Annotated in this window: 176 protein-coding genes and 1 other RNA gene; 56 read left to right on the plus strand and 121 right to left on the minus strand. The window is 59.1% G+C overall.

From position 1 onward, the window contains the following. Positions 1-197 precede the first annotated feature (197 nt). Complete coding sequence (locus M6G53_RS04660) at positions 198-1,202, plus strand: IS110 family RNA-guided transposase (protein WP_253329359.1); 1,005 nt, start codon at positions 198-200, stop codon at positions 1,200-1,202. A gap of 334 nt (positions 1,203-1,536) precedes the next feature. Here M6G53_RS04660 and M6G53_RS04665 read toward each other — a convergent pair whose 3' ends face one another. Genes M6G53_RS04665 through M6G53_RS04680 form a run of 4 tightly spaced genes read right to left on the minus strand, consistent with a single transcriptional unit; the run spans position 1,537 to position 4,145 of the window. Next, positions 1,537-2,415 carry a metal ABC transporter substrate-binding protein gene (locus tag M6G53_RS04665; RefSeq protein ID WP_253329360.1) on the minus strand — a complete coding sequence of 293 codons (879 nt, stop codon included), beginning with the start codon at positions 2,413-2,415 and terminating at the stop codon, positions 1,537-1,539. Positions 2,416-2,440: 25 nt separating this feature from the next. Continuing rightward, positions 2,441-3,298 (minus strand): metal ABC transporter permease, encoded by an 858-nt coding sequence (locus M6G53_RS04670; protein ID WP_253329361.1) that lies wholly within the window; start codon positions 3,296-3,298, stop codon positions 2,441-2,443. Next, positions 3,295-4,008, minus strand: a complete 714-nt coding sequence (locus tag M6G53_RS04675) for a metal ABC transporter ATP-binding protein (protein ID WP_253329362.1) — start codon at positions 4,006-4,008, stop codon at positions 3,295-3,297. Before M6G53_RS04675 ends, M6G53_RS04670 begins: the two co-directional genes overlap by 4 nt. Next, the gene (locus M6G53_RS04680; protein ID WP_253329363.1) at positions 4,005-4,145 is read right to left on the minus strand and encodes a hypothetical protein; all 141 of its coding nucleotides are present in this window, start codon (positions 4,143-4,145) and stop codon (positions 4,005-4,007) included. Before M6G53_RS04680 ends, M6G53_RS04675 begins: the two co-directional genes overlap by 4 nt. Before the next feature lie 237 nt (positions 4,146-4,382). Between M6G53_RS04680 and M6G53_RS04685 the strand changes: the two genes are divergently transcribed. From M6G53_RS04685 to hha, 3 genes are all read left to right on the plus strand, one after another. Then, positions 4,383-4,736: a hypothetical protein gene (locus M6G53_RS04685; protein WP_253329364.1), complete on the plus strand. Its 354-nt coding sequence runs from the start codon at positions 4,383-4,385 to the stop codon at positions 4,734-4,736. Between the two features lie 158 nt (positions 4,737-4,894). Then, positions 4,895-5,263 (plus strand): Hha toxicity modulator TomB, encoded by a 369-nt coding sequence (gene tomB, locus M6G53_RS04690; protein WP_253329365.1) that lies wholly within the window; start codon positions 4,895-4,897, stop codon positions 5,261-5,263. Between the two features lie 49 nt (positions 5,264-5,312). Further along, positions 5,313-5,516 (plus strand): hemolysin expression-modulating protein Hha, encoded by a 204-nt coding sequence (gene hha / locus M6G53_RS04695; RefSeq protein ID WP_004940313.1) that lies wholly within the window; start codon positions 5,313-5,315, stop codon positions 5,514-5,516. A 275-nt stretch (positions 5,517-5,791) separates the two neighbouring features. On the opposite strand, the gene M6G53_RS04700 is transcribed toward hha, so the two are convergent. Then, the gene (locus M6G53_RS04700) at positions 5,792-6,310 is read right to left on the minus strand and encodes a cytochrome b (protein ID WP_253329366.1); all 519 of its coding nucleotides are present in this window, start codon (positions 6,308-6,310) and stop codon (positions 5,792-5,794) included. Between the two features lie 52 nt (positions 6,311-6,362). Next, a complete protein-coding gene (gene gbpA, locus M6G53_RS04705; protein ID WP_253329367.1) occupies positions 6,363-7,790 on the minus strand; it encodes an N-acetylglucosamine-binding protein GbpA in 1,428 nt (475 codons plus the stop codon). Positions 7,791-8,044: 254 nt separating this feature from the next. On the opposite strand from gbpA, the gene gspS reads away from it, so the two are divergent. Beyond that, a complete protein-coding gene (gspS, locus tag M6G53_RS04710; RefSeq protein WP_253329368.1) occupies positions 8,045-8,407 on the plus strand; it encodes a type II secretion system pilot lipoprotein GspS in 363 nt (120 codons plus the stop codon). Here gspS and M6G53_RS04715 read toward each other — a convergent pair. The 16 genes from M6G53_RS04715 to ffs all read right to left on the minus strand — a co-directional run bounded on the left by M6G53_RS04715 (position 8,404) and on the right by ffs (position 21,527). After that, a complete protein-coding gene (locus tag M6G53_RS04715; RefSeq protein ID WP_253329369.1) occupies positions 8,404-9,219 on the minus strand; it encodes a prepilin peptidase in 816 nt (271 codons plus the stop codon). The two genes, gspS and M6G53_RS04715, sit on opposite strands and share 4 nt — an antisense overlap. A gap of 36 nt (positions 9,220-9,255) precedes the next feature. Continuing rightward, entirely contained in the window at positions 9,256-9,711 is a 456-nt protein-coding gene (locus M6G53_RS04720; protein WP_253329370.1) for a type II secretion system protein M, read from the minus strand. Next, on the minus strand, positions 9,708-10,838 hold the full coding sequence (gene gspL / locus M6G53_RS04725; RefSeq protein WP_253329371.1) for a type II secretion system protein GspL: 1,131 nt from the start codon (positions 10,836-10,838) through the stop codon (positions 9,708-9,710). The genes M6G53_RS04720 and gspL overlap by 4 nt, the downstream gene beginning before the upstream one ends. Before the next feature lie 3 nt (positions 10,839-10,841). Next, complete coding sequence (gene gspK, locus M6G53_RS04730) at positions 10,842-11,744, minus strand: type II secretion system minor pseudopilin GspK (RefSeq protein ID WP_253329372.1); 903 nt, start codon at positions 11,742-11,744, stop codon at positions 10,842-10,844. Continuing rightward, positions 11,741-12,352, minus strand: coding sequence for a type II secretion system minor pseudopilin GspJ (gspJ, locus tag M6G53_RS04735; RefSeq protein ID WP_253329373.1), 612 nt, complete (start codon positions 12,350-12,352; stop codon positions 11,741-11,743). The genes gspK and gspJ overlap by 4 nt, the downstream gene beginning before the upstream one ends. Next, positions 12,349-12,726: a type II secretion system minor pseudopilin GspI gene (gspI, locus tag M6G53_RS04740; protein WP_253329374.1), complete on the minus strand. Its 378-nt coding sequence runs from the start codon at positions 12,724-12,726 to the stop codon at positions 12,349-12,351. Before gspI ends, gspJ begins: the two co-directional genes overlap by 4 nt. Next, entirely contained in the window at positions 12,710-13,180 is a 471-nt protein-coding gene (locus tag M6G53_RS04745; protein WP_253329375.1) for a prepilin-type N-terminal cleavage/methylation domain-containing protein, read from the minus strand. Before M6G53_RS04745 ends, gspI begins: the two co-directional genes overlap by 17 nt. Further along, the gene (gene gspG / locus M6G53_RS04750; RefSeq protein WP_253329623.1) at positions 13,177-13,611 is read right to left on the minus strand and encodes a type II secretion system major pseudopilin GspG; all 435 of its coding nucleotides are present in this window, start codon (positions 13,609-13,611) and stop codon (positions 13,177-13,179) included. Before gspG ends, M6G53_RS04745 begins: the two co-directional genes overlap by 4 nt. Positions 13,612-13,652: 41 nt before the next feature. After that, positions 13,653-14,864 carry a type II secretion system inner membrane protein GspF gene (gene gspF / locus M6G53_RS04755; RefSeq protein WP_253329377.1) on the minus strand — a complete coding sequence of 404 codons (1,212 nt, stop codon included), beginning with the start codon at positions 14,862-14,864 and terminating at the stop codon, positions 13,653-13,655. Then, the gene (gspE, locus tag M6G53_RS04760) at positions 14,854-16,350 is read right to left on the minus strand and encodes a type II secretion system ATPase GspE (RefSeq protein ID WP_253329379.1); all 1,497 of its coding nucleotides are present in this window, start codon (positions 16,348-16,350) and stop codon (positions 14,854-14,856) included. Before gspE ends, gspF begins: the two co-directional genes overlap by 11 nt. After that, the gene (gene gspD / locus M6G53_RS04765; protein ID WP_301286128.1) at positions 16,347-18,245 is read right to left on the minus strand and encodes a type II secretion system secretin GspD; all 1,899 of its coding nucleotides are present in this window, start codon (positions 18,243-18,245) and stop codon (positions 16,347-16,349) included. The genes gspE and gspD overlap by 4 nt, the downstream gene beginning before the upstream one ends. A gap of 117 nt (positions 18,246-18,362) precedes the next feature. Then, a complete protein-coding gene (locus M6G53_RS04770) occupies positions 18,363-18,785 on the minus strand; it encodes a type II secretion system protein N (RefSeq protein ID WP_253329381.1) in 423 nt (140 codons plus the stop codon). Positions 18,786-18,896: 111 nt separating this feature from the next. After that, positions 18,897-19,385: a winged helix-turn-helix domain-containing protein gene (locus M6G53_RS04775; protein ID WP_253329383.1), complete on the minus strand. Its 489-nt coding sequence runs from the start codon at positions 19,383-19,385 to the stop codon at positions 18,897-18,899. A 400-nt stretch (positions 19,386-19,785) separates the two neighbouring features. Next, positions 19,786-20,280, minus strand: coding sequence for a FidL-like protein (locus tag M6G53_RS04780; protein WP_253329385.1), 495 nt, complete (start codon positions 20,278-20,280; stop codon positions 19,786-19,788). Continuing rightward, a complete protein-coding gene (locus tag M6G53_RS04785; protein WP_253329387.1) occupies positions 20,265-21,062 on the minus strand; it encodes a winged helix-turn-helix domain-containing protein in 798 nt (265 codons plus the stop codon). The genes M6G53_RS04780 and M6G53_RS04785 overlap by 16 nt, the downstream gene beginning before the upstream one ends. A gap of 368 nt (positions 21,063-21,430) precedes the next feature. Continuing rightward, positions 21,431-21,527, minus strand: an RNA gene (gene ffs, locus M6G53_RS04790) — signal recognition particle sRNA small type. A 155-nt stretch (positions 21,528-21,682) separates the two neighbouring features. Between ffs and M6G53_RS04795 the strand changes: the two genes are divergently transcribed. Then, positions 21,683-21,997 (plus strand): MGMT family protein, encoded by a 315-nt coding sequence (locus M6G53_RS04795; protein WP_253329389.1) that lies wholly within the window; start codon positions 21,683-21,685, stop codon positions 21,995-21,997. Positions 21,998-22,061: 64 nt separating this feature from the next. Here M6G53_RS04795 and M6G53_RS04800 read toward each other — a convergent pair whose 3' ends face one another. Then, complete coding sequence (locus tag M6G53_RS04800; protein WP_253329391.1) at positions 22,062-22,553, minus strand: YbaY family lipoprotein; 492 nt, start codon at positions 22,551-22,553, stop codon at positions 22,062-22,064. A gap of 231 nt (positions 22,554-22,784) precedes the next feature. Here M6G53_RS04800 and tesB point away from each other — a divergent pair, with 231 nt between their 5' ends. Beyond that, complete coding sequence (tesB, locus tag M6G53_RS04805) at positions 22,785-23,648, plus strand: acyl-CoA thioesterase II (RefSeq protein ID WP_253329393.1); 864 nt, start codon at positions 22,785-22,787, stop codon at positions 23,646-23,648. Positions 23,649-23,741: 93 nt separating this feature from the next. On the opposite strand, the gene amtB is transcribed toward tesB, so the two are convergent. The 5 genes from amtB to M6G53_RS04830 all read right to left on the minus strand — a co-directional run bounded on the left by amtB (position 23,742) and on the right by M6G53_RS04830 (position 29,785). Next, positions 23,742-25,028: an ammonium transporter AmtB gene (gene amtB / locus M6G53_RS04810; protein ID WP_253329395.1), complete on the minus strand. Its 1,287-nt coding sequence runs from the start codon at positions 25,026-25,028 to the stop codon at positions 23,742-23,744. 36 nt (positions 25,029-25,064) lie between these two features. After that, positions 25,065-25,403, minus strand: a complete 339-nt coding sequence (gene glnK, locus M6G53_RS04815; protein ID WP_253329404.1) for a P-II family nitrogen regulator — start codon at positions 25,401-25,403, stop codon at positions 25,065-25,067. Positions 25,404-25,684: 281 nt separating this feature from the next. Then, positions 25,685-27,463 carry a multidrug efflux ABC transporter permease/ATP-binding subunit SmdB gene (gene smdB / locus M6G53_RS04820; protein WP_253329406.1) on the minus strand — a complete coding sequence of 593 codons (1,779 nt, stop codon included), beginning with the start codon at positions 27,461-27,463 and terminating at the stop codon, positions 25,685-25,687. Further along, positions 27,456-29,231 (minus strand): multidrug efflux ABC transporter permease/ATP-binding subunit SmdA, encoded by a 1,776-nt coding sequence (gene smdA, locus M6G53_RS04825; protein WP_253329408.1) that lies wholly within the window; start codon positions 29,229-29,231, stop codon positions 27,456-27,458. Before smdA ends, smdB begins: the two co-directional genes overlap by 8 nt. A 92-nt stretch (positions 29,232-29,323) precedes the next feature. After that, positions 29,324-29,785, minus strand: coding sequence for an Lrp/AsnC family transcriptional regulator (locus M6G53_RS04830; RefSeq protein WP_004940330.1), 462 nt, complete (start codon positions 29,783-29,785; stop codon positions 29,324-29,326). A gap of 122 nt (positions 29,786-29,907) precedes the next feature. Here M6G53_RS04830 and M6G53_RS04835 point away from each other — a divergent pair, with 122 nt between their 5' ends. After that, positions 29,908-30,948, plus strand: a complete 1,041-nt coding sequence (locus M6G53_RS04835; RefSeq protein WP_253329410.1) for a PLP-dependent cysteine synthase family protein — start codon at positions 29,908-29,910, stop codon at positions 30,946-30,948. 60 nt (positions 30,949-31,008) lie between these two features. On the opposite strand, the gene cof is transcribed toward M6G53_RS04835, so the two are convergent. Beyond that, positions 31,009-31,833 (minus strand): HMP-PP phosphatase, encoded by an 825-nt coding sequence (cof, locus tag M6G53_RS04840; protein ID WP_253329412.1) that lies wholly within the window; start codon positions 31,831-31,833, stop codon positions 31,009-31,011. A gap of 104 nt (positions 31,834-31,937) precedes the next feature. On the opposite strand from cof, the gene M6G53_RS04845 reads away from it, so the two are divergent. Continuing rightward, a complete protein-coding gene (locus M6G53_RS04845; RefSeq protein WP_253329414.1) occupies positions 31,938-33,653 on the plus strand; it encodes an SgrR family transcriptional regulator in 1,716 nt (571 codons plus the stop codon). 115 nt (positions 33,654-33,768) lie between these two features. Next, complete coding sequence (gene queC / locus M6G53_RS04850) at positions 33,769-34,467, plus strand: 7-cyano-7-deazaguanine synthase QueC (protein ID WP_253329416.1); 699 nt, start codon at positions 33,769-33,771, stop codon at positions 34,465-34,467. A 35-nt stretch (positions 34,468-34,502) separates the two neighbouring features. On the opposite strand, the gene M6G53_RS04855 is transcribed toward queC, so the two are convergent. The 9 genes from M6G53_RS04855 to bolA form a co-directional block, all read right to left on the minus strand. Then, the gene (locus tag M6G53_RS04855) at positions 34,503-34,916 is read right to left on the minus strand and encodes an acyl-CoA thioesterase (protein WP_253329418.1); all 414 of its coding nucleotides are present in this window, start codon (positions 34,914-34,916) and stop codon (positions 34,503-34,505) included. Positions 34,917-35,070: 154 nt separating this feature from the next. Continuing rightward, positions 35,071-35,451, minus strand: coding sequence for a ComEA family DNA-binding protein (locus tag M6G53_RS04860; protein WP_253329420.1), 381 nt, complete (start codon positions 35,449-35,451; stop codon positions 35,071-35,073). Between the two features lie 138 nt (positions 35,452-35,589). Next, positions 35,590-37,473: a peptidylprolyl isomerase gene (ppiD, locus tag M6G53_RS04865; protein WP_253329422.1), complete on the minus strand. Its 1,884-nt coding sequence runs from the start codon at positions 37,471-37,473 to the stop codon at positions 35,590-35,592. A 178-nt stretch (positions 37,474-37,651) separates the two neighbouring features. Next, positions 37,652-37,924 (minus strand): nucleoid-associated protein HU-beta, encoded by a 273-nt coding sequence (gene hupB, locus M6G53_RS04870; RefSeq protein ID WP_004940351.1) that lies wholly within the window; start codon positions 37,922-37,924, stop codon positions 37,652-37,654. 216 nt (positions 37,925-38,140) lie between these two features. Further along, the gene (gene lon, locus M6G53_RS04875) at positions 38,141-40,495 is read right to left on the minus strand and encodes an endopeptidase La (RefSeq protein ID WP_253329424.1); all 2,355 of its coding nucleotides are present in this window, start codon (positions 40,493-40,495) and stop codon (positions 38,141-38,143) included. A 194-nt stretch (positions 40,496-40,689) separates the two neighbouring features. Then, positions 40,690-41,961 carry an ATP-dependent protease ATP-binding subunit ClpX gene (gene clpX / locus M6G53_RS04880; RefSeq protein WP_004940354.1) on the minus strand — a complete coding sequence of 424 codons (1,272 nt, stop codon included), beginning with the start codon at positions 41,959-41,961 and terminating at the stop codon, positions 40,690-40,692. Positions 41,962-42,104: 143 nt separating this feature from the next. Further along, the gene (gene clpP / locus M6G53_RS04885) at positions 42,105-42,728 is read right to left on the minus strand and encodes an ATP-dependent Clp endopeptidase proteolytic subunit ClpP (protein ID WP_016928858.1); all 624 of its coding nucleotides are present in this window, start codon (positions 42,726-42,728) and stop codon (positions 42,105-42,107) included. Positions 42,729-43,166: 438 nt separating this feature from the next. Next, positions 43,167-44,471, minus strand: a complete 1,305-nt coding sequence (gene tig / locus M6G53_RS04890; protein WP_197811604.1) for a trigger factor — start codon at positions 44,469-44,471, stop codon at positions 43,167-43,169. A gap of 367 nt (positions 44,472-44,838) precedes the next feature. After that, entirely contained in the window at positions 44,839-45,153 is a 315-nt protein-coding gene (bolA, locus tag M6G53_RS04895) for a transcriptional regulator BolA (protein WP_004940361.1), read from the minus strand. A gap of 314 nt (positions 45,154-45,467) precedes the next feature. Between bolA and M6G53_RS04900 the strand changes: the two genes are divergently transcribed. From M6G53_RS04900 to M6G53_RS04935, 8 genes are all read left to right on the plus strand, one after another. Further along, complete coding sequence (locus M6G53_RS04900; protein WP_253329426.1) at positions 45,468-46,046, plus strand: lipoprotein; 579 nt, start codon at positions 45,468-45,470, stop codon at positions 46,044-46,046. 51 nt (positions 46,047-46,097) lie between these two features. Beyond that, entirely contained in the window at positions 46,098-47,576 is a 1,479-nt protein-coding gene (gene ampG / locus M6G53_RS04905) for a muropeptide MFS transporter AmpG (protein ID WP_253329428.1), read from the plus strand. A 440-nt stretch (positions 47,577-48,016) separates the two neighbouring features. Further along, positions 48,017-48,967, plus strand: a complete 951-nt coding sequence (cyoA, locus tag M6G53_RS04910) for a cytochrome o ubiquinol oxidase subunit II (RefSeq protein ID WP_025301763.1) — start codon at positions 48,017-48,019, stop codon at positions 48,965-48,967. A 3-nt stretch (positions 48,968-48,970) separates the two neighbouring features. Then, positions 48,971-50,962 carry a cytochrome o ubiquinol oxidase subunit I gene (gene cyoB / locus M6G53_RS04915; RefSeq protein WP_033637313.1) on the plus strand — a complete coding sequence of 664 codons (1,992 nt, stop codon included), beginning with the start codon at positions 48,971-48,973 and terminating at the stop codon, positions 50,960-50,962. After that, entirely contained in the window at positions 50,952-51,566 is a 615-nt protein-coding gene (locus M6G53_RS04920) for a cytochrome o ubiquinol oxidase subunit III (RefSeq protein ID WP_100396221.1), read from the plus strand. Before cyoB ends, M6G53_RS04920 begins: the two co-directional genes overlap by 11 nt. Beyond that, entirely contained in the window at positions 51,566-51,904 is a 339-nt protein-coding gene (locus tag M6G53_RS04925; protein WP_019454195.1) for a cytochrome o ubiquinol oxidase subunit IV, read from the plus strand. Before M6G53_RS04920 ends, M6G53_RS04925 begins: the two co-directional genes overlap by 1 nt. 17 nt (positions 51,905-51,921) lie before the next feature. After that, entirely contained in the window at positions 51,922-52,812 is an 891-nt protein-coding gene (gene cyoE / locus M6G53_RS04930) for a heme o synthase (protein ID WP_015376842.1), read from the plus strand. 199 nt (positions 52,813-53,011) lie between these two features. Further along, positions 53,012-54,376 (plus strand): MFS transporter, encoded by a 1,365-nt coding sequence (locus tag M6G53_RS04935; protein ID WP_060423360.1) that lies wholly within the window; start codon positions 53,012-53,014, stop codon positions 54,374-54,376. Positions 54,377-54,410: 34 nt separating this feature from the next. Here the strand turns inward: M6G53_RS04935 and M6G53_RS04940 are convergent, their stop codons facing one another. Beyond that, positions 54,411-54,902, minus strand: coding sequence for a YajQ family cyclic di-GMP-binding protein (locus M6G53_RS04940; RefSeq protein WP_025301759.1), 492 nt, complete (start codon positions 54,900-54,902; stop codon positions 54,411-54,413). A 183-nt stretch (positions 54,903-55,085) separates the two neighbouring features. On the opposite strand from M6G53_RS04940, the gene panE reads away from it, so the two are divergent. Both panE and yajL read left to right on the plus strand, forming a co-directional pair. After that, positions 55,086-55,997, plus strand: coding sequence for a 2-dehydropantoate 2-reductase (gene panE / locus M6G53_RS04945; protein ID WP_033647309.1), 912 nt, complete (start codon positions 55,086-55,088; stop codon positions 55,995-55,997). Continuing rightward, complete coding sequence (gene yajL, locus M6G53_RS04950; RefSeq protein ID WP_253329430.1) at positions 55,960-56,550, plus strand: protein deglycase YajL; 591 nt, start codon at positions 55,960-55,962, stop codon at positions 56,548-56,550. Before panE ends, yajL begins: the two co-directional genes overlap by 38 nt. A gap of 66 nt (positions 56,551-56,616) precedes the next feature. Here the strand turns inward: yajL and thiI are convergent, their stop codons facing one another. Continuing rightward, positions 56,617-58,065 carry a tRNA uracil 4-sulfurtransferase ThiI gene (gene thiI / locus M6G53_RS04955; protein WP_253329432.1) on the minus strand — a complete coding sequence of 483 codons (1,449 nt, stop codon included), beginning with the start codon at positions 58,063-58,065 and terminating at the stop codon, positions 56,617-56,619. Between the two features lie 160 nt (positions 58,066-58,225). On the opposite strand from thiI, the gene xseB reads away from it, so the two are divergent. The 4 genes from xseB to M6G53_RS04975 all read left to right on the plus strand — a co-directional run bounded on the left by xseB (position 58,226) and on the right by M6G53_RS04975 (position 62,400). After that, entirely contained in the window at positions 58,226-58,489 is a 264-nt protein-coding gene (gene xseB, locus M6G53_RS04960; RefSeq protein ID WP_033642062.1) for an exodeoxyribonuclease VII small subunit, read from the plus strand. A gap of 5 nt (positions 58,490-58,494) precedes the next feature. Continuing rightward, positions 58,495-59,415 (plus strand): (2E,6E)-farnesyl diphosphate synthase, encoded by a 921-nt coding sequence (gene ispA, locus M6G53_RS04965; RefSeq protein ID WP_253329434.1) that lies wholly within the window; start codon positions 58,495-58,497, stop codon positions 59,413-59,415. 34 nt (positions 59,416-59,449) lie between these two features. Then, a complete protein-coding gene (gene dxs, locus M6G53_RS04970) occupies positions 59,450-61,315 on the plus strand; it encodes a 1-deoxy-D-xylulose-5-phosphate synthase (protein WP_253329436.1) in 1,866 nt (621 codons plus the stop codon). A gap of 110 nt (positions 61,316-61,425) precedes the next feature. Then, positions 61,426-62,400 carry an aldo/keto reductase gene (locus M6G53_RS04975; RefSeq protein WP_253329437.1) on the plus strand — a complete coding sequence of 325 codons (975 nt, stop codon included), beginning with the start codon at positions 61,426-61,428 and terminating at the stop codon, positions 62,398-62,400. 32 nt (positions 62,401-62,432) lie between these two features. Here the strand turns inward: M6G53_RS04975 and pgpA are convergent, their stop codons facing one another. From pgpA to nrdR, 6 genes are all read right to left on the minus strand, one after another. Next, the gene (gene pgpA, locus M6G53_RS04980; RefSeq protein ID WP_253329439.1) at positions 62,433-62,927 is read right to left on the minus strand and encodes a phosphatidylglycerophosphatase A; all 495 of its coding nucleotides are present in this window, start codon (positions 62,925-62,927) and stop codon (positions 62,433-62,435) included. Beyond that, positions 62,920-63,912, minus strand: a complete 993-nt coding sequence (gene thiL, locus M6G53_RS04985) for a thiamine-phosphate kinase (protein WP_253329441.1) — start codon at positions 63,910-63,912, stop codon at positions 62,920-62,922. Before thiL ends, pgpA begins: the two co-directional genes overlap by 8 nt. Before the next feature lie 51 nt (positions 63,913-63,963). Then, positions 63,964-64,380: a transcription antitermination factor NusB gene (gene nusB / locus M6G53_RS04990; protein ID WP_004940384.1), complete on the minus strand. Its 417-nt coding sequence runs from the start codon at positions 64,378-64,380 to the stop codon at positions 63,964-63,966. 20 nt (positions 64,381-64,400) lie between these two features. Continuing rightward, positions 64,401-64,871: a 6,7-dimethyl-8-ribityllumazine synthase gene (gene ribH / locus M6G53_RS04995; RefSeq protein ID WP_004940385.1), complete on the minus strand. Its 471-nt coding sequence runs from the start codon at positions 64,869-64,871 to the stop codon at positions 64,401-64,403. Between the two features lie 107 nt (positions 64,872-64,978). Further along, positions 64,979-66,088 (minus strand): bifunctional diaminohydroxyphosphoribosylaminopyrimidine deaminase/5-amino-6-(5-phosphoribosylamino)uracil reductase RibD, encoded by a 1,110-nt coding sequence (gene ribD, locus M6G53_RS05000; RefSeq protein ID WP_253329443.1) that lies wholly within the window; start codon positions 66,086-66,088, stop codon positions 64,979-64,981. 10 nt (positions 66,089-66,098) lie between these two features. Beyond that, positions 66,099-66,548, minus strand: a complete 450-nt coding sequence (nrdR, locus tag M6G53_RS05005) for a transcriptional regulator NrdR (RefSeq protein ID WP_004940387.1) — start codon at positions 66,546-66,548, stop codon at positions 66,099-66,101. Positions 66,549-66,723: 175 nt separating this feature from the next. Here nrdR and M6G53_RS05010 point away from each other — a divergent pair, with 175 nt between their 5' ends. After that, complete coding sequence (locus tag M6G53_RS05010; RefSeq protein WP_253329445.1) at positions 66,724-67,284, plus strand: SadB/YajI family lipoprotein; 561 nt, start codon at positions 66,724-66,726, stop codon at positions 67,282-67,284. 64 nt (positions 67,285-67,348) lie between these two features. Here the strand turns inward: M6G53_RS05010 and secF are convergent, their stop codons facing one another. From secF to queA, 5 genes are all read right to left on the minus strand, one after another. Continuing rightward, positions 67,349-68,317: a protein translocase subunit SecF gene (secF, locus tag M6G53_RS05015; protein ID WP_253329448.1), complete on the minus strand. Its 969-nt coding sequence runs from the start codon at positions 68,315-68,317 to the stop codon at positions 67,349-67,351. A gap of 10 nt (positions 68,318-68,327) precedes the next feature. Beyond that, a complete protein-coding gene (secD, locus tag M6G53_RS05020; RefSeq protein ID WP_253329450.1) occupies positions 68,328-70,175 on the minus strand; it encodes a protein translocase subunit SecD in 1,848 nt (615 codons plus the stop codon). Positions 70,176-70,199: 24 nt separating this feature from the next. After that, the gene (gene yajC / locus M6G53_RS05025; protein ID WP_253329453.1) at positions 70,200-70,532 is read right to left on the minus strand and encodes a preprotein translocase subunit YajC; all 333 of its coding nucleotides are present in this window, start codon (positions 70,530-70,532) and stop codon (positions 70,200-70,202) included. A 33-nt stretch (positions 70,533-70,565) separates the two neighbouring features. After that, positions 70,566-71,690 carry a tRNA guanosine(34) transglycosylase Tgt gene (tgt, locus tag M6G53_RS05030; protein WP_253329455.1) on the minus strand — a complete coding sequence of 375 codons (1,125 nt, stop codon included), beginning with the start codon at positions 71,688-71,690 and terminating at the stop codon, positions 70,566-70,568. A 72-nt stretch (positions 71,691-71,762) separates the two neighbouring features. Then, the gene (queA, locus tag M6G53_RS05035) at positions 71,763-72,833 is read right to left on the minus strand and encodes a tRNA preQ1(34) S-adenosylmethionine ribosyltransferase-isomerase QueA (RefSeq protein WP_253329457.1); all 1,071 of its coding nucleotides are present in this window, start codon (positions 72,831-72,833) and stop codon (positions 71,763-71,765) included. 120 nt (positions 72,834-72,953) lie between these two features. Between queA and M6G53_RS05040 the strand changes: the two genes are divergently transcribed. The 3 genes from M6G53_RS05040 (at position 72,954) to ggt (ending at position 76,365) form a co-directional block, all read left to right on the plus strand. Further along, positions 72,954-73,535: an ACP phosphodiesterase gene (locus tag M6G53_RS05040; protein WP_253329459.1), complete on the plus strand. Its 582-nt coding sequence runs from the start codon at positions 72,954-72,956 to the stop codon at positions 73,533-73,535. 229 nt (positions 73,536-73,764) lie between these two features. Next, a complete protein-coding gene (locus tag M6G53_RS05045) occupies positions 73,765-74,367 on the plus strand; it encodes a peroxiredoxin C (RefSeq protein WP_019454212.1) in 603 nt (200 codons plus the stop codon). Positions 74,368-74,601: 234 nt separating this feature from the next. Next, a complete protein-coding gene (ggt, locus tag M6G53_RS05050) occupies positions 74,602-76,365 on the plus strand; it encodes a gamma-glutamyltransferase (RefSeq protein ID WP_253329461.1) in 1,764 nt (587 codons plus the stop codon). A 53-nt stretch (positions 76,366-76,418) separates the two neighbouring features. Here ggt and malZ read toward each other — a convergent pair whose 3' ends face one another. Continuing rightward, complete coding sequence (gene malZ, locus M6G53_RS05055; RefSeq protein WP_253329463.1) at positions 76,419-78,242, minus strand: maltodextrin glucosidase; 1,824 nt, start codon at positions 78,240-78,242, stop codon at positions 76,419-76,421. Positions 78,243-78,489: 247 nt separating this feature from the next. Here malZ and M6G53_RS05060 point away from each other — a divergent pair, with 247 nt between their 5' ends. The 4 genes from M6G53_RS05060 (at position 78,490) to M6G53_RS05075 (ending at position 80,799) form a co-directional block, all read left to right on the plus strand. Then, positions 78,490-79,746 (plus strand): mechanosensitive ion channel family protein, encoded by a 1,257-nt coding sequence (locus tag M6G53_RS05060; protein WP_253329465.1) that lies wholly within the window; start codon positions 78,490-78,492, stop codon positions 79,744-79,746. Positions 79,747-79,878: 132 nt separating this feature from the next. Further along, the gene (locus M6G53_RS05065) at positions 79,879-80,148 is read left to right on the plus strand and encodes a hypothetical protein (protein ID WP_253329467.1); all 270 of its coding nucleotides are present in this window, start codon (positions 79,879-79,881) and stop codon (positions 80,146-80,148) included. 85 nt (positions 80,149-80,233) lie between these two features. Continuing rightward, complete coding sequence (locus tag M6G53_RS05070) at positions 80,234-80,512, plus strand: type II toxin-antitoxin system RelE/ParE family toxin (RefSeq protein ID WP_253329469.1); 279 nt, start codon at positions 80,234-80,236, stop codon at positions 80,510-80,512. Next, positions 80,512-80,799: a HigA family addiction module antitoxin gene (locus M6G53_RS05075; RefSeq protein ID WP_025160069.1), complete on the plus strand. Its 288-nt coding sequence runs from the start codon at positions 80,512-80,514 to the stop codon at positions 80,797-80,799. Before M6G53_RS05070 ends, M6G53_RS05075 begins: the two co-directional genes overlap by 1 nt. A gap of 45 nt (positions 80,800-80,844) precedes the next feature. On the opposite strand, the gene proY is transcribed toward M6G53_RS05075, so the two are convergent. From proY to phoB, 5 genes are all read right to left on the minus strand, one after another. Next, positions 80,845-82,251, minus strand: coding sequence for a proline-specific permease ProY (gene proY, locus M6G53_RS05080; protein ID WP_253329471.1), 1,407 nt, complete (start codon positions 82,249-82,251; stop codon positions 80,845-80,847). Positions 82,252-82,324: 73 nt separating this feature from the next. Next, on the minus strand, positions 82,325-83,641 hold the full coding sequence (brnQ, locus tag M6G53_RS05085; protein ID WP_253329473.1) for a branched-chain amino acid transport system II carrier protein: 1,317 nt from the start codon (positions 83,639-83,641) through the stop codon (positions 82,325-82,327). Between the two features lie 485 nt (positions 83,642-84,126). After that, entirely contained in the window at positions 84,127-85,089 is a 963-nt protein-coding gene (locus M6G53_RS05090; protein WP_301286125.1) for a PstS family phosphate ABC transporter substrate-binding protein, read from the minus strand. A 14-nt stretch (positions 85,090-85,103) separates the two neighbouring features. Beyond that, positions 85,104-86,420 (minus strand): phosphate regulon sensor histidine kinase PhoR, encoded by a 1,317-nt coding sequence (phoR, locus tag M6G53_RS05095; RefSeq protein ID WP_253329475.1) that lies wholly within the window; start codon positions 86,418-86,420, stop codon positions 85,104-85,106. Positions 86,421-86,444: 24 nt separating this feature from the next. After that, a complete protein-coding gene (gene phoB / locus M6G53_RS05100; protein WP_004940438.1) occupies positions 86,445-87,134 on the minus strand; it encodes a phosphate response regulator transcription factor PhoB in 690 nt (229 codons plus the stop codon). Between the two features lie 215 nt (positions 87,135-87,349). Here phoB and sbcD point away from each other — a divergent pair, with 215 nt between their 5' ends. The 3 genes from sbcD to licT all read left to right on the plus strand — a co-directional run bounded on the left by sbcD (position 87,350) and on the right by licT (position 92,903). Further along, on the plus strand, positions 87,350-88,582 hold the full coding sequence (gene sbcD, locus M6G53_RS05105) for an exonuclease subunit SbcD (RefSeq protein WP_253329477.1): 1,233 nt from the start codon (positions 87,350-87,352) through the stop codon (positions 88,580-88,582). Further along, positions 88,579-91,830 carry an exonuclease subunit SbcC gene (sbcC, locus tag M6G53_RS05110; protein WP_253329479.1) on the plus strand — a complete coding sequence of 1,084 codons (3,252 nt, stop codon included), beginning with the start codon at positions 88,579-88,581 and terminating at the stop codon, positions 91,828-91,830. Before sbcD ends, sbcC begins: the two co-directional genes overlap by 4 nt. A gap of 224 nt (positions 91,831-92,054) precedes the next feature. Next, complete coding sequence (gene licT / locus M6G53_RS05115) at positions 92,055-92,903, plus strand: BglG family transcription antiterminator LicT (RefSeq protein WP_253329481.1); 849 nt, start codon at positions 92,055-92,057, stop codon at positions 92,901-92,903. On the opposite strand, the gene M6G53_RS05120 is transcribed toward licT, so the two are convergent. The 3 genes from M6G53_RS05120 to mak form a co-directional block, all read right to left on the minus strand. Next, positions 92,900-93,286, minus strand: coding sequence for a type II toxin-antitoxin system VapC family toxin (locus tag M6G53_RS05120; RefSeq protein WP_253329482.1), 387 nt, complete (start codon positions 93,284-93,286; stop codon positions 92,900-92,902). The two genes, licT and M6G53_RS05120, sit on opposite strands and share 4 nt — an antisense overlap. Further along, positions 93,283-93,516, minus strand: a complete 234-nt coding sequence (locus M6G53_RS05125; protein WP_049199831.1) for a type II toxin-antitoxin system Phd/YefM family antitoxin — start codon at positions 93,514-93,516, stop codon at positions 93,283-93,285. Before M6G53_RS05125 ends, M6G53_RS05120 begins: the two co-directional genes overlap by 4 nt. 102 nt (positions 93,517-93,618) lie before the next feature. Then, positions 93,619-94,533, minus strand: coding sequence for a fructokinase (gene mak / locus M6G53_RS05130; RefSeq protein WP_253329484.1), 915 nt, complete (start codon positions 94,531-94,533; stop codon positions 93,619-93,621). Positions 94,534-94,751: 218 nt separating this feature from the next. On the opposite strand from mak, the gene rdgC reads away from it, so the two are divergent. Then, complete coding sequence (rdgC, locus tag M6G53_RS05135; protein ID WP_004940461.1) at positions 94,752-95,663, plus strand: recombination-associated protein RdgC; 912 nt, start codon at positions 94,752-94,754, stop codon at positions 95,661-95,663. A gap of 65 nt (positions 95,664-95,728) precedes the next feature. On the opposite strand, the gene ppnP is transcribed toward rdgC, so the two are convergent. From ppnP to M6G53_RS05210, 15 genes are all read right to left on the minus strand, one after another. After that, on the minus strand, positions 95,729-96,019 hold the full coding sequence (ppnP, locus tag M6G53_RS05140) for a pyrimidine/purine nucleoside phosphorylase (protein ID WP_004940463.1): 291 nt from the start codon (positions 96,017-96,019) through the stop codon (positions 95,729-95,731). Positions 96,020-96,311: 292 nt separating this feature from the next. Further along, the gene (locus M6G53_RS05145; protein WP_253329486.1) at positions 96,312-97,046 is read right to left on the minus strand and encodes a hypothetical protein; all 735 of its coding nucleotides are present in this window, start codon (positions 97,044-97,046) and stop codon (positions 96,312-96,314) included. A 132-nt stretch (positions 97,047-97,178) separates the two neighbouring features. Continuing rightward, on the minus strand, positions 97,179-97,856 hold the full coding sequence (locus tag M6G53_RS05150; protein ID WP_253329488.1) for an AroM family protein: 678 nt from the start codon (positions 97,854-97,856) through the stop codon (positions 97,179-97,181). A gap of 4 nt (positions 97,857-97,860) precedes the next feature. After that, a complete protein-coding gene (locus M6G53_RS05155) occupies positions 97,861-98,790 on the minus strand; it encodes a DUF1177 domain-containing protein (RefSeq protein WP_253329489.1) in 930 nt (309 codons plus the stop codon). A gap of 34 nt (positions 98,791-98,824) precedes the next feature. Next, entirely contained in the window at positions 98,825-100,381 is a 1,557-nt protein-coding gene (locus tag M6G53_RS05160) for an OPT/YSL family transporter (protein WP_253329491.1), read from the minus strand. 219 nt (positions 100,382-100,600) lie between these two features. Beyond that, positions 100,601-101,374: an IclR family transcriptional regulator gene (locus tag M6G53_RS05165; protein ID WP_253329493.1), complete on the minus strand. Its 774-nt coding sequence runs from the start codon at positions 101,372-101,374 to the stop codon at positions 100,601-100,603. Positions 101,375-101,627: 253 nt separating this feature from the next. Further along, entirely contained in the window at positions 101,628-102,419 is a 792-nt protein-coding gene (locus M6G53_RS05170) for an energy transducer TonB (protein WP_253329495.1), read from the minus strand. A gap of 2 nt (positions 102,420-102,421) precedes the next feature. Then, positions 102,422-103,753, minus strand: a complete 1,332-nt coding sequence (locus M6G53_RS05175; protein ID WP_253329497.1) for an HlyD family type I secretion periplasmic adaptor subunit — start codon at positions 103,751-103,753, stop codon at positions 102,422-102,424. Continuing rightward, entirely contained in the window at positions 103,750-105,528 is a 1,779-nt protein-coding gene (locus M6G53_RS05180; RefSeq protein ID WP_253329499.1) for a type I secretion system permease/ATPase, read from the minus strand. Before M6G53_RS05180 ends, M6G53_RS05175 begins: the two co-directional genes overlap by 4 nt. Positions 105,529-105,600: 72 nt before the next feature. After that, entirely contained in the window at positions 105,601-106,167 is a 567-nt protein-coding gene (locus tag M6G53_RS05185) for a heme acquisition protein HasA (RefSeq protein WP_253329501.1), read from the minus strand. Positions 106,168-106,244: 77 nt separating this feature from the next. Then, complete coding sequence (locus M6G53_RS05190) at positions 106,245-108,944, minus strand: TonB-dependent receptor (RefSeq protein ID WP_253329503.1); 2,700 nt, start codon at positions 108,942-108,944, stop codon at positions 106,245-106,247. 156 nt (positions 108,945-109,100) lie between these two features. After that, positions 109,101-110,054, minus strand: coding sequence for a FecR family protein (locus tag M6G53_RS05195; RefSeq protein ID WP_253329505.1), 954 nt, complete (start codon positions 110,052-110,054; stop codon positions 109,101-109,103). A gap of 76 nt (positions 110,055-110,130) precedes the next feature. Further along, on the minus strand, positions 110,131-110,631 hold the full coding sequence (locus M6G53_RS05200) for an RNA polymerase sigma factor (RefSeq protein ID WP_253329507.1): 501 nt from the start codon (positions 110,629-110,631) through the stop codon (positions 110,131-110,133). A 144-nt stretch (positions 110,632-110,775) separates the two neighbouring features. Continuing rightward, on the minus strand, positions 110,776-110,976 hold the full coding sequence (locus tag M6G53_RS05205; RefSeq protein ID WP_004940491.1) for a YaiA family protein: 201 nt from the start codon (positions 110,974-110,976) through the stop codon (positions 110,776-110,778). A 47-nt stretch (positions 110,977-111,023) separates the two neighbouring features. After that, positions 111,024-111,428, minus strand: coding sequence for a nuclear transport factor 2 family protein (locus M6G53_RS05210; protein WP_253329510.1), 405 nt, complete (start codon positions 111,426-111,428; stop codon positions 111,024-111,026). A 96-nt stretch (positions 111,429-111,524) separates the two neighbouring features. Between M6G53_RS05210 and M6G53_RS05215 the strand changes: the two genes are divergently transcribed. After that, positions 111,525-112,256, plus strand: a complete 732-nt coding sequence (locus M6G53_RS05215) for a helix-turn-helix domain-containing protein (protein WP_253329512.1) — start codon at positions 111,525-111,527, stop codon at positions 112,254-112,256. A 36-nt stretch (positions 112,257-112,292) separates the two neighbouring features. On the opposite strand, the gene aroL is transcribed toward M6G53_RS05215, so the two are convergent. The 4 genes from aroL to M6G53_RS05235 form a co-directional block, all read right to left on the minus strand. Next, positions 112,293-112,817: a shikimate kinase AroL gene (gene aroL, locus M6G53_RS05220; RefSeq protein WP_253329514.1), complete on the minus strand. Its 525-nt coding sequence runs from the start codon at positions 112,815-112,817 to the stop codon at positions 112,293-112,295. Positions 112,818-112,926: 109 nt separating this feature from the next. Beyond that, positions 112,927-113,445 carry a GNAT family N-acetyltransferase gene (locus M6G53_RS05225; protein ID WP_253329516.1) on the minus strand — a complete coding sequence of 173 codons (519 nt, stop codon included), beginning with the start codon at positions 113,443-113,445 and terminating at the stop codon, positions 112,927-112,929. A 53-nt stretch (positions 113,446-113,498) separates the two neighbouring features. After that, entirely contained in the window at positions 113,499-115,622 is a 2,124-nt protein-coding gene (locus tag M6G53_RS05230) for a TonB-dependent siderophore receptor (RefSeq protein WP_253329518.1), read from the minus strand. Then, complete coding sequence (locus M6G53_RS05235) at positions 115,615-116,730, minus strand: ABC transporter substrate-binding protein (protein WP_253329520.1); 1,116 nt, start codon at positions 116,728-116,730, stop codon at positions 115,615-115,617. Before M6G53_RS05235 ends, M6G53_RS05230 begins: the two co-directional genes overlap by 8 nt. A 215-nt stretch (positions 116,731-116,945) precedes the next feature. Between M6G53_RS05235 and M6G53_RS05240 the strand changes: the two genes are divergently transcribed. Continuing rightward, complete coding sequence (locus M6G53_RS05240) at positions 116,946-117,407, plus strand: GNAT family N-acetyltransferase (protein ID WP_253329522.1); 462 nt, start codon at positions 116,946-116,948, stop codon at positions 117,405-117,407. Here M6G53_RS05240 and M6G53_RS05245 read toward each other — a convergent pair whose 3' ends face one another. Further along, entirely contained in the window at positions 117,408-117,965 is a 558-nt protein-coding gene (locus M6G53_RS05245) for a class I SAM-dependent methyltransferase (RefSeq protein ID WP_253329524.1), read from the minus strand. A gap of 239 nt (positions 117,966-118,204) precedes the next feature. Beyond that, positions 118,205-118,489: a YdgH/BhsA/McbA-like domain containing protein gene (locus M6G53_RS05250; protein WP_253329527.1), complete on the minus strand. Its 285-nt coding sequence runs from the start codon at positions 118,487-118,489 to the stop codon at positions 118,205-118,207. 309 nt (positions 118,490-118,798) lie between these two features. Between M6G53_RS05250 and M6G53_RS05255 the strand changes: the two genes are divergently transcribed. After that, positions 118,799-119,974 carry a low temperature requirement protein A gene (locus M6G53_RS05255; RefSeq protein ID WP_253329528.1) on the plus strand — a complete coding sequence of 392 codons (1,176 nt, stop codon included), beginning with the start codon at positions 118,799-118,801 and terminating at the stop codon, positions 119,972-119,974. 30 nt (positions 119,975-120,004) lie between these two features. On the opposite strand, the gene M6G53_RS05260 is transcribed toward M6G53_RS05255, so the two are convergent. Then, on the minus strand, positions 120,005-121,366 hold the full coding sequence (locus tag M6G53_RS05260) for an esterase-like activity of phytase family protein (protein WP_253329530.1): 1,362 nt from the start codon (positions 121,364-121,366) through the stop codon (positions 120,005-120,007). 426 nt (positions 121,367-121,792) lie between these two features. Between M6G53_RS05260 and aqpZ the strand changes: the two genes are divergently transcribed. Further along, the gene (gene aqpZ, locus M6G53_RS05265) at positions 121,793-122,488 is read left to right on the plus strand and encodes an aquaporin Z (RefSeq protein ID WP_025301712.1); all 696 of its coding nucleotides are present in this window, start codon (positions 121,793-121,795) and stop codon (positions 122,486-122,488) included. A 57-nt stretch (positions 122,489-122,545) separates the two neighbouring features. On the opposite strand, the gene M6G53_RS05270 is transcribed toward aqpZ, so the two are convergent. Continuing rightward, a complete protein-coding gene (locus tag M6G53_RS05270) occupies positions 122,546-123,316 on the minus strand; it encodes a class I SAM-dependent methyltransferase (protein ID WP_253329532.1) in 771 nt (256 codons plus the stop codon). Positions 123,317-123,433: 117 nt separating this feature from the next. Between M6G53_RS05270 and M6G53_RS05275 the strand changes: the two genes are divergently transcribed. The 3 genes from M6G53_RS05275 to M6G53_RS05285 all read left to right on the plus strand — a co-directional run bounded on the left by M6G53_RS05275 (position 123,434) and on the right by M6G53_RS05285 (position 125,734). Beyond that, positions 123,434-124,219, plus strand: coding sequence for a helix-turn-helix transcriptional regulator (locus M6G53_RS05275; RefSeq protein WP_253329534.1), 786 nt, complete (start codon positions 123,434-123,436; stop codon positions 124,217-124,219). A 125-nt stretch (positions 124,220-124,344) separates the two neighbouring features. Further along, the gene (locus tag M6G53_RS05280) at positions 124,345-125,091 is read left to right on the plus strand and encodes a DUF2076 domain-containing protein (protein ID WP_253329536.1); all 747 of its coding nucleotides are present in this window, start codon (positions 124,345-124,347) and stop codon (positions 125,089-125,091) included. Positions 125,092-125,185: 94 nt separating this feature from the next. After that, positions 125,186-125,734, plus strand: a complete 549-nt coding sequence (locus tag M6G53_RS05285) for a GNAT family N-acetyltransferase (protein ID WP_253329538.1) — start codon at positions 125,186-125,188, stop codon at positions 125,732-125,734. Here the strand turns inward: M6G53_RS05285 and M6G53_RS05290 are convergent. From M6G53_RS05290 to M6G53_RS05310, 5 genes are all read right to left on the minus strand, one after another. Further along, positions 125,725-125,976 (minus strand): hypothetical protein, encoded by a 252-nt coding sequence (locus M6G53_RS05290; protein WP_019454252.1) that lies wholly within the window; start codon positions 125,974-125,976, stop codon positions 125,725-125,727. The two genes, M6G53_RS05285 and M6G53_RS05290, sit on opposite strands and share 10 nt — an antisense overlap. A gap of 86 nt (positions 125,977-126,062) precedes the next feature. Next, the gene (locus M6G53_RS05295; protein ID WP_253329540.1) at positions 126,063-126,515 is read right to left on the minus strand and encodes a thiol-disulfide oxidoreductase DCC family protein; all 453 of its coding nucleotides are present in this window, start codon (positions 126,513-126,515) and stop codon (positions 126,063-126,065) included. 75 nt (positions 126,516-126,590) lie between these two features. Continuing rightward, entirely contained in the window at positions 126,591-126,920 is a 330-nt protein-coding gene (locus M6G53_RS05300; RefSeq protein WP_253329543.1) for a hypothetical protein, read from the minus strand. Between the two features lie 153 nt (positions 126,921-127,073). Then, complete coding sequence (ycaC, locus tag M6G53_RS05305) at positions 127,074-127,700, minus strand: isochorismate family cysteine hydrolase YcaC (RefSeq protein WP_253329545.1); 627 nt, start codon at positions 127,698-127,700, stop codon at positions 127,074-127,076. Positions 127,701-127,817: 117 nt separating this feature from the next. Next, positions 127,818-128,699 carry a pirin family protein gene (locus M6G53_RS05310; RefSeq protein WP_253329548.1) on the minus strand — a complete coding sequence of 294 codons (882 nt, stop codon included), beginning with the start codon at positions 128,697-128,699 and terminating at the stop codon, positions 127,818-127,820. Between the two features lie 125 nt (positions 128,700-128,824). Between M6G53_RS05310 and M6G53_RS05315 the strand changes: the two genes are divergently transcribed. Beyond that, complete coding sequence (locus M6G53_RS05315; protein ID WP_253329550.1) at positions 128,825-129,733, plus strand: LysR family transcriptional regulator; 909 nt, start codon at positions 128,825-128,827, stop codon at positions 129,731-129,733. Here the strand turns inward: M6G53_RS05315 and M6G53_RS05320 are convergent, their stop codons facing one another. Then, positions 129,734-130,117, minus strand: a complete 384-nt coding sequence (locus M6G53_RS05320; RefSeq protein ID WP_107227159.1) for a VOC family protein — start codon at positions 130,115-130,117, stop codon at positions 129,734-129,736. Positions 130,118-130,119: 2 nt separating this feature from the next. After that, on the minus strand, positions 130,120-130,902 hold the full coding sequence (locus M6G53_RS05325; RefSeq protein WP_070915501.1) for a DeoR/GlpR family DNA-binding transcription regulator: 783 nt from the start codon (positions 130,900-130,902) through the stop codon (positions 130,120-130,122). Positions 130,903-131,039: 137 nt separating this feature from the next. On the opposite strand from M6G53_RS05325, the gene M6G53_RS05330 reads away from it, so the two are divergent. Both M6G53_RS05330 and M6G53_RS05335 read left to right on the plus strand, forming a co-directional pair. Beyond that, positions 131,040-131,729, plus strand: coding sequence for a ZIP family metal transporter (locus M6G53_RS05330; protein WP_049202317.1), 690 nt, complete (start codon positions 131,040-131,042; stop codon positions 131,727-131,729). Between the two features lie 106 nt (positions 131,730-131,835). Continuing rightward, positions 131,836-132,453: a hypothetical protein gene (locus tag M6G53_RS05335; RefSeq protein ID WP_253329552.1), complete on the plus strand. Its 618-nt coding sequence runs from the start codon at positions 131,836-131,838 to the stop codon at positions 132,451-132,453. A 36-nt stretch (positions 132,454-132,489) separates the two neighbouring features. Here the strand turns inward: M6G53_RS05335 and M6G53_RS05340 are convergent, their stop codons facing one another. The 4 genes from M6G53_RS05340 to M6G53_RS05355 form a co-directional block, all read right to left on the minus strand. Next, positions 132,490-132,753 carry a putative hemolysin gene (locus M6G53_RS05340; RefSeq protein ID WP_253329554.1) on the minus strand — a complete coding sequence of 88 codons (264 nt, stop codon included), beginning with the start codon at positions 132,751-132,753 and terminating at the stop codon, positions 132,490-132,492. Between the two features lie 49 nt (positions 132,754-132,802). Then, positions 132,803-133,291 carry a YjjA family protein gene (locus tag M6G53_RS05345; RefSeq protein ID WP_074055268.1) on the minus strand — a complete coding sequence of 163 codons (489 nt, stop codon included), beginning with the start codon at positions 133,289-133,291 and terminating at the stop codon, positions 132,803-132,805. A gap of 126 nt (positions 133,292-133,417) precedes the next feature. After that, positions 133,418-134,008 carry a lipid IV(A) palmitoyltransferase PagP gene (gene pagP, locus M6G53_RS05350; RefSeq protein WP_253329556.1) on the minus strand — a complete coding sequence of 197 codons (591 nt, stop codon included), beginning with the start codon at positions 134,006-134,008 and terminating at the stop codon, positions 133,418-133,420. A 208-nt stretch (positions 134,009-134,216) separates the two neighbouring features. Further along, positions 134,217-134,645, minus strand: coding sequence for a universal stress protein (locus tag M6G53_RS05355; RefSeq protein ID WP_253329558.1), 429 nt, complete (start codon positions 134,643-134,645; stop codon positions 134,217-134,219). Between the two features lie 674 nt (positions 134,646-135,319). Here M6G53_RS05355 and M6G53_RS05360 point away from each other — a divergent pair. Continuing rightward, positions 135,320-136,999: an alpha-keto acid decarboxylase family protein gene (locus M6G53_RS05360; protein WP_253329560.1), complete on the plus strand. Its 1,680-nt coding sequence runs from the start codon at positions 135,320-135,322 to the stop codon at positions 136,997-136,999. 52 nt (positions 137,000-137,051) lie between these two features. On the opposite strand, the gene M6G53_RS05365 is transcribed toward M6G53_RS05360, so the two are convergent. Beyond that, entirely contained in the window at positions 137,052-138,155 is a 1,104-nt protein-coding gene (locus M6G53_RS05365; RefSeq protein WP_253329562.1) for a DUF1615 domain-containing protein, read from the minus strand. A gap of 177 nt (positions 138,156-138,332) precedes the next feature. Here M6G53_RS05365 and tehB point away from each other — a divergent pair, with 177 nt between their 5' ends. The 3 genes from tehB to M6G53_RS05380 all read left to right on the plus strand — a co-directional run bounded on the left by tehB (position 138,333) and on the right by M6G53_RS05380 (position 141,725). Next, positions 138,333-139,196, plus strand: a complete 864-nt coding sequence (gene tehB, locus M6G53_RS05370) for an SAM-dependent methyltransferase TehB (RefSeq protein WP_253329564.1) — start codon at positions 138,333-138,335, stop codon at positions 139,194-139,196. 231 nt (positions 139,197-139,427) lie between these two features. After that, on the plus strand, positions 139,428-140,066 hold the full coding sequence (gene leuE, locus M6G53_RS05375; protein ID WP_016928933.1) for a leucine efflux protein LeuE: 639 nt from the start codon (positions 139,428-139,430) through the stop codon (positions 140,064-140,066). A gap of 159 nt (positions 140,067-140,225) precedes the next feature. Beyond that, positions 140,226-141,725 (plus strand): aldehyde dehydrogenase family protein, encoded by a 1,500-nt coding sequence (locus M6G53_RS05380; RefSeq protein ID WP_253329566.1) that lies wholly within the window; start codon positions 140,226-140,228, stop codon positions 141,723-141,725. Positions 141,726-141,758: 33 nt separating this feature from the next. Here M6G53_RS05380 and feaR read toward each other — a convergent pair whose 3' ends face one another. Together feaR and M6G53_RS05390 are read right to left on the minus strand one after the other, a co-directional pair. After that, positions 141,759-142,658: a transcriptional regulator FeaR gene (gene feaR, locus M6G53_RS05385; protein WP_253329568.1), complete on the minus strand. Its 900-nt coding sequence runs from the start codon at positions 142,656-142,658 to the stop codon at positions 141,759-141,761. A gap of 139 nt (positions 142,659-142,797) precedes the next feature. After that, positions 142,798-143,439 carry a DsbA family protein gene (locus M6G53_RS05390; RefSeq protein WP_253329569.1) on the minus strand — a complete coding sequence of 214 codons (642 nt, stop codon included), beginning with the start codon at positions 143,437-143,439 and terminating at the stop codon, positions 142,798-142,800. A gap of 332 nt (positions 143,440-143,771) precedes the next feature. Here M6G53_RS05390 and M6G53_RS05395 point away from each other — a divergent pair, with 332 nt between their 5' ends. Beyond that, positions 143,772-144,008 carry a hypothetical protein gene (locus tag M6G53_RS05395; protein ID WP_253329570.1) on the plus strand — a complete coding sequence of 79 codons (237 nt, stop codon included), beginning with the start codon at positions 143,772-143,774 and terminating at the stop codon, positions 144,006-144,008. A gap of 131 nt (positions 144,009-144,139) precedes the next feature. Here M6G53_RS05395 and M6G53_RS05400 read toward each other — a convergent pair whose 3' ends face one another. The 22 genes from M6G53_RS05400 to M6G53_RS05505 all read right to left on the minus strand — a co-directional run bounded on the left by M6G53_RS05400 (position 144,140) and on the right by M6G53_RS05505 (position 170,867). Then, positions 144,140-146,881, minus strand: a complete 2,742-nt coding sequence (locus tag M6G53_RS05400; RefSeq protein WP_253329571.1) for an ADP-ribosyltransferase — start codon at positions 146,879-146,881, stop codon at positions 144,140-144,142. Positions 146,882-147,264: 383 nt separating this feature from the next. Further along, positions 147,265-148,188 carry a hypothetical protein gene (locus tag M6G53_RS05405; RefSeq protein WP_253329575.1) on the minus strand — a complete coding sequence of 308 codons (924 nt, stop codon included), beginning with the start codon at positions 148,186-148,188 and terminating at the stop codon, positions 147,265-147,267. A gap of 59 nt (positions 148,189-148,247) precedes the next feature. Then, positions 148,248-149,129, minus strand: coding sequence for a Pvc16 family protein (locus M6G53_RS05410; RefSeq protein WP_253329577.1), 882 nt, complete (start codon positions 149,127-149,129; stop codon positions 148,248-148,250). A gap of 75 nt (positions 149,130-149,204) precedes the next feature. Further along, positions 149,205-151,295 carry an ATP-binding protein gene (locus M6G53_RS05415; RefSeq protein WP_253329579.1) on the minus strand — a complete coding sequence of 697 codons (2,091 nt, stop codon included), beginning with the start codon at positions 151,293-151,295 and terminating at the stop codon, positions 149,205-149,207. 35 nt (positions 151,296-151,330) lie between these two features. Continuing rightward, on the minus strand, positions 151,331-152,875 hold the full coding sequence (locus M6G53_RS05420) for a contractile injection system tape measure protein (protein WP_253329581.1): 1,545 nt from the start codon (positions 152,873-152,875) through the stop codon (positions 151,331-151,333). Positions 152,876-152,940: 65 nt separating this feature from the next. Then, entirely contained in the window at positions 152,941-154,518 is a 1,578-nt protein-coding gene (locus tag M6G53_RS05425) for a phage tail protein (RefSeq protein ID WP_253329583.1), read from the minus strand. Between the two features lie 542 nt (positions 154,519-155,060). Beyond that, positions 155,061-156,422, minus strand: coding sequence for a tail fiber protein (locus M6G53_RS05430; protein WP_253329585.1), 1,362 nt, complete (start codon positions 156,420-156,422; stop codon positions 155,061-155,063). Between the two features lie 14 nt (positions 156,423-156,436). Further along, positions 156,437-159,346: a baseplate wedge protein gene (locus M6G53_RS05435; RefSeq protein WP_253329587.1), complete on the minus strand. Its 2,910-nt coding sequence runs from the start codon at positions 159,344-159,346 to the stop codon at positions 156,437-156,439. Continuing rightward, positions 159,339-161,162 carry a baseplate J/gp47 family protein gene (locus M6G53_RS05440; RefSeq protein ID WP_253329589.1) on the minus strand — a complete coding sequence of 608 codons (1,824 nt, stop codon included), beginning with the start codon at positions 161,160-161,162 and terminating at the stop codon, positions 159,339-159,341. Before M6G53_RS05440 ends, M6G53_RS05435 begins: the two co-directional genes overlap by 8 nt. A gap of 75 nt (positions 161,163-161,237) precedes the next feature. After that, entirely contained in the window at positions 161,238-161,657 is a 420-nt protein-coding gene (locus M6G53_RS05445) for a contractile injection system spike tip protein (RefSeq protein ID WP_253329590.1), read from the minus strand. Then, positions 161,654-162,073, minus strand: a complete 420-nt coding sequence (locus M6G53_RS05450) for a GPW/gp25 family protein (protein ID WP_253329592.1) — start codon at positions 162,071-162,073, stop codon at positions 161,654-161,656. The genes M6G53_RS05445 and M6G53_RS05450 overlap by 4 nt, the downstream gene beginning before the upstream one ends. Positions 162,074-162,093: 20 nt before the next feature. After that, positions 162,094-163,758, minus strand: coding sequence for a phage baseplate assembly protein V (locus M6G53_RS05455; RefSeq protein WP_253329594.1), 1,665 nt, complete (start codon positions 163,756-163,758; stop codon positions 162,094-162,096). Beyond that, positions 163,755-164,444, minus strand: coding sequence for a CIS tube protein (locus tag M6G53_RS05460; protein WP_253329596.1), 690 nt, complete (start codon positions 164,442-164,444; stop codon positions 163,755-163,757). Before M6G53_RS05460 ends, M6G53_RS05455 begins: the two co-directional genes overlap by 4 nt. Beyond that, on the minus strand, positions 164,441-164,608 hold the full coding sequence (locus tag M6G53_RS05465; protein WP_253329598.1) for a DUF5908 family protein: 168 nt from the start codon (positions 164,606-164,608) through the stop codon (positions 164,441-164,443). Before M6G53_RS05465 ends, M6G53_RS05460 begins: the two co-directional genes overlap by 4 nt. Further along, entirely contained in the window at positions 164,605-165,057 is a 453-nt protein-coding gene (locus M6G53_RS05470; protein WP_253329600.1) for a phage tail protein, read from the minus strand. Before M6G53_RS05470 ends, M6G53_RS05465 begins: the two co-directional genes overlap by 4 nt. A gap of 2 nt (positions 165,058-165,059) precedes the next feature. Further along, entirely contained in the window at positions 165,060-166,262 is a 1,203-nt protein-coding gene (locus M6G53_RS05475; RefSeq protein WP_253329602.1) for a phage tail sheath family protein, read from the minus strand. Positions 166,263-166,303: 41 nt separating this feature from the next. Beyond that, a complete protein-coding gene (locus tag M6G53_RS05480; RefSeq protein ID WP_253329604.1) occupies positions 166,304-167,614 on the minus strand; it encodes a phage tail sheath family protein in 1,311 nt (436 codons plus the stop codon). 19 nt (positions 167,615-167,633) lie between these two features. Then, entirely contained in the window at positions 167,634-168,710 is a 1,077-nt protein-coding gene (locus M6G53_RS05485) for a phage tail sheath family protein (protein ID WP_253329606.1), read from the minus strand. 18 nt (positions 168,711-168,728) lie between these two features. Then, positions 168,729-169,178 (minus strand): phage tail protein, encoded by a 450-nt coding sequence (locus M6G53_RS05490; protein ID WP_197751368.1) that lies wholly within the window; start codon positions 169,176-169,178, stop codon positions 168,729-168,731. A 170-nt stretch (positions 169,179-169,348) separates the two neighbouring features. Continuing rightward, positions 169,349-169,774 (minus strand): lysozyme, encoded by a 426-nt coding sequence (locus M6G53_RS05495; protein WP_253329608.1) that lies wholly within the window; start codon positions 169,772-169,774, stop codon positions 169,349-169,351. Between the two features lie 200 nt (positions 169,775-169,974). Continuing rightward, positions 169,975-170,313 (minus strand): phage holin family protein, encoded by a 339-nt coding sequence (locus tag M6G53_RS05500; RefSeq protein ID WP_253329610.1) that lies wholly within the window; start codon positions 170,311-170,313, stop codon positions 169,975-169,977. An 80-nt stretch (positions 170,314-170,393) separates the two neighbouring features. Then, a complete protein-coding gene (locus M6G53_RS05505; protein ID WP_253329613.1) occupies positions 170,394-170,867 on the minus strand; it encodes a lysis system i-spanin subunit Rz in 474 nt (157 codons plus the stop codon). Positions 170,868-171,664: 797 nt separating this feature from the next. Here M6G53_RS05505 and M6G53_RS05510 point away from each other — a divergent pair. The 5 genes from M6G53_RS05510 to M6G53_RS05530 all read left to right on the plus strand — a co-directional run bounded on the left by M6G53_RS05510 (position 171,665) and on the right by M6G53_RS05530 (position 177,769). Next, on the plus strand, positions 171,665-173,266 hold the full coding sequence (locus tag M6G53_RS05510) for an ABC transporter substrate-binding protein (protein ID WP_253329615.1): 1,602 nt from the start codon (positions 171,665-171,667) through the stop codon (positions 173,264-173,266). 278 nt (positions 173,267-173,544) lie between these two features. Next, complete coding sequence (gene cybB, locus M6G53_RS05515) at positions 173,545-174,069, plus strand: cytochrome b561 (protein WP_253329625.1); 525 nt, start codon at positions 173,545-173,547, stop codon at positions 174,067-174,069. Positions 174,070-174,123: 54 nt separating this feature from the next. Continuing rightward, positions 174,124-175,407 (plus strand): hypothetical protein, encoded by a 1,284-nt coding sequence (locus M6G53_RS05520; protein ID WP_253329617.1) that lies wholly within the window; start codon positions 174,124-174,126, stop codon positions 175,405-175,407. Then, positions 175,404-176,579 (plus strand): hypothetical protein, encoded by a 1,176-nt coding sequence (locus tag M6G53_RS05525; RefSeq protein ID WP_253329619.1) that lies wholly within the window; start codon positions 175,404-175,406, stop codon positions 176,577-176,579. Before M6G53_RS05520 ends, M6G53_RS05525 begins: the two co-directional genes overlap by 4 nt. 653 nt (positions 176,580-177,232) lie before the next feature. Next, positions 177,233-177,769: a hypothetical protein gene (locus M6G53_RS05530; RefSeq protein ID WP_253329620.1), complete on the plus strand. Its 537-nt coding sequence runs from the start codon at positions 177,233-177,235 to the stop codon at positions 177,767-177,769. Positions 177,770-177,819: 50 nt separating this feature from the next. Here the strand turns inward: M6G53_RS05530 and M6G53_RS05535 are convergent, their stop codons facing one another. Both M6G53_RS05535 and M6G53_RS05540 read right to left on the minus strand, forming a co-directional pair. Then, entirely contained in the window at positions 177,820-178,038 is a 219-nt protein-coding gene (locus M6G53_RS05535) for a TM2 domain-containing protein (RefSeq protein ID WP_253329621.1), read from the minus strand. A gap of 319 nt (positions 178,039-178,357) precedes the next feature. Continuing rightward, positions 178,358-179,137 (minus strand): alpha/beta hydrolase, encoded by a 780-nt coding sequence (locus M6G53_RS05540; protein ID WP_253329622.1) that lies wholly within the window; start codon positions 179,135-179,137, stop codon positions 178,358-178,360. Positions 179,138-180,034: the final 897 nt, after the last annotated feature.

A 180,034-nucleotide genomic window follows, 5' to 3' on the forward strand; every position in this document is an offset into this window, starting at 1 on the left:
ACAGGGAGCAAAGGTTAGCATTCATAGTGACGGCAGTTTTGAAGGTTTAGGGTGTGTTTTGGCGAATACAAACCTAAACGTTCTGACTGCCGTTTTCTATTGGTTCACGCTAAGACGCGATGAACCTAATGAGATGGTCACCCCCACCCTGTGAGCGGTACGCTGGCAGGGTGTTTTTCTTTCCGGAGGGGATCATCATGCAAAATATCACGCTCATCGGCATCGACCTCGGCAAGCATACTTTTCATGTCCACGCTCAGGATAAAAACGGGCATGCCTTGTTGCGCAAGAAGTTTTCCCGTACTCAGCTCACCGCTTTTCTTTCCACCTGCAGCGCGGCTACCGTTGTCATGGAGTCCTGCGCCGGCGCTCACTTCATGGCGCGCCATATCTCGCAGCTCGGCCATCAGGTCAAGCTCATCTCACCCCAGTTTGTTCGGCCATTCGTCAAAAGCAACAAAAACGACTTCATTGACGCTGAAGCCATCTGCGAAGCCGCCTCACGCCCTTCCATGCGCTTCGTGACGCCGAGAACCGAAGACCAGCAGGCAATGGCGGCGCTGCATCGTGTCCGGGATGCGCTCGTCAGGGAGCGGGTCAAAACCACCAACCAGATGCACGCCTTTCTGCTGGAGTTTGGTATCAGTATGCCACGTGGTATAGCCGTTATCCGACGCCTGGCCGCCGTGCTTGAAGAGCATCCGTTGCCGCCGTATTTAACCCGGCTGCTGCTGCAGCTCCGTCAACATTACGTCTATCTCAGCGAACAGATTGAGGGACTCGAACAAGAGTTAAAAACGCATATGGCGAATGACGACACCGCGCAGCGCCTGCTGAGCATTCCCGGCGTCGGCATGATAACCGCCAGCCTGTTAGCCACGAAGTTGGGCGATGGGAAAAACTATGCCGGCAGCCGGGACTTCGCGGCCTCGACGGGGCTGGTGCCGCGGCAATACAGCACCGGCGGGAAAAACACGTTGATGGGCATCAGCAAGCGGGGAGATAAAAATTTGCGGCGTCTGCTGGTGCAATGTGCCCGGTCCTTTATGCAGCAGATGGAACATAACCCAGGGCGTCTGGCTGAGTGGGTGAAGGTTCAGTTGACGCGGCATCACTCGAACGTGGTGGCCTGTGGACTGGCCAATAAACTGGCCAGGATAGCTTGGGCGATCACGGCGAATCGGACCGTGTTTAGCCAATAAAAAGCGCTGGCAGTTAGAGCTGTCAGCGCTTTGGATACCCAGTTACGATCTGGTTTTGCGACGACTGATTATGATGACATGAACGGCACAGCGACCTGCTGATGAACCTGACATAAAAAATGGCTCTTTGAAGCCGAGAACCTTTTCAGGTTCAGCAGGTGCGGACTTCATCGTGGCGCGGGTAACGCAGTGTTACCCATCAGACGCCGTATAGATTTAAGCAAGCCCATCATAAATCAAAATCGGTGTTGCAAAAACGGGGGTGACCATAGATTTTTTTATGGCGAGAAAGTATCTGCAAGCCGTCCCCCGCCGGCGGGCGGAGGACAGAAGGTTACTTCATGCTGCTCAGCAGCGCGTCGACATTGTGTTTGAACGCCTGCTCATAGGTGGCCGCCGGGCCGCCCGCACGGGAGAGCGCCTCAGGATACAGCTCCCCCCCCGCTCTGGCGCCGGTGGCGGCGGCAATCTGTTTCACCAGCCGCGGATCGGTCTGATTTTCGATAAAGTAAGCGTTAACCTTCTCTTGTTTGATCTGCTTGATCAGGCTCGCCACATCGCTGGCGCTGGCTTCCGCCTCGGTGGAAAATCCGACCGGCGCGAGGAAGGTAACGCCATACTCTTGCCCAAAGTAGCCAAACGCATCGTGGCTGGTCAGCACCTTACGTTTCTGTGGCGGCACGGCGGCGAACCGGGTTTTGGCCCACAGATCCAGCTTTTGCAGTTGCTGAATGTATTCGGCCCCGCGCTGGCGGAAATAGTTGGCATCCTCGGGATCGGCGGCGATCAGGGCGTTCATCACGTTGGTGGCGTACTGCACGCCGTTTTTCATGCTGTTCCAGGCGTGGGGATCGGTAATCGGTTTACCGTCCTCTTCCATCTGGCGGGTGCTGATGCCCTGTGAAGCGGTGATCACCTGCCCTTTATAACCCGAAGCGCCGACCAGGCGATCAATCCACCCTTCCAGCCCCAGGCCGCTGACGAACACCACGTCGGCCTGAGCCAGCTTTTTGCCGTCCTGCGGCGAAGGCTCGAAGCTATGCGGATCGCCGTCCGGCCCCACCAGCGTGCTGACCTTGACGTGCTCGCCCCCCACCTGCTTGACGATATCGCCCAGAATGGAAAAGCTGGCGACGGCGTCGACGGTCTTCGCCATCGCCCATGGGCTGGCCAGCAGAGCAGCAACCGCCAGCGATATAGGTAAACGTTTCATACTTTCTCCTTGCAAATGGCACTTCTCAACGGCGCGCGAAGGCGTAAATACCGCCGCGCGTTCCAAACAGGATCGAGACGAAAAAGATGACGCTGGCGCTGAGCACGATCGCCGGGCCGGCGGGCAGCGAAGCGTAATAGGACCACACCAGGCCAATCAGGCTGGAAAGCGCGCCGATGCCCATCGCCACCGCCAGGGTCTGCGGCAGATTGCGCGCCCAGAAGCGCGCGCTGGCGGCGGGCAACATCATCAGCCCCACCGACATCAGGGTGCCGAGGATCTGGAATCCCGCCACCAGATTGACCACCACCAGCGCCAAAAACAGGCCGTGGATCAACGCCAACCGGCGCGGCGCATTGACGCGCAGGAATGTGACGTCAAACGATTCGATCACCAGCGCGCGGTACAGCGCCGCCAGCGCCAGCAGCGAAACCGAGGCGATCGCACCGACCATCAGCATCGCCTGTGCATCCACCGCCAGAATCGAACCGAACAGCACGTGCAGCAGATCCACGCTGGAACCGCGCAGCGAGACCAGCGTGACCCCCAGCGCCAGCGACCCCAGATAGAACCCGGCGAAGCTGGCATCTTCTTTCAGCGGCGTGCGGCGGCTCACCAGGCCGGACAGCATCGCCACCGCCAGACCGGCGATAAAGCCGCCCACGCCCATCGCCACCAACGACATGCCGGAGATCAGGTAGCCGATCGCCGCGCCGGGCAACACCGCGTGGGACAACGCATCCCCCACCAGACTCATGCGGCGCAGCAGCAAAAACACGCCCAATGGGGCAGCGCTGAGAGACAGCGCCAGGCATGCCATCAGCGCCCGGCGCATAAAACCGAAAGAGAGGAAAGGATCGATAAGCCCATGCCACAGCATCATGGCGCCACCGCCCGCAGATCCGGCTGCCGTTCGGCGGCGTGATACCTCGGCATCTGTTCCAGCACCCGCTCGGCTGCGCCCCAGTGACACGCCTGCGGGGTCAGCAACAGCGCCTGTGGAAAATGCTCGGCGACCATCGACATATCGTGCAGGACGGCGATCACCGTCCTCCCCTGCCAATGCAGTTGCGCAATCGCCTGCAGCAGGATCTGTGTGGTGGCGCTGTCGATGCCGGTGAAGGGCTCATCCAGCAGGATCAGCGGTGCCTGTTGAACCAGCAGGCGCGCAAACAGCACCCGCTGCAGTTGGCCGCCGGACAGCTCACCTACCGGGCTGCGCGCCAGCGCGCTCATGCCGACGCTCGCCAACGCCTCATTGACCTGGCTCGCCGCACGCTTGTTCATGCCGCCGAACATGCCGCTTCGCGGCCAACAGCCCATCGCCACCAGATCGCTCACGGCGATCGGGAACTGCCGATCCAGCTCCGCCTGCTGCGGCAAATAAGCCCTGCGCGGCGGCCTTCCACCGCTAAAATTCAGGCTACCGCCCAGCGGCGACAACAAACCGGCGAGGGTTTTCAGCAGCGTCGACTTCCCTGCCCCGTTGACGCCCACCACTGCGGTTAACGATCCGGCGGTAAACTGCCCGCTCAGCGGCGGGAAAAGCGGCGTGGTGCCATAGCCTATCGCCAGTTGGCGTAACGTGATCATGGCAGCAGCACCGCCCAAAAGATGCCAAGCCACAGCAGCGCCAGCAGCACAACGGCACCCGCACAGCGCACGGCGGCGGAGGTGGTAAACAACGAGTTCAGCGACGACGCAGCGTCATGTAGCGAAGAGGGAGTCAATGTCGTGACCAACGTAGCGGATTAATAGTTACAATATAACATCACACTCATAACCTCGCCTCAAGCTCTGCCGTACCAATTAATGCAACGGAACGTAACAGCCCCTCGACACACAGGCTTCCCCCGTTAGGCGGAAATGTTGGCTTAAGGTAAAAAACAGCGGTAAATCGAAAATCTTACCGACGAGAGCGGAAAAGGAGTAAGATAAGCGGAGAACATTGTTGTTGGCCGAGATGAATGCTTGTTACCCTTGCCTGTGACCTGGAAGTCAACGCACTTTCTGTTAAAAAATTAAAGAAAGTGATTAATGACAATATTGCCGAGTTAGTGCCGGCGCTGACCAGCGGACTCAGCTTTTATTCCGAGAGCGCACGTTACGCTGAAGATTCATTAGAAATACTTGATATAGTGCCGCAAAGTGACGGCGGTTATTCAATGCGTTATCGCTATAAGTGGGGCATTTTTAATGCCTGCCTGGATATCAACAGCGAAGATACCCTCAACGACAGCGTCCGCTTTCGAGTGACGGCGCAGGGTTTAATCTTCGACATCATTGATAACTCACGTCCATCAACTGCGGATGAATTGTAAGTTTACGTAATAACTGCAGGCCAAACGCGAAAAAATGATTTATATTCATTTTACGGGAAGTTTATTTAACCACCGTTAAGCTGCCTCCGTTCATGATGTAAATCAGCTTACTCACTTAGTGTTATCACACCGCAATTAAGACTTACGGAGGGGATGATATGGATGAGTATTCGCCTAAGCGACACGACATTGCTCAGCTCAAATTCTTGTGCGAAAATTTGTATGATGAAGGTATCGCAACCCTGGGGGACAGCCACCACGGGTGGGTTAACGATCCGACCTCCGCCGTCAACCTGCAGCTTAATGAGTTGATCGAACATATCGCTTCGTTTGTGATGAGTTATAAAATTAAATACATGGACGAATCCGACCTGTCGGAGTTAGTCGAAGAATATCTCGACGATACCTATACGCTGTTCAGCAGCTACGGTATCAATGATTCCGACCTGCGCCGCTGGCAAAAAACCAAGGCGAGATTATTCAGAATGTTCTCAGGAGAGGACATCTGTACGACAATGAAAACTTAGGGGATAATTATTCCCGAGCTATTTATGGTTATTAAACTAAAAGGCCACCATGACTAAAACCGACTATCTGATGCGTTTACGTAAATGCACCACGATTGATACTCTCGAACGTGTTATTGAGAAAAATAAGTACGAGCTTTCCGATGATGAACTGGAGCTGTTTTACTCAGCCGCCGATCACCGTCTGGCGGAGCTCACCATGAACAAGCTGTATGACAAAATTCCCACCTCCGTTTGGAAATATGTCCGATAATCAGCCCCCAACGCGTTGAGCCGATGATTTTATCGGCTTCAATGTTCACACTGAATACGTATTTTTCCTATTGACAACGAAATGTTAATTACGTTCGTTTTTGTGGTTAATAATAAACAGCAACAATTCTCTGTTCGTGCCCGGGGTATAACGCGTTATGACGCTTGCGCCACCGCGTTTATACGCTGAACGGCGCAGCGGTCATGTGCCAATAAAAGCCGAACGACCAGCGCCGCCGCACTGCCTCGCCGGGCGGCGTGATCGCCCCGCAAAAATCAGAGCATGCGGCGCAAAATCGCCTGCCGGGCGAAGCAGTGGTGTTTAATCACCGCCGCTATGTGCAGTACGATCATGGCCGAGAGTGCGATGCATGAATAACGGTGCACGGCAAAAAAGAAACGGTTGACCTCAAGATTCGCGATCGGGCGTGGGAAGTCAACCACGCCGAATACGGCGAAGCCGTGTTCCAGCATGAGGAATCCGCTGAGCAACACCACGAAAATCAGCAGGTAGAATATTTCGTGCAGCAAATGCACCAATCCCTTCTCGTGCCCTTGCAACATATCGCCATAGGGCACCTTCGGCCGGAAAAAGCGCCAGATAAAGCGCGCCGCCATCAGCGGTGTCAGCACCAAGGCCAACGACATATTGGTCACGGAGAAAAAAGCGAAGATGCGCGCATCCGTCATAAAATGCAGCGAATAACCAACGATCATCACGTAGATCATGACCGCGGCAATGCCCCAATGCAGTAACCGACTGAAAAGATCGTAACGGGCAGGTTCGTGTGACATACAACTCCTTGAAAAGCGGCCATCGCTGGCCGCTTGGCTATCCGATTTACGCTTACTTTTTCACGATCCAGGCATCCTGCCAGTTGGATCCCACGCCCGGCTCATAATGAGTCGCGCTGCTGGTCCACTGCATGCAGTACCCGCTGTAAGGGAAAGGTTTGCACTGATACACCTTGCCGTCCTTCGGCTGCAGCACTGTGGTGCCGGCGGTGTATTTACTCAGCTCGTTCGGGAAGACGAAGTTATAGTCGCCATTGCCGCCACCGCCGGTGGAGTCTGCTTCCAAGTTGAAGTTTTCGATATCAGGCTGAATGCTCTGCCCGTTGTCGTTGCTGGCGATCACTTTCAGCATGTGGTGGCCTTCGCTGACGTTGGTCAGCACGATGGTCAGCGGCTGGCTGGCGTCTTCCAGCGTCTCTTTCACATAGCCTTTCTCCGTCTGGCCGTGATCGTAAACGCGCGCTTCAACCGTCAGCTTGCCTTTGACCTCGGCATTGAAGGTCAGCTGGGCTTTACCGTCCTTGATCTTGGTGCTGGACAGATTGCCGATGCGGATCTCTTCGGTGATGGCCGGCGTGTCTTCCTCATAGGAGATCACCACGCTCTTCAGCGTGCTGCCCTGTTTGGCAAAGACCGCGTTATTGCCGAATACCGGGTTGACGTTGCCTTTGCCGTCTTTCACCCCGGCGCGCACCGCTTTCTGTTCGGCGTTGATCTTGCTGGCCAGTGCGTGGCTCCAGCGGTTTTTGTCGGTCAGCGCCTCGCTGTCGATCGCCAGCTCGGTTTTCATCGCCAGCACTTCGCCGTTTACGTCGAAGAAGCGAGCGATCGCTTTGTCGCCAACCTGCAGGTTTTTACCGGTGAGGGTACCTTGCAACTGCTTGCGCCATTCGGATACGACGCCGTCGTCCTCGAAGTTGACGTCAACCACCTGATAGAAACTGTTTTTTGTGTTACTGATTTCCCACACGCCGTAAATCGCCTGATAGCCGGTTCTCTCAGGCACCATGCATGAGTGAACTTCGCGGTCTTGTGGCGCCTGGCCATGCCCGTCAATGACGCAGAAAGGCTCTTTCTCAAAGGAGTCGCGCGTCAACGGCTTGTTCACGTCCCAGTCTTGCTTGGTGATGTAATAACGCCAGTTGCGGGTATCGTGCTTGGCCGTAAAATACCAGGTGAAATCTTGCTGGCCAGCCTTCATGGTATTTAGCCCCCAGACGTTGACGCCCTGGCGATCCAGCGGTTCAAAGCCATTAACCCCGCCGCTGGCCAGCTGGCCGTCGAGCGGCGTAGCGCCGCCAGGGAAGCCGGAGAACTGCTCAATGCTCTGCGGTTCCCACTGCGCCCGGCCGCAGTCGGTGTTGCTGCCCAGCTTGCACTTGTAGGCGCGGCTCTCGGGAACTTCGATATAACCGTGCGACCAAGCGGCCGAAGAGGCAGCGAGCGTTGCCATCATCAGGGCAATTTTGGATAATTTCATTACGACTCCAGTTAAATTTATTGGATTCCAACTGAGTGAGAAGAAACTCAAAACAGATGCGGCGATACCGCGAGAGGAATAATAAGTAGAAGCCCTGAGCGCTCGGCACTTAGAATGCATTAAAATAATAAAACCTAATACCGCGATGATATTAAATGGCATGACAAACGTTTAAAATAATCCGGCAAGCGCAAAATGCCGTAGCGCCGCGTAAGAAAATAAATACACCGTGCCAACATCACAGAGAAAATAACGTGACATTGAAAAATATTGCCGCAGCGATCGTGGTATCCCTGCTGTTATCCGGCTGCCAGCACGCCGCCAAATCGGCCCCTGACGCCGAAACCCAACGCGATCAGCTGTCGTCGCTGGTCGGTGCCGGTCAGTTTCTCAAAGACAGGTGCAACCGCGCCGATATTCCGGCCGGCGATCAGCTCGCGGCGGCGGCGCTGCAGGAAGCGAAGAAAAAAGGATGGCCCCCGGCGCTCAATCGCGCCCAACTGCTTGAAGCGGGTAAAAACGTCGCCGCGCAGTTGGCGGCCGACGCTACGCCGCTGCAGGAAAAGTGCAGCGGACTCAATCGCTCGCTGGCGCCTTTTTTAGCCCAGCTGCGTTAGCCCCCGATCGGCAGCGCAAGCCACTGGCAGGCCACCGCGCCTGCGCCCGCCGTCGCCAGTCCCGGCCCGAAGGGCAGTGGCTGGGCCGCATCGCCGCCGCGCCACACGCGCAGCCACAGCCACAGCAGGCTGCCGGTGGCGGCGAACAGCAGGATCGACGGCAAAGCGGCGTAGCCGCCCCAGGCACCGAGCGCCGCCAGCAGTTTGAAATCGCCGTATCCCAGCCCCTCGCGGCCGGTCGCCAAGCGAAATCCCCAATACAGCAGCCACAGCGTCAGATAGCCCGCCATCGCGCCGATGACCGCCGCCGGCAAAAAAGCCGGGTGCGCCAGGCAATGCCACAGTAAACCAACCCACAGCAGTGGCAACGTCAGGCCATCCGGCAGCAGCTGACGCTCGCTGTCGATCGCCGCCAACGCCAGCAGTAACGCAACCAACGCCAGCATGAAAAACCAGTCCATCCCGATGCCAAGACGCCAGGCCAGCGTTATCCCCATCAGCATCAGAAATAATTCCAGCAGCGGATAACGCGCGGCAATAGGACGGCGGCAATAACGACAGCGGCCACGCAGCAGCAGCCAACTTAATAAAGGAATATTATCGAACGCCGATAATTGTTTTGTGCACGACGGACAGAATGAACGCGGCCAAAAGAGATTAAACCGCTCGGCCTGCGCCGTTTCCATTTCGCGCTCAAGCATAATGGGCAGCCGATAAACGACCACGTTAATAAAACTGCCGACGCACAGACTCAACACGGCGCTAAATAACAGCCAGTGTTCATCCGCCGCCGCGTTGATGGCGAATAGCATAATTTTTCCTGATTTCTGATAATGGGTTCGCGTTGGTTACATCGACGGCGGTGTCGTCACCCGCAGCAGGCTGACCTGCACGACGCCCGGCGTCTCCGCGCGTTCCACGGCGAGTGCCAGCACGCGGATGCCGTGCTCACGCTGCAGGGTGGCCAGCCACGACAACAGATGCTCAAACGGAACGGGCGACAGCTTCACCCGTATATCCGCCTCACTTTCCGTCAGGTCGGCAATGGGGATGCGGAACGCCTGCGCGCTCTGCCGCAGCCGCTCCGGCAGTTGCTCGCGCGTGGCGGCGTCCTGCGGCAAACGCGCCTGCAGTTGCCGCAGGACGTGCGCCTGCTCCTGCAGCGCCGCCAAGCGCCGGGCATTTTTCTGCGCCTGTGAAAACTGATGCAGGCAGTAGCCGCAGGCCATCAGCATCAACAGGCTTAACAGTACCGCCCGCCGTAGCGGCTTATCACGGAGCACCCCGCGCCACCACGCTTTCATCGTTCCCCCCTTACCGTCAGGATCGCCAGGTTGGGCGCGTTCCCCTCGCTGAACGTCATGCTGACACCGCCGTCGTTAACCGGCGCCGGCAGCGGCACATCGTTGCGGTTCACCGTCACCACCAGACGATCGTCGGCGGCATCGAAAGCCAGCGCCTGCAGCTGCGGCGGCGCCCATAACGCGAGCGCCCCGGCCGCGTAGGGCAGCAGCCTGAACAGCTGCGGTGCATCCAGGGCCTCCTGCATACGCCGCACCCGCGCGTTCGCCGCCTGCTCGGCAAGCGCCGGCGCGGCCTGATCCGGCAGCAGGTGCCGAGAGAGCGTCGCAATCTGGCTCTCGCTCTGCCGGGCCATCAACTGGTGATGCAGCCCCCCCGCCAACAGCGAACCGGTGAGCAGCAACAGTGCACAGGCGGCCTTATCGGGCAGCCGGCGCGGCCGACATACCCTCGGTTTAAAACGTCCCTGCAACAGCGTGAATGTGCTGTTCCAGGCCTCTTCAGCCAGCCGCCAGAGCGGATCTTCGTCGAGAGTCGCCGCTTCCCAGCCTGCCGGAAGCTCCCCGCCGCAGTGCCGACACCAGTCCGGCGTCGGCAATGACGTGCCGCCCAGCCAGGCGTCGGGTAGCTGCATACCCTGCCCGTTTCCCGTTCGGATCAACCACTGGTTGCGCCAATGCAGCGCGCTGCATTGGCCCGGCAGCGGCAGTGCCAGCACGTCGGGCAGCATTTTATCGGCACGAATGCCGCAGGCGCTCAGGCGATCGACCCACGCCTGCATCTGCGCCGGCGCGACACCGGCGAGGGTGAAATCGCGCTGCGCCTTGTGCAGCACCGCCCAGTGCATCTGCTCGGCATCGGCCAGCAACCCGGCCTCATGGGGGTAGGCCAGCGCCAGCGGCGTCGCCTGCCGGGCTTTGCCCTGGAATGTCGTATGCCTCAGCGCCACATGACGGCTGGGCACCAGCACCACCACCCGGCTGCCCTGCGCCATGGCCGCCAACTCGCCGCCTCCCTCGGCCAGACAGAGGCGGGCGGCGAAACGGCAACGCGTCTCGCCGACACGGCCCCAGCGCACATCGGCCATCGAATCGTCACCCAGCGCGATAAGCAGGATCGTGTTCGCCATCGTTTACCCTTCCCCTCCATCAAATTGACGCCCGCTGACCATGCCCCCTGACGAGCCCGGCTGCAACGCGCTGACAAGCCGATAACGCCTGTCGTTCAACGTTAGCTGCAGCTGTACAATCCAGCGGCTGTCGTCGAAAACCAATCGTTCACCGAGATCGTCATCACCCAGCGCCTGCAGCGCTTTTTCCTGCGACAAAAACGTCAGCGTCTGCCACCCCTGCGGCGGACGGGCCGCCAGCAGCGCCCGCAGCCGTTCATCGCTCAGGGCGTTCATCAGCATCGCCCGCAGCAGCGGCAATTGCACCTCGCTCACGGCATCCGGGTTGACGTGCAGTTCGGCATCCGGCGCCGCACAAAGCTGCGGTGCCAGGCGCAGGTAAAGCTCGCGGTCGATGCCGGCCAGCTCCCGCAGTTCACTGATATCCCCCATCAGATACCCTTCGCCATAAGCCCGGGCGACGATCGCATCGGCAATCGCGCCCGCCTGCGCCTCGGCGATCCCCAGGTTGTTCAGTAGCAGCATGAATATCCGCCTCTCCTTATTGGGGGGAGCCCCTTCACGGTCATCAACATCCGCCGGGCCGGCGGCGCGGATCAGGGCATTCACGTTGAAGCAGACGTCGACCCGACGCAGGCGTATCTCCACTTCCCCTTCTTCGGTGCGCATACTGAGCGCCGCCCCTGATGCCCCCCACGCCTTGCGCTGTTCTCCCGCCGGCTGCCACCGCTGCAGGGCATAGACCTCCCCACCCAACAGCAGCCATTTGGCCCTCAGCCGATCCTGTTGAGACTGGGTGCGCGCCAACGACCGCTGCCAGTTGTCGTTGATATTGACCGCCACGATCGCCATCAGCGACATCATCAGCAGCACCATCAACAGCGCCATACCGCGTTGTTTTTTCATGATGGCCTCGCGGCGGGCAACGCGACGATGCGCCGCACCTCTCCCAGTGCGGGGGTTTCGACGACGATCTCCACCGCCTGCGGCAGCAGTCCGCCGGCGCGCCAGGCCGTCAGCCATTCGCCCTGCTGGTAAAAACGCAGGCGGAACCGCGTCACCTCCGGCAGCAGCAACACGCTGCGCGCCGCCGCCTGCGGGCTGCTTAAATTCGGGTAACTGAGACGCTCGAGCCGCCCCTGGCGGTAGCGATACGCCACCCGCTCCAGCGTGGCGCGCGGCAGCCGGGCCTGCGGATTCGGCCAGCCGTTTCGGATCAGCAGCAGCTGAAAATCCGCGTCCTCACCCGCCGTCTGCAGCGCCGCGAACTCCGGCGCCGCCGGCAAGCGCTTATCGCCAATCGGCGACCGCGCCTGCGCATGAGTGACATCGCGTTCGACGATCGCCAGCGCCCGTTGCAGCTGGGTCAGCTGGGTCGATTTGCGCCGGGTGATGTCATCGTTTTTCAGCACGCCCCTGAAGACCGCCAGGGCCGTGAGCGACAGCATGGCGAACAGGGCGATGGCCAGCAGCATTTCGACCAGCGTAAAACCGCATTGCGAACCGCGTTTCATGGCAGCGCCCTGTAGGTCAGCATCTCCACCAGCGCGCTGCGATCCTGCGGATCGCGCCGGACTTCGATCGCGATCGCCCGCATTCCGGCGTCGCTGGTCTCCTGCCCACGATAGCGCCAGTGCCAGATTTCACCGGCCATCACCGCGGTGCCCGAATGCCAGGCCAGCGTCGGCGGATGCGGATCGAGCTGCAGCAGCGTCAGCTGGTTGTCCGCCACCCACAGCGCGACGGTCTTGGCTTCGATCGCGCTCAGGCTGCGCACCTGGCCGCCGGTACTGTTGATCAGCGCCAGGCAGCCAATGGCGAAGATCATCAAGGCCACCATCACCTCCAGCAGCGTCATGCCCCGCTGGCGTTTAATTTTCCGCGTCATCGCAACGAATATCCGTCGTGTCAAATACGAAGTAACCGGGTGCCTGCAATCGCCACAGGCACTTGCCCTGCGACAACGCCACGCTGAACGCGGTGGTTTCGCCCCCCGGATACAACCAAACCTGCGGCATCTGCGCCGCAGCGTCGTCCAGCGTGACGGGTTGCCCCTCAACGCTCAGCCGCAGCGCGATGCCCTCCGGCAAAACGTATTCCTCCCGCGCCTCTTCGGCGACGACGCTGCGCCAACCGCCGCCGGCGAACGCCACGCCATAACTCACCCCTTCGCGTTCGGCCCGCTCGGCGAGGGCATACAGCCAATGGCTCAGCCGTTCGCCCTGCCGCGCCAGCGGCTTCTCATCCGCCGGAAAACTCAACATTACCAGGCCGCTGGTCACGCCCAGCAGCAGCAATACCAGCATGATCTCCAGCAGCGTAAAGCCGCGTATGCGCCTCATGGCGCGTCAGCGTCAGCCACCCAGTTGCCGATGTCGTCATCGGTGTCGGCGACGCCGTCCTGGCCCAGAGAGAACACGTCCAGTTTGCCGTGGCGCCCCGGGTTGCGCAGACGGTACTCCTGCCCCCAGGGATCTTGCGGCAACCGGCGAATATAGCCGTCTTCGGGATAATTCCTCGGGATTGGCGCCAGCACCGGCCGGGTCACCAACGCCGCCAGGCCCTGCTCCGCGCTGGGATAACGCCCGTTATCCAGCTTGTACATATCCAGCGCGTTCTCCAGCGCCACGATATCGCTGGCGGCCTTTTGCCGATCGGCCTTCTCCTTGTTTCCCATCAGGCTTGGAATGGTCAGGCTGGCCAACAGTCCCAGAATGACGATCACCACCATGATTTCCAGCAGCGTGAATCCACGCTGTCGAGACCTGCGCATTTTGCTGATATTAATCATTTTTCTCTCCATTAACGGCATAATTAACCGACCATATTATTCAGCTGCAATATCGGCTGCAGGATGGCCAAAATGATAAACAGCACCGAGCCGGCCATCGCGATCACCAATAAAGGCTCGAACAGCCCCAACGCCAGCGTGATTTGCCGGCTGAAAGCCTCCTGCTGCATCGCCGCCGCCCGCTCGAGCATCATGTCCAGCTCACCGCTGCGCTCGCCGGACATGATCATGTGCCGCATCATCGGCGAGAACAGCGCGGTACCCTCGAGCGACGGCGATAATCCTTCGCCTTCCCGCACCCGCTCCATCGCCGCCAGCAGCCGTTCACGGGCGGCGTCGTTGCCCAACACGCCGGCGCTGATGCGCATCGCCTCCAGCAACGGCACCGCGCTGGCGTTCAAAATGCTCAGCGTTTTGGCGTAGCGCGCCGTATTCACCGCCAGCGACAGCTTGCCGACCACCGGCAGCCGTAGGATGAACGCATGCCAGCGCACGCGCCGCGCCGGATCCCGCAGGCGATAGCGGAAGGCGCCAAGACCCGTCAGCGCCAACATCAGCGCCGCCGCCCCCCATTGGCGCAGCCCGTCGCTGGCACCGAGCAGCATTCGGGTCGAGAGCGGCAAGGTCTGCTTCATATGCACAAACTGTTCGATCACCTTCGGCACCACCGCCGTCAGCAGGATCGCCACCACGCCGATCGCTACCGTCGTCAGCACCATCGGGTACACCAGCGCCTGCACAATCTTGTTCTTCATCTGCTGGCGCTGTTCGACGTAGTCGGCCAGCCGTTCCAGCACCGGCGCCAGATGGCCGGAAATCTCACCGGCCGCCACCATAGCGCAGTAGAGGCGGTCAAAAATTCGCGGATGCTGCCCCAGCGCCTGCGCCAGCGGGAAGCCTTCCAGAATGCGCAGCCGCACCTGAGCCAGCGCCGCCTGCAAACCTTTCTTCTCGGTTTGCCGCGTCACCGCCATCAGCGCTTCTTCCAGCGGCAGCGCGGCAGACAGCAGCGTCGCCAGCTGCCGGGTCAGCAGCGCCAGATCGCCGCTGCTCACGCCGCTCATCCCGCGGCCGCCAAGCATGGCGGCGAAAACGGATCGCCTGCGCGCGTGCACCGCCAGCACCTGCCAGCCCTTTTCTCGCAAGCAATCGCGGGCATGACGCAGGGAATCCGCTTCCAACACGCCACGTCGGGCGCGCCCCTCGCGATCGCAGGCGCGATAATCAAATTTCATCGCCGTCCCCCTCGCGCGTCACCCGCAGCACCTCCTCCAGGCTGGTCTCTCCGGCGCGCATTTTGGCGATCCCATCCTGGCGCAGCGGCAGATAGCGTTCGGCGGCCAGTTTCGCGATGTCCAGCTCGCCGTCACCGCGGTGGATCGCCCTGCGCATCGGTTCATCCAGCACTAACAGTTCGTGCAAGCCGATTCGGCCGTGATATCCCTGCCCGCCGCAGGCCTCGCACCCCAGCGGGCGCCAGCAGGTTACCGCCGGCGTCGGGGGCAGCCCCAGCAGGCGCCGCTGCGCGTCAGGCAACGCATAAGGCTCACGGCACTGCGGGCACAGCCGGCGCACCAGGCGCTGCGCCAACACGCCGCTGAGCGAACTCGAAAGCAAGAACGGTTCGACCCCCATGTCCCGCAGCCGGGTCACGGCGCCGATCGCCGTGTTGGTATGCAGGGTCGACAGCACCAAATGCCCGGTCAATGAGGCCTGCACCGCGATCTGCGCCGTTTCGCCGTCGCGGATCTCGCCGATCAGCACCACATCGGGATCCTGGCGCAGCAGCGCGCGCAGCCCGCGCGCGAAGGTCATGTCCACCTTGGGATTCACCTGCGTCTGCGCGATGCCGGCCAGCTCATACTCAACGGGATCTTCGATAGTCATGATGTTGCGCTGTTCGTCGTTGATCTGGCTCAGCAAGGTATAGAGCGTGGTGCTCTTGCCGGAGCCGGTCGGCCCGGTGACCAGAATGATGCCGTGCGGCTGGCGGATCAGGCGCAGCAACGCCTGCTGGTGCGCCGGTGCCATGCCCAGGCTGGGCAGTTCGAGCCGCACGCCCTGTTTGTCCAACAGGCGCATGACCACCCGCTCGCCGTGGCTGGCCGGCATCACCGACACCCGCACGTCGATCGCCCGTCCGCCGATCTTCAGCGCCATGCGCCCATCCTGCGGCACGCGCTTCTCGGCGATATCCAGCTTCGACATCACCTTGATGCGCGACACCAGCAGCGCCGCCAGCTTGCGCTGCGGTGCCAGAATGCGCCGCAGTGCGCCGTCGATGCGAAAGCGGATCACCAGCTCGCTTTCGTAGGTTTCGATATGGATATCGGAGGCGCGCTCTTTGATTGCCTCGCTCAGTAACGCGTTGATCAGGCGGATGATCGGCGCATCGTCCTGTTCGTCCAACAGATCTTGCTGCTGCGGCAGCTCTTCCGCCAGCGCGTAGAAATCCAGCTCGCCGCCCAGATCGTCGATCATTCTCTGCGCCTGGCCGCTCTCCTGCTGGTAGTGCGCCACCAGCCGCTGTTCAAAGACCTCCGTTTCCAACCGGGCCAGCGTCGGCTCGCCGGGCAGGCAGCGGTACGCTTCCATCAAGGCGGCGTGGCTCGTTTCAGGGTGGCAATAAATCTGAATGCCGTTCTGCCCATCGACGGCCAGCACGCCCTGCTGGCGCGCCCAGGCGAAAGGCAGCAGCGGCCCCGCAGCACGAGGCTTCACGGGCGGGCTCCCCGCGGATAAAACGCCTCGATGCGCGCGACGGCGGCAAGGAACGCCCGATTGTCTGCCGCCTGCTTATCGCCGGCGATCTCGCCGCGCAGCGCGTCATTCAGTTCACGATCGTCCGGCTGCTCGGCGTCGAACTTGCCTAACTTGCGTTGACTCTGGCGGGCATACCCCTCGGTGCTGCGAATGATGGTCGGGCGGATAAACAGCATCAGATTACGTTTGTTCGCTTTGGTGGCAGTCGAGCGAAACAGCGCCCCCACCAGCGGGATTTTGCCGAGGATCGGCACGCTGCTCTCCAGCTCCGAGTTGGACTTGTCCAACAGTCCCCCCACCACCACGGTTTCGCCGCTGTCCACCAGCACCGTGTTGTTGACCGTGCGGATATTGAAGGTCGCCCCCAGCGAATCCGGCGTAGCGCCGGTGCTGTCGGCCACGCTGGAGACCTCCTGCTCGATCTGCATCAGCACGGACTGGCCCTGGTTGATCTGCGGTTTGACCTTGAGTTTGATCCCGACCGTCTTGCGCGACACGGTATTGAAAACGTTATCGCTGTTGGTGGTTTGCGAACCGGTGAGGATCGGCACATCCTGCCCGACGCTGAACTCCGCCTCGGCGTTATCCAGCGTAACGATGCTCGGCGTCGCCAGGATATTGTTTTGGTTGTTGCTGGCGATGGCGGACAGCAATACGCCCCAGTTGCCGCTGTAGAAGCCGGTCATCAGGCCGTTGGCCTTGCCGAACACGTCGCTCATGCCGTTTTCAAACCCCGCCGAGATGCCGGGCGTCTGACCGGCGAACTGCGTGCCGCCACCGTATTTGTTGGCCCACTGTACGCCGATGTTCAGCCCCTGCCCGTCCTGCACTTCGACGATCACCGCTTCGACCAGCACCTGAGCGCGGCGCACGTCGAGCTTGGCGACCACCGCCTCCAGATCGCGCATCACGTCCGGCGCGGCGGTGATGATCAGCGCATTGGTCTGCTCATCGGCCTTGATCACCACGTTTTTCAGCAGCGCCACGTTGGCGGTGGCGCTTTCTTTCTCGTTTTGCAGGCCCGCGCTCACGCCGGTCAGCACCTCGACCAAGCTCTGCGCCTTGGCGTATTTAAGATGAATAACCTGGGTATTGCCCTGGGTGACGCTCTTGTTATCCAGTTGATCAATCAGTGCCCTGGCGTGTTCACGGGCGCGATCGTCACCGGCGATCATCACGCTGTTGGTCCGCTCGTCCGCCACCAGCCGCAGCGAGCCCGCGCCGGCCGTACGCCGTTTGCCCTCTTCACGAAACAGTTCGTTCACCATGCGCGCGATCTCCGGCGCCGCCGCATGCTTCAGCGCGAGGGTCTCGACCCGACTGCCGTCGTCCTGATCCATTTCCCTGACCAGGTCGAGCAGGCCGTTGACCACGCCGGCACGGCCGGTAATCAACAGTGCGTTGCCCTGCTCGTAATGCGCCACGCTGCCCACGCCGATGCTGTCGTTAAGCTGGCGCAATATCGGCGAAACGTCTTTGGCCGCGATATTGCGCAGCGGCACCACGCGCATCACCACCTCATCCCCTTCGGCGATCGCCTCGGCGCCGTTTTGCGCCAGCGCGGCTCTTTTCCCCTCTTTGGCGGCGATCACCTTCAGGACGTTGTTGGGCATGCCGATAACCGTATAGCCATAGACGTCCAACACGTTGAGAAAGAACTGGTAGTATTGCTTCTCGTCGAGCTGTTCGTAGCTGCGCACCGTGACCTTACCTTTCACCGCCGGATCGATAATGATGGTTTTACCCAGGTTTTTACTGACCGTATTGATAAATTCCTGAATGTCCGTGCCCTTGAAATTGGCAGAGAATTGCTCCGCCTGCGCCACGCCACCCAACGCGATCATGACGGCCATCGCCGCGAACGCGCGCCGCAAGCCGGCGCTCAGGCCTGGGCCAGAACGATAAATAAAATGCGTAATCACAATGTCGCCTTATGCTATGAAACACCCCGCCCCGAAACGGCGCGCCAGCTACTCTTTAAACGTCAGCGTGGCGTAATAGCCGTTTTCATCGAGCAGTATTTTATTTTTCACTATCCACACGATAACGGCATTGCTGCCGGCCAGACGGTCGCCAACGCCATAACCGGTTTGCTTGCCGCCATGCTCGACGATGACCAGGCTTTTTTTGGCGTTGTCGCTGAACAGCAGGCCGGCTATCTTGCCGAGCGCGGCAGCTTCCGGCGCGTTGGCCAGCAGCTCCGCGCCGATCGCCCACTCGCCGACCTTATATCCGCGCGCCTTTTCACCGTTTTTCGCCGCTTGATAGCGGCCAAACCAATGCGCGCCGTTGATTTCTCCGATGTCGTCTTCCTGGGGAAAGGCGATACGGCCAGCCGGCCCGCGTGCGTTTTCAGGGCGCTGCGCAACGGACGCGTTATCGATAGCCAACATTCGCCCCCCCTGATGAAGCATGAACACCAGATTCACCAGGCAGAAAAGTAGAATAAAAAGGTCTGTCAACCGTTTGCTCACGGGCCCCCCGGTTATTCAACGGTGTCAACGCTAAGCGGAAATACCGACCAGCATCGCGACAGAAAACAGCAACGTGATGACCAGGGCCACTTTGTAATTCACGGCGTCTAACCAAGCTCGCCAACGTTTATTGATCGGCGACGTCGGGCATTCTCCCTGCCTATGGGCACCCGTCGCACGCTCGCAGGCGTGAAAACTCAGCATCACGCCAAATCGGGGAATCGTTTTAATCACCTCGCCGGGAATACCGTGGCGAGATAAAAGAGAGCGGCATTGGAATATCATCTGATAATAATTATTGTCGCTGATGGTCTCATGATTGCAAAACCAGACCGCGCGAATTATATCGTTCTTTTTATAGATACCGCTCACCAGGCAAAGCATAAAGCGCCGCTGCAATTCGGTCATTTCAATAAGCACATTCTCTTTTTTAAACAACAGCGTCTTTTCATTGTTGTTCAATATCACCGACTCATTTTCCAACAGAGTATCGTTCAGGGCAATGTTATGTATGTCCATCTCTCGCCTATCAGTTTAATGAAGTCCAAAGGCTCTCGGTGCCATCACCGTTGCACACATGCGGCGAGATGTATTTTCAACGAAAATTAATGGTTCGCCGTTTCAAGAGCGGGCTCAATTAATCATGCAAAAAACATCCATGCAACTTATTTCTTTAAAATAAACAATATAAAATTAATCTGACTAACCCACACGTCATTAAATCAATTAAATCGTTTAAAAACATATAGATAGCATGATTTATAAAATAGCTAAATCATCATTAAGTTAGATTAAAAGTGACGACTGAGGGGTTGGCGCATAATAACCCAGGTTATTAGTTGCGTGCTAAAAATGCAGAAAACGCGGTGTAATGGGTAACAGAAATACACCTTCGACTCACTTTTAAATAAGGCGAGCGTCAGGATTCAATATTACATAAAAACATCGGCGAGTAGGCATTGCTAAACATCAACGTATTCTTGTCCACTCTACGAATATGATAAAATGTCGATTCATTGCTGAAAAAATAGGCATACACCTCTTCCGGTAGGGTATCGCGCGGCGAATAGTTTACCTCGCCGTACTGGAAACGATAAAAGCTTCCTTGCGAGACATAGTTGAAATTGACCCGTCGATTGACGAAGTATTTGTCTTCACCGTCATTGGCAATCCCCGACAGGATCATCACGCCTTTATCACCGGACAGAAAGATGTAGTTTATTTTTAGCGACAGTTGGATGTCATCATGTGCCGCCTGCGCATCCAGAGAATTGAAATAGTTGAATGTGGCGTTCGCTTCGCAGGAAAAATCACCGAAATCATGGTGGCTGCGCACCAGAGAATACACCACGCTGCCGCTCAGCACGCACAGGCCGACCAGCGAGGCCGACAGAATATTTAACTTTTTTTCCATGCCCGGATGTACTCGCTCTCACAGTTATGCAAAACGGCCGCACTGTCTTTCGTGCATTTAGCGATGAACTGGCGTCCGCTGTCTTCATTGGCATTATGAGAACGATTAACCTTGGTAATGACGATCTCACCGGGGCGGCAGCGCTGACCATAAAGATCCTTCCTGGCCAAAAACTGCAAATAGTCGTCCTGATGGTTCTCCAAAAAGTTGCCGGCATAGTAGATCGGGCAGCCGTTCACCGTGCCGATATAAGACAATACCTGCTTCTTCTCACTGTCGCGATGATGCTTGTAATAGATAAAGCACAGCGCCAGAAAAGATAATGGCACGACGATAGATAAGCTACGCAGCAGAATAAAAAAATAGTGATGAGCGTTTTTTGCAGCGCCGGCCGACGTGGGCGCGCCAGCCGGCGCATCGGCAGCCTGGAGGGGCTCGGGTAAATCGATCCTCAGCCGGTCAATCGGTATAATTCTATTAAGCCTATACCCCTTTTTAGACAGGGTAACGATCAGGCGCTCATTGAAACCGACAGACGTCAATGCCCGCCGGGTGAGGCTGATATATTGATTTAACGTCGCGGAAGAGGCGCTGAAGCCGTGATCGGCCCACACCTGCTGCAACAGCGTCTCCCGGCTCACCGCCTCATGGCCATGTTCAAGCAAACATTTGAATACTCTAGAATTAACGCTAGATAAGAAAACTTCACGCCCCTTCTTTATACTCTTCAATGAACCGTTTTCAGTGTTAAATGTAATATCTTTATCAATGATATAAATCATGTTCAGCCTGACAGCGCACACGGGTTATTATTTAAACTTATTCAGTGAGTTCGACGACCGTCGCGAAGCACGGATAGTTTTTTCGCACAGAGAATAAACAATACTAACGCCATCCCAACAGGCGTGCAACTTTAAGAATCTTACCCATACTCCCGACAATATTTGTCCCACAAATAACGACATAAGCGCTATTTTTTTCACCGTCATCGGATCTGTTGGCGACAATACATTTTGTCTCAGGGTGGGAAATGGCTAACACGGCGCAGAGGAAAAGCCCCGCGCTCGCAGCGTGCGAAATAACGCTTGTGCAACGTGTCGATATGAAGAATAACGGGAAAAACGTTTGGCGGGCCACAAATGGGTGGGGACCCTGCCAGCTACATCCCGGCACACACGTCACCTGCTGCGGCTGCTTCCTTCCGGACCTGACCGAGTTCACAAGTTAGTGTTGCGGGAGAACCAACAGGGCCCCCATTGACGGCTTCTGTACTTCGAAGCGGTGGGCATTATCGGCGATGCCCTACCAAATAGCAAGCCAACCGGGACCAACCGCTGTTTTCTTACCCACCTGCGCTGTGGCACACTCTCCACCTGGGTTTTGACTCGCGCAGGAACGCAATATGCAACCAGAAGACGCCTCTTTCAGCCAGCGAGTATTCCACATCGTGGCCGCCATCCCGTTCGGCAAAGTCACCACCTACGGCGAAGTCGCCCGGCTGGCCGGTTCACCGCGCGCCGCACGGCAGGTCGGCGGCGTGCTGCGGCGTTTGCCGGAAGGCAGCGCGCTGCCGTGGCACCGGGTGATCAATCGGCATGGGCAGATTTCGCAGCAGGGGGAGGATTTTCAGCGGCAACGGCAGGCATTGCTGGCGGAGGGGATTATTTTCGGCCCGCACAGCACGGTCGATTTCGAGCGCTATGGCTGGCGCGGGTAAAACAAAACAGCCTTTGGCCGAAGCGCAAAGGCTGTTGATTTCATTTCGCTGTCCCGCAGTACGGTTACTGCATGGCGGTTGGTGCAGCCTGAATCGGCACGCCCTGAACCGGCACCAGCAGCAGATCGGCACGGGTGCCGTTGCGGTTGACCACTTCCTGGATGGTATCGGTAATAAACATCAGCCGCCCGTTGAGGGTCACCGCTGCGCTCAGGATGATGCGCGCGTTCGGCTGAATGTCGGCCGGATTGTATGGCAGCGTAAAGTTGAACGGCGCCTGTTGCCCTTCGGTACGTACCGCACGCTGTGCAATCACTTTGGACGGCGCATCCGCCAGCGAGGCGTCAGAGAGGGTGACCGTCAGTACGGCATCCGGCGGCAGCGCGATACGCTGACGGATGTTAACCGAACCTGTCACCGCCGGGCCCTGAATCTGCGTTTGCGCAGCCGCCGGGTTACCGGCCGCCTGTGTAGGCACATCAGCACTCTTTTGCGCGCATCCTGCCAGCGTGATCGTCAGTGCCGCGGCACCGCCTACGATTTGCCAGAGTTTCATGGATCGGTCTCCTTTTTTATTATCAACATGTTGGTGGCTTCCACCACCGCACCCATTAAACTTAGCACAAAACACTGATAAATCCACATTACTCCGCCTATTAATCACTCAGCCTGACCAAAGCGCCCACGATTAAGAACATTCTTATCGGCCCCTTAACGCAAGATGTTGACGCCGCGCCGTGATATTCCGCACACTGCGCAAAATGATTATTAGAGAGGTAACAACTTTATGAGCCAGGCATTGCAAAACCTCCTCGATCTGCTGGATCTGGAGAAAATCGAAGAAGGGCTGTTCCGCGGCCAGAGTGAAGATTTGGGGCTGCGCCAGGTGTTCGGCGGGCAGGTGGTCGGCCAGGCGCTGTACGCGGCCAAACAGACGGTGCCGGACGATCGCAGTGTGCATTCGTTCCACAGCTACTTCCTGCGCCCGGGCGACAGCAGCAAGCCTATCGTTTACGACGTGGAAACTCTGCGCGACGGCAACAGCTTCAGCGCACGCCGCGTCAGCGCCATCCAGCACGGCAAACCTATCTTTTATATGACCGCCTCCTTCCAGAGCCCGGAAGCGGGTTTTGAGCACCAGAACCGGATGCCGGACGTACCGCCGCCGGAAGGGCTGCTGTCCGAGTCAGAGATCGCCCAGAAGCTGGCGCATATGCTGCCGGAAAAAGTGCGCGAAAAATTTATCGGCCAGAAGCCGATCGAAATGCGCCCGGTGAAATTCCACAACCCGCTGAAAGGCAGCGTGGAAGAGCCGCATCGCTACGTCTGGTTCCGCGCCAACGGCAGCATGCCGGACGATCCGCGCATCCACCAATACCTGCTGGGCTACGCGTCGGACTTTAACTTCCTGCCCACGGCGCTGCAGCCGCACGGCGTCGGCTTCCTTGAACCGGGCATGCAGGTGGCCACCATTGACCACTCGATGTGGTTCCATCGTCCGTTCCGCATGGATGACTGGCTGCTGTACGCGGTGGAGAGCTCCTCCGCTTCCGGCGCACGGGGCTTTGTACGCGGCCAGATCTACACCCGCGACGGCGTACTGGTCGCCACCACCGTACAGGAAGGGGTGATTCGCCAGCGCGACGCCTGATCCGCACCATAAAGAAAGGGGCGATGTTTCCATCGCCCCTCATGGCTTCATCATTATTATTTTGGTCTTTAGCGCACTGCCCTGCTTCGCGTCTTACTGGTTGTAGGCGCTCTCGCCGTGGCTGTTAACGTCCAGCCCCTCGCGTTCCTGCTCTTCCGGCACTCTCAGGCCCACCATGGCGCCCGCTATCTTGAAGGCGATAAAGGCGGCGACGCTCGACCACACCAGCGTGATCAGCACGCTCACCAGTTGGATCCAGACCTGATGCCCCATCGTCACCCCTTCGGCGTAGCCGGTTCCGCCCAGTGAAGCGGCGGTGAACACGCCGGTCAGCAGGCAGCCGACGATGCCGCACACCCCGTGTACGCCGAACACGTCGCAGGTGTCGTCCACCTTCAGCCATTTCTTCAGCGTCACGACGCCCCACAGGCCGGCGACGCCGCCCACCAGGCCAATGATCAACGCCCCGCCCACGCCCACGGTGCCTGCCGCCGGCGTCACCGCAACCAACCCGGCGATCATGCCGGAGCAGGCGCCCAGCAGCGAAGGCTTGCCGCGCAGCACCCATTCGGCGAAGGTCCAGGAGAGAATGGCGCCCGCGGTGGCGACTACGGTGTTGAGGAATGCCAGGGCCGCAATGCCGTTGGCCGCGCTGGCGGAGCCGGCGTTGAAGCCGAACCAGCCGATATACAGGATGGACGCGCCGGTAAACACCATCGGCAGGTTGTGCGGTTTGAAGGCCTCTTTACCGAAGCCGGCGCGTTTGCCGATCAGGTAGGCGCCGACCAACCCGGCGCTGGCGGCGTTGATGTGCACTACGGTGCCGCCGGCGAAGTCCAAGGCGCCGTCGGTGGCCAGGTAGCCGCCGCCCCACACCATGTGCGCGATCGGCAGATAAGACAGCGTGAACCACACAATCGCGAAGATCAGCACCGCCGAGAAGCGAATGCGTTCGGCAAAACCGCCCACCACCAGCGCCACGGTGATACAGGCGAAGGAGGCCTGGAAGGCGACGTGGATCATCTGGCTGATGCTGCCGGTGACGCTGTCGATGCCGATGCCTTTCAGCATCGCCGTTTCGAACCCGCCGAACACCGCATTGCCCTCGCTGAACGCCAGGCTGTAGCCATACAGCACCCACAGCACGCAGACCAGCGCAAAGGTGACGGTGACCTGCGTCAGCATCGACAGCACGTTTTTGCCGCGCAGCAGGCCGCCGTAAAACAGCGCGATGCCCGGCAGCGTCATGAACAGCACCAATGCAGTGCAGATCATCATAAAGGCGTTGTCGGCCTTATCGGCGACCGCCGGGGCGGCCAGGGCCAAAGAAGGAACCAGGGTTACCGAACTCAGGCCCAACATGGATAACAGTCTTTTCATTATCAATCCATCCCCATCACTAAACTGAGTTCGTGGTTACAGTGCCGACTCGTCGGTTTCGCCGGTGCGAATGCGGATCACGCGTTGCAACTCGGCAACGAAGATTTTGCCGTCGCCGATTTTGCCGGTGTAGGCAGCTTTGCTAATCACATCAACCACGTCATCCAACTGATCGTCGGCGATGGCGATGTCGATTTTGACCTTGGGCAGGAAGTTGACGTTATATTCGGCGCCGCGATACAGCTCGGCGTGCCCCTTCTGGCGGCCAAAGCCCTTTACTTCGGTTACGGTCAACCCCTGAATGCCCACGGAGGACAGAGCCTCGCGCACGTCCTCCAGCTTGAACGGTTTGATTACCACGGTCACCAGCTTCATATTGCCCCTCCACGAATTAAGCCCAAACTCACCCCTGGTACGCGTGATATGTAGCAAGGCCTGTGCCAAATTTGATTTCGCATGATGATTCAACGGATTAGCGGGAACGCGGGCGCCGCCGCGCCGCCGCACAGTACCGATACCTTGAATGGGTTAAATAATGCGCACCGATTTGGTGCGCATCGCGTCGAAAAAGTGCAGAAAGGGGGCGTAGCACAGGCGGGTTGCCTGCTTGTGGTGCGTTGGAAAGAAAGAAGGGCCGCGCTAGCGACCCCCGGAAATCAGGCGGGCAGGCTCTCCTCGCGAACCGCCTCCGCCAGCTGTTCGCCCGCCAGCTGCAGCTGGTACATCTGGTAGTAGCGCCCCTGTTGCGCCAGCAGCTGCTGATGGTTGCCCTGCTCCACCGCCTGGCCGCGATGCAGCACCAGGATGGAATCGGCATCGACGATGGTCGACAGCCGGTGGGCGATCACCACCAGCGTGGTGTGCTCGCGGATAGCACGCAACGCGCGCTGGATCGCCTGTTCGGTGCCCGAGTCGATATTGGCGGTCGCCTCGTCGAGGATCAGGATCTGCGGCGCCTGCACCAATACTCGCGCCATCGCCAGCAGCTGTTTCTGCCCGACCGACAGGTTATTGCCCTGCTCCCCCAGCCGGGTGTGAATACCCTGCGGGAAGCCGCGCACCAGACTCGCCAGCTGCACCGTTTCCAGCGCCCGCCACACGGCGTCTTCCTCGATGTTACGCCCCAGCGTGACGTTGGCCAGCACCGAATCGGCGATCACCACCGGATCCTGCTGCACCATCGCCACGCCCTGGCGCAGCGTGCGGTGCGACAGGCTGGAGATCGGGCGGCCGTCGAGGCGCACTTCCCCCTCGCTGACCGGGTAGTAGCCCATCAGCAGGTTGGCCAAAGTGCTCTTGCCGCTGCCGGTATGCCCGACCAGCGCCACGAAGCCGCGCGAAGGCACCGCCAGCGAAATATGCTGCAGCACCTTTTTGTCCGCGCGGTAGGCGAAGCTCAGATCGGTGATGTCGATGCGTCCGCCGGCCAGCGGACGATCGTCGGCGCCGTAACTCTGCTGGCAGCGATCCATCAGCTCGAAGATGCGCTCGCCGGCCACCACCGCCTGCTGCAGGATCGACTGCTGCGATGTCAGCTCGATCAGCGGTTCGTTCAGGCGCCCCAGGTAGTTGATGAAGGCGTAGAGCACCCCGACGCCAATCACGCCCTCGCCGCTGAAGCCGAACAGCATCAGCAGGCCGCACAGCACCAGCGCCGAAAACAGGCTGAGCAGCGGCCGCAGCAGGAAGCCGTCGAGCCGCAGGGTCTGCATGCGCGCAAGATAATGCGACTGGCTGGCGGCGCTCATGCGCTCGCCGAAGCGCACCTGCTGGCGGAACTGCTGAATCACGCCCATGCCGTTGATCACTTCGTTGAAACCGTCGTTGATGTCCGCCAGATAGCTGCGCACCCGGCGCACGATCGGCGTGCTGTAATATTGATAGATGCCCATTACCACAAACACCGCCGGGAAGATGCAGACCGCCACCAGCGCCATGCGCCAGTCGAGGCTGAACATCGCCACCAGCATGGCGCCGATCAGCGCAGCGCTTTTCAGCACCGTGGAGACCACCATCACGTACAGATCCTTGATCACCTCGGTGTCATTGGTAACGCGCGAGATCAATTGCCCGACCGGCTGCGTGTCGAAGGCGCTGAGCGGCTGGCGCAGCGCGGCGTCCATCACGTCGGTGCGCAGCCGCTGCACCACCCCCACCGCCGCCTGGTTGAACAGCAGCGCCTGGAAATAGTGCAGCGCCGCCGCCAGCAGTTCCAGCAGAATGTAAGCCGCCGCCAGCCCGCCGACGATCATCAGCGGCAGCTGCCCTTTGGCGACATAGTTATCGATAAAATAGCTCACCAGGATCGGCCCGGCGACTTCCGCCGCCGCCGCGACCCACAGCATCAACACCGCCAGCCCCAGCGGTTTACGGTACGGCGAGCCATAGGCCAGCAGCCGCTTCAGCGTCGGCCACAGCTTTTGCACTTTATTCATCGGCCAACGCCTCCTCGCCGTTTTCCGGCGCTTCGTCCAGCGCCGCTTCCAGCTGCTGATACCGGTACATATCGCGATACCAGCCCGGTTGCGCCGCCAGCGCCGCCGGATCGCCGCGCTGCGCTACGCCACCGTGCTGCATCACCAGGATCTCGCTGGCTTCAGCCAGCGCCGACAGCCGGTGCGCGCTGATGATCACCGTGCGATCTTGCCCCCAGCTGCGCAGGTTGTGCAGGATCTGGTGTTCGGTGCGGCCGTCCACCGCCGACAGCGCGTCGTCGAGGATCAGGATCTCCGCATCCAGCAGCAGCGCACGCGCAATGGAGATGCGCTGTTTCTGGCCGCCCGACAGCATTACGCCGCGTTCGCCCACCTCGGTGTCATAGCCCTGCGGCAGCCGCAGAATGTCCTCATGGACGCTGGCCAACCGCGCCGCCTGTTCGATCTGCGCCTGCGTCGCCCCCGGATGGCCCAGCGCGATATTGTTCGCCACGGTATCGGAAAACAGGAACGGCGTCTGGCTCACCACCGACAGCCGCGAACGCCAGTCGTCGAGTTTGACCTGCGGCAACGGCAGGCCGTGATAGCGGATCTGCCCTTGGTCGACGTCGAACTGACGCTGGATCAGCGACAGCAGCGTCGACTTGCCGGCACCGGTCGGCCCGCACAGCCCCAGCATCTGCCCCGGCTTCAGCGTCAGCGCCACGTCATGCAGCGCCGGTTGTCGGTTTTCCGGGTAGTGGAACGCGTGAATTTCCACCTCCAGCACGCCGCGCCCGGCCGGCAGCGCCTGCGGGCCGTCCTGCACCGCCGGCGCCTCGTCGAGCAGGCTGCGGATGCGGCCGTAGGCCGCGCTGCCGCGCTCGACGATGTTGAACATCCAGGCCAGCGCCAGCATCGGCCAGATCATCAGGCCGAGGTACATCACAAAGCTGGTCAGTTGCCCGAGCGTCAGCGACCCATTCACCACCATCCAGCTGCCGCCGCCGATGGCCAGCAGGTTAGAGGCACCGATGGCGATATAAATGGTCGGATCGAAGCGCGCATCCACCCGCGCCACGTGCATATTCTTGGCGCCGGTCTGCGCCGCCACCTCAGCAAAGCGGTTGGATTGGTGATCTTCCAACCCGAAGGCCTTGATCATGCGGATGCTGGTCATGCTTTCCTGCGCCTGATCGTTCAGGCTGGAAAACGCCGCCTGCGCCGATTTAAAGCGCTGATGCAGCTGGTCGCCGTAATATTTGATGGCGATCGCCATCAGCGGCATCGGGATCAACGCCAGCACCGTCAGCTGCCAGCTGATTTGGGTGCTCATCACCACCAGCACCACCAACCCCATCACCAGCGAATCCACCAGCGTCAGCACGCCTTCGCCGGCGGCGAACACCACGCGGTCCACGTCGTTGGTGGCGCGCGCCATCAGATCGCCGGTGCGGTGGCGCAGGTAGAACGCCGGGTTTTGCCGGCTGAGCTGGCGGTAAAAGTTTTCGCGCAGCTCGACCGCCAGCTGGTAGGACGCGCCGAACAGCAGCACCCGCCACACATAGCGCAGCAGGTAAACGACGATCGCGGTGCCGATCATCAGCCCGAGCCAGGCCATCAGCACGCCGGTAGACATCTGTTTTTCGGTGACGCCGTCCACGATGATGCCGACCAGCTTAGGCGGCAGCAGCTGCAGGATGGCGATGACGATCAGCAATACCACCGCCCCGAGGTAGCGGCGCCACTCCCGGCGGAAGTACCAGCCGATTTGTGCAAATAATCTCACGCAGTTTGATTCCAGGGTTTTATGGGATTTGTCTCTTTTTCTGCTTCAGCAGAGCAGGATACCACCGTTGAGCCGCCCGTCCGGTGAACTTTTCACTCCGGCACCGGCAGCGCGGTGGTGTATTTGATTTTTTCCATGGCAAAGCTTGAGGTGACATCGATGAGGCCCGGTACGCCATTCACCAGGCGCTTATAGAAGCCGTCGTAGCTTTTCATGTCCGCCACTTCGACCTGCATCAGATAGTCGTACTCCCCCGCCATGCGGTAGAACGCCAGCACTTCGGGCATCTGGCTGGTCAGTTGCACAAACGCCTGATACCACTCGCTGCTGTGCTGCTGGGTCTTGATCAGCACGAACGCCGTCAGCCCCAGGCCGAGCTTTTCGTTATCCAGCAGCGCCACCCGGCCGCGGATATAGCCCTCGTCTTCCAGGCGCTTCAGCCGTTTCCAGCACGGCGTCGAGGTCAAATTGACCGCATCGGCCAGCGCCTGCAGCGACTGGGTGCAATCTTGCTGCAGCATGCACAGCAGCTTACGGTCTGTTTTATCTAACATAGCGGCCACCAGGAGAAAAATTTTCTCTCATTAGGCGATTAAACAGGGAAAATGGCAATCCTTTTTTCCTGTCGACAGGCTATGCTACGCCATAAACCAGCCCCCTATTTTGAGGCCAAATCATGACAAACTCTTGGGTAAAATATGCTATCGGTGAAATAGAAGCGGATTTTCAGCGCTCCGCCGATACGCACCTGATTCGCCTGAACCTGCCGGCGTTTCCCGGCATCTGCCTGTATTTGAAGGACGAGAGCACCCACCCGACCGGCAGCCTGAAACACCGCCTGGCGCGCTCGCTGTTCCTTTATGGCCTGTGCAACGGCTGGATCACCGAGAACACCACCATCATCGAGGCCTCTTCCGGCAGCACCGCGGTGTCCGAAGCCTACTTCGCCCGCCTGATCGGCCTGCCGTTCATCGCGGTGATGCCGTCCTGCACCGCGCGCCGCAAGGTGGAGCAGATCGCCTTTTACGGCGGCCGCTGTCACTTCGTCGATCACGCCGCCCAGATCTACGCCGCCTCCGAACAGTTGGCGAAAGAGCTGGACGGCCACTATATGGACCAGTTCACCTACGCCGAACGCGCCACCGACTGGCGCGGCAACAACAACATCGCCGACAGCATCTTCCGCCAGATGGCGCGTGAACCCTTCCCGGTGCCGAAACATATCGTGATGAGCGCCGGCACCGGCGGCACCTCCGCCACGCTGGGGCGCTACATCCGCTATCAGGGGCACGACACCCAATTGACGGTGGTCGATCCGGAAAACTCGGTGTTCTATGACTGCTTCCACCACGGCGATCGCACTCTGATCGGCAGCTGCGGCAGCCGTATCGAAGGCATCGGCCGCCCGCGCGCCGAGCCGTCGTTCATCCCTTCGGTGGTCGACAACATGCTGCGGGTGCCGGATGCCGCCAGCGTCGCCACCATTCACTGGCTGGAAGCCGTGCTCGGCCGCAAGGTCGGTGCCTCCACCGGCACCAACGTCTGGGGCGCGCTGCAGCTGGCGAAACAGATGCGGGAAAACGGCGAGCAAGGGTCGATCGTCACCCTGCTGTGCGACAGCGGCGAGCGTTATCTGGATACCTATTACAACCCGGAATGGGTCAGCAACAACATCGGCGATCTACAGCCGTATCTGGCGCAGCTGGCGGATTTGTAACGCCAGGCTCCGGATAAAAAAAAGCCGGGTAGTCAAACCCGGCCGGCTGTAAGGAGAACCTCATTCTTCGGGGGAATAGGTGAGGCAAGGTGAACGCAGCCAATGTTGTAAATAGTGGGCCACCGCCTGTTGCTGGCAATGGCCGATAACCGGTAGCTGCGGCAGCAGGGATTTCAGCTGCGGCAGGGCGTTGCCCATCACCACGCCGTGCCCCACCGCCCCCAGCATCTCTTTGTCGTTCATCGCGTCGCCGAACGCCATGCAGTCGGCCATCGTCAGCCCCAGATGGCGGCTCAGCCGGTCCAGCGCCGTGCCTTTGTTGCAACCGAGCGGCAGCACTTCCAGACAGTCGTAAGCGGAAAAGCACAGGTCTGCCTCGTCGCCCAGCTGTGCCCGCAGCTGCACCTGCAACGCCAACAGCTCCTCATGCGGCGCGACAAAGCACACCTTGCTGTTGCCGAACGCCGGCAGGCGGCGCACGTCGGCCAGCTGAAAACGAAAGCCGCTCAGGTGGTGCGCCCGCAGCATCTCTTCCGGCACGGGAAACTCGGTCAGCCAACCTTCATCGCGGAACACATGCATGCTGGCGCGGGTGCGCCAATGATGATGCAGCACCTCTTCGGCGACCGCCGCCGGCAGATCGGTGGCGTGCAGCTGTTGGCCGCGGTTGTCATACACTCGCGTGCCGTTGCCGGTGATCAGGTAACCCCGCAACCCCAGCTGCGCCATGATCGGCTGCGCGTCGAGGTAATGCCGCCCGGTGGCGAACGTCACCACCATCTCCCGCTCCACCAGCTGGTTCAGCACCGCCAGCGTTTCCGGGCCAACCCGGTGATCCGGCATCAACAGCGTGCCGTCCATATCGAAAGCTGCCAGGCGATACATAAAGACCTCTTGAATGTGAACGCGATTACAATCCGTGCAGTATGGGATGGTATTTGCGGAAGTAATAGTGAACAATTTGAAAAAACTGTTCCGGATTTTTGCCCATGCGCCTGGTTCACCGTCTCAGCCAATATCAACGCCTGTACCAACAGCTCGGCAACGTGCCGGTCGCCGTGACGATCGGCGAGCTGGCGGCGATGTTCTACTGCAGCGAACGGCACGCCCGCACGCTGGTGCAACAGCTGCAGGATCAGGGCTGGCTGAGCTGGCATTCGCAGCCCGGCCGCGGCAAACGCGCCCGCCTGCACTGCCTGAAAACCCCGGATGAACTGCGCGCGCAGCTGCTGCAACAGCTGCTGCAACAGGGCAACCATCAGGGGGCGCTGGAGATGGCGCAGCTCGATCCGCAGCACCTGCAGGATCTGCTCAGCCCGCACCTCGGCGGGCAATGGCAGGCCGGCAGCCCGACGCTGCGCATTCCCTATTACCGCACGCTGGAAGCGCTCGACCCACTCACGCTGACCGGCCGCGCCGAGCAACATCTGGTATCGACCCTGCACGCCGGGCTGACCCGCCTGATGACCGGTAACCCGGAACCGCAACCCGATCTGGCGCACCACTGGCAGATTGGCGAGCACGGCCTGCGCTGGCGCTTCTTTCTACGCAGCCAGCTGCGCTGGCACAACGGTGAAGCGCTGACCGGCCAACAGCTGCTGCAAACGCTGGAAAAACTGCAGCGCCACCCGCGCAGCCAACCCAGCCTGGCCAACGTCGCGCACATCAGCCTGCCGCATCCGCTGTGCATCCAGTTCGATCTGCACCTGGCGGACTACTGGCTGGCCCACCGGCTGGCGGAGCTGCCTTGCCTGATGACCCACCCGGAGCTGCCGGCCATCGGCGCCGGCCCGTTCAAGCTGGCATTGAATGAACCGCAGCTGGTGCGGCTGGAACAGCACGCCGGTTACCATCTGCAGCATCCGTATCTGGACACCATCGAATACTGGATCACCCCCGACCTGCCCACCGCCGGCGCCGACACCAGCTGCCAGCATCCGGTGCGCATCACCATCGGCCAGCAAGACGATTTGGCACAGGCCCGGCCGGTGCAGCGCAGCATGAGCCTGGGCTGGTGCTACCTGGCGCTGAACCTGCGCCACGGCGTGCTGAGCGAAGCCCAGGGGCAAAAGCTGCTGATGCTGATCCAACAGTCCGGCCTGCTGAGCCGTCTGCCGATCCCCAACAGCGTGATCACCCCCAGTCATGAAATGCTGCCCGGCTGGCGTATCCCCAGCCAACGGATTGAGGAAGATGTCCCCCTGCCTGCCCGGCTGACGCTGCTGTATCGGCCGCCGGTCGAGCTGGAAACGGTGACGGTCGCGTTGCAACGGTTGTTGGCGCAGCACGGCTGCGAGCTGGAGGTGCGCTACTACGCCGGCAAACGCTGGCAAAGCGAGGCGCAGATCGCCCAGGCCGACCTGCTGCTGGCGGATAACCTGATCGGCGAAGCGCCGGAGGCGACGCTGGAAAGTTGGCTGCGGCAGGATACGCTGTGGCGCGGCATCCTGACGGAAAGCCGCTGGCAGCAGCAACAGGAGACGCTGCGGCAGATCCAGCAGCTGCAGGCGCAGCAACCGCGCTTCGCACAGCTGCAGGCTTATTATCAACGGCTGATGGCCGCCGCCATCATCACACCGCTGTTTCACTACCAGTACCAGATCAGCGCGCCGCCGCGCATGCATGGCGTCACGCTGACCGCCCACGGCTGGTTCGATTTTTGCCAGGCGTGGCTGCCGCCGCCGGTGGACGACGCCCCGGCCTAAGCCGAACCGCCCTGCGCCTGGCGGCTCTTTCTGCTACTATTGTCGCCGCAACGCAATTTTTATCCTGCCGCCCGAATGTGTATCGGGAATGGCCAAAGCCCAAAAAGGTGATTTTATGAAGCGCGCGGTTGTCGTTTTTAGCGGTGGACAAGACTCCACGACCTGCTTGATCCAGGCATTGCAACAGTATGACGAAGTTCACTGCGTCACCTTCGATTACGGCCAGCGTCATCGCGCCGAGATTGAAGTGGCTCAAGCGCTGTCGGTGGCCCTCGGCGCCAAGGCGCACAAGGTGCTGGACGTGACACTGCTCAATGAGCTGGCCGTCAGCAGCCTGACGCGCGACAATATTCCGGTTCCCGCCTACGATCCCAACCAGAAAAATGCGCTGCCGAGCACCTTCGTGCCGGGCCGCAACATCCTGTTCCTGACACTGGCGGCGATCTACGCCTACCAGGTGGAAGCGGAAGCGGTGATCACGGGCGTGTGCGAAACCGATTTCTCCGGCTACCCGGATTGCCGCGACGAGTTCGTTAAAGCGCTGAACAAAGCGGTGGCACTGGGTATCGCCCGCGATATCCGCTTCGAAACGCCGCTGATGTGGCTGAACAAGGCCGAGACCTGGGCGCTGGCGGATTATTACCACCAGCTGGACCGGGTGCGTCAGGATACGCTGACCTGCTACAACGGCATCAAGGGTGACGGCTGCGGTGAATGCGCCGCCTGCAACCTGCGCGCCAATGGCCTGACGCAGTACCGGGCCAACCAGGCGGAAGTGATGGCGGCGTTGAAACAAAAGGCCGGTCTGGCGTGAGACAGTGACGGCGGCAGCCTCTGCCGCCCGTGAGCTTACAGTGGATTATCCTTCGGCGTGAGCGCCTCCAGGTGCTCGCGCAATTCCCCTTCGATCGGCAGCGCCCGCTGGGTTTTCAGATCGACGCACACGAAAGTCAGCAGCGCATCGGCCACCGGCGTCCCCGTCGGATCCTGCGTCACCTTTTGGCTCAGCACCCCGCTCTTGCCGTTGAGCTGCACCATCTGGCTGTCGATACGCAGCTTATCCCCCAATACCGCCGGGCTGCGGTAATTGATATTGATATTCACCACGATGAAAGCGATGTTGTTTTCCGTCATCCAGCGGAACCCGGCCTCGTTCTCCAGCCACTCCCAGCGCGCCTCTTCCAGAAACTCCAGATAGCGGGCGTTGTTAACATGCTGGTAAACATCAAGGTGATAACCGCGAACTTTGATAAAGGTTTGCATAGGGAACGATCGCTCCTGCCTGGTGATTACAGAAAAAGGGAGCCGCATCGGCTCCCTCGCCCGTTTGGTCAACGCGCCAAACTGGTAAGACCTGTAAAATGTAGCAGAGGAGTCACGGCCTCAGCGGCATTTTGCCACACGGCCGCGAGCGGGATCACATTTTCAGCCGGCTGCGGTTCTTCTCAAACAGTGCCGGCCCGATGCCCGGAACTTCCTGCAACTGTTCAACCTGGGTGAACGGCCCGTTCTGCTCGCGGTAACGCACGATGCCCTCCGCCTTCTTCAGACCGACGCCGCTCAAGGCGGCGGCCAGCTGTTCGGCAGTAGCCTGATTGATGCTGACCGCCACCTCTTCAGTTGCCTTTGTCATCACCGATTGCCCGCCATTGCTCGCCGGTGTTGAGAGCATGGGCGCCGACGCCTCGGTTTTTCCCGCCGCGGCGGCCGGCCCCGCCAGGCACAACAACAGCGCTGCCAGCGCGGCGTTAACGTAACGATGGTAACCGAAAAACGCTTTTTTCTCTGAATGTTGCATGCTGTATCCTCCTTGTGTGTGACAGCAAGGCTACCTTGCCGCGGCGGCGGATATTCAGCAATCGACGGATGTCAGATGTGGAAAAGGCCGCGAAGGCGGCCTTTGTTTGTTGCACTGCGTTGCAGAAAAATGCGGCGATTACTGAGGCTGTTGCTCAGCGGCCCCCATTTTGATCTTGGCTTCTTTACGCAGGCTCGCCAGCAGCGAATCGAAGGAGACGCCGGTCGCGCCCTCTTCCATCTTGCCGACGAAGGTTTTCATTTCGTCTTCCGGCAGCGTGCCCGGCTTCACCGCATCGAGCGCGATCAGCACCACGTTGTCCTGGCGATCCTGCGACATGCCGTACACCGGTTTGCCTTCCTGCGGGTGCGGCAGCGCGAACACGCTCTCCACCAGCTGGCTGTCTTCCGGCGCGCGCGCCATCTTCTGCACGGCGCCAAAGCTCAGGCCGGCGGCTTTCATCGCCTCGTCGCCCTTGCCCTGCTTCAGCTCAACCAGCAGCTTCTCGCCCTGCAGTTTCGCTTCCTGCACCGCTTTGTTGCGCTTCACCAGTTCCGCTACGCGGTCTTTCACCTGGTCGAACGGTTCGATGCCTTCCGGCTTGTGGCCGCTCACACGCACCACGAAGGCGCGGTCGCCGTCTACGGTGATCACGTCGGAGTTGCTGCCCGGCGCGCCGTTCTCGCCGATCAGCGAACCGTCGAAGATCGCCTGCACAACCGGCTTGAAGTTCAGCGCGGCAGGGATGTTGTCACGCGTGAACCAGTCGCTTTGCGCCGCTTTCACGCCGGCCGCTTCTTCAGCCGAGGTCAGGGATTCGTTATCGCTGGTCGCCGCTTCGCTCACCTTCTGCTGCAGCGCGTAATACGCGTCTACTGCTTTCTCCTGCTGCACCTGCTTGGCGATGGCGTCATGCACTTCGCTCAGCGGCTTCACTTTCTCCGGTTCGATATCGTTCAAACGCACGATCAGGAAGCCGACGGAAGATTTCACCACGCCGGACAGCTGCCCCTTCTCGGTCAGGTTAGCCTGCTTCAGCTCGTCGGCGGTGGTTTCCGGCTCCAGCCAACCCAGCTCGCCGCCGGTGCGGCGTGAGATGATGTCGGTGGATTTCTCTTTCGCCAGGGTGGCGAAATCGGCGCCCTTCTTCAGCTCGTCCAGCGCGGCGTTGGCTTCCGCCTCGGTTTTCAGCTGGATCACGCTGTAGTTTTTACGCTCCGGCTGGCCGTAGCTGCTCTTGTGCTGGTCGTAGTAAGCGCTGATGTCTTCTTCGCTCACTTTCACCTTGTCCTGCATGGACGCGGCGTCCAGCGGGATATAGCTCACCTTCACCTGCTCCGGGGCGATGAAGCTGTTTTTGTTCTGATCGTAATACGCCTTCAGTTCGTCATCGCCGGCGCTCTGTTTCGCCTGCAGCGCTTTCAAATCGATGGTGGCCAGGCGCACGTCGCGCTCCTGCAGCACCAGCGCCGCCATGGCTTGCGATTCAGACGGCAGCACGAAGCCGGACTCGCCGAAGGCCTGGATCAGCTGCTGATTGACCAGCTGCTGGCGCATCGACTGCGCGAAGTTGTCGGCGGTGTAGCCCATGCGGCCGATCAGGTCGAGGTATTTGGCGTTATCGAACTGGCCGTTGGTCTGGAAGTAAGGCGCCTTGCGGATGGCGTCCTTGATCTGATCGTCGCTGACCGCCAGGCCCAGCTTCTTGGCGTACTGGTCGAGCAGCATGTTGTCGATCAACTGGGACAACACCTGACGGCGCATCTGCTGCATATAGCCTTCGTTGCCGGCCAGCGCGGAGAACTGGTCACCCAGCTGCTGCTGCATGCGGCTGCGCTCGCTTTGGAAAGCCTGTTCCAGCTGAGCGCGTTCGATCGTCTGACCATTTACTTTCGCAGCATAATCGCCGGAGCCGCCGATCAGGTAGTTACCCACCCCGGTCAGAACGAATGACAGGATGATCAGGGCCAGGATGATTTTGAGCACGACGTGATTAGCAGCCGCGCGTAAATTGTCCATCATAGTGTGACAACACTCCGCTGTGATGTGGATTAACAACCCTTGTGCAGGCGCGTTCCCTGCGACAAAAATAAAAAAAGCGCATCAGTCCGATGCGCCTTGTATCTTACCTTACCAGCACCGCTGCGTCAGGTGATTGTTTATTACAAAACCCTGTTACGCTAAACGGTTAGACGCTAAATCAGTTTACAGCGTCTTTCAGCGCTTTCCCTGCACGGAAGGCCGGTACTTTGGCTGCCGCGATCTTGATCTCTTTACCGGTCTGCGGGTTGCGGCCGGTACGGGCCGAACGTTCACGCACGGTGAAGGAACCGAAACCTACCAGAGCCACGTCATCCCCTGCTTTCAGAGAGTCGGTAACGGAAGCGATTACTGCGTCTAATGCACGTCCAGCTGCCGCTTTGGAAATATCAGCACCTGCGGCAATCTTGTCGATCAGTTGTGACTTATTCACTCTATCATCCCCTCTAGAATTCTATCGTCGCACCGAAAAATCCCTACGGTTGCGACAGCGCAGCTGTTATATCAATCCCATCGAACCTTGGCAAGCCACCGACTGCATGGCAAAACGCGGGCCGACAGAGATCTAACTTAGCGGGACAAAAAAATACTGGCAAGTCCGAAATGGCTTGCCAGTATAAGTTTTATCAATGGTTTTTGCGATTCGTCACTATTTTGCCGCTACCGGCAGTGCGCCGAAGGCCGGGTTTTGCAACGCAATGTTCAAAACTTCATCGATTCGCTGCACCGGATGAATCTCCAGATCGGCGATAACATTGTCTGGGATCTCTTCCAGATCGCGCTTGTTCTCGTAAGGGATCAGCACGGTTTTGATGCCGCCGCGATGCGCCGCCAACAGCTTCTCTTTCAGGCCGCCGATCGGCAACACCTGGCCGCGCAGCGTGATCTCGCCGGTCATCGCCACGTCGGCGCGTACCGGGTTGCCGGTCAGGCAGGAGACCAGCGCGGTGCACATCGCGATACCGGCGCTCGGGCCGTCTTTCGGCGTCGCCCCTTCCGGCACGTGCACGTGGATGTCGCGTTTCTCGTAGAAATCGGCGTTGATGCCCAATTTCTCCGCGCGCGCGCGTACCACGGTCAGCGCAGCCTGAATCGATTCCTGCATCACTTCACCCAGAGAACCGGTGTAGGTCAGCTTGCCTTTGCCCGGCACGCAGGCGGTTTCGATGGTCAGCAGATCGCCGCCCACTTCCGTCCACGCCAGCCCGGTGACTTCGCCCACGCGGTTTTCGGTATCCGCACGGCCGTAATCGACGCGCTGCACGCCCAGATAATCCTTCAGGTTGTCGCCGTTGATCTCGATATGCTTGAGTTTCTTGTCCATCAGCAGCGTTTTCACCGCTTTACGGCACAGTTTGGAGATTTCACGCTCCAGGCTGCGCACCCCGGCTTCGCGGGTGTAGAAGCGAATGATGCCGATGATGGCGCTGTCGTCGACCGTCAGCTCGCCTTTTTTCAGCGCGTTGCGCTCAAGCTGCTTCGGCAGCAGGTGCTGCTTGGCGATGTTGAGCTTCTCATCCTCGGTGTAACCCGACAGGCGGATCACTTCCATACGGTCCAGCAGCGGCGCAGGAATGTTCATCGAGTTCGAGGTGGCGACGAACATCACGTCGGACAGATCGTAATCCACTTCCAGATAGTGGTCGTTGAACGCCACGTTCTGTTCCGGATCCAGCACCTCCAGCAGGGCGGAAGCCGGATCGCCGCGCATGTCGGAAGACATCTTGTCGATCTCATCCAGCAGGAACAGCGGGTTCTTCACCCCAACCTTGGCCATTTTCTGGATCAGTTTACCCGGCATCGAACCGATATAGGTACGGCGGTGACCGCGGATTTCCGCTTCGTCGCGCACGCCGCCCAGCGCCATGCGCACGTACTCGCGGCCGGTCGCTTTGGCGATCGACTGCCCCAGCGAGGTTTTACCCACGCCCGGCGGCCCGACCAGACACAGGATCGGCCCCTTGATTTTGCTGACGCGGCTCTGCACCGCGAGGTACTCGAGGATGCGATCCTTGACGCGCTCCAGGCCGTAGTGATCGGTATCGAGCACTTCCTGCGCCTTGTTCAGGTCTTTTTTCACCTTGCTACGCGCATTCCACGGCACCTGCAGCATCCAGTCGATGTAGCCGCGCACCACGGTCGCTTCCGCCGACATCGGCGACATCATTTTCAGCTTTTGCAGTTCCGCTTCGGTTTTCTCGCGCGCCTCTTTCGGCATTTTGGCCGCATCTATCTTACGCTTCAGCGCTTCGTGCTCGTCCGGCGCATCGTCCATCTCGCCCAGTTCTTTCTGAATCGCCTTCATCTGCTCATTCAGATAGTACTCGCGCTGGCTCTTTTCCATCTGTTTCTTGACGCGGTTGCGGATGCGCTTCTCGACCTGCAGCAGGTCGATCTCCGACTCCATCATCGCCATCAGGTATTCCAGACGCTCGGTGATGTCGGACATCTCGAGCACCGACTGCTTGTCGCTGAGTTTCAGCGGCATGTGGGCAGCGATGGTGTCCGCCAGGCGCGCGGCGTCGTCGATGCTGTTCAGTGAAGTCAGCACCTCCGGCGGAATTTTTTTGTTCAGCTTGATATAGCCTTCAAACTGATTGATCGCGGTGCGCACCAACACTTCCTGCTCGCGTTCGTCGATCGCAGGCGACTCAAGGTATTCCGCCTGCGCGGCGAAATGCTCGCCGCTGTCGGACAGCGTAGTGATGCGCGCGCGCTGCAGCCCCTCGACCAGCACTTTTACCGTGCCGTCCGGCAGCTTCAACATCTGCAGGATCGACGCTACGGTGCCAACCGAGAACAAGTCGTTAATGCCAGGTTCATCCGTTGAGGCCTCTTTCTGTGCCACCAGCATGATCTTCTTATCGTGATCCATTGCGGCTTCGAGGCACCGAATCGATTTTTCCCGGCCAACAAATAACGGGATCACCATGTGCGGATAAACCACCACGTCGCGCAATGGCAGGACGGGGATTTCAATGCGTTCGGAACGCTCAGGGTTCATAGAGCTCTCTCTTAGTTTAATTTCCGCCAGGTTGAGGGGGAATCTCATGAGACGCAAGCATCTAACGTTTCATAAAATCTGGTTAATGAGTATATGGGGATGAATCTCTTACATTCAACGGCAAGAATGCAGGAAAAAGAAATGGGGGATGAAATCCCCCATTTTGCTGATAACACGCTGGTTTAACTGGCTAATTATTCGCCAGACGCCTGGGCTTCCGGCTTGCCGTAAATCAGCAGCGGCTTGGATTGGCCGGCGATCACCGACTCGTCGATCACCACTTTGTCTACGCTGTCCATCGACGGCAGATCGTACATGGTGTCGAGCAGCGCGCCTTCCACGATGGAACGCAGGCCGCGAGCGCCGGTTTTGCGCGCCATGGCTTTCTTGGCGATGGCGTTCAGCGCTTCGTCGCGGAACTCCAACTCCACGCCTTCCAGATTGAACAGCGCCTGGTACTGCTTGGTCAGGGCGTTCTTCGGCTCTTTCAGGATCTGAATCAGCGCATCTTCGCTCAGCTCGCTCAGGGTCGCCACCACCGGCAGACGGCCGATGAACTCTGGGATCAGACCGAATTTGATCAGATCTTCCGGTTCGGCCTGCAGCAGCAGTTCGCCCTCGGTGGCCTTCTCGGACTCGCCCTTGACGGTCGCGCCGAAGCCGATGCCGGAGCCGGTGTTGACGCGCTGACCGATCACCTTATCCAGGCCGGCGAATGCGCCGCCGCAGATAAACAGGATCTTGGAGGTGTCGACCTGCAGGAATTCCTGCTGCGGATGCTTACGCCCGCCCTGCGGCGGAACCGCGGCGATGGTGCCTTCAATCAGCTTCAGCAGCGCCTGCTGCACGCCTTCACCCGAGACGTCACGCGTGATCGACGGATTGTCAGACTTGCGGGAAATCTTATCGATTTCATCGATATAAACGATGCCGCGCTGCGCTTTCTGCACGTCATAGTCACATTTTTGCAACAGCTTCTGGATAATATTTTCCACGTCCTCGCCCACGTAACCGGCTTCGGTCAGCGTGGTGGCGTCGGCCATGGTGAACGGCACGTCCAGGAAGCGCGCCAGCGTTTCCGCCAGCAGGGTCTTGCCGCTGCCGGTCGGGCCGATCAGCAAGATGTTGCTCTTGCCCAACTCGATACCGTTGCTGGTATCGCCGTTGCGCAGGCGTTTGTAGTGGTTGTACACCGCAACCGCCAGCACTTTCTTCGCCTGCTCCTGGCCGATGACGTAGTCATCAAGGTGGTGGCGAATTTCGTGCGGCGTCGGCAGCGCACTGCGCTCACGATGCGGGGCAACTTCTTTAATCTCTTCGCGAATAATGTCGTTACACAGATCAACACATTCATCGCAGATATACACTGACGGCCCGGCAATCAGCTTACGCACTTCATGCTGGCTTTTGCCGCAAAAAGAGCAGTACAGCAGCTTTCCTGAACCGTCTTTGCGCTTATCTGTCATCAGTCAAACCTCTTCTTTAGTCTTGTCCCGCAGGAAAATCACGGCGGCAGTGCGCCCAAACTCATATCGGGAACGCCGAGGGGCCACATCAGAGCGAGCCCCTGCCCACTCTGATTACTATAGTCCATCGGCGCCGCGTGGTTCTAGCTGCGGTGTGTCAGAATGCCGTCAACCAGGCCGTATTCCACGGCTTCTTCCGCGGTCATAAAGCGATCGCGCTCGGTATCGCGCTCGATCTGCTCCAGCGGCTGGCCGGTATGCTCGGCCATCAGTTCGTTCATGCGCGCTTTCACCTTGAGGATTTCACGCGCGTGGATTTCGATGTCCGTCGCCTGGCCCTGGTAGCCGCCCAGCGGCTGGTGAATCATCACGCGCGAGTTCGGCAGACAAAAACGTTTGCCTTTGGCGCCGGCGGTCAGCAGGAAGGAGCCCATCGAGCACGCCTGGCCCATACAGATGGTGCTGACGTCCGGCTTGATGAACTTCATGGTGTCGTAAATCGACATGCCCGCGGTGATCACCCCGCCCGGCGAGTTGATGTAGAGGAAAATGTCTTTTTCCGGGCTTTCCGCTTCGAGGAACAGCATTTGCGCCACGATCAGGTTGGCCATGTGATCCTCCACCTGGCCGGTCAGGAAAATGATGCGCTCTTTCAGCAGGCGGGAATAGATGTCGTAAGAACGCTCCCCGCGTGAAGTCTGCTCTACCACCATCGGCACCAGCGCCATGTTCGGTGCAAATTGATCTCGTTCGCCACTGTATGACATTACCGTCTCCTAATAGAAATTGCCTTGGCGGCCAGGGTGTCACCCTAATACGCCGATTCTACTTGAGAACGGCCATGATGACTATGCTCAAGCATTCGACCCGCGCCACACGTACCCGACGGTTATTTCATCCCGCGCACTTTGGCAAACAGCCCCAGAATTATTCTTTACAGATTGGGGGATACCGGCGCGATTTCAAGCCCAGAAGTCGATTTTCTCCACGCGCCGGAAAGGATGCCGTTATTCTGACCGTTATCATGCCAGCCAGTTCCCCAGGCAACAGGGTAAATATAGTGCATATTGCCCCGCTTAACCTGAGATTAATCAGCAACGTGGCAAAAAGAAAAGCCCGCAACCTCAGGTTGCGGGCTTTTTCATCGTGCGCCGGTTCGCCAGGCGAAACCGGGGGCGCCGTTCATCGCGCCCGGCACGCTGGCATTACGCCTGTTGAGTCTGGTTCATCAGCTCGCTGAAGGTAGTGGCTTTTTCAGTCACTTTCGCTTTTGCCAGCAGGGCTTCAACCGCTTGCTCTTCCAGAGCCACGTTGCGCATGTTGTTCATCAGCTCTTTGTTTTTGCTGTAGAACTCGATGACTTCGCTCGGATCTTCGTAGGCAGAAGCCATTTCTTCGATCAGCGTCTTCACGCGGTCTTCGTCAGCTTTCAGATCGTTGGTGCTGATCACTTCGCCCAGCAGCAGGCCAACCACGACGCGGCGTTTCGCTTGCTCTTCGAACAGCTCGCGCGGCAGTTCCAGCGCTTGCTTCTCGTTGCCGCCGAAGCGCTGTGCAGCCTGACGACGCAGCACGTCGATTTCGCCGTCGATCAAGGCAGCAGGCACGTCGATTTCGTTCGCGCTCACCAGGCCGTCGATCGCCTGAGACTTGATGCGGTTACGCACGGCGCCTTTCAGCTCGCGCTCCATGTTCTTGCGAACTTCGGTGCGCAGGCCGGCAACGGAACCGTCCGCCACGCCGAAACGCTTGATGAACTCTTCGGTCAGTTCCGGCAGCTCGCGCTCTTCAACTTTCTTCAGCACGATAGCGAATTTGGCCGCTTTACCCTTCAGGTTTTCCGCGTGGTAATCTTCAGGGAAGTTCACGTCGATGGAGAACTCTTCACCCGCTTTGTGACCGACCAGACCTTCTTCGAAGCCTGGGATCATGCGGCCTTGGCCCATTGCCAGTACGAAGTCGGACGCTTTGCCGCCTTCGAACTCTTCGCCGTCGATAGAACCGGTGAAGTCAACGGTCACGCGATCTTCAGCTTCCGCTGCGCGATCGGTTTCTTTCCAGGTCGCCTGCTGCTTGCGCAGAGTGTCCAGCATCGCGTCGACGTCTTCGTCGTTCACTTCAACCACAGGTTTTTCAACTTCGATGTTTTCCAGGCCTTTCAGCTCAACGTCTGGATACACTTCGAATTCAACGGCGAAAGTGAAGTCTTCACCTTCTTTGTACTCGCCCGGCACGTAGTTTGGTGCGCCGGCCGGATTAATCTTTTCTTTGATGATCGCGTCAACGAAGCTGCGCTGCATCGCTTCGCCCAGCACGTCCTGACGAACAGAGGCGCCGTAACGCTGTTCCACGATGTTCATCGGCACTTTGCCTTTGCGGAAGCCGTCGATACGCACGCTTTTCGCTGCGTTGATCAGCTCTTTCTTCACCGCCTGCTTGATAGTATCAGCCGGTACAGTAATAGAGAGACGGCGCCCAAGGCCTTGAGTGGTTTCTACTGAAACTTGCATCTTGTTACCTCAAAAAAATCACAGTGCTCGGTCAACTCCGTTCCAAGAACCAGGACGGCTACAAATAAGAACCGAGTTCCCTGATGACAGAAGCGTCCCGAAACCATTCCGGAAAAATAAGACGCGACATTATAGCGGCGCATGCATGGCGAGTCGAGGAAAGCTAGGCGGCGCAGGCGCGCTAAAACTCACACTTTTGCCGATTCGATCGCCAAAAGGCCGCCAAAACAGACCGAACGTTGGCCACCTTGCGCGTCGGCCGTGTCGTCGTCAAAAACAGAAACGGCCCGCAGGCCGTTTCAAAATTCGTCAGTAGTAATACCCTAATTCAAGGGCAAAGTTCCACTGATACCTGAAAATTTCCCCCTCAGGCCAGCGTCCCGGCGCCGCGGCACGGCGGCGAGGCCGGCACGGTATCCTGCAGCCCTTCCCACTCTTTGAGCGTATAGGTGTGCAGCGCCAGCGCGTGTACGCCATCGGCCAGCTCCTCCGACAGCACGCCGTAGATGGAGCGGTGGCGCGTCAAAAAACGTTCGCCGACGAAGCGATCGCTGACCAATACCACTTTGAAATGACTTTCTGAACCCGCCGGAACGTTATGACGATAGCTTTCATCAACGACTTCCAGATACGCGGGCTCAAACGCCGCCCTTAACTTTGCTTCTATTTGCTCGCGAATCATAGGATCTCCTTACAACACCGGCAGAGGACCGTGCCCATCTAGTTCAATATTAGCCGGTTTTCCCCCGTTTAGACCATCGCCGGGACAAATTTCTCTTTTCTGCGGTCAGAGGATGAGCGCTCTCCCCGCCGCTTGGGGGATTATCCGATTGAGCGGGCCAAAAAAGCGTGTTTTTATCAACGGCAGGTAAAAATTTGTCACTCAGGCGCCTTCCGCGCTTCCACCGCACGGCGGCGATGCTATGATGTCGGCAATTTATCGTCGGCTATCCCGCTCTGATTATTGCTAAATCCATCGAGAATGAGACAGAAAACATGTTAAAGAAACTTTGTCTTCCTTTACTGGCCGCACTGCTGCTGGCCGGTTGTGCGACCAGCAGCAACACCCTCAACGTCACGCCGAAAATCGTTCTGCCGCAGCAGGATCCTACCCTGCAAGGCATCACCGTCAGCATCAACGGCGCGGATCAGCGCAGCGATCAGGCGCTGGCCAAGGTGAACCGCGACGGCCAGCTGGTCACGCTGACGCCATCGCGCGACCTGCGTTTCCTGCTGCAGGAAGTGCTGGAGAAACAGATGGGCGCTCGCGGCTACATGATTGGCGCCGACGGCCCGGTCGCGCTGCAGATCGTCGTCAATAACCTGTATGCGGACGTCGCCGAGGGCAACCTGCGCTACAACATCACCACCAAAGCCGACATTTCGATCATCGCCCAGGCCAAGAACGGCAACAAGCAGGTGAAGAATTACCGCTCGACGTATAACGTGCAGGGCGCCTTCACGGCCACCAACGAGAAGATCACCGATGCCGTCAACTCCGTGCTGGGTGACGTGATCGCCGACATGGCACAGGACACCAGCGTCAACGACTTCATCAAGCAAAACGCGCGCTAATCGCCGCGCCTTGTGCCGCCCGGCGGGTCGGGCGGCACAGACAGGGAACTTATGTCGAAACACTATCTGAACATCTTCACCCAGCGTAACTCCGCCATTCTGCTGCTGCTGGGCTTCGCGTCGGGTCTGCCGCTGGCATTGACCTCCGGCACGCTGCAAGCCTGGATGACCGTCGAAAATATCGATCTGAAAACCATCGGCATCTTCTCGCTGGTGGGCCAGGCCTACGTCTTCAAATTCCTCTGGTCGCCGTTCATGGATCGCTATACCCCGCCGTTCCTCGGGCGGCGGCGCGGTTGGCTGCTGATCAGCCAGCTGCTGCTGGTCGTGGCGATCGTGGCGATGGGCTTTATGCAACCCGCGCAGCACCTGTGGTGGCTGGCGGCGTTGGCGGTGCTGGTGGCGTTCTGCTCCGCTTCGCAGGATATCGTGTTCGACGCCTATAAAACCGACCTGCTGAAAGCCGAAGAGCGCGGCGCAGGCGCGGCGATCTCGGTGCTGGGTTACCGGCTGGCGATGCTGGTTTCCGGCGGCCTGGCGCTGTGGCTGGCGGATCGTTATTTCGGTTGGCAGGCCACCTACTGGCTGATGGCCGGATTGATGCTGATCGGCGTGGCCGCCACGCTGCTGGCGCCGGAGCCGGACGAGAGCATCCCGGCGCCGCGCACCATGGAACAGGCGGTCGTCGCGCCGCTGCGTGATTTCTTCGGCCGCAACAACGCCTGGCTGATCCTGCTGCTGATCGTAATGTACAAAATGGGCGACGCCTTCGCCGGCAGCCTGAGCACCACCTTCCTGATCCGCGGCGTGGGGTTCGACGCCGGCGAAGTCGGGCTGGTCAACAAAACCCTCGGCCTGTTCGCCACCATCGTCGGCGCCCTGTTCGGCGGCGTGCTGATGCAGCGTCTCACCCTGTTCCGCGCGCTGATGCTGTTCGGCGTGTTGCAGGCGGTCTCCAACCTCGGGTATTGGATCCTGGCGGTGACCGACAAGAGCCTGCTCACCATGGGCAGCGCCATCTTCCTCGAAAACCTGTGCGGCGGCATGGGCACCGCGGCCTTCGTGGCGCTGCTGATGACGCTGTGCAACCGGTCGTTCTCCGCCACCCAGTTCGCGCTGCTGTCGGCGCTGTCCGCCGTGGGGCGCGTCTATGTCGGCCCAATCGCCGGCTGGTTCGTCGAAGCGAACGGTTGGCCGCTGTTCTACCTGTTCTCGATCGCCGCCGCCCTGCCCGGTTTGCTGCTGCTCGGCATCTGCCGCCAGACGCTGGAACACACCCAGCAGCATGGCGACTTTATGCCGCGCACCGAGTTTTCAGGATCTTACCGCTGGGCGCTGCGCCTGCTGACGCTGGGCTGTTCGCTGCTGGGCCTGTGGCTGCTGCTGCTGATCGCCAATGCGCTGGACTGGACGCAGGCGCCGCTGTTGGCCGATCGTCTGTTGCAGGTTGGCGCCGCGCTGAGCCTGCTCGGCGTTGCAATGGGCAGCACGCTGGATTACCTGGCCCTGCGCCGCACCCGTTTGGCATAATCTGACCGGCCGGCGATTTCGCCGGCCGAAAAAAAAGCGATCCGCGGGTATATTTATTTCGTTAAAAAAAGATAATCGGCGCGGAAATTATTTTTTTATCCGACTACCGCACTCGGAAATAAAATTAAATTCACCTTTAAGACACAATTATTTTACATTAAATAAACTTTTTCTGCGTATTTCCCCGCCGCGCATTTCTTCGCCACATTCATCATACCTTTAGTTTTCCTTAACATACGGGCTGCTCGTCACGATTCAGCGTGCCAACGCGTTGTTGTCATTGGTAAATTGTCACGCAGGGTTACATCTGTGACCCCCTTAACAGAAAGTGTCAACAAGCCGCTGACACTCCCTTAAGCATGTTTACAGTACTGCAACCTTCCCGTAAAATGCCCGCACACATGAAACGACAATTGAGCCTTTGTTATTGAGGTCGTTAGATGAGACTTAAGAAATACAATAAAAGTATTGGGATGCTGTCATTAATCGCAGCCACTGTATTGCTCAGTGGTTGCGATATGGTTTTGATGAATCCCAAAGGAGCAATTGGTGTTGAGCAACGGACACTGATTATCACTGCAATCGCGTTGATGTTGATCGTGGTGGTGCCAGTTATCTTCATGGCGTTCGCCTTTGCCTGGAAGTATCGCGCTTCCAACAAAGACGCCAAGTACAGTCCGAACTGGGCCCACTCCAACAAGATCGAAGCGGTCGTCTGGACCATTCCTATCATTATCATCGCCATCCTTGGCACCATTACCTGGAAGACTACCCACGAACTCGACCCGTTCAAGCCGATTGTCACCGACAAGAAGCCGATGACGATCGAAGTGGTGTCGCTCGACTGGAAATGGCTGTTCATCTACCCGGAACAAGGTATTGCGACCGTTAATGAGCTGGCTTTCCCGAAAGATGTTCCAGTCGAATTCAAGATCACCTCTAACTCGGTAATGAACTCGTTCTTTATCCCGCAGTTGGGTGGACAGATTTATGCGATGGCCGGCATGCAGACCAAACTGCACCTGATCGGCAACGAAGCCGGTGCCTACAAGGGCATCTCCAGCAGCTACAGCGGCGCAGGCTTCTCCGGTATGAAATTCACCGCGATCGTTACCCCGACCGAAGGCGACTTCGATCAGTGGGTGGCCAAGGTGAAGGCATCGTCTAAAAACCTGAACACCACCGACGACTTTAACAAACTGGCAGAGCCGAGTGAAAACAACCCGGTTGAGTACTTTGCCGCTGTCAAACCGAATTTGTTCAAAGAAACAATTGCCAAATTCATGGGCGACATGGATATGCACAAGGGCGCTGGCGCGCACGAAGGCATGGACATGAGCCAAGGTATGGACATGGGTGAACATGCTGCTCACGCCGGAGCCGAGGAATAACTGATGTTGGGAAAATTAACACTTGATGCGGTTCCGTACCACGAACCGATCATCATGGTCACCGTAGCCGCAATTATTGTCGGGGGCCTGGCAGTGCTGGCGCTGCTGACATATTTCGGCAAATGGAAGTGGCTGTGGAGCGAATGGCTGACTTCGGTCGACCATAAAAAAATTGGTATCATGTACATCATCGTGGCGATGGTCATGCTGCTGCGCGGCTTCGCCGACGCCATCATGATGCGTAGCCAGCAGGCGTTGGCGTCCGCCGGCGAAGCCGGGTTCCTGCCGCCGCACCACTACGACCAGATCTTCACCGCGCACGGCGTTATCATGATCTTCTTCATGGCGATGCCTTTCGTGGTCGGCCTGATGAACGTCGTGGTGCCGCTGCAAATCGGTGCGCGCGACGTCGCCTTCCCGTTCCTGAACTCCCTGAGCTTCTGGTTCTTCGTGGTGGGCGTGGTGCTGATCAACATCTCCCTGGGGGTCGGTGAGTTCGCTCAGACCGGTTGGCTGGCATATCCGCCGCTGTCGGGTAAAGAGTACAGTCCTGGCGTCGGGGTCGATTACTGGATCTGGAGTCTGCAGATTTCTGGTCTGGGTACCCTGCTGACCGGCGTGAACTTCTTCGCCACCATTCTGAAGATGCGTGCCCCTGGCATGCCTATGATGAAGATGCCGGTGTTCACCTGGGCGGCGCTGTGTACTAACGTCCTGATCATCGTTTCTTTCCCAATTCTGACCGTCACCATCGCGCTGCTGACCCTGGATCGCTATCTGGGCACCCATTTCTTCACCAATGATATGGGCGGCAACATGATGATGTACATCAACCTGATTTGGGCCTGGGGTCACCCAGAGGTGTATATCCTGGTTCTGCCGGTGTTCGGCGTGTTCTCCGAAGTCACCGCGACCTTCTCCAGAAAACGCCTGTTCGGCTATACCTCACTGGTATGGGCAACCATCGCGATCACCGTTCTGTCGTTCATCGTCTGGCTGCACCACTTCTTCACCATGGGGTCCGGCGCGAACGTTAACGCCTTCTTCGGTATCGCCACCATGATCATTTCCATCCCGACCGGGGTGAAAATCTTCAACTGGCTGTTCACCATGTATCAGGGCCGTATCAAACTCAACTCCGCGATGCTGTGGACCGTTGGCTTCATCATCACCTTCTCCGTGGGTGGTATGACCGGCGTTCTGCTGGCGGTGCCGGGCGCGAACTTCGTGCTGCACAACAGCCTGTTCCTGATCGCCCACTTCCACAACGTCATCATCGGCGGCGTGGTGTTCGGTTGCTTCGCGGGCCTGACCTACTGGTTCCCGAAATCCTTCGGCTTCACGCTGAACGAAAAATGGGGCATCCGCGCGTTCTGGTTCTGGATCATCGGCTTCTTCACCGCCTTCATGCCGCTGTACGCATTGGGCTTTATGGGCATGACCCGTCGTATCAGCCAGAACATCAACCCTGAGTTCCACCCTCTGCTGCTGGTTGCAGCCGGCGGTGCGGCGCTGATCGCCTGCGGCATCCTGTGCCAGCTGATCCAGATCTTCGTCAGTATCCGTGACCGCGAACAGAACCGCGATCTGACCGGTGACCCATGGGGCGCTCGTACTCTGGAGTGGTCAACTTCGTCTCCACCGCCGTTCTATAACTTTGCCGTAGTGCCGCAGATTCATGACCGTGATGAATTCTGGGATATGAAAGAAAAAGGCGAAGCGTATAAGAAACCGGCTAAATACGAACCGATTCATATGCCTAAGAACACCGGCGCCGGCGTTATCATCGCCTTCTTCAGCCTGGTCTTCGGTTTCGCAATGATTTGGGAAATCTGGTGGATGGCTCTGGCCGGCTTCATCGGTATGATCGTTGTCTGGATCGGCAAGAGCTTCGATCACGATGTTGACTACTATGTGCAGGTTGATGAAATCGAGCGCATTGAGAACCAACACTACGAACAAATCCGTAAAGCAGGCGTGAACCATGTCAACTGAAACTCTGACCAATCATAACGCAGCCCATGCAGAGCATGGGCACCACGACGCGGGTGGAACCAAGGTCTTCGGATTCTGGATCTACCTGATGAGCGACTGTATTTTGTTTGCGAGCTTGTTCGCGACTTATGCAGTTCTGGTGAACGGGACCGCGGGCGGTCCCTCAGGCAAAGACATCTTCGACCTGAAGTTTGTCCTGGTCGAAACTTTCCTGCTGTTGTTCAGCTCAATCACCTACGGCATGGCGATGATCGCCATGAACAAGGGTAAAGTTGGCGGTGTAAACACCTGGCTGTTCCTGACCTTCCTGTTTGGTCTGGGCTTCGTGGCGATGGAAATCTATGAATTCCATCACCTGATCGCCGAAGGCTTCGGTCCGGATCGCAGCGCGTTCCTGTCCAGCTTCTTCGCGCTGGTCGGCACCCACGGTCTGCACGTAACTTCCGGCCTGATTTGGATCATCGTGATGATGATTCAGGTGAGCAAGTTCGGCCTGACCGCGACCAACAAAACCCGCCTGATGTGCCTGAGCCTGTTCTGGCACTTCCTGGACGTGGTCTGGATCTGCGTATTTACCGTTGTCTACCTGCTGGGGGTTATGTAATGAGCCATTCATCCCATGAAACCTCTCACGGCGGCGCAAGCCACGGCAGCGTGAAGTCATACCTGGTCGGCTTTATCCTGTCGATCATCCTGACGGTAATTCCATTTGCGATGGTAATGAACGGCACTGCCTCTCATTCCACCATCCTGGCGGTTGTTGTCGGTATGGCGGTTATCCAGGTGATTGTTCACCTGGTTTACTTCCTGCACATGAACACCTCATCGGAAGAGCGCTGGAACCTGGTGGCATTGCTGTTCACCGCTATGATCATCGGTATCGTTGTTGTAGGTTCACTCTGGATTATGTACAACCTCAACATCAATATGATGGTCGATTAAGAGCTGAGCTGCACGTGATGATTAAGCAATACCTGCAAGTCACTAAACCAGGAATTATTTTCGGCAATTTAATTTCTGTCGTTGGGGGATTCCTGCTCGCTTCCAAAGGGAGCATCGACTATCCCCTGTTTCTCGCCACCCTGGTGGGTGTCTCGTTGGTGGTCGCGTCGGGCTGTGTGTTTAACAACTACATCGACCGCGACATCGACAAGAAAATGGAGAGAACGAAGAATCGGGTGCTGGTAAAAGGCCTGATCGCGCCGAGTGTCACCCTGGTTTATGCGACCGTGTTGGGTATTGCGGGCTTCGCGTTGCTGTATATCGCGGCCAACCCGCTGGCCATGTGGCTGGCGGTGATGGGCTTCGTGGTTTATGTCGGCGTTTACAGCCTGTACATGAAACGCCACTCGGTCTACGGCACGCTGATCGGCAGCCTGTCAGGCGCCGCGCCGCCGGTTATCGGCTACTGCGCGGTGACCAACGAGTTCGACGCCGGCGCATTGATCCTGCTGGCTATCTTTAGCCTGTGGCAGATGCCGCATTCTTATGCGATCGCTATCTTCCGCTTTAAAGATTACCAGGCGGCCAACATTCCGGTCCTGCCGGTGGTGAAAGGCATTTCCGTCGCCAAGAACCACATCACGGTCTACATCCTGGCATTTATGATCGCCACGCTGATGCTGACCCTGGTCGGTTATGCCGGCTACAAATACCTGATCGTCGCTGCGGCGGTGAGCGTATGGTGGCTCGGCATGGCGCTGCGCGGTTACAAGACCGAGAACGACAGCGTCTGGGCGCGTAAACTGTTCGTGTTCTCCATCGTCGCCATCACCTCGCTGAGCGTGATGATGTCGATAGACTTCAGCGCCACGGCGGCGCCTGAAGCGCTGGTGACCTACGTTTGGTAAGCCAAATCATCTGTAAATGGGCCGCTTTTGCGGCCCATTTTATTTGTCACGCCGAAAAGCGGCCAAACTGTAATATCTGTTAAACAACATTCGATTTACCCCCCCCTGCCCTGCACACTAAAATGACGCAGCTTTACAGAAATCATGCCATCAGGCGCTGTCTCAACGTCTGATGGCATGGTTTTTACCGAGGTTTGATGTGAACGATAATTCAATGACCCCGCAGGAGCGCCGCGCCACCTGGGGATTGGGCACCGTATTCTCCCTGCGCATGCTCGGCATGTTTATGGTACTGCCGGTGCTGACTACCTACGGCATGGCGCTCAACGGCGCCAGCGAAGCGCTGATCGGCATCGCCATCGGCATCTACGGCCTGGCGCAAGCGGTGTTTCAAATCCCGTTCGGTCTGGTGTCCGATCGCATCGGCCGCAAGCCGCTGATCGTCGGCGGCCTGCTGATCTTTGCCCTCGGCAGCGTGATCGCCGCCGCGACCGACTCGATCTGGGGCGTGATCCTCGGCCGCGCGCTGCAAGGCTCCGGCGCGATCGCCGCCGCGGTCATGGCGCTGCTCTCCGATCTGACCCGCGAGCAGAACCGCACCAAGGCGATGGCGTTTATCGGCGTCAGCTTCGGCATCACCTTTGCCATCGCCATGGTATTGGGCCCTATCATCACCCACGCCTTCGGCCTGCATGCGCTGTTTTGGATGATCGCCGTACTGGCGCTGGCCGGCATTGTCATCACCCTGGCGGTAGTGCCTTCCGCCGACACACACCTGCTGAACCGCGAGTCCAGCATCGTGCGCGGCAGCTTCCGCAAGGTGTTGAGCAACTCGCGCCTGCTGAAGCTCAACTTCGGCATCATGTGCCTGCATATCCTGCTGATGTCGAGCTTCGTGGCGCTGCCGCTGGCGATGGAAAAAGCCGGGCTGGCGGCCAGCGAGCACTGGATCGTCTACCTGGTCACCATGCTGGTGTCGTTCGCCGCCGTGGTGCCCTTCATTATCTATGCCGAAAAATATCGCCGCATGAAGCAGGTCTTTATGGGTTGCGTGGCGGTGCTGTTCTGCGCCGAAGTGCTGCTGTGGCTCTCCGGCGCGCACCTGTGGGGCATCATCGCCGGCGTGCAGCTGTTCTTCATGGCCTTCAACGTGATGGAAGCCATTCTGCCTTCGCTGATCAGCAAAGAATCGCCGGCCGGCTACAAAGGCACCGCAATGGGGGTCTACTCCACCAGCCAGTTTATCGGCGTGGCGATCGGCGGCAGCCTCGGCGGCTGGCTGTACGGTTTGCAGGGCGCAGGGCTGGTGTTTATCGCCGGTGCCGTGTTGGCCGCGCTCTGGTTCCTGGTCAGCAGCACCATGAAAGAGCCGCCGTATGTCAGCAGCCTGCGCATTACGCTGTCGGAACTGGCAGTGAAGGATTCGGCGCTGGAAAGCCGCCTGAAGGCGCAGCCCGGCGTGGCCGAGGCGATCGTGGTGCCGGAAGAACGCAGCGCCTACGTCAAGGTGGATACCAAGCAGACCAATCGCGGTCAGCTGGAAGCGCTGGTCAATTCGCTGTAAAGAATCAGGGCCGGCAATGCCGGCCCTGTAGAGATTAATCGCGGAAGTTCTTGAACTGGAACGGCTGCCCCAGATCGCCGCCGCGCACCAGCGCCATCACGCTCTGCAAATCATCGCGTGACTTGCCGGTCACCCGCACTTCTTCGCCCTGGATCTGCGCCTGCACCTTCAGCTTGCTGTCTTTGATCAGCTTGACGATTTTCTTCGCCACAGAGGTTTCAATCCCCTGCTTCAGCTTGGCTTCCACGCTGTAGGTTTTACCGCTGTGGGTAAACTCTTCCGGGATCTCCAGCGCGGCGCCGTCGATGCTGCGCTTGCTCAGCTTTTCGCGCAGAATGTCGAGCAGCTGCTGCACCTGGAAATCGGACTCGGTGGCAACCTTGATGCTTTGGTCTTTCTCGTTTAGCTCAAAGCTGGCCGGCACGTTGCGAAAATCCCAGCGGGTGCCGAGATCGCGGGTGGCGTTCTCAACGGCGTTACGTACTTCCTGCATATCAATTTCGGAAACAATGTCGAAAGATGGCATACTTCTTCCTCCTGAATGAGTGCCTAATAGCTTAGGCGATTTTGATGCCGAGCATGATAACCGCTTTGCCGCCTCAGACAAAATCTGCTGAACGCACGCAGGGATAGCGCTTCGGGCTGCCATAAAGCCTATAGTTAATTCACGGTAATTGAGCGGTATTCCCGTGTTTCCAAGGAGACTGGAATGAAAATAACCATTCTTGGTTGCGGCGCGCTCGGACAACTGTGGCTCTCCCGGCTGTATCAGCAGGGCCACGATGTACAGGGGTGGCTAAGAGTGCCGCAGCCTTTCTGCGCGGTGAACGTGATAGAGCCGGAAGGCGTCTCGTTTAATCGCAACTTGCCCACCAACGATCCGGAGCATCTTGCGCAAAGCGAGCTGCTGCTGGTGACGCTGAAAGCCTGGCAGGTGTCCAGCGCGGTCAGCGCGCTGCTGCCGAAGCTGAACCCCCAGTGCGCCATTTTGCTGCTGCACAACGGCATGGGCACCCAAGAGGAGCTGCCGCCGAACGGCCAGCCGATCCTGCAGGGCACCACCACCCACGCCGCGCGCCACGAAGGCAGCACCATTATCCACGTCGCCACCGGCATCACCCACATCGGCCCGACCTCGCCGGCCGCCCAGCACCTCAGCCACCTGGCGGAAGTGCTGCATCAGGCCCTGCCCGACGTTGCCTGGCACAACAACATCGCCTCGGCCAACTGGCGTAAGCTGGCGGTCAACTGCGTGATCAACCCGCTAACGGCGCTCTACGGCTGCCGTAACGGCGATCTGCAGCGCTACCCCGAGCAGATCGAAACGCTGTGCCGTGAAGTCGCCAGCGTGATGGCGATGGAGGGCTACCACACCTCCTGCGAAGGTCTGATGCAATACGTGATGGACGTGATCCACAGCACCGCCGACAACGTTTCATCGATGCTGCAGGATATCCGCAGCCAGCGGCACACCGAGATAGACTACATCACCGGCTACCTGCTGCGCCGTGCGCGCAGCCACGGCCTTACGCTGCCGGAGAATGCGCGGCTGTTTGAACTGATTAAACGAAAGGAAAATGAATATGAGCGTATCGGCGCTGGTCTGCCTGGCACCTGGTAGCGAAGAAACCGAAGCCGTCACCACCATCGATCTGCTGGTGCGGGCGGGCGTAAAAGTCACTACCGCCAGCGTCGCCGGCGACGGCGAGCTGACTATCGTCTGTTCGCGCGGCGTCAAGCTGCTGGCCGACGCGCCGCTGGTGGCGATCGTCGATGAACCTTTCGACGCCATCGTGCTGCCCGGCGGCCTGAAAGGCGCGGAATGCTTCCGCGACAGCCCGCTGCTGGTGGAAAAGGTGCGACAGATGCATCTGCAGGGCAACATCGTCGCCGCCATCTGCGCGGCGCCGGCGCTGGTGCTGCAGCACCACGATCTGTTCCCGGTCGGCAACATGACCGGCTTCCCTGGCCTGAAAGACCGGATACCGGCGGATAAATGGATGGAGCGCCGCGTGGTGTACGACGCCCGCGTCAACCTGCTCACCAGCCAGGGGCCGGGCACCGCGATGGAGTTCGCGCTGAAGCTGATAGACCTGCTGCTCGGCAAGGCCAAAGCGGCGGAGATCGCCGCGCAGCTGGTGCTGATCCCGGGGATGTACGATTTCCGCGACTGAGCGGCGTGCCGATAAAAAAAGGGCTGAACACCGGTTCAGCCCTTGTCGTTGATGGCGCTTCGCGCGTTACGGGCGATAAACCTTCACGTTGCTGAAGCCCTGCTCCAGCAGGTACAGCGCCTGCAGGCGGCTCATCACGCCGCGCTCGCAGTACAGCAGGTAGGTTTTGCTCTGGTCCAGATCGCCGAACTGGGTGCTCAGCTTGTAGAACGGCAGCGCTTTCACTTCAACCTGTTCCAGCTGCAGCGGCTTCTCTTCCTGCTCGTCGTTGGAGCGGATATCCAGGATCACCTCGTCGGCGCCGAAGGCCGCGACGGTTTCCACCTCGGTTACCTGCTCCTGCGCCTGCTCGGCGATAGAGCGAATATCGACGTTCTTCGCCTCGCTCACCACCCGGTCAAGAATGCTGAAATCGAAGTGGCTCTCTTCCTCTTCGATCTTGGCCTTGACGGCTTTCACCGTCGGGCTCTTCGAAATCACGCCGCAGTATTCCGGCATGGTTTTGGCGAAGTCTTCGGTGCCGATTTCGCGCGCCAGTTTGATGATGTGCTCTTTATCGTGCGAGATCAGCGGACGCAGGATCAGGGTATCGGACGCATTGTCGATCAAACGCAGGTTGGTCAGCGTCTGGCTGGAGACCTGCCCCAGCGCCTCGCCGGTCACCAGCGCCTGCACGCCGTAGCGTTCGGCCACTTGCGAAGCGGCTCGCACCATCATGCGCTTGAGCACCACGCCCATCTGGCCGTCGTCGACCTTCTCCAGGATCTCACCCACCACCGGCTCGAAGTCGATGGCGACGAAGCGCACCTTGTGCGAGCTGGCGAAGCGATTCCACAGATAGTGCGCCACCTGCTTCACGCCGATCTCGTGCGCGGCGCCGCCCAGATTGAAGAAGCAGAAGTGCACGCGGCAGCCGCGGCGCATCAGCATGTAGCTGGACACGCCCGAGTCGAAACCACCGGAAATCAGCGACATGACGTCTTCCTGGGTGCCGACCGGATAACCGCCGATGCCTTCGAGACGGCGTTTGACCAGCATCAGCTTGTCGTCTTCGATCTCCAGGTTGACCGTAACCTGCGGGCGGGTAAGGTTAACGCGCGCGCTTTCGATGTGTTGGTTCAAGCCGCCGCCGACGTAGCGCTCCACGTCCTGCGAGTTGAACGCCTGCTTGCCGCGGCGCTTGACGCGCACGCAGAAGGTTTTGCCTTCCAGCTGGGCGCGGTAGGCTTCCAGCGTCTGCTCGAAGATGTGGTGGATGTCGGTGTAAGCGCGATCTTCCACTTCCAGAACATGGTGGATGCCGGGAATGCGCGTCAGGGCGTCGGCAATGATCGGCCGCTGGTTTTCATCTTTGGCGCGAACTTCGATATGATCCCAGTGACGGACGACCGCCAGCGTTTCATCATACTGCTTCAGGACGTTGCGAATATTGGTCGAGAGAATCTTGATAAAGCGCAAGCGCACAGATTGGCTCTTGATGGTGATTTCCGGGAACAATTTAATGATAAACTTCATGGCGGTCTTTGTTGTCAGATAAGAATTACGGCGCGGAGTATATCACCATATCGCCGTGCTCTGCGCACAAAACCACACATGAGCGCCATGATTTGCTAATCAAGATCCGCTAGGATAGGCTCTGGTGCCACGGTTCACATGATGACGTAAAAAGAAAATTATGCCGAAAAAACCAGCACAATCAGCCAGTACAGAGCAAACTGCCAGCTTTGAAAGCGCCCTCGGCGAGCTGGAAAGCATCGTGACGCGTCTGGAGTCGGGCGAACTGCCGCTGGAAGACGCGCTGAACGAGTTCGAACGCGGCGTGCAGCTGGCGCGTCAGGGCCAGCAGAAACTGCAACAGGCGGAACAGCGTGTGCAGATACTCCTTAACGACAGCGCCGACGATGCGGCGCTGGCGCCTTTCACACCGGATACCGAGTAACCGACATGTCTGAGATCGCCCCATCGGCCGCTTTTGCCGATCAACTGCAGATTTTCCGCCAGCGCGCCGATCGCGCGCTGCTGGACTTCATCGCCCCGCTGCCGTTCAACGACGGCAACATGGTGGCGGCGATGCGTCACGGCGCCTTACTGGGCGGCAAGCGCCTGCGCCCGTTCCTGGTATACACCACCGGCCAGATGTTCGGCGTGTCGCTGGCCAACCTGGACGCGCCGGCAGCGGCGGTGGAATGCATTCACGCCTACTCGCTGATCCACGACGATCTGCCGGCGATGGACGACGACGATCTGCGCCGCGGCCAGCCGACCTGCCACATTAAATTCGGCGAAGCCAACGCGATCCTGGCCGGCGATGCGCTGCAAACGCTGGCGTTTTCGATCCTGGCCGATGCCGAAATGCCCGACGTGGCGCTACGCGATCGGCTGGCGATGATCTCCGAACTGGCAGCCGCCAGCGGTGTAGCCGGCATGTGCGGCGGCCAATCGCTGGATCTGGAGGCCGAAGGCAAGCACGTCGACCTGCAGGCGCTGGAGCAGATCCACCGCCATAAAACCGGCGCGCTGATCCGGGCAGCGGTGCGCCTGGGCGCGCTGAGCGCCGGCGAAGCCGGGCGAGCGGCGCTGCCGCAGCTGGATCGTTACGCCGCTGCGGTTGGCCTGGCGTTCCAGGTGCAGGATGACATTTTGGACGTTGTCGGCGAGACTGAAAAAATCGGCAAGCGCCAGGGCGCGGACCAACAACACGGAAAGAGTACCTACCCGGCGTTGCTCGGGCTTGACAGCGCGAAAGCAAAAGCGTGGGATCTCTATCAGGAAGCATTAGCTGCATTAGACACTTTGGCAGCGCAATCTTATAACACAGCGCCATTGCGAGCGTTAGCCAGCTTCATTATTGAACGCGACAATTAACGTGTGACGTTAACTCCTCTGATATGAGTATCGAATGAGTCTTGATATAGCCAAATACCCAACCCTGGCGCTAGCGGAAAACCCCGAGGAACTCCGCTCACTGCCCAAAGAGAGCTTGCCGAAGCTGTGCGATGAGCTGCGGCAATATCTGCTGAACAGCGTCAGTCGCTCCAGCGGCCACTTTGCCTCCGGGCTGGGTACCGTCGAACTGACGGTGGCGTTGCATTTCGTCTACAACACGCCGTTCGATCGCCTGGTGTGGGACGTCGGCCACCAGGCCTACCCGCACAAAATTCTGACCGGCCGCCGCGACCGCATCGCCACCATTCGGCAAAAAGACGGCCTGCATCCGTTCCCGTGGCGCGCCGAAAGCGAATACGACGTGTTGTCGGTCGGCCACTCGTCGACCTCGATCAGCGCCGGCCTCGGCATGGCGGTGGCGGCGGAGCGTGAAGGCAAAGGCCGCCGCACGGTGTGCGTGATCGGCGACGGCGCCATCACCGCCGGTATGGCGTTCGAAGCGATGAACCACGCCGGCGACATCAACCCGGACATGCTGGTGGTGCTGAACGACAATGAGATGTCGATCTCGGAAAACGTCGGCGCGCTGAACAATCACCTGGCGCAGCTGCTGTCCGGCAAGCTTTACTCCACCCTGCGCGAAGGCGGCAAGAAAGTGCTGGCCGGCGTACCGCCGATCAAGGAGCTGGTGAAACGCACCGAAGAGCACCTGAAAGGCATGGTGGTGCCGGGCACGCTGTTCGAAGAGCTGGGCTTTAACTACATCGGTCCGGTAGACGGGCACGACGTGCAGGGGCTGGTTGCCACGTTGAAGAACATGCGCGATCTGAAAGGCCCGCAGCTGTTGCACATCATGACCAAGAAAGGCCGTGGTTACGCGCCGGCGGAGAAGGACCCGATCAGCTTCCACGCCGTACCGAAGTTCGATCCTGCCAGCGGTACGCTGCCGAAAAGCGCCGGCGGTCTGCCGACCTATTCGAAAATCTTCGGCGACTGGCTGTGTGAAACCGCCGCCAAGGACAGCTCGCTGATGGCGATCACGCCGGCGATGCGCGAAGGCTCCGGCATGGTGCAGTTCTCCCGCGACTACCCGCAACAATATTTCGACGTGGCGATCGCCGAGCAGCACGCGGTCACCTTCGCCGCCGGGCTGGCGATCGGCGGCTACAAGCCGGTGGTGGCGATCTATTCCACCTTCCTGCAGCGCGCCTACGATCAGCTGATCCACGACGTGGCGATCCAAAAGCTGCCGGTGATGTTCGCCATCGATCGCGGCGGCATCGTCGGCGCCGACGGCCAGACCCACCAGGGGGCGTTCGATCTGTCGTTTATGCGCTGCATCCCGACCATGGTGATCATGACGCCGAGCGACGAGAACGAATGCCGCCAGATGCTGTATACCGGCTATCACTACAATGCCGGCCCGAGCGCCGTGCGCTATCCGCGCGGCAGCGGCACCGGCGCGGCGCTGGAGCCGCTCAGCCTGCTGCCGATCGGCAAAGGCGTGGTGCGCCGCCAGGGGGAAAAGATCGCCATTCTCAACTTCGGCACCCTGCTGCCGGAGGCCGCGCAAGCGGCGGAAGCGCTCAACGCCACGCTGGTCGACATGCGCTTCGTCAAGCCGCTGGACGAGCAGTTGGTGCTTGAACTGGCCGCCAGCCATGAAACGCTGGTCACGCTGGAAGAGAACGCGGTCATGGGCGGCGCCGGCAGCGGCGTCAACGAACTGCTGATGGCCAAACGCCGTCCGGTGCCGGTGCTGAACCTCGGCCTGCCGGACAGCTTCGTCTCGCAGGGCACCCAGGAAGAACTGCGCGCCGATCTGGGGTTGAACGCCGCCGGCATTCAGCGCCAAGTCGAAACCTGGCTGGCGCAGTAATCATCGCCACTCGCGCCAGACAAAACGCCTCCGCCTTCGGAGGCGTTTTCGTTTCCGCCCTCCGGGATCCACGCTACAGTTACTGTCTGAGCTGTGAATGGGAGGCAAGCATGAAGTACCTGAAACTGGGCAACACCGATCTTAACGTCTCACGCATCTGCCTGGGTTGCATGACCTACGGCGAACCGAACCGCGGCAATCACGCCTGGACGCTACCTGAAGAGAGCAGCCGCCCGCTGCTGAAACAGGCGCTGGAAGCCGGCATCAACTTTTTCGACACCGCCAACAGCTATTCCGACGGCAGCAGCGAGGAGATCCTCGGCCGGGCGCTGCGCGACTATGCGCGCCGCGAAGAGGTGGTGATCGCCACCAAGGTCTATTTCCCGCTGAGCAACCTGGAACGCGGCTTGTCGCGTGCCAAGATCATGCAGTCCATCGACGACAGCCTGCGGCGCCTGGGCACCGACTATGTCGATTTGCTGCAGATCCACCGCTGGGATTATGAAACGCCGCTGGAAGAGACGCTGGAAGCGCTGCACGACGTGGTGAAAGCCGGTAAGGCGCGTTACATCGGTGCCTCCTCGATGTACGCCTGGCAGTTCGCCAAGGCGCTGTATACCGCCGATCTGCACGGCTGGACGCGCTTCGTCAGCATGCAGGATCAATACAACCTGATCCAACGCGAAGAAGAACGCGAAATGCACCCGCTGTGCGCCGCCGAAGGCATCGCCGTGCTGCCGTGGAGCCCGCTGGCCCGCGGCCGCCTGACCCGCCCCTGGGGCGAAACCACCGCGCGGCTGGTTTCAGACCAGTTCGGCAAGAGCCTGTACGAGGAAACTGAAGGCATCGACGCCATTATCGCCGAGCGCGTTGCCGGCCTTGCCGACGAACGCGGCGTTTCGCGCGCACAGATCGCGCTGGCCTGGCTGCTGAACAAGCCGGCGGTCAGCGCGCCGATCGTCGGCGCTTCACGCAGCGAGCAGCTGGCTGACGCCATCGCCGCGGTCGATTTGAGTTTGTCGCCGCAAGAGGTCGCGGAGCTGGAGGCGGCCTACGTGCCGCATCGGGTGACGGGATTTGAATAAGAGAAGCGGGCGCGAAACAGCGCGCCCGTCTGTCAGAACAGCCCGATCGGCCAGTGGTGCCCAATCAGGTAGATGATGCCGGCGGACAGCACGCCGGCGATGATATCGTCGACCATGATGCCCATACCGCCATGCACGTTGCGGTCGAACCAGCGGATCGGCCACGGTTTCCACATATCCAGAATGCGGAAGATGACGAAACCGGCGGCAACCCAGCGCCAGTCGTTGACCGGCAGCGCCATCAGCGTGATCCACATGCCGACGAACTCGTCCCAAACAATGCTGCCGTGATCGTGCACCTTCATGTCTCTTGCCGTGCGGTGGCAAATATAGACGCCGATGCAAATGCTGAACATCACCGCCAGCGAGTAGAGCTGCCACGGTAGCTGGATCAGCAGCAGCCAGAATGGGATCGCCGCCAGCGATCCCATGGTGCCCGGCATCACCGGCGACAAACCGCTGCCAAACCCGGTGGCCAGCAGGTGCCACGGATTGCTCATCCGCAGCCGGCGCTTGGCTTCATCCATGGGTGCCCGGCTCCGCGTTGAAATGATCGAACCCAACCCAATCCAGCTCTACCGCTTCGTCGTTGCGATAATAGCGGATGCCTTCAGACAGCGGGCCAATCTGGCCGATGCAGGTGTAGTCGGCCCCCAGGTGGCTCAGCGCCACTTCCAACGCGCCGCGGTTGATCTCCGGCACGGTGAAGCACAGCTCGTAATCTTCGCCGCCCGCCAGCGCCCAACGCAGCGCCTGCTCGGCATCGGCGTGGCTGCTCAGCGCCTGCGACATCGGCAGCTCGTCCAGCACGATGCGCGCGCCGCACTCGCTGGCCTTCAGGATGTGCTTCAAATCGGAAATCAGGCCGTCGGAGATGTCGATCACCGAGCTGGCCAGATCGCGCAGCGCCTGCCCCTGCAGCACCCGCGGCTGCGGCCGCAGATGCCGAGCGATCAAATAATCGCGCGCCGCCGTCTCCGTCACCGCCAGGCGATCCTGCAGGATCGCCAGACCGGCGGCGCTGTCGCCCAGCGTGCCGGTCACATAGATCCAGTCGCCGATGCGCGCGCCGCTGCGGGTCAGCGCCCGGCCGGCCGGGATCAGCCCCTGAATGGTCAAGGTCATGCTCAGCGGCCCGCGCGTGGTATCGCCGCCGATCAGCTGCATGCCGTAATAGTTGAGCTGATCGAACAGGCTGTCGCTGAAGGCCTTCAGCCAGGGTTCGTTCACCTCCGGCAGGGTCAGCGCCAGCGAGAGCCAGGCCGGATCGGCGCCCATCGCCGCCAGATCGCTCAGATTGACCGCCAGCGCCTTATAGCCGAGATCGGCCGGATCGATGTCCGGCAGGAAGTGAATGCCCGCCACCAACGTATCGGTACTGACGGCCACCAGCTGTTTTTCCGGCACTGCCAGCAGTGCGCAGTCATCTCCAATGCCCAACTGTACATCCCGGCGCACGCGCTTAAACCGGTCAAAATAGCGGGCAATGAGGTCAAATTCGCCGCATGCCATATCGATATTCCACTAGAAGAAATTAAGGCCGGGGATGCCGGCCTTAATGTTTTACTTTTTCTTGCGAAGGGTTGGCGCCACTTTATCCAGCACCCCGTTCACAAACTTGTGGCTGTCTTCCGCGCCGAAGGTTTTCGCCAGTTCAATCGCTTCGTTGATCGCCACCTTGTAAGGGACATCCTCGCGCATTTTCAGTTCAAACAGCGCGACGCGCAGCACCGCGCGCTCCACCTGGCCCAGCTCTTCGAGCTGACGCGACAGGTACGGCGCCATCAGTTCGTCCAGCATACCTGCATTCACTGCCGCGCCGGACAGCAATTCGCGAAAATAGGCGACGTCAACATCTTTGACATCCTGCTCCGTCAGGAACTGGTGTTCAACATCGGCAAGGTCGTTTTTAGACAACTGCCAAGAGTAAAGCGCTTGAACAGCGCACTCACGAGCGCGGCGACGAGCAGCAGGTTTCACGGAATTCCCCTTAACTAAATTCAGGCTTTAATAGCTTTGATAACATTAATCATTTCAAGTGCGGTCAGCGCGGCTTCAGCGCCCTTGTTGCCCGCTTTGGTGCCGGCGCGTTCGATCGCCTGCTCGATGCTTTCGGTGGTCAGCACGCCAAAAGCAACCGGGATTTCGGCATTCATCGCAACGTTGCCGATGCCGGAGCTGGCTTCGCCCGCCACGTATTCGAAGTGCGCGGTGCCCCCACGGATAACGGTGCCCAGCGCGATAACCGCGTCGTATTTGCCGGTTTTGGCCAATACGCTCGCCGTCAGCGGCAGCTCGTAAGCGCCCGGAACCCAGACAACGGTGATGTTGTCGTCAGCAACCTGACCAATGCGTTTCAGCGCGTCGATGGCGCCTTCCAGCAGGCTGTCGTTGATGAAATTGTTAAAACGTGCAATTGCGATCGCCACACGGGCATTTGGAGTAGCAACAACACCTTCGATAACTTTCATGGGCTTTCCTTAAAAATGGGTTCAATACCCCGCAGGGGGGCGGATTCTATCATATTCTTTCATCGCCTGCGCGGCGCTTTTGTAAAACCGGCGCGCAGGCGCGCGATTCAGTGTTTCGCCCGCAGGCGCAAACGCAGATCGGGGCCGACCTGCCGCACGTCGCTAAAGACGAATTCCGGCGCGTCGGCCAACCGTTCCAGGCCCGGCAGGTGGCACAGGCCACGGCCATTATCGCCCAACAGTTTTGGCGCGACGTACAAAATGAGCTCATCCACCAGGCCGGCCTGCAGCAGCGCGCCGGCCAGCGATGCGCCCGCCTCCACCCAGATTGAATTCACCTGGCGCTTGGCCAACAGCATCATCATCACCACCAAATCGACGCCGCCGCCGTGCGCCGGGCAGATAAACTGCTCAACGTCTTGCGGCCAGGTCTGTTCATCCGCCTGCAGGCGCGCCAGCCAGGTGGCGCCCGGCTGCTGCACTACGCGGTGCTGCGGGGTAATGCGGTTTTGGCTGTCTAGCAGGATGCGCAGCGGCTGGCGTAGATTCTCGCGCGGATAGAGGCGCTGCGTCTCGGCGTCCAATTCATCCCAACGCACCGTCAACGATGGATCGTCCGCCAGCACGGTGGCGCTGGTGCTGAGAATGGCGGCGCTCTGCGCGCGCAGGCGCTGCACGTCCTGACGCGCTTCGGGAGAGGTGATCCACTGGCTCTCGCCGGAAGCCATCGCCGTGCGGCCGTCCAGCGACGCGCCCAGCTTCAGCTGCACGTAAGGGAAGCCGGTGCGCATGCGCTTGAGGAAGCCCGGATTGACCGCTTCGGCCTCGGCCAGCATCAGCCCGTGCCGCACCTCGACGCCGGCCTGCTGCAGCTTGTACAGCCCGCGCCCCGCCACCTGCGGGTTAGGATCTTGCATCGCCGCGACCACCCGCGTCACGCCGGCAGTCAGCAGCGCATCGGCGCAGGGCGGCGTGCGGCCGTGATGGCTGCACGGCTCGAGCGTGACATAGGCGGTGGCACCGCGCGCCTTGTCGCCCGCCATGCGCAACGCGTGCACTTCCGCGTGCGGCTCACCGGTGCGCAGATGGTAGCCTTCACCGACAATTTCGCCGTCGCGCACGATAACGCAGCCGACGTTCGGATTGGGCGCAGTGGTGAAACGCCCCAGCCGCGCCAGTTCGAAGGCGCGCGCCATGTAAAATTCGTCGTGATGCATGAAAGATCCTTTAGTCTTGCAGGCGGGCGATCTCTTCGCCGAACTCGCGCACGTCTTCGAAGCTGCGGTATACCGACGCGAAGCGAATATAGGCGACCTTATCCAGCTTTTTCAATGCGTCCATCACCAGATTGCCCACCAGTTTGGTCGGCACTTCGCGTTCGCCGGTGGCGCGCAGTTGGGATTTGATATGGTTAAGGGCGTTTTCCACGTCGTCCGAGCTCACCGGGCGCTTTTCCAGCGCTTTGAGCATGCCGCGACGCAGTTTGTCTTCGTTGAACGGCTCGCGCACCTCATCGCTTTTAATCACTCGCGGCATCACCAGCTCGGCCACCTCGAAGGTGGTGAAGCGTTCATTGCACACCAGGCATTGGCGGCGACGGCGCACTTGCGAACCGTCCCCCACCAGGCGGGAATCAATGACTTTGGTATCAACGGCGGCGCAGAAAGGGCAATGCATAACACGTCCTGATAAACGTTTTTTATAGATAAATGCAGTTTAACCCGAAGTGCAGCCACAACAAAGGGCGGCAGCCATTTGTTGCGACACGCGGCGGTAAGCCGGCGCCGATATGACTTTCGCCGGCGGGCGGGCTAAGCTGATAGCAGGAGATCCAGCATAGGAAATCGCCGTTATGACAACCTGTTACCCCAAAATTGCCCTGCTCGCCGCCGCCATGCTGCTGGCAGGCTGCGCGCACAACGCCGCCGTGCCCCAGCTGCGCCACCAGGTCGCCGCGCTGAACCAGAAAGTGAGCGTGCTGGCCGACCAAACCAGCGCGCTGGAGCGGCAGAACCAGCTCAATCAGCACTCCGACGACGGCGTCTACCTGCTGCCGGCGGCCCGGAGCGCCGCCCGTTTGCAAAGCGGCATCGGCGAACTGAGCGTATCACTGAGCCACATCAAGAGCGAAGCCAACGGCACGCAGGCGCAGCTGCATGTGCGCATCCTCTCGCAGGCCACGCTGCCGCCGTTCAACGCGGTGGTGGAATGGGGCCAACTGGACGCCGCCACCGGCCGGCCGTTGACCGCCGAGGCGCTGTCGCAACCGATCGCCAGCGCCGACTCGCTGCTGCCGAAACCCGGTCAGGACTTCGAGTTACGTTTCAGCGGCCTGACGCCGGAACAATTAGGCTATATCCGCCTGCACAGCCTGGTTTCGACCGCCCAACCGGCGGTGGTGCAGCAACGCTGAAACCCGAGGCAAAAAAAGGAGCGCCCATTGGCGCTCCTGCTCATTTCGCTGAATACTGCGGCGGTTAAGGCAGAATCGAAGGCTGATCTGCGCCCTCTTTTTCCACTTTTTGCTGCAGCATGTGCTCGCGTTTCATCCCCAGCTTCAACGCCAGCGCGGACGCGACGTAGATGGAAGAGATGGTACCGATCGACACGCCGATCAGCATCGCCAGCGAGAAGCCCTGCAGCATCGCGCCACCGAAGATGTACAGCATCAGCACCACCATCAGGGTGGTCCCGGAGGTCATCAGCGTACGGCTCAGCGTCTGGGTCAACGACACGTTCATGATCTCGTAAGGCGTGCCGCGGCGGATCTTGCGGAAGTTCTCACGAATACGGTCGGAAACCACGATGCTGTCGTTCAGCGAGTAGCCGATAACCGACATCAGCGATGCGACGATGGTCAGGTCAATCTCGATGTGGAACAGCGACAGCACGCCCAGCGTGATGATCACGTCGTGCGCCAGCGCGATAACCGCCCCCAGCGCCAGGCGCCATTCGAAGCGGAAACCAACGTAGATCAGGATACAGATCAACGCCACCAGCAGCGCCATGCCGCCGGTTTGCGCCAGTTCGCTGCCCACGCTCGGGCCGACGAACTCGATGCGCTTCACGGTGGCGTTTTTATCCACCGAGTCGTTGATCACGCCGATCACCTTGTTGCCCAGTTCCTGGCCTGCGGTGCCGGTTGCCGGTGGCATACGCACCATCACATCGCGGCTGCTGCCGAAGTTCTGGATGATCGGATCCTGGAACCCGGCCTTTTCCAGCGTATCGCGCATCAGATCGAGATTAGCCGGTTTCTCCAGATTGATTTCAATCACCGTACCGCCGGTGAAATCCAGACCCCAGTTAAACCCGCGCACCGACATGGTGACGATCGACGCGACCAACAGCAGCAACGAAATGCCGAAGGCCACGTAGTCCCAGCGCATAAAGTCGTAGACTTTACGGCCGTAGTTGAGTTGCTCAACAGTATAATCCTGTGCCACAACGCACTCCTCAGATAGACAGCTTGTTAATGCGTTTGCCGCCGTAAAGCAGGTTGACGATGGCACGGGTACCGACAATCGCGGTGAACATGGACGTCGCCACACCGATAGCGGTGGTGATCGCAAAGCCTTTGATCGAACCGGTGCCCACAGCGTACAGGATGACCGCGGTGATCAGCGTGGTGATGTTGGCGTCGACGATACTGGAGAACGCGCCTTTATAGCCTTCATGGATCGCCTGCTGAACGGATCTGCCGTTCTTCAGCTCTTCCTTGATACGTTCGTTAATCAGTACGTTGGCATCGACCGCCACCGCCAGCGTCAACACGATCCCGGCGATGCCCGGCATGGTCAGCGTCGCCCCCGGCAACAGGGACATCACGCCGACGATCAGCACCAGGTTGGCGACCAGCGCCGTGGTGGCGATCACGCCGAACTTACGGTACCAGACCACCATGAAGACGATGGACGCTACCAGGCCCCACAGACAGGCTTCCAGACCTTGGGTGATGTTCTGCTGACCCAGGGTTGGACCGATGGTGCGCTCTTCGACGATCTGAATCGGCGCGATCAGCGCACCCGCACGCAGCAGCAGCGAAAGCTGACGCGCTTCGTTCGGGTTGCCGATGCCGGTGATGCGGAAGCTGTTGCCCAGACGCGACTGAATGTTCGCCACGTTGATCACTTCTTCCTGTTTCACCAGCACCGCGCGGCCGTTGGCGTCTTTCTTGCCGCTGTCCTTATACTCCACGAACAGGGTCGCCATCGGCTTGCCGATGTTGTCTTTGGTGAAGTTGGACATGGCGGTACCGCCGGCGCTGTCCAGCGAGATGTTAACCTGCGGCTGGTTGTATTCGTCGGTGCTCGAGGTGGAGTCGGTGATGTGATCACCGGTCAGGATCACGCGCTTGTACAGCACGATCGGCTGGCCTTCACGGCTGTATTTCACCTCGGAGTCGCCCGGCACGCGGCCGTTGGCCGCCGCGGTGGCGTCCGCATTGGTGTTCACCAGACGGAACTCCAGGGTCGCGGTGGCGCCCAGAATTTCCTTGGCGCGCGCGGTGTCCTGAATGCCCGGCAGCTCGACCACGATGCGGTCTGCGCCCTGGCGCTGCACCAGCGGTTCGGCGACGCCGAGCTGGTTGACGCGGTTACGCAGGATAGTGATGTTCTGCTGTACGGCGTATTCGCGCGCTTCGCTCAGACGGGCGTCCGTCAGGCTGGCTTTCATGGTGTTGGCGCCGTTGGCGGACAGCACCAGATCGCGCTGACGCGGGCCGATGTAGCTAATGGCCTGATCGCGGGCCGCATCGTCGCGGAAACGCACTTCCACGCCGTTGTTGTCCAGCTTGCGGATAGACGCGTAAGGAATGCCCTTCTCACGCAGCTCGCTGCGCAGGGTATCCATGGTCTGTTCCTGCAGCTTGCTCAGCGCGGTGTCCATGTCCACTTCCATCAGGAAGTGCACGCCGCCGCGCAGGTCCAGGCCGAGTTTCATCGGCTCTGCGCCCAGCATGGCCAGCCAGGTCGGCGTGGCCGGCGCCAGGTTCAGCGCCACGACGAATTTGTCACCCAGTTCGTTCACCAGCGCTTCACGGGCGCGCAGCTGGACGTCAGGATCTTTAAAGCGAGCCAGGATGGCGCCATTTTCCAGCGCAATCGACTTGCTCGCGATGTTGTCTTTTTCTAATACGGTACGGACCTGGTCCAGCGTAGTTTCACTGGCGGCGACGCCGCGCGCGCCAGTGATTTGTACGGCCGGATCCTCACCGTAGATGTTGGGAAGCGCATAAAGCAGACCGACGAGGATCACGACGATCAGCATCAGATACTTCCACAAAGGATAACGGTTTAGCACGGCAATTCCCTTCGGGAAAAAAGATTACAGGGCCTTCATGGTACCTTTCGGCAGAACGGCCGCCACGAAGTCACGCTTGATCATCACTTCCGTGGTGTCGTTCAGCGCGATGGCGATGATGCCGGTGTCGGCCACTTTGGTCACGCGACCGATCAGGCCGCCGGTGGTCAGCACTTCGTCGCCTTTATCGATGGAGTCCATCAGCTTCTTGTGATCTTTAGCGCGTTTCTGCTGTGGGCGCAGGATCATGAAGTAGAAAATCAGGCCGAACACCACCAGCATAATGATCAGAGAGTACGGGCTTCCCTGAGCCGGAGCCCCTGCGGATGCGACGGCGTCAGAAATGAAAAAGCTCATTGAAATTCCCTCATTAAGTTATCAATTATTAGATCAAGCGTTTAAAGGCGGAATCGGCTTGCCGATCCGACCATAGAAATCCGCAACAAACTGCTCTAATTTACCCTCTTCGATAGCCTGGCGTAAACCCGCCATGAGGCGCTGGTAGTGACGCAGGTTATGAATCGTGTTCAGTCGAGCACCCAATATTTCGTTGCAACGGTCGAGATGGTGCAAGTAGGCGCGGCTGTAATGGCGACACGTGTAGCAATCACAGTCCTTATCCAGCGGAGAAGTATCATCCTTGTGCTTGGCATTACGGATTTTTACCACACCGTCAGTCACGAACAGATGGCCGTTGCGCGCGTTGCGGGTCGGCATAACGCAGTCGAACATGTCGATGCCGCGGCGCACGCCTTCCACCAAATCCTCCGGCTTGCCGACGCCCATCAAATAGCGTGGCTTATCTTCCGGAATTTGCGGGCAAACGTGTTCAAGAATGCGATGCATATCCTCTTTCGGCTCGCCTACAGCCAAGCCGCCCACAGCGTACCCGTCAAAGCCGATCTCCACCAGCCCTTTGACTGAAACATCACGTAAATCTTCGTAAACGCCGCCCTGGATGATGCCGAACAGCGCATTTTTGTTTTCCAGCTCGTCGAAACGCTGACGGCTGCGCTGCGCCCAACGCAGCGACATCTCCATCGAACGCTTGGCGTAGTCCCAGTCGGCCGGGTACGGTGTACATTCGTCGAAGATCATCACGATGTCGGAACCCAGGTCATACTGGATTTCCATCGATTTTTCCGGGCTCAGGAACACTTTGTCGCCGTTGATCGGGTTGCGGAAGTAAACGCCTTCCTCTTTGATCTTGCGCATCGCCCCCAGGCTGAACACCTGGAAACCGCCGGAGTCGGTGAGGATCGGGCCCGGCCACTGCATGAAGTCGTGCAGATCGCCGTGCAGCTTCATGATCTCCTGGCCCGGGCGCAGCCACAGGTGGAAGGTGTTGCCCAGCAGGATCTGTGCGCCGGTCTCTTTCACCTCTTCCGGCGTCATGCCCTTGACCGTGCCGTAGGTACCGACCGGCATAAAGGCCGGGGTTTCCACCACGCCACGGTCGAAGATCAGGCGACCGCGACGCGCGCGGCCATCGGTAGTTTGTAGTTCGTACTTCACAAAGCCTCCAGCATCAGAGAAACAGTCTGATGTCGTTGAAACGGGGCCGCGCCGTGGGCGCAGCCCGGGAAATTAACCGCCGACGGATTCGTTTTCCGCCTGCGGGTTACGGCTGATGAACATCGCATCGCCGTAGCTGAAAAAGCGATACTGCTCGGCCACCGCCTGCTGATAGGCGTGCATGGTGTTTTTATAGCCGGCGAAGGCCGACACCAGCATGATCAGGGTCGATTCCGGCAGGTGGAAATTGGTCACCAGCGCGTCGATCACCTGATAGTGATAGCCCGGATAGATAAAGATGCTGGTGTCGCCGAAGAACGGCGCAATCAGCGCCTCTTTGCTGGCCGCCGCGGCGCTTTCCAGCGAACGCACCGAGGTGGTGCCCACCGCCACCACGCGTTTGCCGCGCGCCTTGCAGGCCAGCACCGCCTCGACCACCTCTTGCGGCACTTCGGCGTATTCGGCGTGCATCACGTGATCTTCGATGGTTTCCACGCGCACCGGCTGGAAGGTGCCGGCGCCGACGTGCAGCGTCACGAACGCCATTTCCACGCCCTTGGCGCGCAGCGCCGCCAGCAGCGGTTCATCGAAGTGCAGGCCGGCGGTCGGCGCGGCGACCGCGCCCGGCTTCTCGCTGTAGACCGTCTGATACAGCTCGCGGTCGGCGTCTTCATCCGGGCGAGCGATATAAGGCGGCAGCGGCATGTGGCCGGCGGCGTTGAGGATAGTGAACACGTCGCGTTCGTCGTTGAAGCGCAGCTCGAACAGCGTCTCATGGCGCGCCACCATGGTGGCGGCGATGCTCTCGTCATCCCCCAACAGCAGCTCGGCGCCCGGCTTCGGCGCTTTCGACGCGCGCACGTGCGCCAGCACGCGATGGTCGTCCAGCACGCGCTCCACCAGCACTTCAATCTTGCCGCCGCTGACCTTGCGGCCGAACATGCGCGCCGGGATCACGCGGGTATTGTTGAACACCAGCAGGTCACCGGCTTCCAGCTTATCCAGCAGATCGGTGAATACGCCGTGCGTCAGCGCCCCGCTCGGCCCGTCCAGCTGCAGCAGGCGGCATGCGCTGCGTTCGGCCTGGGGATAGTGGGCAATCAGGGATTCGGGAAGTTCAAACGAAAAATCAGCGACGCGCATGGGTATTCACTTCTTCAATTTAGGGCTGGTTGGTAAAAAACAGGCGGCCTAGTCTAAAGCCGGGGGCGGTCAGCGGCAAGAAATAAGGAGGATTTGCCTGGCTTCGGGTATAGTTGAGGGATGAATTTTCTCGCTCATCTTCACCTGGCCATGCTGGCGGACAGCTCGCTGCTGGGCAACCTGCTGGCCGATTTCGTGCGCGGCAACCCCGCCGCCGACTACCCGCCCGACGTGGTGGCCGGCATCATGATGCACCGCCGCGTCGACGTGCTGACCGACAGCCTGCCGCAGGTGAAGGCCTGCCGCGACTATTTCAGCGCCCCTTACCGCCGCGTGGCGCCGATCACCCTCGACGTGGTGTGGGACCATTTTCTGGCGCGCCACTGGCAGCAGTTGGAGCCTTCGCGTGACCTGCACCAGTTTACCCAGGAAGCCCGCAGCCAAATCGAACCTTTTCTGCCGCTCACGCCGCCGCGTTTTCAGAATCTGAACGGCTACCTGTGGCCAGAGCGCTGGCTGGAGCGCTACGCCGAATTGCCGTTCATCGCCCAGGTGCTGCAGGGCATGGCCAGCCGCCGCCCGCGCCTCGAAGCGCTGGCCGGTTCGTTCGCCGACGTCGAGCAACATTATCATCAGCTTGAAACACAGTTCTGGCAGTTTTACCCGCAAATGATGCGGCAGGCGAAGGACAAAGCGCTCTGAGGTCAAGCCCAAGCCATTGAAATTGCAACGCCTTGCAAGAATTTACCTTTTGCCGCTTGCCCTTTTGTGGGAAAAGGTTATTTTTAAAGCTCGCTAAATTATATCAACGACTTTGATAGGTGAAAGCTATCTCATCGATTGGTCTTTTACCCTTTATTCACCAAGTCGCGGCCCCTATACTGGCCCTTGTTTTTACATCCACCCTTTAACACCTATTACAGGAGTAATTATGGTCCTGGTAACTCGTCAAGCCCCTGACTTCACTGCAGCTGCCGTACTGGGTAGCGGCGAAATCGTTGAAAACTTCAACCTGAAGAAGCACCTGAACGGCAAACCGGCCGTGCTGTTCTTCTGGCCAATGGACTTCACCTTCGTATGCCCTTCCGAGCTGATCGCTTTCGATCACCGCTATGAAGAGTTCCAGAAGCGTGGCGTTGAAGTGGTTGGCGTTTCCTTCGACTCAGAGTTCGTCCACAACGCATGGCGTAAAACCCCTGTCGACAAAGGCGGCATCGGTGAAGTGAAATACGCAATGGTTGCTGACATCAAGCGTGAAATCCAGAAAGCTTACGGCATCGAACACCCGGAAGCCGGCGTTGCGCTGCGCGGCTCTTTCCTGATCGACAAAGACGGCATCGTGCGTGCTCAGGTTGTTAACGATCTGCCAATCGGCCGTAACATCGACGAAATGATCCGTACCGTTGATGCGCTGCAATTCCACGAAGAGCACGGTGAAGTGTGCCCGGCTCAGTGGGAAAAAGGCAAAGCAGGTATGGGCGCTTCCCCAGACGGCGTTGCAAAATACCTGTCTGAAAACGCTGCCAAGCTGTAATTTCAGCCTGATAGTGAATCAACCGGCCCACGCGGCCGGTTTTTTTATGCCCCTTTATGGGGCAGACCGCCCACCTTCAGTGCTTTATTTCCCTGTTTCCGCTCACATTTCCCACCCTGCTCGCCGCGCGTGCGCCCATCTGCGGCTACTATCAATAACGCTGGCTCGCGCTTTGCAAGTGAACAGCGGCAAGCAAACACAACACAATAAAAAACTGACAGGGTAGGAATAACTATGTTTTTACAGAAATGGAGCAAACCCCTGACCATAGCGGCGCTGCTGGTCAGCGGCAGCCTGTATGCGGCATCCAACCCGGCGGTGGAAGCCAAAAACGGCATGGTGGTCACCTCGCAACACCTGGCCTCGCAGGTCGGCGTGGATATCCTGAAGATGGGCGGCAACGCCATCGACGCCGCCGTGGCGGTGGGCTATGCGCAGGCGGTGGTTAACCCCTGCTGCGGCAACATCGGCGGCGGCGGCTTTATGACCGTCCACCTGGCGGACGGCACCGACACCTTCATCAACTTCCGTGAAACCGCGCCGGCGGCGGCCAGCGCCAACATGTATCTGGATGCCGACGGCAAGGTAAAGAAAGACGCCAGCCTGCACGGCTATCTGGCGGCGGGCGTGCCGGGCACCGTGCTGGGAATGGAAACCGCGCGTGAGAAATACGGCAAGCTGAGCCGCGAACAGGTGCTGGCACCGGCTATCAGGCTGGCGCGCGAAGGCTTTGTGCTGACCCGCGCCGATACCGATATCCTCGACACCACCGTCGCGCGCTTCAAACAGGATCCCGAGTCGGCCAAAATCTTCCTGCGCCCGGACGGCAGCCCGCTGCAGCCCGGGGACAAACTGGTGCAAACCGATCTGGCCAATACGCTGGAAGCCATCGCCAAAGGGGGAACCGACGCCTTCTATAAAGGCAAGATCCCGCAGGCGGTGGAGGCGGCGGCCAAACAGGGCGGCGGCATCTTGACCGCGGCCGACTTCGCCAATTACAAGGTCACCGAAACCCCGCCGATTACCTGCAGCTATCGCGGCTACAAGTTCGTGTCGGCGCCGCCTCCCAGCTCCGGCGGCGTGACGCTATGCGAAATCCTCAACGTGGTGGAAGGCTACGACCTGAAAAGCATGGGCTTCAACTCGGCGGCGGCCATTCACACCATGACCGAAGCGATGCGCCATGCCTATATGGACCGTAACACCTACCTCGGCGACCCGGAGTTCATCAAGAATCCGATCGACCGGCTGGTGAGCAAGAGCTACGCCGAGCAGATCCGCAAGAAAATCGTCGCGGACAAGGCCACGCCGTCGGAAAACGTGCAGCCCGGCATGGAACCGCATGAGAAGCCGGAAACCACCCACTATTCGATCGTCGACCATGACGGCAACGCCGTCTCCACCACCTATACCGTCAACGGCCGCTTCGGCGCCGTGGTGATCGCACCGGGCACCGGCTTCTTCCTCAACGACGAGATGGACGACTTTACGGTCAAAGTGGGCGAGAAAAACCTGTACGGGCTGGTGCAGGGCACCGCCAACAGCATTGCCCCCGGTAAGCGCCCACTATCGTCGATGAGCCCGACGCTGGTGACCAAGGACAACAAGATCTTTATGGTGCTGGGCTCGCCGGGCGGTTCGCGCATCATCACCATCACCCTGCAGACCGCGTTGAACGTAATTGACCACGGCATGGCGCCGCAGGAAGCGGTCGACGCACCGCGCATCCATCACCAATGGCTGCCGGATGAGGTGTACTACGAACAGCGCGGCGTTTCCGCCGATACGCTGAAGTTGCTGAGCGGCATGGGCTATAAGATGGTCGAGCAAACGCCGTGGGGCGCCGCCGAACTGATCCTGGTCGGTTTGCCGGGCGCGGCGGGCGTCAGCCCGGCCAACTCCGGCAACGACTCGGCGGTTTCCGGCAAGGTGCGCGAAGGCTATCTGTACGGCGCCAACGACGTGCGTCGCCCGGCAGGTTCTGCGGTCGGTTACTGATGTAAACGCCTACTCACTTTTATCGCGGGGGCCCTTTGGCCCCCGCAGTTGCTTTAGCCTTCGCAGCGCCACAGGGTGGCCGACTCTTCCGCCAGCTGCAGGCGCAGCCCGCCCGCCGTTTCGCTCAGCTCTCCCCGCCCTTCCACGCGCCGCCACGGGCCGCGCGCCAACAGCGGGTTGTGCGGCAGCTGCGCCTGGCCGCTGCCGTCGCGCTGGAGCGCCACCAGCACCTGCTCCTGCTGATACAGGCGCACGAACACCAGCGTTTCTCCGCTGGCATACAGCACCTGGCAGCCGCCGCGGCGCAATGCCACGCTCTGTTTACGCAGCGCCGCCATGCGCTGGAACAGCGTCAACAGCGGCCGGTCCCAGTCGCCGACGTCCCACGGGAACGGCTTGCGGCAGAACGGATCGTTGCCGCCGTCCAGACCGATCTCATCGCCGTAGTAGAGACAAGGCACGCCTATCCAGCTCAGCAGCCACACCGCCGCCATCTGCATGCGCGCCGCGTTCCCCTGCAACAGCGTGAGGAAACGCGCGGTATCGTGGCTGTCCAGCTGGTTGAACTGGATCAGCTGGCGGCCGTGCGGCAGCCCGGCGCGGTAGCCGTCCATCCACTGCGCGCACCCGGCGGCGTCCAGCCGTACCGGGTGATAGGCCACGTCCAGCCCCGCCAAAAACGCCCGCACCGGCAGTGCGAACCCCATGTAGTTCATCGCCGCGTCCTCCACGCCAGCGTGCAGCCAGCGGCGCGCGTCGCCGAAGTGCTCGCCCAAGACGTAGGCCTGCGGGTTCTCCTGCTTCACCGCCTGATAGATGCCCGCCAGGTGGCGCAGATTGCCGGTGGCGCCGCCGTTCTCCCCCAGCATGTGCACCACGTCCAGCCGCCAACCGTCGATGCTGTACGGCGGGCGCAGCCAGTGGCGCACCACGCTGCCTTCTCCGCGATAGATCGCTTCCGCCACCTGCGGCTCGGCGAAGTTGAGCTTCGGCAGGCTGGCGTTGCCCTTCCAGTCGAGCGCGCGGCCGTCCGGGTAAAAGTTGAACCAGCCGCGATACGGCGAATCGGGGTGGTGACAGGCGCCGTTTTCGCCCTGGCGATGGCGGTCGAACCACGGATGCGAGTCGCCGGTGTGGTTGAATACCCCGTCCAGCACCAGTTTCATGCCCACCTTGTGAGTGCTCACTCGCAAACGCTGCAGCGCCGCGTTGCCGCCGAAGTGCGGATCGACCTGGTAATAGTCCTCGGTATCGTACTTATGCACACTCGGCGCGGTAAAAATCGGGTTCAGATACAGCGCCGTCACGCCCAGCTGCTGCAAATACGGCAGTTTGGCGCTGATACCATCCAGATCGCCGCCATAAAAGGTCGAGGCGGCGTGGCGATCCTCCAGCGGATGCTGCCAGTCGCGCCGAATCACCTCGGCACCGGCCGCGTGATGGCGGTAGCTGCCGCTCTGGATGCCGTGCTCGCCGCCGCTGCTGGCGAAGCGATCGGGGAAAATCTGGTAGAACAGCTGATCCGCCACCCATTCGGGGCCGCTGTCAGGCTCGTCGATGGCGAACTGCGCCAGCTGGCCCGGCGGCGTTGGCGACCAACCCTGCGGGCCGAACCACTGCTGGCGATCGGCCCACAGCAGCTTGAAGCAGTAACGCCGCGTCGGCTCGCCCTCATTCAGCGTCAGGCTGGCCTGGTAGCGCCGCATTCCCTCGTGGCGCTGCGCTTTCATCGCCAGCAGCCACTCTTCGTTGTCCGGTTCGGCGCGCAAAAACACCCGTTCCGGCAGTTCATCCCCCTGTAACCACAGCGTGATATCCAAACGTTGCCCTTGCTTCACCACAAAAGGCGGGACCGGTTGATGCCAGGCGTTAAGCATACTGTTTCTCCTGCTGTACCAAACGAAATCGACGGCGTTCTTCAAGAAGCGAACAATGCCACGTTAAGTGCAACTCCCCCTCCTCTCTGGCCGCAAAACCCGGGGATGAGCCGGGGGGCGGAGACCGAAAAATAACGCTAACCCGATGTAAAAAAAGGTAAACAGGTACAAATCCTGCACGTTACCCCTTAGGCTAACGCGTTTTAAGTTTACAGGATATTTTTTGCGCATTTTTTAAGGAGCGGTAATGCAACAACAGATAACGCGCTGGCTGGAACAATTTGGTTTGGAATTCGGCGGAGTGATGTCGCTGTTGATGGTATTGGGGTTGATTGTCCTGATCTCGGTCGCGATCCACCTGGTGCTGCACCGGGTGGTGTTGGCCGCCCTTCAGCGCCGTGGCCAGCAATCGCAGCGCGTCTGGCAACAGGCCATCACCCAATACAAACTGTTCCAGCGCGTGGCGCTGCTGCTGCAAGGGGTGATCATCAGCATCCAGGCGACGCTGTGGTTGCAGAGTGGCAGCCAGACCCAGGCGGTGATCGTCACCGCCGCGCAGGTGTGGATCCTCGCCTTCACCCTGCTGTCGCTGTTCTCGCTGCTGGATACGCTGCTGGCGCTGCTGCGCCAAAGCCCGATCTCCAATCAGCTGCCGCTGCGCGGCATTTTCCAGGGCCTGAAACTGGTGGCGGCGATCCTGATCGGCATCATGATCGTCTCGCTGCTGATGGGCAAATCGCCGCTGCTGCTGCTCAGCGGCCTGGGCGCCATGACCGCGGTCTTGATGTTGGTGTTCAAGGATCCGATCCTCGGGCTGGTGGCCGGCATTCAGCTCTCCGCCAACGATATGCTGAAGATCGGCGACTGGCTGGAAATGCCGAAATACGGCGCCGACGGCGCGGTCACCGACATCGGCCTGACCACGGTCAAAGTGCGTAACTGGGACAACACCGTCACCACCATTCCCACCTACGCGCTGATCTCCGACTCGTTCAAAAACTGGCGGTCGATGTCGGAATCCGGCGGGCGTCGCATCAAGCGCAGCCTGAATATCGACACCGGCAGCGTGCACTTCCTGTCGGAAGAGGAACAGCGCCGCCTGCAGCGCAACCCGCTGCTGCACCGCTACCTGAACGTCAAGACCCAGGAGCTGAGCCAGCATAACCAGGAGATCGCCGTCGATCTGGCCTCGCCGCTCAACGGCCGCCGCCTGACCAACCTCGGCACGCTGCGCGCCTATCTGGAAGCCTATCTGCGCGCTCACCCGCGCATTCACCAGAACATGACGCTGATGGTGCGCCAGCTGGCGCCGACGCCGGAAGGCCTGCCGCTGGAAATCTACGCCTTCACCAACACCACGGTCTGGGCGGAGTATGAAAGCATTCAGGCGGATATTTTCGACCATATTCTGGCGGTGATCGACGAGTTCGGCCTGCGCGTGCATCAGACGCCAACCGGCAATGACCTGCGCGGCATGCTGCTACAAAACGCGAACGCTTCCTGACGTCGGCTGACGTAACTGTGTCTGCTGGTAATGATGTTCTTTCAATTGCCAGCAGATATCTCCATCCCCTTCTTTTCCCCGGCGAAAACGGCGTTAATGCGCCATCACCTTCACCACCGAGAGGGAAAGCCCTTGCTGAAACGGTTACGTCATCGGCTGTTTACCCTGATGGCCACCCTGCTGTTTATCGGCTGCCTGCACAGCGCTTCGCTGGACGAAAGCCGCATGCCCCGCAACCTGCAACCTTCTCTGAGCGCGCTCAGCAGCAATATGCAAGACATTCGAGAAGTGTTGGCGCGCTGCGCCGGCGAGGAAGAGGAAGAACGCCTTAACGGCAGCGACATGCGTATCGAAGCGCGCGCCGCCGGGGAGGATGAAGTGGAAGACAAACGCCTGGCATAGTAGGTTAAAAAACGCCCCATCTTGTTGCGCCACACGCAACACCTGGCTATGATGCGTATAGCGCAACACTCATGGAGCCATCAGGATGATAAGAAGCTTCAAACATAAGGGACTCAAAAAGTTTTTCGAAACCGGTTCAACGGCGGGTATCGACCCCAAGCAGGCGAAGAAAATCGCGCTGCGGCTGAGCGTGCTGGATCTGGCGAAAGTGATTGATGACGTGGATCTGCCCGGCTTTTTCTTGCACCCGCTAACGGGCGCTCGCAGCGGGCAATGGTCCGTCACCGTAACCGGCAACTGGCGTATCACGTTTGAACTGGTCGAGGGTGATGTTTATATCGTGAATTATGAGGACTATCACTAATGAACCGCATGCATAATCCCCCTCATCCTGGCGAGTTGATCAAAGAAACCATGGAAACGTTGAATCTCAGCGCGCGCGCGCTGGCTAAAGCGCTGGACGTCGCGCCCTCCACGGTGCAACGCCTGATCAGCGGAAAGTCCGATATCTCGCCGGAAATGGCCATCCGCCTGTCCATCGTGATAGGCAGTTCCGAACAGGTTTGGATGGGCATGCAGGATGCTTACGATCTGTGGCAGGCCAGGCAGTCCATCGACGTTTCGAAACTGCGCAAGCTGGATTTCGCTTGACGCCTGCCCCTAAAAAAACACCGGCCTCAGCCGGTGTTTTTCCATTTAGTCTTGCTGCGTCGCCAACGGCGCGCGTTTTTTCTGATGGTTGACCTTGAACCCGTATCCCGCCAGCAGCAATACCACCCAGACCAGGCCGGCGTACAGCGAGACGCGCGTGGTCGGGAAGTAGCCGATCAGGCCGATGATGAACACCAGGAACACGATCGCCACCACCGAGGTGAACACCCCGCCGCGCAGCGGGAACGCCAGCTGCTTCACCTGTTCTTTGCTCAGGCTGCGGCGGAAGGCGATTTGGGAGAACAGGATCATGATCCACACCCACACGGTGGCGAAGGTCGCCAGGGAGGCGATCACCAGGAACACGCTCTCCGGCATGATGTAGTTGAGGTATACCGCCAGCAGCAGCGCCAGCATCATCACCACCACCGTCACCCAGGGAATGCCGCGCTTCGACACCTTGCTGAACATCTTCGGCGCGTGGCCCTGCTCGGCCATGCCGTGCAGCATGCGGCCGACGCCGAACACGTCGCTGTTGATCGCCGACAGCGACGCGGTGATCACCACGAAGTTGAGAATGCCCGCCGCCACGGTGATGCCCATATGCTGGAAGGTCAGCACGAACGGGCTGCCGTTGGTGCCCACCTGGTTCCACGGGTAGATAGACATGATGACGAACAGCGTGCCGACGTAGAACACCAGAATGCGCCACGGCACCGAGTTGATGGCCTTCGGAATCGATTTTTTCGGATCTTTGGCTTCGCCGGCGGTGATGCCGATGATTTCAATGCCGCCGTAAGCGAACATCACCAGCTGCAGCGACAGGATCATGCCGATAAAGCCGTTGCTGAAGAAGCCGCCGTTCGACCACAGGTTATGAATGCCGGTCGGTTGCCCGCCGTTGCCGATGCCCCAGATGATGATGCCGATGCCGGCCGCGATCATGATGATGATGGTGGCGACTTTGAAGAACGAGAACCAGAACTCCAGCTCGCCGAACACCTTGACGCTCATCAGGTTGATGGCGCCGATGATCAGCACCACGCTCAGCACCCAGATCCAGTGCGGCACTTCCGGGAACCAGACCCCCATATAGATGCCGAAGGCGGTCACATCGGCGATGGCGACGATCAGGATTTCAAAGCAGTAGGTCCAGCCGGTGATGTACCCCGCCATCGGGCCGAGGTAGTCCTGCGCGTAGCGGGAAAACGAGCTGGCCTGCGGGTTGTTGACCGACATCTCCCCCAGTGCGCGCATGATGATAAAGGCCACGATGCCGCCGATCAGGTAAGCCAGCAGCACGCTCGGGCCGGCCATTTTGATGGCGTCCGCCGAGCCGTAGAACAACCCGGTGCCGATGGCCGAACCCAGCGCCATAAAGCGGATGTGACGCGTGCTGAGGCCGCGTTTCAGCTTATTGTCGGGGGCAGTGGTGGGTGACTGTTGTTGCATGAAGATGACCCATAGTTTTAAACGTAAAAAAGCCACGGACATGTCCGTGGCCCTGGATTAAGCCGGGGGATTATCAGTGCGCGGTCACTTGGGAACGCGTGCACACCCGATCATAAATCGCGACCAGCACCAGCATCAGCAGCGAAGGCGGCAACCAGGCCAACCCCTGCTCCGCCAGCGGCAGGTGAGTGGTCCAGGCCGGCAGCAGCTGCTGGAAACTGGAGGCTTTCACCGCGTCAAGGATACCAAACAACAGGCTGACAAGCATCACCGGCGCGATGATGCGCGGCGCGCTGTGCCACCAACGCAGGGTGAAGCTCAGCACCACCAGCACGATGCACGGCGGGTAAATCGCGGTCAGCACCGGAATGGAGATCTGGATCAGGTGGCTCAGGCCGAGGTTGGACACCACCATCGAGAACAGGCCCAGGATAAATACCAGCGTCTTGTACGAGAACGGCAGGTATTGCGCGAAGAACTCGGCGCAGGCGCAGGTCAGGCCGACCGCGGTCACCATGCAGGCGATAAAGATCAGCGCCGCCAGGAAGAAGCTGCCCAGGCCGCCGAAGGTGTTCTGAACGTAAGCATGCAGGATCACCGCGCCATTGGTGGCGTCCGGCACCAGCGCGCCGCTGCCGGAACCCAGCTTGAACAGGCTCAGGTAAACCAGCGTCAGGCCCACGCCGGCGATCAGACCGGCCAGAATGGTGTAACGGGTCAGCAGACCGGCGTCTTTCACGCCGCGCGAGCGCGCCGCGTTGACGATAACGATGCCGAACACCAGCGCGCCCAGCGTATCCATGGTCAGATAGCCGTTAACGAAGCCGGAGGAGAAAGGCACGCTCTGATAAGCCGCCGTCGCCGGGATCGGCGAGCCGGCAGGCCACAGCAGCGCGGCGATGCCCAGCACGGCCAATGCCACGATCTTCAGCGGCGCCAGCACGTGGCCGACGGTGTCGAGCAGGCGGCCCGGATACAGCGAGATGCCGATCACCAGCGCGAAGTACACCAGGCTGTAGATGAACAGCGGCATGGCGCCATCGCCGGTCAGCGGGGCGATACCCACTTCAAAGGACACGGTGGCGGTGCGAGGCGTGGCGAACAGCGGGCCGACGGCCAGGTAGCAGACGGTCGCCAGCAGCAAACCGGCGCCGCGGCCGATCGGCGAACTGAGGGCGTCGATGCCGCCGCCGACGCGCGCCAGCGCGATGACGGTGATGACCGGCAGGCCGACGGCAGTGATCAGGAAGCCCAGCGCCGCAGTCCAGACGTGTTCACCGGACTGCAAGCCGACCATCGGCGGGAAAATGATGTTCCCGGCCCCGACGAATAAGGCAAAGGTCATGAAGCCCAGTGCCAGGATATCTTTTGACGTTAAACGATGACTCATACGATGTCGTGTTGCCTGTTCAAATGAAAAAAATGGTTCGATAGCGTGGTGGCGTGACGCCCCACCCGGTTGCCGGCATGCCCGATCGTTGCAGCGCCAAATAAGCACCCTAAACGCAGTCGATCCGGCGTTTATGTCCCTATTCGAAAGTGGCCGCTCATCAAGATGGGCAAAATTTTAGGAGTTATAAAAATGGAGGTTTAATCCGACAACGAGGGCTAAGGTAAACGTTTATAGCGCTTCAAGGCAAGACACACGGCGAAAAGCAGAGCTATCGACCATATAAACTTTAGCCACCAGTCGATCATATTGGCTATCAATAAATATACACTACATGATTTGTATCATTTTTGACCAGTGAATTCACGAAACGTGAAGCATATATCACTTTGCCGCGCAAAAACGCCAATAAACACCCGGTTTTCGCGTGGCATAAGCTTCGTTTTGCCGTTGAAAAAGACGAAAATTACGCCGCTTTTTGTCGCCTATTGCATCGTGGCCAATGCGAGCGGCGGCAAGCCGAGCGCCTGACGGGTCTTCTGCAGGGCGGCCGGTGGCAGCGGCAGATAGCCATCATGATTGACCAGGCTCTGCCCGGAGGTCGACAGCACACGGTCGAGGAACGCGGCGGTCAGCGGCTCCAGCGGTTGATTGGGCGCTTTGTTGATGTAGATATACAGATAGCGCGACAGCGGATAGCGATCGTTGCGCACGTTGGCGGCGGTTGGCGCCACATAGTCTTCTCCCGACTCCGCCAACGGCAGCAGCCGCACGCCGCTGGCGCGAAAGCCGATGCTGGCATAGCCGATGCCGTTGAGCGAACCGGCCACCGCCTGCACCACCGAGGCCGAGCCGGGCAGCTCATTGACGCGCGGCATAAAATCGCCGCCGCACAGCGCGCGCAGTTTGAAATAGCCGTAGGTGCCGGATGCCGAGTTGCGGCCGAAGCGCTGCAGCGAACGCGCCGCCCAGTCGCCGCTGAGGCCCAGCTCGCCCCAGCGCGTCAGCGGTTGGCTTTCACCGCAGCGCCGGGTGGCGGAAAAAATGCGATCGAGCTGCTGCAGATTGAGACCGCGCAGCGGGTTATCCTGATGCACCAACACCACCAGTGCATCCACCGCCACCGGCACCGCCAGCGGCGCATAGCCGTAACGGTGTTCGAACGCCGAGACCTCGGCCGCCTTCATCGGCCGGCTCATTGGGCCCAGCTGTGCGGCGCCCGCCGCCAGCGCGGTCGGCGCAGTCGACGAGCCGGCGGCCTGGATCTGCAGGTTAACGTTGGGGTAATGCTGGCTGAAATCCTGCGCCCACAGCGCCATCAGATTCGCCAGGGTGTCGGAACCGACGCTGGACAGGTTGCCCGCCAGCATGCCGTGAGGTTGCGCCAGCGCGCCGCGTCCGGCCAGCAGCGCCAGGCAAAGCAACAGCCCTCGGGTCATTCGGGTCATACCGGTGTCTCGCGTTAATTTTTCACCGCATTCTCTGATAAAGCGGCGGGAACAATCAACCGATTGGGCAAGGTAAAGATAAAGCGGGTGCCGATCCCCGGTTCGCTGAGGATCTCCAGCCGCGCGTCGTGATGGCTAAGCGCGTGTTTGACGATCGCCAGCCCCAGCCCGCTGCCGCCGGTCTGGCGCGAACGGGCCTTATCGACGCGGTAGAAGCGCTCGGTCAGGCGCGGAAGGTGTTCGGCGGCGATGCCCGGCCCGTTATCGCTGACCTGGAACTGCGCGCCGTGCGCCGTCTGCTGCCAGCTCACTTCGATGTGGGTGCCCTTCGGCGTGTGGTTGACCGCATTGTACACCAGGTTGGACACCGCGCTGCGCAGTTGATCTTCATTGCCGAACACGTTGAGCTGTTCGTTCACCCGGAAGGTGATCTCGTGATTGCCGCCGCTCAGCGACTGCGCCTCGCGCTGCAACACCCGCAGCATCAGCGGAATATCCACCCGCTCGTTCATGTCGACATTGGGCGCCGCCTCGATGCGCGACAGCGTCAGCAGTTGCTTGACCAGCCCGTCCATCCGGCGGGTCTGCTCTTGCATGGTGCTGAGCGCCTTGCCGCGCAACGATCCGTCCAACTCTTCGTCGCCCATCATCTCCAGGTAGCCCTGCAGCACCGTCAACGGCGTACGCAGCTCATGGCTGACGTTGGCGAAGAAGTTGCGCCGCGCCCCCTCCAACTGGCGCATCTGGGTGACGTCGCGCGCCACCATCAGCAGCTGCCCTTCGGAATAAGGCATCACGCGGAACTCAACGTAGTGTTCGTTGTTCAGCTGCAGCGTCAGCGGGCGCGAAAACTCCTGCTGTTGCAGATACTGGCTGAACTCGGGGTAACGCAGCAGGTTGAGGATGTGCTGGCCGTTATCTTCCGGCCAGCGGAAGCCGAGCAGATGCTGCGCCAACCCGTTGCACCAGAAGATATTGCCTTCGACGGTGGTCATCACCACCGCATCAGGCAACGATTCGGCCCCGCTGCGAAAGCGCTTGATCAGCAGCGCCAGCTCGCGCCGGCGGCGGCGATTGCGCTGCTGCATCTGATACAGGCCGTAAAACAGCGGCTCCCAGCTCCAGCGACCGGGCGGCGGCGTCATGCTGCGGTCGATCCACAGCCAATGGGAAAGTTTGAGCTGGTTGTAGAAATTCCACACCAGCGCGGCCAACGCAGAGGCCAGCAGGAACCAGGGCAGATAACCGAAAATCAGCCCCAGCAGTAAGGCAGGCAGACAAAAAAGAGCCAGCTCCAGAGCCAGCCTCTTCCACGACAGACGTTCTAACACGGCATACTCTCCAGCGCGGCGCGATCAGTAGCGCGTTGAGAACCGGTAGCCGGTGCCCCGAACGGTTTGAACCATTTTATCATGCCCACTGGTCTCTAACGCCTTGCGGAGCCGACGGATATGCACGTCAACGGTACGGTCTTCCACATAAACGTTAGTGCCCCAGACGTGATTAAGCAACTGCTCGCGGCTATAAACCCGCTCCGGGTGGGTCATAAAGAAGTGCAGCAGCTTGAACTCGGTCGGCCCCATGTCCAGCGCCTGATCGTTCGCCATCACGCGGTGGGAGGAGGGATCCAGGCTCAGCCCTTGCATTTCAATCACTTCTTCCACCGCCATCGGTGAAATGCGGCGCATGACCGCCTTGATGCGCGCCACCAGCTCCTTGGGTGAGAACGGCTTGGTGATATAATCATCCGCCCCCACCTCCAGGCCGCGCACCCGGTCTTCCTCTTCGCCGCGCGCGGTCAACATCATCACCGGGATATCGCGGGTCAGCGCTTCGCGCTTCATATGTTTGATAAACTGAATGCCGGAACCGCCGGGCAACATCCAGTCGAGCAACACCAAATCAGGGAACGGCTCAGACAGGCGCGTCACGGCGCTGTCATAATCCTCGGCTTCCAACGGTTGGTAACCATTCTGTTCCAACACAAAGCACACCATCTCACGGATCGGCGCTTCGTCTTCCACCACCAGTATGCGTCTTGCCATCGTCAATCCTGCCAATGTGTTAGCGACTTTGCGGGCGCCATTATGCGTCAGTTTTGTGACACTTTTATGAAAAAAAGCGGCTGTTATAGGCAGTAAGCATAGCGATTATTTCTCGCCGCAAAGAAAAATCATTCCGTTGTCATAATGATTGCGCCGGGACAGCCGCCGCCGCGGCCTTTATAATCACCGCCATCACCTTTGCATCCGGGAGTGTCATGCGCCTGATCCACACCTCTGACTGGCACCTTGGCCAGTACTTTTTCACCAAAAGCCGCGCCGCCGAGCACCAGGCTTTTCTGAACTGGCTGATCGAACAGATCGAGCAGCAGCAGGTGGATGCGCTGATCGTCGCCGGGGACCTGTTCGATACCGGCTCGCCGCCCAGCTACGCCCGCGAGCTGTACAACCGCTTCGTGGTGGAACTGCAGCGCACCGGCTGCCAGCTGGTGGTGCTGGGCGGCAACCACGACTCGGTAGCGACGCTGAACGAATCGCGTGAACTGCTCTCCTGCCTGAACACCACGGTGATCGCCAGCGCCCAGGGCGCCCTTGAGCAGCAGATCGTGGTGCTGAACCGGCGCAGCGGCCAGCCGGGCGCGGTGTTGTGCGCCATTCCGTTCCTGCGGCCGCGCGATCTGCTCACCAGCCGCGCCGGCGAATCCGGCGCGCAGAAACAGCAGGCGCTGCAGGAAGCCATCGCCGAACATTATCAGGCGCTGTATCAGGCGGCCTGCGAACGCCGCGACCAGTTGGGCCTGCCGCTGCCGATCGTCGCCACCGGCCACCTGACCACCGTCGGCGTCACCACCTCCGACTCGGTGCGCGACATCTATATCGGCACCCTCGACGCCTTCCCGGCGCAGGCTTTCCCTCCCGCCGACTACATCGCGCTGGGCCATATTCACCGCGCGCAGAACGTCGCCAAGTCGGAACATATTCGCTATAGCGGCTCGCCGATCCCGCTCAGCTTCGATGAGCTGGGCAAAGCCAAAAGCGTCTTCCTGGTGGATTTCGCCGACGGTGCCCTGCAGCAGGTAGACGCGTTAACGATCCCGCAGTTCCAGCCCATGCAGCTGATCAAAGGCGATCTGGCCGAGATCGAACGGCAGCTGCAGCAATTTGCCGACTATGCCGGCGAGCTGCCGGTGTGGCTGGATATCGAAGTGGCGACGCAGGACTACCTCAGCGATATCCAGCGCCGTATCCAGCTGATGGCCGATGAACTGCCGGTGGAAGTGGTGCTGCTGCGGCGCAGCAAAGAGCAACGCCGCCAGGCGATCGCGCAGCAGGACAAGGAAACGCTGAACGAGCTGAGCGTCAACGAGGTGTTCGAACGGCGCCTGGCGCAGGAGGCCGACATGCCCGAAGCACGCCAACGGCGGATGCATCAACTGTTCCGTCAGGTGGTCGATGCGGTGCAGCACCATCCTGAGGAGACCCAACCATGAAGATCCTCAGCCTGCGGTTAAAAAACCTCAACTCGCTGCAGGGCGAGTGGAAAATTGACTTCACCGCCGAGCCGTTCGCCAGCAACGGTCTGTTCGCCATTACCGGCCCGACCGGCGCGGGCAAAACCACCCTGCTGGACGCCATCTGCCTGGCGCTGTACCACCAGACGCCGCGTCTCAACGTCACGCCGAGCCAGAATGAGCTGATGACCCGCCATACCGCCGAATCGCTGGCGGAGGTCGAATTCGAGGTCAAGGGCGTCGGCTATCGCGCCTTCTGGAGCCAGCGCCGCGCCAAAAATGCGCCGGACGGCAACCTGCAGGCACCGAAGGTCGAACTGGCACGCCGCGAGGACGGCAAGATCCTGGCGGACAAAGTGCGCGACAAGCTGGAGATCACCGCCGCCATCACCGGGCTGGACTTCGGCCGCTTCACCAAATCGATGATGCTGTCACAGGGGCAGTTCGCCGCCTTCCTCAACGCCGACGCCAACGATCGCGCCGAGCTGTTGGAAGAGCTGACCGGCACCGAAATCTACGGGCGGCTATCCGAACAGGTGTTCGAATCCCACAAGCAGGCCAAAACCGACCTGGATGCGTTGCACCAGCGCGCCAGCGGCATCGAGCTGCTGAACGACGAGCAGCGCCACGCCCTGACTGAACAGCTGACGGCGCTGAGCGCGCAGGAAAGCGCCCTCGGCGAGCAAACCCGGCGACAGCAACAGGCGCTGAGCTGGCTACAGCAATGGCAACACCTCCGGCAACAGCAACACGATGGCCGAGTGCGGCTGGAAACCGCCCGACGCGAGCAGACCGAGGCCACCCCACAGTTGCAGCGGCTGGCGCTCAGCGAACCGGCCGAGAAATTGCGGCCGCTGCGCGGCGAGCGCGATCGCTGCCGCGCCGAGCTGCAGACGATACAACAGCAGGCAGCCCAGCTGATGCAGCAACAGGAACAGCACTCGGCGCAGCTGGCGCCGCTGCAGCAGGCGGTGGAAAAGGCCCGTCTGGCGCAGCAAGCCCATGCCGAGCATATGCGGCAACAGCAACGGCTGATCGATGAGCAGGTCGCCCCGCTCGACCACCAAATAGCCCAACTGCAATCGACGCAGGCCGAGCGGCGACAGGCCGGCGACGCCGCCGCGCAGCAGTGCGCCCAGCAGCAGACGACCCTGGATCAGCTCACCGCCCAGCGCCACCAATTGGCAACGCAGGCCGCTCAGTATCAGCAGCAGTTGAACGCGCTGAACGAAGCGCTGGCCGTTCAACAACGGCAGCAGCAGGCGCTGGAGGCGCAAACGCCGCTGACCCCGCTGCGCCAGCGCCTGAGCGCGCTGGCGGATCTGCGCCCAACGCGCCAGCAGCTGTTCACGCTCGCTTCCCTTTATCGTCAGACCCGCGACCGTCTGACCCGGCAGCAGGCGGAGCACGCCGAACGGCAAACGCAGCTCGCCGGGCTGCAGCAGCAGTTGGAGAACGCGCGTCAGCAATTCAAGCAGCACAAGGCGCAGCTACAGGAAGTAGAACGGATCCACGAGCTGGAAAAACGCATCGTCAGCCTGGAAGCGGAGCGCGCCCTGCTGCAGAGCGGCGCCCCCTGCCCGCTGTGCGGCTCCACCAGCCACCCGGCGGTGGACCAGTATCAGGCGGTGCAGCCTTCGGCGACGGAACAGCGCCTGGTTGAGATGCGCGCCCTCGCCGAGAAACTGCACACCCAGGGCACCGAGCTGCGCACCCGCTGTGAAGGCCTGCAGGAGCAGCAGCAACGTCAGCAGCAGGCCATCGCGCAGGATGAGCAGCAGCTGGCTGCCCAACAGCAGCAGTGGCAGCAGCTCAGCGCACCGCTGGCGTTCGACTTTACGCTGGCAGAGGGCGAGCAACTCAGCACCTGGCTGAGCGGCTGCGACGACGAAGAGCGGCACGGGCAGCACGCGCTGCAACAGCATGAACAGGCGGCCCAGGCGGTACAGCAGGCAAAAGATGCGCTCGCCGCCCTGCAAACGCAGCAGCAGCAGGCGCAGCAACAGCTGGCGCTGCTCGAAGAGCGCTTTACGCTGCTGCAGAAAACCCACGCCGGCAGCCTGCAACAGCAGCAAGAACTGCAACAACGCTGGCAGGAAGGCGAGAAGGCCCTCACCGAGCGACGTGCGCAGCGGCTGGCGCTGTTCGGCGAACAGCAGATCGCCGAGGTGCGGGAACAGCTGCGCGCCAAACAAACCGCCGGTGAACAGGCCAGCTTGCAGGCCGCCGAACAGTGGCAAAAGGCGCAGGAACTGCGCGAGCGCCTGGCCGGCCAGCAGGCCGCTCTGCAACAACAGCACACCCAGATGCAGGAACGGCTGCTGCAGGCGCAGCAGCAGTGGCAACAGGCGCTGGGCGACAGCGAATTCGCCGATGAAACCGCCTTCGCCGCCGCACTGCTGGACGACGCCCTGCGCCGCGAATTGCAGCAGCGCAAAGAGCAGCTGCAACAGCGGCAGGTGGAGGCTGCCGCCCTGCTGGCACAGGCGACGCAAACGCTGGAGCAGCATCAGCAACACCGCCCTGAAGGGCTGGATGAAGCCAATGCGGATCTCGACGCGCTCACCCAATCGCTGGCCGAGCTGGCACAGCAGTTGAAGGCGCTGCAGCTGCGTCAGGGCGAAGTGCGCAACCAGTTGGAAAGCGATGCCGCCCGCCGCCTCAATCAACAGGCGCTGTTCGAGCAAATCGCCCGCAGCCAGCAAGACTACGACGACTGGAGCTACCTCAACCAGCTGATCGGCTCGAAAGAAGGCGACAAGTTCCGCCGCTTCGCTCAGGGGCTGACGCTCGATCATCTGGTTTATCTGGCCAACCTTCAGCTCGGCCGGCTGCACGGGCGCTACCTGCTGCAGCGCAAGACCAGCGATGCGCTGGAGCTGCAGGTGGTGGATACCTGGCAGGCCGACGCGCTGCGCGATACCCGAACCCTCTCCGGCGGCGAGAGCTTCCTGGTCAGTCTGGCTCTGGCGCTGGCGTTGTCCGATCTGGTCAGCCACAAAACCAGCATCGACTCGCTGTTCCTCGACGAAGGCTTCGGTACGCTGGACGCCGAAACCCTCGATACCGCGCTGGACGCGCTGGACAGCCTGAATGCCTCCGGCAAAACCATTGGCGTGATCAGCCACGTCGAGGCAATGAAAGAGCGCATTCCGGTGCAGATCAAGGTGAAAAAGGTCAACGGGCTCGGCGTCAGCCGGCTGGAGGCGCACTTCAGGCTGGAATGATCCCGCGGCGCAGAAGTGTGACCGCGGCGGCACTCCGCGGTGAAAAGCGTTGAGCCGCGGCGAGCACGGGTTATGATGCAGGCATAACAGGATTGTTACTGTATCCCCTCCGCCGCTCAGGCCGCAGGGCAGAAACATAAAATACAGGCAAAACCTGACGCCCGGGATCGCTTCCGGGCGTCAGGTTTTTTCGTTTTCAGGATGCTGAAACACCGGGAAAGACCATGAAAATCGCTAAAATACTCAATAATAACGTGGTGATTACGCTGGACGACCGTCAGGAAGAGACGGTGGTCATGGGAAAAGGAATCGGCTTTAAAAAGAAGCCCGGCGATACGCTGGACGAAAGCCTGATCGAAAAGGTGTTCACCCATAACGGCGGGGAAATCGCCGAGCGCTATAAAGAGCTGCTCTCCGAGATCCCGCTGGCCTGCGTCACCACCGCCGACAGGATTATTACCCTTGCCCGCGAACGCCTGCCGGGCAAGCTGCACAACATTGTCTACATCACGCTGACCGATCACATCCATTTCGCCCTGCAGCGCCACGCGGAAGGGCTGGATATCAAAAATGCGTTGCTGTGGGAAATTAAAAAGCTCTACCCGGCCGAGTTCGCCGTCGGGCTGGAGGCGCTGGCCCTGATCGCCCAACGGCTGGATACCGCGCTGCCGGAAGACGAAGCCGGATTTATCGCCCTGCACCTGGTTAACGCCCAGCTAAACGACGAGATGCACAACACGCTGCACATCACCCGCGTGATGCAAGAGATCCTCAACCTGGTCAAATACCATTTCCGCTTTGATTACAACGAGGAAGCCCTGAGCTATCACCGTTTCGTCACCCATTTGAAATTCTTCGCCCAGCGCCTGCTGGGGAAAAACTACGTCGACAGCGACGACGATTCGCTGTATCAGGTGGTGAAAGAGAAATACCGCGAGTCATTCGCCTGCGCCGGCAAGATCAACCGCCATATCGAAAAACACTACCAGCACCAGCTCACCACGGAAGAGATGATGTTCCTGACCATCCATATCGAACGGGTGCGCAGCGAAAGCGAGGAAAAACCGACCTAACGGCGGGCGTCCGCCACCCGCACGCCGTACTGCGGGAACACCGCGTCGGCGGAGATCAGCGTCAGCCCCTCGGCCTGCGCCTGCGCGATCAGCATGCGATCGAAAGGATCCTGATGGAGGGGCGGCAGCTGCCCGGCCTGTTGGCAGTGAAAGGCGTCCATCGGCAGCGACAGAAAATCTTCGGCCTCGATGATCGCAAAGATGTCCTCCGGCAGCGCCAGCTTGCCCAGCGCCTGCTTGATCGAGATCTCCCAAATGCTGGCCGCGCTGACGTACACCGCATTGCCCGGATCGGCGATCTGCCTTTTGGCGTTCGCGCCCAGGCAGGCGTCATCGATCAGCCACCACAGCAGCGCGTGGGTATCCAGCAACAGGCGCTTCATTCATCGCCCTCAAACAGCGCCGCAATGGCCGCATCCCCCGCGTTGAAATCCGCCGGCACGGTGAACTTGCCTTTGGCGGCGCCGGGGCGGCGCGCTTCACCCTGGATGGCGACCAGTTGCACGTACGGCTTCCCTGCTTTTGCAATAATCACGGTTTCTCCCTCCGCGGCTCTGTCCGCCAGCTGGCTCAGATTGGATTTGGCTTCGTGCATATTGGCCTGAATTGCCATACGCGTCCTCCTTAGCTAAGTTAGCTAAAGCATAAAGCGCCGTCCAGTTTTTGTACAGGGAGTCGTTTAAAGCGCGAGCAGCCTCGCGCTTTGTTGCAACGCTTAGCGCTGCTGTTGCGGCCACAGCCAGGCCGCGCCGCGTACGCCGCTGGAATCGCCGTGAACCGCCTTGCGGATCGGCGTTTCACACTCGCCGCCGAACACCCAGTCTTTCACCCGTTGCGGCACCGTGCGGTACAGGCGATCGACGTTGCTCATGCCGCCGCCGAGTACCACCACGTCCGGATCCAGGATGTTGATCACGTGCGCCAACGCTTTCGCCAGCCGCATTTCGTAGCGAACGATCGCCTGCTCCGCCCGCGCATCGCCCCGCTCGCTCAGCGCCATGATCTCGTGCCCTTGCAGCACGCTGCCGCTCAGGCGCGCATAGTCGGTGGCGAAACCGGTGCCGGAAATAAAGGTTTCGATGCAGCCCGGCTTGCCGCAGTAGCACGGCACTTCGCGGGCGTAACGCAGCTCATCGTCATCCTGCCACGGCAGCGGATTGTGGCCCCATTCGCCGGCGATGCCGTTGCCGCCGGAATGCGCCTGGCCGTTCAGCGCCACGCCGGCGCCGCAGCCGGTGCCGATAATGACCGCAAACACGGTTTGCGCGCCGGCGCCTGCGCCGTCGGTGGCTTCCGACACCGCCAGGCAGTTGGCGTCGTTGGCGATACGCACCTCGCGCGCCAGCAGCTCCGACAGATCCTTGTCCAGCGGTTGGCCGTTGAGCCATACCGAGTTGGCGTTTTTCACCCGTCCGGTAAACGGCGACAGCGTGCCAGGAATGCCGATCCCGACCGATCCCCGCGCGCCGGTCTGATCCTCCGCCAGTTTCACCAGCCCGGCGATCGCCGCCAGGGTTTGCCCGTAATCGTGGCGCGGCGTGGCGATGCGATGGCGAAACAGCTCCCGCCCATCGTCCGCCAACGCAATCACTTCAATTTTTGTCCCGCCCAAATCGATGCCAATGCGCACGTTTTTTCTCCTCAATGCAGCGCAGCGTTGCCACAGCCTAATGTAAGCGCGCGGATGAATCACCTGTTTCTCTCCCCCCCCCGGCCAAGCCTTTTCCGCTGCGTACGGCGACGCAATTCGCAGAGAATGGGGCGATTTTTCAGCGTCAATTCGTTATCATGCCGCCCTGCTTTTGACGAATCAGCGTGCCAAGCGCACGCCCAGCCTGGGATAACATTATGCTGTGGTTTAAGAATTTGATGGTTTACCGTTTGAGCCGCGAAGTGGCGTTAAACGCGGATGAAATGGAAAAACAACTCAGCGCGTTCGCCTTCACGCCGTGCGGCAGCCAGGACATGGCGAAGACCGGCTGGGTCTCCCCGATGGGCTCGCACAGCGATGCGCTGACGCACGCGGTCAACGGCCAGATCGTTATCTGCGCGCGCAAGGAAGAGAAAATCCTGCCGTCGCCGGTCATCAAGCAAGAGCTGCAGGCCAAGATTGAGCGCCTGGAGGCGGAACAACACCGCAAACTGAAGAAAACCGAAAAAGACGCGCTGAAGGACGAAGTGCTGCACAGCCTGCTGCCGCGCGCGTTCAGCCGCTTCAACCAGACCTTCATGTGGATAGACACCGTCAACGATCTGATCATGGTCGATGCCGCCAGCGCCAAACGCGCCGAAGATACGCTGGCGCTGCTGCGCAAGAGCCTCGGCTCGCTGCCGGTAGTGCCGCTGACCATGGAAAGCCCGATCGAACTGACGCTGACCGAATGGGTGCGTTCCGGCGAGATGCCGGCCGGCTTCGCCATTCAGGATGAAGCTGAACTGAAGGCGATTCTGGAAGAAGGCGGCGTGATCCGCTGCAAGAAGCAGAACCTGATCAGCGACGAAATCGCGGTGCACATCGAGGCCGGCAAGCTGGTGACCAAACTGGCGGTGGATTGGCAGGAGCGCATTCAGCTGATGCTGTCGGATGACGGCTCGCTCAAGCGCCTGAAGTTCGCCGACACGCTGCGCGAGCAGAACGACGACATCGATCGCGATGACTTCGCTCAGCGCTTTGACGCCGACTTTATCCTGATGACCAGCGAGCTGGCGGCGTTGATCAAAAACACCATCGAAGCGCTCGGCGGCGAAGCCCAGCGTTAATCCCGCCTCAGAAACGACCAGGGCCCAGCATCCGCTGAGCCCTGCGTTCCCCTAACGAACAAAGTTTATTTGCTCAGGTAGCGGCACAGATAGGCGGTCGCATCGGCCACCTGCAGGTTGAACTCGCTGTGCCCCGGCACGAAGAACTTCTCGCCCGGCGTAAACACCTGCCAGTCCGGCGCTCCCGGCAGCAGCACTTTCAGCGCCCCGGTGATCACCGTCATTTCTTCCGGCTGCGCGGTGGAGAAGGTGTATTCACCCTCTTCCATCACGCCCACGCTGGTAAGACCGATGCTGCTACTGTCAAAACCGATAGACTTCACTTTTCCGGCAAAATACTCATTCACTTTCAGCATAGACTGGCACCCGCGTAATCATCTTGATGGAAAATCCATATTGGGGGATTGCGCTTGATCTGTCACTGGTTTTTCGCGCGAAATGCGATCGCGGCGCAGAGGAAAACGCTGCCGGGCCTCTCACCGGCAGCCAAGGCTGCTGAAGCCCTGGGCGATCCCTGGGCGCAAAGCGCCTGAGGCCGCGTCGAGCGCCTGACTTATCGCTATTTGAATCAGTCGATTAACGCTATCACATGCATTATCCGGCACGAGCAGCTCGTTCAACATCGTAGACAGGCTAAAATTAGAGCCGCTACCAAAAGAATTTCACCAGCGATCTCGCAATCAACGGCTGCTCATCAGGTTTCATTTCGCCGTACTGTTCATATAACGCCCGTCCGGCGCGACAAACCGCAGCACTATCAAATGGCCTGGTGCTTTTTTCTTCCTTATAAGAGTCACTGATATAGACGACGCCCATCTGGTTTTCATAAGACAACTTGCTTACAAATCGAGAGTACGCATCAGTCAATACTTCAAAATCTATTTGCGGTTCTGGCGGAGAAGCCAAAATGATGGCTCTAAATGCGCGAATGGTTTGATCAATGAACTTCGCCCGTTCCTTTTCGTCAAGCCGTAATAAAGCCGCATCGAAACTCTTTATCACATCGGGGGTGATCTTGGCAGACAACATGACCGTTGCACACTCTTCCGTACTCAATAAATGGAGAATTTTATTGACAGTCTCAACATGCCATGAAATATCCTCATTAGACAGTCTCAAGTAACCGTATTTGGCGCTTTGAAATGTCATGACGAGAATATCATCCCTATTTTTGCCATGAGTTATTGCCTCATAGGCAATATCGTTCTTGATATCAGCAGGTAAATTTAGCAATGCCCCGCTCAGTGGCTGCCGTGTATCGGGTTGTTTGCCTAAATGAAATGATGAAAAATCGCACCCGACAAGCGCGAAGATGAATACCAGCGCAGAAACCCGAAACATACTCATTCCTTGTATTGATTTAAATCCTTTTGCTACAGCCAAATATAAGCACCACATCTGATGAAGCCACTCAGTATCATACTTTCCCCTGCTCATTTTGCGGTATCCTAAGGTGTCCCACAAATCGAGGGGCCATATCACGGGCGCAAAACGCCTGACTTATCGCTATTTGAATCAGTCGATTAACTCTGCGGCCAGCTTGGCGACCAGTACGTTCGACAGCAGCACCGGCACCGACAGACGCGCCTGCAAAAAGGCGCGATGGCGCTGGTGATAACCGATGCAGTCCAGCACCACCACCTCCGCCCCCTGCCGCAGCAGTGCGCAAGCTGCCTGCTCCAGCGCGGCATCATCTGCCAGATAGGGGCTGGCGACGGCATAGCTCGGCGGCGTCGCCAGCTGCCGCCATTTACGCGCCTGCTGCCCAACCTGTTCCGCCATCGGCACCACGATGCCGACGCGGTGTGCGCCGACGATCGCGGAGATCAACGGCGGAATAATGCGATCTGGCTCCAGCAACAGCGCCTGTTCCGCCTGCAAGCGGCCGAATTCGCCGGTGCACAGCAGCAGGATCACCTGGCACCCCGCCGCCTCCAGTTCGCGGATCTTCTGCTGCAACCCGCTTTCGACGCGAGCGGCACCGAGCGTCACCTGCGTACCATCCAACAGGCGCGACACCAGCAGCTTATCGCCCTGTTGCGGCGCATAGCGCTCGGCGATCTGCCCGGCATCCAGGCCGTCCAGCAAACCGACGTGCCTCACCCGCTCCGCCGGCAGATAAGCAGACAGCAGCGGCATGATATCGCTGCGCGGGGCCTGACCGAGAGTTAGCGTGGCGAATGAAGCCGTCATGGGTCTATCTCCTTTTTTGCAGGTGGCTCAGGCTGCCGTACAGCGCCAGCAGCTGGCCGTATTCGGCGGCATCGTAGAACCGGCAGGTGCCACGGCCGAATTCTTTGGCGACTTCCACCGCGAATTTGACCGCCAGTGCGATGTCCGTTTCGTGGCTGGCGCCGGTGCCGCAGCCCGGCACCACCGATTCGCTACAAATCGCCACGCCGACCACCGGCGCCGCGGTGGCGGTCGAGGGCTGCAGGATGCTGTTGAGGTGATGCACGCCGTTGCCGTAAGGGGTGATGTCCTGCGTGGTGATCGGGAAGGTCACCGCCGGGCGGCCGCTGGTCATCTCCATGATGCGCAGCAGATCTTCCGCCACCCGCAGGATGTAGCCCTCTTTCACCGTCGGCGACAGCGCATAGCCTTTGTGGTTGATGATGCGGTTGCCTTTGGTGGTATCGATGGACAGGATGGCGTCAGCCTCCGGCACCACTTCATTATCGTTCATCGTCACGTCATCGATCGGCGAATCCATAAAATCGACCGGATCGTGCTGCCGGGTCGGCGCGTTCGGACAAATATGGGTGGTGACGATCACATCGCCCGGCAGCGTGTCGCCCTTACGCTGCATCTGCGCCAGCTTCAGCGCGGCGGCAATGGCGGCGATCGCGCCGTCGCCGTCGGACACCAGCCCGATACGCGTCGGCCGCGCGCCGATGCCGCCCAGGCGGCCGATAATGCCCAGCGTCGGCGCCGCACCGCCAGCGAATTTGCCTGCGCTGCCGGGGATCTCGATGCGCACGAAATCGGTACCCCCCTTCGGCCCGTCAGCGCGCAAGGTGCTGGCCCGGATAGCCGGGTAAGGCGCAAACAGATCGACGACGTCCTGGCCGCTGACGAATGCGCTATCCATCAATTCAAAAACCTGCAGCGTTTGTTGCAAACTCATGGTCGTTTTACCTCACCAATGTCATCGGCAGGGGCTATTTGCCCTTGCTGGAAAAAATCGAGCTGAAGAAGTTGTAGAGCGCGTCGCCGGCGATAAACCCGGCCGCCATGATCTCCATCGGCGTTCGGCCGCGATCGCCCCAACGGCGCAGGATCGCCACGCGCAGCGCGATGCCCACCAGCACCGCCCACCCGGCCAAGGCGTTGTTGATCAGCAGACCGGTTGCCAGCAGCACGCCGAGCTGGCGCTTAGGGCCGCCGATCAGCTGTACCACGGCGCCGGGGATCGCCCAGATCAAAAGGCTCCAGGCGATGCCCGGCTGCGCACCGGCCTCGATGGTCTTGGCGTAAACGCGCGCGACCGGCGGGATCAGGTCCTGCAGGAAATAGCTGTGATAAGAGAGGTAAACCACCGGAATGGCGATGAGGAAGGCGATCAGCGCCGCAAACAGCTGAATGCGGCGCCCCAGCAGCTCCTGCCGCAGATCCTCGCCGTAGCCGCGCAGGATGAAGCCGGCTTTCAAATCAAAGCCCATGTCGGCGAAGGCCGGCCCGGTGGCGGCGGTAAAACCGGTCAGGATGCACAGCGCCAGCGGTGGGAAACCGATCAGGATACCGACGATCAGGGTGATCAACGCCACCGCGAACGCCGGAAACCAGCCGGAGTGCATGGCGGCGATACCGACGATCAGCTCATGCACGAAAGCGGCGAACGCCGCGTAAATCACGAACAGCGCCAACATCGGCAGCGACATTTCGCTAAACAGCCCGCCGACCAGAGCCAAAAACGCAGCGATGGCGATGTAACCGACTGCGCCCAGGCCGAGCGCTTTGCTTACCGCACTGTCCGGTTGGGTATAACCGGTGCTCTCGGCGCGACGGCTGCGGATCACCTGCGCAACCTGGATCAGCGCCACCAGGCCGGCGCCGACCATCACGCCGTGCGGAATAAAATGGGCGTTGATATCGAAACCGGCCACCGGCTCGGCGTAGGCCCGCAGCAATAGCCCGACGCCGAACATGCTCAGCGCCCAGATATTGCCGATAAAAGCGGTGCCAAAGGCCGCCATGGGGATCTTGAGCATTGATCCGGCGATGCCCACCCCTACGCCCACCACCAAAAGCCAGGCCTGCTTGCCGCCGCGATCGCCGGCTTTAATCGCCTCCGCGGCGGCGACGCCGGGCGGCCAGGCATTGGCGGCGGGGAACACTTTGGTATCGAACAGGCGATAAAGCAGATAGGCGTCGAGCAGCATCGCCGCCGCCACGCCGCAGAACATCGGTAAAATAAGCTGCGGTTGCCCCATCACGTAAGGCACCGCAATCGGCATCAGCAGACAATTGGCCGCGCCGAAGGTGGCTGAGGAAATCACCGTCTGCGCCAGGTTCTGGGTGTGCACCGAGCGGTAGCGTTGGAACATTTGCAGCGGAATGCGTGCCAACAGCATGGCGATCAGCGCACCGATGATCGAGGTGTTGGGCGTCACGCCCAGCGTGGTGATCAGCTGAACGCCGATGATCGCCCCCACCACCGAAAGCAGCGCCATGACCAACAGCGTGCCGGCCTCTTTTAGCGGATTATTTGATTTCATGCTTGGTTTCCCTGAATATTCCCTGCCGCGTGGCGGAAATAACGCCAGACGATAACTCGCCGCGGCAGTTCCATTATTTGGAACTGCCGGCGTCATAACGTGATTATCTTCTTATTCAGCCTGTCTATTTCTTACCAATAAAATACGGTGAAATATAATTAATGAGTTCCCTGGTGTCGGCGCTCATTAATTATGATGAAACACGATTGCTCAGGCGCGTTATTTGATCTGCTGCCAATAATCATCGCCATATTTTTCCGCCAGTTGGCGGCTGACTGCGGTTAATTCGGCCAGGACTTCCGGTACAAACGGCTGCTCCTCGCCCTGCGAGGGGAAGGACAGGCACAGCCCCACCGTCTCGCTGCCGTGCTTGTTCACCAACGCGGTCGCCAGCGAACTGATGCTGTTCAGGGTTTCATTGCGCGCCAGCGACCATCCCTGGCGCCTCACCTGCTGCAACTTCTGCAACAGCGCATCCAACGTTTGCGGCGCATTGGGCGAAGTCGCCCGGTAACCGCCGGCGTAACGCGCCCGAACCTGCTCGTCGCTTTCACGCGCCAGTATCGCCCGGCCGACCGAGGTTTCCGCCGCCGGTGAACGGTAACCCGCCGGGGTAACCACCTGCAAAAAGTGGCGGCCGGGGAACATGCGCATCACCATGATCTCCTGCCCTTCCAATATCGAAAGGTAGCCGGTACAAGCCGTCTGGCGGCACAGCTGCGCCATACTGGCCGCCAGGCTGTCCACCAACGACATCGACAGGTAGTGGCTGGATGCCGCCAGCAACAGCGCGCCAATGCGGTAACGCCGGCTATCGGGATCGCGCTCCAGCATGCCCTGATGTTCCATGGTCTGCAGCAGGCGCGATACCGTGCTTTTCGGCAGCGCCAGTTGGCCCACCACGTCGCTGAATGCAATGCCCGGTTGGCCATGCATCACGCGTTGTTGAGAAAAGAGTTTTAATACCGCAGCGGCATTTTCCAGCGTTGTCATGATCCGCCTTGTTCCACTATATGGAACTCAGTTCCTGTTTTATCATTAAAAACTAAAACCCGAACTCCTCAGCGTCAAGCTGTTTATTTTTTGTCAGCCGTGAAATAAAAGGCATTCATGCTTTTCAAATGAAAATATTGCGTAGAACGCCAACTTATCCGTGCCAAATAAAATAACGATACGCTTTGAAAATAATGAACAGCAGGACAAGCTGCTGAAAAATGAGTTTATCAGGAGGAGATATTGTCGCGGCTCAAAAACCTGCGCCGCGCAAACTGAAATCGATCGGCAACGTCAATTCCACCGTACCGTTGATGTAGGCCTCCGCCGGCGGCGTGGGCAGCGGCGAAGCGCGCTTGACCAGCGCCTGGATTTCGCGATCCAGCGATGGCAGCCCGGCGCTGCTAACCAGCGTCACTGCCAGCACATGGCCCTGCCTGTCCAACGTGAAACGCACCTGCCCGACGCCCTGGCGCTTCAACCGCAATGCGTCCTTGGGGTAACGCTTAAAGCGATTGAGGCGGCCGTTGATGCGGCTGCGCCAGCCATCCTCCCCCGCCTGCGCATAGGGCGTCAGGCGGGTTTGCGGCGCGGCCGTTTTATCCGATCGACCCGGCGGCGGCGCGCCGACGCTTTGCTCCTCAATCTTCGGTGGCGCGATCGTTTTCTCCTGCGGCGGCGTGCGCGGCAGGGGAAGGGTCTTCACCGGCCTGGGCGGTTTTTTCTGCTTCGGCGCTACGGCGATGTTGGGCCGTACGGCTTCAGGCACCTTCACCGTCGGCAAGGGTTCCGGCGGCGCCGGCGGCTCAACCTGAGGTGGCGGCGTCCTTTGTCCCGGCGGTTGTTTTACCTCGGCCTGGGCCTGGGGTGCGGCGGCCATCACCACCATAACCGCCGGCGGCGGCACCCACGGCGGCGCAGCCTTGTTTCGCCAGGGCCAGAGCAGCGCCGCGGCCAGCAGATGCAGCCCCAGCACCAGCACCAGGCAACGCCGCCACGGCATGGCGGCGCCGGGCGCGGCGAAAGGCAGCGGCGAAACCGACATGCTCACTCTTCCGTCAGCGCCAGATGGAGGCGGTCGGTCAGCGGTTTGAACAGGTAGTTCATCATCGAACGCTCGCCGGTGCGGATGAACCCTTCGACCGGCATGCCCGGGCGGATCGCCAGCCCATTCAGGCGGCGCAGCCCGTCTTCGCTGACCCTGGCGCGCACGCTGTAATAGGGCGTACCGCTTTTCTCGTCGGTCAGGCGGTCGGCCCCGACCAACGTCACTTCGCCCTCAACGCGCGGCGTGGTGCTTTGGTTAAACGCCGAGAACAACAGCTCGACCGGCAAGCCCACCTGCACCTTGTCGATCAGCTCGACCGGGATACGCGCCTCCACCTGCAGCCCCCGATCGCTGGGCACGATCTCCATCAGTTGTTGGCCGGCGCCGATCACGCCGCCTTCGGTGAACACATTCAACCCCACCACGGTGCCCGCTACCGGCGCTTTCACCTGCGTATGGCCCAGATCGGCCTCCGCCTTGGCCAGGCGGTTATCCAGTTCATCCAGTTTCATCCGCACCTCGGCCAGCTGGCTGCTGACCTCTTTCTGATACTCTTCCCGCCGCTGGATCGCCCGCAGCTTCAGCTCCAGGATCTGGCGCCCCAGGCGGCCGATATTGCCGCTGTCCTCGGACGCCTGGCCGTCGATCTGCGCATACTGCCCTTCCAGATCCAGCAGCCGGTTGCGCGCCACATACCCCTGTGCCGCCAGCTTGCGCATGCCGCCCAGCTGCTCCTGCAACATGGCCTTTTGCCGCTGTTTGCTGGCGTAAGACTGCCGGATCCCCTCCAGCATCGCCTGCGATCCGGCGATGCTCTCCGCGATCGCCGCCAGCTCGCTCTGCAACGCCGCACGGCGGCTGGTGAACAGCTGCTGTTGCAACAGCATCAACGACATCACCTCCGGCTCCTCCCGCCGCGCTTGCAACAACGCGGGGAAAACGATCGCCTGCAGGCCGTCGCGCTCGGCCTGCAGCCGCGCCCGCTGGGCGGCTTTGCTCAACTGCTGGCTGCGCAGCGCATCGCGCTGGGTGCGGCTGTCGACGGTATCCATCAGCAACAGCACCTGCCCGGCGCTGACCCGGTCGCCCTCATGTACCTGAATTTGCGACACCACGCCGCCGCTCGGGTGCTGTACCGCCTTGCGGTTGCCGGCCACCACCACGCTGCCGGAAACCGGCACGCCTTTATCCAACGGCGCCAACAGCCCCCACAGCAGGAAGCCGCCAAATCCCAGCAGCACCAGCCAGCCGCCGAGCCGCAGATGGCGCCCTTCGTCGAACTGGCGGGATAGGGCGTCGATATCGCCGGGGATCGCACTCTGATTGTTCATACTTTTCGTTCACCGCTGGCCGTTTTGGCAAAGTTGGCGTAGTTGACGTTGAAGCCGCCGCCGTTGCGACCGACGTTGGCCGGTACGGCAGCGGGCGCAAAACCTGGCAGTTTCTTCAGGATGGCGTCACTGGGGCCGAAGTGCTGCACCTGGCCGGCGGCCAGCACCAGCAATTTGTCGGTCGTCGCCAGGATAGCCGGTTTGTGGGTCACCAACACGATGGTGGTGCCGCGCGCCTTCAGCGCTTCGATCGCCCGCTGCAAAGCCTCTTCCCCTTCGCGATCGAGGTTGGCATTCGGTTCATCCAGTACCACCAACGCCGGAGAGCCGTACAGCGCGCGCGCCAGCGCCACCCGCTGGCGCTGGCCGCCGGACAGGCCGCTGCCGCCCTCTCCCAGCTCGGTTTCATACCCTTTGGGCAAATGCAGGATCAGTTGGTGCACGCCGGCCAGCGCGGCGGCGGCCACTACCTTCTCGGCGTCAACCTGGCCAAAGCGGGCGATGTTTTCCGTCAGCGTACCGGCGAACAGCTGAATATCCTGCGGCAGATAGCCGATATGCGGCCCCAGCTGCTGTTTGTCCCACTGCCGGAGATCCGCACCGTCCAGCCGCACGTCGCCGCCAAGCGGCGTCAGCGCGCCGACCAGTTGGCGCATCAGCAGCGTTTTGCCGGATCCGGACGCGCCAATCACGCCCAGCACCTCTGCGGCCTCCAGACGAAAACTGACGCCGTGCAACACCGGTGCGCTCCCGCCGGGCGCACTGGCGGCCAACTGATTTACGGTCAAGCTGCCGTTAGGCGCAGGCAGCGGCAGGCTCGCCGCCTGCGGCGGGTTGGCGGCCAGCATCACCTCCAGCCGCTGCAGGGACTGGCGCGCCGACGACCACTGCTTCCAGGCGCCGATCAGCTGATCGATCGGCCCCAGCACCCTGCCGATCAGGATCGAACCGGCGATCATCATGCCCGGCGTAATGTCGCCGTTGACCGCCAGCAGCGCGCCGCAGCCCAACATCAGCGACTGCAGCGCCAGCCGCACGGTTTTCGACCAGGCGGTGACGGCGGCGATTTTCTCGCTGGCGCGGTTCTGCAACAGCAGGAACTGCTGATGCTGCCGCAGCCAGCGCAGGCGCAAATCGGTCAGCATCCCCATGGCGGCAATGGCCTCCGCATTGCGCAGGTTGCCGTTGGCCTGCTGCGTGGCGCTCAGCGCGACCCGGCCGGCCTCCGCGAGCGGCGCCTGCGACACCCGCTGGTTGAGCCAGGCCAGCAGCACCAGCACGATCACCCCGGCGCTGGCCAACGCGCCAAGCCAGGGGTGGAGCAGAAAAACCACCAGCAGATAAACCGGGAACCAGGGGGCATCGAAAAAGGCGAACAGCGCATTGCCGGTGGCGAACTGGCGCAGGTGGGTCAGATCGTTCAACGCCTGCCCCGCCAGCGGGTTGCCGGTTTTCAGATTGGTTTCGAAGGCGGCGTCGTAGACCCGCTGATTCAGGCGCATATCCATCTGGGCGCCGAGGCGGATCACCACCTGGCTGCGCACCCACTCCAGCAGCCCCATAAACAGGTAAAGGCCGACCACCAGCAGGGTCAGCATCGCCAGCGTCATGCGGTTGCCCGACGGCAACACGCGATCGTAGACCTGCAGCATGTACAGCGCCGGGGCCAGCATCAGCAGGTTGATCACCGCGGTAAACAGCGCGATGCCCCAAAATCCGCGCCGGTATGCGGCCAGCACGCTCATCACTTCTCCGCGCCTGACGGCGTTTTTCATGGCGTTTTCCATCGGCTAAAAACGAGAAAATGCCCGCCGGGGCGCGCGGCGCCGGCGGGCAAACGGCCGCGATCAGGCCGCCAGCAGTTCCGGGCTGTCGGCATGCTGCACGCCCACCGCCGTCGCCGCTGCTACCTGATCGAAGGTGGAATTGACGCTCAGGCCGTAGTCGCCGAGGATGCCGTTCAGCGCAGTTTCCAGCGCGCCGGTATCGCCGGACATCAGGCCGTACACCACCTGGTGCACCACGCCATCGTGGCCCTGCGCCTGCAGGCTGCTGAGGTTCAGGCCGCCGAAGCTGACGTCAGGCACCTGGATGTTGTACGGCGTGGACCCGCCGCCGTTCAGCCCGTCGCCGAACGACAGGGAATCCAGTTGGCCGTACAGGGTGTGCGCCGGTGCGTTGAACAAGGTGTAGGTCAGGTTGCCGCCCGCCACGAACGAGGTGATGTTATTGGCGGTGCTGGTCACGGCATATTGGCTGCCGGACAGGCTGCCGCCGTAGAAGCCGCCGCTGTTGGAGTCGGTGACGTTACCGTTGGTGTGGTTGATATCGCCAAACGACGACGCCCACTCGTTCAGATAGTTATGGATGCTGTAGCTGCCGAAACTGCTGTCATAGTTGACTGAAAATGCCATTTCTCTATCTCCATTGATGAACGGCGCCCCTTGCGGGGCCGCCCTTGTGCTCAAGGATGAGCAACGCCCTTTACTGCTTAAAAACGGTATTCCACCCCGCCCTGCACGGTGCGGCCGCGCCCCAGCGTGTTGGCCAGCGTCTCGCCGTAGCTGACGACGTAGGCGCGGTTGGTCAGGTTCTCCACCGAGCCGCGCAGCGTCAGGCTGTCGGTCAGCTTGTAGCTGGCGTACAGATCGAACAGGGTGTACTTCGGCCAGTCGGCCAGGTACGGATAGTTGGACGGCACCGAACTGTCCTGGTAGCCCGGTGCGAAGCGCACGGTCACCCCAGCGTCCAGCTTGCGATCGAAGGCGCGGCCGCCCAGCGTCACCGAGCCGCGATCGCCCGGCAGATAGGCGGCGGTGCCGAACTGCGAGCCGCCGTCGCAGGACACGGCGTCATTCGCCGTCGGATCCTGCTCCACGTAGAAATTGCCCGGCCGGGAATTGGCGCCGTAGCGCAGACGCCCTCCCAACCAGGCCTTGTTCGAGCAGAACTCGTTTTTGCCGATCATGTGGGTATAGGTGAGGTCGGCGTAGAACACCCCGGCGTCATAGTTGAGCTGATATTCCAGCCCGCGGAAGCGGGTTTTCGACAGGTTGTTGACGTAAGCGGCATTGCCGATACTCGGCTGCACCAGCCCCGGTTTATTGCGATCTATCGCCAGGTTGATGTAGTTATCTACTTTGGTGTCGAAGTAGGCCACCTTGGCCACCAGCCGATCGCCCTCAAACCACAGATCCGGCTGCTGCACGTTGAACCCGACTTCCCAGGCGCGCGAGCGCTCGGCCTGCAGGAACGGGTTGGGGAATTGGGTGGAAGAGCTGTGCGCGCTGCCGTTGGTCAGCGTTTCGGTGATCGCCGGCGGCCGCCAGGATTTACCGTAGGTGGTATACAGTTCGAGCCACTCCACGCCGGGGCGCACCGCCACCGCCAGCGTCGGCGACAGCTTGCCCTGCTCGCGATCCACGTCCCAATCTTCGCGGGTCGTGGTTGAACAGCCGCTCAGACGCAACTCTTTGCAAGGATTGTCAATCGTGTAACGTTGCCCATCCTTGGCCAAATCCGGATAGCTCAGGCCGGTCTGGCCGCGCAGGCGATAGCGGTCGTAACGCAGCCCGCCCTCCAGCGTCAGCCAGCCGTCGTAGTCGTAGGTCAGGTTGGCGAACAGGCTGGCTACCGAACGGTTGCCGGCCGGCGTCACCCCTTCCATACCCTGACGGGAAGAGTCGCTGGTCGCTTTGTCGTAATAGAACTCCAGCCCGTAGTTGGCGCGGAAGTCATGCCCCGGCGCCAGGCTGAAACGCGAGGTGTTTTGCGCCTGCGCGCCATAGGTACGCAGGCGGGTACGCGTCGCGTAGCCGTTGTCCAGCAGCGAGCTGGTGCTGTAGGTGTCGCTGTCGTCCTGGGTATCGACGTAATACAGCTTGGCCTGAAAATCGAGCCAGTCGACGCCTTCCGGTGCCAGGCTGTAATCAAACGCCGCGTTACGCGCCATCACGTCGCTGTAGCCGGTGCGCTTCCAGCCCAGTTCATAGGGCGGCCGGGTGCCCAGGTTGGTCAAGGTGCCGGCGATCGGCGACGCGGTCTGGGTCTGCAGATAGCTCAGTTGCAGGCGCTGGTTGGCGGGCAGATTCCAGCCCACCTTGGCCAACCGCGAGTGCATGCGATAATGGGTGTCAGGGATTTTGTTGTTCTTGATGCTCTCGGCGTAGCGATCGTAATTGCCGGTGTCGTTATTGATGCGAATGTTGCCGATATCGCCCTTGTTGCCGGGCCAATAGTCGCCGAGGTGGCGTTCGCTGGCGGCCAGCAGGATATCGCCGGTTTCGTTGCCCAATGCCAATATGCCGCTACCGATGAAGTGGGTGCCGTTATCGCCGGTGCTGGCGTGCAGCTTGCCGCCCAGCTCTTTGCCCGGCGCCAGGAAATCGCTCGCGCTGACGGTATTGAAGGTGGCGATGCCGCCGAGCGTGCCGGCGCTGCCCATTCCGCCGGAGGTGCCCTTGTCGATGGTCACGCCGGACAGCAGCTCGGAATCGATGTACATGGTGCCGTTACGCTGGCCATGACCGCTCTTTTGAAAATTCTGCCGCATGCCGTCGATGTTCATGTTCACCCGGCCATAGTCTTGTATGCCGCGAATGTTGACCGACAGCGCCGGATCTTGCTGGCTGACGCTGGAATAAGCGCCCGTGGTCTGCTCCAGAATATCGGCCGCGTGTCGCGCCGGGCGGTTATCCATCTGTTCGCGGCTGATGACGCTGACCGAGCGCGGTTCGTCGTAAACCCAATCGTTGGCGTTGATGCCGCCGGCGCCCAGCACCGTCAGGCTGTCCAGCGCCAGCGCGCCGCCCTCGCCGCTTGCCGTCGGCAACCGGCTCAATACGATCTGCCCCTGCGGCTGCAGGCGGAAAGCCACCGGATTGTCGCCAATCAAGCGCCGCAGGCCTTGTTCAACGCTCATGCTGCCGTTCAGCGCCGCCGCCTGCATGCCATCGAGCTTCACCTCGTCGAAAAACACCTGCATGTCGGCCTGCTCGGCAAAACGCAGCATGGCGCTCTGCAGCGGCTGCGCCGCAATGTTGAAATGCTTTTGCTGTGCGGCCTGCGCGCCGCTCGCGTCAGCCTGCGCGGCGTGCGTCAAAACCGGCTGAGTCAGCATCATCGCCGCCAGCGCAGCGCGTACCGCCGTGGCCAAACGGCCGGCCGGCGTGGTTCCCTTGTGAATAAACATGCGTGTACGTTCCACCCGAAAGAATGCCAAACCAAGTGATAATGGAAATCAATCTCGTTTAAATATAAGGACGTTCCGGGAGGCAAAAACCCGTAAAGATTTTTTACAGAAAATGAAAATAGCGACGCAGCGGGCATCCTGGCCCATCTGCGCCACTCAGTAGAGCAGCGTGATGCCGGGGAGATTCAGCTGGCGAGCGGAGAGTTCCTGACGAATGGCGCCGACGCCGTCGTCGAGTTTGTTGAGCGCGAACACACCGCTCACCGTGCGCGCTCTTAGCGCGGGGTTGACCGCCACGATGCGGGTCGCGCGATAGCGATTGAGCTGCGCGAGCGCCTGCGTCAACGGTTGGCGGTCGATCACCAGCCAGCCGCGCCGCCAGGCGTCATCACCGGCCGCTTGCCGCGTCAGCTGCAGCTGCCCGTTGCGGTAATGCGCCGCCTGACGTTGCGCGACCACCAGCGAGCGCTCGCCGCGCTCGAGCGTCACCCGCACGCTGTGCTGATGCACGCTGACATCCACGCCCTGCCCGGTACGCGCCACGCTGAACTCGGTGCCCAGCGCCTGCGTGACGCCGTTTTCCGCCGCCACCCGGAACGGGCGATTTTCCGGCCCGCCCAACGGGGCGACGATAAAATAGGCGGCGCCGCTCAGCAGCCGCACCTTGCGTTCGCCGGCAGAATACGCCAGCGCGATCGCGCTGCCGCTGTCCAGCGCCACCCGGCTACCGTCCGGCAGCGCGACTTCACGCACCTCGCCGCGAACGGTTTGATAATCTGCCTGCAGGCCGATCCACAGATCCGGCCCACGATAGACGCCAAAGGAAACGGCGATCGCCACCGCCGCCGCCACCGCCCAGCGGGGCCACCTTTGGCGAGATGGCGTTTTCAGCGCCGCCACCTGCGGCTGTAACGCCTGCCGCTGCTCTGGCGGCAGCTGCCCCAGCGTCGTCCAAAGCAGGCGAGCCTGACGCAGCGCCGCCGGATGCTGCGGATCATCGGCCAGCCAGGCGTCCAGCGCTTGCCGCCGTTCGGCGGGCAGCCCCCCTTCGGCCAGGCTTACGGCCCAGGCGGCCGCCTGCTGTCGCGCCTGTGCGGTTAGCGGTTTCATGATGACGTAGACCCCTGTTTTTTCTGGTTATAGGTTAAGACGTCTGAGGGCGGATAAACCCGTAAAAAAATTGCCATTATTGTTCGCCCACCCGCGCCATCAGCCGCTCGAGCGCACTGGCCAAGTGTTTCTCCACCGTGCTGAGCGACACGCCCAGCTGCGCCGCCACCTGTGCCTGGGTCAAGCCATCGAGCCGGTTAAGGCGGAAAATCTGCTGCGTGCGCGGCGGCATGCCCGCCAACGCCTGTTGTAACAGCTGCAGCAATTGGCCATCGATCGCCAACTGTTCGAGCGCCGGTTCGCCGGAGGGGTACTGCGCCAGAATGTCGTCCTCAACCGCTTCGGTTTGCCGCCGCTGCTGCTGCCGCAGATGGTCAAGCATCAGGTTTTTGGCAGTTTTATACAGGTAGGCCTCGATATCGAGAATGTTACCCTGCGGGTATTGCTCGGTAAGGCGGGTAAAACTTTCCTGCGCCAAATCCGCGGCCAGCTGAGGGTCGCGCAGTTTGGCGTTCAAATAAGTCTGCAGCGGCCGCATATGGCGCAGAAACAGCGCCTGCAACTCGGAATTGGACATCTCTTTTCCCAGAAGTGAAACACCCAATAGGGGCGATAAAAATCACATAAATGATTATCATTATCAATATTGTTCTGGGAAATATGTGCTACGGCGGGGATAAACAGGAAACCGGCCTGGCGCCGGTTTCCGCTGGGCTGCAGGTCAGAGTTCTAACGCCTCGTCCTCATAGCGGTGCTTGGCGTCGAGCGCTTCCTGCTCGGTTTCATGTTCACTGAGCAACGTATTCGGCTCAATGTCGTCGGTGCGCACTTCAAAACGGCGCAGATGCAGGTTCGGGTCGCCCCGAAACACCTCTACGACGCGGGCGCTCCGTGGATAAGCAGGTTGATCATTTTCGCGCATGCCGTTCTCCCCTGTGTTTCACACAGTAGCAAGTATAGCAGCCGCCCTCATTCCGACACGCGCGAGCCAAGATCGCGATCGCCGGGGGCGCCCGCCAACAGCTCGGTCAGTTCGTCGCAGGTGCAAATGCGGCCTTCACGCACGGTGAAGTGCGCCAGCACCCGCACGCGGCTGCAGGAGCCATCGCGCTTTTCCAGCTCGACCTGATGGTGGGTCAGCACCGCCTCACCCTGCTCCGCCGCCGCGATCACGCTCAGCGTCATGCGGCGGGTTTGCCGCTTCAAAAACGCCATGTGTTGCTCAAACTGCTCGAAGTTCAGCACCTTGCCATCCACCTGCTGGCGGTAGTCTGCGCTGAAGCGGGCGGCGAGCTGCGTCGGCCGGTGCTCCGGGCTGGCGACGACCTGCAGCAGCGTATCGAGCACCAGGCCCAGTGGGGTAAGTTGAGTCATCACGTTTCTCCGAAATAGGGTGAGCGACGATCCTATCCCGGTCCAGCGATGGCATAATAACCACATCCAGACTTTCAATAACGCTAAACGGCCAACATGATGCAACTCCGCAGCCAACGCCTTCAGCATGAAAAAAAGCACCTGACGCCCTGGCACCGGCACGAAGGCGGCCAGCTCTATCTGTTGACGCGCGGCATGCTGGCCATGGAACTCCCGGGCCGGCAATGGGCGATCACCGGCGGTACGCTGGGCTGGCTGCCGCCGGGATGCGCCCATCAGGCGCTGGCCTGCGGCGACGTGGCGGGCTGGAGTCTGTATCTGCCGGTGGAAAGCGTGCATGAGATGCCGCCGCAGCCGCAGCTGTTCACAGCCTCTGCGCTGTTGCAGGCCCTGGTGGAGCGCATCGCGCAGTTCCCCGTCGGCGCGCTGAGTGCGCCGCAACGGCGGCTGCTGCAGGTGCTGCTGGACGAAATGCACGCGGCAAGCCGCGCCCCTTTGCAATTGCCGCTGCCGCAGGACGCCCGGTTGCTGAACATCGCCCGGGCGCTGCTGAACGATCCCGCCAGCCGGCGCAGCCAGCGCGACTGGGCCACCTGGGCCGGGCTCAGCCCGCGCACCCTGAGCCGCCGTTTTCTGCAGGAAACCGGCATCAGCTTCGCGCTGTGGCGCCAGCAGGCGCGGGTATTGCGCTCACTGGAGGGATTATCACGCGGCGAGGTGGCCGACGCCTGTGGCTATGACAACGTCAGCGCCTATATCGCCGCCTTTCGCCGCCGCTTCGGCGTCACGCCCGGAGCGTACTTTGCGCCGGCTCGGCAAACGGAATAGGAAAACGGGCGCCCGGCGCCCGAAGAGAAGACAGGGTTACTTCACCGTCTCACGCGGCAGCACCGCGAGGATTTGTTCCACCACCCGCTGCGGATCGGCGGCACCGTCTATCACGTAATGCGCGGCATCCTGATACAGCGCTTCGCGCGCCGCCAGCACCTCGAGCATCTCCTCGGCGATCGGCCTGCCGGTGAGCGTCGGGCGCTGCGTATCTTCCGGGTACTCTTCCAACCGCTGCGCCAACACGCTGGCCGGCGCACGCAGATAGATAACGGTGCCATGCCGGCGCATAAACTGACGGTTCTCCTCCGCCAGGATCGCCCCACCGCCAGTGGCAACTATAGTTGACAGGTTAGTCACAGTTTGCAACGCGATGGTCTCGCGGCGGCGGAACCCCAGCCAGCCCTCGCGCTCGACCATGTCCGCCACGCTCATCTGCGCCGCCTGCTGCATGAACAGATCGGTATCGACGAACTGATAGCCCAACGCCAGCGCCAATGCGCTGCCTACCGTGGTTTTTCCGGCTCCGCGAGCGCCTATCATGAACAGGGTTTGTGTCATTACGGGTTGTCCCTTATGCGGTGACTTGAGTGCATTGCATACCAAAATACCGAACGGGTGCGATGGCGTGGTGCCAGCATCATACCCTGCCCGCCCTGTATTTCAATATTTACGATAGTGTAAATTCCATGGCACAGCGACTGCCGGCGGCAAAGCCGTGCGCCAGATCCTCATCCAGGTGCAGCCGCAAAGCGGCCGTGAGCCGCGCATCGTCGAGCGGCCGGAATCCCAGCCGCCGGTAGTAAGGCGCATTCCACGGCACCTCGATGAAGGTGGTGAGCGTCAGGCGACCCGCGCCCTGCCGTTTGGCCTCTTCCGCCACCGCGCCGATCAGGCGGCGGCCAACGCCCTGCCGCTGCCAGCTACCGGCGACCGACAATTCGGCGATGTGCCAATCTTCCCCCTGATCCTGCACGGCGATAAAGCCGGCGCACTCGCCGTTGTCGCTTTCCGCCAGCCATTCACGGCGCTCGGCAATAAACGCCGCATGCTGCTGCGGGGCCATCACCTCGCCTTCGGCGATAAAGCGCCATTCCGGCTGCTGGCGAAACAGCTGCGCCGCCGAGCGTTCAACCGCCATCAGATGCACGATATCCCGCTGCTGCGCCAAACGAATCTGCAGGCTCATGGGTTCTCCTTAACGTTGGGGCGGTTATTTAAGCAAATTTCACCGCCCGTGGCTTAAAAATCGATACTGCCGCGCAGCACCACCTCACGCGGTTCCCCCACCGCCACGCGCAAATTGCCGCCGCTGGAAGGATAGTAGGTTTTATCGAACAGGTTCTTCACGTTCAGCTGCCATTTCACCCGATAGCCGTTGATCGGCATGGTGTAAGCGGCGAACGCATCGGCAACGGTGTAATTATCCAGGGAGAAACTGTTGGCCGCGTCACCCGGGCGGCGTCCTACGTAGCGCGCACCGGCGCCAATGCGCACCTCATCGCCGCTGTAGAGACCCGGGCTGCCCAGATTCTGGGTCAGGAACAGCGAGGCGGTGTGGCGCGCCACGTTGGTCATCTCTTTCCCCTTGTTATCCGGATCGTCTACCACCCGCGCGTCGGTATACGCATAAGAACCGATCAGGCTCAGCGAATCGGTGAGATTACCGGCTACGTCCAGCTCCACGCCCTGCGAACGCACGCGCCCGGCGGTGCGCGTCACGGTTTCGCCCTCCACCAGCTCACTGACCATCACGTTGCGCTTGGTGATATCGAACAGCGCCAGCGTGCCGGTGACACCGTTCGGCAGCGCCAGTTTGCCGCCGACTTCCCAGGACTTGCCCTGTTCCGGCGGCAGCGAACCAATTTGGGTGGCGATGGAGGAGTTTGGCTTGAACGATTCGGTATAGCTGCTGTACAGCGACACGTAAGGCGTCAGCTTGTACACCACCCCGGCGCGCGGCACCAGCTTACCGTCCGAGCTGTCGGTATTGGTCTGGAACGGCCGCCCCTTGCCGGCATAGACGTCGAAAGCGTCGTAACGCAGCCCGCCCATCACCAGCCATTTATCGGTCAGTTGGATGGAATCCTGCATGAACCAACCGTAGCTGGTGAGGTTTTCCCGCTGGTCGCTGTCTTTGGCGCTGACCGCGGTCGACGGCGGCATCAGGCCGTATACCGGATGATAGATATTGAAATCGCTGTTCTTTTTGCCGCGAATCATGTCGCCGCGGTAGGTACGGTTATCTTCAAAATCGAAGCCGAACAGCATCTGGTGGTTGATGCTGCCCCAGTCCACGTCGCCATTGAGCGTCAGCTGCACCGCGTTGGCGTGGCTGACGGCGTTGGCGGTCGAGTCGGCCTGGCGGCTCAACACGCCGGTCACCGGGTTCAACGCCGTGGCGCGCGCCTGGTTGTCGCTGTAGCTGTTGCGGCTGTAGGCGTAGGTCAGCGAGCTTTTCCAACGCTCGTTGAGCGTCTGATCGATCTGCAGGGTAATGCTGTCCTGATCGCCGCGGGTGGCATTATAGGCTTCGTCAAAACGGCGATCGCGCGGCGTATTCACCGGTTTACCGGTGCGCGAATCGATAATGGTGCCGCGATCGAACGGCACCAGATATTCCATATGCTCGTAGGCCAACCGCACGGTGGTGTTCTCGCCGTACCACATCAACGACGGCGCGATCACCGTCTGGCGATTGCGGCCAAAGTTGCGCCAGTAATCGGTTTCATCGTGATCGACGATCATGCGATAGGCGAACCCCGACGTGCCGAGCGGCCCGGTAACGTCGAGCTGGCCGCCGCCGCCGTTGAAGCTGCTGCCCCAGCCTGCCACGTGGGTATGCTGCTGCAGCTGGGGTTTCTTAGTGATCATGTTGATCATCCCGCCCGGCTCGCCCATGCCGTACAGCATCGAGGCCGGCCCCTTGAGCACCTCCACCCGCTCGGTGGTCGGCGTAAAGTTGCGCGCCTGCACCGAGCGCACGCCGTCGCGCAGAATGGAGCCGTCGCGGTTGTCGCCGAAGCCGCGTTTCATGACCGCGTCCTGGGTGCCGCCCAGCGTGTTGGCCTGGGTAATGCCGCTGACGTTGTACAGCGCTTCGTCCAGGCTGCTGACCGCCTGATCGGTAATCACCTGCTGCGGCACCACGTCGATCGCCTGCGGCACGTTCAACAGGTTGGTTTCGCTGCGGGTGCCGGTGACGCTGGTCAACGGCTGATAGCTCTGCACGCCGTCGGCGTCTTTGCGGCCGACCACCACCAGGCTGTCTTCCTTTGATGCGGCTTTTTCCGCCGCCCACGTCGGCGATGTCGCGCAGGCCGCCAAAGGCAATGCGCACCACCAGCCGCGCTTGTTGTTATTCATTATCTAACTGACTCCAATAGGTCCCTGAAAAAGGTAATGGCAAAAACTGCTGATAAAGCTGTTGGAAGGTCTGTTGCGGGTTAATGTCGGCGAACAGATCCGGATAAAACGCTTTGGCGAACATCTCGACCAGCACCACGTGGTACGGGCTGAGGTAAAAGTTGTGCCAGACGCTCCAGGCGCGGTGATGCTTCACCGCCTGCAGGCTGGCCAGCATCGGCTGTGTGGCGACCAGCCGGCGGAAGCTGTCGGCAGCCTCCCGTTGGCTGACCTGCGGGCCGAGGCGCAGATCGGACAACCGCTTGCCCTGCGGCCCGGCCATGCCGGTCGCGAGGTAAACGTCGGGATTGGCGCTCAGAATGGTTTCCGGGTTCAGTTCGCCATACACCCCTTTGACGCTGGCGTTGGCGATGTTGTCGCCGCCGGCGAAGGTCAGCAGATCGCCGAGATTGCCGTGCGCGGCGGTGGTGCAGCAGGTATCGCGCCGCCCCAGATGCAGGTGCAGCATCACTTTGGGCTTCGGCCCCTGGTAGCCCGCCAGCCGTTGCCGGATCACCGCCATATGCTGCTGATAAAACTCGATGAACTGCTCGGCGCGCTGCTGGCGATTGAGCACTTCGCCCAACAGCCGCACGCTCGGCACGGTGTTGTTCAGCAGATCGATGCGCAGATCGACGTAGATCACCGCCACGCCGGCCTTGCTCAGCGCGGAAACCAGCAGATCGTTGTCGCCGTCTTCACGCGCGTAGCGCGCCAGGATCACCAGATCCGGTTTCAGCTGCAGCAGGCTTTCAATATTGACCTGGCGAAAATTATTGCCGCTGATAACGGGGATCGCGGCGATCTGCGGGAATTTCTGCGTATAGAGCTGCCAGCTTTGCGCATCGAACCGCGCCAGATCCGCCGGCCAGCCGACGATGCGCTGCGCCGGGTTGCCCGGCTCCAGCAGCGCCAGCGTATACAGCATGCGGCTCTCCCCCACCACGATGCGCTGCGGGTTGTCCGGCACCACGACCTGGCGGCCGGTGATATCGGTCACCGTCTTCGCCTGAGCGGAGAGCGCGGTGAACCACAGGGAAAGCAGCAGTAAAATGAGGGAATTGCGCATGATTGAGCCGAAACCGGGAATAGTTTGCGCATGATAATCACTCTCATTAGCACTTGCAATCCTGCACGGCGATTGCCAAAAGAAATCCGGAAAACGGCGCCGGGCGCACGGCGAAACATGGCGAAACCGCTACAAGAGCGGCTTTAAAAAGTTAAAAAAATGGCGGGAAAATCGGTTAAATAGAGCGGATACCACCAAAAAATCGGAAGCCCCCCATGACTCAACGCATTATTCCGCTGTCGGAGTGCCCACAGTTTGCCGATGTGTGCGCCGCCTGGGCCTTCGGCCAGTGGGGCTCACAGCGCGGCGGTTCGCTGGAACGCGCCCAGCTGCGCTTTGCCCAGTGCAGCCGGCCAAGCGACGATCACCTGACGTTGATGATGATCGACGGCGATCGCCCGGTGGGCATGGCCAGCCTGTGGCCCAGCGACGATCATCAACGCCAGGATCTCACCCCGTGGCTGGCCGGCGTCTTCGTTCATCCCGATCACCGCCGCCAGGGCATTGCCCACCGCCTGGAGAGGGCCATCATCGAAGCGGCGCGGCAGCGCCATCATTCGGTTTTGCATCTCATCACCGACAAGTCGGAAGCGCTGTACGCCGGCTGGGGTTGGCAGCCCGTGGAGCGCCGGCAGCAGCATGATGAAGACGTGGTGGTGATGGTGAAAACGCTGTAGTCAGCGCGGCGTACAGACATACACCAGCGCCGGCGGGAAGTTGCGCACCACCCGCAGACGCTTCCAGTGAAAATAACGGGACAGCAATTTTTCCGACAGGTGGCTGTATTGGAACAGCACCAGCGTGCCGTTACGCGCCAGCAACCGCTGCCGGGCCTGCTGAAGGATACGCACGCTGATCCTGATCGGGATCGACAGCAGTGGCAGGCAGGAGAACACCACATCGTAATCCGTGGTCATCTGGCTTGCCGAATGGGCCATCACCTTTAGCCGCCGATCGTCAATCCCGCGCAGCCGATGCACGAAATGGGGTTGGATTTCGAAGGCCTCCAGTGCCGCATCGGCGCGCATCCGCCCCAGAATGCGTTTGGTCAGCACGCCGTCCGCCGCGCCCAGTTCCGCGATCGACAGCGCACGGGTCCATTCAACCTGGTTCAGCATCGCCTGACACAGCCATGGAGAGGAGGGTGCCAGCGTACCCACGGTGCGCGGTGAAGCCATAAATTGCTGCAGATAAGCGAAGTGATTCATCAGTTGCAACCGGGTCGCATTTAACATTGAGGCCTCCTTGGGTTAAACCCTCAATGTGAGCCGAATTTCTTAAGTATTCATTAACATGAATCCGAAAGCCGTAGACACAGTTGTAATAAATTGCAACCCAGGCCACTGCGGCAAAATAAAAACGGTCGTAATAATGACCTGAAAATAAGCCGCCGGTGCGCTGGCCTATCAGATAATTATTACGACCGTTTATTTTATTGGCCACGTTGCCGTGGCCAGAGGGTAAAAGCCAACGCTTAGCGATAAATCTCCGCGTTGCCGCGCCAGTTGCTGGAGTCCCCGGGGGTGTCCAGACCGATAATGCGGTAATGGCCGGCGCCGTCCGCCGCGGCTTTTTCTTTCAGGGCGTGAATGGCGTCATGCGGTGAGCCGCTAATGTCGGAAACCGACACCACGCCGAGGCTTTGCAGATTGGCGGCCTGTTCGCTGTTGACCTGTTTCACCGACGACAGCGGCGCGGCGAAAGTGGAGAAGGAAGCGGCGGCGATCAATACTGCTGCGATGCTTGGGATAAGTTTCATGATTGACTCCAGGTGTTCTTGTTTATTAGCTCGTTGTCAGTGGTGTTAATTATCTGCTAACCAATGAAAACGGACGTAATGCAACGTAAAGAACATCAATCATTGTGAGGGGAATAAGGAGGAAATAAGATCGGATATGTATTTTCGGGCGAATTAGACTTTATGACATTCACTTTACCCCTATTTTATGAACAATTAAAGACGGTGAAAGATAAAGAACGCGCGCCACCGCTATTTAAGATTTTTTACCCGCCGGGGCGCGCTGAGCTACGCTGTTTTTGTGGCTTACCCTTTTAAGGAAGAACGCTTATGTCGCAAAACCTGCTGCGCGTGCGTGACGGTCAGGGCGCTTCGGTATCATTTTCCGAGCTGCTGTTCGATCTGATCTACGTTTTCGCCGTGACCCAACTTTCCCACTATCTGTTGCATCACCTGACGCTGACCGGCGCGCTGGAAACCCTGCTGCTGTGGTTCGCCGTCTGGCTGGCCTGGCAATACACCGCCTGGGTCACCAACTGGTTCAATCCGGATACCCGGCAAATTCGCCTGCTGCTGTTCGCTATCATGCTGCTGGGGCTGTTCGCCGCCGCCGCATTGCCACAGGCGTTTGGCGAGCGCGGCCTGATCTTCGCGCTGTTCTATGTCGCTATTCAGGTCGGCCGCTCCGTCGCGGTGCTGCGCCTGCTGGCACCCGGCCATCCGTTAAAACAAAACTTTCGCCGTATCCTCGGCTGGCTGTGCATTTCCGGCGTGTTCTGGATCGCCGGCGGGCTGGCGGAAGGCAACGCCCGCCTGGCGCTGTGGGCGATCGCCGTATTGTGCGAATACGTATCGCCGATGCTCGGCTTCCGGCTACCGGTGCTGGGGCGCTCGGACAGCAGCAGCGAATGGACCATCGAGGGCCACCATCTGGCGGAGCGCTGCCAGCTGTTCGTGATCGTGGCGCTGGGGGAAACCATTCTGATCACCGGCGCCACCCTGAGCGAGATGGAAAGCTGGAGCCCGCCGGTGCTCATCGCCTCGCTGGTGGCCTTTCTCGGCAGCCTGGCGATGTGGTGGGTCTACTTCGACACCAGCAGCAAAGCCGGCAGCCACGCCATCAGCCAGGCGGAAAACCCCGGCCAGCTGGGCGCTGACTTCCATTACGTGCACGTCGCGCTGGTGGGGGCGATCATCGTCTGCGCCGTGGCCAATGAACTGGTGATCGCCCATCCCGACGGCCGCATCCAACACGCCACGGCGGCGGTGTTGCTGCTCGGGCCGGCACTCTACCTGTTCGCTAACGCACTGTATAAACGGCTGGTGTATCATCGCTTCCCGCTGTCACACCTGGTGGGGCTGCTGGCGCTGGCGGCATTGGCCCCCGTCGCCTATTTAACCGATCTGCTGATGGTCAATGGCCTGACGACGCTGATCATGGTGGTGGTGGCGGTGTGGGAGAGCATCTCGCGCGGCAGAGCGCCGCAGCGGCACGCGGAAGCCTGAAGCAAAGGGGGCGCTATCGCCCCCGCTGTCTCACTTCAAGGGATGCGGCAAGGTGAGCACCCACAGCTCGCTCAGCGACTCCGGCTGCTCCAGCGGGCGCAATTCGATACGGGCGTCGGTCTTGTCGCCGTCGAGGCTCAGCCGCCCTTCTTTCTCCAGCTGATAATCGCCGATTTTCTTGCTCTTTGGCGATGCGTCCACCAGCTTGGCCTGCAGGCCGAAATCGTTGTCATTAATCACCGCCAGCGTGCGATCGTCGATCAGCGCCAACCCTTCCGCTTTCTCCTGGCGCCAGCCCAATTGGCGCAGATCCGCCACTTCCCGTTTCTGCGCCAGCTTCACGCCGCGTTTGGCGAGATCTTTCGCGTCATCGAACTCCAGCGCTTTCCCCTGGCCGTCAAACGCGCTCAGATCGCTGGCCTGCGCGAGATCCACCAGGTAGATCTTGTTGATCATCGTCTTGTCTTTACCGCTGCCCTGTTCAATCAACAGGATACGCTGATTGTCCAACGCCACCACATCGCCAATCTTGGCGTCTTTGGCTTTTGTATAGCTGTCGATATCGATGGGATAGCCGTACATAGCGGTTTTGCCACTGCGCGGATCGAAGCTCACCAGCCGGGTAAACTGCGCCTTGTTTTTGCTTTTGCCCTCGACATCCAGCGTGCTCTGCACCGCCGCCAGAATGCGCCCATCCGGCATCCGGGTCAGCCCCTCGAAACCGCGGTTAGGCTGGCGCCATTTCAGGATGTTCGGCAAACCGCCCGCCACCGCCTGTTCGCCGGCCTGCGGCGTTGGCCCGTATTTGGCGAGGATTTTACCTTTACCGTCGATATGGATCAGAAACGGGCCGTACTCGTCGCACAGCCAGTAACCGCCGTTGCCGTCACCGGTAATGCCTTCGGTATCCAACCCGCGGCGATCGCCGGACAGCGGTTGCAGCGCGTCGTTCAACGCCACTTCGTTCGTGGAGCCAATCAGCTCGCTCGGCAGCGGCAGCCCGCTAATCGGCCCTTTGTCGTCATGCAAGGGCCGCGCATTCTCGGCCACGGCTTTGCCGCCGCCGATACGGATGTCCATCAGCAGAGGCGCGAACTGCGGATTGGCGAAAATCTTGGCCTCTTGTTTGCCCACTGCGGGGGCATCGGCATTCGGGCCGCGATCGGTCAACGTCGTTAGCACCAGATCGTCGCCCTGCTTGCTATTGAACGTCAGCCCGGAGCCGATCCCCACCGGCAGCCCCTGCGGGAAATTCTTGGCGAACTTGCCCTGATAGGCGACGCGTTCCCCGCCGGGGAAGCCGACCACATAACGCGCCACCTCAATATCTGCAGCGTAGGTGAATACAGGAAACAGTGAAACCAACAGCAGGGAGAGCGATTTTATTTTCATGGTTTTTACCCGAGGTTGAACAAAGCGTTATTAGGCAGAAGAGGATATTAATTTAGCATGACACTGAGATGACAACAGGTGCTTCGTCAAATGAGCAATAGGCAATAAGGTGGACTGGCAAATAGAAATTAGCAATTAACCTGAGGATATTGAATGGAGAAAACCGCTGGAAAAAAGCGCCTGAAAATAACCCGTCATTTCGCTTAGGGTAAATTCTTACAGCAAAGATAAAAAAATCGGCAAACGCGCGCCGGCACGGCGAAAAACGGCGTTTATCCCATAGACAAAATAAAATACCGGGGATTTAATACCGCCGTTATTCAAGGTGCATTAAGAAAATTCTATAGAATATCTGCATGAACTGAGAAAGCTGTTCTATAGTTTTTAGTGCTAACGCCCGTTAGTCTATTCCGCAGGATGGAATCTATGTCAAAGCGACTTTTTGCCGAATTTTTTGGCACATTTTGGTTGGTGTTTGGTGGTTGTGGTAGCGCAGTATTAGCAGCGGCATTCCCACAGCTGGGTATTGGTTTCCTCGGCGTCGCGCTCGCTTTCGGTCTGACCGTAGTGACGATGGCCTATGCCGTCGGCCATATTTCCGGCGGGCATTTTAACCCGGCGATCACCGTCGGCTTATTCGCCGGCGGCCGTTTCGCGGCGAAAGACGTGATCCCTTACGTTATCGCCCAAGTGATCGGCGGTATCGCCGCAGCAGCGGTGCTGTATTTGATCGCCAGCGGCAAAGCCGGTTTCGACGCCACCGCCGGCGGTTTCGCCTCCAACGGTTACGGCGAACACTCACCGGGCGGTTACTCTTTGCAATCCGCAATCGTGATTGAGCTGGTGCTGACCGCCTTCTTCCTGATCGTTATTCATGGCGTGACCGACAAGCGCGCGCCGGCAGGCTTTGCCCCGCTGGCAATCGGCCTGACGCTGACGCTGATCCACCTGATCAGCATCCCGGTGACCAACACCTCCGTCAACCCGGCGCGCAGCACCGGCGTAGCGATCTTCCAGGGCACCTGGGCGCTGCAACAGCTGTGGGTATTCTGGCTGGTGCCGCTGGTCGGCGGCATTATCGGCGGCCTGATCTACCGCTGCCTGCTGGAAGACAAAAAATAAGCGCATCCCAGTCGAGAGCGTTTTACGGGGCAGCCTTCATCGGCTGCCCCGTTGCTTTCAGCCCTTCGTCACTGCAAACATCATGATATCGCTGGTAAAAGAGCCGTCCGGCTGAATGGCGAAGTGCGCCGCCACTTCGTGCGACACGCTTTGCTGCAGCGCGCGGATCGCGGTAACGAAATGCGCCGGCGTGCGCATGCGCGCCACCCAGCTGCCGAACTCGAGCACTAACCGATCCGACGTCACCTCGCGCACCACTAGCCCGGCTTCGGTCAATAATGCCAGCCACTCGCCCGGCGCATAGTTGCGCACGTGCGAGGTGTCGCGCAGCACTTCCACGGTTTGCAGGTAGATATCCAGCAGCGGATGCCCCGGCGAGACCACGTCCATAAAGATAGCGTTGCCGCCCGGCTTCAAGACCCGTCTGACTTCGCGCAGCGCCTGGCCGACGTCGTGCCAGTGGTGCGCCGAATAGCGGCTGATCACCAGATCGAAGCTGGCGTCCTCAAACGGTAAAGACTCCGCCACGCCCTGCTGCAGCTGAATGTTACTCAAACCTTTTTCCGCCGCCGCCTGCTCCACCACCGCCAACATTTGCGCCGACAGATCGTAGGCCACCACCTGCGCCACCTTGGCCGCCGCCGTGAAGCTGGCGTGCCCGGCGCCGCAGCCCAGATCGAGCAAGCGCGCGCCGGCGTGCGGCGCCAGTAACTGTGCGAGGCGCTGCAAATCCTTGCCCTGCGCGTGCACCGAGCTGGTTAAGTAGGCGTTGGCCTGCTCGCCGAACTGCCGATCTACCGCGTTTTTATGGCTGTTGCTGATGCTCATGTTTGCTCCCGTTATTATCCGGCTTGCGCCTGTGCCTGAAGGCTTTCGGCTACTATAATCAGGCTACTATACGGGTACAATATGAGCAGTTATCCTGGTATAAATAGGTACCACGCTATGTCATCAGAAGCCTTATCCGGGCCAAAGGCCCTCGGCGCATTCCTGCGTGCGCACCGCGAGCGCATCACGCCGGAAATGCTCGGCCTGCCCAGTTCCTCGCGCCGCCGCACCAGCGGCCTGCGGCGCGAAGAGCTGGCGCAAATCAGCGGCATCAGCGCCACCTGGTATACCTGGATCGAACAGGGGCGCGAGGTGTCCATTTCCCCCTATACGCTGGCACGCATCGCCAAGGCGCTGCGGCTCGGCCCCGCCGAACGCCACTACCTGTTTACCCTGGCGCGCGTCGCCGATCCCGAGCAGGAAACGCAGCGCGAAACCGCCAACGACGCGGTGCTGCAAAGCGTGCACCAGATGACGGTGCCCTGCTACCTGCTGGACGTGACCTGGAACGTCGTCGCCTGGAATCCGCAGGCGGCGGCGCTGTTCAGCGGCTGGCTGGATGTGGCCAATAGCCCTAATCTGCTGCACTTCATGTTCTTCCACCCGCTGGCGAAAACGCTGGTCAGCAATTGGCAAGAACGTGCCCGCCGCGTGGTGGCCGAATTTCGCGCCGAAACCAGCCATCATCAAAACACCGAAGAGATGCGCGCCTTCGTGCGCAACATGACGCACAACAGTGCGGACTTTAATCACTGGTGGAAACAGCATGATGTGATGGCGCGCGAAGGCGGCGAGCGCGCGTTCGAGCACCCTCAGCAAGGTGCGCTGCGCTATCGCCAGCTCACCTTCCATCCGGCCGAGCACGGCGGCCTGAAGCTGGTGATGCTGATCCCGCTGCCGTAATTGGTAACAAATTCATAGACAGGTTTACCCGCCATTTATTTATTGGTTCACGCAAACGCGCTAGGGTGATTGTTACCGATGACAACGATCATCCAGCACCGTTATTTATCTCCCGAGGTACGCCTATGCAATCCGAAGAACAACGCCTTATCGATGGTCTGTTTGGCCGCCTGAAAGAAGCCGAGACCAAGACGGGCCCACGGGATCTCCAGGCAGAGCAGCAAATCAATCAGCATATTCGCGAACAGCCTTCCGCCCCTTATTACATGGCGCAGGCAATGATCATTCAGGAAGCGGCGCTCAAGCAGATGGACCAGCGGGTCAAAGAGCTTGAAGCCCAGGTGGCTCAGCTGCAGCAAAGTGCTAACGCCCAGCAGAGCAGCGGCGGCTTCCTGGCCGGCCTGTTCGGCGGTGGCAGCCGCAGCACGCCGAGCCCGCGTGAACAGTATCAGGCGCAGCAGCAAAATGCGGCGGCCTGGAACAATGCGCAGCAGGGGGGCTACTCGCAGCCGCAGCAACCTGCCTATGCCCAACCTCAGCAGGCGGCGCCGTCACGCGCCGGCGGCTTCCTGGGTGGAGCATTGCAAACGGCGGCGGGCGTCGCCGGCGGCGTGGTCTTGGCAGACATGCTGACCGGCATGTTCCGCCATTCGCAGCCGCAGGAAATCGTGAATATTATCGAAGACACCCCGGCGCCGCTGGACGACAGCGCGATGCGCAATTTCGACGCCTCCAACAACCTTGATACCTTCAACAACGGCGATGGCGGCAGCTTCCTGAATCAGGACAACGGCTTCCAGAATGCCAACTACCAGGACGACACGGATTACGCCGACGATTACAACGACGACGACGACGATTCCTTCCTGTAATGCCCCTTCCCCCTCTCATCCGCAGAGGGGGATTTCCCGTTTTGCCGATCTGGACTACAGTAAACGCTGTTCATTTACCCGGCCGGGAGAAACGATGCCAAGCTTTGATCCTTCATCCCCTTTCTTCAGCGAGCGCCTGCTGATGCGGCCGCCGGTAATGGCGGACCTCGCACGTTTCTACGCCATCTTTGGCGATCCGCAAACCCAACGCTTCAACCCCGCCGGCCCGCTCACCAGCGAAGCGCAGGCCGCTTCGGCGCTGCGGGACAGACTCGCCGGCTGGCGGCAACACGGCTACGGCTCCTGGGCGCTGGCCCTGCGCGAACGGCCGGATTGGGTTATCGGGTTTGGCGGCTTGTCCTGGAAACCGCTCGGCGCGCAGCGCACCGTGAACCTCGGCTATCGCTTCGACACCCGCGTGTGGGGCAGGGGGCTGGCCACCGAGATGGCGCGGGCTGCATTGCAATACGGTTTTATCGGGCTGAAGGTGGGTGAGATTTCCGCCATTGTGCGCGCGGAGAATCAGGCTTCGTGGCGGGTGCTGGAAAAGATTGGCATGCAGCGGGTGGATACGCTGGATGACGTGCCCGGCGCGGCGCCGAGCCTGGTGTATACGCTAAAGCGCGGCGACTATCAGGGCTGATCGTCGCTGATTTTGGCCAACGCCATGCGGTAAGATTTGACCTTCTGACGCTTTTTCAGCCAGGTGGTGGCGGAGACGATGAACACCGCGCCCGACATCGCCAATACGCCGGTCGGGTGGCCGTAAAACACCATCAAGGCAAAATACACGGCGGAAACGATCGCCACCCATTTCGCCGTGTTGCCCATGTCGTTTTTCTCCTGGGTCAAACGGCGGATGTGCTCTTCTTCACTGATTCCCATACGCGCTCCTTGTTGGCTGAACGTTCCATTATATGGAGCCGGAGTGCTGATATTTCAAGCGATTGGATGGTAAAGAAGCGTAAAGCTCAGGCCGGCGGTTCCCGCCGCCGGGGCAGATAGCGCCCGGGCTGGTCGGCGCCCGGCAAACCGGTGCCGTCGTTGCGGCCAAACAGCCGGTAGCGATTGCCGGCGACCGCATCGTAGAGCTTGTCCGCCAGCCGCGGTGGCAGGTAACGCGCCAGCGCCAGCACGCGGTACGGCCACCCCAATTGGCGCAGCGCCTGAAACAGCGCCGCCGAACGCAGCCAATAGCGCCGCTGTTCAACATAGACCACGGAGTCGAAACGATCGGTCGGTAATCCCAGCGCCTGCAGGATCGCCTGCCCTTCGACGGATTGCACCGTCGCCAACAGAATGCGCCGCTGCCGATCGACGCGAATCAGATATCTCACCAACCCGTGACACAGATTGCATTCGCCGTCGAACAACAGCGCGCAATCGCCGGGCTGGAGATAAGGCAATGGTGATAAAAGGGTCATCCCGCCTCCCGAACAACGTTCGCCTTAGCCTAACGCGCCTTGGGCGTGCGAGCCAGAGCGGGATGACAGAGCCCGTTAAGGCGCAGGCGGGGCGTCGGGCACCGCCACCACCGCGATGCGCACTTCGTAATGCTTGGCGCTGCCCGCCGGGATCACCGCCGTCAGTTTGTTGATGGTCTCCACCGGATTGTTGCTGGCCGAGGTGACGCAGAACAGCTCGCCGCCGTGGCAGAACCCCGGTTTGGGCGGGTGCCCGCCCGGGAAAGGCGGCATGCGCATCGGTTCATCCACCGCGGGCGGCAACGCTTTGGCCGCAGGCGTCTCGGGGGCCGACATCGCGCTCGCGCTGAACAACAGCGCCACGCCCATGCAGGGCAGCGCCAGGATCTTGATTGCTTGTTTCATTGAATTAGCCTCATTTGCCGGGTTCAGGATTACGCTACCCCGCCCCCGGCCCATGAGAAAGCCGCTTTTCGCTACCTTTTCGCCCCGCTGCATATTGCTTACATCCCGCGTCTAACGTGATGAAAAGCAAAAGGTTGCGTAAAGGACGCCGCGTTACTGACCGCCGGCCAGCGTGTTGTAGCTGGTCATCAGATTGCGGTAGTCCGGGATATGGTTGGAGAACAGCGTGCCCAGGCCCTCGATGTCGTTGCGCCAGTCGCGGTGCAGCTCGCAGGCGACGCCGAACCAGGTCATCAGCTGCGCGCCGGCGGCTTCCATGCGGCTCCAGGCCGACTGACGCGTCAGCTCATTGAAAGTGCCGGAGGCGTCGGTCACCACAAAGACCTCAAAGCCTTCATTGAGCGCCGACAGCGCCGGGAATGCCACGCACACTTCGGTCACCACGCCGGCGATGATCAGCTGCTTGCGGCCGGTGGCTTTTACCGCCTTGACGAAGTCGTCGTTGTCCCAGGCGTTGATTTGGCCGGGGCGAGGAATGAAAGGGGCATCGGGGAATTGGGCCTTCAGCTCCGGCACCAGCGGGCCGTTGGGGCCGTTTTCGAAACTGGTGGTCAGAATGGTCGGCAGATTGAAGTACTTCGCTAAATCACCCAGCGCCAGCACGTTGTTTTTAAACCGATCGGGATCGATATCGCGCACCAGCGAAAGCAGCCCTGCCTGATGATCCACCAGCAATACGGCGGCCTGGTCCTTGTCGAGGCGCTTGTAATTTGCAGTCATGGTTTTACTCCTGTGGGGGTTGATGTTGCGGATGAAACGCCCCGCCGCTGGGACGGGGCGTTGAGGTTTAAGTGTAGCGCCTGGGCTGGGGAACACGTCCCGCCCCAGGCGCCAAGGTCAGCCGGCGCTCGCTTCGGCGTTCATGCTGCCGAACTTGCCGCTGTTGAAGTCGCGGAACGCCTGCTGGATTTCCGCGTCGCTGTTCATGACGAACGGGCCGTAGCCGACGATAGGCTCATCGATCGGTTCGCCGCTCAGCACCAGCAGCGCGACGTCGTTGTTGGCTTCGATAGTGATCGAATCCCCCGCCCGGTCGAAACGCACCATTTGGGTTTCGCGCACCACCTCTTCGCCGTTGACCAGGATCGCGCCGTGCAGCATCACCAGCGCCAGCGTATGGCCTTCTTTCACCGTCAGCGTGGTGGTGTGGCCGGCATTCAGCTTCATATCCCACACGTTGAGCGGGCTGAAAGTGCGTGCCGGGCCGGCGTGGCCGCCAAAGTCACCGGCGATCACCCGCACCTGCCCTGCGCCGTCCGCCAGCGGAACCACCGGAATATCGGCGTTCAGCAGCGTCTGGTAACCGGGCTCGGCCATTTTGTTCTTGGCCGGCAGGTTGACCCACAGCTGCACCATTTCCATGGTGCCGCCGTTGCGCGAGAAGTCCCGCGAATGGAACTCTTCGTGCAGAATGCCGGAGGCGGCGGTCATCCACTGGACGTCGCCGGGGCCAATCACCCCGCTGCTGCCGGTCGAGTCGCGGTGTTCCACTTCGCCCTGATAGACGATGGTCACCGTTTCAAACCCGCGATGCGGATGCTGACCCACGCCGCGGGTGCCGGAGGCAGAGCGGAATTTGGTTGGCGCCGCGTGATCCAGCAGCAGGAATGGGCTCATTTCCGCCCCCAAATCGTTATAAGAGAACAGCGAATTCACCAGGAAACCGTTACCGACCCAATGCGCTTCCGGGCTGTTGTGAATACCGAGGATTTTTTTCATCTTGAACTCCCGTTTCAGACCTCACGGCCTTAAGTTGATGGCAGCAGTTTAATCTGCCGGGATTTGCTGCAGTAGTAGGCAAGATGTACACTCAGCGTTCTACTGGTAGAACGATAAGGGATAGGATGCTGACCGATCTGAACGATCTGTTTTTCTTCGCCAGCGTGGTCGATCATCAGGGATTTGCTCCCGCCGGCCGGGCGCTGGGCATTCCCAAATCCAAGCTCAGCCGCCGCGTGGCGCTGCTGGAAGAGCGGCTGGGCGTGCGCCTGATCCAGCGTTCGACGCGGCGTTTCTCGGTGACCGAGGTCGGCCAAAACTATTACGCGCACTGCAAGGCGATGCTGGTGGAAGCGGAAGCGGCGCAGCAGGCGATCGAACAGACGCGCGCCGAGCCCTGCGGCACGGTGCGCCTGTCGTGCCCGGTGGCGATCCTGCACACTCGCGTCGGCAGCATGGTGGCGGCCTTTATGGCCGACTATCCGAAGGTGACGGTGCATCTGGAGGCCACCAACCGCCGGGTGGACGTGGTGGGTGAAGGGTTGGATCTGGCGATCCGCGTGCGGCCGCCGCCGCTGGAAGACAGCGATCTGGTGCTGAAGATCCTGGCGCAGCGCACCTGGTGCGTCGCCGCCAGCCCGGCGCTGGTGCGCACCCTCGGGCCGGCGCACACGCCGGAAGACCTGCACAAATACCCGACGCTCGATCTCGGCCCGGCGCGCGCTCAGCACCAATGGCGGCTGACCGGCCCGCAGGGTGAACGGGTAGAATGGGAACACACGCCGCGGCTGGTCACCGACGACATGCTGATGCTGCGCACCGCCGCCATCGCCGGCGCTGGCATCGTTCAGCTGCCGGCGATGATGATGCGCGACGACATGCTGCGCGGCGAACTGGTCCAGCTGCTGCCCGGCTGGCAGCCGCAAGGCGGCGTGGTGCATGCGGTCTACCCGTCGCGCCGCGGTTTATTGCCGGCGGTACGGCTGCTGCTCGATTATCTGGGCGAGCAGTTCGCCAGCATCGAAGAGGAGTGATCAGGCGGTGATTTCGATCGCGTTGCCGTCCGGATCGCGGATGACGGCCTCATAGAAGCCATCGCCGGTCCAGCGCGGCGCAGACTGCAGGATACCCTCCTGCTGCGCGCGCTGCGCCAACCGGTCGACCTGCCGTTCATCCCCCAGCGACAGCGCGATGTGCGCCCAGCCCACCCGTTCTTCCTGGGCCTGCGCCGGCAACAGCGTCGGCACGCGCATGATTTCCAGCGTCGGCCCGGCCGCCAGGCTGACGAAGCGGGAAACGAACCCCGGCCGGTTGCGACTGACGTACTCCTCGCCCGCCTCACCGTTGAAATAGCGCTGCCAAAACGCCAGCTGCGCGTCGATATCACGGGTCCACAGGGCAACATGGGCTATTTTCATCATCATTCTCCGGTCGGTAAATCGCTGTGCCAAACCTGGCCGCCGCCCTGCGCCACCTGCAGTTCGAGCTGCGGATGCGCGCCGCGCGCCGTCACCAGATGATCCACCCGCCCGGCGGGCAGGAAGGGATAAGGGGCGTAGGTATTGAGCTTGTCGCGGGTGCACAGCACCGCCACGCTGCCGGCGCGCGTCAGCAGCCGCTTTTTGAAGGTGGCGTCCTGGTAGCTCAGCGCGGAGAAGCCGCCGTCCGGGTCGTAGGCGCAGATGCCGGTGAACACCAGATCGAAGTGGAAACCGTCTATCTCTTCCGCCGCCTTGGCGTCGACGCAGCCGCCGACCTGCGCATCCAGCTCACCGCCGATCAGGATGGTGCGGATCCCCGGCCGTTCCAGCATTTTGCCGGCGATGCTCAATGCATTGGTCACCACCGTCAAACGCCGATCGCGCGGCAACAGATCCGCCAGATACAGGTGGGTGCTGCCGGCATCGAGGAAGATCAGCTGCTCTTCACCGATCAACCCCAGCGCGGTCTGCGCCAGCGTCAGCTTCTCATCGCCGCTGAGCGCCATGCGCGCCGCAACGGGGCCTTCGGCCGGGGTCGGCGCCAGCGCGCCGCCATAGATGCGTTTACACAGGTTCTGCGCCGCCAGCTGGCGCAGATCGCGGCGGATGGTGGCTTCGGTGGTATTCAGCCGCTGCGCCATCTCCAGGGCCAGCACCCGCCCCTGTTGGCGAAGCGCGTCGAGAATGGCCTGGTGGCGTTCATTCGGTAACAGTTTGGACATCGCGTAAATCCGGTGACGTTAAAGTGATCACGAATGTACATAAACGTACACAATCGAACAATCATTTTTTCGCCACGCTGAAGCGGCGGCGCTCGTCTAGACTGAGAGTGACATCACCGATAAGGGACTATGACGCGATGACCTCCGCCGTGCTTTATACGCTGTTTCCCGCCGCAGCCACCGTCGTCGGCGCTGCGGTGGCACTCTATCGCCGCCCCGGTGCCGCCACGATGCGCGTCATCCATCACTTTACCGCCGGCATCGTTTTCGCCGCCGCCGCCACCGAAATCCTGCCCGATCTCAAGCAGCAGTCGCCTGTGGCCGTGTTGCTGGGCGGCGCTGCGGGGGTGCTGTTAATGCTGCTGGTTAGGCAACTGGGTGAAAAAGCACAGGGGCCGGTCGGTTTTATCGCCGCGGTCGGCGTCGATATCTTTATCGATGGGCTGGTGCTGGGCATTGCCTTCGCGGCCGGCGCCAAAGCCGGTCTGCTGTTGACGCTGGCGTTAACGCTGGAAGTGCTGTTCCTGGGGTTGTCGATCGTTGGCGATTTGAAAGACTTTCTCGGCAGGCGGCTGCGTGCCATGGCGGCGATAGTCGGCCTGGCGCTGTTGCTGCCCATCGGTGGCCTGCTGGGGGCGCCGGTGGCCATGCTGGGCGCATTTTGGCTCACCGCCTTTTTGGCCTTTGGCCTGATCGCCCTGCTCTACCTGGTCACCGAGGAGCTGCTGGTCGAAGCGCATGAAGGCGGAAAAGAGACACCGTTCGCCACCGCGATGTTCTTCGCCGGTTTCCTGCTGCTGTTGCTGTTGGAGGAAGGTTTGGGGTAAAAAAACAGGAATTTCATGGCGCATGCCGCGCGGTGGCAACGCTTTGGCTATACTGAGGCAAGCGAAGTTACCGCAGACGTAACGGCTTGAGCGTAAAGGGAAAACGATGTTATTGACGATCGCAAGGTGGCTGTTTCAACTGCCCGGGAAGCTGTTCGGGCTGATTTTTAAAAATCGGCTGAGGATATTTCTGTTCTTCATGTTGGTCGCCGTCGGGGTACTCGGCACCAAGCGCTATCTGCGCGCCCACCAGTATGACGACGAATTCAGCCTCGCCGCCCCCACCGATTACAACCGTGCGATAAAGCGTGAAATGCCGCTGCGCGAGGCGCGTGAACAGTGCGGCGGGCCGCTGCACGACAATGCCGGGCAGCCGTGGCCCGCCTCCGCCGGTTATCTGCACCAGCCAGCCAACCTGCCCACGACCGGCCTGCATCGGCTGACGCTGGATAATCAGGGCAACGATTTCGCGGTGCTGGTCAAGCTGGAAACGCCGGCGGTACCACAGCAGCTGGCGGAAGTCTTTATTCCGCCCGCCGGCAGCTTCGAGGTGAAAATCAATGCGGACGCGGAACACGTCATGAAAATCAAGAACATCAAGACCGGCTGCATGTTCCGTTCCCGGCCGTTCAATCTGGATAAACAGAGCGATTGGCGCATGCCGCTGACGCTGCAAAAGGACGGCAGCCTGCAGCTGCAGCCGATAGGCGATCGCCAATTCTGATCGGGTGCCGGGCAGAGGAGCCGGCACCGTGCAGGGTTACTTTTTCACCGGGTGATCGCGGCGGAACAGTTCCCAGCTTTCAATTTCCTGGCCACTCGGCAAAGTACAGGTGGAATACTGGCCCGCCGCGTTCTCTTTGGCATTCAGCTTGCCGCCGATTTGGGTACAGTACACGTCGGCCGGGTTCGCCATGCCGATCGGTTTCACCTGCGGCGGCGGCGGCGCATCGTTGGATTTCACGGAACACCCCTGCAACAGCGTCATCCCTGCCAGCAGGGAAAGCATTAACGTTTTTTTCATTTTTCCAGCTTATGCAAAAAGAACGGCGGAGCGCTCCGCCGTTCGTTCATCATGAAATAAAGGATTTGCCCTGTTTCAGCACCAGATCGCAGGCTTTTTGCTTCACCTTCTCGGTGATCTGCGAGGTGCCCAGGCTGTTCAGATCCAGGCTCTTGCCTTCGCCGGTCTGCAGCAAGCCGCCCAGGCCCTGCTGATAATCCTGGCTCTTGGCGTTTTCGGTGCTGGTGATGCCCAGCTTGCTGAGCAGCTGATCTTTCACCCCTTCGGCACCGTTAGCCGACAGCACGTTGTTTTTCACGCAGTACTGCAAGATACCGGCGGCATTGGTCATGCTGCTGGAGCTCAACGCCTTGTCGCCGCCGTTCAACAGGCCGGTCAACGAGGAGAGCGACATGCCACCACCGCTGTCGCCACCCGACTTGCTCAGTTCGCCCGCCGCGCTGCTGAGAGAATCCATCAGCCCGGCGGCCTGGGTGGCGCCGCTGGCCAGGGTAGCGGACAGCGCCAAAGCCAGCAGTAAACGATGTTTGGTGATCATAGTGGTAAAACTCCTGTAATAACGGCATGCAATCGGCGCAGCGCGCCGGGATACCCTTCCGACGCCGCCGGCGGCGACAAGTTCCTTTTATCTCGCCGCCGCGCCGTTTTTCGGAATTCAGGAAATTTAGAACTGCCAGCGCAGCCAGGCGAAGAACACGTTGCCGTTGTTATAAGTGCCGGGAATGTAGGTCGCCTGGAACGTCAGCCGCTGATAGCCGATAGAGGCCAGCGGCAGCGGTGCCGGGATAGGAATGTAGTTCCAGTTGTCACGCGCGGTGACGCTGGCGGTGAAGCCGAGTCCCAGGCGGAAATCCTTGTCATCCAGCGGGCGCCAGATCTTTTCATAGGCGTAGCCGCCGATCGGCTCCCACTTGTTGAAGGAGTCTTTGAACGCCATGATGTAGATGCCGTGCCAGTCGCCGTCGGTGTCGTAGCGGGAGATGCCGTAACCGGCGCCCCACGGGCGTTCGTTGTACTTATCGATCTTCTCTTGATCGTAAGTCCAGCGGTTGTGCCAGGTGATGGCCGGGATATAGAGATCGTGGTTAGGCGAATTGTTCCAGGTCTCCGCCACGTTATCGGTAAAGCGCTGCCATAGACCCGGTTTTTCAGCCTGCGCGGTATTGCCACTTTCTGTACCAACCTCAGCGTAAGAAGGCAGTGCAGGAAATATCAACGCCAGAGAACATGCCAAAAGAGTCCGTTTGAGAAACATCGTAAAGCTCCTGTAAAAATACGGCCGAAGATTCTTACCGATAGCCCTGGCAAGATCAAGCTGTATCTAATTTATCCAACGCTCGTTGTGCTTTGGTTAAGTTTAGCAGCGGAAAATCCCCCCTTTCTAAATTTCCGGCTGCGCCGACTGCTGCATATTACCCCCTTTCCGGCGACAAAACCGTGGCTAAAACCCGTTTTGCCGCACGCTACTCGCGGGCCAGATGTTTGACCAACACATCAACATCGAGGCGGTTCACAAACGCCAGGGAATACGAAGAATAGAGACCGAACAGGCGATTTTGGTGCCCGACCACCACCAGATCGATACCGGCCTGATGAATGAAATCGCTGACGTCCTTAAAGCGCCGAATGGTGACGATCTCCTTGACCGCCACCGGCGCCTCGACGGCGCTCACCAGCCGGCTCAGCATCGCTTTGGCGGCGATCACCTCCTGCGCCTGACGATCTTTAACCAGCGCATCGCTGCCGTACTCCAACTCCGCATAGTCGGCATTAAGGTGGCCGACGGTGATGGCGATCGGCAGCCCGCGCACCATCGCCACCGTTTGACGCAGCAACGGCAGCCCATCATGCTCATCGTGAATCAGTACCAGAATATGTCGATAGTTTTTCATCGCTCCTTCCCCCGCCGGCCAGTGCCTCTGGGGCACCGCCCTCTCTGGTAGGTATACGCCATCTGCACGCACGTAGAGAAAAGTTTACGTATCAGTTCATACGGAATGTGATGGCCACCACGTTATATTGACGCCCGTGACGGCGTATCTTAACGTCGCCCCGGCGTGGCGCGCACTGCAGCACCCGTAAAGCAAAGCTGACAAAAAAGCCCGGATGAATAATGCCCATTGTTAATTTTTTGTTTTTAGTTGGTTACAGGATGGTTTCATGGAATAAGCGTGCGGCGGATCACCAAAATGCCCCTTTACATCAGGTTCAGCGTTTCTTTCCCAAAACAAAAGCCGGGGGGCGCCCGATGGGATTTAACGCGGCGTCAAAAGTACCGGGCGGTTCACTCTGAATCACGATAAATGCCAATAGGCCGCCGTTTTTCTGCTGATATTCCGCCACTGAAAAATACCGCCGCACGCCAACACGCAATAACCCTACTTTTTATGTATTACTCAATCGCGTAAAGCGCCGAATACAAATCGCCTATTTACCGCCTGCCCCCCCTCTCTTGAACAAGCCAGCGCTTTAAATAACTGTTAAAGCTAACGACACAACATCGCCAGCAATTTATTTTTGCTGATTTTCGCCTGACAAAATAAAGATAAATAATCCGGAGCAATCAATGAAAATAACTATCGGGTCATTCATTCTGCAACAGCTTCACGCCCTGAACGTCGATCGTATTTACGGCGTGCCCGGCGACTATAACCTCAGCCTGCTGGAGCTGCTGGAAAGCGACGACCGGCTGGCGTTTGTCGGCAACTGCAATGAATTGAACGCCTCCTACGCCGCCGATGGCTATGCCCGGATGAAGGGCGCCGGCGCGCTGATCGTTACTTACGGCGTCGGCGATCTGGCCGCGCTGTCCGGCATCGCCGGCGCCTATGCCGAATCCTCGCCGGTGGTCTGCATCGCCGGCACGCCGCCGCTGCACGCGATGAAGAATCATCAGCTCTTGCACCATACTCTGGGCGACGGCAATTTCGACAACGTCATGAACTGTTTTAAACAGTTCACCGTTGCTCAAGCCTTGATTACGCCGGAAAATGCCGCCCAGGAAATTCCACGCGTTATTTCTCGTGCCTGGATAGAGAAGAAACCGGTCTATTTACAGCTGCCTTCCGATATTTGCGACGTCGAAATTGAAATCACCGCCGCCGCAGCGGCGCCGCAGCTGCCGGCCAGCGATAAATACAATGTACAATTAGCGGCGATGGCGCTGTTAACCAAAATAAAACGCGCACAGCGCCCGATCATGTTGGTCGACCAAATGGTGGATCGTTATCGGCTGCAGCAATTGGTTATCGCGGTCGCTCACCGCTTTGCCATTCCACTGACCAATATGCCGACCGCCAAATGCATTATCCCGGAAAACACCGCCGGCTGGATGGGCGGCTACAGCGGCAACCTGTCGCGCCCCGAACTGTATGAACACATGGCCCATTCGGACTGCGTGCTGAGCTTCGGCGTGCGTCTGGTGGACTCCACCACCGGCTATTTCTCGCAGCAAATTCCCGCCGCCGCTCAGGTGGATATCCAACCGTTCTCGATGAAGCTGGACAACACCTCCTACCCGGCGGTGGCGACGGCGGATCTGCTGCAGGCGCTGCTGGATCTGAGCGAAGACGCGCCGGCTCAGCCCCTGGCGCCGCTGCCCAATCCGCAAGAGAAGCTGGCGACGCCGAGCGATACCCCCATCGACCAGGCCTATCTGTGGCAACGCATCCAGCGCTTCATCCGGGCCGATGACGTGGTGGTGGTGGAAAACGGCACCTCGGGTGCCGCCATCGGCGGCATGCGCATGCCGGGCGGCGTCAAGGTGGTCAACCAGCCGATCTGGGGCTCGATCGGCTATACCCTGCCGGCGCTGCTCGGCACCTTGATGGCGGCCCCGGAGCGCCGGCACCTGCTGTTCATCGGCGACGGCTCCTTCCAGCTTACCGCGCAGGAAGTGTCTACCCTGCTGCGCTGCGAGCAAAAGCCGATCATCTTCCTGATCAACAACGATGGCTACACCATCGAGCGTTATATCCTCGGCGAAAGCTCGTCCTACAACGACATCAGCCCGTGGGACTATGCCAAACTGCCGGCGGTGCTGAATACCCAGGCGCAGCCGTTCAGCGTGGCGGTGGAGACCACGCAACAGCTGGAAATGGCCCTGGAACACGCCTCGCGACAGGATCGGCTGGCGTTTATCGAAGTAAAAGTGCCGATGATGGACACGCCGCCGGTGATGAAAGAGTTCTGCAACCGTTGCAACAGCTTTAACTTCGGCCTGACCAACCCGCGCCGCAGCGCCTGAGGCGCGAGCGCGCCGCCGGTGGTTCAGGCCAGCGACGGCGTTTTCTGTTGGGTTACCCGCCGGCGCGCGCCATGCAGCGCTGGCGGCGTTCGTCCACCCGCTTGGCGAACCAGGCGGTGGTCAGCTTGCGGGTGATTTTTGGGCTCTCCAGCTGGATACCCGGCAGCATCTCGCGCGGCAGCTTGCCGCCCGCCAGCGCGTAGACCTTCTTATACAGGTCGGTGTCGGCAAAGCCGGCCGTGTCGCCTTTCTCGAGCGCCCGGCGAATGGCGCTGTCGCTCATGTTCAGGCGCTTGCCGAGCGTGCGCACCGCCAGCTCGGTCGAGCCGGGCTTGTCGCTGCCGAAGTCGATCAGGTCGCCGTCCAGCGCCAGCGGAATCGCGCTCGCCCGGCTGACCGCGTTTTGGAACGCCGCGTTGCGGCTGGCGTACCAGCCGGCGTTGAAGTCGGCAAAGCGATAAATCGGCCGGCTGTAATCGGCCGGATACCCCAGCAAATGCATAATGCCGAAATACATACCGCCGCGCCGGCTGAACACTTCGCGGCGAATCGAGCCGTCGATCGGATAAGGGTACCCTTTGGCGTGCGCCTCGGCGAAGGCGACGCTCACCTGCATCGGGCCGCCGGTATGCACCGGGTTCAAATGGCCGAACAGCTTCTGCCCCATCGGCACGCGGTCGATCATGTCATCGAAGATATCGCTCAGATCCTTCTCGGTGCGCACCTTATCCAACCGTTCGCTGTAGCTCTGCCCGTTCGACGACGAGATCTTCAACGCGGTGTGCACCAAAAAGTTCGGGATGTGCATCTGATCGGCGCGGCGATCGATCTCCTTCCAGGCGATCTTCGGCAGCCCCGGCACCTGCGGGTTGGCCTGGAACGTCGACTCCTGTTCGGTCACCGCCAGCACCGAACACAGGTTCTCATCGCTCGGCTCGATGCCCTGCGCGGCGAAGGCGGCGGTAATATCGGTAGCCCAGCCCTGACGATCGCCGGCGTTGGCCGGGATCAGTGTCATCAGTCGCGCTTTGACGTCGGCAGGGCGTGTCGCCGGTGCCGTGGTGGTGGTTTTGCTGGTACAGCCCGCCAGCGCCAGCAGCGCGGCCAGGCTCAGCCAACTGAAGGGCGTCGGGTGAAATAAACGAAATATCGGCATCTTTTCCCTGAACGTGATGACATCAACAGCACTGAAATTAGCCCAGCCGCCACGCACAATCCAGTATAAAAATGTCGCCGCGCCTTTCCGTCAGGCCGCTATGTTCAAACCGCCTATAAAGATGTATTTTATATGCATTATATAAATCACTTTGCTCGCCCAACCCGAGGAGCCCCTATGGAGCAGCAGCTGCTTTGCTATAAAACCCTGCCGGAATGGAACAACGACACGCTGCCGGAAGCCTTCCGCCAGCGCCACAACACCCAGAGCGGCACCTGGGCGAAGCTCACCGTCCTGAGCGGCAGCCTGACGTTCGCCATGATGACCGAAGACGGCGCCACCACCGAGACCTGGCAGTTCAGCCCCGAGAGCCAGCCGCCGTTTATCGCACCGCAGCAGTGGCATCGCATCGTTTCCTTCTCGGACGACATGACCTGCCGGCTGGCGTTTTACTGCACGCCGGAAGATTACTACCACAAGAAATACGACCTGACGCGCACCCACTCTGAAGTGATCGAGGCGGCGGCGCGCATTGCGCCGGGCAAAGCGCTGGATTTGGGCTGCGGCGGCGGGCGCAATTCGCTCTATCTCAATTTGAAAGGTTTCGACGTCACCGCCTGGGACAAGCACGCGCCGTCGATAGCCCGCCTCAATCAGATCATCGACGCCGAGCCGCTGACCCGCCTGAGCGCCGCGGTGCAGGATCTCAATACCCACCGCTTCCGCGGCGAATACGACTTCATCCTGTCCACCGTGGTGATGATGTTCCTCGAACGCCAGCAAATTCCGTCTATCGTGCAAAACATGCAGGACAGCACCGTGCGCGGCGGCCATAACCTGATCGTGGCGGCGATGGATACCGAGGATTATCCCTGCCCGCTGCCGTTCCCGTTCACCTTCAGCCCGGGTGAGCTGAAGCATTATTATCGCGACTGGGAGATCCTCAAATACAACGAAGACGTCGGCCAACTGCATAAGACCGACGCCGCCGGCAACCGCATCTCGCTACGCTTCGCCACCCTGCTGGCGCGCAAGCTATAGCGCGTCGTGAAAGATTACCCCAGCGCGTGGCGTTGGCCGGGCCGTTGGCGAAACACGCCGACTCTTGCTTTTTAATTCGGCGCCGAGGTTTTCAACAATGTTTCGACAATTTTTAACCAACAACATGAAGTTTATTACGTTGCCAACCCGGTTGCACAGCGTTAGGATCGCGGCCGGCCACGGGCGTGGCCAGTGTTTTTGCCTGTTAGTTGCGCGTATGGAGAGGTTATTGTGTTAGAGAGTTTTGGCGTCCTGAATTTATGGACCTATTTGGCCGGGGTGGTCTTCATTATCATTCTGCCGGGGCCGAATACGCTGTACGTACTGAAAACCGGCGTCTCGCGCGGCGTGCGCGCCGGCTACACCGCGGCGCTCGGCGTGTTCATCGGCGATGCAATTCTGATCTTCTGCGCCTATATCGGCGTGGCTTCGCTGATCCGCACCACGCCGTTTCTGTTTACCCTGGTGCGTTTTCTCGGCGCGATTTACCTGCTGTTCCTCGGCGCAAAAATCCTCTATGCCACCTTCGTGCAGAAGGCGCAGGCGCAACAGCAGCAAATTGAAGGCGGCCACAGCATTCTGCGCAAGTCGCTGACACTGAGCCTGACCAACCCGAAAGCTATCCTGTTTTACGTGTCGTTCTTCGTGCAATTCATCGACTTCAACTACGCGCACACCGGGCTGTCGTTCACCATTCTGGCGCTGATCCTCGAAGCCGTCAGCTTTATCTACATGAGCACGCTGATCTTCTCCGGCGCGATGCTGGCGCATTTCTTCAATCACAAGAAAGGCCTGGCGAAGCTCGGCAACGGCCTGATCGGCCTGCTGTTCCTCGGCTTCGCCACCCGTCTGGCAACCCTGAGCTCGTGATCCCACCCGGCCGGCACCCGTCGGCCGCTGTTTACTCTTCCGTCACGGCAAAATGACACGCAGGGCAAACCGAATGTCAGGCAGAGCAAAGCCGCCGCTTTACCGCTGATCTAGACTTGCAGGGTTAACGATAACCTGATGAGCCTGATCGGAGGATGTATGTCTGACAATACCGTAGCCGTGCTGGATAGCGTGTCGCGTTTTCTCGATCGTCAGCATGGGCTGTATATCGACGGCCAGTGGCGCGCGTCCGCCGCGGAAAGCCGCCTGGCGGTGTATAACCCCGCCAATGGGCAGCAGATCGCCACCACCGCCGACGCCAACGAGCACGACGTCGCGCTGGCGGTGCAGTCCGCCCACAAAGCCTTCAGCGAAGGCGTCTGGGCGCAGCGTCTGCCGGTAGAGCGCGAACGCATCCTGCTGCGCTACGCCGATTTGGTGGAGCAACACGCCGAGGAGCTGGCACAGCTGGAAACCCTGGAGCAGGGCAAATCCATCAACATCGCCCGCGCCTTCGAAGTCGGCAGCACCCTGAACTGGATGCGCTACACCGCCGGTCTGGCGACCAAAATCACCGGCCAGACGCTGGACGTCTCCATTCCGATGCCGCCGGGCGCCAAATATCAGGTTTATACCCGTAAAGAGCCGATCGGCGTGGTCGCCGGCATCGTGCCCTGGAACTTCCCGCTGATGATCGGCATGTGGAAAGTGATGCCGGCGCTGGCGGCGGGCTGCTCCATCGTCATCAAGCCGTCGGAAACCACCCCGCTCACCCTGCTGCGCATGGCCGAACTGGCGAGCGAAGCCGGCGTACCGCCGGGCGTGTTCAACGTAGTCACCGGCCGCGGCACCGTGTGCGGCAAGGCACTGACCGAACATCCGCTGATCGCCAAAGTCAGCTTTACCGGCTCCACGCCGGTGGGCAAAAGCATCGCGCGCACCGCGGCGGATCGCCTGACTCGCGTGACGCTGGAGCTGGGTGGCAAAAACCCGGCCATCGTGCTGAAAGACGCCGATCCGCAGCAGGTGGTCGAAGGCCTGATGCTCGGCAGCTTCCTCAACCAGGGGCAGGTGTGCGCCGCCAGTTCGCGGATTTATATCGAAGCACCGATCTATGACCAACTGGTGGCCGGTTTCGAACAGGCGGTAAAATCGCTGTCGGTCGGCCCGGGCATGGACACCGGCGCGCAAATTAACCCGCTGGTATCGCTGGCGCACCGCAACAAGGTGGCGGCCTACCTGGACGACGCCCGGGCGAAAAATGCCGAGCTTATCGGCGGCGCGGCCGGGCCGGATGCCAACGGCTTCTACATCGCGCCAACGCTGGTGATCAACCCGGACGACAGGCTGAACCTGACGCGCGAGGAAGTGTTCGGCCCGGTAGTTAACCTGATCCGGGTGGCGAGCGCCGAAGAGGCATTGAGCAAGGCCAACGACACCGACTTCGGGCTGGCTGCCAGCCTGTGGACCACCAGCCTGCAAAAAGCGATGGCGCTGACGCCGCGCATCCAGGCCGGCACCGTGTGGGTCAACACCCATACGCTGATCGACCCGAACATGCCGTTCGGCGGCTTCAAACAGTCGGGCAGCGGCCGTGATTTCGGCCCGGATTGGCTGGACGCTTACACCGAAACCAAATCGGTTTGCATCCGCTATTGAGTGAAGCGGCGCGGGCCTGGCCCGCGCCCTGACTTATTGATATTGCCGGCGGTACTCGCTCGGCGACATGCCGAAGCGCTGCTTGAAAGCGGTCGAGAAATGGCTGTGATCGGCGAACCCCCAGTCGAGGCCGACGCCGGCCAGCTTTTCCTGCCCGCCGGCATTGCGCAGCGCCTGCGCGCACAGATCCAACCGGCGGTTTCTGATGTACTGCGCCACCACCAACCCTTGACGGGCGAACAGCCGATACAGGCTGCGCAGCGACACCCCCAACTCGGCCGCTACCCATTCCGGGCGCAGCTGCGCCGACTGAATATGCCTGTCGATCAATGCCAGCGCCTTGTCGAAAACCGGCTGTTGCCCCTCCGGGTGCGCCTGTTCGAGCGCCAGCGCCGGGCGCAGCAGCGCCGCCAGCGCATTCAGCACCGCCTCGCTTTCCGCCGCGGCGAGCTGAGGATCCTGCATGCTGCTCAGCACCAGCTGGCGGCTGAGGCGCACCGCGCTAAGCTCGGCCCCCAGACGCAGGGCGCAAGGCGGTGGCACCGGCAGGCAGCCGCGCGGCAACAGCAGGGAGATTTGGCGCGAATCGCGCTGGAAGGTGAAGCTACTGGGCCGTGAGGCGTCGATCAGCGTGATGTCGCCGGGCGAGAGCACCGTCTGGCGATCGCCCTGCTCCATCAACGCGCTGCCGCGCAGCTGGAAGACGGTAAAAAAGTGCGCGCCGTCGCTGCGGGCGATCTCGCGCGGCGTGCGGTACAGCCGGGCCTGAGACACGTCGACCACGCTCAGGCGCAACGCATGGGCGCGGAACTCCTGCATCGCCCCGCTGAAGCCCGGCCCCAGCGTTTTCGCGCAGAATCTGCCGCAGGCGGTGTTGATTTTCCCCAGCCACTCTTCGAAGCCGGCGTCCCGGAGCGTTGCCAATGCCGTCATGATCTCTCCCTTCAAACAGCAGCGGTGCTGCGCCGTTGAACAGAAAAACACCATAACAACCCGTTAACACACAATCAACGGCGAGCGGGGGATTTGGCGCCGCGATCACAGATCGTCGAGCGCCGGGGAAAGAATCGCCTTAAGGCTGGGTATCCAGCAAGTAACGCACCACCGCCGCGTACTCTTTGGCATAGCCTTCAACGCGGGTGCTGGCCATGCCGGCATTGTCTATCTTGTATTTGCCGGCCACGTAGAACGACGGGGTGCCACGCACCTCGAACGCTTTCACCGCTTCGTTCTGCTTGGCGATCAATCCTTTGACCAGCAGACTGTGGCGCGCGTTTTCATAGGTGGCGGCATCGATGCCGGCCGCCGTGAACACCCGCTGAATATCTTCGGCGCCGTTGACGGCGCGCTGTTTTTGCACCGCGTCGAACATCGCCCCTTCAATCTTGTCTTCCACGCCCAGCACCGTCGCCACCGCCCAGGCTTCGGTCAGCTCATTGCCCAGTTTGCCCATCAGGCTGACGTGATACTTGGTGACTTTCTCACCGGCGGGCAGCGCCTGCGCCACGGTACTGCCTACGCGGTAGGTTTCGGCAAACTGATAGCAAGGGCCGCAGTAGAAGGAGAAAAACTCCACCACCGCCGGCGCGGCGGCCACCGGCTTATCCAGCCGGGTGTATTGCTCGCCCGCACGGTAATCCGCAGCCTGAACCGCAGGCAACGCCAACATCAATACGATCGCGGCGGCGAACGAACGCTTAACTTTTGCCAACATAAACACTCCTGGTTTCGATTATGAACATCGTCCTTAGCGGCGGTTTTTATAATCAAATAACCGGCAGAAGGCCAGTTTTTATTACCTTCTTTTTATGTGGAATTCAGCCAGCGCCCTTCGTAGCCGTCCCAATAGGCACCCACCGCTTCCAGTCCTAAGGTAAGTCCTTTAGCGCCATGAGCATAGCGCTGAACCCCGGCAAGCGTCAAACGGCAGAGGAATTCTATCCATTTGTTTTTAATTAATATTATATACATCAATTGGTATTCGTCGCCTGAAACACTATGCTTTAACAGGACGTGACGAAACACGCTCCGACAGCGAGGCGGCCAATGAAACCGATCGACAAAAACGTGGGGGAGTACGACCTCACGGCGGAAAAAAAAGCGGGCATGATCACCGGCACTATCCGCGGTGAACTGCCGGACAGCGACGCCAATCTGCCGCTGTTGCCCTTCGCCGGCCCGAGCGTGGCCGACGCCATCGCCGACATCCAGCAGCAGTTCCCCGACATCGAACCGGCGATTATCGACGACTTGCGCGAGGAACTGCTGAAGGCCGGGTTCTAAGCCGGATCGCGGTGGCGCCCGAACGGGCTGTAGACCGGCGCGCCGGGCTTCAGCGCCAGATCGGCGTCAAAATCGTCATCGCGGTTGAACCGCACCGCCGGCCAGGCGGCAGACGCTTCGCCATGCCCTCTTCACCGCGCGACCATTTGCGCTTCTGCTTTTTCAGCCCTTGAGACCGGCAATGCGACATCCAGCAGCGCTTCTGACGTCTCCGCCTCTTTTGACGCCTTTGGTCTGAGCACCACCACTTTCGTCTCCGGCTCCAGCCCCTCGACGCTGCCGGTTTTGAGCTGTTCAATCAGCGATGCCAGCTCACGTTCCCCCTCGGGGTCGCTCCCGTCGGTCTGTCCGGGCCCGGTCACCCGGACCTTCACGTAAGGCAGCTTCGATCCATTCGCCACTTCAAAATCGAATCTCTTTTTCTTGATCATTGAATTGGCTTCGGGCGGATAGCCTTTTTCAAGATGCAGCACATAGCTTTGTTCAACGCTAAACGGCGTCCCCTCAGGAAACAGTGCTTCTTTCTCGCCGGGAGCATTACTGATCCCTTCAACCAGCGATCCACCGATCTCACCCGGTTTCACCACAATCAGCGCCCCTTTCGCCATATAACTCTTGGCGACCGCCGGATCGTAAGTGGTACTCATAAACCCCGGGAACCGGGCATCATTTCCCTGCTCAAGCAACGCCTCGGCCACGGCAGCATGACTGCCGTGCCAGAGCGTGCCGGAATACCGTTCAAACATCGGCGATTCAAGCGCCCTGTGGAGCAGTTCAACCGTCTGGCGATACTCACTTTTCGCCTGCGAGCGCTGGCCCGAAGTGAGGTATTGATTTCTCTTCAGCAGAGCCAGCAGGCGATTCTCCATTTCCGCCGTATTTTTCGGCGGCGCGAAACCACCGTAACCCGGGTTGATCACATTGGCCCCGTTGGCGGTGTAGAAGCGGGTGACGGCCAGCAGCATTCCTTTAAGTAAAATATCCTGATTCTGTTTGCTGTCGCCAATGGCATCAAGCAGGCAACGGGCGCGCGCCTGTGGCGTCTTTTCTATTGCCACGCGATCCAGCAAATTCACAAACGGATCCTCTCCGTGATAAAACGGATCCAGCTTAAGTTGGCCAGCCAGCATATTGGTCCCCGGCAGCGTCAGAAACACCTCCCAGATATCGTTACGGTTGCCGTAATGGAACACATGGCCCAGGGAATCTTGTTGCGTGGACTCAGCCAGGAGCGAGGCCGCACTATTGAGCATGTGCGTGCGTTTATCCGCCGGTAAGGCGTCAAGCCAGGCCGTGACCGCCGCGTCTTTTTCGGCCCCCAGAAAAGGCGTGCCGGGGGCGCCGCGGGCAGGACGCTGTGGTAGCTCTCGCTCCTGCGCATTATAGAGCTTGAGATCTTCCCTATTTTGCGGTGCATACAGGATCCGCTCTGACGCCAGCCCGGAGATATCTTCTGCTTCCCCACCGCCGGCAACTGCCTCACCTATTTTCAGCAAGTAGTCATCTGAAGCATATTGCGCCGGATATCCTCTGCCTGCGGTAATGAACTGGTCAAACTCATCCCGACTGATGCGAACGGCGCCCTGCGCCGGCAAATGGATCGCTTGCCCCTCGAGAATAAGGGTTTTGGCTTCCAGCGCAGGCAGGTCAATATCCTCCGTCACCAAACCTTCATAGGCGCGCAGCCAGTCACCGTTCTGCCTGGCTCCCCAGGCCATGTTCGCGTCACTGGGTACGGCCGTAGGCCCCTGCTCATCAAACTCCATGGCATAGGCATCCAGCGCCCCCATAATTTCGGTAAAGCTGTGATCGCGTGCCTGGATCATCCAGCCCAACAACAGCAGCCTGAATGCCTGGGCTTCGGCAGCAGGCAGATTCAGCAAACGGGCAATTTCATACATATAGGACGTGGTGCTGGAGGGGCCGGAAAACATCGGCAGTTTTTTATTCATGTTCTGCTGACGCCAGTTCACCACCAACGGTTTTTCTGCCCCGATTGAGGTCATCGACTTATCGTTGATAACGAAACCGCCGTACCCCGATTCATGTTGGTCGCGTTCCCTGAGGGAGGATGAATGGGGTCGATACGGCGGCGGCTTTATCGCCTGCAACATGCCCTTAAACTTGAAGCCCGTCCCTTTATGCGGATCGCTGCTTGACCTACTGCCAATTAAATCCGATGACGTTTTATTGCCCAATGCTTCCGCGGCGTTCCAGTCGACATACTTTAGCCACGGCCAGCCGTGAGGCTGAGTGGTGATCGGCTTCGACATGACCGGCGGCGCCCCCGCCGTTGAGCCGGCAAAAATATCCAGACGCGGGTTGGCCTCTTTGCTGTTCAGCAAAGACTCATTAGCCTCATCTCCCAGTTTGCGCAGTGTCTGCGGGTTGCGAAAAGGTCTGATATAGCTGTATGCCAGGCTGGTTAACACGCGGGCGTTAGTCTTGTTTTCATTCAGCAGCGCGTTCATTTGCTTTGCCCATGCCGCATTATCGCTGCTCCACCCTTCCAGGAAACCGATCCCGGCATCCTGGTTGTTTTTCGTTATGGCAAATGCAGGATCGTTCGCCTGAGCAATCGCTGTCTTTTCCAGTGTCCGGCGCAAAAAAGAGCGTGCGATATATTCCACCGCAGGGAATTCAAGCAGATCGTTACCCAGATGATTAAACTCAAATGCCTGGTTTGCCTCAGCTATTTTTTCTACCGCCTGAGCAACCACGCTTTCTTTCAGCGATTTCTCTGCCGCGGGGAAAAGCCGCTCAACCTTATCGCGAATGATATTCTCGATATTTCCTTCATACTCTGCCGCGCGGATAATGGCTTTATTAAACTCGGCGATCGCCTGCTGTAATTGCGGGCTTTCTGTTGGCATCAATATATCTCCTTTAGGTTAAAAAATGTACGGGAGGGGTTTACCACTGATTGATATAAAACAGATGAGCGGCATACTCTTGATAAAAATAGAGTTAGCAGCGAGCACCTTTCTATTAAAGTACAAATAGATTCATTATCAAGCCCCACAGAACCTGATAACACTATGGTTTATCCATCTGCTGGCGTTAACGCCAGTAATTACACTGCAGTTAAGTCAAAAATAAATCCATGCGTCATACTACACATCAAGCCTTAATGCAGATTTTTTACCCCCCCCCCATAATGCATCGGGCTATTTCTGACAGCCACGCCCCTCTTTACCCCACATCTCTCTACGTCACATGCCATGTTGCATGACGATGTTTTAACGCAAAAATCTATTCAAGATGTTCCAGGCTGAAAATTGAGTAGCATTCTTCGTGTATCTCTAATCCTGTTTTCTATATGCACCACAGAATTTGATAGACCTTCGCTACTTACTTTTTCACGCTTGATAGTATTAAGCACACCATCCCTGCTTATTTGCTCTTTACCAAGATATTCGAACCGATCCTGTACGTCATCGTACCCCTCCATGGATATAATCGACTCAATCACTCCAAATATCTTTTCAATTTTCTTTATTTTTTCACTTCCCAATTCACCATCGCTCAACTCTTTGGCCTGAAGGGCAAAATCTGCGAGATCCCCGACAGGTAAAGACAACCCCGTCGCTTCATCTATCGCCTTTTTAACCCCCATAACGGCAAGATTTTTCTTGGTACTATTGTTGTTGCTCAAATACCCGTTTTTCACCGTAAATAAACCGGACCGGAGAATGGAGTCATGTGTATGTTCAATCTCCTGTTGGAGTGTTGATGTTTGCAATCGTTTATTTTTTTTCAGCGGTGTCTTCTCAAGAACTTTTTTGATCAGTTCTTTGCTTGCGATCCCTGCACCTAGACCACCGACTGCGGCCCCAACTGCAGTACCTGCACCAGGAAAAATCAATGTCCCCACGACGGCTCCAAGCGTTGATCCTGCCAGGCCAGAGAACGCTGAGGTAGTATGAGTGATCACGACATTAGAGCCATTCTTGGCAAGGGCTCGCATGGCTCGAGAGGGATTAATCGTATTGTCGACAGCGTCGTGAATCGTATTTACAACGCTGGTTATAACATCCAGACTATCGGCATATCGACATATGCGATTTTTACTCTCATCATGCATCTCGTCCTCAAACTCCTGGAACGACTCGTCTTCTTTAGCAAGCGGAGCCTGCATTGGTTTTGATTTTTTTTGGGTAAAGGCTATTGGCTTGCGCATAAAATCCCCTCATGATTTTCAAGTTTTTTTCACCCTGATAATCCCAGAACAAAATGTATTTAAATCCCTGTCAGGTCCGTATTATCAACTGCGGTGACATAAATAAGGTTGCCATCGGGCGTGACCGCCGCCGCCTCATCCTTTGCCCATTCTTCAAAAACGGTGTTGATCGGGGTGAGATATTCTGTTCGCGTCATGCCGGACACCCGCAGCGACACACGGATGTCAGCCGCACTCCCGTTTGACGCGGCAACCGGCGAAGCCTGCAGATTAACGTGCGTCATCGCCAAACGGACATCATAATCACCGCCCAGCGCCACCATTAATTGCTCCCGCAGTACGTCGGAAATGGCCTGTGGAGAAACGGGCGCTTTTGGCTCAACGGTGGTAGACAAGGATTTAACCGGGGTGACTTGCTCGCCCTTATCGCTCAGGCTAATCGGTACGGTGACACAATAGTTGAGCGACAGGCGCGGACGATTGCCCAGCGATTGCCAGAAGTTACCCAGGCTGTTCAGATTTTCTTTGGGCGGCATAACCTGCGTATACGCCCCAGGAATCGCGGCTAGCTGGCGATTGTTAATCAACGCCGCCAGAACCTGAGACATGACTTTTATGGCCTGGTTGTCGGGCTGACTGTCCGGGTTGCCGGCATCCGTGGCGGGGCCGGTTGATTCCCAATAGGTAATGAGGTAGTTGCATTTCACATTGGCCCAGCCGGGTGATAACCGTTTTGTGCCGGCATTAAATCCGCGGGACTCGGCCGTACGCAGCTGCAGGTCTTCGTGGATATCATAAAGAAACACGCTTATCGCGGCATCGGACTGCGTGGCATCCACATCCGGTAAATCAAAGCGGATTGCCACGTCTTTATTCACATATTTTTCCAGCATATCCTTCATCGCGTTATTCACGTCGAGCAGGGTTTGATAATTAGACATCCTCGTTCCTCTGAATTAATAGTACGTCATCACTGTCCATGATGCGTTATTGACACGGAATGTTGATTCGGCGGGTTAAATAGCCAGCCGACCTGTTTTGGCCAGTTCACGGGTTAACGCCGCGTCGATATGACGGTGACTGACTTCGTGATTGTCACTTTCTTCGGCGAAGAAGGCGGCCAGCAGGGCAATATTCCTGATATTGGCGCCGGTAATATTGGCCCGCTGCGCTAATTTTTCAAAATCCACGTCCGGTGAGACTTTGATACTCTTCGGCCATATTTTTTGCCACATGTTATGCCGCAGCGTTTCATCCGGATAAGCAAAGCGGGTAATAAAGGTAAAGCGCCGGTTAAATGCACTGTCGAGATGGCTGCGGTTATTGGTGGATAAAATAACCAACCCGGGGAAATTTTCCAGCCGTTGCAACAGGTAAGACACCTCAATATTGGCATGCCGGTCATGGGCATCCTTGGTTTCACTGCGCTTGCCAAATAAGGCATCAGCCTCATCAAAAAACAAGATGCCGGCATCCTGCTCTGCCAAATCGAAGATACGCGAGAGGTTTTTCTCGGTTTCACCAATGTATTTATTGATAACCGTAGAGAGGTCTACCTTGATTAAATCGACACCCAGCGTATGGGCCAGCACTTCCGCCGCCATGGTTTTCCCGGTTCCCGAGTCGCCGTAGAACAGCGCGCTGATCCCGACGCCATAACCCACCTTGTCTTTAAAACCACCGGCCAGCACTTTTTCCCGATAGCGAATGGCCGTCAACATCTCCTGGAGTTGCTGTAATAGGCTCTCTGACACCAACAGGTCGTTTAATGTCCGCTTCGGCGTAATGCGTTGCGCCAGGGAACCGAAATTCTGTTGGTTGCGTAAATTGAGCGCCTGGCGAATATCACACTGTTGCAGAACATCCGCCGGGTCGCGTTGCTGCCGATACAGTTCGGCCTCTTGCACCATCAGCGGCAGACTTTCCGGGGTAAAGGTGTAGCGCTGGCTGAGACTGATAAGGTCCATCTCCGCCGCACGTCGTTCCGGCAGGCAATCCCTGAGCAGGTGCGTTTTTTCCTCCTGCGTCAACACCGGCATCGCGGTCTGCAAGGTAGGCGTCTTCTTCAGCCATAAAGGCGGAGCATAGGGTTCAACCAGGCACACCACCCTTAATCCCGGCTGGTTCAGCTGCTCAGATAGCCTCTCCGGCAGTGACGTGCTCTTTTCCATCCGTGTCTGCAGGTTGCGGATCATCATGCCCGCACCGCGCATACGGACTTCACGCATCAGACAGGTTAAATGCAGTAACAGCGCATCGTCATCGCTCTCGGAACACTTATCGATATCGACCTGCAGCGTCTGCCGGTTGTCAGAGGCAAAAATGCCCGACACCGCATGGGCTCTGGCGCTCCCCGGCATGCCGCGCAGCAACACCACGGGGCGCGGCTCAATATCGTCAGTCAGTAACACGCCGGCCAGCGCGTCTTTTAAGCCGGCAGGATAAAACGGCAGCACTGGCGGCGTTGACCATTCCGCCCACGACGCTAACGCCGGCGCCAAATAGTGATGCCCGAGTAAAAAATGGTACACGCTGCTGTCGGTCATAAAGCGGGTTTGGCTCCAGGCCGGATTTTTTTTATTCTCCTCAATCATTAACAGCTGGCAGCTCATTAGCGGCGACTGAGGCAGAAAACTGGCTTGCTGTGCCCGCTTTTCCCTGTCTGAAGGGCAAAATAGCGTGAGGGCCAATGAAAAGCTGGGCAGCTGACTTTGCTTTCCCCCCAGGATCCAGGAAAACAGATCATAATAACGGCTGTCAAAATGGGGCAGCAATCCCAATAGCAACGTGTCTCGTTCAAAGTCAGTGAGTTCGAAACGATGAATCAGGTCCGTTAAGCCTTCTGCCAACAAGGGCTGCCCGTTTTCCGCCCGGTATAGCGGCTGAGTAGCGGCGGCCCAATGAGGCCTGCCGACCGGGTGTTGCCTGCGCGCCTCAACCTCCTCCTCGCTGAGCAGAAACGCGTTAAAAACCTCGTGACGCGCTGAATGGCGGTAATAATAATGCTGTAATAGCAGATCGATACGTTCCAGTTCGCTAAACAAGAGCGATAGCTGGCAATCACCCTGCGGAATAAACGCGGGCTGAGAGACGGAAGAAAACGTCATGTTGATCTCCGATAAGAAGAGAAAATAACGGCGGTTTATCCTGTGAAACCGTTTAGTGGCCAGACGATGGTCAGTGGCTGTTCAGTCCACGGGAAAGACGCCAGCGTCATGGGCCACGGCCAGTCTCTGAGTAAGAAATCATAGGGTTCCGGCCACACACTGATTTGGGGGACTGCCCCTTCCGTGCTGATTTCCCCTGCCCGCTGCAAGAACAATTGCCGAATGTCTGTCAGGCTCAGCTTTTGCCAACCGGGAAGTTGTTGGCCGATAGCGGCCAGCCAGTCGTCAATCTGCTGCTGTTGCACCAAACTCAACGGTGTGGGCGGCGGTACAGAGGTTGAGCAGGACACCCCACATAACACCTGATTCAACGTCAACCGCTCCTCCGCTGGCTTAACCTCCCCCCAGACCAATCGGTCGAGACCGTACACGGCCTGCCACCGCGCCGCATCGCTGACAAACCGCTCTTCCTCCCACAGACCCAGCTGGGAAAACAGCTGAGGCAAGAGCGGCCACAGCAGGAGCAAACCGGCGTTGCTGATGCCCTGACTCGACGAGCGCGGTTCATTCGGCGAGCGCAAGCCACCTTTCCCAGGCTGCATTGCGTCTCGGGCTGTTGCCGGCATTTTCTCGCTCTGCGGCAAGGTGGCATGATCCCGCGCGGTATGCTCCTCCTCGCGCTCCGGTAACGCGGTGTTATCTCGCGATAGCGCATCGGTAGGCTCTCCCTGCTCCTCCTGCATGACATCATCGTCCTGCCGTTGTAAACAGCGGCTCAGATAAGCATCAAGGCGCTGCACGCCCCGTCCGCCTTTCAGCCGATGAATCACCTGGCGCACGGCGGGCTGTCGCCATAATGGCAGCAACCAACGCATGACGACCAAGGGGGAATAGGCGCGTTGCTCGCGCAATGCGCTGTTGGCAGGCCGGTTGCCGGTCAGTAACTGCGCCACCTGTTCAGGGGGGATCTCCCCCCGAGCAATGGCCTTTGCCCAGCCGGCCACCTGGCTGGCGGTGGGGGAGTGCTGATGCATCAACCAATCATGCCCCCGTTGGCTTTTGAGTAAGTACAAGACGGCAGCTATCGACAACCGACCGGCGGTCACCCGGCCGTACCAACATACCGGCAACACTTTTGAGGATTGCCATACCCCATCCAGTAACCGCTTCAGTAACTGCTGAAGCTGATGCGCCGGGCTATCTTGTATCAATGATTTAAGCGTGGCGGGTTGCAAACAGCCCTGAGCCCGTTGAAACAACTCTTTTTCGCCGGGATGACATTCGTCAAGCCAGTCCTGAAGCGCGGTGATATCAGGAATTTGGATATTCATTTCTTGCGGCCCTCCGATGGACGCATGCTCACGGGCGAGGCATTGTGCAAATGCCTGCGCCAGCCGCTGATTAAACTGCGTGTCAAATTGTGCTACCGAAATAGCACCGAGATTAAGCTCCAGCGTATTTAAACGGAGTGATATCTTCGCTGCGTTATTACGCAAACCCTGGAGAAGAGCGAACTTTAAATTATCAGAACCTAATAAAACAGAGTGTAATAGTTTCTCTCCAGAGAATCGCTTACCCACTCTTATTTGACACCTCACCTTATGAATTAAGATGCAAGCCATAAACAAACATCGAACCTCACAAATTACAGTTTAATAATAAAGGCTAGCGCATAATAAGGCGGGATGGGATCAATGGAATGTTTATGTGAGTTAGTTGTTAACGTTGCATCATGTTTATGCCCCATACCTCCGCCTGAAGAGGAGGTCGACACATAACTATTTGTATCAATCATACCTTGTCTTGAATTGCCATAATAATAGCCAAAATTACGATACTCTATCTTATAGTAATTATGTGAATGGCTTGGTATTTGGCTTAAAGTTAGCTTTGTATCTTTAACACTCACACTTCCCGTAACCGTAGTCTCACCGGTTGATTTGGTACCGTCTCCCTTTCCAGTAAATTTACTCCCCTTCCCTACAATAAATCTGTCACGTAAATCCGGGCGACCACTCCCCCCATCACATAGCCCCCACCCTTTCGGTATTTCAGCCGTGGTACCGGCAAACATCATGACCATACCTTTTTGGAACATTTGTTCAGGAACGATTTTCAAACCATTCGTCTCATCGGCACTCAGCCCGCTATTAGCGGCCAGCTTGATACTTACGCCTCGTGCATTGATTTGCATCCCATCCCCGGGGTCTACGGAAAATCCATTCTGATTTACGTTTAATCCACCCGCACTACCCGAGGTAGTACCATCCTTACCTTGCCCTTCACCTCCGTTGGTTTGAATACCTTTTGCCAGTTTTATGTGCACACCACTGTTATCCACCGCGATGCCATTTCCTGGGTTAACACCAATACCGCTGCTGTTTACTTGCAGCCCTTTGCTCCCATCAACTTTGGCTGAAATCTTCGTATTATTCTTCTGAAGACCGTCACCGATAATGACGCCATGATAGACAAAGCTAACGGTGAGTAACGAGATAATCTCACCATCAAGGGGTAAGGTGGAAAAATCTGTAATATGTTTCACGAGCAGAGTTAATGGATCGATAACCAGCGTGCAGTTGCTAAAATCTTCGCCAGTGGTATCCAGGGTGAACTTATACCATAACGAATACTGTGCATTTTTATTTTGCACGTACTCAAAGGGTAATAATGCAGAGTTCATACCAACTGATTTATCGGCAATAATTTTAACTGTCGTATAGTTTCTCACTCCATCGGCATTAATTTTAACGGCATTAACTGTGTACGTAGTCGAGTTCCCCTCCTTGATGGTAGTAGCGGTGCGAGGACCAATATCGTCGCTTAGTGCGAGAAGCGCAACTCTATCATGAATTTTCGTATCGCCGGCGAATAAGTTAGCCAACGTTATCTGTTTGTTTCCTTTGCTGGGGGAAAGGTCATAAGTAAAATTGGCAATATTACTCGGATCAAACCTCAATCGATTTTTACCATCTTTTGCCAGCCCCAAACCTGTGCCCTCATCACCCACTGCCTGACGACCGATATTGGCCAGATCAATCAAGTCTGCAAAATCCGTCTGCAGCGGAATGCTGCCCGCCTTAAAGCGCGCCTTCAGCGCATCGGCCTGTGGCAAGGTCCTGCTTTTTAACTCGCCCTCACGCGCCGTGTCCGTTGTGCCGGCTAAGGTTGTCGGGGTATTCACCGAGTTTTTTGCCTGGTCCTGCGGGGTTTTATCAGTCATTTTTTCTCTCCGGGTTTAGTCGTTATATTCAAGAGGAACCAGGCAGCAACGTGCTTGCTGGATTAGCCCCTCGCCATCAAGGTGATACCGCCAAGTAATACTCTGATTCAGTTGCATTGGGTGTCGCCATCTTTATCGCCTGCTGACCAGTGATTGATGTTTACTCATAGGCAAGGCGTTCAGCAAACGCCTGTGCCAGCCGAGGGATAAATAGCGTGTCAAATTGGGCCGCAGGAATAATGCCCAGATTACCCCCCACTTATCCACGTTTATTTCACCCTATTCCCCCTCGATAATAGAGTCCGCCACAGCCTTCTTCATACCATCTGCTTTTAATAGATGTAACCTTAATAAATTACACCCAACTTTAGTTTTTAAACACTTTAACTTAAGACGTAACCGACCTGTTTTGACACCACCAATTATCCCTGTGAAAAAACCATAATCCAACCAACCCTGGAATGGAAATTAGTATACAGCCTGAGATTTTCTCATGCGTTTTTTAGAGCCACAGAGCAGCAACACCCCGCCACCGTTAAGAATCAAAGCTTCATGATAAAAGCAAGAATATAGTATGGAACACTAACCTTGTTATTATGCGTATGGCTCTCACTGGTTAAATCCACGTCATGCGCATGAGGCTTCCCCTTACCTGATTCAAAAGTATAAGGCCTGTATTTTGGAGGATTACTTTGACTGCCACCACCATTAACCCAGTCACGGTTGGATCGGTCAGTTGTATAGCTATTGTGGCACATACCAGAAAGATTTAATGTTTCGCCTTGTTCATGCTCGTGCTTCCCATTTTCATCAGCACTTAACGCGTGGCCTTTAGTCGAGCCTTTTACTCTTACTGTTTGGCTATCTGAAGTAAAGGAAAAAACTTTACTATTAATATCACCCTGGAAAGTATTTGATGACTTTCCACCCACCTGCTCGCCATATCCAGCCATAATGAATCTGTTTTGGAGGTTAGGAGTTCCGTTGGTTCCATCACAAAAAGCCCAACCTTCTGGCACCTTACTACCAGAAAACATGGTAATAATCCCTCTAGGCAACACTTTATTTTGGTCAATAGTAACAGCCCCATTAGAGATTTTAATTCCTGAATCAACATTTAATTTTACACCATTCGTCTCATCGGCACTCAGTCCACTATTCGCGGCCAGCTTGATACTCACACCTTTTGAATCAATTTGAATACCATTCCCCGCATCTACGGACAATCCATTCGAACTTAACGCCAGCCCCCCCGCACTACCAATGGAAGTGAATCCATCCGTCCCTTGTCCACCTCCACCGTTATTTTGAGCGCCTTTTGCAAGTTTTATGTTCACGCCGCTACTGGTGACAGCGATCCCATTCCCGGCTTTAACACCTACACCACTATTACCTACCGTAACCCCCTCCCCAGGAATAACGGATGCGCCCCCCGGACCTCCGCTAAACCCGCCACCCTTCTTAACTTTTAAGTTCAGTTGTCCAGTGCTGCTGAACTCCAAACCTAATCCATCATTGATTGCAATGCCTGCGGAAGTCACCTTCATCCCGTTATTAGTATTTACCTTGACGGCTATGCCATCCTGTTCGACGCTAATCCCTTTCGCCGCGTTGGGTTTTAATTCCAGACGGCCCTCCGATGAGAGGGTAAACCCATTTGCCGGCCCGTTTTGGCCTTCTGCCCCCCCCACCGCCTGACGGCCCATATTGGCCAGATCAATCAAGTCCGCAAAATCCGTCTGCAGCGGAATACCGCCCGCCTTAAAACGTGCCTTCAGCGCATCGGCCTGGGGCAAGGCTCTGCTTTTTAACTCGCCGTTACGCGCCGTGTCCGTTGTGCCGGCCAAGATTGTCGGGGTATTCACCGGATTTTCTACCTGGTTCTGCGGGGTTTTATCAGTCATTTTTCTCTCCGGGTTTAGTCGTTATATTCAAGGGTAATCGGTACGTCTTGCGGCACGTAAAACAGCTCTTCTCGCAGGATGACGTCTTCATTCCACTGGCTGCCGTCACCGACAACCTCGGTGCGCTGCGCCTCGGTGGCGATGCGCATCAGGCCGATGTCCAACTGGGTAACAGGGAGACGCCCCAGGGTCAGCATCTGCATCAGCGCAAAGGCATCATCACCCAGCGGCATGCCGCTGTTTTGCCAGCGTGCATAGGTCGCCCCAAAGTTGTTAAAGGTGGCGTCATCAAGCCAGTGATTAATCAATGACATATGGGCCGGGAACTCCGCCATAATGGTTTCCTGTACCCAGGCAATCAGTTTGCCGGGCACAATGTTTTGGTTTTCTACCAGGCGGCGATTAAGCACCGCGCTGACCACAAAGGAGAATCGGTCCGTCGTCGCATAGTTCGCGTGGCTAAATGCCCACTGAAAACGATAACTGGTTTCCGCTGAGGGAAACGCCTCTGTGCTGCCGGCCGCTTTTTCGATAAGTAACGTACCCGCTGTCGAATCGACCGCGATCACGGTTGCCGCGAGCTGCCAGTCAGCTTCCGCAGTTGAAGCGCGATAAGCCTTCGCCCCCGGCTGGGCAAACTGCAGGCCGGCAGGACGAATAACTATGCCATCCCCGACGCTGACCATGGCGGGATACGGGCTTTGCGCATTACTCGCCAGTAAGCGCTGCTGTGGATTAGCCGGTTGCCGTTTTGCCTCGGCATAATTCAGTCGGTAATCCATATCCTGCAGCCAGACATTGCTGTTCTGCCAGCGCAGGTTGTGACTCGCCCAGGCCGCCTCAAGTCGTGACAGGGTGTTGTGCAGTTGCTGACTGTTTTCCGTGCTGACGGTAAAACGGTCCCCGTCGGTCTCGATAACCAACAGCCGGCTGACATTCAGTCGACTCCCCCCTTCAATCGCAATCAGGTTGATAAGTTGCCCCTGGACCACCTTGCCGGCACTGCCCGCCTGCGTCAGGGTAATTTTAGGCTCGGCCACCGCAAAACCGGTCGGGGTCTGCTCACTGTCAAAGGCGCTGTCCGGGGTCTGGGGCAGCAGCTGACGATGCTCAATCAGGTAAAACGGCAGTTGACTCAGGTCCGGTTTTTCAGCAAAGCAGATGCTGTCGAGGCCGATGCGCGCCGCAATGCGCTTTTGCAGGGCGGAGACCTGGTCAATACGGATATTGATGCGGTCGTAACCTAAGGCGGGTTGCTGCGCCAGATATGCCCGCTGCGTCGCCAGAAAATCAGCCATATCCAGCGTCAGCGGCAGGGCGGCTCGCTGGGTGCCAAAATAGCCCAGCAGATACTGAATAAAATCCAGTTCACGGGCAAAATTGGCCCCCACAGACTGTTTACCCTGCGTGAGAATAGCCGCATCCTGCTGCGCAATCGCTTCCAGCGCTTTCACGTAGGGCTGATGAATAGCCTGTTGCACCATCGCATTCGTATAGGGCCAGCGGGTCCCCCGAATGGCGTCGCCCCGGTCTTTAAAGGCCAGTAAGGTCGGCAGCTGCGCCAGCTCTGCCGCGCCGTCGGCCAGCAGTTGGTCGACAGGCAGCAAAAACTGATGCACCGCGCGCGTCTGGTCGTCAATCACGGCATCGGGCTGCTGCAGGGCATAACATTCGGGCAGGCGCTGCCCGACGGGAATATAGCCCGTCTGATCGCGAAAGCGGCCGGCGGGTAACACCGTGGACGTCGTTTCAATCAGGTCTGCCTGTGTCAGGTAGCGCGCCATCGCCTCACTCTCCAGCGTGTTGCGAATACCGCCTTTCGACACCAAGGTTAACGGACTATCGTCACCCGCCAGCAGGCTCAGCGGCGCTGCCCCCCACAGCAGGGGGTAATAACCGTCAGCCACCTGCCAGCGCCAGTTGTCCCCGGTAACGGCCGTAATGTGGCCATCGCCTTTATCGACCGACAAGGTGCTCAGGCTGGCCACGCCGGGGATAGCCAGCAACCGGTTTACCAGCGGGCCGAGGTTGAGGACGTCCCCCCCGGCAGCGATCTGCGAGGGTGCCGTTTGCTGCCAGCCGTGCTTCAGCTTCGGCCCCTCGAAAATGGCGTCATCGGCATCACCGCGCGCACGCCGTTGTTCGGTGGTATAACGGGCGACCGCCGGGCGCAAGAACGCGTCGGTAACCTGATAAATCTGCGCCGCCACCTGATTGATGTCGCCGATGTTATCGGCCAGTTCAATCGTCATCCTTGGGATAAAGGTCGCCGGTTGCAGCCAGATAATGCGCGATACCGCTTCGCCGAGATTACGGTGCGCCGCAAGAAACTCAGCCAGGTATTGCTCCACTGCCGCCCGATTCTCGGATGACAGGGACTGGGTATAGCGGGTCGGGACCAGCGTCAGCCACAGATTCCCCCGCAGAGACAGCGTCTTCTTGTCTTCAGGCTGGGTGACCGTCGGTTCCGTGAAGCTGTATTCGCGTTTTTCCGCGTTATACCACCAGTGAAAACGGTGCGCTTCAGGTTCCTGCGTCAGGCTGACATCGCTGAATAAAAAATCCTGCCCGGGGGTGTCCAGGGTCTTAATATCGCTGCTGTGCAGGTCCAGTAAGGCCCGGCGGTAATCCTCTGCCGTCACCGTGTTGCAGGTGAGCACCTGTTCAGGACAGAACTCTTCCGGGAACAAGGTGTTCCGGTCTTGATGGGTCAGCAGGTCATTCAGCGGCAGCGACGCGCGGTAACTGAGGTCGGAACAGTTCCAGGTTGCGGACTGCAGCAAGGTGACGCCCGGATCGTGATCGCCGGTATCCGTCCAGATATTGCCACTGAGCGCAGTAACTTTTTCGTGAGCCTGTTGCCACAGTGCCTCAAACGCAATCGCGTCCTTCACCGCCGGGAACAGGGCGTTTTCTTTAGACATCAGTCTCTCCTTGCGGACATAAAATCAGGACCTCGTCATCCCTGGCGGTGACGGTGCTTTGTGTTTTCACCGAGGTGGACTTTCCCGTTTCATCAATAACGTCGTGAATAAGGACCAGCGCGTTCACGGACTGCACCAGCGGTGACTGTTGCAGCGTGGCCAGCAGCCGGTAGTAGTCCACCTGATTGCCCGGCGTGACCGCCTGGCGCCGATCGGTCGCCCAGGGCATATAGTCGTGTTGTAACTGCGCCGCGAGCTGTCGATAGCCATAATCCGGGTTAATACCCGCCACGAACGTCACCCGATAGCGGGCCGTCACATCGATATATTTCGGGTTATTGAGCGTCGGCGCCGCCCACAGCGAGGTATACTGCGCCAGCCACTGCGCCATCCGGGTCAACCTTCCGTCACTGAGCGCCGGGCGCAACGCGTCATCGTTGTCACCATAACGGCCGTCAGGAATAACCATCAGCGATTGCACCTCAAGCGCCGGCAGACGACTCAGTTTGTCCACATCGGGAAAACGGACATCAAAAATCTCCGGGTAGTGCGCCATCAGCAGGCTGCGCATATTGTTCCAGGTGATCGCCCGCTGCCGGTGGCCTATCCGGGTCGCGGCGCGCTGCAACATCGCCGCCTCCGTTTCCCGTGGCTGCCCGCCCACCGAGGGCAGCGGCTGGCGAACGTCGCTGATGGCGGCAACCGGCGTCACCAGTTGGCTGACGGTATTGGCCGGCAACGGCTGGGCAAAGTGGCTGTCATCTATCGCCTGCGCCCTATTCAGGGTCGCGGTCATCGCATTGGCCAGCACGGCCTGCAGTTTCGGCATCGCCTCGGCGGGTGCGCTCTCGTCCTTTGCCACTTTCTTTTCGTTCAGCGTGCCTTTGATCCAGTAATACCCAGCCTCCTGCAGCCCGTCATTCTTTGGCGAGCCCGGCTCACTGTCCGCCGGCAGCCGCGCCCGCCACAGGTTGCTGACGGACAGGCCCGCCGTCTCGTCCTGCAGCTCCGCATCCAGCGAGGCCCAGTCTGTGCCGTTGTAATAACACCAGGCCAGATCCAGCGCCGATGAGGCGCGCACAGACCAGTAAACCGACAGGGTGTCCTGCGCAGCAGTCCCACTGAACCCCAGATAAAGCACGGGCGTTTTCTCTTTGGTATCCGTGCCATTCTCTGTTGCGGTGAAGAGACGCAGCCCCTCAGCCGGTAGCGTAACGCCCGTCGCGCTGTCGATGGCGGTATACCGTTTCCACTTATTCGTATTCTTATCCAGGACCGTCCAGCACAGCTGTTCCAGTTGCTGGCCGGTGATCAGCAGACTGTCGTCAGTCTGATAGGTGATGCTATTTCCGGCGCTGTCCTGGCCGCCATCCAGCAAGCTGCCGGCGGGTAACGCAGTCGGGGACGCATTTCTTTGCAGCGTAAAGCTCACCGCCACGCTGTCCGGCTGCGGGGCGCGGGGGGCAAACCCCAATAAATCCCGGTAGTAAAGTGAACGGTGCCGCGCCGGCACCGTGTTCAGCAAGGCTCTGGGCGTTTCGAGCAGATGCAGCAACGCCAGCATATATGCCTGCTGCACCGGCAGCGTTTTCTCTGCCAGGCCGGGGCGCTGATAAATATCACTCAGCGCTTGCGGCGTGCGGCCTGCCAGCCAGAAGTCTTTCCAGTCAGCGTCGGCATGGCCGGCAAACGGCACCGCTTCAGTATATTTTGCTACCAGATTGAGCAGGTCCTTCCCTGTTCGTGGCTCCAGCAGGAAGGTCTGGTCGGTTAATCCGCTGCCCAATCTCTGTTTCAGTTGCTCCAGGTCAGACATGATGTTGTCCATTGGTTATGTGATGATAAAGAAGACACGCAGGGTCCGTTTTCGCCGCCTCGGCGGCACAACGGCTCACCCGGCGGTGACAAACGACTGGCTGTTGATAAATGTGCCGATGCCTTGCGTAGGCCCCATATTCGGGTCAGGTTTTCCTTGCGGATCCATCGCCGGGGCACTGGGGGTAAAACGCGCGGTAAATTGGCTGCCGACCACAATGACAGCCGTTCTTGCCGTGACGAATACAGCCTGTTGATCGACGGCCAACGCGGCAATGGTGATGGTTCCCGTTCCCGGTGTGGGGTGTGTGGACTTGGTATACGTGGCAGCAATAGACACCTTGCTTTCGTCGCCGAGCACACAGATTTTTTTATTCGTAATATCAGCCTCCCCACTGCCCTTAATCAGGCAAGGCGCGGCTGGCGTAACGATATTGGCGCCAAAATTGGTTTCAAATTTCAACGCGTCCCCGTCGATGACCACCCGATTGCTCATAGTAACCTCAGCGTTTGGCCGTCATGGATATTCAGCGTCCCGTCCACCATCTCGACCAGATCCGTGCCCGACAGATACACGGTGATCTGTACCCGCAGACGGCTCGCATCCTGTGCCCCCGGCTGGATGATGACGTCCTTGAGCAGCGCCCGGGGCTCATGGCGCAGAATGCTTTCTTCGATGCGGTTGTGGATGTTGGCCAGCAGTTCATCGGTGATATTCTCAAAGATAAAGTCATGCATGCCTCCGCCATAGCTCTCACGCATAATGCGTTCGCCCGGCTCCGTCATAAACAGCACGCGCAGACTCTGCATCACTGCCTCAACGCCCGCCGTCAGGGACACGCCGCCGGGCTCAAACCGCGGTGGAAATGCCCAGCATTGCCCCAGGGTCGCTGTCAAAATGTCGTTACTCATCGCAACCTCACCGTAATAGGTTATTTTTTCAGGTTAATTTTTGCGCTGGTGATCTCCACCTGCTGTTTACCGTTGATAGACAGGTTACCGTCAGCCTGCAGTTGCAGGGCTTTCGGCGTACGCATGGCAACCTCTCCCTCGCTGGTGATCTCCACCTGCTGCTTGCCCGCGATCGACAACTTACCCTCGGCCTGCAGTTGCAGGGCGTTCGGCGTATGCAGGGCAATGTCCCCCTCGCCGGTTAAGGTGAGCGCATTGTCACCGGCCATCAGCTTCAGCGTTTTCTCCTCGGTGTCGATCATCAGGGCCTGTGTCTGGTCGGCTTGACTCACGATCAGCCCCTTAAGGTTGTTCTTTTCATCCGGTGGGAACGGCGCCGTATTTTTCGGGTTGTGCATCGCCCCCAGGATGATCGGGTAACGCGGATCGCTGTCGATAAACCCCACCACCACTTCATCACCGGGCTCCGGGTAAAAACAAAATCCACTCGCTTTGCTGGCCCAGGGCTTACTCAGGCGGGCAAAAATCAGCGAGTCGGGCAGATTCAGCGCTGGCAGATGCAGGGCAATCCGATCCAGATGCAGGGGGTCGGCGGTAAAAGCCGCTACCGTGCCAATATGCAGCGACCGCACCGGGGGCGCGGGCTCCAGCATGGAGGCCGGTAGCCCCATCACCAGCTCGCTGCGCCAGCCATTCTGGGTATCAAACAGCTGATTGACCCCGCTCAGTATCGCCGTGCCGTCCAGCCCCGCCCCAAAGCCGCTCAGGGTGATACTCTCGCCCGCCGCGAAGTCCCGGGTCCCCGCCAGCACTATATGGCCCTGTACGCCGGTCATCTGTTGATAGTTCAGCCAGGAGCTCGACAGGGCTTGCAGCGTGGCTTCAGGCAGCATGCTGAACGCCAGGGCGTAATCTTGCCGCCCGACGGAAGCCTGACCGACCTGCCCCTCAGGCTTCCAGGGACGAAACGCGCCGGCCGCGCTTTTTTGCGCCGGCGTGAGCTTTTGTGCGGTAATGTCCCATCCCTGCAGTGACAGGCTGTCCGGCGTAAAGCGGTTATCAAAACTCAAATTGATGTCATACAGCCTGTAGTCGCGACTGTCGCGAGTCAGCCGCCGTGAGGCCGTTGCCGCGTCGGACAATGGGCGGATCACCACCGCGTCGCCGGCGGCATCGGGCAGCAGCCAGCAGTTAGTGGACAGCAGCCGGCTGCGAATAAACTGCCAGTCACTGAGGCGAAACTGGATCAGCTGATCGTGTTTGCTGCTCAGCTGCGCCGCCGCTTTTTGCGTCACCTTCACCCCGGCAGACTGCAGCAGCCCCTTCAGGACGGTGTTGTCATCCTGCTGACGGAATACCCGGCTATGGGGCAAAAACGTCAGTTTCTGCAACGCGTGGCGGGCCTCCAGCCGTACGGACCAGTCTTTGCCCTTCAGCTGCATCTTCTTTTGCACCAGATAACCGTCGAAGAGCGGCGTGTTATCCAGGGCAATCACCACCCGGGCGCCCAGGCTAAAACGGCTGACTTCGCGTTGTACCGCGCTATCCGCTGCGCCATGATTATCCGTGGGAATACGCAGCTCCAGCTGTGCCAACGGGATCTCATTGATCAGCTGCTGTACCCGCAAACGACGGATCCCCAATGTGCTCGGCTTGCCCGCAATGCTCAGGGTGATGTGGCTCATGCCGCCCCCCCTTTCGTCGCCCGCAGCAGGTCTCCGGACCGAAAATCATCGAGATTATCCAAATCGTTATCCCAGGCCAGCGATAACGGATCGACGCTGTCGGCCAGCGCCCCGCCGGCGCTGAGCGCCAGCAGCGGCAGCGAGGCCAGATCCGGTACGCTGACCAGTGCACGGTCGGGGGCGCTTTGCGCCTTAAAGGATTGTTGAATAACAAAGCTCTCATCCGCCACCAGGCTTAACCGCACGGTGGCCCGCAGCGGCGTGGCGTCACGGTCAAACAGCGTGTAGGTGACCGATAAATCGCGGGCGCGACCGGCAAACCACCCTTTATTCTCCCAGCGCATTTTTCCCCAGGTGATGCGCAAAAAGTAAGGTGACCCGGTGGCCGCATCCACGGCGCAAAGGGTTTTCAACATCGCCAGCTGCGTCTCTATCGGGGTGGTATTCCCGGGCATCTGGCTGTCGAACAACAAGGTCAGGTTGAGGCCGACCGGCTCGGAAATCACATAGCGGTTGCTTTGCGACGCCGTGTTGATGGTATCTTCGGTGTCAAACCGCGTCTGATAATCCAGCTGGACAGTCTCCGGGTTATACATCGCGCTCATGCTGCCCGCAGGGATTTTCCCTTCGCGATCTTTCCAGGCGTTGAGGGTCAGTTTTGACAGCCCCCGTTCAAGTAAGCTCACTGGCTCCCCCTTTCAAGCAGCTGTTCCAGCACCTCTTGTTTAATCCTCTCCATCCACCGCTGCTCGTCCCACTCACGGTGCTGCGCAAACGGCAGGGACGGAGCAGAAGGGGCCGGCTCGGTGACCTCAACCTGGACGATCAACTCACGAATTTCGACGGTCATAGTTTTACCCCCAGCATGCGCATATCCTGGTAGCGCAGCTCAAGTGTGTTGATGAGCACCTGGTTACTGCCGGCATCCAAATCGCCCATCTGCCAGCGCACCGGCAGGGCATGGCTCAGTGTCCAGGTGGTCACCGGTAATGAAAGCTCGTTCAGCAACATGATCACCACGTTGGCCCACTGCGTGCTTTCCCGGCGCAACACGCGGTCAAACTGCAGCGTCAGGGGGGAGGCGTTCATCACGCCGCGCTCCAACACCAGGCTGCCGTGATCCACCTGTTCGGCCAGCCAAAGGTTGCGGGCATTTTCGCCCCCTTCCCGATGCTGGCTCACGGCCAGCGTGCGCGACAACCCGGAGACGCGCTGGAACGCAATGTCAAACGGACTGGGAATGTTGTTAAATAAAAAATTGACGAGAAAGCGATGGGATACCGCGGGTGTATTCATCATGATTATCCTCCGATTTGCGCGCTGGCCGTGCCGTCACGCAGATCCAGCGTCAGGCTGATGTCGATGAATTCCGCGGGGGCCAGCAGCGCCAGACGAACCTGCAGGACCATCTTTCCCTGGTGAATATCGTCTTGCGTCATGGTTTCATCCAGCCCGATACTGAGCGAAAAGGCCTCATCCTCCACCGTGCCGAAAAAAGCCCCGGCCAACCATTGCTGCCGCAGCCACGTCCAGACCTGGCCCTTCAACTTCATCCAGGTCGGGGCCGTATTCGGCTCAAACAGGTAAGCGCGCGCCAGTTTGCTCAGGTAGAGCTCCACGCTGCTGACCAGCAAACGCGTCTGGATATAGCGCCAGGCCGTGTTCTCCTCGTTGAGCAAGGTCCTGCATCCCCACAGGCGCACGCCTTTGCCGACAAAACTGCGGATCAGGTTGCAGGACACCCCCTGGTGACCCAGTAATGCCTGAGACGTCAGGATACTTTGGGTGGGGCGGCGGGTTTTGGCCAACGGGAGGTTGGCCGGCGCCTTCCAGACCCCGTTATCGTGGGCGCTGCGCTGAATGGCCGCCGCGACGGCCGGCAGGGGTGACAACACCACGGGCGCCGACGCCTCATCCTGGTAACTGGTTTCCAACCGTGGCCACCAGGCCGCCCCGCGCTGGCACAGGTCTGCGGAAAAAGACTGCCCGGTCAGCGTCACCGCCTGCGCCGGGGCGTCCGGTAACTCCAGCAGCGCAAAGCGCTGCGGGGCCTGACGACACAGCGTCAGTAATGCTTGCCAGCCCTGATACCACAGGGCATCGACGTCAACCTCAGCCGCATTCACCTCATTGAGCTCACTCAGCTCCGGCACCAGGACCAGGCCGGTCTTGTCATCCGCCAACAGCGTCTCCAGCATCTGCGGCGCCTGTAATGCGCCAATCAGCGCGTGCAGACGCGCGGCCGGTTCTCCCTGCCCTGGCCCGAGGGGCAGCACGTAGCATTGCCGCCCGCCGTTTTCAAAGAAGTGGCGCAGGGAGTACGCCAGCGTCCCAGACTGTCCAAAGAGACTGTTCGCCTGCGTCAGGGATCCCACGCTGACGGGCTGCATCGCCATATCAGAAAGGGTAAAACCAATAAACAGGGGCATCGTCACCGGATCGTCGTTTGACGCCTGCGTTAACAGCGTTTCATCGTACGAAACCCCAGGAAGAACCATTGCCATCACGGTATCCTTATAAAGAGTCGGAAAAGGGGTTTCCCCCTTTACTGAGACATGTCCTGAGTAAACTTAAGGATGATGAATTCAGCCGGGCGCACGGCGGCCATCCCCACCTGAATGATCATTTGCCCCTGGTTAATCTCGTCTTGTGTCATGGTGATACCCTTACCGACGCGCACAAAATACGCTTCCTCTGCCTTATTGCCGGCCAGGGCGCCCTGTTGCCACAGGCGGTGAAGGTAGTTATCAATCGCTGCCTGCACCCGTTTCCAGGTCGGCTGGCTGTTGGGCTCGAACACCATCGGCTGCAGGGCCTTTTTGATGTCGCGCTCTGCCGCATCGAACAGGCGGCGCACCGGGATATAGCGCCAGTCATCATCATCTTGCTGCGTGCGGCTGCCCCATACGACCAACCCGCGATCGCTGAAATGACGAATGACGTTGATGCCTTTCGGATTCAGCTCCGCCTGTTGTTCATTGGTGACCCGGACGCTGACATCGCTGACGCCATTGAGCACCACGTTCGCCGGCGCTTTCCACACCCCGCGTTCACCGTCAGTCTTGCCGTACACCCCCGCCATCAATGCGGAGGGCGGCAGCGATAACGGCGCACTCAGGTAACCGGACAGGGCTTGATCAATCACACCGGCAAAGTCGGCGTTAGCGGTACGCAGGTCGGCCAGCGTGGCGATGGTCGTACCCGTCCCGTCGGTGTAGCCGGTGATGGCGACCTGCTTATCACCCAACGTCCGGGTGTGCGGCACCTCTACATTCGGGTAATACACCGCCACCTGGGCGGAACCACTGGCCGCACTGGGCGCGTCGCCATTCACGCTGTCGGCCAGCAGGAAGTACCCTTTATGCAGACCCAGTGAGGCGGCCAGCGCACCATACACCGCCGTGCGATAAGCTTCGTCGGGATCCGGACAGGCCAGCAGCGTGATCGCCCCCACCTCATCGACAAGACCCGGCAACGCGGCCAATTTGGCTTCATCGTCTGCCTTTTCCAGCGGATAGAGGTAGCAAGGGCCACCGCCGTTCTGGAAATAGAGGCGCAGGGCGACGGAGGCGGTCGGATCGACGACCTCGGTGTCATTAATCTGGTAGGTATATTTTTTTTCGTCATCAGGCGTTGACGTCACGGTGACCCGTGCGGAAGAAGGCACGTTGCTGTCAAACAGGGTGGTATAGTCCAGCCAGCTGCCGATGCGGGTAATAACGCCCGCCAGTTTTTTATCGGACGGGGTAAAACGCGCGACAAATAACGGCACGGCGGTCGCTCCCGCGCTCACCGACATCGCCGGCGAGGCATCTTCTTCAATATAAACACCCGGTACAGTGGTATCTGTAGGCATGTTCTTTTCCTTCAGTGAATTATTGCGCGATATCCTGGCTGAACTGCAGGATGATGAATTCTGCCGGGCGAACCGCGGCCAGGCCGATTTTGATGATCATCTTCCCCTGATTGATCTCTTCCTGGGTCATGGTGAGATCTTTGCCGACCTGAACAAACCAGGCGTCGGCGGGGGTACTGCCGGCCAGCGCGCCCTGCTGCCACAGACCGTGCAGATAACTGTCTACGGCGGCCTTGACGCGCTGCCAGGTCGGCTGGCTGTTGGGTTCAAACACCAGTTTATTCAGGGCTTTTTGGATATCCCGTTCAACGGCGTTGAACAGGCGGCGTACCGGGATATAGCGCCAGTTATCGCTGTCCTCCAGCGTGCGGGCGCCCCACACTACGGTGCCCTGGCCCGAGAACGTGCGGATCATGTTCAGCGCCTTGCCCTGGTTATACGTGCCCTGAAAATCATCGCTGACGGCGTACATCGGGGTAACGCCATTCACGGCCTGATTGGCCGGCGCTTTCCACACGCCACGCGTACGGTCGGTTTGGGCAATGGCGGCCGCGGCGATGGCACTCGGCGGCACCGCCGCACCCGATGCCAGGGTGCACCACGGATAAAACACCGCGCCGAACGCGGAGGTCGGATACGCGTCCATGACCTCATCGGGCTTATCTGTACCAGCAATTTTGTCTTGCGGGCCGTCAAACAGGCCAAAGATACGGTAGCCCTGACTCACCACCAGGTTGAACGCATCATAAATAGGGGTAGCCGTCGTGGTATCCGTCCCTGCGGCAACAATCAGCGTAATATCATCGTATTGCGCCACCGCATCGGCGATTTTAGTCACGTCAACCAGATAACATTTACCGCCGCCGTGCATAAACCACAATTTCAGACTGGCATAAAAAACATCTTTCAGCGGCGTGGGGTAAACGGCGGTAAATTCCGCCCAGTTGCGGAAAACCTGAATCGCTTCATTCGTGGCGGCGGCACTCTTACTGTCGTATGCAAACAGGGGCACCGCGGTGGCGGCACCGTTGACCGAAAAGCTCGATACGGCATCTTCACTGAGATAAACGCCGGGGTAAGTGGTTGTCACTGTCATGGCAACATGTCCTCTTGATTAGGCAGTCTGAATGGTCACGCGATCGGCCATGAGCGTGATTTGCTGTACCGCGATTTCGTTACTGGTCGCGTCAAATGACGGGGAGGTCAGGGAGGTTGGGAAGGCGTTGCTCACATTCCAGCTGACCAGCACTTCCGTGCCGGCTTCATTGGTCAGGCTGATCATGATGTCTTTCTTTTCAACCTGATTGAGCTGAATGGAATTAATCCACTCATACATCGCATTTTTGCCCGGGAATACCCCTTTACTCAGCGTAATGTTAGGCACCTGTCGCTGACCGGGCATTTTGAACCAATTGCCGGTACCGTCGCGGTATTCAATGGTGTCGAAATTGATATCCAGGCCGGAGGCGCTGGTAAACGGCACCTGCTCATCGCCCAGGGTCACAATAAAGCGATAGGTAGGAATGGGATATTGCACTGCAATGTCGTCTGCGGTAATAGCCATGAGTTTAATCCTTCTTTTTACAATGGGCGCAAATAATCTTATTTAAATTATCCGCATGAAAAAATTTAATTAACTCGGTTTTTCTTTGAAAAAAAGCATGCTACCGCCCCTGATTTACACCAGTTGTTTTTTCACGCTTATAAATAAAGAAAACCGTCTAACTGTCTTACTTACTGCAGAAAGAGTGCGCGTTCGGCCTCTCTTCTACGTACCAGACCGGGCAGCACTTTGCCGCCGGCATGGATCCAACGCCCAAATTCCTGGGCCGCGCCGTCATCATCACCGGCATTGAGTTTTTTCAGGAGCGTTGAGGTCCGGAAATTCCCGACGCCCAGGTTGAAAACAAAAGAAACCAAGGCATCAAACTGATTTTGCGTAAGCGGAACATGTACATATTGATTGACCGCCCGTTCACTCTCCGCCACATCCTGATGAAGAAAATAAAGGGCTTCTTCTTCGGTGATAACATCATTCGCGCTGACATCGACGGTATGACCATAACCAATGGTCCAGACATGAGCCGAACATTGATAGGCGCGAAGCTTTAGCCCCTCAAAATGTTTAATAAGATTAAGACCATTAGTGCCGATTATCATGCTACCCCCATGCTAACAAGATTAGCCCACAACAGAGATGGCACAGCATCGCTGAAATATCACCACAGGTATATCCCTATATTAGACAGCGTATGCAATCCAAAAAGGAAACAGGCTTGAAAAGTTTGTTATTCTTGGCATTTAACACATTTAACAGAAACATCACACGCATCATTCATGCTATTGCCCCGGCTTAATGACTAGCGTTTAGAGTTGCTTTCCTTTTCCGGAAGATTGAACAGCCTCCGCCATAACACGTCCAGCAAGTGGCCACCCAAGGCCCCACCCAGACCGGAAAATACCATGGTCATAAACTCACTGTACCCTTGTTCATAACCATAAACTCCCGCTAAAAACCCCGTAAATCCGGAAATCACCACTTGAGTGAAAATGTCTCTCCATGAAAATTTTCTTCCGGACGCCTTGTTCTCCATCAAATATCGGACGATACCGCCCCAGGCCGAGAACCCACCCACAATTAACCACGAGAATACTCTGTCGCTATCAGGCAGCGGTTTGGGTAACGTAAAAATCATCATTAGAGCTCCAATTTTAGTTAATGTTATAATTTCGCGTAAATCAGATCGTAATAATGGGTACGTACCACATAATGAAATAGCTATCTATTCTCCCGATCTCGCAGACAGAACTGCCGAATATAACGCTGAAGGTACATCAGTTTTTGCTGGTCACGGATGATGCCTTCTCGGACAGAAAGAATACGCTGTCCAGTATCTGCAGAGAGTTCGATGGCGCTATCATGGCCCACGCCGCGGGTTGCGGGGGATGTTCGATCCGAGCACTCTTTTTGTCCGGGGATGAGCATCCTGCGATGGCCACGGGCAAGCTGAGTACGCAGAGCCGTATTTTCTTGTTCAGCCTCATTCAGCTTCTCCGTGTAATGTTCATCTAATTCAGCAAGTTTTCGCTGCTGGCTCCGTAGCGATTTGAGTTCAACCTCATATTGCCTGGCTGACGCATTCGCCTCTCTTGCTTTTTCTTGCCAAGTGATTGACTGCTTATAGTAATACCGGGCCGACCAAGAAAAGGCGATAATGACAAAAACAGTACCGCCCCAAATAGCACCTCGCATTGACACCTTGAATCCTTATTTTCCCAGACCCTATTGAATTAAAAACACCATGGTAATTAAAATATCAATCGAAAAAATACAAAAGAAAAGCCAGATATAATCTCATCATCATTAAAAAACAACTTAGAATAATAACTCCCATGGTAATGGACATGGAAAAACAATCATCTCATCATAGATATTATTACTATAATAGAACGTACCGAAAATACGCCTGGCGGCTATTAAGCTGTTTATTAACTGTCTAAATAAACTATAGGAGCAAAACATAAGAAATAGAAATCGTTAGTAACGATCGTTATTAACATGATAAATAGCCGCAAACTATCAACTTGGTGATTATGAAAGATAAAAACTTACAAAAAAACCAACAAACATCATTGCCACCCGCTAAAGACCATGGTATTGACCACAACAAACGCAGGGGCGTTGCTGCCTCTAACATCATGGAGGCATGGCTGCACAGCAGCGTGTAAACCACGTTATCTTTACCACGGCTAACGTATTTACCCGAATGCAGGAGCCTGCACTGTCGAACGCTCAGCGCTTAATTTCTACCCTCAACAGCAGCATGAAGCGTCTGTAGTTGAAATCCGCAGAGCGTGCCCTCCTCCTCCAGCCCGGAAATTCTGCCGACTGCGTCGGTGTCGACGACGAACATCACCGGCATCGACCAGACGGCAGTCAATGCGGGGCGCACAGAATGCGCAGGTGGGACGCTTGTTCCCCGTCGCGCCATCCGTTATCTATAGTTAAATAATTCGCCGCTAACGGCTCCCCCACCTGAGGATCTTGCCTTGACGTTTTTAAAACACCCTATCGCCGGATTGGTGCTGGCCGGCTGCGGCCTGTTGTCGGCGGGCAGCGCGCTGGCCGCTTCCGATGCGCTGGTGTACTGCACCGTCGCCTCGCCGGAGTCGTTCAACCCGCAGCTCTCCAGCTCCGGGCCGACCTTTATCGCCACCTCGCAGGTGCTGTACAACCGGCTGGTGACGCTGCGCGAAAGCGATAAAACGCCCGCCCCTTCGCTGGCCACCGAATGGAGCGTCAGCCCGGACGGCAAGACCTACACCTTTACCCTGCGCCAGGGCGTGAAGTTCAACAGCAACAAATACTTCACCCCAACGCGCGACTTCAACGCCGAAGACGTGGTGTTCACCGTGATGCGGCAGAAAGACCCCGCCAACCCGTATCACAAGGTCTCCGGCGGCAACTACGAATACTTCACCGACATGGGGCTGGATAAGCTGATCACCCAGGTGGAAGCGGTGGACGATCGCCACGTGCGCTTCACGCTGAGCCAGCCCAACGCCGCCTTCGTCGCCGACTGGGCGATGGATTTCGCCTCGATCCTGTCCGCCGAATACGCCGACGCCATGCTGAAAAAGGGCACGCCGGAATACGTCGACAACTGGCCGATCGGCACCGGGCCGTTCGCGCTGCAGCAGTACAAGCAGGATTCGCTGATCCGCTACATCGCCAACCCACACTACTGGCAGGGCGAAGTGGCCAGCAAGCACCTGATATTCTCCATTACGCCAGACCCGCAAACGCGGCTGGCCAAGCTGAAAACCAACGAATGCCAGATCATTCCCGCGCCGCTGCCGGAACAGTTCGCCGCTATCAAGGCCGACGGCAACCTGCAATTGCACGACATTACCGGGCTGAACGTCGGCTATCTGGCGTTCAACACCCAGAAGAAACCGTTCGATAACCTGCTGGTGCGCCAGGCGCTGAGCTATGCGGTGGACAAGAAAGCGATCGTCGCCGCGGTGTTCAAAGACAGCGGCACGCCGGCCAACTCGCTGCTACCGCCGGGCATGCTGGGCTACAACGATAAACTGCCGGAATACGCCTACGATCCGCAGAAGGCGCGCGAGCTGCTGAAACAGGCCGGGCTGCCGCAGGGTTTTGAGACCGACATCTGGTCGATGCCGGTACAGCGCCCTTACAACCCGAACTCGAAGCGCATCGCCGAGATGATCCAGAGCGACTGGGCGAAGGTGGGCGTGAAGGCCAAGATCGTCACCTGGGAATGGGGCCAGTATCTGGCCGGGCTGCGCAAAGGCGAACAGCAGAGCGCGCTGTACGGTTGGGTGTCGGACAACGGCGATCCGGACAACTTCGCCACCCTGCTCGGCTGCGCCGGGGTGCAGAGCGGTGCCAACGTGGCCCGCTGGTGCGATAAGAATTACGACAGCCTGATCCAGCAGGCGATTCAGGAGAATCAGCCGCAGGCGCGCGCCAAGCTGTATCAACAGGCGCAGGTGATCTTCGCCAAGCAGGCGCCGTGGCTGCCGCTGGCCACCGGCAAAGTGTTCTACGCCACCCGCAGCAACCTGAGCGGCTATGTAGTGGACGTGAACGGCAGCGACTTCGCCAAGGCCAAATTGAACTGACCCCAGGCGCCGCGGCGAGAGCTGCGGCGCTACCCGCCTCATCGCTTAATAAGCTGCCAACCTCTGAACCTACCGCACATTAACTTCACAACTTACGATGCTAGCTGCCTCCCCTGCCGCCAGGCACTTAACCCACTAAATTCATAGCTTAATAAGCGGCTTAATCCCTGGTATTTTGCTTAAACTGCGCACAGGCGCTTTCCTCGCCTGTAACATTTCGTTACCATCGGCGCACAGACCCTTTAACATCAAAAGGTAACCCGGTGCAGAACACCTACATGCCGTGGCAAATTCGCCTGCACTGGCTGGTGGCGATCCTGCTGGTCATCACCTGCGTCACCATTGAGCTGCGCGGCTTTGCCGAACCGGGCAGCGCTCCCTGGTACGTGCTGGTTGTCACCCACTTCAGCTGCGGCGTAACGGTGTTTGCCCTGATGATCGCCCGCCTGTTCCTACGCTGGCGCCACCCTTCGCCCGCCATCGTGCCCAAATCGCCGAAGTGGCAAACCGGCCTGGCGCATTTGACACATACCCTGATTTACCTGCTGCTGTTAACGCTGCCGGTGCTGGGGGTGTATTCACGCTATCTGGGCGGCAAGGAGTGGTATCTGTTCGGCCTGTCGATGCCATTCGCCGAGGTGGCCGATCGGCCTCAGGCACGGATGATTATCGGTTGGCACAAAACGCTGGCGTCATTCGGCTACTGGCTGATCGGCCTGCATACCGCCGCCGCACTGTTCCACCACTATATCGTCAAGGACAATGCGCTGGTACGCATGCTGCCACTGATGAAAAAGCGCTGAATCATTTGGCGCCAGGGATGAGTTTTCGGGCCACGCCCGCTGACAGGGAATGACATGCAAACCCAATTTTTTCATGTGACCATCGAGCAGTGCGCCTGCCAACAGACGGCGCCCGACAACCTGGTGAGGCTCATCGCCTCCGGCCAGACATTCTTTTTTTACCGCGACGACTTCAGCGACAGCGAAAATCTGCTGGCAACGCTCGCCCCCGGCGATCGGGTAAAGATCGGCGCCCATCGCCTGCGGGACGGCAGCTATTGGCTGCACTGGTTGCTGCACGCCACAAAGGGCCGGCTGGAGCCGGACAGAACGCTGAAATACAAGCTGAAATATTTTGTCCTGCTGGTGCTGGGCGCAGCGCTGGCCAGCGGCTTCCCGGCGGCCTTTTTCATCATGGACGGGGACGATTCCTGGCTGACCATCGTCCTGTTCTTTATCGCCATCATCGCCGGCCTGATCGGCGTCGGCATAGTGCTGTTCGTCGGTTCGGAGCTCCTGCTGATCGGGCACCGCGGCCGCAGGCGCCTGCTCAGGGCGCTGGATCGCGTGCTGCAGGGGCAAGACGTCACGCCGCCCGGCTCGCTCAGCCTGAAAATCCCCGGCCTCAAATACCGGGCCATCCGTGCAAACGCGGCGCAGACGCCCGGCATACCGACCGAACAGCCTCTTCCCGCCGGCGTTGAATCCAGCCAGATCGCCACGGTGGACACCCTGCACTATGAGCTTTATCAAACAGAGTACCGGCAACGCACTTATTCCGTGGATACCTATGCGCTGCAACTGCAGGGGGAGCACTATGCATTGGCCGTTCGATCGGTCAACGTCTGGAGCACCAGGCTTCACCCCGTTTTTCGCCGCCGGCACCCGCTCTTTATCGCCCAGGGCGACCCGCTGCAGATTTTGTATCGTCAAGATGGCGCCTTGCCGGCCCTGCGTCTGGTACAAGGGATCATCAATCACCGCGACCGTCAGGCCTATCTGGTCGCCGGCAACGGCTATTGCAGCGAAGCGGATCTCACCCTGTGTGCCCGTGTGATCTTCGCATTGGGCGCGATCATGGCGGCTTTCATGCTCGGCATGCTGCTGTGGGACAGCCTGGAGCAACGGGGCTTTTATCTGGATCGCTGGGCCCTGGCCCAGATAGGCAGTGAACTGCCGCCGCTGCTGTTCTTGTTGCTGATGGCGGTCAGCGGGCTGGCATTGATGATTGAAGCCGTGGGGCAGGGCTGCCGCCGCTTCCTTCCCGGCCAACGCCGCGCTTTCCAGGCCTATCGATATCTAAAAAACCTGCGCCTCAGTCTGTATCAGCAGGATCAGGTGACGGAGCTGAAATCATGATGCTGTCATTCTATAAAAGGCCGCTCTGCATTCTGGCGTTGTTTCTCTTCAGCACGTTGAGCTTCTTTTTGCTCAATCCTGACCAGCGCTATGCACAGTGGCAATGGAACAGCGGCGACGCTGCGCTGCCGACGGTGGCCGATTATGACTTTATCAAGAATTATCAGGCGGGGGGCGGCGTGCTGCTGGTGACCAACAAACGGGTCGAAACGCGCGGTAGCCGCGGCCTCTTCGGCTGGTCGGCCGATTATGTCAGCCAGTTGCTGTTCGCCGGCCCGAAGGGGGTGCAGATGCTGGGCCGCCTGCCAGAATCGGTGCACGATGCGGTCTGCAGTGGCCAGCGCTGCGTGCTGTTTCTCGCCGAAGGACGGCGGTTGATCGATCTGCAACTGGGAACCGTCGGTAAGCTGCTGCCCAGGCAAAAGGCCGACAACGACACCCGTCCCCTGCTGATTGACGGTAAGTTGGCGGCGCTGCGCTCCCGTGATGGATTGTACTTCATCAGTACCGACGGCATCTTCTACAGCCCGGACTTTGGTGCCCGTTGGCAACGGACGCTGGATCTGCCGGCACTGCTGGCCGAACGGCAGCTGTTAGGGCAGGATCGCGAAGAAGATGGCACCTCAAGGCTTGCTCATGCCACTGCGCAGGCCCCGATGCCCGAGATATTTACCGCCGTTGATGGCGATCGCGTGCTGTTCTGGATGAACCCGGTGCTCGGTTCCGGCGCCTTACACATCGCCGTTAACGGCAAAACCGGCAAGGTGGCCGAACTGCATTGGCTGCCGGTGCGCGTGCAGGAAAGCGCGCAGGCCCCGGATGGCGGCATCTACCTGATCGCACAGACGCTGGACAGAGGGCGGTATCAGCTCCTGCGCTATCAATCTGGCGGCCAACTGCAAGTGATACTGGAGACCGGTTACAAGTCGCTGTATCGGCTGTGGGCCGGCAACAAAGCGCTGGTCGCCCAAACGGATAACGGCGACGGCCATCTCTCGCTGATTTTCGACCTGCAAACCTCCCAGGTACGCTACCTTCAGCCGCTGGACTATGTGTACAAAGGGTTGGACGACGCACGCCAAACCGTGATTGAACCGGAAAGCCACTATGGCGATAACGGGGAGCCCCCGGCGCTGCCCTACTTCGTTCGCTATCGTTCCACCGCGCCGTGACCCAGAGGAACCTGCCATGCTGCTAGGTTATGGCACCGGCGTATTTCGCCCATAGCAGCACGGCAAACAGCGCGAGCACAGCACGCCGAAAATCGGGTGATCCCGCCAAATCAACAACCAACCGACGAGCAAAATGGCCCAGGCGGCCATGGCGATATCCTTTTCCACGAGAAAACCGCCTGATGCTAGCGCAGGGAACGGAAGGCGTTGAAGCCTATGCCATGAATAATTATCCGTTAAATAGAAAGGTAATAATTTCAGCTTTATTTCTGTGACTATGAAGATCACATAAATAACGCTTCACAGAGTAATTTCACCGTAGGGGAGATAACTCCCTGTATCTCAATAAGATATTTAAACCTCTGTGGAAAAGCGAGAAATGAAAGCGGAAAAAAACTGCAATAATTTGTGCATATTCTAAATATTGACTATGTTTAGACATACTATTTATATGCAGGTATAAACGCTGAATAAAAAAGAGCAAGGCACTTAACAATATTAACCACACCTCGCGCAGCGCGTGGGTGAAACGCTATTTTTCATAAAAACTCTGAGGATAATTCATCTCCACGGAACGGGTAACTTTGCATTTTATCAGGTCAATAGGCTACACACCGCAATTAATATCATTATTAGCATTCCGGAGACCAACAATGAAAATCGTTACAGGCATTATTCTTACCTCTATGGCCGCCTTCAGCGGCGCGGCTTACGCGGCCGATGCACAGCCCACTACCGGCAGCGCGGAAGTGATGCTGGAACACGTGCACGCCGTGATGGAAAACGGCAGCCCGGCGCCGCAGCATGACGCCGCCTGTAAAAAAGAGCTCTCCATGCCCGAATCGAAATATATGGGCATGAAGGTCAAAACCGATTACACCATCAACAGCAGCACCATGATGATGTCAGCCAAATCGATGTTCCCATCACCGGATTCCATGAAGCCCATGGCGCTGACGGTCGATCTCTCCGCGCTGGGCCTGGCGAATGTGTATGCCTTCGGTGCCTTTAAACCGGCCGCGTTGCCGCAGGCCTATATTTATTTCACCATCGACAAGGACTTTAAAAATCCGGTCAGCACTTTTATGATCATTAACCAAGGCAAGCAATACAACTGCGTGATCTCCAGCTCGAATAAAATGATGAGCAAAGAAATGCGCGACAAGATGATGATGATGAAAAAACAGTAACGGAATGAAAAGCGGCGCTCCCCTTAACAGGAAGCGCCGCCATAAACGCGTTAAATCAGACCAGGATTGTATTTCTGGTTGAACTTCTCTTCCGATTGGCACAGATAGATAATGCCTTCGATAAAGCCGACAATCGCCGGGATCCCCGTCCAGCAGAGCAGCAGGTAGAACAGCCCCCACCACTTCATGCCCAGGTAAAACTTGTGAATGCCCAGCCCACCCAGGAAGATGGCCAGCAGGGCCGCCGCGAGCTTGTCTTTTCTGCTCATAGTGCACTTCTCCTTACTTCTCACCGAACCACCGGCATGTCCAAAACGGATGCCGCTCCACCGAGCGCCGCATCACAATGCTTGAGGAGTAAAACATTCACCCATCAAGGCTCAACAGGGGTAATTATAACATCAGATGATTAAACGCTTGTTTAACCGGCTAACCGGCAGGGAAAGTAAGAAAAACGGAGGGTAGCAAGGAGGTAATGATGCGGGTAATAGAACATTGAAAATAGCCGAGATGCTCCCCGGCTATCATGCCAAAATGATGCAAATCAACAAACCTTATTCACTCATTCCGTTAGTTTTTTGCCGCGAATTATAACCCATCAGCTTGCGGGCTGTGCGCGGCAATGATATTTGCCATTTGCGCATAATCTTTAATAACCCCCGGATGACGCCGCCCCATACATAAAATAAAATCACAGCGCTGTTCACTGCCGAGCAGACTTTCCGCAATATTTCTTACCCGTAACTTAGGGTTGGCGTTAATTCTGCGAACGCGTGACGCCTCTTTTTCGTTACTTTCCGGATGAATTTTCTCTTCATATTCACCTAACATAAGCGTTAATTTATTAACACTTTCATCGAGCTTAATATCGCCATCTGACAGCAATGCCCCCTCCCCCCACCAAATTGAGGGACTGGCTGCCAAATAACGTTGGAAAGCTTTCGGATGATTCAACAAGGTGTACATCACGAAATGGCCGCCGTGCGAATGCCCAGCCAGAGTTTGCTGTTCGGCGTTAATGGAGTAATGCGACTCAATCCAAGGCTTAACGCAGGTTGTAATGAACTGATAGAACGCTTCCGCTCCACCGCCCTCGGCAAACTCCTCGTCCGGGGAAGGGATCGTATAGTCACGAGTTCGCGCCTGTTTAATATCTACGTCGTCTTGATAGCCAATACCCACATAAAGGATATCCGCGTCTCCCCGCCGGTTTTCATATTCCGTTACCGTAGAAAATTGCGTATTGGCATCTAAAAGATAAAGTGGATTTAAATTACCTGCGACTTTCTCGCTGTGAGCGATAAAGATTTTATATTTTTGGCCATTATAATCCAAGCACTGAGTCGTTGAAATCAAGCTGTTACACATAATACCCTCACTTTATAAAACTTCGCATTAGCATTAATTATTCTCTTCCCAGATGAGAAAAAAACAGTGAGTTCGTAACGTAACAACGTATTTATTCATTTACGACGAGTGCTGGTTGTGTGGATTATTGGACAAAAATACATGCACTAAGCCATATGCCATAGCGCCCCGTGTTGACCTCAGTGAACATTAACAACAGGTGATTTTTGCAAACGGATAAAATGATGCGATAACCGAGATTTAAACAATATCATCCGGCACTCCAGCAGCCTGCGATATTGCTGACGCCCATACCTGACAGCACCCTGTCATTCTCGCCTGAAGGGCCAAGGTACAACGCTATTTATCCTGACAGGCGAGACCCGGGGGAGCATTGATTTCCACTAACAAGGGGGATGGATTGTATTGGTGCGATAATAGGAATAAAACAAAAAACATAATAAACTGTTTTAAATGATTTTTACAATAACAAAATAGCAATATATACACAATAAAATGGTGTACAACACATAGAATAAATTATAAGCAATTGGCACTCACCCAATGCTTATCATATTAAAAAAAGATTTATAGAAAAACTGTTCACCCTATACACCTTTTAATTTTATCCTTTCATTTAAATTAATTAATGAGTGAATAGCTACCTTATCAGTGTACACTCCTGTTCACCTACAGGGTGAACAGCCTGGATCGCAGGCACAAAAAAACCGGCCTGATCCGGTTTGGGGAACGCTTGTCGTTATGAAATTGGCCGTTCAGCGGCCGATAGGTGTCAATACCGATCGAATTGTGACCCACCCTGCCAAAGTAAAACGGACCCACCCCTGATCGTGGTTACTCAGAAACTTCGGCTTGCGCCTGTTTCTTAAGTTGGCCACTTTTTAATTTGTCCTTCAG

This window comes from Serratia nevei (genome assembly GCF_024160145.1).
Classification (GTDB): domain Bacteria; phylum Pseudomonadota; class Gammaproteobacteria; order Enterobacterales; family Enterobacteriaceae; genus Serratia; species Serratia nevei_A.

Coding starts and splice junctions, on each gene's coding strand:
- gspI (WP_253329374.1), bottom strand. CDS start 12,726: ATGACGCGGAAAATTAAACGCCAGCGGGGCATGACGCTGCTGGAGGTG.
- M6G53_RS05400 (WP_253329571.1), bottom strand. CDS start 146,881: ATGCCAACAGAAAGCCCGCAATTACAGCAGGCGATCGCCGAGTTTAAT.
- ispA (WP_253329434.1), top strand. CDS start 58,495: ATGTCTGAGATCGCCCCATCGGCCGCTTTTGCCGATCAACTGCAGATT.
- M6G53_RS04855 (WP_253329418.1), bottom strand. CDS start 34,916: ATGCAAACCTTTATCAAAGTTCGCGGTTATCACCTTGATGTTTACCAG.
- M6G53_RS04800 (WP_253329391.1), bottom strand. CDS start 22,553: ATGAAACTCTGGCAAATCGTAGGCGGTGCCGCGGCACTGACGATCACG.
- M6G53_RS05235 (WP_253329520.1), bottom strand. CDS start 116,730: ATGCGCAATTCCCTCATTTTACTGCTGCTTTCCCTGTGGTTCACCGCG.
- M6G53_RS05045 (WP_019454212.1), top strand. CDS start 73,765: ATGGTCCTGGTAACTCGTCAAGCCCCTGACTTCACTGCAGCTGCCGTA.
- gspG (WP_253329623.1), bottom strand. CDS start 13,611: ATGCGCAGGTCTCGACAGCGTGGATTCACGCTGCTGGAAATCATGGTG.
- pagP (WP_253329556.1), bottom strand. CDS start 134,008: ATGTTTCTCAAACGGACTCTTTTGGCATGTTCTCTGGCGTTGATATTT.
- M6G53_RS05335 (WP_253329552.1), top strand. CDS start 131,836: ATGTTATTGACGATCGCAAGGTGGCTGTTTCAACTGCCCGGGAAGCTG.
- M6G53_RS04675 (WP_253329362.1), bottom strand. CDS start 4,008: ATGATCACGTTACGCCAACTGGCGATAGGCTATGGCACCACGCCGCTT.
- nrdR (WP_004940387.1), bottom strand. CDS start 66,548: ATGCATTGCCCTTTCTGCGCCGCCGTTGATACCAAAGTCATTGATTCC.
- M6G53_RS04700 (WP_253329366.1), bottom strand. CDS start 6,310: ATGTCACACGAACCTGCCCGTTACGATCTTTTCAGTCGGTTACTGCAT.
- M6G53_RS04660 (WP_253329359.1), top strand. CDS start 198: ATGCAAAATATCACGCTCATCGGCATCGACCTCGGCAAGCATACTTTT.
- M6G53_RS05430 (WP_253329585.1), bottom strand. CDS start 156,422: ATGACTGATAAAACCCCGCAGAACCAGGTAGAAAATCCGGTGAATACC.
- M6G53_RS05530 (WP_253329620.1), top strand. CDS start 177,233: ATGAAAATCGTTACAGGCATTATTCTTACCTCTATGGCCGCCTTCAGC.
- cyoB (WP_033637313.1), top strand. CDS start 48,971: ATGTTGGGAAAATTAACACTTGATGCGGTTCCGTACCACGAACCGATC.
- gspD (WP_301286128.1), bottom strand. CDS start 18,245: ATGGCCGTCATGATCGCGTTGGGTGGCGTGGCGCAGGCGGAGCAATTC.
- thiL (WP_253329441.1), bottom strand. CDS start 63,912: ATGGCATGCGGCGAATTTGACCTCATTGCCCGCTATTTTGACCGGTTT.
- M6G53_RS04920 (WP_100396221.1), top strand. CDS start 50,952: ATGTCAACTGAAACTCTGACCAATCATAACGCAGCCCATGCAGAGCAT.
- tomB (WP_253329365.1), top strand. CDS start 4,895: ATGGATGAGTATTCGCCTAAGCGACACGACATTGCTCAGCTCAAATTC.
- M6G53_RS05390 (WP_253329569.1), bottom strand. CDS start 143,439: ATGTTGGCAAAAGTTAAGCGTTCGTTCGCCGCCGCGATCGTATTGATG.
- gspF (WP_253329377.1), bottom strand. CDS start 14,864: ATGAAATTTGATTATCGCGCCTGCGATCGCGAGGGGCGCGCCCGACGT.
- yajL (WP_253329430.1), top strand. CDS start 55,960: ATGAGCGTATCGGCGCTGGTCTGCCTGGCACCTGGTAGCGAAGAAACC.
- sbcD (WP_253329477.1), top strand. CDS start 87,350: ATGCGCCTGATCCACACCTCTGACTGGCACCTTGGCCAGTACTTTTTC.
- M6G53_RS04925 (WP_019454195.1), top strand. CDS start 51,566: ATGAGCCATTCATCCCATGAAACCTCTCACGGCGGCGCAAGCCACGGC.
- M6G53_RS04720 (WP_253329370.1), bottom strand. CDS start 9,711: ATGAAAGCGTGGTGGCGCGGGGTGCTCCGTGATAAGCCGCTACGGCGG.
- ribH (WP_004940385.1), bottom strand. CDS start 64,871: ATGAAAGTTATCGAAGGTGTTGTTGCTACTCCAAATGCCCGTGTGGCG.
- M6G53_RS05075 (WP_025160069.1), top strand. CDS start 80,512: ATGAACCGCATGCATAATCCCCCTCATCCTGGCGAGTTGATCAAAGAA.
- M6G53_RS05280 (WP_253329536.1), top strand. CDS start 124,345: ATGCAATCCGAAGAACAACGCCTTATCGATGGTCTGTTTGGCCGCCTG.
- M6G53_RS05410 (WP_253329577.1), bottom strand. CDS start 149,129: ATGTCTAATTATCAAACCCTGCTCGACGTGAATAACGCGATGAAGGAT.
- M6G53_RS05260 (WP_253329530.1), bottom strand. CDS start 121,366: ATGAAAATAAAATCGCTCTCCCTGCTGTTGGTTTCACTGTTTCCTGTA.
- M6G53_RS05160 (WP_253329491.1), bottom strand. CDS start 100,381: ATGAAATCAAATAATCCGCTAAAAGAGGCCGGCACGCTGTTGGTCATG.
- ppiD (WP_253329422.1), bottom strand. CDS start 37,473: ATGATGGACAATTTACGCGCGGCTGCTAATCACGTCGTGCTCAAAATC.
- M6G53_RS05230 (WP_253329518.1), bottom strand. CDS start 115,622: ATGAATAACAACAAGCGCGGCTGGTGGTGCGCATTGCCTTTGGCGGCC.
- M6G53_RS05440 (WP_253329589.1), bottom strand. CDS start 161,162: ATGTCTGACCTGGAGCAACTGAAACAGAGATTGGGCAGCGGATTAACC.
- gspL (WP_253329371.1), bottom strand. CDS start 10,838: ATGGCGAACACGATCCTGCTTATCGCGCTGGGTGACGATTCGATGGCC.
- M6G53_RS05270 (WP_253329532.1), bottom strand. CDS start 123,316: ATGAGCATCAGCAACAGCCATAAAAACGCGGTAGATCGGCAGTTCGGC.
- tesB (WP_253329393.1), top strand. CDS start 22,785: ATGAGCCAGGCATTGCAAAACCTCCTCGATCTGCTGGATCTGGAGAAA.
- M6G53_RS05365 (WP_253329562.1), bottom strand. CDS start 138,155: ATGCCGATATTTCGTTTATTTCACCCGACGCCCTTCAGTTGGCTGAGC.
- M6G53_RS05310 (WP_253329548.1), bottom strand. CDS start 128,699: ATGAAAAAAATCCTCGGTATTCACAACAGCCCGGAAGCGCATTGGGTC.
- M6G53_RS04975 (WP_253329437.1), top strand. CDS start 61,426: ATGAAGTACCTGAAACTGGGCAACACCGATCTTAACGTCTCACGCATC.
- M6G53_RS05125 (WP_049199831.1), bottom strand. CDS start 93,516: ATGGCAATTCAGGCCAATATGCACGAAGCCAAATCCAATCTGAGCCAG.
- ribD (WP_253329443.1), bottom strand. CDS start 66,088: ATGCATCACGACGAATTTTACATGGCGCGCGCCTTCGAACTGGCGCGG.
- aroL (WP_253329514.1), bottom strand. CDS start 112,817: ATGACACAAACCCTGTTCATGATAGGCGCTCGCGGAGCCGGAAAAACC.
- queA (WP_253329457.1), bottom strand. CDS start 72,833: ATGCGCGTCGCTGATTTTTCGTTTGAACTTCCCGAATCCCTGATTGCC.
- M6G53_RS05485 (WP_253329606.1), bottom strand. CDS start 168,710: ATGACAGTGACAACCACTTACCCCGGCGTTTATCTCAGTGAAGATGCC.
- M6G53_RS05225 (WP_253329516.1), bottom strand. CDS start 113,445: ATGAGCCTGCAGATTCGTTTGGCGCAGCAGCGGGATATCGTGCATCTG.
- ampG (WP_253329428.1), top strand. CDS start 46,098: ATGTCGAAACACTATCTGAACATCTTCACCCAGCGTAACTCCGCCATT.
- M6G53_RS04835 (WP_253329410.1), top strand. CDS start 29,908: ATGACAAACTCTTGGGTAAAATATGCTATCGGTGAAATAGAAGCGGAT.
- M6G53_RS05295 (WP_253329540.1), bottom strand. CDS start 126,515: ATGACCCTTTTATCACCATTGCCTTATCTCCAGCCCGGCGATTGCGCG.
- licT (WP_253329481.1), top strand. CDS start 92,055: ATGAAAATCGCTAAAATACTCAATAATAACGTGGTGATTACGCTGGAC.
- M6G53_RS04670 (WP_253329361.1), bottom strand. CDS start 3,298: ATGATGCTGTGGCATGGGCTTATCGATCCTTTCCTCTCTTTCGGTTTT.
- M6G53_RS05425 (WP_253329583.1), bottom strand. CDS start 154,518: ATGACTGATAAAACCCCGCAGGACCAGGCAAAAAACTCGGTGAATACC.
- M6G53_RS05090 (WP_301286125.1), bottom strand. CDS start 85,089: ATGACCCGAATGACCCGAGGGCTGTTGCTTTGCCTGGCGCTGCTGGCC.
- malZ (WP_253329463.1), bottom strand. CDS start 78,242: ATGCTTAACGCCTGGCATCAACCGGTCCCGCCTTTTGTGGTGAAGCAA.
- thiI (WP_253329432.1), bottom strand. CDS start 58,065: ATGAAGTTTATCATTAAATTGTTCCCGGAAATCACCATCAAGAGCCAA.
- M6G53_RS04830 (WP_004940330.1), bottom strand. CDS start 29,785: ATGTTAGATAAAACAGACCGTAAGCTGCTGTGCATGCTGCAGCAAGAT.
- M6G53_RS05450 (WP_253329592.1), bottom strand. CDS start 162,073: ATGAGTAACGACATTTTGACAGCGACCCTGGGGCAATGCTGGGCATTT.
- M6G53_RS05470 (WP_253329600.1), bottom strand. CDS start 165,057: ATGATGAATACACCCGCGGTATCCCATCGCTTTCTCGTCAATTTTTTA.
- M6G53_RS04900 (WP_253329426.1), top strand. CDS start 45,468: ATGTTAAAGAAACTTTGTCTTCCTTTACTGGCCGCACTGCTGCTGGCC.
- ggt (WP_253329461.1), top strand. CDS start 74,602: ATGTTTTTACAGAAATGGAGCAAACCCCTGACCATAGCGGCGCTGCTG.
- M6G53_RS05060 (WP_253329465.1), top strand. CDS start 78,490: ATGCAACAACAGATAACGCGCTGGCTGGAACAATTTGGTTTGGAATTC.
- M6G53_RS05505 (WP_253329613.1), bottom strand. CDS start 170,867: ATGCGAGGTGCTATTTGGGGCGGTACTGTTTTTGTCATTATCGCCTTT.
- tig (WP_197811604.1), bottom strand. CDS start 44,471: ATGCAAGTTTCAGTAGAAACCACTCAAGGCCTTGGGCGCCGTCTCTCT.
- M6G53_RS05395 (WP_253329570.1), top strand. CDS start 143,772: ATGAAACCGATCGACAAAAACGTGGGGGAGTACGACCTCACGGCGGAA.
- dxs (WP_253329436.1), top strand. CDS start 59,450: ATGAGTCTTGATATAGCCAAATACCCAACCCTGGCGCTAGCGGAAAAC.
- gbpA (WP_253329367.1), bottom strand. CDS start 7,790: ATGAAATTATCCAAAATTGCCCTGATGATGGCAACGCTCGCTGCCTCT.
- M6G53_RS05175 (WP_253329497.1), bottom strand. CDS start 103,753: ATGAACAATCAGAGTGCGATCCCCGGCGATATCGACGCCCTATCCCGC.
- M6G53_RS05330 (WP_049202317.1), top strand. CDS start 131,040: ATGACCTCCGCCGTGCTTTATACGCTGTTTCCCGCCGCAGCCACCGTC.
- M6G53_RS05360 (WP_253329560.1), top strand. CDS start 135,320: ATGAAAATAACTATCGGGTCATTCATTCTGCAACAGCTTCACGCCCTG.
- clpP (WP_016928858.1), bottom strand. CDS start 42,728: ATGTCATACAGTGGCGAACGAGATCAATTTGCACCGAACATGGCGCTG.
- rdgC (WP_004940461.1), top strand. CDS start 94,752: ATGCTGTGGTTTAAGAATTTGATGGTTTACCGTTTGAGCCGCGAAGTG.
- brnQ (WP_253329473.1), bottom strand. CDS start 83,641: ATGAGTCATCGTTTAACGTCAAAAGATATCCTGGCACTGGGCTTCATG.
- hha (WP_004940313.1), top strand. CDS start 5,313: ATGACTAAAACCGACTATCTGATGCGTTTACGTAAATGCACCACGATT.
- M6G53_RS05500 (WP_253329610.1), bottom strand. CDS start 170,313: ATGATGATTTTTACGTTACCCAAACCGCTGCCTGATAGCGACAGAGTA.
- M6G53_RS05490 (WP_197751368.1), bottom strand. CDS start 169,178: ATGGCTATTACCGCAGACGACATTGCAGTGCAATATCCCATTCCTACC.
- M6G53_RS04685 (WP_253329364.1), top strand. CDS start 4,383: ATGCTTGTTACCCTTGCCTGTGACCTGGAAGTCAACGCACTTTCTGTT.
- xseB (WP_033642062.1), top strand. CDS start 58,226: ATGCCGAAAAAACCAGCACAATCAGCCAGTACAGAGCAAACTGCCAGC.
- gspK (WP_253329372.1), bottom strand. CDS start 11,744: ATGAAAAAACAACGCGGTATGGCGCTGTTGATGGTGCTGCTGATGATG.
- M6G53_RS05525 (WP_253329619.1), top strand. CDS start 175,404: ATGATGCTGTCATTCTATAAAAGGCCGCTCTGCATTCTGGCGTTGTTT.
- M6G53_RS05380 (WP_253329566.1), top strand. CDS start 140,226: ATGTCTGACAATACCGTAGCCGTGCTGGATAGCGTGTCGCGTTTTCTC.
- M6G53_RS05405 (WP_253329575.1), bottom strand. CDS start 148,188: ATGCGCAAGCCAATAGCCTTTACCCAAAAAAAATCAAAACCAATGCAG.
- M6G53_RS04775 (WP_253329383.1), bottom strand. CDS start 19,385: ATGGACATACATAACATTGCCCTGAACGATACTCTGTTGGAAAATGAG.
- M6G53_RS05150 (WP_253329488.1), bottom strand. CDS start 97,856: ATGACGGCTTCATTCGCCACGCTAACTCTCGGTCAGGCCCCGCGCAGC.
- yajC (WP_253329453.1), bottom strand. CDS start 70,532: ATGAGCTTTTTCATTTCTGACGCCGTCGCATCCGCAGGGGCTCCGGCT.
- cybB (WP_253329625.1), top strand. CDS start 173,545: ATGCCGTGGCAAATTCGCCTGCACTGGCTGGTGGCGATCCTGCTGGTC.
- M6G53_RS05210 (WP_253329510.1), bottom strand. CDS start 111,428: ATGACTCAACTTACCCCACTGGGCCTGGTGCTCGATACGCTGCTGCAG.
- M6G53_RS05285 (WP_253329538.1), top strand. CDS start 125,186: ATGCCAAGCTTTGATCCTTCATCCCCTTTCTTCAGCGAGCGCCTGCTG.
- M6G53_RS05345 (WP_074055268.1), bottom strand. CDS start 133,291: ATGATCACCAAACATCGTTTACTGCTGGCTTTGGCGCTGTCCGCTACC.
- M6G53_RS04795 (WP_253329389.1), top strand. CDS start 21,683: ATGCAACCAGAAGACGCCTCTTTCAGCCAGCGAGTATTCCACATCGTG.
- M6G53_RS05245 (WP_253329524.1), bottom strand. CDS start 117,965: ATGTTAAATGCGACCCGGTTGCAACTGATGAATCACTTCGCTTATCTG.
- cof (WP_253329412.1), bottom strand. CDS start 31,833: ATGTATCGCCTGGCAGCTTTCGATATGGACGGCACGCTGTTGATGCCG.
- M6G53_RS04715 (WP_253329369.1), bottom strand. CDS start 9,219: ATGCTATTCGCCATCAACGCGGCGGCGGATGAACACTGGCTGTTATTT.
- pgpA (WP_253329439.1), bottom strand. CDS start 62,927: ATGGATGAAGCCAAGCGCCGGCTGCGGATGAGCAATCCGTGGCACCTG.
- M6G53_RS04665 (WP_253329360.1), bottom strand. CDS start 2,415: ATGAAACGTTTACCTATATCGCTGGCGGTTGCTGCTCTGCTGGCCAGC.
- M6G53_RS05520 (WP_253329617.1), top strand. CDS start 174,124: ATGCAAACCCAATTTTTTCATGTGACCATCGAGCAGTGCGCCTGCCAA.
- M6G53_RS05340 (WP_253329554.1), bottom strand. CDS start 132,753: ATGAAAAAAACGTTAATGCTTTCCCTGCTGGCAGGGATGACGCTGTTG.
- phoB (WP_004940438.1), bottom strand. CDS start 87,134: ATGGCAAGACGCATACTGGTGGTGGAAGACGAAGCGCCGATCCGTGAG.
- M6G53_RS05120 (WP_253329482.1), bottom strand. CDS start 93,286: ATGAAGCGCCTGTTGCTGGATACCCACGCGCTGCTGTGGTGGCTGATC.
- M6G53_RS05435 (WP_253329587.1), bottom strand. CDS start 159,346: ATGTCTAAAGAAAACGCCCTGTTCCCGGCGGTGAAGGACGCGATTGCG.
- M6G53_RS05495 (WP_253329608.1), bottom strand. CDS start 169,774: ATGATAATCGGCACTAATGGTCTTAATCTTATTAAACATTTTGAGGGG.
- smdB (WP_253329406.1), bottom strand. CDS start 27,463: ATGAATAAAGTGCAAAAGCTGTGGCCGACGCTGAAGCGGCTGCTGGCC.
- ycaC (WP_253329545.1), bottom strand. CDS start 127,700: ATGACTGCAAATTACAAGCGCCTCGACAAGGACCAGGCCGCCGTATTG.
- M6G53_RS05480 (WP_253329604.1), bottom strand. CDS start 167,614: ATGCCTACAGATACCACTGTACCGGGTGTTTATATTGAAGAAGATGCC.
- M6G53_RS05155 (WP_253329489.1), bottom strand. CDS start 98,790: ATGAGTTTGCAACAAACGCTGCAGGTTTTTGAATTGATGGATAGCGCA.
- M6G53_RS05215 (WP_253329512.1), top strand. CDS start 111,525: ATGATGCAACTCCGCAGCCAACGCCTTCAGCATGAAAAAAAGCACCTG.
- M6G53_RS04780 (WP_253329385.1), bottom strand. CDS start 20,280: ATGGAAAAAAAGTTAAATATTCTGTCGGCCTCGCTGGTCGGCCTGTGC.
- M6G53_RS05185 (WP_253329501.1), bottom strand. CDS start 106,167: ATGGCATTTTCAGTCAACTATGACAGCAGTTTCGGCAGCTACAGCATC.
- proY (WP_253329471.1), bottom strand. CDS start 82,251: ATGCAACAACAGTCACCCACCACTGCCCCCGACAATAAGCTGAAACGC.
- feaR (WP_253329568.1), bottom strand. CDS start 142,658: ATGACGGCATTGGCAACGCTCCGGGACGCCGGCTTCGAAGAGTGGCTG.
- M6G53_RS05190 (WP_253329503.1), bottom strand. CDS start 108,944: ATGTTTATTCACAAGGGAACCACGCCGGCCGGCCGTTTGGCCACGGCG.
- M6G53_RS05170 (WP_253329495.1), bottom strand. CDS start 102,419: ATGTCGGTTTCGCCGCTGCCTTTCGCCGCGCCCGGCGCCGCCATGCCG.
- cyoA (WP_025301763.1), top strand. CDS start 48,017: ATGAGACTTAAGAAATACAATAAAAGTATTGGGATGCTGTCATTAATC.
- M6G53_RS05445 (WP_253329590.1), bottom strand. CDS start 161,657: ATGAGCAATCGGGTGGTCATCGACGGGGACGCGTTGAAATTTGAAACC.
- glnK (WP_253329404.1), bottom strand. CDS start 25,403: ATGAAGCTGGTGACCGTGGTAATCAAACCGTTCAAGCTGGAGGACGTG.
- clpX (WP_004940354.1), bottom strand. CDS start 41,961: ATGACAGATAAGCGCAAAGACGGTTCAGGAAAGCTGCTGTACTGCTCT.
- M6G53_RS04745 (WP_253329375.1), bottom strand. CDS start 13,180: ATGAGGCGCATACGCGGCTTTACGCTGCTGGAGATCATGCTGGTATTG.
- bolA (WP_004940361.1), bottom strand. CDS start 45,153: ATGATTCGCGAGCAAATAGAAGCAAAGTTAAGGGCGGCGTTTGAGCCC.
- queC (WP_253329416.1), top strand. CDS start 33,769: ATGAAGCGCGCGGTTGTCGTTTTTAGCGGTGGACAAGACTCCACGACC.
- M6G53_RS05355 (WP_253329558.1), bottom strand. CDS start 134,645: ATGAAAAACTATCGACATATTCTGGTACTGATTCACGATGAGCATGAT.
- M6G53_RS04770 (WP_253329381.1), bottom strand. CDS start 18,785: ATGTTGGCTATCGATAACGCGTCCGTTGCGCAGCGCCCTGAAAACGCA.
- cyoE (WP_015376842.1), top strand. CDS start 51,922: ATGATTAAGCAATACCTGCAAGTCACTAAACCAGGAATTATTTTCGGC.
- M6G53_RS05255 (WP_253329528.1), top strand. CDS start 118,799: ATGTCGCAAAACCTGCTGCGCGTGCGTGACGGTCAGGGCGCTTCGGTA.
- M6G53_RS05275 (WP_253329534.1), top strand. CDS start 123,434: ATGTCATCAGAAGCCTTATCCGGGCCAAAGGCCCTCGGCGCATTCCTG.
- amtB (WP_253329395.1), bottom strand. CDS start 25,028: ATGAAAAGACTGTTATCCATGTTGGGCCTGAGTTCGGTAACCCTGGTT.
- M6G53_RS05250 (WP_253329527.1), bottom strand. CDS start 118,489: ATGAAACTTATCCCAAGCATCGCAGCAGTATTGATCGCCGCCGCTTCC.
- M6G53_RS05465 (WP_253329598.1), bottom strand. CDS start 164,608: ATGACCGTCGAAATTCGTGAGTTGATCGTCCAGGTTGAGGTCACCGAG.
- M6G53_RS05070 (WP_253329469.1), top strand. CDS start 80,234: ATGATAAGAAGCTTCAAACATAAGGGACTCAAAAAGTTTTTCGAAACC.
- M6G53_RS05475 (WP_253329602.1), bottom strand. CDS start 166,262: ATGGCAATGGTTCTTCCTGGGGTTTCGTACGATGAAACGCTGTTAACG.
- M6G53_RS05415 (WP_253329579.1), bottom strand. CDS start 151,295: ATGACGTTTTCTTCCGTCTCTCAGCCCGCGTTTATTCCGCAGGGTGAT.
- M6G53_RS05300 (WP_253329543.1), bottom strand. CDS start 126,920: ATGAAACAAGCAATCAAGATCCTGGCGCTGCCCTGCATGGGCGTGGCG.
- sbcC (WP_253329479.1), top strand. CDS start 88,579: ATGAAGATCCTCAGCCTGCGGTTAAAAAACCTCAACTCGCTGCAGGGC.
- lon (WP_253329424.1), bottom strand. CDS start 40,495: ATGAACCCTGAGCGTTCCGAACGCATTGAAATCCCCGTCCTGCCATTG.
- M6G53_RS05325 (WP_070915501.1), bottom strand. CDS start 130,902: ATGTCCAAACTGTTACCGAATGAACGCCACCAGGCCATTCTCGACGCG.
- M6G53_RS05200 (WP_253329507.1), bottom strand. CDS start 110,631: ATGTCCAATTCCGAGTTGCAGGCGCTGTTTCTGCGCCATATGCGGCCG.
- M6G53_RS04860 (WP_253329420.1), bottom strand. CDS start 35,451: ATGCAACATTCAGAGAAAAAAGCGTTTTTCGGTTACCATCGTTACGTT.
- M6G53_RS05205 (WP_004940491.1), bottom strand. CDS start 110,976: ATGCGCGAAAATGATCAACCTGCTTATCCACGGAGCGCCCGCGTCGTA.
- M6G53_RS05315 (WP_253329550.1), top strand. CDS start 128,825: ATGCTGACCGATCTGAACGATCTGTTTTTCTTCGCCAGCGTGGTCGAT.
- M6G53_RS04845 (WP_253329414.1), top strand. CDS start 31,938: ATGCGCCTGGTTCACCGTCTCAGCCAATATCAACGCCTGTACCAACAG.
- aqpZ (WP_025301712.1), top strand. CDS start 121,793: ATGTCAAAGCGACTTTTTGCCGAATTTTTTGGCACATTTTGGTTGGTG.
- M6G53_RS05540 (WP_253329622.1), bottom strand. CDS start 179,137: ATGTGTAACAGCTTGATTTCAACGACTCAGTGCTTGGATTATAATGGC.
- M6G53_RS05180 (WP_253329499.1), bottom strand. CDS start 105,528: ATGAAAAACGCCGTCAGGCGCGGAGAAGTGATGAGCGTGCTGGCCGCA.
- panE (WP_033647309.1), top strand. CDS start 55,086: ATGAAAATAACCATTCTTGGTTGCGGCGCGCTCGGACAACTGTGGCTC.
- M6G53_RS05040 (WP_253329459.1), top strand. CDS start 72,954: ATGAATTTTCTCGCTCATCTTCACCTGGCCATGCTGGCGGACAGCTCG.
- gspJ (WP_253329373.1), bottom strand. CDS start 12,352: ATGAAACGCGGTTCGCAATGCGGTTTTACGCTGGTCGAAATGCTGCTG.
- M6G53_RS05455 (WP_253329594.1), bottom strand. CDS start 163,758: ATGAGCCACATCACCCTGAGCATTGCGGGCAAGCCGAGCACATTGGGG.
- M6G53_RS04785 (WP_253329387.1), bottom strand. CDS start 21,062: ATGATTTATATCATTGATAAAGATATTACATTTAACACTGAAAACGGT.
- M6G53_RS05010 (WP_253329445.1), top strand. CDS start 66,724: ATGACAACCTGTTACCCCAAAATTGCCCTGCTCGCCGCCGCCATGCTG.
- M6G53_RS05320 (WP_107227159.1), bottom strand. CDS start 130,117: ATGAAAATAGCCCATGTTGCCCTGTGGACCCGTGATATCGACGCGCAG.
- M6G53_RS05535 (WP_253329621.1), bottom strand. CDS start 178,038: ATGAGCAGAAAAGACAAGCTCGCGGCGGCCCTGCTGGCCATCTTCCTG.
- M6G53_RS04940 (WP_025301759.1), bottom strand. CDS start 54,902: ATGCCATCTTTCGACATTGTTTCCGAAATTGATATGCAGGAAGTACGT.
- M6G53_RS05195 (WP_253329505.1), bottom strand. CDS start 110,054: ATGAAACCGCTAACCGCACAGGCGCGACAGCAGGCGGCCGCCTGGGCC.
- M6G53_RS05290 (WP_019454252.1), bottom strand. CDS start 125,976: ATGGGAATCAGTGAAGAAGAGCACATCCGCCGTTTGACCCAGGAGAAA.
- M6G53_RS05240 (WP_253329522.1), top strand. CDS start 116,946: ATGACTCAACGCATTATTCCGCTGTCGGAGTGCCCACAGTTTGCCGAT.
- tehB (WP_253329564.1), top strand. CDS start 138,333: ATGGAGCAGCAGCTGCTTTGCTATAAAACCCTGCCGGAATGGAACAAC.
- ppnP (WP_004940463.1), bottom strand. CDS start 96,019: ATGCTGAAAGTGAATGAGTATTTTGCCGGAAAAGTGAAGTCTATCGGT.
- M6G53_RS05165 (WP_253329493.1), bottom strand. CDS start 101,374: ATGACAACGCTGGAAAATGCCGCTGCGGTATTAAAACTCTTTTCTCAA.